The 201,770-nt window shown below is 62.6% G+C and carries 176 protein-coding genes, 1 tRNA gene and 1 pseudogene (1 of these 178 cut by a window edge); 58 read left to right on the top strand and 120 right to left on the bottom strand.

Translation table 11 applies throughout. The features are described 5' to 3' along the window. The first annotated feature begins 314 nt into the window (after window positions 1-314). From ACPWR9_RS25385 to ACPWR9_RS25370, 4 genes are all read left to right on the top strand, one after another. Window positions 315-968 carry a PadR family transcriptional regulator gene (locus ACPWR9_RS25385; RefSeq protein WP_426301825.1) on the top strand — a complete coding sequence of 218 codons (654 nt, stop codon included), beginning with the start codon at window positions 315-317 and terminating at the stop codon, window positions 966-968. Continuing rightward, complete coding sequence (locus tag ACPWR9_RS25380; RefSeq protein ID WP_426301823.1) at window positions 968-1,807, top strand: siderophore-interacting protein; 840 nt, start codon at window positions 968-970, stop codon at window positions 1,805-1,807. Before ACPWR9_RS25385 ends, ACPWR9_RS25380 begins: the two co-directional genes overlap by 1 nt. 60 nt (window positions 1,808-1,867) lie before the next feature. Then, on the top strand, window positions 1,868-2,218 hold the full coding sequence (locus ACPWR9_RS25375) for a cupin domain-containing protein (protein WP_426301821.1): 351 nt from the start codon (window positions 1,868-1,870) through the stop codon (window positions 2,216-2,218). Between the two features lie 161 nt (window positions 2,219-2,379). Continuing rightward, window positions 2,380-2,727, top strand: a complete 348-nt coding sequence (locus ACPWR9_RS25370; RefSeq protein ID WP_426301819.1) for a hypothetical protein — start codon at window positions 2,380-2,382, stop codon at window positions 2,725-2,727. A 124-nt stretch (window positions 2,728-2,851) separates the two neighbouring features. Here the strand turns inward: ACPWR9_RS25370 and ACPWR9_RS25365 are convergent, their stop codons facing one another. Next, on the bottom strand, window positions 2,852-3,607 hold the full coding sequence (locus tag ACPWR9_RS25365) for an SDR family oxidoreductase (protein ID WP_426301817.1): 756 nt from the start codon (window positions 3,605-3,607) through the stop codon (window positions 2,852-2,854). Between the two features lie 411 nt (window positions 3,608-4,018). Here ACPWR9_RS25365 and ACPWR9_RS25360 point away from each other — a divergent pair. From ACPWR9_RS25360 to dxs, 8 genes and pseudogenes are all read left to right on the top strand, one after another. Further along, window positions 4,019-4,735, top strand: a pseudogene (locus ACPWR9_RS25360) (CDP-alcohol phosphatidyltransferase family protein); the annotation flags it as partial. Between the two features lie 93 nt (window positions 4,736-4,828). After that, window positions 4,829-5,533: a HalD/BesD family halogenase gene (locus ACPWR9_RS25355; protein ID WP_426301847.1), complete on the top strand. Its 705-nt coding sequence runs from the start codon at window positions 4,829-4,831 to the stop codon at window positions 5,531-5,533. Next, window positions 5,534-6,556 carry a flippase-like domain-containing protein gene (locus tag ACPWR9_RS25350; RefSeq protein ID WP_426301815.1) on the top strand — a complete coding sequence of 341 codons (1,023 nt, stop codon included), beginning with the start codon at window positions 5,534-5,536 and terminating at the stop codon, window positions 6,554-6,556. A 15-nt stretch (window positions 6,557-6,571) separates the two neighbouring features. Further along, the gene (locus ACPWR9_RS25345; RefSeq protein ID WP_426301813.1) at window positions 6,572-7,336 is read left to right on the top strand and encodes an NTP transferase domain-containing protein; all 765 of its coding nucleotides are present in this window, start codon (window positions 6,572-6,574) and stop codon (window positions 7,334-7,336) included. Next, window positions 7,333-9,039 (top strand): phosphoenolpyruvate mutase, encoded by a 1,707-nt coding sequence (gene aepX / locus ACPWR9_RS25340; RefSeq protein ID WP_426301811.1) that lies wholly within the window; start codon window positions 7,333-7,335, stop codon window positions 9,037-9,039. Before ACPWR9_RS25345 ends, aepX begins: the two co-directional genes overlap by 4 nt. Then, window positions 9,032-10,210, top strand: a complete 1,179-nt coding sequence (gene aepY, locus ACPWR9_RS25335) for a phosphonopyruvate decarboxylase (RefSeq protein WP_426301809.1) — start codon at window positions 9,032-9,034, stop codon at window positions 10,208-10,210. The genes aepX and aepY overlap by 8 nt, the downstream gene beginning before the upstream one ends. Before the next feature lie 40 nt (window positions 10,211-10,250). Then, window positions 10,251-11,324, top strand: a complete 1,074-nt coding sequence (locus ACPWR9_RS25330) for a 2-aminoethylphosphonate aminotransferase (protein WP_426301806.1) — start codon at window positions 10,251-10,253, stop codon at window positions 11,322-11,324. A gap of 20 nt (window positions 11,325-11,344) precedes the next feature. Next, on the top strand, window positions 11,345-13,276 hold the full coding sequence (gene dxs, locus ACPWR9_RS25325) for a 1-deoxy-D-xylulose-5-phosphate synthase (protein ID WP_426301804.1): 1,932 nt from the start codon (window positions 11,345-11,347) through the stop codon (window positions 13,274-13,276). 86 nt (window positions 13,277-13,362) lie between these two features. Here the strand turns inward: dxs and ACPWR9_RS25320 are convergent, their stop codons facing one another. Beyond that, a complete protein-coding gene (locus ACPWR9_RS25320) occupies window positions 13,363-15,972 on the bottom strand; it encodes an MMPL family transporter (RefSeq protein WP_426301802.1) in 2,610 nt (869 codons plus the stop codon). 204 nt (window positions 15,973-16,176) lie between these two features. Between ACPWR9_RS25320 and ACPWR9_RS25315 the strand changes: the two genes are divergently transcribed. The 5 genes from ACPWR9_RS25315 (at window position 16,177) to ACPWR9_RS25295 (ending at window position 21,459) form a co-directional block, all read left to right on the top strand. Further along, a complete protein-coding gene (locus ACPWR9_RS25315) occupies window positions 16,177-16,824 on the top strand; it encodes an MlaC/ttg2D family ABC transporter substrate-binding protein (RefSeq protein ID WP_426301800.1) in 648 nt (215 codons plus the stop codon). A gap of 335 nt (window positions 16,825-17,159) precedes the next feature. Further along, on the top strand, window positions 17,160-18,119 hold the full coding sequence (gene ispH / locus ACPWR9_RS25310) for a 4-hydroxy-3-methylbut-2-enyl diphosphate reductase (protein ID WP_426301798.1): 960 nt from the start codon (window positions 17,160-17,162) through the stop codon (window positions 18,117-18,119). Between the two features lie 23 nt (window positions 18,120-18,142). Next, a complete protein-coding gene (gene hpnH / locus ACPWR9_RS25305) occupies window positions 18,143-19,264 on the top strand; it encodes an adenosyl-hopene transferase HpnH (RefSeq protein WP_150682143.1) in 1,122 nt (373 codons plus the stop codon). Beyond that, a complete protein-coding gene (hpnA, locus tag ACPWR9_RS25300; protein ID WP_426301796.1) occupies window positions 19,265-20,260 on the top strand; it encodes a hopanoid-associated sugar epimerase in 996 nt (331 codons plus the stop codon). Continuing rightward, entirely contained in the window at window positions 20,257-21,459 is a 1,203-nt protein-coding gene (locus tag ACPWR9_RS25295) for a glycosyltransferase (RefSeq protein ID WP_426301794.1), read from the top strand. The genes hpnA and ACPWR9_RS25295 overlap by 4 nt, the downstream gene beginning before the upstream one ends. Window positions 21,460-21,543: 84 nt before the next feature. Here ACPWR9_RS25295 and ACPWR9_RS25290 read toward each other — a convergent pair whose 3' ends face one another. The 4 genes from ACPWR9_RS25290 to hpnD all read right to left on the bottom strand — a co-directional run bounded on the left by ACPWR9_RS25290 (window position 21,544) and on the right by hpnD (window position 26,456). Continuing rightward, window positions 21,544-22,236, bottom strand: a complete 693-nt coding sequence (locus tag ACPWR9_RS25290) for a phosphorylase (RefSeq protein WP_426301792.1) — start codon at window positions 22,234-22,236, stop codon at window positions 21,544-21,546. An 8-nt stretch (window positions 22,237-22,244) separates the two neighbouring features. Beyond that, complete coding sequence (gene shc, locus ACPWR9_RS25285; protein WP_426301845.1) at window positions 22,245-24,218, bottom strand: squalene--hopene cyclase; 1,974 nt, start codon at window positions 24,216-24,218, stop codon at window positions 22,245-22,247. Window positions 24,219-24,354: 136 nt separating this feature from the next. Next, complete coding sequence (gene hpnE / locus ACPWR9_RS25280; RefSeq protein WP_426301790.1) at window positions 24,355-25,608, bottom strand: hydroxysqualene dehydroxylase HpnE; 1,254 nt, start codon at window positions 25,606-25,608, stop codon at window positions 24,355-24,357. Beyond that, window positions 25,608-26,456, bottom strand: coding sequence for a presqualene diphosphate synthase HpnD (gene hpnD / locus ACPWR9_RS25275; RefSeq protein WP_426301788.1), 849 nt, complete (start codon window positions 26,454-26,456; stop codon window positions 25,608-25,610). Before hpnD ends, hpnE begins: the two co-directional genes overlap by 1 nt. A 168-nt stretch (window positions 26,457-26,624) precedes the next feature. On the opposite strand from hpnD, the gene hpnC reads away from it, so the two are divergent. From hpnC to ACPWR9_RS25260, 3 genes are all read left to right on the top strand, one after another. Further along, a complete protein-coding gene (gene hpnC, locus ACPWR9_RS25270) occupies window positions 26,625-27,506 on the top strand; it encodes a squalene synthase HpnC (RefSeq protein WP_426301786.1) in 882 nt (293 codons plus the stop codon). Between the two features lie 148 nt (window positions 27,507-27,654). After that, window positions 27,655-28,647, top strand: a complete 993-nt coding sequence (locus tag ACPWR9_RS25265; RefSeq protein WP_426301784.1) for a DMT family transporter — start codon at window positions 27,655-27,657, stop codon at window positions 28,645-28,647. Between the two features lie 168 nt (window positions 28,648-28,815). After that, on the top strand, window positions 28,816-30,003 hold the full coding sequence (locus ACPWR9_RS25260; protein WP_426301782.1) for an NAD(P)H-dependent flavin oxidoreductase: 1,188 nt from the start codon (window positions 28,816-28,818) through the stop codon (window positions 30,001-30,003). On the opposite strand, the gene ACPWR9_RS25255 is transcribed toward ACPWR9_RS25260, so the two are convergent. The 8 genes from ACPWR9_RS25255 to ACPWR9_RS25220 form a co-directional block, all read right to left on the bottom strand. After that, window positions 29,928-30,605 (bottom strand): hypothetical protein, encoded by a 678-nt coding sequence (locus ACPWR9_RS25255; protein WP_426301780.1) that lies wholly within the window; start codon window positions 30,603-30,605, stop codon window positions 29,928-29,930. The two genes, ACPWR9_RS25260 and ACPWR9_RS25255, sit on opposite strands and share 76 nt — an antisense overlap. 161 nt (window positions 30,606-30,766) lie before the next feature. After that, complete coding sequence (locus ACPWR9_RS25250) at window positions 30,767-31,717, bottom strand: LysR family transcriptional regulator (protein WP_426301778.1); 951 nt, start codon at window positions 31,715-31,717, stop codon at window positions 30,767-30,769. Window positions 31,718-31,719: 2 nt separating this feature from the next. Then, the gene (cyoD, locus tag ACPWR9_RS25245) at window positions 31,720-32,091 is read right to left on the bottom strand and encodes a cytochrome o ubiquinol oxidase subunit IV (RefSeq protein WP_426301776.1); all 372 of its coding nucleotides are present in this window, start codon (window positions 32,089-32,091) and stop codon (window positions 31,720-31,722) included. Beyond that, window positions 32,088-32,720 carry a cytochrome o ubiquinol oxidase subunit III gene (gene cyoC, locus ACPWR9_RS25240; RefSeq protein WP_426301774.1) on the bottom strand — a complete coding sequence of 211 codons (633 nt, stop codon included), beginning with the start codon at window positions 32,718-32,720 and terminating at the stop codon, window positions 32,088-32,090. Before cyoC ends, cyoD begins: the two co-directional genes overlap by 4 nt. Next, window positions 32,720-34,726, bottom strand: coding sequence for a cytochrome o ubiquinol oxidase subunit I (gene cyoB / locus ACPWR9_RS25235; protein ID WP_426301772.1), 2,007 nt, complete (start codon window positions 34,724-34,726; stop codon window positions 32,720-32,722). Before cyoB ends, cyoC begins: the two co-directional genes overlap by 1 nt. A 3-nt stretch (window positions 34,727-34,729) precedes the next feature. Then, complete coding sequence (cyoA, locus tag ACPWR9_RS25230) at window positions 34,730-35,692, bottom strand: ubiquinol oxidase subunit II (RefSeq protein WP_426301843.1); 963 nt, start codon at window positions 35,690-35,692, stop codon at window positions 34,730-34,732. A gap of 249 nt (window positions 35,693-35,941) precedes the next feature. Further along, window positions 35,942-36,616: a hypothetical protein gene (locus tag ACPWR9_RS25225; protein ID WP_426301770.1), complete on the bottom strand. Its 675-nt coding sequence runs from the start codon at window positions 36,614-36,616 to the stop codon at window positions 35,942-35,944. A gap of 259 nt (window positions 36,617-36,875) precedes the next feature. Then, window positions 36,876-37,241 (bottom strand): hypothetical protein, encoded by a 366-nt coding sequence (locus ACPWR9_RS25220; RefSeq protein WP_426301768.1) that lies wholly within the window; start codon window positions 37,239-37,241, stop codon window positions 36,876-36,878. A 226-nt stretch (window positions 37,242-37,467) separates the two neighbouring features. Between ACPWR9_RS25220 and ACPWR9_RS25215 the strand changes: the two genes are divergently transcribed. Continuing rightward, on the top strand, window positions 37,468-38,070 hold the full coding sequence (locus ACPWR9_RS25215; protein ID WP_426301766.1) for a response regulator: 603 nt from the start codon (window positions 37,468-37,470) through the stop codon (window positions 38,068-38,070). Between the two features lie 57 nt (window positions 38,071-38,127). Then, entirely contained in the window at window positions 38,128-39,720 is a 1,593-nt protein-coding gene (locus ACPWR9_RS25210; RefSeq protein ID WP_426301764.1) for an ATP-binding protein, read from the top strand. Window positions 39,721-39,737: 17 nt separating this feature from the next. Here ACPWR9_RS25210 and ACPWR9_RS25205 read toward each other — a convergent pair whose 3' ends face one another. The 3 genes from ACPWR9_RS25205 to macA form a co-directional block, all read right to left on the bottom strand. Then, a complete protein-coding gene (locus ACPWR9_RS25205) occupies window positions 39,738-41,177 on the bottom strand; it encodes an efflux transporter outer membrane subunit (RefSeq protein ID WP_426301762.1) in 1,440 nt (479 codons plus the stop codon). Window positions 41,178-41,214: 37 nt separating this feature from the next. Beyond that, the gene (locus ACPWR9_RS25200; protein ID WP_426301841.1) at window positions 41,215-43,263 is read right to left on the bottom strand and encodes a MacB family efflux pump subunit; all 2,049 of its coding nucleotides are present in this window, start codon (window positions 43,261-43,263) and stop codon (window positions 41,215-41,217) included. 71 nt (window positions 43,264-43,334) lie between these two features. Further along, a complete protein-coding gene (macA, locus tag ACPWR9_RS25195) occupies window positions 43,335-44,546 on the bottom strand; it encodes a macrolide transporter subunit MacA (RefSeq protein ID WP_426301759.1) in 1,212 nt (403 codons plus the stop codon). Window positions 44,547-44,785: 239 nt separating this feature from the next. On the opposite strand from macA, the gene ACPWR9_RS25190 reads away from it, so the two are divergent. After that, the gene (locus tag ACPWR9_RS25190) at window positions 44,786-45,421 is read left to right on the top strand and encodes a trimeric intracellular cation channel family protein (RefSeq protein WP_426301757.1); all 636 of its coding nucleotides are present in this window, start codon (window positions 44,786-44,788) and stop codon (window positions 45,419-45,421) included. Between the two features lie 9 nt (window positions 45,422-45,430). Here ACPWR9_RS25190 and ACPWR9_RS25185 read toward each other — a convergent pair whose 3' ends face one another. Beyond that, entirely contained in the window at window positions 45,431-46,729 is a 1,299-nt protein-coding gene (locus tag ACPWR9_RS25185; protein WP_426301755.1) for a citrate/2-methylcitrate synthase, read from the bottom strand. 226 nt (window positions 46,730-46,955) lie between these two features. Here ACPWR9_RS25185 and ACPWR9_RS25180 point away from each other — a divergent pair, with 226 nt between their 5' ends. Genes ACPWR9_RS25180 through ACPWR9_RS25170 form a run of 3 tightly spaced genes read left to right on the top strand, consistent with a single transcriptional unit; the run spans window position 46,956 to window position 50,154 of the window. Next, entirely contained in the window at window positions 46,956-48,320 is a 1,365-nt protein-coding gene (locus ACPWR9_RS25180) for an MFS transporter (RefSeq protein WP_426301753.1), read from the top strand. Window positions 48,321-48,343: 23 nt separating this feature from the next. Continuing rightward, complete coding sequence (locus tag ACPWR9_RS25175) at window positions 48,344-49,333, top strand: 4,5-dihydroxyphthalate decarboxylase (RefSeq protein ID WP_426301751.1); 990 nt, start codon at window positions 48,344-48,346, stop codon at window positions 49,331-49,333. 56 nt (window positions 49,334-49,389) lie between these two features. Next, a complete protein-coding gene (locus ACPWR9_RS25170; protein ID WP_426301749.1) occupies window positions 49,390-50,154 on the top strand; it encodes a class II aldolase/adducin family protein in 765 nt (254 codons plus the stop codon). Between the two features lie 49 nt (window positions 50,155-50,203). Here the strand turns inward: ACPWR9_RS25170 and ACPWR9_RS25165 are convergent, their stop codons facing one another. The 3 genes from ACPWR9_RS25165 to ACPWR9_RS25155 form a co-directional block, all read right to left on the bottom strand. Further along, window positions 50,204-50,884: an HAD family hydrolase gene (locus tag ACPWR9_RS25165; protein ID WP_426301747.1), complete on the bottom strand. Its 681-nt coding sequence runs from the start codon at window positions 50,882-50,884 to the stop codon at window positions 50,204-50,206. A gap of 86 nt (window positions 50,885-50,970) precedes the next feature. Continuing rightward, complete coding sequence (locus ACPWR9_RS25160) at window positions 50,971-51,303, bottom strand: winged helix-turn-helix transcriptional regulator (protein WP_426301745.1); 333 nt, start codon at window positions 51,301-51,303, stop codon at window positions 50,971-50,973. A gap of 139 nt (window positions 51,304-51,442) precedes the next feature. Further along, the gene (locus tag ACPWR9_RS25155; RefSeq protein WP_426301743.1) at window positions 51,443-52,606 is read right to left on the bottom strand and encodes an enolase C-terminal domain-like protein; all 1,164 of its coding nucleotides are present in this window, start codon (window positions 52,604-52,606) and stop codon (window positions 51,443-51,445) included. Between the two features lie 127 nt (window positions 52,607-52,733). On the opposite strand from ACPWR9_RS25155, the gene ACPWR9_RS25150 reads away from it, so the two are divergent. From ACPWR9_RS25150 to ACPWR9_RS25130, 5 genes are read left to right on the top strand one after another with little or no spacing between them, the layout of a single operon-like run. Next, on the top strand, window positions 52,734-52,919 hold the full coding sequence (locus ACPWR9_RS25150; RefSeq protein ID WP_426301741.1) for a hypothetical protein: 186 nt from the start codon (window positions 52,734-52,736) through the stop codon (window positions 52,917-52,919). A gap of 52 nt (window positions 52,920-52,971) precedes the next feature. Continuing rightward, window positions 52,972-53,958 carry an ABC transporter substrate-binding protein gene (locus tag ACPWR9_RS25145; protein ID WP_426301739.1) on the top strand — a complete coding sequence of 329 codons (987 nt, stop codon included), beginning with the start codon at window positions 52,972-52,974 and terminating at the stop codon, window positions 53,956-53,958. Next, a complete protein-coding gene (locus ACPWR9_RS25140; RefSeq protein ID WP_426301737.1) occupies window positions 53,955-54,824 on the top strand; it encodes an ABC transporter ATP-binding protein in 870 nt (289 codons plus the stop codon). Before ACPWR9_RS25145 ends, ACPWR9_RS25140 begins: the two co-directional genes overlap by 4 nt. Then, the gene (locus tag ACPWR9_RS25135; RefSeq protein ID WP_426301735.1) at window positions 54,821-55,573 is read left to right on the top strand and encodes an ABC transporter permease; all 753 of its coding nucleotides are present in this window, start codon (window positions 54,821-54,823) and stop codon (window positions 55,571-55,573) included. Before ACPWR9_RS25140 ends, ACPWR9_RS25135 begins: the two co-directional genes overlap by 4 nt. Before the next feature lie 21 nt (window positions 55,574-55,594). Next, window positions 55,595-56,329, top strand: a complete 735-nt coding sequence (locus ACPWR9_RS25130) for an ABC transporter permease (protein WP_426301733.1) — start codon at window positions 55,595-55,597, stop codon at window positions 56,327-56,329. Between the two features lie 27 nt (window positions 56,330-56,356). On the opposite strand, the gene ACPWR9_RS25125 is transcribed toward ACPWR9_RS25130, so the two are convergent. The 6 genes from ACPWR9_RS25125 to ACPWR9_RS25100 all read right to left on the bottom strand — a co-directional run bounded on the left by ACPWR9_RS25125 (window position 56,357) and on the right by ACPWR9_RS25100 (window position 63,445). Then, the gene (locus ACPWR9_RS25125; protein ID WP_426301731.1) at window positions 56,357-57,538 is read right to left on the bottom strand and encodes a GGDEF domain-containing protein; all 1,182 of its coding nucleotides are present in this window, start codon (window positions 57,536-57,538) and stop codon (window positions 56,357-56,359) included. Window positions 57,539-57,667: 129 nt separating this feature from the next. After that, window positions 57,668-58,453 (bottom strand): alpha/beta fold hydrolase, encoded by a 786-nt coding sequence (locus ACPWR9_RS25120; RefSeq protein WP_426301729.1) that lies wholly within the window; start codon window positions 58,451-58,453, stop codon window positions 57,668-57,670. A gap of 56 nt (window positions 58,454-58,509) precedes the next feature. Continuing rightward, entirely contained in the window at window positions 58,510-58,935 is a 426-nt protein-coding gene (locus ACPWR9_RS25115) for an organic hydroperoxide resistance protein (protein WP_426301727.1), read from the bottom strand. 118 nt (window positions 58,936-59,053) lie between these two features. Next, window positions 59,054-61,600: an ATP-binding protein gene (locus ACPWR9_RS25110; RefSeq protein ID WP_426301725.1), complete on the bottom strand. Its 2,547-nt coding sequence runs from the start codon at window positions 61,598-61,600 to the stop codon at window positions 59,054-59,056. A gap of 150 nt (window positions 61,601-61,750) precedes the next feature. Beyond that, on the bottom strand, window positions 61,751-62,653 hold the full coding sequence (locus ACPWR9_RS25105) for a pirin family protein (protein WP_426301723.1): 903 nt from the start codon (window positions 62,651-62,653) through the stop codon (window positions 61,751-61,753). Window positions 62,654-62,659: 6 nt separating this feature from the next. Beyond that, window positions 62,660-63,445: an isochorismatase family protein gene (locus tag ACPWR9_RS25100; protein ID WP_426312932.1), complete on the bottom strand. Its 786-nt coding sequence runs from the start codon at window positions 63,443-63,445 to the stop codon at window positions 62,660-62,662. 149 nt (window positions 63,446-63,594) lie between these two features. On the opposite strand from ACPWR9_RS25100, the gene ACPWR9_RS25095 reads away from it, so the two are divergent. Continuing rightward, window positions 63,595-64,512: a LysR substrate-binding domain-containing protein gene (locus ACPWR9_RS25095; RefSeq protein ID WP_426301719.1), complete on the top strand. Its 918-nt coding sequence runs from the start codon at window positions 63,595-63,597 to the stop codon at window positions 64,510-64,512. A gap of 6 nt (window positions 64,513-64,518) precedes the next feature. On the opposite strand, the gene gnd is transcribed toward ACPWR9_RS25095, so the two are convergent. The 8 genes from gnd to argC form a co-directional block, all read right to left on the bottom strand. Then, window positions 64,519-65,589, bottom strand: coding sequence for a phosphogluconate dehydrogenase (NAD(+)-dependent, decarboxylating) (gnd, locus tag ACPWR9_RS25090; protein ID WP_426301717.1), 1,071 nt, complete (start codon window positions 65,587-65,589; stop codon window positions 64,519-64,521). A 105-nt stretch (window positions 65,590-65,694) separates the two neighbouring features. After that, window positions 65,695-66,723: a zinc-dependent alcohol dehydrogenase gene (locus ACPWR9_RS25085; RefSeq protein ID WP_426301715.1), complete on the bottom strand. Its 1,029-nt coding sequence runs from the start codon at window positions 66,721-66,723 to the stop codon at window positions 65,695-65,697. Window positions 66,724-66,771: 48 nt separating this feature from the next. After that, complete coding sequence (locus ACPWR9_RS25080; protein WP_426301713.1) at window positions 66,772-67,449, bottom strand: hypothetical protein; 678 nt, start codon at window positions 67,447-67,449, stop codon at window positions 66,772-66,774. A 33-nt stretch (window positions 67,450-67,482) separates the two neighbouring features. Continuing rightward, window positions 67,483-68,853 carry an MFS transporter gene (locus tag ACPWR9_RS25075; RefSeq protein WP_426301711.1) on the bottom strand — a complete coding sequence of 457 codons (1,371 nt, stop codon included), beginning with the start codon at window positions 68,851-68,853 and terminating at the stop codon, window positions 67,483-67,485. Between the two features lie 25 nt (window positions 68,854-68,878). Continuing rightward, window positions 68,879-70,021, bottom strand: coding sequence for a porin (locus ACPWR9_RS25070; protein ID WP_426301709.1), 1,143 nt, complete (start codon window positions 70,019-70,021; stop codon window positions 68,879-68,881). Between the two features lie 206 nt (window positions 70,022-70,227). Continuing rightward, window positions 70,228-71,139 carry a LysR family transcriptional regulator gene (locus ACPWR9_RS25065; protein ID WP_426301707.1) on the bottom strand — a complete coding sequence of 304 codons (912 nt, stop codon included), beginning with the start codon at window positions 71,137-71,139 and terminating at the stop codon, window positions 70,228-70,230. A 65-nt stretch (window positions 71,140-71,204) separates the two neighbouring features. Next, complete coding sequence (locus ACPWR9_RS25060) at window positions 71,205-71,663, bottom strand: YaiI/YqxD family protein (RefSeq protein WP_426301705.1); 459 nt, start codon at window positions 71,661-71,663, stop codon at window positions 71,205-71,207. 74 nt (window positions 71,664-71,737) lie between these two features. Beyond that, window positions 71,738-72,664 (bottom strand): N-acetyl-gamma-glutamyl-phosphate reductase, encoded by a 927-nt coding sequence (gene argC, locus ACPWR9_RS25055; protein WP_426301703.1) that lies wholly within the window; start codon window positions 72,662-72,664, stop codon window positions 71,738-71,740. Window positions 72,665-72,788: 124 nt separating this feature from the next. Here argC and ACPWR9_RS25050 point away from each other — a divergent pair, with 124 nt between their 5' ends. After that, window positions 72,789-73,724: a LysR family transcriptional regulator gene (locus ACPWR9_RS25050; RefSeq protein WP_426301701.1), complete on the top strand. Its 936-nt coding sequence runs from the start codon at window positions 72,789-72,791 to the stop codon at window positions 73,722-73,724. A 19-nt stretch (window positions 73,725-73,743) separates the two neighbouring features. On the opposite strand, the gene ACPWR9_RS25045 is transcribed toward ACPWR9_RS25050, so the two are convergent. The 8 genes from ACPWR9_RS25045 to ACPWR9_RS25010 form a co-directional block, all read right to left on the bottom strand. Further along, the gene (locus ACPWR9_RS25045) at window positions 73,744-74,487 is read right to left on the bottom strand and encodes an amino acid ABC transporter ATP-binding protein (protein ID WP_426301699.1); all 744 of its coding nucleotides are present in this window, start codon (window positions 74,485-74,487) and stop codon (window positions 73,744-73,746) included. Between the two features lie 13 nt (window positions 74,488-74,500). After that, complete coding sequence (locus tag ACPWR9_RS25040; protein WP_426301697.1) at window positions 74,501-75,640, bottom strand: amino acid ABC transporter permease; 1,140 nt, start codon at window positions 75,638-75,640, stop codon at window positions 74,501-74,503. A gap of 13 nt (window positions 75,641-75,653) precedes the next feature. Beyond that, window positions 75,654-76,538, bottom strand: a complete 885-nt coding sequence (locus ACPWR9_RS25035) for an ABC transporter substrate-binding protein (RefSeq protein ID WP_426301695.1) — start codon at window positions 76,536-76,538, stop codon at window positions 75,654-75,656. Between the two features lie 46 nt (window positions 76,539-76,584). Then, window positions 76,585-77,652: a TauD/TfdA family dioxygenase gene (locus ACPWR9_RS25030; protein ID WP_426301693.1), complete on the bottom strand. Its 1,068-nt coding sequence runs from the start codon at window positions 77,650-77,652 to the stop codon at window positions 76,585-76,587. A 379-nt stretch (window positions 77,653-78,031) separates the two neighbouring features. Continuing rightward, window positions 78,032-78,697 carry a GntR family transcriptional regulator gene (locus ACPWR9_RS25025; RefSeq protein WP_426301691.1) on the bottom strand — a complete coding sequence of 222 codons (666 nt, stop codon included), beginning with the start codon at window positions 78,695-78,697 and terminating at the stop codon, window positions 78,032-78,034. 111 nt (window positions 78,698-78,808) lie between these two features. Continuing rightward, entirely contained in the window at window positions 78,809-80,197 is a 1,389-nt protein-coding gene (locus ACPWR9_RS25020; protein ID WP_426301689.1) for a sodium:solute symporter family protein, read from the bottom strand. 17 nt (window positions 80,198-80,214) lie between these two features. After that, window positions 80,215-80,424, bottom strand: coding sequence for a DUF3311 domain-containing protein (locus tag ACPWR9_RS25015; RefSeq protein WP_426301687.1), 210 nt, complete (start codon window positions 80,422-80,424; stop codon window positions 80,215-80,217). Window positions 80,425-80,436: 12 nt separating this feature from the next. Then, window positions 80,437-81,858, bottom strand: coding sequence for an amidase family protein (locus ACPWR9_RS25010; protein ID WP_426301685.1), 1,422 nt, complete (start codon window positions 81,856-81,858; stop codon window positions 80,437-80,439). Window positions 81,859-82,014: 156 nt separating this feature from the next. On the opposite strand from ACPWR9_RS25010, the gene ACPWR9_RS25005 reads away from it, so the two are divergent. Next, window positions 82,015-82,911 (top strand): LysR substrate-binding domain-containing protein, encoded by an 897-nt coding sequence (locus tag ACPWR9_RS25005; RefSeq protein WP_426301683.1) that lies wholly within the window; start codon window positions 82,015-82,017, stop codon window positions 82,909-82,911. A gap of 16 nt (window positions 82,912-82,927) precedes the next feature. Here ACPWR9_RS25005 and ACPWR9_RS25000 read toward each other — a convergent pair whose 3' ends face one another. The 7 genes from ACPWR9_RS25000 to ACPWR9_RS24970 form a co-directional block, all read right to left on the bottom strand. Further along, window positions 82,928-83,449, bottom strand: coding sequence for a GNAT family N-acetyltransferase (locus tag ACPWR9_RS25000; protein WP_426301681.1), 522 nt, complete (start codon window positions 83,447-83,449; stop codon window positions 82,928-82,930). 1,122 nt (window positions 83,450-84,571) lie between these two features. Then, window positions 84,572-84,793 carry a hypothetical protein gene (locus ACPWR9_RS24995; RefSeq protein WP_426301679.1) on the bottom strand — a complete coding sequence of 74 codons (222 nt, stop codon included), beginning with the start codon at window positions 84,791-84,793 and terminating at the stop codon, window positions 84,572-84,574. A 1-nt stretch (window position 84,794) separates the two neighbouring features. Continuing rightward, on the bottom strand, window positions 84,795-85,679 hold the full coding sequence (locus ACPWR9_RS24990; RefSeq protein ID WP_426301677.1) for a hypothetical protein: 885 nt from the start codon (window positions 85,677-85,679) through the stop codon (window positions 84,795-84,797). Between the two features lie 376 nt (window positions 85,680-86,055). Further along, complete coding sequence (locus tag ACPWR9_RS24985; RefSeq protein ID WP_426301675.1) at window positions 86,056-87,939, bottom strand: LysM peptidoglycan-binding domain-containing protein; 1,884 nt, start codon at window positions 87,937-87,939, stop codon at window positions 86,056-86,058. Between the two features lie 779 nt (window positions 87,940-88,718). Beyond that, on the bottom strand, window positions 88,719-88,961 hold the full coding sequence (locus tag ACPWR9_RS24980; RefSeq protein ID WP_426312928.1) for a hypothetical protein: 243 nt from the start codon (window positions 88,959-88,961) through the stop codon (window positions 88,719-88,721). A 30-nt stretch (window positions 88,962-88,991) separates the two neighbouring features. Next, window positions 88,992-103,748, bottom strand: a complete 14,757-nt coding sequence (locus tag ACPWR9_RS24975) for a LysM peptidoglycan-binding domain-containing protein (RefSeq protein ID WP_426301671.1) — start codon at window positions 103,746-103,748, stop codon at window positions 88,992-88,994. 287 nt (window positions 103,749-104,035) lie between these two features. Beyond that, window positions 104,036-104,782 carry a hypothetical protein gene (locus ACPWR9_RS24970; protein WP_426301669.1) on the bottom strand — a complete coding sequence of 249 codons (747 nt, stop codon included), beginning with the start codon at window positions 104,780-104,782 and terminating at the stop codon, window positions 104,036-104,038. A gap of 264 nt (window positions 104,783-105,046) precedes the next feature. Here ACPWR9_RS24970 and ACPWR9_RS24965 point away from each other — a divergent pair, with 264 nt between their 5' ends. Both ACPWR9_RS24965 and ACPWR9_RS24960 read left to right on the top strand, forming a co-directional pair. After that, a complete protein-coding gene (locus ACPWR9_RS24965; protein WP_426301667.1) occupies window positions 105,047-105,658 on the top strand; it encodes a hypothetical protein in 612 nt (203 codons plus the stop codon). 21 nt (window positions 105,659-105,679) lie between these two features. Continuing rightward, window positions 105,680-106,081 carry a hypothetical protein gene (locus ACPWR9_RS24960; protein WP_426301665.1) on the top strand — a complete coding sequence of 134 codons (402 nt, stop codon included), beginning with the start codon at window positions 105,680-105,682 and terminating at the stop codon, window positions 106,079-106,081. Here the strand turns inward: ACPWR9_RS24960 and ACPWR9_RS24955 are convergent. From ACPWR9_RS24955 to ACPWR9_RS24790, 34 genes are all read right to left on the bottom strand, one after another. Then, window positions 106,052-107,206: a tetratricopeptide repeat protein gene (locus tag ACPWR9_RS24955; RefSeq protein WP_426301663.1), complete on the bottom strand. Its 1,155-nt coding sequence runs from the start codon at window positions 107,204-107,206 to the stop codon at window positions 106,052-106,054. The genes ACPWR9_RS24960 and ACPWR9_RS24955 overlap by 30 nt on opposite strands. 27 nt (window positions 107,207-107,233) lie before the next feature. Next, entirely contained in the window at window positions 107,234-108,031 is a 798-nt protein-coding gene (locus tag ACPWR9_RS24950) for a sigma-70 family RNA polymerase sigma factor (protein ID WP_426301661.1), read from the bottom strand. A gap of 11 nt (window positions 108,032-108,042) precedes the next feature. Then, window positions 108,043-108,969 (bottom strand): flagellar type III secretion system pore protein FliP, encoded by a 927-nt coding sequence (gene fliP / locus ACPWR9_RS24945; protein WP_426301659.1) that lies wholly within the window; start codon window positions 108,967-108,969, stop codon window positions 108,043-108,045. Next, the gene (locus ACPWR9_RS24940) at window positions 108,966-109,436 is read right to left on the bottom strand and encodes a flagellar biosynthetic protein FliO (RefSeq protein WP_426301657.1); all 471 of its coding nucleotides are present in this window, start codon (window positions 109,434-109,436) and stop codon (window positions 108,966-108,968) included. The genes fliP and ACPWR9_RS24940 overlap by 4 nt, the downstream gene beginning before the upstream one ends. 5 nt (window positions 109,437-109,441) lie before the next feature. Continuing rightward, on the bottom strand, window positions 109,442-109,834 hold the full coding sequence (locus ACPWR9_RS24935) for a FliM/FliN family flagellar motor switch protein (RefSeq protein WP_426301655.1): 393 nt from the start codon (window positions 109,832-109,834) through the stop codon (window positions 109,442-109,444). After that, on the bottom strand, window positions 109,831-110,391 hold the full coding sequence (locus ACPWR9_RS24930) for a FliM/FliN family flagellar motor switch protein (RefSeq protein WP_426301653.1): 561 nt from the start codon (window positions 110,389-110,391) through the stop codon (window positions 109,831-109,833). Before ACPWR9_RS24930 ends, ACPWR9_RS24935 begins: the two co-directional genes overlap by 4 nt. Before the next feature lie 281 nt (window positions 110,392-110,672). Next, window positions 110,673-111,851 carry a flagellar hook protein FlgE gene (locus tag ACPWR9_RS24925; RefSeq protein ID WP_426301651.1) on the bottom strand — a complete coding sequence of 393 codons (1,179 nt, stop codon included), beginning with the start codon at window positions 111,849-111,851 and terminating at the stop codon, window positions 110,673-110,675. A gap of 13 nt (window positions 111,852-111,864) precedes the next feature. Continuing rightward, on the bottom strand, window positions 111,865-112,266 hold the full coding sequence (locus ACPWR9_RS24920; RefSeq protein WP_150691555.1) for a flagellar hook capping FlgD N-terminal domain-containing protein: 402 nt from the start codon (window positions 112,264-112,266) through the stop codon (window positions 111,865-111,867). A 26-nt stretch (window positions 112,267-112,292) separates the two neighbouring features. Then, window positions 112,293-113,063, bottom strand: coding sequence for a hypothetical protein (locus ACPWR9_RS24915; protein WP_426301649.1), 771 nt, complete (start codon window positions 113,061-113,063; stop codon window positions 112,293-112,295). Continuing rightward, complete coding sequence (locus ACPWR9_RS24910) at window positions 113,056-113,559, bottom strand: hypothetical protein (RefSeq protein ID WP_426301647.1); 504 nt, start codon at window positions 113,557-113,559, stop codon at window positions 113,056-113,058. The genes ACPWR9_RS24915 and ACPWR9_RS24910 overlap by 8 nt, the downstream gene beginning before the upstream one ends. Beyond that, window positions 113,556-114,863, bottom strand: coding sequence for a FliI/YscN family ATPase (locus ACPWR9_RS24905; protein ID WP_426301645.1), 1,308 nt, complete (start codon window positions 114,861-114,863; stop codon window positions 113,556-113,558). Before ACPWR9_RS24905 ends, ACPWR9_RS24910 begins: the two co-directional genes overlap by 4 nt. After that, the gene (locus tag ACPWR9_RS24900; RefSeq protein WP_426301643.1) at window positions 114,856-115,722 is read right to left on the bottom strand and encodes a FliH/SctL family protein; all 867 of its coding nucleotides are present in this window, start codon (window positions 115,720-115,722) and stop codon (window positions 114,856-114,858) included. The genes ACPWR9_RS24905 and ACPWR9_RS24900 overlap by 8 nt, the downstream gene beginning before the upstream one ends. Next, a complete protein-coding gene (locus tag ACPWR9_RS24895; RefSeq protein ID WP_426301641.1) occupies window positions 115,719-116,291 on the bottom strand; it encodes a hypothetical protein in 573 nt (190 codons plus the stop codon). Before ACPWR9_RS24895 ends, ACPWR9_RS24900 begins: the two co-directional genes overlap by 4 nt. Next, window positions 116,288-117,733 carry a flagellar basal-body MS-ring/collar protein FliF gene (fliF, locus tag ACPWR9_RS24890; RefSeq protein ID WP_426301639.1) on the bottom strand — a complete coding sequence of 482 codons (1,446 nt, stop codon included), beginning with the start codon at window positions 117,731-117,733 and terminating at the stop codon, window positions 116,288-116,290. Before fliF ends, ACPWR9_RS24895 begins: the two co-directional genes overlap by 4 nt. A gap of 34 nt (window positions 117,734-117,767) precedes the next feature. Beyond that, window positions 117,768-118,079, bottom strand: coding sequence for a flagellar hook-basal body complex protein FliE (gene fliE / locus ACPWR9_RS24885; protein ID WP_426301637.1), 312 nt, complete (start codon window positions 118,077-118,079; stop codon window positions 117,768-117,770). After that, the gene (gene flgC, locus ACPWR9_RS24880; RefSeq protein ID WP_426301635.1) at window positions 118,076-118,504 is read right to left on the bottom strand and encodes a flagellar basal body rod protein FlgC; all 429 of its coding nucleotides are present in this window, start codon (window positions 118,502-118,504) and stop codon (window positions 118,076-118,078) included. Before flgC ends, fliE begins: the two co-directional genes overlap by 4 nt. Before the next feature lie 30 nt (window positions 118,505-118,534). Next, on the bottom strand, window positions 118,535-118,909 hold the full coding sequence (locus ACPWR9_RS24875) for a flagellar basal body protein (RefSeq protein ID WP_426301633.1): 375 nt from the start codon (window positions 118,907-118,909) through the stop codon (window positions 118,535-118,537). An 11-nt stretch (window positions 118,910-118,920) separates the two neighbouring features. Next, window positions 118,921-120,084 carry a flagellar basal body P-ring protein FlgI gene (locus ACPWR9_RS24870; protein ID WP_426301631.1) on the bottom strand — a complete coding sequence of 388 codons (1,164 nt, stop codon included), beginning with the start codon at window positions 120,082-120,084 and terminating at the stop codon, window positions 118,921-118,923. Between the two features lie 8 nt (window positions 120,085-120,092). Beyond that, entirely contained in the window at window positions 120,093-120,674 is a 582-nt protein-coding gene (locus ACPWR9_RS24865; RefSeq protein ID WP_426301629.1) for a flagellar basal body L-ring protein FlgH, read from the bottom strand. Then, window positions 120,671-121,669, bottom strand: a complete 999-nt coding sequence (flgA, locus tag ACPWR9_RS24860) for a flagellar basal body P-ring formation chaperone FlgA (RefSeq protein WP_426301627.1) — start codon at window positions 121,667-121,669, stop codon at window positions 120,671-120,673. Before flgA ends, ACPWR9_RS24865 begins: the two co-directional genes overlap by 4 nt. A gap of 8 nt (window positions 121,670-121,677) precedes the next feature. After that, complete coding sequence (flgG, locus tag ACPWR9_RS24855) at window positions 121,678-122,472, bottom strand: flagellar basal-body rod protein FlgG (protein ID WP_426301625.1); 795 nt, start codon at window positions 122,470-122,472, stop codon at window positions 121,678-121,680. 60 nt (window positions 122,473-122,532) lie between these two features. Continuing rightward, a complete protein-coding gene (locus tag ACPWR9_RS24850) occupies window positions 122,533-123,264 on the bottom strand; it encodes a flagellar hook-basal body protein (protein WP_426301623.1) in 732 nt (243 codons plus the stop codon). Between the two features lie 16 nt (window positions 123,265-123,280). Then, window positions 123,281-125,353, bottom strand: a complete 2,073-nt coding sequence (locus tag ACPWR9_RS24845; protein WP_426301621.1) for a flagellar biosynthesis protein FlhA — start codon at window positions 125,351-125,353, stop codon at window positions 123,281-123,283. Beyond that, entirely contained in the window at window positions 125,350-126,462 is a 1,113-nt protein-coding gene (locus ACPWR9_RS24840) for an EscU/YscU/HrcU family type III secretion system export apparatus switch protein (protein ID WP_426301619.1), read from the bottom strand. The genes ACPWR9_RS24845 and ACPWR9_RS24840 overlap by 4 nt, the downstream gene beginning before the upstream one ends. Beyond that, window positions 126,455-127,234: a flagellar biosynthetic protein FliR gene (locus ACPWR9_RS24835; RefSeq protein WP_426301617.1), complete on the bottom strand. Its 780-nt coding sequence runs from the start codon at window positions 127,232-127,234 to the stop codon at window positions 126,455-126,457. Before ACPWR9_RS24835 ends, ACPWR9_RS24840 begins: the two co-directional genes overlap by 8 nt. A gap of 12 nt (window positions 127,235-127,246) precedes the next feature. After that, a complete protein-coding gene (locus ACPWR9_RS24830; protein ID WP_426301615.1) occupies window positions 127,247-127,513 on the bottom strand; it encodes a flagellar biosynthetic protein FliQ in 267 nt (88 codons plus the stop codon). Window positions 127,514-127,717: 204 nt separating this feature from the next. Continuing rightward, complete coding sequence (locus tag ACPWR9_RS24825; RefSeq protein ID WP_426301613.1) at window positions 127,718-128,836, bottom strand: hypothetical protein; 1,119 nt, start codon at window positions 128,834-128,836, stop codon at window positions 127,718-127,720. Further along, window positions 128,760-130,997, bottom strand: coding sequence for a YcaO-like family protein (locus ACPWR9_RS24820; protein ID WP_426301611.1), 2,238 nt, complete (start codon window positions 130,995-130,997; stop codon window positions 128,760-128,762). The genes ACPWR9_RS24825 and ACPWR9_RS24820 overlap by 77 nt, the downstream gene beginning before the upstream one ends. Before the next feature lie 216 nt (window positions 130,998-131,213). Next, window positions 131,214-132,056, bottom strand: a complete 843-nt coding sequence (locus ACPWR9_RS24815; protein ID WP_426301609.1) for an intradiol ring-cleavage dioxygenase — start codon at window positions 132,054-132,056, stop codon at window positions 131,214-131,216. A 193-nt stretch (window positions 132,057-132,249) separates the two neighbouring features. Further along, the gene (locus ACPWR9_RS24810) at window positions 132,250-133,263 is read right to left on the bottom strand and encodes a proline racemase family protein (protein ID WP_150682085.1); all 1,014 of its coding nucleotides are present in this window, start codon (window positions 133,261-133,263) and stop codon (window positions 132,250-132,252) included. Window positions 133,264-133,306: 43 nt separating this feature from the next. Beyond that, entirely contained in the window at window positions 133,307-134,095 is a 789-nt protein-coding gene (locus tag ACPWR9_RS24805) for an ABC transporter permease (RefSeq protein ID WP_426301607.1), read from the bottom strand. Continuing rightward, entirely contained in the window at window positions 134,092-134,982 is an 891-nt protein-coding gene (locus ACPWR9_RS24800) for an ABC transporter permease (protein ID WP_426301605.1), read from the bottom strand. Before ACPWR9_RS24800 ends, ACPWR9_RS24805 begins: the two co-directional genes overlap by 4 nt. After that, window positions 134,979-136,049, bottom strand: a complete 1,071-nt coding sequence (locus ACPWR9_RS24795) for an ABC transporter ATP-binding protein (RefSeq protein ID WP_426301603.1) — start codon at window positions 136,047-136,049, stop codon at window positions 134,979-134,981. The genes ACPWR9_RS24800 and ACPWR9_RS24795 overlap by 4 nt, the downstream gene beginning before the upstream one ends. A 14-nt stretch (window positions 136,050-136,063) precedes the next feature. Beyond that, window positions 136,064-137,146 (bottom strand): ABC transporter substrate-binding protein, encoded by a 1,083-nt coding sequence (locus ACPWR9_RS24790; protein WP_426301601.1) that lies wholly within the window; start codon window positions 137,144-137,146, stop codon window positions 136,064-136,066. A gap of 214 nt (window positions 137,147-137,360) precedes the next feature. On the opposite strand from ACPWR9_RS24790, the gene ACPWR9_RS24785 reads away from it, so the two are divergent. Continuing rightward, window positions 137,361-138,452 (top strand): GlxA family transcriptional regulator, encoded by a 1,092-nt coding sequence (locus tag ACPWR9_RS24785; RefSeq protein WP_426301599.1) that lies wholly within the window; start codon window positions 137,361-137,363, stop codon window positions 138,450-138,452. Window positions 138,453-138,549: 97 nt separating this feature from the next. On the opposite strand, the gene mctP is transcribed toward ACPWR9_RS24785, so the two are convergent. The 10 genes from mctP to ACPWR9_RS24735 form a co-directional block, all read right to left on the bottom strand. After that, the gene (mctP, locus tag ACPWR9_RS24780) at window positions 138,550-140,046 is read right to left on the bottom strand and encodes a monocarboxylate uptake permease MctP (protein ID WP_426301597.1); all 1,497 of its coding nucleotides are present in this window, start codon (window positions 140,044-140,046) and stop codon (window positions 138,550-138,552) included. Beyond that, window positions 140,047-140,226: a DUF3311 domain-containing protein gene (locus ACPWR9_RS24775; protein ID WP_426301595.1), complete on the bottom strand. Its 180-nt coding sequence runs from the start codon at window positions 140,224-140,226 to the stop codon at window positions 140,047-140,049. 226 nt (window positions 140,227-140,452) lie between these two features. Further along, window positions 140,453-141,646, bottom strand: a complete 1,194-nt coding sequence (locus ACPWR9_RS24770; RefSeq protein WP_426301593.1) for a M20 aminoacylase family protein — start codon at window positions 141,644-141,646, stop codon at window positions 140,453-140,455. Continuing rightward, complete coding sequence (locus ACPWR9_RS24765) at window positions 141,643-142,131, bottom strand: 6,7-dimethyl-8-ribityllumazine synthase (protein WP_426301591.1); 489 nt, start codon at window positions 142,129-142,131, stop codon at window positions 141,643-141,645. The genes ACPWR9_RS24770 and ACPWR9_RS24765 overlap by 4 nt, the downstream gene beginning before the upstream one ends. A gap of 89 nt (window positions 142,132-142,220) precedes the next feature. Then, a complete protein-coding gene (locus ACPWR9_RS24760; protein WP_426301589.1) occupies window positions 142,221-143,696 on the bottom strand; it encodes a sodium:solute symporter family protein in 1,476 nt (491 codons plus the stop codon). Between the two features lie 2 nt (window positions 143,697-143,698). After that, the gene (locus tag ACPWR9_RS24755; protein WP_058375371.1) at window positions 143,699-143,914 is read right to left on the bottom strand and encodes a DUF3311 domain-containing protein; all 216 of its coding nucleotides are present in this window, start codon (window positions 143,912-143,914) and stop codon (window positions 143,699-143,701) included. A 136-nt stretch (window positions 143,915-144,050) separates the two neighbouring features. Continuing rightward, window positions 144,051-145,484 (bottom strand): NAD-dependent succinate-semialdehyde dehydrogenase, encoded by a 1,434-nt coding sequence (locus tag ACPWR9_RS24750; RefSeq protein ID WP_426301587.1) that lies wholly within the window; start codon window positions 145,482-145,484, stop codon window positions 144,051-144,053. Window positions 145,485-145,534: 50 nt separating this feature from the next. After that, entirely contained in the window at window positions 145,535-146,764 is a 1,230-nt protein-coding gene (locus tag ACPWR9_RS24745; protein WP_426301585.1) for an MFS transporter, read from the bottom strand. Window positions 146,765-146,786: 22 nt separating this feature from the next. Further along, window positions 146,787-147,302 (bottom strand): flavin reductase, encoded by a 516-nt coding sequence (locus ACPWR9_RS24740; protein ID WP_426301583.1) that lies wholly within the window; start codon window positions 147,300-147,302, stop codon window positions 146,787-146,789. Between the two features lie 46 nt (window positions 147,303-147,348). Continuing rightward, on the bottom strand, window positions 147,349-148,713 hold the full coding sequence (locus ACPWR9_RS24735) for an LLM class flavin-dependent oxidoreductase (protein ID WP_426301581.1): 1,365 nt from the start codon (window positions 148,711-148,713) through the stop codon (window positions 147,349-147,351). Between the two features lie 221 nt (window positions 148,714-148,934). On the opposite strand from ACPWR9_RS24735, the gene ACPWR9_RS24730 reads away from it, so the two are divergent. Next, window positions 148,935-149,501 (top strand): helix-turn-helix domain-containing protein, encoded by a 567-nt coding sequence (locus tag ACPWR9_RS24730; protein ID WP_150682070.1) that lies wholly within the window; start codon window positions 148,935-148,937, stop codon window positions 149,499-149,501. Between the two features lie 44 nt (window positions 149,502-149,545). Next, window positions 149,546-150,241 carry an aspartate/glutamate racemase family protein gene (locus ACPWR9_RS24725; protein ID WP_426301579.1) on the top strand — a complete coding sequence of 232 codons (696 nt, stop codon included), beginning with the start codon at window positions 149,546-149,548 and terminating at the stop codon, window positions 150,239-150,241. On the opposite strand, the gene ACPWR9_RS24720 is transcribed toward ACPWR9_RS24725, so the two are convergent. From ACPWR9_RS24720 to ACPWR9_RS24710, 3 genes are all read right to left on the bottom strand, one after another. Continuing rightward, on the bottom strand, window positions 150,200-150,709 hold the full coding sequence (locus tag ACPWR9_RS24720) for a hypothetical protein (RefSeq protein ID WP_426301577.1): 510 nt from the start codon (window positions 150,707-150,709) through the stop codon (window positions 150,200-150,202). The two genes, ACPWR9_RS24725 and ACPWR9_RS24720, sit on opposite strands and share 42 nt — an antisense overlap. A 118-nt stretch (window positions 150,710-150,827) precedes the next feature. Next, window positions 150,828-151,415 (bottom strand): TetR/AcrR family transcriptional regulator, encoded by a 588-nt coding sequence (locus ACPWR9_RS24715; RefSeq protein WP_426301575.1) that lies wholly within the window; start codon window positions 151,413-151,415, stop codon window positions 150,828-150,830. A 162-nt stretch (window positions 151,416-151,577) separates the two neighbouring features. Continuing rightward, window positions 151,578-152,387 (bottom strand): LysR family transcriptional regulator, encoded by an 810-nt coding sequence (locus tag ACPWR9_RS24710; RefSeq protein ID WP_426301573.1) that lies wholly within the window; start codon window positions 152,385-152,387, stop codon window positions 151,578-151,580. 112 nt (window positions 152,388-152,499) lie between these two features. On the opposite strand from ACPWR9_RS24710, the gene ACPWR9_RS24705 reads away from it, so the two are divergent. Beyond that, complete coding sequence (locus tag ACPWR9_RS24705) at window positions 152,500-153,234, top strand: SDR family oxidoreductase (RefSeq protein WP_426301571.1); 735 nt, start codon at window positions 152,500-152,502, stop codon at window positions 153,232-153,234. A 7-nt stretch (window positions 153,235-153,241) separates the two neighbouring features. Here ACPWR9_RS24705 and ACPWR9_RS24700 read toward each other — a convergent pair whose 3' ends face one another. The 3 genes from ACPWR9_RS24700 to ACPWR9_RS24690 form a co-directional block, all read right to left on the bottom strand. After that, complete coding sequence (locus ACPWR9_RS24700) at window positions 153,242-153,877, bottom strand: flavin reductase family protein (RefSeq protein WP_426301569.1); 636 nt, start codon at window positions 153,875-153,877, stop codon at window positions 153,242-153,244. A gap of 9 nt (window positions 153,878-153,886) precedes the next feature. Further along, window positions 153,887-154,765, bottom strand: a complete 879-nt coding sequence (locus ACPWR9_RS24695) for a GntR family transcriptional regulator (protein ID WP_426301567.1) — start codon at window positions 154,763-154,765, stop codon at window positions 153,887-153,889. A gap of 67 nt (window positions 154,766-154,832) precedes the next feature. Next, window positions 154,833-155,819 carry a polysaccharide deacetylase family protein gene (locus ACPWR9_RS24690; protein WP_426301565.1) on the bottom strand — a complete coding sequence of 329 codons (987 nt, stop codon included), beginning with the start codon at window positions 155,817-155,819 and terminating at the stop codon, window positions 154,833-154,835. Window positions 155,820-156,094: 275 nt separating this feature from the next. Here ACPWR9_RS24690 and ACPWR9_RS24685 point away from each other — a divergent pair, with 275 nt between their 5' ends. The 4 genes from ACPWR9_RS24685 to ACPWR9_RS24670 all read left to right on the top strand — a co-directional run bounded on the left by ACPWR9_RS24685 (window position 156,095) and on the right by ACPWR9_RS24670 (window position 162,576). Continuing rightward, window positions 156,095-157,357, top strand: coding sequence for an ABC transporter substrate-binding protein (locus ACPWR9_RS24685; protein ID WP_426301563.1), 1,263 nt, complete (start codon window positions 156,095-156,097; stop codon window positions 157,355-157,357). An 82-nt stretch (window positions 157,358-157,439) separates the two neighbouring features. Then, window positions 157,440-158,318 carry a branched-chain amino acid ABC transporter permease gene (locus ACPWR9_RS24680; RefSeq protein ID WP_150682062.1) on the top strand — a complete coding sequence of 293 codons (879 nt, stop codon included), beginning with the start codon at window positions 157,440-157,442 and terminating at the stop codon, window positions 158,316-158,318. Next, entirely contained in the window at window positions 158,315-160,924 is a 2,610-nt protein-coding gene (locus ACPWR9_RS24675) for an ATP-binding cassette domain-containing protein (protein WP_426301561.1), read from the top strand. Before ACPWR9_RS24680 ends, ACPWR9_RS24675 begins: the two co-directional genes overlap by 4 nt. Further along, on the top strand, window positions 160,921-162,576 hold the full coding sequence (locus ACPWR9_RS24670; RefSeq protein ID WP_426301559.1) for a gamma-glutamyltransferase family protein: 1,656 nt from the start codon (window positions 160,921-160,923) through the stop codon (window positions 162,574-162,576). Before ACPWR9_RS24675 ends, ACPWR9_RS24670 begins: the two co-directional genes overlap by 4 nt. Window positions 162,577-162,617: 41 nt before the next feature. On the opposite strand, the gene ACPWR9_RS24665 is transcribed toward ACPWR9_RS24670, so the two are convergent. After that, complete coding sequence (locus tag ACPWR9_RS24665; protein ID WP_426301557.1) at window positions 162,618-163,337, bottom strand: response regulator; 720 nt, start codon at window positions 163,335-163,337, stop codon at window positions 162,618-162,620. A 235-nt stretch (window positions 163,338-163,572) separates the two neighbouring features. On the opposite strand from ACPWR9_RS24665, the gene ACPWR9_RS24660 reads away from it, so the two are divergent. The 7 genes from ACPWR9_RS24660 to ACPWR9_RS24630 all read left to right on the top strand — a co-directional run bounded on the left by ACPWR9_RS24660 (window position 163,573) and on the right by ACPWR9_RS24630 (window position 170,130). Next, complete coding sequence (locus ACPWR9_RS24660) at window positions 163,573-164,211, top strand: energy transducer TonB (RefSeq protein WP_426301555.1); 639 nt, start codon at window positions 163,573-163,575, stop codon at window positions 164,209-164,211. Between the two features lie 114 nt (window positions 164,212-164,325). After that, window positions 164,326-165,093 carry a MotA/TolQ/ExbB proton channel family protein gene (locus ACPWR9_RS24655; RefSeq protein WP_426301839.1) on the top strand — a complete coding sequence of 256 codons (768 nt, stop codon included), beginning with the start codon at window positions 164,326-164,328 and terminating at the stop codon, window positions 165,091-165,093. A gap of 4 nt (window positions 165,094-165,097) precedes the next feature. Further along, window positions 165,098-165,532, top strand: coding sequence for an ExbD/TolR family protein (locus tag ACPWR9_RS24650; protein ID WP_426301553.1), 435 nt, complete (start codon window positions 165,098-165,100; stop codon window positions 165,530-165,532). A gap of 28 nt (window positions 165,533-165,560) precedes the next feature. Then, window positions 165,561-165,989 carry an ExbD/TolR family protein gene (locus ACPWR9_RS24645; RefSeq protein ID WP_426301551.1) on the top strand — a complete coding sequence of 143 codons (429 nt, stop codon included), beginning with the start codon at window positions 165,561-165,563 and terminating at the stop codon, window positions 165,987-165,989. Window positions 165,990-166,046: 57 nt separating this feature from the next. Further along, entirely contained in the window at window positions 166,047-167,399 is a 1,353-nt protein-coding gene (locus tag ACPWR9_RS24640) for an MFS transporter (RefSeq protein WP_426301549.1), read from the top strand. Between the two features lie 6 nt (window positions 167,400-167,405). Further along, on the top strand, window positions 167,406-168,425 hold the full coding sequence (locus ACPWR9_RS24635; protein WP_426301547.1) for a dipeptide epimerase: 1,020 nt from the start codon (window positions 167,406-167,408) through the stop codon (window positions 168,423-168,425). After that, window positions 168,412-170,130, top strand: coding sequence for a serine hydrolase domain-containing protein (locus ACPWR9_RS24630; RefSeq protein ID WP_426301545.1), 1,719 nt, complete (start codon window positions 168,412-168,414; stop codon window positions 170,128-170,130). Before ACPWR9_RS24635 ends, ACPWR9_RS24630 begins: the two co-directional genes overlap by 14 nt. Window positions 170,131-170,195: 65 nt before the next feature. On the opposite strand, the gene ACPWR9_RS24625 is transcribed toward ACPWR9_RS24630, so the two are convergent. Both ACPWR9_RS24625 and ACPWR9_RS24620 read right to left on the bottom strand, forming a co-directional pair. Continuing rightward, a complete protein-coding gene (locus ACPWR9_RS24625; protein WP_426301543.1) occupies window positions 170,196-171,830 on the bottom strand; it encodes a serine hydrolase domain-containing protein in 1,635 nt (544 codons plus the stop codon). A gap of 45 nt (window positions 171,831-171,875) precedes the next feature. Beyond that, window positions 171,876-174,182, bottom strand: coding sequence for a TonB-dependent receptor (locus ACPWR9_RS24620; RefSeq protein ID WP_426301541.1), 2,307 nt, complete (start codon window positions 174,180-174,182; stop codon window positions 171,876-171,878). Window positions 174,183-174,574: 392 nt separating this feature from the next. On the opposite strand from ACPWR9_RS24620, the gene ACPWR9_RS24615 reads away from it, so the two are divergent. After that, window positions 174,575-175,603, top strand: coding sequence for an ATP-binding protein (locus tag ACPWR9_RS24615; protein WP_426301539.1), 1,029 nt, complete (start codon window positions 174,575-174,577; stop codon window positions 175,601-175,603). Between the two features lie 145 nt (window positions 175,604-175,748). After that, on the top strand, window positions 175,749-177,206 hold the full coding sequence (locus tag ACPWR9_RS24610; protein ID WP_426301537.1) for a M81 family metallopeptidase: 1,458 nt from the start codon (window positions 175,749-175,751) through the stop codon (window positions 177,204-177,206). 116 nt (window positions 177,207-177,322) lie between these two features. Here the strand turns inward: ACPWR9_RS24610 and ACPWR9_RS24605 are convergent, their stop codons facing one another. Both ACPWR9_RS24605 and ACPWR9_RS24600 read right to left on the bottom strand, forming a co-directional pair. Continuing rightward, entirely contained in the window at window positions 177,323-178,555 is a 1,233-nt protein-coding gene (locus ACPWR9_RS24605; RefSeq protein ID WP_426301535.1) for an NAD(P)/FAD-dependent oxidoreductase, read from the bottom strand. Between the two features lies 1 nt (window position 178,556). Continuing rightward, complete coding sequence (locus ACPWR9_RS24600; protein WP_426301533.1) at window positions 178,557-178,910, bottom strand: RidA family protein; 354 nt, start codon at window positions 178,908-178,910, stop codon at window positions 178,557-178,559. 129 nt (window positions 178,911-179,039) lie between these two features. Here ACPWR9_RS24600 and ACPWR9_RS24595 point away from each other — a divergent pair, with 129 nt between their 5' ends. Further along, a complete protein-coding gene (locus ACPWR9_RS24595; protein WP_426301531.1) occupies window positions 179,040-179,705 on the top strand; it encodes a helix-turn-helix domain-containing protein in 666 nt (221 codons plus the stop codon). Between the two features lie 49 nt (window positions 179,706-179,754). Here the strand turns inward: ACPWR9_RS24595 and ACPWR9_RS24590 are convergent. From ACPWR9_RS24590 to ACPWR9_RS24570, 5 genes are all read right to left on the bottom strand, one after another. Continuing rightward, window positions 179,755-179,845: transfer RNA gene (locus ACPWR9_RS24590), tRNA-Ser, on the bottom strand. A 102-nt stretch (window positions 179,846-179,947) separates the two neighbouring features. After that, window positions 179,948-181,252, bottom strand: coding sequence for a serine--tRNA ligase (serS, locus tag ACPWR9_RS24585; RefSeq protein WP_426301529.1), 1,305 nt, complete (start codon window positions 181,250-181,252; stop codon window positions 179,948-179,950). A gap of 233 nt (window positions 181,253-181,485) precedes the next feature. Further along, entirely contained in the window at window positions 181,486-182,910 is a 1,425-nt protein-coding gene (locus ACPWR9_RS24580; RefSeq protein ID WP_426301527.1) for a replication-associated recombination protein A, read from the bottom strand. A gap of 124 nt (window positions 182,911-183,034) precedes the next feature. Beyond that, the gene (lolA, locus tag ACPWR9_RS24575; RefSeq protein ID WP_426301525.1) at window positions 183,035-183,685 is read right to left on the bottom strand and encodes an outer membrane lipoprotein chaperone LolA; all 651 of its coding nucleotides are present in this window, start codon (window positions 183,683-183,685) and stop codon (window positions 183,035-183,037) included. A 5-nt stretch (window positions 183,686-183,690) separates the two neighbouring features. Continuing rightward, on the bottom strand, window positions 183,691-186,024 hold the full coding sequence (locus tag ACPWR9_RS24570) for a DNA translocase FtsK (protein ID WP_426301523.1): 2,334 nt from the start codon (window positions 186,022-186,024) through the stop codon (window positions 183,691-183,693). A gap of 365 nt (window positions 186,025-186,389) precedes the next feature. On the opposite strand from ACPWR9_RS24570, the gene trxB reads away from it, so the two are divergent. From trxB to ACPWR9_RS24555, 3 genes are all read left to right on the top strand, one after another. Then, window positions 186,390-187,346: a thioredoxin-disulfide reductase gene (trxB, locus tag ACPWR9_RS24565; protein WP_426301521.1), complete on the top strand. Its 957-nt coding sequence runs from the start codon at window positions 186,390-186,392 to the stop codon at window positions 187,344-187,346. 64 nt (window positions 187,347-187,410) lie between these two features. Further along, entirely contained in the window at window positions 187,411-188,094 is a 684-nt protein-coding gene (locus tag ACPWR9_RS24560; RefSeq protein ID WP_426301519.1) for a Smr/MutS family protein, read from the top strand. A gap of 105 nt (window positions 188,095-188,199) precedes the next feature. Further along, window positions 188,200-188,823, top strand: coding sequence for a trimeric intracellular cation channel family protein (locus tag ACPWR9_RS24555; protein ID WP_426301837.1), 624 nt, complete (start codon window positions 188,200-188,202; stop codon window positions 188,821-188,823). Between the two features lie 133 nt (window positions 188,824-188,956). Here the strand turns inward: ACPWR9_RS24555 and ACPWR9_RS24550 are convergent, their stop codons facing one another. From ACPWR9_RS24550 to ACPWR9_RS24530, 5 genes are all read right to left on the bottom strand, one after another. Next, the gene (locus ACPWR9_RS24550) at window positions 188,957-189,295 is read right to left on the bottom strand and encodes a P-II family nitrogen regulator (protein WP_058375414.1); all 339 of its coding nucleotides are present in this window, start codon (window positions 189,293-189,295) and stop codon (window positions 188,957-188,959) included. Between the two features lie 131 nt (window positions 189,296-189,426). Continuing rightward, entirely contained in the window at window positions 189,427-191,538 is a 2,112-nt protein-coding gene (locus ACPWR9_RS24545) for an NAD(+) synthase (RefSeq protein WP_426301517.1), read from the bottom strand. 109 nt (window positions 191,539-191,647) lie between these two features. After that, window positions 191,648-192,778: a GNAT family N-acetyltransferase gene (locus ACPWR9_RS24540; RefSeq protein ID WP_426301515.1), complete on the bottom strand. Its 1,131-nt coding sequence runs from the start codon at window positions 192,776-192,778 to the stop codon at window positions 191,648-191,650. A gap of 166 nt (window positions 192,779-192,944) precedes the next feature. Further along, window positions 192,945-193,472: an inorganic diphosphatase gene (gene ppa, locus ACPWR9_RS24535; RefSeq protein ID WP_042116944.1), complete on the bottom strand. Its 528-nt coding sequence runs from the start codon at window positions 193,470-193,472 to the stop codon at window positions 192,945-192,947. A gap of 103 nt (window positions 193,473-193,575) precedes the next feature. Then, window positions 193,576-194,769 carry an alpha-hydroxy acid oxidase gene (locus ACPWR9_RS24530; protein WP_426301513.1) on the bottom strand — a complete coding sequence of 398 codons (1,194 nt, stop codon included), beginning with the start codon at window positions 194,767-194,769 and terminating at the stop codon, window positions 193,576-193,578. Between the two features lie 65 nt (window positions 194,770-194,834). Here ACPWR9_RS24530 and ACPWR9_RS24525 point away from each other — a divergent pair, with 65 nt between their 5' ends. Continuing rightward, a complete protein-coding gene (locus ACPWR9_RS24525) occupies window positions 194,835-195,659 on the top strand; it encodes an IclR family transcriptional regulator (protein WP_426301511.1) in 825 nt (274 codons plus the stop codon). A gap of 15 nt (window positions 195,660-195,674) precedes the next feature. On the opposite strand, the gene ACPWR9_RS24520 is transcribed toward ACPWR9_RS24525, so the two are convergent. From ACPWR9_RS24520 to ACPWR9_RS24500, 5 genes are all read right to left on the bottom strand, one after another. Then, a complete protein-coding gene (locus ACPWR9_RS24520) occupies window positions 195,675-196,580 on the bottom strand; it encodes a dihydrodipicolinate synthase family protein (protein WP_150682035.1) in 906 nt (301 codons plus the stop codon). Between the two features lie 38 nt (window positions 196,581-196,618). Further along, window positions 196,619-198,340 carry an ABC transporter permease subunit gene (locus ACPWR9_RS24515; RefSeq protein WP_426301835.1) on the bottom strand — a complete coding sequence of 574 codons (1,722 nt, stop codon included), beginning with the start codon at window positions 198,338-198,340 and terminating at the stop codon, window positions 196,619-196,621. A 105-nt stretch (window positions 198,341-198,445) separates the two neighbouring features. Continuing rightward, window positions 198,446-199,549 (bottom strand): ABC transporter ATP-binding protein, encoded by a 1,104-nt coding sequence (locus ACPWR9_RS24510; protein ID WP_426301509.1) that lies wholly within the window; start codon window positions 199,547-199,549, stop codon window positions 198,446-198,448. Window positions 199,550-199,594: 45 nt separating this feature from the next. Then, on the bottom strand, window positions 199,595-200,638 hold the full coding sequence (locus ACPWR9_RS24505; protein WP_426301833.1) for an ABC transporter substrate-binding protein: 1,044 nt from the start codon (window positions 200,636-200,638) through the stop codon (window positions 199,595-199,597). A 247-nt stretch (window positions 200,639-200,885) separates the two neighbouring features. Next, window positions 200,886-201,770 carry the 3' portion of an FAD-binding oxidoreductase gene (locus ACPWR9_RS24500; RefSeq protein ID WP_426301507.1) on the bottom strand. It continues 552 nt past the right edge of the window, so 885 of the gene's 1,437 nt are visible here — the last part of the coding sequence; its start codon lies beyond the right edge, outside the window; its stop codon occupies window positions 200,886-200,888.

Raw genomic sequence — 201,770 nt, 5'->3', positions numbered from 1 at the left:
GGGGGTTGCTGTGCCCGCGCCGGGGTGCCGCGCCGCCCTCTCTCCGTCCGCCCGGGCGGGTGCGTCGCCCCCGTCCGTACCACCCACCCCCCCCCCCCCCCCCCGCCCCCGCGCCCCCCCGCCCCCCCCCCCCCCCCCCCCCCCCCCTACGGTCACTGCCGTCCAACGCCCTCCCCGTTCGAACCGTCTTTCGACGCCCCTCAGACGCATCCTTTCCCCTGATCCGCGCAGGGTCATTCCAGAAAAAACTTGGCTATCGATGCAATTTAGATATATCGTAAACACGTCTTAACTACATCTGAAGGAGTCGCATCATGCGTGGATCACGTGGCGATTTCATGGGCCGAGGCCCGCTGGGCCTGGACGGAATGGACTTTGACGAGCGCCGGGGCGAGCGTCATGGACGTCGCGCAGGCGGCGAAGGCATCGGAGACGGTTTCGGCGACGGTCGCCGGGGCCGCGGGCATGGAGAAGGTCGTGGCGAAGGCCGCGGCGGACGCGGCGGTGGCCGTCTGTTCAGCCACGGCGGGCTGCGCATGGTGCTGCTGCACCTGATCGCGCAACAACCGCGCCACGGCTACGAACTCATCAAAGCGATTGAAGAAAGTGTGAACGGGACTTACAGCCCGAGCGCTGGCGTCGTGTACCCCACCCTCACGCTGCTAGAAGAGATGGGCTACATCCGTGTGCAGGAAAACACGGGCGAGACCCAGCGCAAGTCGTACGAAATCACCGACTCGGGGCGCGAATACCTGGCGGAAAACGAAGCCGCCGTGACGGAGCTTCTTGCCCGGCTGGCGACGCGCCGCGAGCGTTCCGAAGACATGCCGCCGCAAGTCATGCGCGCGCTGCACAACTTTAAATATGCGGTGCACTTGCGTCTGGGCGGCGAACCGCTCTCGACCGAGCAAGCCAATGCATTCGCCGCAATTCTCGACGCGGCCGCACAACAACTGGAGCGACTCTGATGCAAGACACCGCAGCACTCAACGTCCCCCCCGATCGCACGCCGCGCCGCGTGCGTCACGAACTGCGCATGCGCTTACTGGAAGTGCGCAACGTGGAATCGATTACGCCGCACATGCTGCGCGTGACCTTGGGCGGCGACGATCTCGAAGGCTTTAGCAGCCCGGGCTTCGACGATCACGTGAAGCTCTTCTTCCCGAACCCGGAAACCGGTGAATTGTCGATACCGCAGGTCGGCCCGGAGGGCGTCGCCAAGCCTGCGCCCGGCGATGCGCCGCGCCTCATGCGCGACTACACGCCGCGAAGCTTCGATGCGGCGTCGAAAACACTGGTCATCGATTTCGCCATGCACGAATCGGGTCCGGCCACGCAATGGGCGCGTGCCGCCAAACCGGGCGACCGTCTCGGCGTCGGCGGCCCGCGTGGCTCGTTCGTCATTCCGATGAACTTCGATGGCTATGTGCTCATCGGCGACGACACGGCACTGCCCGCGATCTCGCGCCGACTGGCCGAATTGCCCGCAGGCGCCCTGGTTTTTGTGTTTGCCGAAGTCGACAGCGCACAAGACCGCCTGCGCTTCACGAGCGAAGCCGACGTCGTGGTCGAGTGGATTTATCGGGACGGCGCATCGGCTGGCGAGAGCACGGCGTTGCTCGACGCGTTGCAAGTTGCCACCTTGCCCGCAGGCGATCTGCACGCGTGGGTGGCCGCCGAAGCTGGCGTGGCCAAGGCCGTGCGAGCGCATCTGGTGGGCGAGCGCGGACTCAATCCGAAGTGGGTCAAGGCAGCGGCGTACTGGCGTCGTGGCGACGCCGCCGTGCATGAGAACCTCGACGACTGACGCCGAGGCCGCGACGTGTATGCTTTCTATCCCCGCCCGATGAACGAACGCATAGAACGTATGGCACAGCCGCTTTTGCCCGACACCTGTCTCTTCGCCGGTCTGCCCGCCCGCCCCGACCCCGCGGCGGCGGAGCAGTTCGACACGTTGATCGCGCGCCCGGGGATGCGCGTCGAGCGCATCGTCTCCACCGGGCAGGCATCGCCAGCCGGGTTCTGGTACGACCAGCCGCAGCATGAATGGGTGGTCGTCCTCAGCGGCTCGGCAGGATTAGCCTTTGCCGACGCGCCGGGTCAAACGCTCGCGCTCGGCCCCGGTGACGCCGTGACCATCGCTGCACACCGCCGCCACCGCGTCGAGTGGACCGCCCAAGGCCAAACGACCGTCTGGCTAGCCATCCATTACGACTGACGGAGGTTGTCTGCCAGCGATTGCTCTTTGGAGAAATTCCCCGCGGCTTTTCGGAATTGCCTGATAGAAATACCGGGAACAACTTCCGACTATGAAAAAACGCTCAGGGGTGTCGGTTTTCGACACCCAGAAGGCGTTTCATCATAAAGGGGGATACAACAATGGAGCCACACAAACGGCATGACGGGTTCGAGCGTTGGGCCGCCGGCGCAACGGCGCGTCAGTCGGGACGGGACGACGCACGCTGGCGGGTGTTCCGTGCACCGGAGCAGGCCGATTTTCACGGGTTCGTTGTCTGGTGCTACACGCAGGGCGTGTTTCTTGGGCAGGAGTTCGACCGTCGCACTGACTCGATCACGCACTGTTACGTCCGAAACGGCGCGTGGGCAGTGCAGTTCGACTCGTACAACGAAGCCTGCGAACGCGCCTTCGACATTCACGCGCCAACGCTCATCTTGTTCGCGCCGGAGCGTAACGGCGGGGTTTTCATTACCAGCACCGAACAGTAGCGCCCGCGCGAGCCCTGGGTATTCAAACGAAAAGGCACCGTTCCGGCAATCGCCGGCCGGTGCCTTTCGATTTTCAACGCCCGGTTGAGCGAGGCGATGCCCCGCGCGAACTTAGCGGTATCGCTTAGCTGTAGTTGCGAATGTCGTCGATCTCGGTCTGACCGAAATCGTCGCGTTCGGTATACGCCAGAATTCGGCGCGCCACGTCTTCAGGGGTCGACAGCTTGCCGGTCGCCTTCATTTCCTGAAAACGTGCCAATGCCGGGAAGCTTTCGACGCTGCTGCTGCGAATGGTCTCTTGCATACCCGTGTCGACCACGCCCGGGGCCATCGAGACTGCCTGCACGCCGTGCTCGCGATGTTCGGCGTTGATCACGCGCGTATACATATCCAGTGCAGCCTTCGTTGCGCAGTACACGCCCCAACCCGCATTCGGGTTGCGGCCTGCGCCGGACGAGATGTTCACGATCTGGCGGCGAACGCTCAGACCTTGGGTCGCGGCGAGAAAGCGAGCGGTCAGCACCATCACGGCCGTCACGTTGAGTGTGAAGGCGGCGCCAATGGCGGCGACGTCGGTGAGGGCCGCGGTGTTCGCCACGGGATTCACAGTGCCGGCGTTGTTGATCAGCAGGTAACGCGACGCGTCGCGCGGCAGCGTGGCGAAAATACGTTCGGCCACACTCGCGGCTGCCTCGGCATCCGACAGGTCGACGCTCACCTGCTCGAGGGAGACGCCCTGTTCGCGCGCAAGCGACGCGAGGTCGTCATCGGTGCGACGTGCCAGCGTGACGAGATGAGTGCCCGGAGCAAGCAGACCACGGGCGAGCGACGCACCGAGGCCACGCGAGGCACCGGTAAGAATGGCAATCGTTTGGGACATAGGGGGAAGGCGGGTCGGATAACACCGCATAAATGACCAACGGGACCGCCATTATCCGCGCATCGAGACAGTGTCGCTATCCCGATTCATAGTCGTTTTATCTTGCAAAATTCGTCGATTTGCTGCGTTTTTCGTCACGATGACACAGGCACTCTCGGGATTCCTTCGTGTCGTGCGTCAAATCGACGCGTCCACTGTGTGCGAAAGCGAAACACAGTATTGCGGAATATAATCGCGAATTCGCTTCGCTTATAACCTATGGTGTTAAGCAGGGCCCCCGGGACCATTCACCCGCGTCAATACGTCTCATTTCACGCGCGTCAATGCCGTGAGCACCAACGTTGTCGCGGTTAATACAGGCGTTTCAGGTGCACTGCACATGACCGCCTTATGGGTATATATTCCCCCCTCATGGAAACGATACCGAAACTCATTTCGGCGGCTGCTGCTGCGCCCGCCGCTAGCAAAACTGCACGCCCAGTACCGCCGCGCCCGCGTCAATACGATGCGCGACTCGCGCGCTGGATGGTCACGCCGCTCATCAACACCCGTGTGAGCCCGAACCACCTGACCACGCTGCGACTCATTGTCGGGCTGGCGTGTGCGTGGGCGTTCGCGAAGGGTGGCTATGCGATGGCCAACCTTGGCGCGGTGTTGCTCGTGTTGTCGAACTTCATCGATCACACCGACGGCGAGCTTGCACGCATCAGCGGCAAGACGAGCCGCTTCGGCCATCTTTACGATCTCGCGTCCGATGCGTTCGTGACCGTGCTGCTCTTTGGCGGCATCGGCATGGGTGTGGAAGCGGTGGCGCCGGGCAGCTTGCCCGTGTCCGCCGCGTGGCTCGGCTGGATGGCGGGTGTGGCTGTCGCGCTGATCTTCTTCCTGCGCATGCGCATTGAAGACCGCGTGGGCAAAGCTGGCACCAAGCAAGCCTCGGTGGGCGGGTTCGAAACGGAAGACGTGCTGTATCTGATGCCGCTCGTCACGCTGTTCGACGGCACGCGCGGGTTCCTGATCGCTGCCGCTATCGGCGCGCCGCTGTTCGCGCTGCTCGTCGTCGCCGACTATGTGCGCGTGATGCGCCGTCCGTTGCCGGTGTCGAGCGACGCTGCGACGAGCGCGAAAACCGCGAGCGACGTCTCCGCCGACGCATCGCAAGCCCCGGCCGCACCGCTCGCCCCGGCGGCCTTCGCTGCCGACGCCGAAATCGAGCGCGCGATGGATGCCATCGACTTCAACTCGGTGACGTCCGAATTCAAGTCGCAAGACGCGTTCATCTATCTCGAGAAGTTTCTGCCGCAAACGGTGACCGATCAGTTGATCGCTGCCGCGCGCGCCGTCACGCCGAATGTGAACCGCAACTACCTTCCCGGCCACAAGCAGGGCGGCAGTGTCAGCCGTCACACGCTCGACGAGCTTGCACCGTTCGTGGCCGAGTTGTACCGCTCGCCTGCCCTGATGCGCTTTCTGGAGCGTCTGGCCGGCGAGAAACTGCTGCCGTCGCCGGTGGACGATCCGCATGCGTACGCACTGTATTACTACACGCGTCCGGGCGATCACATCGGCTGGCACTACGACACCTCCTACTACAAGGGCCGCCGTTACACGCTGCTGCTTGGCGTGGTGGACCAATCGAGCTGCAAGCTCGAGTACCGACTTCACACGCGCAATCCGGGCGTGCCGCAAGTCGATGGCGCCGTGGCTTATCCGCCCGGTGCGCTGGTGTTCTTCGACGGGGACAAACTGCATCACCGGATCACGCCGCTCGGCGACAACGAGGAGCGAATCTCGCTCACGTTCGAGTACGTGACCGACCCGCGCATGGGCACTTGGCAGCGCTTCATTTCGAACATGAAGGACGCCATCGCTTACTTCGGTTTCCGGCAAGTGTTTCGTCAGGTATTGCAACGGACGAAACGCTAAATGAACCGGACTGCCATCGTATCTCTGACCCTCGGTATCGCCCTCTTCGTCGCCCTGCTCATTTGGCAGGGTGCGGGCTCGGTGATGTCCACGCTGGCCATGGCCGGCTGGGGGTTGTTGCCTATCGCCGCGTTCCACCTGGTGCCGCTGGTGCTCGACGCCGCCGCCATTCAGGTGCTGGTGGCGAAATCGTGCTCGCTGCGCCGCGCGGTACTCACGCGCTGGACCGGCGAGTCGGTGAACAGCCTGCTGCCGGCCGGTCAGATCGGTGGCCCGGTTGCGATGGTGCGTCAAATGAAGCAAAGCGGGATGCCCGGGCGCGAAGCCGCAGCGGCCATCACCGTGAGCACCACGTTGCAAGCCGTGGCGCAAATCGTCTTCGCGCTGCTCGGTTTGGCCGTGTTTGGCATCAGTGCCACGCATGACAGCAACAGCGGCCTGTGGGGCCCGATGCTGCTCGCTACCGCCCTCATCTCCGCCCTGCTCTATGCGTTCTATGTCGCGCAACGGCGCGGCATCTTCGGCTGGGCGTTTCGCATGCTCTCGAAGATGTCGTCCAAGCGCGACTGGTCGTCGCTGCTCGACCGCGCCGACGCCGTCGACGAAATCGTGCAGCGCATGTACGGCCAGCGCCGCCAGGTGCTCGCGAGCTTCGCGCTCAGTCTGGTGGGCTGGATCGTGGGCACGGCGGAAGTCTGGCTGATTCTGCAATTCATCGGCCACCCGGTGAGCTGGGTCGACGCCATGCTCGTCGAAAGTCTGGGTCAGGCCATTCGCGGTGCTGCGTTCTTCGTGCCGGGCTCGCTCGGCGTACAAGAAGGCGGCTACCTGCTGCTCGCACCGCTCGTGGGGCTGCCGGCCGATGCCGCGCTGGCCCTGTCTCTGGCCAAACGCACGCGCGAGCTGCTGCTCGGCGTGCCGGGCCTCGTCTATCTGCATTTCTCCGAACGTGGCTGGCGCCGCCGACTCGCCTCACAACAAAGCGTGTCGATGCCCCCGGCCACGGATACTGCACCGCTCTAAAGAAGGATACCGACCATGCGGGCCATCATTCTCGCAGCAGGCATGGGCCTGCGTTTGCTCCAGCCCGAAGACAAGCAGGCGCCCAAGTGCCTGCTCAAGTTCGACGGCATGTCGCTGCTCGAGCGCCATCTGCGCATGCTCGCAGCGGCCGGCATCACCGACGTGGTGCTCGCGCTCGGCTTTCATCACGAACAGGTGAGCGAGGAACTCGAACGCCTGAACTGGACGCCGCGCCCCAAGATTTACCTGAACCCCGAATTCCATCTCGGCAGCGTGCTCACGCTGCACACGGCCGCCGAAGCGATGACGGCCGGCGGCGACGTGCTCGTGATGGATGCCGACGTGCTCTACGATCAGCGCATCTTCAACGCGCTGGTGGCGGGCAAAACGGCCAACCGTCTGCTCATCGACCGCGACTTCGAAGTGGGCGACGAGCCCGTGAAGCTGTGTCTGCGCGACGCCGTGCCGGTCGAGCTGCGCAAGCAGGTGATGGTCGGCCTCGAATACGACACGGTGGGCGAATCGGTCGGCTTCTTCCGTTTCAACGAAGCCACCGCCACGCGTCTGGCCGAAATCACGCGCGATTACGTTGAATCGGGCCGCGCCAAGATGCCGCACGAAGAAGCCGTGCGCGATCTGCTGCTCGAGCGCGGCGCGCAATTCGAGACCGCCGATGTCACGGGCTTCCCGTGGATCGAGATCGACTACCCCGAAGATGTGAAGCGCGCCGCCGATCAGGTGCTGCCGCAACTCGAACCGCTCACGATGGTGTCCGAATGAACGCTCCCGACGCATTCACCCTGCCGCCGACCGCCACGCGCGCGGCACAGCTGCGCGCCATGCTGCGCAGCAACCAACTCGAATTCCTGATGGAAGCCCACAACGGCCTGTCGGCGCGCATCGTGCGCGAAGCAGGCTTCAAGGGCATTTGGGCTTCGGGTCTCGCGATTTCCGCCCAGTTCGGCGTGCGCGACAACAACGAAGCCAGTTGGACGCAGGTCGTCGATAACCTCGAGTTCATGGCCGACGCCAGCGATCTGCCGATTCTGCTCGACGGCGACACCGGCTACGGCAACTTCAACAACATGCGCCGTCTCGTGCGCAAGCTCGAACAGCGCGGTGTTGCGGGTGTCTGTATCGAAGACAAGGTCTTCCCGAAGACCAACAGCTTCATCGGCGGCGAGCGCCAGCCGCTCGCCGACATCGACGAGTTCTGCGGCAAGATCAAGGCCGGTAAAGACTCGCAGGCCGACGACGATTTCTCGATCGTCGCGCGCGTCGAAGCGCTCATCGCTGGCTGGGGCATGGAAGAAGCCCTGCGCCGTGCCGAGGCGTATCGTCTGGCCGGTGCCGACGCCATCCTGATTCACAGCAAACTTAAGCGTGCCGACGAGATCGTGCAGTTCGCCCGCGAGTGGGACAACCGCTGCCCGCTGGTGATCGTGCCGACCAAGTACTACAGCACGCCGACCGACGTGTTCCGCGAAGCCGGTATCAGCGTCGTGATCTGGGCCAACCACCTGATTCGCTCGGCTACCTCGGCCATGCAAGCAGTGGCCGCCGAGATTCATCGCAGCGAGACGCTTATCAACGTCGAAGACCGCATCGCGACCGTCGACGAAATCTTCCGACTGCAAGACGCCGACGAGTACACCGAAGCCGAAGACCGTTACTTGTCCGCCGCCAACGCGCCGCGCTCGGCTATCGTGCTCGCCGCAAGCCGTGGCAAGAACCTTGAGAGCGTGACGACCGATCGTCCGAAGGTGATGCTGCCGGTCGCCGGCAAGCCGCTGCTGCGTTGGCTGGTCGACGGCTTCAAGAAGCAGAACGTGAACGACATTACCGTCGTCGGCGGCTACCGTGCCGACGCGATCGACACGGCCGGTATCACGCTGGCCATCAACGAGCGCTTTGCCGAAACCGGTGAGCTCGCCTCGCTCGCCCGCGTGAGCGAAGCTTTCGCACACGACACCGTCATCTCCTACGGCGACCTGCTGTTCCGCAGCTACATCGTGCGCGATCTGGTCGAGAGCGACGCCGACATCACCGTGGTGGTCGACTCCACGGCGGCCACGACGGCCAATGCGGCCAACGCCAGCGTGCGTGACTTCGCATACTGCTCGGCCGGTGACGATCGCGGTCTGTTCGGCCAACAAGTGCTGCTCGAGAAGATCAGCGGCGACGCCACCGACGCTGGTCGCACGCCGAATGGCCGCTGGATCGGCCTGCTGGGCGTGCGCGGTGAGGGCCGTGCACACCTCCAGCGTGTGTTCACCACGCTGCAAGCCCGCGCGGACTTCGATCAGCTCGGCATGCCGGAGCTGATCAATGCGCTGGTCGAAGACGGCGCCAAGATCGAAGTGCAGTACGTGCATGGCCACTGGCGCGGTGTGAACGACATGGAAGAGTTCCGCCGTGCCGCGGACTTCGCCCATGGTCAGACGCCGTTCAGCGGTGCCGACGCGGAGGCGCAAGGTGATTGAGGCAGGTCAGTTCGTCGAAGCCGCGCGTGCGCACGGCTTCACGTGGTACACCGGCGTGCCGTGCTCGTTTCTCACGCCGTTCATCAACTACGTGCTGCAAGACCCGACGCTGCATTACCTGTCGGCCGCCAACGAGGGCGACGCAGTCGCCATCGCGGCGGGGGCCACGCTTGGCGAAGGCCATGGCGCACGCGCCGTCACGATGATGCAGAACTCGGGCCTCGGCAATGCCGTTAGCCCGCTCACGTCGCTCACCTGGACATTCCGTCTGCCGCAGTTGCTGATCGTGACGTGGCGTGGCCAGCCCGGCATCACCGATGAGCCGCAACACGCGCTCATGGGCCCGATCACGCCCGCGATGCTCGACCTGATGGAAGTGCCGTGGGAGTTGTTCCCCACCGAGCCGGACGCGATTGCCCCCGCACTGGCGCGCGCCGTACGTCATATGGACGAAACGGGCCGCCCCTACGCACTCGTGATGCAAAAAGGCAGCGTGGCGCCGTTCCCGCTGCAACCAGCGGAACGCCCCGCGCGTCCGGCGCAGCCGGCCCCGGCCTCGCTCATGCGCGGCGTGGCACCGGCGGACCTGCCGACGCGCCGCGACGCGCTGGAGCGTGTCATTGCTCACACGCCGCTCGAAGGCACCGTGGTGCTGGCCTCAACCGGCTTCTGCGGACGCGAACTTTACGCGCTGGACGACCGTGCCAACCAGTTGTATATGGTCGGCTCGATGGGCTGCGTGACCACGCTGGCACTCGGTCTGGCGCTCGCACGCCCCGACCTGCGCGTGGTCGCCCTCGACGGTGACGGTGCGGCCTTGATGCGCATGGGTGCGTTCGCCACACTGGGCGCGTACGGCCCGTCGAACCTCGTGCATCTGCTGCTCGATAACGCATCGCACGACTCGACCGGCGCACAAGCGACGGTTTCGCCGACGATTTCGTTCGCCGGTGTGGCCGCAGCCAGCGGCTATGCGCTCGCGCTGGAAGGCGATACGCTCGACGTCATCGAGCAGTTGTTCGATGGCCGCTCCACGAGCTTGTCTGACGGCCCGCGCTTCGCCTGCCTGACCACGCGCCCCGGCACGCCCGACGGCCTGCCGCGCCCGAAGGTCACGCCCGAAGCCGTGAAGTCGCGTCTGATGGATCACATTGCCAAGGCTCAGGCCTGAGCATCCCCCTTACAACAATATCCGCCGAGGAAGCTTCGCCATGCTGTTACTGAATCCGGGCCCCGTTACCCTGACCGAGCGTGTCCGCAAGAGCCTGCTGCAACCCGATCTGTGCCACCGTGAGCCCGAGTTCTTCGACTTGCAGGACGAAGCCCGCGCACGTCTGACGGCCGTCTACGGCCTCGACCCTGCCGTGTGGACGCCGGTGCTGATGACCGGTTCGGGCACCGCCGCAGTTGAAAGCATGACGGCGGGGCTCGTGCCGGAAAATGGCCGCCTGCTGATCGTGGAGAACGGCGTGTACGGCGAGCGCATCTCGCAAATCGCGAAGCAGTACCGCATCGATCACGACGTCATCCACTTCGAATGGATGCAGGCCCCGGATCTGGCGCAGATCGTCGCGAAGCTCGACGCCGCCGGTGAGCGTCCGTACACCAACGTGGCGATCATTCACCACGAGACGACCACGGGCCGCCTGAACGAACTGGGTGGCATTGCGCGCGCCTGCCGCGAGCGCGGCATTGACCTGCTGGTCGATGGCGTGAGCAGCTTCGCCGCCGAAGCCATCGACTTCAACGATTCGGGCATCGTGGCCGTGGCCGCGACCGCGAACAAGTGCGTGCACGGCGTGCCGGGCGTGTCGTTCGTGATGGTGCGCAAGGACGCGCTCGCCAAGGCTTTCAGCCGCACGTACTACCTCGACATCGCCCGACTCGCCAAGCTGCAAGCTGAGCGCAATACGCCGTTCACGCCGTCGGTGCACGCGTACTACGCGCTGGTCGAAGCACTGCGTGAACTGGAAGACGCCGGTGGCTGGCAACAGCGCCACGCCCACTATGGTGCGCTTGCCGAACAAGCACGCGCTGGCCTCGCCGCACTGGGCATGGACAGCGTGCTGCCGTCGAACGAATCGTCGGTCGTGCTGCGCGCGTACAAGCTGCCCGCCGGTGTGGATTACCCGCGCCTGCACGATTGGCTCAAGGCTGACGGCTTCGTGATTTATGCCGGTCAAGGCGGCTTGTCGAAGGAACTGTTCCGCATTTCGACGATGGGCAACCTGACGGCTGCCGACATCGATCGCCTGCTGGCGTCGTTCGCCAAGTTGGTGAAGTAAGCGGGACCGGACGCTCAGCCATGGCCGATCTCCTAGCCAACCTCCGCTCCCCCGCCGACTTGCGCGCCCTCTCGCGCGCCGACCTGCGCCGTCTGGCCGACGAACTGCGCGCCTGTGTGCTCGACAACGTGTCGCGCACCGGCGGGCATCTGTCGTCGAACCTCGGCACGGTCGAACTGACGATTGCGCTGCATTACGTGTTCGACACGCCCAACGATCGCATCGTGTGGGACGTGGGTCACCAGACGTATCCGCACAAGATCCTGACCGGACGCCGCGAAGCGATGCCGACGCTGCGCCAGTGGCAAGGCTTGTCGGGCTTTCCGAAGCGCGACGAGTCGCCCTACGACACGTTTGGCACCGCCCATTCGAGCACGTCGATTTCCGCCGCGCTCGGCATGGCGCTCGCCAGCAAGGTCAAGGGCGAAAAGCGTCACGCTATCGCCGTGATCGGCGACGGTGCCCTGACCGCAGGCGAAGCATTCGAGGCACTGAACAACGCGGGCGTGTACGACGATTTGCCGTTCCTCGTTGTGCTTAACGACAACGACATGTCGATCTCGCCGCCCGTCGGTGCGCTCAATCAGTACCTTACGCGCTTGATGTCGGGCCAGTTCTACTCGGCCGGGAAGGAAAGCGTGCGCAACCTGTTGCGCAACGCCCCCGCACCGATGCGTGAGTTCGCGCATAAGCTCGAAGAACACGCCAAAGCCATCGTGTCGCCGACCGGCACGATGTTCGAAGAATTTGGCTTCAACTACCTCGGCCCTATCGACGGCCATGATCTCGATGCGTTGATTCCGGCACTCGAGAACATCAAGGCACTCAAGGGGCCGCAATTCCTGCACGTGGTGACGCGCAAGGGTCGCGGCTACAAGCTCGCCGAGGCCGACCCGGTGCTGTATCACGGCCCGGGCAAGTTCAATCCAAGCGAAGGCATTCGTCCGGCAGCGCCCGGCACGGTCACCGCGAAGACCTACACGCAGGTGTTCGGTGAGTGGCTCTGCGACGCCGCCGCGGCCGATTCACGCGTTGTGGGCATCACGCCCGCCATGCGCGAAGGCTCGGGGCTGGTGGAGTTCGAGAAACGCTTTCCGGAGCGCTACTACGACGTGGGCATCGCCGAGCAGCACGCGGTGACGTTTGCGGGTGGGATCGCCACGGAAGGCCTCAAACCTGTTGTCGCGATCTACTCGACGTTCCTGCAACGCGGCTACGATCAGGTCATTCACGACGTCGCGCTGCAAAACCTGCCGGTCGTCTTCGCGATCGACCGTGGCGGGCTGGTCGGTGCGGATGGTGCGACGCATGCCGGTGCTTACGATATCGCCTACCTGCGTTGCATCCCGAACATGGTGGTGATGGCACCCGCCGACGAGAACGAATGCCGTCAGTTGTTACAGACGGCGCTCGGTATCGACGGGCCGTCTGCGGTGCGCTATCCGCGCGGCACGGGCCCGGGCGTGAAAACGGAAGCGGGTTTGTCGACGCTGCCCGTCGGCCGCGCGCAAGTGCGCCGTCAAAGCGCCGCCCCTGCCGGGCGTCGTGTGGCAGTGCTGGCCTTCGGTCCGATGGTCGCACTCGCGGAGCAGGTGGCTGGCGAGTTCGACGCGAGCGTGGTCAACATGCGCTTTGTGAAGCCGCTCGACGAAGCCACCGTGCTGGAGATGGCACGTACGCACGATCTCGTCGTCACGCTGGAAGAAGGCGCGGTGATGGGCGGTGCCGGTACCGCATGCATCGAAGCCCTCAATGCGAACGGCGTACAAGTGCCGGTGCTGCAACTCGGCTTGCCCGATAAGTACATCGATCAAGGCACGCCGGCGCAGCAACTGGCATCGGTCGGACTCGATGCCACGGGTATCGCGGCATCGATTCGCCGCGCGCTGGCTGATCGGCTTGGCGGCAAGGTGGAAGCGGTTCCTTCGTCGCCGGTTCCTTCGTCGCAATAAGTCTCGCGGCACCTGCCTTTGCACAGGTAGTTGCGGAAAAGCAAAACGGCACCTTTCGGTGCCGTTTTGCTTTGCGCGTCCAATGCTTACTTGACCTTCTTTTCCCGCGGCTTGCCCATCAACACCGGCTGGAAGAACACAGCGCCGATCAGCGTACACACGAGCGAGAGCGCCAACAGCTTGCCCATGCTCGACGTGCCCGGGTGATGCGACAGCCAAAGGCTGCCGAAGGCAATGCCCGTGGTCGCGGCCGACAGCACCACAGCTTGCGTGAGGCTCGACGCGAGCAAGCGCGTCTGCCCGTGACGCCATGCGATCACGTAGTAGATCTTGAAAGCCACGCCCACGCCCAACAGCAGCGGCAACGCGATAATATTCGCGAAATTCAGGGGCAACCCGATGATCACCGTGATTTCGAGCGTCACCGCCGCCGAGACCAGCAGCGGCACGAGCGTGCGCAGCACGTCGCCGAAATTGCGCAACGCCAGCCACAGCAGCACGGTAATCGACAGCAGCGCCCAGATACCGGCTTCGATAAACGAGCGGATGATCGTGTCCGCCGAGCGCAGGATCGAGATCGGGCCACCCACGGCGTCAGGCGTCGTCGCCAGCACCGCGGCGCTGAACTTGCGCAGCATCGCGTCGTCGCTCGGATCGGCACCCTTCGCCACCCGCGGCGAAATGTTCACCAGTGCGCGTCCGTCGGCGGCAACCCACTGCGAAACGATGTCTTTGGGCAGCGATTCGCGCGTCACCGTCTGCGGTTGCAGCGCGTCGCGCAACTGACCCAACGCCAGCTTGAGCGGACCAGCAATGGCGCGCTCGGCACGGTCGCGCATGGCGGTGTCGCCCGCGGCGAGCTTGCGCAGTGCGGCAGCCAGTCGCTGCGCTTCTTTCGCACCTTCGCCCGGATGATCGATTGCGGCGTCTTCCAACTGCCCTGCCGCCGTCTTGAGTGACGACACGCGCGCCGCATCGGCCACCGGCGGCAGCGGCGTTTGCGAGAGCACGGGCAGCAGCGATGACGCTGCCGTGCCGATCAATGCGAGCTTTGCCGGCTGCTCGGCAGGCATGAACGTCGTCAACGTCACCACGCGTCCGATTTCCGGCACGGCGCGCAGCTTGGCGGCATCGGCGTCGGCGGCGTCGAGGTTCTTGGCGAGCAGTTGCACGTCATTCACGCCGGCTTCAGGCGAATTGGCGAGGTCGAGCAACGTCGCCATCGACTCCGTATGCGGGTCTTTCAAATGCAGTGGATTGAAATCGAAATGCAAATGCGCGAGCAACGGCAGCCCGGCAACCACGAGCACGAGCGTGCCGTAGAGCAACGGATTGCGATATTTTTCGGTGAAATCGTCGACGCGGCCCAGGCTGCGAAAACCCGGCGGACTGGCTTCGCCACGCGGCTTGAACACGCTGATGAGCGCAGGCAACAACGTGATTGCCGACGGGAAGGCCACGCACAGAATGCCCACGCCTGCGATCAACCCCAGTTCCGACACGCCACGATAGTCGGTCGGCAGGAACGAGAAGAAGCTCGCAGCAGTGGCGGCCGCCGCCAGCGACAGCGGCATGGCAATGGCCTTGCCTGCGCCAGCCAGTGCGCCCTGAAGCGCGCCTTCGTCATCGCCCAGACGGTGCCGCTCCTCGCGATAGCGCACGCCGAACTGAATGCCGAAATCGACGCCGATGCCGACAAAGAGCACCGCGAACGCGACGGAAATCATGTTCAGCGCGCCCACCATCATCAGGCCGAGCGCGAAGGTAATGGCCAGACCGGCAAGTAGCGTGATGAACACCGCGACGATCATCTTGCCCGAGCGCACAGCGAGCCACAGCACCACTAGCACGGCGAGCAGCGTGATGACCGCGTTGGGACCGGCGTCTTCGCGCACCGACGCAAATTCCTCATCGGAAAGCGGACGGGGGCCGGTCAGGCGCACCGTCGCGCCATAGCGTTCCTCGAGCTTGAGATCGGCCGCGGCTGCCCGGATACGCGAGGCCGCATTGGCCCCCGCTTCCAGCGCTGCGTAGTCGAGCACCGGCTGCACTTCGACATAGCTGCGCGCCACGGTATCGGGCGCGACGAGCGCGCGCCACGACATGGCTGCCGGTTTGCCCGCCAGCACCGCTTCGGTCGTATCGGCCGCGTTGCCGAGCAAGCGCGCCATGTCCGGCAGTTTCACTTGCCCCGTGAGCAGCGGCGTTTGCAACGTGACCGACAGCAGGTTCGACAGCCCGGTCAGACTCGGGTCTTGCGCGAGGCGATTGAGCAGCGGCTTCGCGTCGTCCAGCTTGCTCGTGAGGCTTTTCACATCGTCGACCGATGCGAACAGCAGCGCATTGTGCGCAAAAAACTCGCCCGCGCCCGGACGGCTCACCGCGCGGAACACATCCTTTTCGGTGGCGAGCTTTTCGGCCAATTCAGCGGCGGCGCGGTCGGCGAACTCAATCGCTGGCGCCTGCACGACGGCGAGCGTCACGTCGGCTTTCTGCGGGAAAGCGCGGTCGATCTCGCGGCCACGCTCGGCGGCGGGCGTATTGGAGTCGATCAGGCTCGAAACATCGGTGTTAATCGCGAAATGCTTGGCGACATACACGCAACTGGCCACGGTCAGCAGCAACGAGGCGAGGATGACTGGGTACGCGTGCTTCGCCGAGAAACGGACGATGCGCACGACGAGCGAAGTCAGCATGTAGCGGTTCCGGAAGAGAAAATAGGCAAAACGGATGGAAAGGCAACTGCACCGGGAACCAATCGGCGGAAAAGACCGTCGATCAGGCCATTGAAATGGTGAATTTACAAAATCGAAGCAGTATACCGGGCCGCGTGTGGGCCGCGTGGAATACACTACGCCCTACCCGATTTAAACCAACGAAGAGAAGCTGGGTTCCTACGTATGAAGAAATTTCTGGTGACGGCGATGGCCGCGGCCACGCTGGCCGTTTCAACCGTTTCATCGGGCGTCTGGGCACAGACGAACAATGCCAATCCGAACGACATGGTGAAAACCGCTGTCGAGACGGTCGTCAAGGCCGCCAAGGCCGACCCGGCCGCGCGTGACGGCGATGTTGCCGCGACCGCCAAAGTGGTCGAGCGCGACTTCCTGCCTTACACCGACTTCCGCCGTACCACGCGCTACGCCGTCGGCCCGAAGGCATTCGATAGCGCCACGCCAGCCCAACAGCAGCAGGTCTTCGAGCAGTTCCAGCAGTTGCTCGTGAACACCTACGCCCTGCAACTCTCGCAAGTGCGCGGCTCGCAACTCACGTTCAAGTACGATCCGGCCAAAGTCGCGGCGGGCAGCACCGACGCCGTGGTGGGCGCCACGGTCAACGGCACCGGCGACACGCTCTCGGTCGCTTACCGCCTGGGCAAGACCGACAAGGGCTGGAAAATCTACGACATCAACATGATGGGCGAGAACGTGGCCGACGCCTGGCTCATCCAGCTGTATCAGCCGCAGTTCAAGGCGCGCATCGCCCAAGGCGGCATCGACGGCCTGATCGCGTACCTGCGCGACAAGAACGACCGTTTCGGCAAATAAAATCAAGGGCCTGGCACGCGATGCCACGCCCGCCACTCTCCTCGCAGGGACGTTGTACCAATTGGCTTTCAAATGGGCGCAATTTCGGCCCAGATCGGCGCCAGTTCGTCAATATTTGTGTAACAACGGCTGACGGTTCCCCACAGGGGGTCGTCAGCAATAATTGGCCGCGGCGGTTACAATCGTCGCTTGTCAAACGACCGGACGGCGGTCCCCCCGCGGGCAGGCTCGACGCGCCATAGAAAACGGCACGCAGCGTTCCATGAGGCCAATGTTTTTCGACATGGACTCCCCGATAAAACCGCCATCCCGGCCGACCTGAGCCGGAGAGCTGAATGCAAGTCATCCTTGCCCAACCCCGCGGGTTTTGTGCGGGTGTCATACGTGCCATCGAGATCGTCGAGCGCGCCCTGGAAAAATACGGCGCGCCGGTCTACGTACGCCATGAGATCGTCCACAACAAGCATGTGGTCGATTCCCTCAAGGCCAAAGGCGCGCGCTTTATCGACGAGCTTTCCGAAGCCCCTGCGGGCGCTGTCACTATTTTCAGCGCCCATGGCGTTGCACGTGTGGTTGAACAGGAAGCGCAGACGCGCGGCCTGAAAGTTTTGAACGCCACCTGCCCGCTCGTCACCAAAGTGCATATTCAGGGCAAGAACTACGTTTCCGCTGGACGCGAAGTCATCCTGATCGGCCACGCGGGTCACCCCGAAGTGGAAGGCACGATGGGCCAAATCGACGGCCCGGTGCACCTGGTGCAAACCGAAGCCGACGTCGATTTGCTGCCGTTGGCGGTGAACACGCCGGTGTCGTACGTCACGCAGACCACGCTGTCGGTCGACGAGACTCGCGGTATCATTGCGGCACTGCAACAACGCTTCACCAATATCGTCGGACCGAACACCAAAGACATTTGCTACGCCACGCAAAACCGCCAGACCGCCGTGCGCGAGCTGTGCGAGCGCGTGGATGTGCTGTTGGTGGTCGGGGCGACGAATAGCTCGAACTCGAATCGCCTGCGCGAAATCGGCTCGGAAATGGGGTTGCCTAGCTACCTCGTGGCCGACGGCTCGGAAGTGAACCCCGAGTGGGTGCGCGGCCAGGCCCGCATTGGCATTACCGCCGGGGCGTCCGCGCCCGAGCGCATGGTCGAAGACGTAATCGACGCGCTGCGCCGCATCGACACCGTCGAAGTGACGCTCATGGACGGCATCGAGGAAACCATCCAATTCCGCTTGCCGTCGGAATTGACTAAAGACGAGCCGGTCGCCGCACGCCACGCGGTCGCTGGCTAACGCAACACGAACAGGAGCCGAACTTGGCCATCCCCTTCCTGCAACAGGCGTATGTTGGCGCCTACCTGATGAAGCAACGCTTCAAGGGCAACAAGCGTTACCCGCTGGTGCTCATGCTTGAACCGCTTTTCCGCTGCAACCTCGCTTGCTCGGGCTGCGGCAAGATCGATTACCCGGATCCCATTCTGAATCAGCGCGTCTCGCTCAAGGACGCCCTCGATGCCGTGGACGAATGCGGCGCACCGGTGGTCTCGATCGCCGGTGGCGAACCGCTGCTGCACAAAGAAATGCCGCAGATCGTCAAGGGCATCATCGAGCGCAAGAAATTCGTGTATCTCTGCACGAACGCCCTGCTGCTGGAAAAGAAGATCGACGACTACGAGCCGAGCCCGTTCTTCGTCTGGTCGATTCACCTCGACGGCGACCGTGAAATGCACGACGCGTCGGTGTGCCAGGACGGCGTGTACGACCGTTGCGTCGCCGCCATCAAGCTGGCGAAGTCGCGCGGCTTCCGCGTGAACATCAACTGCACGCTGTTCAACAACGCCGATCCGGAAAAGGTCGCCAAGTTCTTCGACACCACGAAGGAAATGGGCCTCGACGGTATCACCGTGTCGCCGGGCTATGCCTACGAGCGCGCCCCGGATCAGCAGCACTTCCTGAACCGTTCGAAGACCAAGCAACTGTTCCGCGACATTCTGAAGCGCGGCAACGGCGGCAAGGACTGGACGTTCAGCCAGTCGAGCCTGTTCCTCGACTTCCTCGCCGGCAACCGCACGTATCACTGCACGCCGTGGGGCAACCCGACGCGTACCGTGTTCGGCTGGCAGCGTCCGTGCTACCTGCTCGGCGAAGGCTATGCCAAGACGTACACCGAGTTGATGGAAACCACCGACTGGGACAAGTACGGCGTGGGCAACTACGAAAAGTGCGCAGACTGCATGGTCCACAGCGGCTTCGAAGCCACGGCCGTGAACGACACGCTGTCGCGTCCGCTGCGTGCCCTCGGTGTGGCGCTCAAGGGTGTGCGTACCGACGGCCCGATGGCTGACGACGTGTCGTTCGCCAAGCAACGTCCGGCCGAGTATGTGTTCTCGAAGCACGTCGAGATCAAGCTCGACGAACTGAAGCGAGCCAAGGCGTAAATGCCGTCGCGTGTGCTGGTCACCGGCGCCTCCGGGTTCGTCGGTTCTGCGGTAGCACGCACGGCGCTCGCGCGCGGTCACGAGGTTCGCCTGCTGGTGCGTGGCACCAGCCCGCGCGCGAACCTCGCCGACCTGCCCGTCGAAGTCGTCGAAGGCGATATGCGCGATGCGGCCTCGATGCAGCGCGCGCTCGCCGGCGTGGACGCCCTGCTCCACGTTGCGGCCGACTACCGCCTCTGGGCGAAAGATCCCAACGACATCATGCGAGCCAATATCGACGGCACGCGCACGGTGATGGAAGCCGCGCTGCGTGCAGGTGTCGAGCGCGTGGTGTACACGAGCAGCGTTGCCACGCTGCGCGTGCAAGGTGCGACCGGTCCGGTCGACGAAACCTCTCCCAACGATGAAGCGACGACCATTGGCGTGTACAAGCGCAGCAAGGTCGCGGCCGAGCGTCTGGTCGAGCGCATGATCGCCAACGACGGCTTGCCTGCTGTGATCGTCAATCCGTCCACGCCCATCGGGCCGCGCGACATCAAACCCACGCCGACCGGACGCATCATCGTCGAAGCGGCACAGGGCAAGATTCCCGCGTTCGTCGATACCGGGCTTAACCTCGTGCACGTCGACGACTGCGCCGAAGGCCATCTGCTGGCGCTAGAGCGGGGCCGCATCGGTGAGCGCTACATCCTGGGCGGCGACGACGTGTTGCTGCGCGAGATGCTCGCCGCGATTGCGGGTCTCGTGGGCCGCAAAGCCCCGACCGTTGCACTGCCGCGCTGGCCGCTGTATCCGCTCGCGATGGCGGCGCAAGGTGTCGCACGCTTCACTGGCAAAGAACCGTTCGTCACGGTCGACGGCCTGAAGATGTCGCGCTATCACATGTTCTTCTCGTCCGAGAAGGCCAAGCGCGAGCTGGGTTACACCGCCCGTCCCTACCTCGATGGCTTGCGCGACGCGCTCGCCTGGTTTCGCACCGCCGGATACTTGTCATGACTGTTTTGGGCTGGATCGCCGCGCTCTCGCTGGCCATCTGGATCTATCTGCTGATTTCGCAGGGCGGCTTCTGGCGCGCGCGCGAACGCGATGATCTCGACGAAGACCAGTTACCGGTGCCCGACGTGTGGCCAGCGGTCGCCGTCGTCATCCCCGCACGCAACGAAGCCGAGTCGATTGGTCAGGTCGTCGAGTCGCTCTGCCGCCAGGACTATCCGGGGCGTTTGCGCATCGTCGTCGTCGACGATCAAAGCAACGACGGCACCGCCGATCTGGCACGCGCTGCGGCGACCCGTGCGGCGTCCGACGGCCTCACTCGCCGTGTGGATGTGCTGAGCGGCCAGCCGTTACCCGGCGGCTGGACCGGCAAGATGTGGGCCGTGCGTCAGGGTGTGGCCTTCGCCAGCGATCCGTCGACCAACGACGATGGCATCGCACCCGACTACTTGCTGCACACCGACGCCGACATCGCCCACTCGCCGGAGAATGTGCGCCGCCTGGTGACACGTGCGACCGGTGACAACCGGGTACTCGTGTCGCTCATGGCGAAACTGCGCTGCACGGCGTGGTTCGAACGCACACTGATTCCCGCGTTCGTGCTGTTCTTCCAGATGCTCTATCCGTTCGCTTGGGTCAACGACCCGAAGAAGCGCATGGCAGCGGCGGCAGGCGGTTGCATGCTGATCCATCGCAAGTCGCTTGAGGCGGGCGGTGGCATCGAAGCGATTCGCGACGAGATCATCGACGACTGCGCCATGGGGCGTCTGCTCAAGAAGCAAGGCGCGATCTGGCTGGGGCTCACCGAGCGTGCCGTGAGCGTGCGTCCGTACGACAACCTCGGCGAAATCCGTAAGATGGTTTCGCGCACCGCGTACGCGCAGTTGCAGTATTCGCCGGTGCTGTTGGCAGGCACGATCGTGTCGTTGCTGCTCACGTTTATCGTGCCGCCCGCGATGACGATTTTCGCGTCGGGCATTGCGCAGTGGCTGGGGCTGTTCGCGTGGATTGCGATGACGATCTCGTACGTGCCGATGCTGCGCTTCTACCGTCAGCCGACGAGCTTCGGCCCGCTGTTGCCGTTGGTGGCTGCGCTCTACACCGTCTTTACGTTCGACTCGGCGCTGCAACACTGGCGCGGCCGCGGCGGTATGTGGAAGGGGCGCGCGCAGGCACGAGGACAGCAATCGTCGGACGTGTAACGTCGTAATAGCACAAAGAAAAAGCCAGTTTGCCGACAACGCAAACTGGCTTTTTTGTTGCTTCGAAACCTGGTGGCGACGCCGTCAGATCCGCGCAGTCGCGGCACCAAACCCTTCACCGAGCCGCAGTGCGATAACTTCGCGACCGAAGCGCATCGCCTGTTTCGCGTGCCCTGCATCCTTGCCTACGCGAAGTAATGCAGGCAGTTGCAGCGGGTTCTTCGCAAGCGAACCCAACACGCCGAAAATATTGACCGAGCCATCGGGCCGCATGCCGGCGAGCGCCGCCGGCGGCAACGAACGTTCCGCCGGATCAATGACCACTCGTGCCACCACGAAGGGCAGCCCGTGTGCCGCCGCGACGCGTGCGACGATATGCGACTCCATATCAGCCGCCGCTGCCCCGCTATCGCGACACAGCGCGGCCTTGTCATCGGCCGTGACCACCGGCGCAGTCACCCCGGCCACATCGGCCCGTAGTGCCCCCGGCATCGCACGGCGCAACGCATCGGCCCATGCAATCGCGGACACGTACTCGCGCGCGTTGTCCGGCATATCCAGCACCTTGTGCGCGATCACCCATTGCCCGGGCTTCAACCCTGGAATCAGGCCACCCGCCGTGCCGAAACTCACCAGCCCGCGAGCGCCCTGCGCAATGGCCGCTTCCAGTTCGCCCGCCAGCGTACGGTTCTGTGCGCAAACTACGCGCACGCCATCGCCGCGCGCAATGCGGGCTTCGAAGGGCATACCGGTCACAACGATGATGGGCGAAGTCATTGGCTAAATTACATCCCGCAAGGCACAGGGCAATCGTTGCGCACGGTCAGATTGCGATAACGTGCGAGCGCCCACAGCGGGAAGAACTTGCGATAGCCGTGGTAGCGCAGGTAGAACACGCGCGGGAAGCCCGTCGCCGTGTACAACTCCTCGTCCCACAGGCCTTCATCGTTCTGCGTGTTCAGCAGGTAGTCGATGCCGCGTTTGACCGCCGGATCGTTGGCCTTGCCTGCCGCCATCAGCCCCAGCAATGCCCAAGCCGTTTGCGACGACGTGCTCGGTGCGGCCTCATAGCCCTTGTATTCGAGCTTGTAGCTGTCGCCGTCCTCGCCCCAGCCGCCGTCGGCGTTCTGGATCGAGAGCATCCACTGTGCCGCGCGCGCCATCGCGGGATGTTCCGGCTGCAAACCAGCGGCCTGCAAACCGCACATCGCCGACCACGTGCCGTAGACGAAATTCATACCCCAGCGGCCGTACCAGCTACCGTCGGCTTCCTGATCGTCGAGGATGTACTTGAGCGCCAGATCGGCCGAGGCCTTGCGTTCCGGCGACGTCGGCAACTGCGCCAGCATCGACAGGCAGCGCGCCGATACGTCGACCGTCGGCGGATCGAGCAGCGCGCCGTGATCGGAGAACGGGATGTTGTTCAGATACAGATGCGTATTCTCGGGCTCGAACGCGCCCCAGCCGCCGTTACTGCTCTGCATGCCGATCACCCACTCCGTGCCGCGATCGATCGCGTAGCGCATCGCGTGCGACTTCGGGTCTGCCCGATCGACCTTCACGTCGTCGAACTTCTCGGCCAGCTTCTCGTAGCGGTCCATCGCCATCGCAACAACGGCGGTGTCATCCACATCCGGGTAATGCGGGTTAGCGAATTGAAACGCCCAGCCGCCCGGACGCACGTTCGGTCGACGCGAAATCCAGTCGCCGCGCACGTCGAGAATTTGCAACGGAATCAGCCACTCCAGCCCCTTGCCCGCTTGCTCGATCGCGCGCTTATCGCCCGTCTCCAGCAACGCGTGTGCCGAGAGCGCCGTATCCCACACCGGCGACAAGCACGGCTGAACATACGTCTCGTGATCGGCTGGCGTCACCAGCTTTTCGACCGACTTGCGTGCAATCGCGCGGCTCGGGTGATCTTCCGGATAGCCAAGCACGTCGTACATCATGACCGAGTTGGCCATGGCCGGATAAATCGCGCCCAGCCCGTCCTCACCGTTCAAACGCTCTTCGACAAACTCGACCGCACGCTTGATCGACTTCTCGCGCAACTTCTTCGGGAAGAACGGATCGAGCGCACGCAATACATGGTCGACGCCAGAGAAAAACGTGAACCAGAAGCGGCTCTGATGCGGCGCACGCTTGGGCGGCCCCACGTCCTTCGGGCTGCCAATGAACAACTCGTCGATGCCCACGCCCTTCGGATTGCGCGCGAGCGGACGCTTGGCCTGCAAGACGAGCAGCGGCACGATCACCGTGCGCGCCCAGTACGACACCTTCGAGAGATGGAACGGGAACCACTTCGGCAGCAGCATGATCTCGACCGGCATCATCGGCACCGCCTTCCATTCGAGCACGCCGTAGAGCGCCAGCAAGATGCGCGTGAACACGTTCGAATTCTGCGCACCGCCGCGCGAGATGATGGCCTCGCGTGCGCGCACCATGTGCGGCGCGTCGATCGGCTCGCCGATCATCTTGAGCGCGAAGTACGCCTTCACGCTCGCACTCATGTCGAACTTGCCGTTATGGAACAACGGCCAGCCGCCGTGCTCGCCCTGAATACGGCGCAGATAAGCGGCAACCTTAGCTTCGAGTTCAGCGTCGACTTTCTCGCCGAGGTGATGGCGCAGCAACACGTACTCGGCCGGAATCGTCGCGTCGGCTTCGAGTTCGAAGAGCCAGTGACCGTTGTCCTGTTGCAGGTCGAGCAAGGCCGTGATCGAACGATCGATGCCCGTCTCAAGCGTTTGCGTCGCCATTGCCGTGCTCACCTTCTGGGCAAGTTCGGTATGCAGTTTGAGGTCCACTGCGGTGGCAGTGGCCGTGCGTCGCGCTTCCTTCTCGGAAGCATCGCGAATCGTATCCATGACAGTCTTGCCTTTTCAACCAGCCAAATCAGGCCGGGCTCAGTAAATCGGCGGCGCGGTTACCACTTCGCAACGCGCCTTCGATGGTCGCGGGCAGGCCGGTGGCGGTCCAATCGCCGGCGAGCACGAGATTGCGCCAGCGGGTCGCCGCCGTGGGACGGCGCTTGTCCTGCGCGGGCGTGGCGGCAAACGTGGCGCGCTTCTCGCGCACCAGTTGCCACACGGGCATCGGCGTAGACGGCACCCGGCAAGCCTTCGCCACCTCTTCCCAAATGCGTTGCGCGAGCGATTCGCGCGACTCATCAAGCAGATGGTCGGCACCGCTGATCGTCACCGACAAGCGGTCTTCGAACGCGAAAATCCAGTCGCTCACGCCATTCACCACACCGATCATCGGCGGGCAGCCTGGTGGCGGCAACACCTGAAAGTGCGCGTTGACGATGGCGCGATACTCGTCCGGCGTCGTCAGGTCGGGCACGAGCGACGCGGCGACATTCGGTGGCACGGCCAGCACAACGGCATCGTCGGCACCGAGCGTCTCAGGGCCATCGCCGAAATCGATCGACTCGACACGACTACCGTCTGCCGAATACGCCATCGCGCGCACCCGGTGCTGCATCATGACCTGCGCACCCTTCGCTTCCAGATAAGCCAAGGCCGGGTTGACGAACGACACGTCGAGCCCGTCGCTGGCAATCAGCGGATGGCAGGCTTTGCCACCGGCGGCGAGCGTCTCGCGAATCACGGCGGCAGCCATCTGCGCCGAACCTTCGGCCGGATCAGCGTTGAGCACGGCCAAAAACAGCGGATGAATCAGTCGCTTGTACAGTGCTGGCGGGCAGTTCATCGCGTCGGTCATCGTCGCGTCCGGACCAGCACGCAACAACGGCGCGAGCGACAGATAGTCCGACCACTTCGTGCCGGGTACGCGGGCGTTCTTGTCGAAGATCCACCATGGCAGGCGGCCTTCCGACAACTTCACCGTCCAGCGCTCGTCGCTATTGAGATCGACGAAGGCGAATTCAGCGCGCCCCGGCCCCGTCAGCGTGTGTTCCGAGCCGATCGTGCGCGTGAACTCGCGCATGGTCGTGTTGCCCGAGAGCACCAGATGGTTACCGTTGTCGATGACGGCGTTCAGCGTGCGGTCGAAGTACGAGCGGCAACGCCCGCCTGCCTGCGGTGCGGCTTCGTGCAGCACAACGGGCACGCCGCGCGTGGCAAGCCTTACCGCGGCGGCCAGACCTGCGAGGCCGGCGCCGATGACATGAACCTTGCCCGCCATCAGAAAACCATCTGCCGCAGCAGCATCAAGATCAGTCGCCAGCGCGGGACACGCACGCGCTCGCGCGGCGTGGCGAAACCACGCGCAATCAGTTTGTCGAGAATCGCGCCGTAGGCCTTGGCCATCACCGCCGGGGCGATCACCACGCGGCGCGGGTGGCGTGCCATGATGGCCCGTGCCTTGGCGTAATGCTCATGCGCTTGCGCCACGAGCGGCGCACAGGCACGGTCGAGCTGGGCGTTGGCCATCATCGCGGGAGTGGCGTTCACGATGCCGGCGTCGGCCAGCGTCTCGCGCGGCAGATAGACGCGCCCGATGGCGGCGTCCTCGTCGATATCGCGCAAGATATTCGTCAGTTGCAGCGCGCGCCCGAGGTGGTACGACAGATCGATACCCTCTTGCTCCGGCAGGCCGAACACTTTGACCGACAGACGGCCGACAGCGCTCGCCACGCGATCGCAATAGAGATCGAGGGTGGCCAGATCGGGGGCGACGATGGGGCCGCAGGCGTCCATTTCCATGCCGTCGATGACAGCAAGAAAGTCGTCGTGCTTCAGGCCGAATTGCTTGACCACGCGCGCCAGATTGGCGAGCGACGGCGACGGACGACCTTCGTAAAGGTCGGCCAGATCGCGGCGCCAGACCGCCAGGCGTGCCATACGGCTCGCCGACGTGTCGTCGCCATCGTCGGCAATGTCGTCCACGGCGCGGCAAAAGGCATAAATCTCGAACATGCCTTCGCGCTGGGCGGGCGGCAGAATGCGCATGGCAGCATAAAAGCTGCTACCGGACGCCACACGTGCGCTGCTTTGCTCAGGCGAAATTTCGATCGGTTCGGCGACGCTCACGAGGCTCCTCGTCGTGCAGGGGAACAGGGTGACACCACAGAAAACACTCAGGGGATTCTTGCAAGGAGGGAAGTATACCGGGGATTGGCGCGACTTTCCCGCCAGGATTTGGAACGATAGCATAGAATCTCGGGGTCTCCCGATTTGCCCATTTGCCCCACCCGCCTGATGACTTCCGACGCCAAGATCGAGCATTACGAGAACTTCCCGGTCGCCAGCGTCCTGCTGCCGCGCGAGATGCGCGCGCCGGTGGGCGTGATCTATAACTTTGCCCGCACGGCCGACGACATTGCCGACGAAGGCGACGCGACCAACGCCGAGCGCCACGCCGGGCTGGCCGCCTATCAGGCCGAGCTCGACAAGATCGCCGCAGGCGTGCCCACGTCCCCCGACAAGCCGCTCTTCGCCGCGCTCGCGCAGGTGATTGCCGAGCACAAGCTCTCGGTGCAGCCGTTCTCCGATCTGCTCTCAGCCTTCGATCAGGACATCGAGGTCAAGCGCTACGCCACGTTTGCAGACTTGCGCGACTACTCGCGCCGCTCGGCCGATCCGGTCGGGCGCATCATGCTGGCCCTGTTCAAGCTCGACACGCCCGAGAACATCGCCTGTTCCGACGATATCTGCTCCGCCCTGCAAATCATCAACTTCTGGCAGGACGTGGAAGTCGACTGGCGCAAGGCCCGCGTGTATTTGCCGCAAGACGACATGGCGCGCTTCGGCGTGACGGATGCCGACATCGGTGCAAAAAACTTCGACGACCGCTGGCGCGCGTTGATGCGCTACGAGGTCGATTTCGCCCGCCGCATGATGCTGCGCGGCGCGCCGCTGGCCAACCGCGTGCCCGGGCGTTTCGGACTGGAACTGTGCTGCGTGGTGCACGGCGGCCTGCGTATTCTCGACATGATCGAAGCCGCCAATTACGACGTCTTCCATCACCGGCCGCAATTGGGCAAGGGCGACGGCGTGCGCGTGTTCCTGCGCGGTCTTGGCATGAAACTCAGCGGGCGCCCGCCGAAAGCGCCCCAGCCTGACGCCGCCCGAGTGGCCTAAATCCGGCGTCACCGTCGGTGGCACCATCGATCCACACGCTGCTGGCGCTTCTCTTGCGGCCACGCTTGCCCTAACGTGATGTCATCGCGCGTCTTGCCTGAAGCACGACGCGCCCCCCTCACGTTCTGGAGCTTCGGAGCCGCGCGCCGTGAATCTGCCTGCCGCCTTACAACGTCTTGCGTCGCCGCGGCGCGACGCCCGTGGCGCCGACGGCTCCCCTGCCCGATCACACGCCGGTCTGATCTTCGCGATCGTTATTGTCATGTGGGGCGTGAACTGGCCGGTCAGCAAAGCCCTGCTCACCCATGTGTCGCCGTGGTGGAGCACCGCGTTTCGCTCGACGGTCGGCATGATTACGCTCTTCATCATCTGCGCCGCCACCCGACGGCTGATTTTGCCCAAACGCGGCGACTTGCCTGTGATTCTGAGCGTCGGCCTGCTGCACATGACGGTCTTCTCGCTGCTCGTCGCCATCAGTCTCCAATACGTGAGCGCCGGGCGCTCGGCCGTGCTCGCCTACACCACACCGCTCTGGGTCATGCCCGCCGCCCGTCTCTGGCTGGGTGAAGAACTGACCCCGCGCCGTTTAGTGGGCATCGCCTTCGGCCTGCTCGGCATTGCGGTGATGTTCAACCCGATGGCCTTCGATTGGCATAACCGCAACGCCGTTTTCGGCAATGCGCTCGTCCTGGCCTCGGCGTTCGTCTGGGCCATTGCCATCGTCCACATGCGTGCGCATCGCTGGGTCAATGGTCCGTTCGAACTGAGCCCATGGCAGTTGCTGCTCGCGAGCGTCATCTTGTGCACGCTTGCCGCCGTTTTCGATGGCGCACCGCGCATCGTCGGCGTAGCCGGATTTGCTGGCCTGATGACGTACGGCGGCATCATCGGTGGCGGCGTCGCGTACTGGCTCGCTGGCGTCGTCACGCGTCAATTGCCTGCGGGTGTCACATCGCTCGGCCTGCTCGGCGTGCCCGTCGTCGGCACGCTGGCCTCCGCCTTCCTCCTACGCGAATCGCTCGGACTCGACGTCTGGCTGGCCCTCGCGCTCATCGTCGGCGGTATCGCGCTCGGCACCGTGTCGAAACCCACGGCTGCCAAACCCGCTGCGACGTCATGCCGCACCGACACCACCGTCTGATCCCCGCCCGCTTGACCCATCGCAAAGGCCCGTCGCCCGGGGCATGACAGACTGCCCTCACGCCTGCGCGACCATCGACACCGGCTCACTCGCCGCTGTCTCGCGCATGCGCGCCTGTTGCCGCACCCCTGCGGCGTTGCCGGGCGCTCCCCGACGAATGGAACTGACATGAACGAGCAATGGTTGAAACTGGCTGGCCGCCGACTGGTGCCGGTGGTGCAAGGCGGCATGGGCATTGGTATCTCCGCGCACCGTCTTGCGGGCACCGTCGCACGCAACAACGGCATGGGGACGATTGCGAGCATCGATTTGCGGCATCACCATCCCGATCTGCTCGCGCAAGTGGAAGGCACACGCGACAAGGCGGCCATCGAAGCGGTCAATCTGATCGCACTGGATCGTGAAGTGCGCGCGGCCAAACAGTTAGCCGATGGCCGTGGGCTGGTCGCCGTGAACGTGATGAAGGCCGTGAGCGCCCACGCGTCACTGGTGCGTCAAGCCTGCGAGAGCGGGGCCGATGCCATCGTGATGGGTGCGGGCCTGCCGCTCGATTTACCTGAACTGACCGCATCGCATCCGAACGTCGCGTTGATCCCGATTCTGTCCGACTCGCGCGGCGTGAGTCTCGTGCTGCGCAAATGGATCAAGAAAGGCCGCTTGCCCGACGCCATCGTCATCGAGCATCCGGCGCACGCGGGCGGGCATCTGGGCGCATCGCGCATCGAAGATTTGGGCGACGCCCGCTTCTCGTTCGAGCGCGTGCTGACCGAGTGTCGCGAGATCTACGCATCGCTGGGCATCGATTGGGAACGTGTACCGCTGATCGTGGCGGGCGGCATCCATCGTCACGAGCAGGTGAAGCATTGGCTCGGCCAAGGCGCGGCAGGCGTGCAGTTGGGCACCGCGTTCGCTGTGACCGAAGAGTCCGACGCGCATCCGGCGTTCAAGGAGGTACTCGCGACGGCGCGCCCCGAAGACATTGCGGAATTCACGAGCGTGGCGGGCTTACCGGCGCGTGCCGTGCTCACGCCGTGGCTCAAGCGCTATCTCTCGCGCGAAACGGCGCTGCAAGCGAAAGCCAAGGTACGCCAATGTCTTGAAGGCTTCGATTGCCTGCAAGCCTGCGGCCTGCGCGACGGGGTGGCGCGTATCGGCCAGTTCTGTATCGATCTGAAGCTGGCGCAGGCGGTACGCGGCGACGTGGCGCGCGGGTTGTTCTTCCGTGGCCGCGATCCCTTGCCGTTCGGTGAGCGCATTCGGCCCGTGGCCGATTTGATGCGCTACTTGCTCACTGGCGAGTCGCCCGCAGAGGGTGCCGACGCCGCCGAGGCTTCATCCGTCGTCGCTGCGGCCTGAGCTGCGCTACTGGCACTGCTGGCGTCACCGACACCACCGGTCCCGCCGCTGGTGCCAGCATTACGCGCAGCGAGCCGCTTCTCGAAGAATGCAGCGAGCGCGGGATCGTTCACTGTCAGGTCGAATTGCCGGTCGTCCACAGCGTTGAAGTAGCTGTCGCACAACTCGGCCTTAGCGCTCTCGGTCGGTTGGTCGTCGATGCTGCGCGAGTAGACAGTGAATTGCCGCTCCACAAGCATCGGCAACTGCGTGCGCAGCAACTCGTCGAAACTCGCGCGGGCCTGCGGATCGGTATAGCTCGCCTGCAATTCCGCGCGCAGACGGCGGCCTTCGAGCAGATAGTCGCGGTGTCGTGACTCCCACGCACGCAACGCCGCGTTGCCGTGCGAGCGCGTCGCTTCGCCATACAAACCGCACTTCTGCACCAGTTGTCCGAGCACCTGCCCCACGCCTTCGGGCGACGCGATAGCTGCACCCATGAGTTCGGCTTCGCTCTTGTATTGCGGCGGTTGTGCGCCCACCGTCGATGCCTGTGCGAACACCACTGCGCCCGCGAGCACACAGGCGCGTGCCCGTCGCCACGACTTGCGTTGTTGAGTCATTACCGGGTCGTCAGGAAGGCGTGCTTGAGTTGCCACGCTCTAGGGGATATCGCATCGGCCGCGATTGAGATATCGGCATCTTAGCCGAAGTCGCGGTGCGCGGGCGTGACGCCCGCCGCAGGGTGGCTCGACGCCGCCGCCGAGGCATTCCCCCGCCCCGGCTAAGCCGCACACGCCTCCGGCCCCAGCCGCGCGACCATGTAGCCGACGAAGTCCTCCAGCTTGGCCGACACATAGCGCCCTGCCAGATGCACGAGGTGCATCGGCTCGCTCACCGTGGCGTCCGCTTCCAGCACTCGGACAAGACGCCCCGCCGCCACTTCGGGGGCCAGCAGATACTCCGGCAGCAATGCGATCCCCATGCCGCACACGGCCGCCTGCAACTGCGCGAACGGGTTGTCGGCGATCAGGCGTACGTCATGCTGCGCGGCGTGCGTGTGCGCCCCGCTGCGGGGTCCGTCGGCCATCTGCCATTGTCCGTGGGCGTCGTCGTAACGGAACCCGAGACAATCGTGTCCGGCCAGATCGGCGGGCTCGCGCGGCACACCTCGTCGCGCCAGATAGGCAGGCGATGCGCACGCCACGCGCGTCACACCCCGCAACGTATGCGCGACGAGTCCCGGCTCTGGCAGCCCGCCGGCCTGAAACGCCGCGTGGATGCCCTCTTCCTCCAGATCGACGGCCCGGTCCTTAAGATCGAGATCGAGCGCCACATCCGGATGCGTGCGCAAATACTCGGCGAAGAGTGGCATGAGCAGATGCGCGCCCACTGTCGTCGGCGCGCTCACGCGAAGTTGCCCGAGCGGGCGCCGTGCGGCGTGTATCGCCGAAGCGGCCGTCGACGCGCCGCTCGCGCCAGCATCACCCAGCGCGTCGGCATTCTCCACCCGTGCCAGCACTTCGGCACACTCGGTGAAATAGCGCGCGCCCAACGCCGTGGGCACTTGTCGTCGCCCACTGCGGTGCAGCAGCGCTTGCCCGAGCCGCGCCTCCAATGCCTGCACATGACGCGCCGCCGTCACCGCCGACATCGCGCAGGCAGCGGCACCGGCACTGAGGCTACCGGCGCGCACCACCTGAACGAACACCTCCATGCATTTGAGGCGGTCCATGATCAGTCGCGCAGCTTGGCCCGTTCGATCGACATATGCGTAGGCATCATGTTGGTGTTGGCGTTATGCATCACCCACAGCGAACCCGCCACGATGATTGCGATCAGCCCGGCCGTACACAGGAAGATGGCCGAATTCTGCCGCTGATCGCGCTTCGCCCCGATGTGCAGGAAGTACACGAGTTGCACGATCAACTGCGCAACGCAGAGCACCACGATGGTGGCGAGGCCCATGCCGCGCGGCACCACGCCAAGCATGACCGCGCCGAACGAGGCGAAGGTCAGCACTAGCGACAGGAAGAAGCCAATCACGTAATCGCGCAAGCCGCCATGCGAGGCCGCTGCCGCGTGCGTTTGTGCGTGTGCGCTCGTCATACGAACTCCCGCAAATAAACGAAGGTGAAAACACAGATCCAGACCAGATCCAGAAAGTGCCAGAACAGGCTCAGGCATTGCAGGCGGCGACGCACCACGTCGTCGAAGCCGAAGCGACGAATCTGGTCGATCATCACCACCAGCCACAGCAAACCGCACGTCACGTGCAGACCGTGCGTGCCCACGAGCGTGAAGAAGGCCGACAGAAACGCACTGCGCCCCGGCCCGGCACCTTCATGAATGAGCGCCGAGAATTCGTACACTTCCATCGCGACGAACGCTGCACCCAGCGCGAACGTGAGCCACAGCCAGCGCTTCACATTGGCTTCGTTGCCTGGGCGAATCGAGAGCGACGCCAGTCCGAATGTGAAGCTAGAGAGCAACAGCAGCATGGTCTCGCCGAGTACGAACGGCAGCTCGAACAGTTCACGCCCGGTGGGGCCGCCTACCGTGCTCTGCGCCAGCACGCCAAAGGTGGCGAACAGCACGCAGAAGATGAGGCAGTCGCTCATCAGGTAAATCCAGAAGCCGAGCGTGGTGTTCGCGCCCGCATCGTGATGCCCGTGTGCGGTGTCGTGGAGGCGGGCACCGGCGTGCCCTTGGGTAGGGTTGAGGGTTGCGCCAGACATCAGGCTGCCTTTGGAATGGATTGAGACTGCGGCTGCGCGGCGCGCAGATCGGCGTAGCGGGCCCGTTCGATGCGCTCGACTTCGGCCGCTGGCACGTAGTAATCGACGTCGCGGTCGTAGGTACGCCACAGGAACGTGGCAATGGTCGCGACCAAGCTCGCGCCCGCCAGCCACCAGATATGCCAGATGAGAGCGAAGCACATCACCATGCTGAACACCGACACCACGAAGCCCGTGCCGGTATTACGCGGCATATGAATCTCTTCATAGTGCTTCGGCTCACGCCACGCGAGGCCGCGCACCTTGTCGTCCCAGTGTTGTTCGAGCGAGTCGATATGCGGCACGTGCGCGAAGTTGTAGAACGGCGCGGGCGATGACGTGGCCCACTCCAGACTGCGCGCATCCCACGGGTCGCCCGTGAGGTCGCGGTTGGCATGCCGGTCGCGCACGCTCACGACCAATTGCACGATGAACGCCAGAATGCCCAGACCGATCACGGCGGCGCCCACGGCGGCCACGATCAGATACGGCTGCCAGTCGGCTTGCACGTAGTGGTTCATGCGGCGCGTCATGCCCTTGAAGCCGAGCACATACAGCGGCATGAAGGCCAGATAGAAGCCCACCAGCCAGCAGAAGAACGAAATCTTGCCCCAGCGCTCGTTGAGCGTGAAACCGAACACCTTCGGGAACCAGAACGTAATCCCCGCCAAACATCCAAACACCACGCCGCCGATGATCACGTTGTGGAAGTGCGCGACCAGGAACAGCGAGTTGTGCAGAACGAAATCCGCGCCCGGCACGGCCAGCAACACACCCGTCATGCCGCCGATGGCGAAGGTCACCATGAAGCCGATCGTCCAGAGCGTGGACGAGTGGTAACGAATGCGGCCCTGATACATCGTGAAGAGCCAGTTGAACAGCTTCACGCCGGTGGGAATCGAGATGATCGTCGTCATGATGCCGAAGAAGGCATTGACGTTCGCGCCCGAGCCCATCGTGAAGAAGTGGTGCAGCCACACGAAGAACGACAGAATGCCGATCGACGACGTCGCATAGACCATCGACTTGTAGCCGAACAGCGGCTTGCGCGAGAACGTGGCGATGATCTCCGAGAACGCGCCGAACGCGGGCAAGATCAGGATGTACACCTCCGGGTGGCCCCAGATCCAGATCAGGTTCACGTACATCATGGCGTTGCCGCCCAGTTCGTTCGTGAAGAAGTGCATGCCCAGATAACGGTCGGCGGTGAGTAGCGCGAGCGTGGCGGTCAGCACCGGGAACACGGCGACGATCAGGATGTTGGTGATGAGCGCCGTCCACGTGAACACTGGCATCTTCATCAGGTTCATGCCGGGCGCGCGCATGCGCAGAATCGTCACGATGAAGTTGATGCCGGTCAGCGTGGTGCCGAGCCCCGATATCTGTAGCGACCAGATGTAGTAATCCACCCCTACCGTTGGGCTGTAGCCCAGCTCGGAGAGCGGCGGGTACGCCACCCAGCCCGTCGCGGCGAAGTCGCCGACGAACATCGACATCATGACCAGCACCGCGCCCATGGCGGCGAGCCAGAACGAGAGCGAGTTCACGAACGGGAAGGCCACGTCGCGCGCGCCGATTTGCAGCGGCACGATCACGTTCATCAGGCCCAGCACCAGCGGTGTGGCCACGAAGAAGATCATGATCACGCCGTGCGCCGTGAAAATCTGATCGTAGTGGTGTGGCGGCAAATAGCCCGCTTCGCCACCGGCCGCGACGGCCTGTTGCGCACGCATCATGATCGCGTCGGCAAAGCCGCGCAGCAGCATGACGAGCGCGAGCACGATGTACATCACGCCAATACGCTTGTGGTCGACGGACGTGATCCATTCCGTCCACAGGTACTGCCACTTTCGGTAATACGTAATAGCGCCGAGCAGCGCCGCGCCGCCCAGCAACACCACCGCGAGCGTGCCCATGATGATGGGCTCATGCAGCGGGATGGCGTCGAGATCGAGTTTTCCGAGCATGACTTACTCCGTGATCGAATTCGACGAATTCAGCGAATTCAGCGCATTCGAGGCGATGGGCGCTGTGCGCACACCGGCCAGTTGCGTGTCCACGCGGCAGTTGGCCGCTGCGATGATGTCGTCGAGCGCGCTGCGCGCACCGGTCGACGCCATGTCGCCGTCCATCGGCCCCATGTACTTGCCGACGATGGCATCGAACAGTCCCGGCATCACATTCGCGTAGATCGGCACCGGCAAGCCCGTGCCCGGCTGCTCCAGCTTCACGTAGGTAGGCGCGTCGAGCGTATCGGGCGAGCCCTGCGCTTCGTGCACCCATTTGTCGAAGTCCGCGCGCGAGGTCACGTGCGCTTTGAAGTGCATGTCGGAGAAGCCCGGACCGCTATAGGCCGACGACATCCCGGCATACGTGCCGGTCTCGTTGGCGATCAGGTGCAACTTGGTCTGCATGCCCGACATGGCGTAGACCATGCTGCCCAGTTGCGGGATGAAGAAGGCGTTCATCAGCGACTCGGCGGTGAGCTTGAACTCGACCGGCGTGTCGACCGGCAGCACCAGCCGGTTGACGGTGGCGACGTGATAGTCCGGGTAGATGAAGAGCCATTTCCAGTTGAGCGCGACGACTTCCACGCGCACCGGCGGCTTGTCGGAGGCGACTGGCTCGATGGGGCGGTAGGGGTCCAGCTTGTGCGTGGTCTCCCAGATCATCACGGCGAGGGCGATCACGATGATGACGGGAATCGTCCAGACGACGACTTCGATCTTGGTCGAGTGCGACCACTTGGGCGAATAGGTAGCGGCGGTGTTCGACTCGCGATAGCGCCAGAAAAACACGAGCGTGAGCACGATCACCGGCACGACCACGAGCAGCATGACGCCGAGGGCAATCAGGATCAGATGCTTCTCCTGTTCACCGACGCTGCCCTTCGGGTCGAGCAATTCGAGCGTGCAACCGCTCATGGGCAGCATCGCGAAGAGCGCACCGGCCCGGGCGCACCACGATTGCCAGCGCGTGCCGCTTATTCTGTCTGCCCGCTCGCGCGAGGCGGGCCAGACGTTATGCATGGGCATTTCTAACCTCTATGTATGGATACACAATTTGCGTTTCGAATGCTACTCACACGCATAATCCATACATCGCGACATAATGACGCAGGGAGGAACCTGTTGCCACAGCGGGCAACGTGCCGACGTACGCGAAAACTACCTACATAGCGCTTAACGCTGCCCGGCCGCTTTGGGCGCAGTACAGCAGGCCCGGGCGTCGATGGTGCGGCCACGGCAGGACGGCAACGACGGGGATGCCTTGCACATCAACGCATTGACAGGCCACGTGTAGGTGAAATGTTGGTCGAGCATGCACAGCTCGGCAGCTGCCACGTCGTTGGCTTTCATTACGTTCACGGCGGGCTGCGTGACGGTGGTGAAGCCGCAAGCGAGCATGGCGCGCTTGACGCCGTCAACGTCAGTATCTGCGCGACGCCAGAACGTATAGGGCGGCGGGAGCTTGGTGCGATTGCCTTGGACGGCGGGATCGAAGTCCGGATCGGTGCCGAAGGTCTTGCCGCGCGGCACGCTGGCGCAGGCGGGCAACTCGGGCGAATCGGTGCAAAGAATGCGGCGCCCCTGATAGTGGAAGCCAATTTCGAGCATGCACAGCTGCGCTTGCGCGACGTCGTTGGTGGACATCTCACGGGGGTTGATGTTGGCCGGGTCGGCGAATCCGCAATCCACCATCGCGCGCCGCACGCCCAACTCGCTAACGCCCGGCTGCGTCCACAACGTATATTCCGCGGGCGGTGGCTGAAACGGTCGTGTGGTGCAAGCGGCGACGCCAAGGCAAAGCGCCACGGTGGCGAGCGTTGTGCGGAAAAGGGGGGCGGCAGAAAACATTGGCATAACGATCAAATAAACGCCATTAGGTCGCGCCGATTATAGCGATGCCCCTTCTCTGCCCTTTGTCCTTTCCCATTGCCGTGACGAGCGCAGCAGGCACTGTGATTTATACGAGGCGGCAATTTCGGCCGCGATCGAATTCTCGAAAACCCCCGCCAGATAAGGCGCTTAGCCTCGCAATGGCGAACCTGCTTTCTCTGCTTTTCACCGACTTGTATTAATCACAGTTTCGGCGCGGCGGGCCGATGACGATACTTCATTCAACGGCCAACGCAACACACCAGCCGCGAAACACCGAAGTCGAATCGAACCCTGAACCGCAACTTGAATCGCTGAAAAAAGGAGCCACATCATGATCCCGTTCGCCTACCTCTTCGACACCTACGCCGAACCCGCCGCCAACTATGTGATGACTGTCGGCCACTTCTTTGGCTACTAAACCGAACCCGCTGGAACGTACCAACTTCAATCGCCACACCACTAACTCAGGAGAAACACCATGGCAGCTATCGCTTACTACATCGGCCGCGACGTCGTCCCCTTCATCGCCAGCCTGCCGATCTTTAATTGACTCACTAGCCAAACCCACAACGTTGCAACTGAACAAGGAGAATTTAAACATGATCGTCTCCCTCATGTTTCAAGCAGCCACCCTGATCCAAGAGGGTCTAGACAGCGACCTCATTCATCTCTTCTTCTAATTGGCGACAGTCCGCCTCTTACGCTCCCGCCACTTAAAAGGACCACTTCCCGCGGTCCTTTTTCCTTTGGTGGAAGGCACAGGAATTTCGTCATCCGGCATTTCCTAGTACGATTTCGGCATTACACGAAAAACTAGGGCCAGCGGGATGACTTCTCCCACCAAAGTGTTCTGCATCGAAGACGATATCGATTCGGCAGACCTGCTTCGCGAAGACCTGACCGATCGCGGTTATGTCGTTAAAGTCGCACACGACTTCACGGCAGCACTCGCCACATTGGCGGCATTCATGCCCGACATCATCGTGTGCGACGTCAACGTGCCCGGCATGACCGGCTTCGAATTTCTCGAAAGCGCGCGCAGCATCATTCAGGGCGAACGCAAGATCCCGTTCATCTTTCTGACCGGCAACGCCGACAAAGCCTCGATCATGCGCGGCCACAGCACCGGCGCCGACGAATACATGCTCAAGCCGGTCGATTTCGACGTGCTCGACACCGTCATCCGCAAATACACCCACCACGACGAGCCGGACGACAGTGGCTCGCTGCCCTTCGGCATCACCAAACGTGAAGTGGAAATTCTGCAATGGTCGGCGCGCGGCAAGACCTCGGCCGAAATCGCCATCATTCTCGATCTGAGCAAGCGCACGGTCGACTTTCACATCGACAACGCCCGCGAAAAGCTCAACGTCGCCACCCGCACAGAAGCCGTCGTGCGCGCCGCACTGCTCAACATCATTCAGTTGTGATCGCCGCTGCCATCGCCCGCCGCACCCGCCTAAGCTCAGCTCGACCGGATTCCTCGCATGCCTAAAGCGTCCAAGTCACCGAACACGAAGCTCCCCCTTCGGGGGCGAATGTATCTCCTGCTCGCCATCTGCCTCGTCGTCATGGTCGCCGTGGGCGTGGTGGTCCACCGCGAAGTCGACACGGCGCAGCGCACAGCCCTGGCCGCTGAGCGCGCACAGATCGAGAATCTGAGCGTGCTCGAAGAGCTCAACGACTACATCTCAGACTTCCGCACCGTCGAATCCGAAGCGCTCGCGCCAATGTCGCCCAAAGCGCTCGCCGCGATTCGCAGCGCCGCCGACGAGTTCGACGACAAGATCAAAAACGCCTCCGAGCGCTACCAGAAGCTGCTGGTGCACGACGAGTACCGCCTTGCGTTCTCGAAATTTCAGTCGCAATGGGCGCAGTACCGCCGCCTCTCGAATCAAGTCTTCCAACTGGCGCAAAACGGCAAGCTTAGCGATGCCGCCAAACTCTACCGAGGCGATTCGAACGCCAAGTACACACTGGCGAACAGCACCTTCGGTGCGCTGGTATTCCGTAGCACCGAAGGCTTGATTAAGAACGTGGAGACGAAAGACCGAGCCGCCCACAACCGCCTGCTGCAAATCGACGCGCTGATCGCCGCGATGATTCTCGTCACGCTGGGCTGCCTCATCTACGTGGATGCAGCAATGCTGCGCCCGTTCACGCGCCTGATCCACTTGGCAGGCAACGCCATTTCGGGCAAGAACAAGACGCGCCTGCCGTGGCTCACGCGCGGCGACGAAGTCGGCACGCTGTCTCGCACGATTGCGAAGTTCCAGGAAAGTACAGCGTCGCTCGTGCGCAATCAAAAGCTCGCCACCGCCAAGAACACCATTCTCCAGCGCGCGCTAGCCAATGAAGAGCGGCTCAATAACTTCCAGAAAACCTTCCGTTCGATGGCGTCGCACGAGTTCCGCACGCTACTCAATGTGATCGATGGCCACGCGCAGCGGCTGTTAAGTCCGCGAAACGAAGAAGCCGATTCGCGCCCGCGCTACACGAAGATTCGCGAAGCCGTGGCAAAACTCAACAACGTGATTCAGAACTGGTTGGAAGCAGCGCAAAGCGCCTCGCTCGATGATCCCAAGTTCGGCAAGCGTTCGGAGTTGTCGCTCGTGGCGCTGCTCGAAGATGTGCGCGATGTCGGTTCGGACATGTTCCCCAACGCGACCATCACGGTGACGCCGACAGCAGACCTCGACAGCCGCATGATCGGCGACAGCAACGTGCTGTTCCATGCATTTATCAACATCGTGAGCAACGCAACGAAGTACACGATGCTGCCGCCTGCCATCGACATTGGCGTGGCCGACGCGGGCGATGCGCTGCGTGTGGTGTTGCGCGACAACGGCACTGGCATTCCGGAAGACGAACTCAAAGAGATCTTCCAGATGTCGTTCCGTTCACGCAGCAATGCCGTGCTGGAAGATGGGTCTGGGGTGGGGTTGGCGGTTGTGCACGCCGCCATCGAATTCCATCAGGGCACCATCGAAGTGACCAGTCAGGTCGGCGTGGGCACGACGTTCACAATCACGCTGCCGAAGGCCCCAGTCGTTACGGACACCACCGAGGCCAACGCGTAATCGCCACGCCCGCGGCATCAGCCAGCCGACGGACTCACGTCGCTGGCATTGCCCCCGCCGCCCAGCGATTTGTACAACGCCATGCGGTTGTTCAACCGGTTCAGGCGTACCAACGCGTCAGCGCTTTGCGCGTCGCGCACGCGCTGCTGTTGATCCAGCCAAAGTTGCACCCCCGTCGCCCCCGCCAGAAAGCGCGAGCGTGCCAGCGTCTCGGCACGTTGCGCTTGTGCGAGCGACAGCGCCCGCTGTTCACCCTCTCGGGCCAGTTGCTCACGCGCCGACAACGCGTTCTCGACCTCACTAAGCGCCGTGTAAAGCGTCTTGCGGAACAACACCACGGCTTCGTCGAACTGCGTCTGCGAGACCTTGATGTTCAACTGCATGGTGTTCCACTGAATGAACGGCAGTGTCAGCCCGGCGCCCAGTGTGCCGATCGGGTTCGTCAACACGCGCGACAAGCTCGTGCTCGTGGTGCCAGCCTGCCCGGTCAGCGTGAGCGTCGGATAGAAGCTCGTACGCGTCACGTCGACGTTTGCCAGATATCCGCGCAGACGCCATTCCGCAGACCGCAAATCCGGGCGACGCCCCAGCAAGTCGGCGGGCAAACCGGCGGGCACCTCCGGCAACGGCTGGCCCGGCAATGTCGAGGGCTCAGCGGCCGACTGTTCCGGCGGACGGTCGAACAGGATCGCAAGCGCGTTGCGGTTCTCGGTGCGCTGTTGCAAAAGTTGCGTAATCGCGGCGCGCTGCACGGAAAGGTTCTGCTCTGTCTGCGCGACGTCCAGGCCCGAGACCGCGCCTGCCGCATACTTTGAGCGCACCAGCGCCAGCGTGCGCTCCGCATAAGCGATGTTGGCTTCACCGTAGGCGATCTGCTGATTCAGATAGCCGATCTGCCAATAGAACGCTGCCGTCGTCGCGATCAGTGAAATACGCGCCGTCTCGCGGTCGGCTTCGGTCGCATCGGCTTCCCAGCGAGCGGCATCGCGTTGCGCGGCCAGCTTGCCCCAGAGGTCGAGCTCATAGCTCGCCTGTGCCTGTAACTGATTTGCCTGCGCCATCCGGTGCGTGTCGAGCGTACGGCTGATCTGACTATTGGACCCGACACTCACGCCCGGCGTCAGATTCGTATCGGCAAGGCCCGCCTGCAACTGCGCCCGGTACACACGAATGCCCGCCGCCGCCAGATCGTTGTTCGCGGCGAGCGCGTCGGCGATAAGCCGGTCGAGCACCGGGTCACCAAAGGCACGCCAGAAATCCGGCGCGATGGCCTGCGGTGCGGGCGTGGCCGTGGATGTAGCCGTGGATGTGGCCGTTGCTGCGCCGGGCACCGGCGCCCCGGTCCACTGCGCGGGTACCGCCACCGCTGGCAGCGGGTCGTGACGTACGCCCGCACACCCGGCGAGCACAACTACCGCGCTGGCGAGCGCGAGGACCGTACGGGACACACGTGGCATAGCGGAAATAACTGGAATACGGATCATCAGTACAACCTCAATCGCGCGCAAGCGCTTCAACCGGATCGAGCCGCGCGGCATTACGCGCTGGCATGAAACCGAAGACCACACCGATCAACGTCGAGCACAGGAATGCCGTCACGATCGAACCCATCGAAAACACCATCTTCCATTTGGCGACGAACAGCGAGAAGACGAAGCTCGCGCCGAACGACAGCGCAATACCGATCGCACCGCCCATCAGACACACCATCACGGCCTCGACCAAAAACTGCTGCATGATGTCGCTCTGCCGCGCGCCGACGGCCATGCGGATACCGATTTCCCGCGTACGCTCAGTCACCGACACAATCATGATGTTCATCACGCCGATACCGCCCACCACCAGCGAAATCACAGCAATCAGCGAGAGCAGCAGCGTGAGCGACTGGCTGGTCTTTTCGACCGTTTTCACCACGCTGTCCATGTTGTAGGTGAAGAAGTCTTTGCGTCCATGGCGCTGCGTCATCAGCGTCTCGAGGCTCTTCTCGGCGATCTTGCTCGGCTGGCCGTCGCGCACCCGCACGGTGATGCTGTCGACGTTGCGCTGCCCGAACAGGCGTCCGCTGGCCGTCGTGTACGGCACCCAGATGTTCAGGCTCTTCATGTCGCCGAATGCGCTCTTCTTTTCTTCCGTCACGCCGATCACCACGCACGGCAGGTTATCGACGAAGATCACCTCGCCCAGCGGGTTCGGGTTGGCGGGGAAGAGCTTGCGACGCGTGTTGTCGTCGATCACGGCCACCTGCGCCTGACGGCGCACTTCGTCGGGACCGAAGGCAATGCCCTGCTTGATCTTCATGCCGCGCACTTGGAAGAAGTGCTCGCCGACACCGGTCACCGTCGCATTGGCGTCGATGTTTCGATAACGCAGTAACAGGTTGCGGGCGGTCTCGGGCGTGACGCTATCGACATAGTTCTGCTCGGCAAGCGCACTCACGTCTTCCGGCACCAGCGTCTGAATCGTGCCCGCGCGGCTGTCCCCCCAGTCTTTGCCGGGATAAATGTTGATGGTGTTCGTGCCGATGCTGCCGATTTCCGCGAGCATGTAGCGCTTGGCCCCTTCACCGATGGCGACGATCGACACCACCGACGTGATGCCGATGATAATGCCCAGCATCGTCAGGAACGTGCGCAAGCGGTGCGAAATCAGCGCGATCCACGCCATGCGGAACGCTTCGGCAAAGCGGCCGACGCCCCCCGTCCAGCGACGCCCGTGCATCGGCGAGGTGTTGGCAAGCGCGTCCTTCTTGCCGGGCGATGCGGTCCCGGCATCCGTCGAATCGCTGACGTCGGCCACGGCGTCGCCGCCACCCGCTTGAACCTCACTGGCGTGCGCCTCATGCGATGTCGCACCGTCGTCCACCACCGGTGTGTTCTGGCGGTCAGCTACGACTTCGCCGTCGCGAATCTCGATGATTCGGCGCGCGTGTGCCGCCACGTTCTCATCGTGCGTGACGATGATCACCGTGTGCCCGAGCGCATTGAGTTCGCGCAGAATGCGAATGACTTCCTTGCCGCTGCGCGTATCGAGCGCGCCGGTCGGTTCGTCGGCGAGAATCACTTCGCCGCCGTTCATCAGCGCGCGCGCAATACTCACCCGCTGCTGCTGGCCGCCCGACAACTGGCTGGGCCGGTGTTCCGTACGATCCGCCAATCCCAGTCGGGAAAGCAACTGCTGCGCCCGTGCGCGGCGTGCCGCATGCGGGGCCCCGGTGTAGACCGCTGGCATTTCGACATTGCCCGCCGCATCCAGATGCGGGAGCAAGTGATAGCGCTGGAAAATGAACCCGAAGTGTTCGCGGCGCAGTTGTGCGAGGGCATCCGCATCGAGATCGCGCGTCTCGCGCCCGGCCACACGGTAACTGCCTTCGCTCGGGTGATCGAGACAGCCGAGAATGTTCATCAGCGTCGACTTGCCCGAGCCCGACGCGCCCATGATCGCAACGATCTCCCCGGCTTCGATGGTGAGATTCACGTTGCGCAGCACGACGACGTCGCGCTCGCCAGCCGGAAACCGCCGCGTGATACCGGTCAGCTCCAGCATCGGATGCTCCGCCGAGTGTGGCGTGGCCGCGCTGGCCGTAGACGGATGGGACATGGTTTGATGCATTGCGATTACCCTACGCGGACCGAAGCACCGGACGCGTCAGGCGCATCGACACGCGCCTCTTTCACGTCTCCGGCCTCGCCAATGACCACTTGCTCACCGGCAGCCAACCCTTCGGTCACTTCCACCTTCACGTTATTGTTCAGCCCAGTGCGAACTTGCCGTGTCACGACCTTGCCGTCAGCCCCCACGACGCGCACGTCGTAACGGCCATCAGCCTGCTTCTTACCCAATGCGGCCACGGGGATGCTCAGCGCTTGCTTGGCGGTACTCAGCAGCACATTGACCTGCGCGGTCATCGAGATGCGCAGCTTGTGATCGGGGTTCGGCACTTCGAACAGCGCGTTGTAGAACACCGCCGTGTTGCTGCGAGAACCGCCCAGACCACCGAGCGAGCTTTGCGTATCGAGGAAGTTCTGCGGCGCCGGTTCGATCGCGCGCAACTTGCCGTAGTAGCGCTTGTCGGGCTCGCCCAAAATCGTGAAATACGTCGTCTGGCCGGGCGAGACGCGAATCACGTCGGCTTCCGAGACCTGTGCCTTGACGGTCATCGTGTCCAAATCGGCGAGCTTCAGAATCACCGGCGCTTGCTGCTGCGCGATCACGGTCTGGCCTTCTTGCGTGACGATGGCCACCACTTGTCCGTCCATGGGAGCGACGATGCGGGTGTAACCAAGGTTGGCGCGCGCCGACTCGATCTGGATTGCGGCAGAACGAATCTTCGCTTCGAGCGCCGCCAGATTCGCGCGTTGGGCGTCGAGATCCGCCTGCGCCGCTTCGAACTCCTGACGCGACGTCGCATCGTCCGGCAGCATCTGCTTTTGACGGCGGAACGTCAGGTCGGCTTTCGCCAGTTGCGCCTGCGTGGCGCGGCGTTGGGCCTGCAAATCCTGTTCATTGGCTTCGGCCTGACGCAGTGTGTTCTGCGAGATGACCGGATCGATTTCAGCGAGCCATTGCCCTTTGGTCACCTTGTCGCCCAGCTTCACTTTGAGCGACTTCAACTGCCCCGATACCTGCGCGCCGACATCCACCTGCGTGAACGCAACCAACGTACCCGTGGCAAGCACGGCGTTTTCAAGATCGCTACGCTCCACTTTGGCGGTCAGATACTGCGGCGGCTTCGGCGAGAGCGCACTGCGAAGCCCGAGAATGACGAGAACGGCGAGCACTACAAGGCTGGTGACGAGATACGGCCGACGTCGAATGAACTGGATCATGGAGCAAAGGCACCGTTCGGAGCACGAAAAGTAGAGAGTTTAAGGGCTTTGGCGTGTCGGGAAGGCGTTCACGTCACCGAGTGCGTTAGAAGATTTCGTTGAAAGGAGTGTCTCATCGGCGCGTGACGCTGAAAACTTGTACAAATCACAGTTGGCCTTGGCGTGCGGGTCAGGCAGTGTGCGCAGCAAGTCAGCGCGCGGTGGATGATATATTTCCCCCCGCACTTCAGGGGTCATTCATGAAAACCGAAATCTTCTACGCCCTTTATCTGATCGCCATCGTGACCGAAGCCATGTCGGGCGCGATCATGGGGATGCAGCGCGGCATGGACCGCTTCGGGCTCGCCTTCGTCGGCATGGTCACGGCACTCGGCGGCGGCACCATCCGCGACGTACTGTTCGGCCGCCATCCGCTCGTGTGGATCGCGCATCCGGAGTACCTGTTGCTCACGCTCGGCGCGGCCACGCTCGCGTCCATCGTCGCGCGCCATATCCACCGGCTGCGCATGACCTTCATCACCGTGGACGCCATCGGGCTTGCCGCCTTCACGATTCTCGGCTGCGATATCGGCATGACGGTGAGCACCAGCCCGGTGATCGTCGTGCTGGCGGGGGTGCTCACAGGCATTGGCGGCGGGATGCTGCGCGACTTGCTCTGCGGACAAGTGCCGCTGGTATTGCGTCGCGAGATGTATGCGAGCGTGGCGTGTATCGCCGGTGCGCTCTACGTCGGCATGCTGCACTTTGGCGTGGAGAACGGCATCGCGACGGCTATCGGCTGCGTCGCAGGCTTCGTCATTCGCATGCTGGCGGTGTGGTTCGGCTGGCGCTTCCGTACGTTCGAGAACGACGCCCCGGCAGAACCGCTGCACTGACGAAATGGATTACCGGGCCGGTGCGACAGGCGTTTCCACCGGCCCGCCGAAACCGTACTTCGCACGCGGTCGCAGCATGAACGCCTGCGTGCGCTGCTCCATCACATGGGCCACCCAGCCTGCCGAGCGTCCCACGATCCAGATGGCGGTCGCGGTGCCATCCGGCAAGCCAAGCGCCCGCGCGAGCACCACGATGCCCATCGCCAGTCCCGGATGCGCACTCAACTCGTCTCGCATACGCGCGAGAAAGTCGAGCGTCAGACGCGTGTCTTCGGCGCGCCGCGCATCAGCCCCCTTCACTTCGCGCGCCTGTGCGGCCAATTGCAGCATCAGGTCGGCACGCGCATCGCCGCCCGGATAAAGCGGATGGTTGAAGGCGAAGAGGCTCGCGCCATATTCGCGCACACGGTCCTTGCGCGAATCCAGCGCGTCGAGCGGCTCGCATAACAACAGCGTCTCGATCTTCTGCGTGCTGGTGCCCGTCGAAAACCCGATGTGCGAGCCGATGGCAGCGGCCACGCAGCTGAACAGATCGGCATTGGTCGAAGCCGCCACACGCGCGGCAAATGTCGCCGGTGCGAGTTCGTTGTCGGCGGTCAGCACCAGCGCGGCATTCACCGCGCGCACGTTCTCCGGCGTCACGTCGCCTCCTGCCGCGCGCAGGATCTGCGCAGCCACCGTCTCGTCGTCGGCGCGCGCAGTGTACTCACGCTTCGGCCCGAGAAACCCCACGCATCCGGCCATGCAATGCAGCATCAAGCGTGCCGCCTGCACCGCACTGCCGTCCGCAATTTCACGTGGCCCGCGCCCGTGCATGGCCAATGCAAACGGCACCATGCCAAGCAGATTGCCGATATCGCCGCTGGCCACTTCGCCGTTATAGGTCGAGAGAAAACGCAGCACGTCTGGCGGTGTGTCCACCTGCGGCCAGACGGCGATACTGTCCTGCCAGATACCGGTCATCAGCAAATGCACCACCGATTCAAACGAGGCCCCGGCACTTGCAAGGTCCGTCGCCATCCGGTTGCGATACTGCGGCCCGTGCGGCGTGATCTGCGTGATGGCCGTATGCAATACCGGGTCACCGAATCGCAGCGTCGATTCCGCCACCGACCCCGTCGGTGCACGCCCGCGCTTGCGCGTGCCCAAACGCTCCACATCGCGGCGCAGATAGAGGCTCTTGCGACCGTCTTCGTGTGGACGCGCCCGAATCAGCCCACGGCTCACATAGGCGTACAACGTGGCCGGTTTGATCTCCAGCAAGGCCAGCACTTCCTCACGTGTCATCAAGTCGTTTTGCTGCGTCATTGCGTTCTCCGTGGAAACCCTCGCCTCTCGAAACCCTTACCAGGCAAGGCTTCCCGACATGCGTTCGTCAAAGTTTCGACACATGATGCCACATTGATATTGACTTTAAAAATCAATATTGATAAACACAAAATCGGCCAGTAAAGTCAACTCCGAACACACAACAAAGGCACTGCGGGGCCGGACGTCGTCCGGCGCTCAGCGGGCCGAGCATCGGAGACAAGGCATGGCCCAGGACACTTCACCGGGGTACGCGCAACGCATCGACGTTCGCGACACCCTGCAAGCCGCCCCGCTCGGGGCCTATCACTTCAAGCTGGCGATTCTGCTGGCGCTCATCCTGCTGTTCGACGGCTACGACCTCTACAACGCCGCCTACATCGTTCACGACGTGTCGTCGCTCTGGCACATGTCGCCAAGCCAGATCGGCGTGCTGCTCTCGTGCGGACTGGCTGGGTTTGCGGCGGGCTCTGCTGTCTCGGGGCTGTTCAGCGACCGCATCGGACGCCGTCGCGTGTTGCTCACCGGCATCTGGCTCGCGGGGCTCTTCAGTCTGGCGATTGCGCTCTTCGCACACGATCTGACGACCTTTATCGCGTTGCGCTTCCTGATGGGCATCTCGCTCGGTTTGCTCATGCCGGTGGCGGTCACCTATATCAACGAGATCGCCCCCAAGCGCAGCGCCAACGTCTTCACCATCGTGTTCTTCACCTGCGGCTGGATCGGCGGGGCCACGGCGTCGGGCTTCATCGCCGCGTGGTTGATTCCGCAGTACGGCTGGCAAAGCATGTATTTCGTGGGGGCGTTGTCGGTCGTGCTCGCGCTGGCGTTGCAGTTCGTGTTGCCGGAGTCGGTGTCGTTTCTCGCCAGCCGCGGCCATCAGGAGGCGGTACGTGCGCAACTCACGCGTCTGTGGCCTGCCCGTGCCGCCGAGTTTGCGAATGCGACCTTCACCTCGCCCGACGCCGGGGTCAAAGCCGGCTCAGTAGCGGCGCTCTTTTCCGGCGCGTTCCGTCGGCAAACGTTGTGCTTCTGGGCGATGGGCGCGTTGTCGTTGTTCTCGTCGTACGGGCTCTCGGGCTGGCTGCCGACAATCATGCTCAAGCGTGGGGAGAACCTCTCGACGAGCTTTGCTTACGGTTCGTTGCTCGTGTTTGCTTCGGCGTTCGGTAGCTTGATCTGCGGTGTCGTCGCCGACCGCATCGGCAACCGCCGTCTGGCCATGTCGCTGGCGTGGCTCGCCGGGGCCGCCGCGATTGCGGTGCTCGCTGTCGCGACCGGCGGCAAGGTGACGTTCTTGGGCATTGTGGTCGCCGGTATGTTCGTGATCGGCACGCAAACCGTGCTCAACAACCTCGTCGCGGTGAGCTATCCGACGGAGATTCGCAGCACTGCCGTGGGGCTCTATCTGGGCATCGCGCGAGTCGGTGCGATGTGCGGCCCGGCGATTGCTGGCGTGCTGCAACAGGCCACCGGTGGCGCGGGCGCGATGTTCGTGGTGTTGGGCGCCGCGCTGGTCACGGCGGCTGGTCTCGTGTTTCTGGTTGCAAGGCCCGAGAACCTGCCCCAAGCCCCGGCCTACGGTCACTAACGCGGCGCGCACACGAAAGCCATATGTCCAAGCTCACCCTCTCGCTGGCCGTCAACGATTACGACCACGTGCGCGACCTGCTCACGGGCCGCATTGCCGCCGAAGGTATCGATCTCGTGCCCTCGGTGTTGCCGGTCGAAGAGATTTTCTATCGCACGACCCACTTTCAGGAGTGGGATCTCTCGGAGATGTCGCTGGCGAAGTACAGCGCCTTGCGCTCGCAGGGCGATGACCGTCTGATCGGCCTGCCCGTCTTTCCGTCACGGGTGTTCCGGCTCTCGTCGCTGTATGTGCGCAGTGACGGCAGTGTGTCGTCGCCTGCCGACTTGCGCGGCAAGCGCGTCGGCGTGCCCGAATGGGCGCAAACCGCTTCGGTGTATTCGCGCGGGTGGCTGGCGCACGATCAAGGCGTCGCGCTCGAAGATATCGAATGGGTGCAAGGCGGCGTGAATCAAGCAGGCCGTCGCGAGAAGGTCGACGTGCAGTTGCCGCCCGGGGTGCGCTATCGGCCGTCGCCCGAGCGAGCGCTCACCGCCTTGCTGCTCGACGGCGAAATCGACGCCATTCTCAGCGCGCGGCCGCCTGCGCCGCCACCCGGCAGAGAGAACGAAGTGGTCCGCTTGTTCAAAGATTTTGCGGCAGAAGAGCGCGCCTATTTCGACAAGAGCGGCATCTTCCCGATCATGCATCTGATCGTGATGCGTCGCGACGTGTTCGCCGCCAACCGTTGGATCGCAGGCAATCTGTTGAAAGCGTTCACGCAGGCGAAAGACGCCAGTCTGGCGCGCCTCGACGACATCACCTGTTCGCACTTTCCGCTGCCGTGGATGAGTCAGCACGCCGCTGCGGCCCGCGGCATGTTTGGCACCGACCCATGGCCTTACGGCATTGCAGCGAATCGCACCACGCTCGACGCCTTCTTGCATTTCGCCTTCGAACAGGGCGTGTGCCAACGCCCTATGCAAGCCGACGATCTGTTTCCCCCCGAGATGCACGCCGCCGTACGGATCTGATACCGCGCGCCTGCGCTCGCTAACGTTTTCCGCTGGATTTATTTGCCCTGACCATCATGACGCAAGCCACCACGCCCTACACCCCGGCCATCACCGAGCACGACGCGCAGTGCGTTTCACAATTGCTCGAAGACCTAGCCGCCGCGAATCACATCCTCGCGCATCACGAAGTGCTCGACGGCTTCGGCCACGTGAGCGTGCGCGACCCACGCAACCCGCAACACTTCCTGATCGCGCAGTCGATGGCGCCGGAGCTGGTGACAGCAGATGACATCCTCACGCTGGATTTCGACTGTCAGCCGGTGGACGGCGATACCCGCAAGCGCTATCTGGAGACGTGGATTCACAGTGAGATCTACCGCGCGCGTCCCGACGTGATGTCGATCGTGCACAGCCACGCGCCGTCGGTCATCCCGTTTGCGGCGTCGAGCGTGCGGCTGCGTCCGGTCTATCACATGGCGGGGTTTCTCGGCAGCGGCTCGCCGGTGTTCGATATCCGCCATTGCTTCGGCTGCACCGACATGCTCGTGCGCAACAGCGATCAAGGCAAAGCGCTGGCCGACACGCTCGGCGATTCCGACGTAGCGCTCATGCGCGGTCATGGCTTCGTCGCTACTGGCCCGTCGCTGCCCGCATCGGTCTATCGCGCGATCTACACAGAGTTGAATGCCGACATGCAGTACAAGGCCGTCACGCTCGGTGGCGATGTGACCTATCTGGACGAGGAAGAAGGCAAGCGCTCGACCGCCACCAACCTCGGTGTGATCGAGCGCCCATGGACGCTGTGGAAGCGTCAGGTGGAGGAGTTTCGGAAAGCGTAACCTCGACGCGACAAGCTAGGGCGCGAGCCACAACTCGCGCCCACGAGCTTCAATGACGTCCACCCGCTTGCATCGCACACACTAGTTCAGCCACTTCCCCGACATGCTGTTTCACTGCGGCCTTGCCCACGGCAGCCCAGCCGTCGAACGACGTGGTGCCGCTTACCGTACCGATGAAACCTGTACCGGCTTGCTCGGCTGCGCGCGCATCGACATCGTGGTCGCCGACGTAGATCGCCTGTGTGGCCGGAATTCCCAGTTGACCCAGCGCATAGGTAATCCCTTCGGGGTCAGGTTTGTGTCGCTTCACATCGTCGCCACCGACGATCATGTCGACATGCGAGCGCAAACCCGCCCGTGTGAGAATCGCATCGATGCGGTGACGGAATTTGGTCGAGACGATGGCTAGCGCCAGTCCCTGCTCACGCAATGCCGTTAGCAGCCCCGGCACTTCGGGATAGATACGCGTCGACTGCACCATGATCTCGTCGGCACGCGCGACGAAGTACTGTACGAACGCCTCAGCGCGCGTCGCATCCGTGTCGCCGCTTAGCGTGTGGTACATGATCGGCAGCGAAAGCCCGATCACGCCGTGAATCTGTGCGGGCGTCACGGGCGCGCATTCGAGGCGCGCCAGCGCGTGCTGGGTACATTCGATGATCGCTTCGGACGAGTCGGCCAGCGTCAGATCGAAATCGAAAATGACCGCCCGGATAGTTTGCGTCTGCATACGTTGTGTCGCGTGTTTGTCGTGATGTGTGTGAATGGCACCGGGTGCGAACGCGCGTTGCGCGAGCTAAGCGCACTGGCATGGCGTCAGCCCGACTTCGCCTGATCCGCCGCGTCGACCCCATCGGGATTGCGGGCAGCCCACTGCTTAGCCCAGCCCAGCAGCGGCTGTAGCGCCACAGAAAGCCGTTGCCCTTCTTCGGTCATGCGATAGCCGCCCTCAGCGTGCTCGACCAGCCCGGAAGCCTTCAATTCCGTCAGTCGGGTATTGAGCAGGCGCGCGTTCGTCTCGCACGCCTCTTGCAGCGCCCGAAACGTCATCGGCGCACCGCGTAGCTCCCAGAGGATTCGCAACGCGGTGCGCCGTCCCAGCAAGTCCAGCACGACCATAATGGGTCGGCCCGACTTCGATCCGCGCACGGATTGTCCAATTTTTGGCGTCGTCATGCTTTACAAAGTAAAGCGCCATCCCTAAGCTGTCAATCGTTCGAGTCATGGAAACCTCCATGCAATCTCTTCTTCTGATTTCCGGCGCTATGCCATTGATGCGTCACTCACTTCAATGCAGCGCCTGAAACGCACGCCATATCGCCGGGTTCGTCTCGAACCCGATGCCGGGCCCCTGTGGCACGCCGGTATGGCCTTGCACCACTTGCAACCCCTCGGCCAGCCCCGCGAACGGCGCGAAGGCGAATGGCGTGACTTCCGCGCCGCCCAGTCCGAGTGCTGCGCAAAGGTGCAGCGAAAACAGATGGCCGCCGTGCGGCCAGAATGCACCGCGTGCCCAACCGGCTGCCGTCATGGTCTCGATGATGCGCAGATAGCCCGGCACGCCATAGCAATGCACGGGATCGAAGACGAGCACGTCGCGCGATGGACGCAAGTCGCCGTAGCGCGCAAGCAACGCCGCTTCCGCGTGAGAAAACAGCGCCTCGCCCGCCGCAATCGCACCGCCGTAAGCCGATGCAATCTCGGCCTGCGTGGCGAAGTCGAGCGGGTCGCAAATATCCTCGAACCAGTGAAGTCGATACCCGGCGAGCGCGCGGGCCGCCGTAAGTCCAGTCGCAAGATCGAATCGGTTCATGGCGTCGACCGCCAGATGACTCGCGCTCGACAGTTGCCGAGCTGCGGCATCGATGCGACGCAGATCCTGATCCAACGGGTCGCTGGCAATCTTGATCTTCGCGTGCGTGAAGCCAAGATCGACGCAGCGCCGAATCTCGTCGGCCAAGCGCGTCAGGTCGTCGCTCGGGTATCGGTACCCGCCGCCGGCGTAGACCGCAACGCGAGGCGCATCGGTGACTTCGCAGCCCAGCTTTTCCGCGAGGAACCGATACAGCGGCACGCCCGCAATCTTCGCTGCGGCATCCCAAATCGCCATATCCAGCGTGCCGACGGCCACACAACGCTCGCCATGACCGCCGGGTTTCTCGCCGTTCATCATCACTGTCCATGCCCGGATCGGGTCGAGATTGCTGCCGTTATCGTCGGCAAGATCGCGATCCGTCGCAGCCAGCAGACGCGGCGCAAAGCGCTCTCGAATCAACCCGCCCTGCCCGAATCGTCCAATCGACGCGTAGCCGTAGCCGATGACAGGTTTGCCGTCGCGAATCACGTCGGTCGTCACCGCGACCAAGCTCGTCGTCAGGCCACCAGACGCAATGGCCGGATCGCTGTAGCGGGAAACCGGGATGGTGCATTCGCGAATCGCGGTAATGCGCATGGACAACCTCGTAGGGGAGACAGGGAGCCTGCCGAGCGGTTTCGATTGAAGTGCATGAACATGGTGTGCCAGACGATTCACCGGCTCGGCACAACGCGCCGTCAATACTAACCACGAACACGGGAACATGCAGATCAACGCTACGCGCGACTACGGTGAGGGCTCAATGCTCCATATTGTGGGCTTGCGCATTGCGAACGACGTCCCGGAAAGCGAGCGTGAAGGTATGATTGAGCGCTTTCTGCGTTTGAAGGACGATGGCCAGCGCTACCCGCGGCCCGATGCTTGCGCAGCAAGGCGCACTCGTCTTTGACTTTTTTCCCGGCGCACGGTGATGCGCCGGCTGGCTTGACCCGGAGTAGATGATGAAAAGGCTGTTCCAACTCGCTCACCTGTTCGCACTGGCGGGCGCTCTCCTTCTGCCGGCTTCGCGTGTCGCCCACGCCGAAGAGATTTCCGTCACCCAATGGGGCAGCAGCCTTTACGGCCTGCCTTATGCGGTAGCGATGGATCACGGCCTGTTCAAGAAGGCGGGGATCGACATTACCGGCATCATCAGCTCGGGCGGCGGCGGCACCACGGTGCGCAACATCCTCGCGAGCAAGACGCCGTACGGCGAAGTCGCGGTCTCGGCCGCACTCGCCGCGGCGCGGCAGGGTCTGGACATCGTGATCGTCAACGTGGGCACGCGCAGCGTTGCCGAAGCGTCGATGGTCACGATGCCGGGAAGCCCCATCCACACGCTCGACGATCTCGTGGGCAAGAAAGTGGCGATCACCTCGCCCAAGAGCGTGTCCGAGATGCTCTTTCTGATGGTGCTGCGCGAGAAAGGCATCGACGCCTCGAAGGTCACCCGCGTCGCCTCCGGCGGCTACGTCAACGGCATGACCATGCTCGAACAGGGCGCCGTCGTGGGCGCGGTCGCCATCGAACCGCTCTCGATTCTGCGCAAGTCGCAATACCGCACGCTCTATCGTGCGGGTGACGTGCTCAAGCCGATGACGACGTCGGTCGGCATCACGACGCGCGCGTTCGCGCAATCGCATCCCGACACCCTGCGTGCAATCATCGCCGGGCGCCGCGCTGGGGTCGACGCCACGTATGCCGACCCGGCCGGTGCCGCGAAACTGCTCGCCGCGCAATTCAAACTGATGCCGGACGTCGCCAAAGAGGCCGTCGACAACATGGTCCGCTCGCATATGTGGAGTCAAGGCCAATTCGATCGGGCAGAACTGGATCGCGTGGCCAGCGGGCTCAAACTCATCGGCGAGATCAAAGACGACGTCGACTGGGCGAAGCTGATCGATTCGCGCTTCCTGCCAGCCGACGTGCGGGCGAAGGGTCAGCTATGACCTCGCAGTACCCCGGCCCGCGTTTGCATCTGGTGGAGGGTGCCGAGACGCCGCTCGCCAGCCGCGAGCCACATGCCGTGATCTCCGGCGTGACGAAAGCGTTCGATACGCCCAATGAGAAATCGGGCAAGAAGGCACCGATGCAAGCGCTCGGCCCCGTCGACCTGACCTTGCGCCGTGGTGAATTCTTCTCGGTCGTGGGGCCGTCCGGCTGCGGCAAGTCGACGTTGCTCGAACTGATTGCCGGGCTGGCGAAGCCGACCACGGGCACGGTGCATTTCGAAGGCCAACCGGTCGTCGGCGTGCCCGATGGCGTCGGCGTGGTGTTTCAGGAAGACGCGTCCTTCCCGTGGCTGACCGTGCGCGAGAACATCGGCTTCGGCCTGCGCATGGCGGGCGTCGACGGCGCTGAAATTGCGCGTCGCGTCGGCTACGCCCTCGGCTTCATGGGGCTGCGCGACTTTGCCAATGCCCACCCGGCACAGCTCTCCGGCGGCATGCGTCAACGCATGTGCATCGCCCGCACGCTCGTCATCGAGCCGCGCCTGATTCTGCTCGATGAGCCGTTCGGCGCACTCGATCAGCAAACGCGCATGCTCATGGGCGACGAGTTGCTGCGGCTGTGGCGCGAGACGTCGGCGACCGTGCTGCTGATTACGCACGCGCTCGACGAGGCGGCTGTGCTGTCCGACCGCGTCGGCGTGATGTCCTCGCGCCCAGGCCGCTTCATCGACATCATCGACACCGGCTGGGAGCGCAATCGCGACAGCCGCGTCGTTGCCACACCGCGCTTCGGTGAGATCACGTCGCGCCTGTGGGAAACACTACGCGTCGAATCGCTCAAGGCGATGCAGACATCGCCATGATTCGCGCCGAACGCCTCATCCGTATCGCCGTTGTCGCGGGGCTCGTGCTGCTTGTCGAAGGATTGTGCCGCTCGGGCACGATTGCGGCATCGGTCATGATCGCGCCGAGCGCGATGGCCATGCATGCCATCGAGATCCTGCGCGAAGGACGCTTTACGCACGACATCGTCACCAGCTTCGCGTGCATCGCCGCGGCTTCGGTCGCGGCCGTCGTCCTTGGTTTCGCCTCGGGACTCGCCATCCACGCCATGCCGGGTGTGCGCCGCGCACTGGAACCGCTGATCGCCAGCTACTACGCGGTGCCGACTTTCGTGTTCTATCCCGTGTTCATCGTGTTGTTCGGCGTGAGCGTACTACCGATCATCGTGATCGCCACGCTGCTGGCCGTGGTCTCGATGATGACGGCGACGATGACGGGCCTCGACCGCATTCCCCGCTCGTTCTCGAAAACCGCACGCGTCATGCGGCTCACGCGCTGGCAATCGGTATGGCACGTGCAGTTACCCGCCGCCCTGCCCCACATGTTCACCGGCGTACGGCTTGCCGTGTCGCATGCGTTTATCGGCGTCATTGCGTCCGAGTTCATTCTCTCGGGATCGGGCATCGGTTACGCCATTAGCTACGCGTACAACAATTTCGAGAATGCCGACATGTATGCCCTGATGCTCACCGTGCTCGTGACGGTAACGCTCGTGGGTGGCGTGCTCAACCACATCGATGCGCGCTTTCAGGCGCGCAGCCGCCACTGATCGGGTGCCGTTCGCATGGACATGAAGAAGCCCAATCATCTCGGCACACTCGCCGTCTTGCTCGTGTTGATCGCGGGCTGGCAAGCGGTGCATTGGTTTAACGGTGCTGCGCTTAGCTCGCCTGCTGCCACGGCGCGCACCCTTGGACAAATGATGGGCACCGCTTCGTTCTGGGACGACGCGGCAGAAACCGGCCTGGCGCTGATCTACTCGCTAGTGATCGCGGTAGCGGGCGGCATTGCGTTGGGGTTGGGGCTCGGATCGAACCGTCTGGCGGCCAACGTGGCCGAACCGATTCTGGTCAATCTGTATTCGCTTCCGAAGGTGACGCTCTACCCCTTGGTGCTGCTGATCTTCGGGCTGGGGCTTGCGGCCAAGGTGGCTTTCGGCGTCATGCATGGCCTGATCCCGATTCTGATCTTCACGATGAACGGTATCCGGCAGATCAAGCCCGTGTACTTTCGCGCGGCCCATGCAATGCATTTGTCGCGCATGCAGATCGCATTGCGTGTCGTGCTGCCTGCGGTGTTGCCGGAGGTGCTCTCGGGTGTGCGACTGGGGTTCTCGCTGTCGCTATTGGGCGTGCTGATTGGGGAGATGTTTGCCTCGCAGAAGGGGCTGGGGCATCAGCTCTCGAATGCCATGAATCTGGGCAACATTGACACGATCATGGCGGTGGCGCTGTTTCTGATGTTGTTTGCCCTCGCGGGCAATGCGCTGCTCATGACCGTCAGTCGGCGCTACGCGGCGCAGTGAGCGCCGCCGCGTGACGTCATTACGCCATCACGTGGACACCTGCATCAACGCGAGCGATCGATAAGCCACGGACGGTGCAACGACGACGCAGTTTCTGCCATTGGCTTTGGCGGCATAAAGCGCAGCATCGGCCCGGGCCATCACCGAGGCGAGCGTGTCGCCTTCACCGAATTCATCGACCCCGGCGCTCAGCGTCGACACCACGTCACGGCCTTGCACGCCGGTACCGCTTGCCGCCACGATGGCGCGCAACCGGTTGACCATCCGCCCCGCGTCTTCCCGCGTGGTCGCGGGCAGCAATATCGCAAACTCTTCCCCGCCGATACGCCCCACCAGATCCCCTTGCCGGACTTCGCGCGAAATCACCGACGCCACATGCGCAAGCGTCTTGTCGCCCGCGGCGTGCCCGTAGCGGTCGTTGGTGGTCTTGAAGTTGTCGATGTCGAGAATCGCGATGGATAAGGTCGACCCCGCCGCTACGGTGGACTCGAGAATCGCCTCCGCCCGTGCGATGAAGGCGCGTCGCGCCAGCACACCGGTCAGATCGTCGAACGTGGCGAGCCGCTCCATCCGGTCGGCGAGCCGGTCGTGCGCGAGCATCACCATGCCGACGGATAGACACGGCAACGTCAGCGTCGCCATGCCGAGGAACATCACGTTAAGCGGTGTCGCTTGCAGGAACACTTCCTCGTGCGCGAAGCCCAGCCCGTAGGCGAGGCAGCGCACCGCATGCACGACCGCGCCCAGCAAGGCGGCAATCGACACGAAGTAGTAGGCGTATTTGGGTCGACCGGCTGGCCGGTACTTCAGCACCATCCAGCCGATCTGAAAGCGGATGTAAGCGATGAACCCGGAGACCATGGCACTGCGCGCGTCCACGTGCGGCGACACGAACGTCCAATAGACCAGCAACACGAGAATGGCGACAACCGCCGCGTGCTCCCACTGGAACGATGTACGGGTATGAAGAAACTGCCGGAAACCTCGCAGGCCGAGCATCGAGGCGACCACCAGCAAGCTGCTCGCCACAACCACGATGCCATTGGTCGGGCCGAACAGCAGCAGTCCCGCCGTGATAGCCAACATGGCACTGGCAATGCCCCAAAGCCGTATGCCCGGTACACCCGTCCGAAACAGCGAGCCGAGAATGGCGACGCTCATGACGCACGACAGAATCGCGATGCTGATGAAAACGGCCGAGATGGACATAGCTACGGGACGGAGGTGTGTGTTTCACATATGTCCGCCAGCATAGCCGAAGTCGATGGCCCGGCATCGAGTTAGTCGCGTTCGCAACGAACCGGTGTCGGGCCTGCACGACACCGGCTTGCTCACACCTTACTTGTTCGTCGTGGCTGCTTGCTCGATCAAAGCGGCGACGACTGCCGGTTTTGATTCGTAAATCGCATGGCTGCCCGCCGTTTCCACAGCGGTGGCGCCGGCACGTTTAGCCATCATGCGCTGCGCGTCCGGCGGAATCATCTTGTCGTCCTTGGTGACCAGATACCAGCTCGGCTTCGCGCGCCACGCCGCTTCCGTAATCTGGCCGCCCAGCGCCTCCACGCCCCACGGCACCTGGGCATTGGCCAAGAATTCGGCACGGGCCGGTTTGACGTCGCCTGCGAACGACGCCGCGAACTTGGCCTTGTCGAGCATCAGGAACCCATTCACCGGCGGCAGAATCGGCGGCTGCGGTGCCCCCGGCGGCGCGCTGGAAATCACGGTGTTGACCGACTCGCCCTTATCCAGCGCAAACGCGGCGATGTAGACCAGGCGAGCAACCTTCGGGTCGTTGCCTGCCTCCGTAATCACGGCGCCGCCGTACGAGTGGCCTACCAGCACCACCGGGCCGTTCTGGGCATCGAGCACTGCCTTGGTCGCTGCCACGTCAGCGGCGAGCGATGTCGTCGGGTTTTGCACCACGCTGACGTTGTATTTCTTCGCCTTAAGCAGCTTGTACACCTGCTCCCAGCCGCCGCCGTCGACAAAACCACCATGCACCAGCACCACGTTATTAATGCGCTCAGCGAACGCTGAACTCGGTGCAACAACACCGACAACCAACGACGTGACACCCAACATGCCGACCACAGTGCGGCGCAGGGAGAATGAATTGGATCGCATCACAGACCTCTTTGAAGAATGGTGGAAAAGTCGGGGGAATGAAGCCGGGGGGAGGTTCAGGCGACGGCCAGGGCCACGTCGATGTTGCCGCGCGTGGCGTTCGAGTACGGACACACCTTGTGGGCTGCCGCCACCAGATCTTCGGCAGCCGCCCGCTCGAAGCCCGGTAAATGGATGGTCATGGCGACCTGAATGCCGTAGCCGGTCGGAATCGGCCCGATCCCTACCTGCGTGGTGATAGAGACGTCGTCCGGCACCTTGATCTTCATCGCGGCGCCAACGGCCTTCATGGCGCCGATAAAGCACGCCGAATAGCCTGCCGCGAACAACTGTTCGGGGTTGGTGCCCGGGCCCCCGGCGCCGCCAAGCTCGCGCGGCGTGGACAGCGTGACGGACAAGGCGCCGTCGTCCGAGGCCGCCGTACCGGCGCGCCCGCCCGTCGCGTGCGCCGTCGCCGTGTACAAAACTCTTTCGAGAGGCATTCGACCTCCTTCGCCAGTTCGATAAACCGATTCTGGTGAACGAAGTCCGGCGCGGCCAGTTAAGACTTGTTAAATGTTGTCAAAGCCGCACCGTGGGGCGACCCGGCAAGGAAGCGGGCTATGGCAGGCGGCGCAGCAAGATGTCGCGATCGGCGGGGGAAAACTCGTGCGTCAGCGTCTCCATCAGCCACGCGGCGTCAGCGCTGCGCCCCTGCCGGATAAGCGACTCGGCCTGCGTTTGCACAAGCCTCGCCTTCCACGCGAGTGCGCCCTGTGCGGTGGCGAGCGCCATGCCTTCGTCGAGCAGCGATTGCGCTTCGCTAAACTGGCCCGAGTTGAGCAGCACGTGGGCCTTGGCTCGCAGCACTTCCGGCGCGCACCAGCCGCATAGGCCGTTACGGGCACGAAGCACGAGGTCGTCGGTGACGGCGAGTGGGTCGAGCGTCACGCCCATCTCGGCATGCGCCGCGGTGAAAAGCACCGCGCTGAAGTGATTGCGCACCGCGAGATGCTCGACGTGCAGTCCCAGCGCATGGTCGAAAATCGTGAACCATGAGCCGAAGAACGGAATACCGTGCCGCAAGCAGCAGTCTTTGAGTTCGTCGGTGGCCTGCTCGGCGAGCTCGACTTCTCCGCACCATAGGGCGACCGGACACAGTCCGAACGACAGCGTGAAGATGAGCGACGTGACGTGGCGCGCCCGCACCGCTCGCGCGCTCGCCACCGCGCCGAATGCGAGACTGTCGCTGAGCACGTCGGCATAGCGCCCATTGAGAATATCCGCAGTGAAGCGGGTCCAGTGAATCGGCAACCGCAACGCAAGGTCGGTAGATTGCTCGGCGCTCGTCAACGCCCGGTCCAACGCTTCGTAGGCTTGCGCCTTCGGGCCGCGCAGCGTGCTTCGGCAAAAGCCGATGGCACCCCAGACCTGTGCCGCCAGCGAAGCGTCGCCACTGGTGTCGGGGTCAAGCGCTACCAGCCGCTCCAGATAGCCGAGGTACTCGCTCAGCATGGAGGTCAGCATCCATAGCGTTGCCGACAACGCCGCAATACGCGACGCCAGCGCGGTATCGCCGCCGTCGGATAACGCCCAGTCCAGCGCGAACCGAACATCGTCCAGCGCCTGCGCGTGCTTCTCACGCCACGCCCCATGCCCAAGCCCGTCGATTTCGTCGACCGCCTTGCCTAGCAGCGCGCAAACGTGAATCGCATGGCGGCGTGCGATCAGGCTCCCCTCGCCCGACGCCTGCAATTTCGCCATCGCGTAATAGCGCGTTGTCTCCAGCAGCCGGTAAGGCGTCATCGCGTTGCTGACATCTACCGAAATCAGGCTCTTGGACACCAGACCGGCGAGTGCTTCGATACCGAGCGCTGCATCGTCGGCGGCAACCGCTAGCGCCCACTCTAGCGAGAAGCGCTCGCGAAAGATGGCAAGACGTGTGAGCATGCGCTGCTCGTCGCCGCTCAGTAGCTCGAAGCTCCAGTCGAGCGTGGCTTCCAGCGTGCGGTGCCGAGGCACAACGGCACGCCGATCGCTCTTGAGCACCTTTAAGCGGTCGTCGAGACGCTGCACCAATTCCTTGACGCCAAGCACCGCAGTGCGCGCCGCAGCAAGCTCGATCGCCAAGGGCATACCGTCGAGCCGTCGACACAACAGCGCCACGCCCGGTGCATCGTCGTCCGAGAGCTCGAACGCGCCGTCGATGGCCAGCGCCCGTTGCACAAACAACTGAACGGCCGGAAAACGCATCGCCGCTTCGAGCGAGTTATCGAGCCCTTCCGGCGGCGACGCCAGCGGCGGCAAGCGGTGCACCGATTCGGCCTCGATGCGCAACGGCTCGCGGCTGGTCGTCACGATGAGTGGGGCGGAGGTTCCGGCAAGGATGCGCTGTACGACTTCGACCGTGGCATCGAGCACGGGGTCGCAGTTATCCAGAACGAGGACTACGTGCTTGTCTTGCAGCAGTGCGATGGCATTGGCTAGCGGATCGCCCGAGACCACCGAGACGCCGACGGCGGCGGCCACGGCCGAAGCCACCAGCTCGCCCGTGCCGATCGTCGACAGGTCGACGAACACCGCCCCGTCACTCAGTTCCTCGGCAATGATGCGGGCGGCGGCCACAGCGACGCTGGTCTTGCCGATACCGCCCGGTCCCGCGACGGTCACGAGGCGCCGCAGGTAGGTGTCTTGCACCAACGTGTTGACTTCATTGCGCCGTCCGACCAACGCGGCAGCAGCCCCCGGCAAACGCGTCGTCGGCGCTAATCCCCAAGCCTGCCGATTGCGCTGTGCCTCATCTTCGATCAGCGCGTCCAGACGGCTCACATTGGCCGTAAACACGTAGCCTCGGCCGGGCACATTCGAGATGAAGTCGCGACCACCGTGCGTTTCGAGCGCCTTTCTCAAGCCGACGAGCTGCACCCGCAGGTTGGCTTCTTCGACAATGGACTGCGGCCATGCAGCGGCGATAAGGGCGTCTTTGCTCTGCACCTCGCCCGCGTGTACGACCAGATGCGCGAGCAAATCGAACGCACGGGCGCCAAGGCGGATGGCCTTGTTATCGATGAAAAGCCGTCTGGCGTTCGGGTAGAGCTTGAAGGGACCGAAGCCGTAACCGCCAATGGCAGTCGCCGGTGCGTGAGGGCGCGAAGAGGTCGGCGACATCTCAATGGAACGCTTTCATAGCGTTTTCCCAACAAGGACGGCATCCGAGGGGGACTGTAACGCCCAGGCGTACTGGGCATTGCAGAGCGCCGTGCCGCGCGGTGCCATTTCGCCGTAAACGGCTGGCGGGTGCGCGGCTTCGGCGAAAATCTACCACGATTTCTGCGTCTGCCCTACCGGCGGCATCACGAGCTGCCCAAGCTCGCCACGCTGGTACGCGCGGATACGGCCTTCGAGTTGCTCGGGCGTGTTCATCACAAACGGGCCGTGCTTCGCAATCGGCTCCTTTAGGGCCGGACCGGAAAGCACGACGAAGTGGCTGTCGTCGTCCGCGGACAAGTGAAGCGAGATCGCCCCCTGCGCAGCACTTGCATCGAGCGACACACCGACGGCTTCGCCCTCCTCCAGTTGCCGCACATCGTCGTCGACCCCGACGCGCAAACCACCTGAAACCGCATAGACCATCGCGCTCCAGCCGCGTGGCAAGGCGTGATCGAACCCCGACGATGGCCAGAGAAATCCGTCGAGCAGCGTGAACGGCTCAGGCAACTGCGTGGTGTGGGGTGCCGTCACACCGTTGCTGCTGCCGGTTACCACCCGCACGCGAACGCCCGTCGCTCTGAATTCGGGAATCTCATGCGGCTCGGCATGCACGGCGTACGGCGCATCGAACTTCTTGCTGGCGGGCAGATTAACGAAGATTTGCAGCGCGTGAACGTGCTGATTCTCCCCTTCGGGCTGCTCCGTATGCACCGCACCACGGCCTGCGGCAAACCAGTGCAATGCCCCGGGCCGGATCGGCCCGTGATTGCCCAGCGAGTCGTAATTCACATGCGCCCCGACCGCATCCTCGAACATGTATGTCACCGCCGAGATGCCCGCGTGCGGATGTGGCGAAAAGGTGGGGCCGGTCATGTGAAAGTGATCGAGCATGACGACCGGGTCCATCAGGCCGTCGAATGCCCGCTCTTCAAAGTGCTTGGCCCGGAAGGCGGCGCCGATCGTCATATCGTGACCGGCGACGACTTTCGATAAATGTACGAACGGGTTCATGTTGGCTTACTTGCTCAGTGCGTTTTTGTATTGCCACACCAGATTGGCAAACGGCATGTCGAGATCGGCATAGACCTGTGCCGCTTTGGGGTCGTCGTTGCCGTGCAGCATTTCCACCCCAGCGGTGGCGTAGTCGGTGACCGGAATACCAGCACCGGCGAGGCGCTGAAGCCCCACGGTACGCTTGGCGTCGGTGAACGTGCCCGACGCGTCGAGAACCACGCGCGGATCGTAGCCTGCCGCCTTGAGCGAGAGCGCCGGGAACGTCGCGCAAACTTCAAGCGACACGCCTGCGATCAACACCTGCTTGCGGCCAGTCTTTTCGATGGCGGCACGCACGTTCGGATCGTCCCACGCGTTGATCGACGTGCGACTGATGACTGGCACGCCCGGCAACGCGGCGGTCAGTTCGGGGATGGTCGGCCCCCACATGCCGTCGGGCACGGTGGCCGTCATGATGACCGGGATGCCGAGCGTTTTCGCCGCCTTGGCCAACGCGACGACGTTGTGTTTCAGTTGGCCCACGTCCATGTCGCGAACGCCGGTGAACAAGCCAATCTGATGATCGACCAGCACCAGCACCGTGTTATCGCGCGAGAGCAGGGAGTACGGCGCGCCGGAGGGCGCGACGGCGTTGGTTACCGGCGCCGCGCCAGCCGCATTGGCGGTTTTGGTCGGGACGGCAGCCGTGGTGGCGACGGCGAATGCGAGGGCAACAGCATTGAGGAGCGGGTTCGTTTTCATGATCTTCGGGAACGTTAGCGTCTGTAAGCGGCCCGTTGCATCGAGCATCTGGCACCGGGTCAACGACCGGTGCGCATCGGCTCCGGTTGAAATGAATCATATTTATGCAACGACAATTGATAAATATGTCATTTGACAACCCATCGTTGCATGTATAGAACGATGAGCATTGCCTGCGCCCCGCGAGAGAATTCCCGATGACGCCCGTCTCCCTCGATCTGAACGACCTCTATCTGTTTGCTCAAGTGGTGGAGCAGCACGGCTTCACCGCGGCTGGCGAGCGACTGGGCGTTAGCAAGTCGCGCATCTCCCGCCGCATTACCGATCTCGAAGCGAACCTTGGCGTTCGGCTGCTGCATCGCACTTCACGACGATTGAGCCTGACCGATGCGGGTCAGGAGCTATACGAGCATTGCCGGGCCATGATCGCCGCAGCAAGCGCCGGTGAGGATGCCGTGCGGCAGCGCACCGCCGAGCCTTCCGGGCTAGTGCGGGTGAGCATGCCGGTGGCCGTCACCGACAACGTCCTCGCGCGGGTACTGCCCCGCTTCATGCAGCAGCACCCCAAGGTGCGGCTGGCGATACAGGCCAGCAACCGCCAAGTGGATCTGGTCGAAGAAAACGTCGACGTCGTCGTACGGGGAATGGGATTCGAAGTGGAGGCGTCGAGTCTGGTGCAAGCGCCCTTGTGCACCGTACGTTGGGGACTGGTGGCGAGCCCCGCTTACCTGAAGCGCAACGCGGCGATAGCGACCCCGGACGCGCTGCCGCACGGCGACCTCATGGTCTATGCGCCGATCAACGAGCCGGTCAACGTGCTGCGGCTGATCGGTGCGCGTGGAGACGTCACCACGCCGATCACGCACCCGCGCTTGCAAAGCGACAACATCGCGACACTCAAGGAAGCCGCGCTGGCTGGCATGGGCATCGCCAGCCTGCCGTTGTACGCATGCGCAAACGAGATCGCGTCGAGCGGCTTACGTATCGTGCTGCCCGAGTGGCGCTCCAGAGAAGGACGCCTCGCGATCCTGTTCCCGACACGGCGCGGCATGATGCCTGCGGTGCGCGCACTCGTCGACTTTCTCAAAACCGAGTTGCCACCGCTGCTCCAGTAACTGGCCTCAACTATCGCTTTTCGATGGCGACGACGACGGCTTGGCAACGGTTTCGTGATGCCCGCCGAACGCGTGACGCATGGCGGATAGCACCTGATTGGCGAACCCGTCTTGCCCTCGCGAACTAAAGCGAGAAAACAGCGCGGCACTCAACACCGGGGCAGGCACGGCTTCGTCGATGGCAGCTTCGAGCGTCCAGCGGCCCTCACCGGAATCCGACACGTGGCCTGCAAACTGGCTCAACGCAGGGTCGCCACGCAACGCCCCGGCAATCCGGTCGAGCAACCACGAATCGATCACACTGCCGTGCCGCCAGACTTCGGCAATTTCCGGCAATGCGAAATCGTATTGGTAGTACTCGGGGTTTCGCAGCGGCGTGATCTCGGCACCGACCTCCTGCGTGTGCTTGCCGATATCGGCCTGCTTGAGGATGTTCAGCCCTTCGGCAATGGCGGCCATCATGCCGTACTCGATGCCGTTGTGAACCATCTTCACGAAATGGCCTGCGCCATGCTGCCCACAATGCAGGTAGCCATATTCGGCCGCCGCTTGATCGTCGGTGCTTGGCTGGCCAGCGGCGGACGACGCCGCCACGGCTTCGGGGCCGTCGTTACCGCCGGGGGCGAGCGCACGAAAGATCGGCGTCAGATGGGTCACGACGTCTTTCTCGCCGCCGATCATGAGGCAATAGCCGCGCTTCAGACCGGCAATGCCGCCGCTCGTGCCGACATCGACGAAGTGGATTTGCTTTTGACTAAGTTCGGCGCCGCGCCGGATACCGTCGCGAAAGTGCGAGTTACCGCCGTCGATCACGATATCGCCCGGTGAGAGCAACGGTGTGATTTGCGTTAGCGTTTCCTCGACGATGGCGGCGGGCACCATCAGCCAGACGGTGCGGGGTGCGCTCAACTTCGCGACCATCGTCGCGAGCGAATCCGCGCCAATGGCCCCTTCGGCTTCTAACGCGGCAATGGCCGCAGGCCGCACATCGTGAACCACACATTCATGCCCATGCTGGGTCAAACGCCGCACGATGTCTGCTCCCATGCGGCCCAATCCAATCATGCCGACTTGCATAGCGTGCCCTCCTTTCGTTGGTTGATGCGCTCGGTCAGGAATTTGCTAACTTTACGCCTCATTCGGACACGCCGGGTCTCACCCGGTTCGGTGAGCGTGAGCGGCCTACGGCACCAGCACGATCTTCGATCCGATCTTTTTGCGCGCCATCTCGAAGCCTTCGATCGCCTGCGCGAGCGGCAACCGGTGCGTCACCATCGGCGCGAGCGCGGCGTGGTTCGCCACGAGAAAATCGCGCACTTCATGCCACGTCGCACGCGTGGCGCGATAGGTGCCACGAATCTGATGGCGCTGACGCACGAGCTTCGCCCCGTCGAAGCTGATCGGCTTGCCGTGAATGCCGCAGACAACGAACACCCCTGACGGCCGTAGTACGTCGAGACCCGCTTGTACGGCAGCACCGACGCCGGTTGCTTCAATGACGATGTCGTATTCGTTATCGCCCAGCAACGTGCGCATCGCCCCTTCCGGTGCACCGTCGAGATCGAGGGTCGCTTCGATGCCGAGTGCCCGTGCTGTCGCCAGCCGCTGCGCGTCGTTGTGGCCGACGATAGCCACGCGAGCGCCACGCGCTTTTGCCAGCACGGCAATCGCCTGACCGATAGTGCCCGGCCCCATGACCAGCACGCGATCTCCGGTTTTCACCTCTGCGGTCTTCACGGCAGACATGCCGATCGAGAGCGGCTCCGCGAGCGACGCCACGCCCGCGTCCATGCCGCTCGGCAGCGTCAGGCAATTGCGTGCGGGCACGCGCACGCGGGTGGCAAACGCGCCGTCGCGCATCATGCCGATGCCCCGTCGGTCACGGCATTCGTCGACGCGTCCGGACACGCAGAACTCGCACACGCCGCACTCAACCGAAGGAATGACAACGACCGCATCGCCCGGCTGCAACGTGCTGACGTCGGCGCCCAGCATCGCGACACGTCCCGCAAACTCGTGGCCGAGCGTCACGGGGAACGCCGAGCGCAGGAAGTCGTAGCCGCCCGACCAATCGTAAATATGCACATCGCTGCCGCAGATACCGGCGGCGGTCACGTCGACGATCACATCGTGCGCGCCGGGCTGTTCGGGTTCGGGAACGTCGCGCCATTCGAGGCCGAAGGCGGCGGTGGTTTTCTGAAGGGCTTTCATCGGGGGGACTCCGTCAAACTTGTGTGATCGCGTCGATACGCGCGATGACTAGGTACGGCGCAACGAGACGTCGACGTCGTCGTGACCAATCGCAAAGATGAGCGAATACACGTCGACTTCGGGCGAAACCGTGACCGGCAGCGTCTCGGCAACCAGCGACGCAATGCGCTCACGCAATGCGTTCGCAGCGCCCATGTCCTGTGTTTCGACAAGCAGCACGTGCGTGGGCATGTCCGACGATTTCCAATGCGCGAACGCATTCGGTTGCGCCTCGAACACCTCGCCCAAATGCGCGGCGACTGCGCCTTCGAACGCGGCGCACGCCTGAACCAACGGCAATGCCGCGCTCGCTTCGGTCGCCGGGGCGTGGATGCGCACACAGGCAAGCGCTCCACCCGTACCGCCGCCCGTCGACGCCAGCGTTCGGCACGGGGCGCGCAGCACCTGGGTCAACGTGGAGCGCATATTGGCTGACCAAGGGGTCGGCTCGTCGATGACGTTCAGATAGGCCAGCGAGCGGAACACTTCGGGCGACACCGCACCGTAGGCGGTGAAATACTCCCGTTGCCCCGGCTGCGCATGACGATAGCGGCGGCCTTCGATGAAGCCGTCGATACCGACGCGCTCGGGCACATGCTCGCGCGTATGCCAGCGGTTGTATTCCTGCGCGTGCTGCGGCGTGACGTCATTCCAGAGTGCGAGAAACGCCGGACCGGGAAATGCCATGAGTCGTTTATCCAGTGATCGAGAAAAGTGCGTTCAGCGAGTGGCGGGCGACAACGCCGTTGCCGTTTCACGCCGGGACGCGGGCATTGCAAACATGCAAAAGGCGGCAAGCAGTGCGGGCACGCCCACGATCAAGAACAAGACCGGATAGGCCATGCCCGAGCCGAGCAGCACGCCGCCGACGCTAGAGCCGAGTATCGAGCCGAAACGGCCGATGCCTGTCGCCCACGCCACGCCCGTGGCGCGATTCGCCGTGGGGTAATACGTCGCCGCCAGCCCATTGAGACCGACCTGCGTGCCGCTGATGCACACCCCGGCGATATACACGAGCGGTGCCAGCACCGCGGCGTTGCCGAAGGTCCGGCCGATACAGATCACGGTCACGAAGGCGACGGTGTAGGCCGCGCCCAGCACCCATGCCGGTCGTGCGCTATCCATCACGCGCCCGAGCAGCAGACCGCCCGTCGTGCCGCCAATCGACCATAGCGCCGTGATGAGCGCGGCGTTGCGCATCGAGCCGCCGGAATTCGTGATGATGGTCGGCAGCCAGCTCGCCATCAGATACAGCACCGAAAGTCCCATGAAGAACGCCGCCCACAGCAACAACGTGCCGCGTGCGTAAGGCGCAACCAACAGTTCGCGCACCGGCGAACGGCTTTGCTTGGTTTCCAGTGCGACGAACGTGGTCTGGGCCGTGACAACCTCCGGCGCGATCTGGCGTCCCAAGGCACGCAACCGAGCTTGCTCGTGAGGACGGCGCAGCGCGAGAAAACGCATCGATTCGGGCAGTAGCGCCCACAACACCGGCAGCAACAGCAGCGGCAGTACGCCGCCCACGAGCACCATGGCGTGCCAGCCGTGGCGTTCGATGATCTGCGAGGCGACCACGCCACCGAACGCGGAACCCATCGAATTGCCGCACATCATCAGCGTGATGATGGACAGCTTGCGCTTGCCCGACGCGTACTCAGCCGTGAGCGTGACAGACGCCGGGGAAGCGCCGCCGATACCCGCCCCCGCGATAAATCGCAGAATCGACAACTCGGTGACGTTGGTCGCGAACAGCGTGGCGAGCGTCGCAAGACCGAATGTGGCGACCGATGCCAGCAACACGAAGCGCCGCCCGCGACGATCGGCCAGTGGACCGAACAGCAACGAGCCCGCCATCATGCCAAGCAGCGCAGAGACGAAAATCGGCGAGAGTTCTGCGACCGATAGCCCCCACTCGCGCCGCACGGCAGGCGCGATGTACGCCGCCAGCCCGATATCGATGCCGTCGATGGCGACGATCAGGAAGCACAGCACGACGACGCGCCACTGAAGGCTCGACATGCGCCGTCCGTCGAGAAACGATTGCAGATCCAGCGGGGCCGGGGCGTTAGGTGATTTGATGGTGTTTGCCATGCGAGTTCAGGTTCCTTCGATGACGTCAGAACACCTTGCGCAAACCCACGCGCACGGCCAGCTGGTTGGGGGTTGTCGATGCGCTCAGGCCAAAGATATCGGCCACCGCCACATTGCCCGTCGAGTCATGACCGCTCGCGTGTTGCCAGACGAGAATGCCGTAAAGGTAGGTCGTCTTCGAGAAATTGTAGGCGGCGCCGCCTTCGACCGACTGGTAATGTCCGCCCGGCGCAAAGCTGTATTGATAGCCGACACCCGCCATCATGCGCGGCGTGAACGAGTAGCCGTAGTTGATCTGGTAGTTGTTGAAAACGGCATTGGGCGGCGCCAGCGGGTTGGCCGCCGTGCGCACGATATCGAGAAAGCGCACGTTTTCGTACATCGCCGAGACCTGCGAGTTGCCCCACGTATATTTCGCCCCGCCCCCGACGACCTGCTGGCTCGTGGCCGTGACGTAGTTCTGGAAGATCGGGTTGGTGACCGGATTCGAATAGGCCGCGCCCGGTTGCGCCACACTCGTGCCGCCGTAGATCGACGTGCCCGGGGTGCGCATGTTCATGTACGCACCGGCAACTTGCAGGCCGCCGTTCGTGTACGACGCGCCAAAGCCGTACGTCCGGTCTTGCGCGAAGTTGCCCGTCACGTTGCCGAACGAGAACATCGTGCTGAACTTCAGTCCGCTGTAGGTCTGGCTCTCGTACTTGATGACGTTATTGATCTTGTTGTAATTCCACGATCCGTCGATGTCGCCCAGCGTCGCGCCGAGTCCGCCCGCGAACATGAACGACGTCGACAGTGGCACGAAGTAGTCGTTGGTCATCGAGTATTGATGACCGATCGTGAGCGTGCCCAGCCGCTTGTCGGAGAAGCCGACAAAGGCCTGCCGACCGAACAAGGTATTCGCCGGTTGCGAAACACCGTTCATGATGTTGAAGCCAGCTTCGAGCGTGAAGATGGCCGACAAGCCGCCGCCGAGATCCTCCACGCCGCTAAATCCGAACTTGTCGCCCGCACGCCCGCCGCTGGCTGCCTGCCAGGCCGACTTGCCGCCGCTGTTGTTCACGTAGGTCATGGCGGCGTCGACGGCGCCGTAAATAGTCACATTGCTTTGCGCGAACGCGCCCAGCGAGCATGCCGCAAGCGGCAAGCAGGCGATCCAGTGCTTCACGGTTGTCTCCTGTATCTCTCTTGTTTTTTGTTCGTTCATGCCGGGGTCGCGCTTGGCACGCACCGGCTTGCGAGAATGATGGGCGAACGCGGCCCCGCAATATAGGGGCGAAGTGGAAGTTCAGAACACGCGATTCGGAAATAATCGCGAGATTTCGGTGAGGGGTGGATGTGACAGTTCGTCAGTTGAAACCGCCACACCGAAAACTACAGATACGTGCCCTGCTGTTCGAGTTTGGCGAGCCCTGCGACGAGGAAATCCAGCAGCGCGTGAAACAGCTTGGGGTTGTGATGATGGGCCGGACGCAGCACTTTGATCCAGTAGTCCGGCAGCCCGTAGCCGGGCAGCAACTGCACTAGGCGTCCGGCGTTCACGCTGTCGTTGGCGCGATAGCGCGGCAGAATCGCGACGCCCATGCCGTCGACACAGGCGTTGTGCATGGCGTCGATATCGTTGGTCGCAAAGCCGCCGTCGACGCTCACCTGAATGTCCCCCGCGCGCGCGTCGGTAAATGTCCACGTGCGCACGGTGCTTTGATACGAATAGAGCAGACAGCGGTGACCGGGCAAGTCGGACGGATGTGCGGGCGTGCCGTGCTGCGCCAGATAGTCAGGCGAAGCGTAGACGTGACGTTTGAACGGACACAACGGGAATTCTTCGACGCCGTCGTAGGTAACAGGCAAACCGGTGATGACAAAGTCGAAGTTCTCGAGCACCGGATCGACGGCACGGTTCGCCAGTTGCAGCTCGAGGCTGGCCTTGGGGTGCGAGAGGAAAAACTCGTTGAGCAGCTTGCCGAGAAAGTGGTTCGTGAACGATGCCGGGGCTTTGACGCGCAACCGGCCGCCGAGCGACCGGTCATCGACCGCTGCGCGCTCCGACAGCCGTTCGTAGGCACTAAGGAAGTCGCGAGCACTCCCGAGCATGTCGCGCCCGGAGGCGGTGAGTGTCAGGCTGCGCGTGGTGCGTTGAAAGAGCAGAACATCGAGTTCCTTTTCCAGCGCGCTGACCCGTTTGGTCACCACCGGTGCCGAGACGTCGAGCCGACGCGCCGCCGCCGTGAAGCTGCCCATCTCGGCCACGGCGAGGAACGCTCGCACGTTTTCTACACTGTCCATCGCTACCCACCTCGTTGCGCTGATGGAGATGCATTGTAGCGATGGCGGTGCCGAGTCGACAGTCTCTATTTCGGGGACGTTCTGCGACGCGCGAGAAAGCGGTCCAGTTCCCCGGCGAACGCCTTGCTATCGCGCGGGCTGAACGGTGCGGGACCGCCGGTCTCGATACCCGCACTGCGCAGCTGGTCCATCATGTCGCGCACCGACAACCGCTCTTTGATATTGGCATCCGAGAACCAGCTACCGCGCGGATCGAGCGCATTGCCGCCTTTTTCAAGGACGGAAGCGGCCAACGGTATATCGGCGGTAATCACTAGATCGCCCGGCTCGACCATCTCGACGATGCGCGCGTCGGCCACGTCGAAGCCCGAGGGCACCTGAATCGACTTGATGAACGGCGAAGGCGGCGTGCGCAGAAATTGATTGGCAACGAGCGTCACCATCATTTCCTCACGCCGCGCGGCGCGAAACAGGATGTCTTTGATGGCCGCAGGACAGGCGTCCGCGTCGACGAGCACTTGCATGAAGGTATTCTTTGGAGGGGGAAGCGCCATCATACGGCAACAACGGCGCGACCCCGCCCACCTGCAAGACCGCATCACTGCGCCAGCATTAGCCCCAGATTCTGAATTGCGGCACCCGAAGCGCCTTTGCCGAGGTTGTCGAGCACTGCGGCCAACAGCACCTGCCCGTTCGCCGGGTTCGTAAAGACGCTCAGTTGCATAACGTTGGTGCCGTTCATCGCTTCGGGATCGAGTTGCGCCGCGACGCCCGATGCTTGCAACGGCATCACCTGCACGTAGGGCTCACCGGCATAGTGTTCGGCCAGACGCTGGTGCAGCGCCGCGCCGTCCACACCCGACTTCAGAAAGCGCTGCTCGATGGGAATCGTCAGCACGATGCCTTGACGGTACGCCCCGTACGACGGCACGAACATCGGGCGGAACGCCAGTCCGGCGTGTAGCGCCATCTCCGGCGGGTGCTTGTGCGCCAGTTCCAGACCGTAGACCCGGTATTTCGCACCGCCGACGGCATTCGGCCCTTCGTGCTCGTCGACACCGGCCCGCCCACGCCCCGAATAGCCAGACACGGCGTGCACGCTGATCGGATACTCCTGCGGCAGCAAATCTGCTTCCATCAGGGGACGAAGCAGGCCGATGGCGCCGGTCGGGTAGCAGCCGGGGTTGGTGACACGGCTCGCCTGTGCGATGCGCTGGGCTTGCCCTTGCGTCATCTCGGGGAAACCGTACGTCCAATCGGCGTGCGTGCGGTGCGCAGAACTCGCATCGATCACCCGCACACGCGGGTTGACGATGGAGGCCATGGCCTCGCGCGCGGCGGCGTCCGGCAGACACAGAATGGCGATATCGCAAGCGTTGATCGCCTCGGCACGCAGCGTCGGGTTCTTCCGATCGGCTGCGGGCAGCGTCATGAGTTGAATGTCGGTGCGCCCGCGCAATTGCTCATGAATCTGCAATCCCGTGGTGCCTTGGTCACCGTCGATAAAGATAAGCGGAGAAGACATTGGCAAAACCCCTCGTCGTTCGTCGTGGATCAATTTGGTCACTTATCTTCGGACGATGCGTAGAATAAGAAAAGTTGAATTTCATGAACCTGAACTTCTAATTTTCTGAATCAGGGGTGCCGCCGTGAGAGAAATCAGTCTGGATCGCCTGAAGACGCTGGTTGCCGTCGCAGACACCGGCTCCTTTGCCGACGCGGCGCAGGCGTTGCATCTCTCGCCGCCGACCGTCAGTCTGCACATTGCCGACCTTGAAGCACGTGTGGGGGCGCTGCTGTTGTCGCGCAAGCGCGGTCAGGTCCGGCCAACGTCGGTGGGCGAGGTCTTGGTCGATCGGGCGCGGCGTTTGCTCGCCGATGCCGAGCAGACGCTCGAAGATATCGAGCGCCATGCACAGGGGTTGGCGGGACGAGTGCGAATTGGTGCGTCGACCGGTGCGATTGCGCATCTGTTGCCGCAGGCGCTGGAGGCGGTCCGCCTGCACCATCCCGAAATCGATGTTCAGGTAGCGATTCTGACGTCGCAGGAGACCTTGGACAGGCTTCGCCGGGGCACGTTGGATCTGGGCTTGGTCGCATTACCGCAGGCCCCCGTCGCGGGGGTGACCATCAAGCCGTGGCGGCAAGATCCTGTGATGGCGTTCCTGCCTTCGCATTGGACGCGCCCCAAGTCCGTCACGCCAGAATGGCTCGCGGGTCAGCCGCTCATTCTGAACGACAGCACGACGCGGCTATCCCGGCTGACCACGGAGTGGTTTGCCGCTGCGGGGCATCACCCCAGCCCGCGCATCGAAATCAATTACAACGATGCGATCAAGAGTCTGGTGGCGGCGGGCTACGGGGCCGCACTGCTCCCGCACGAGGCGAAAAACGCACCGTTGGACGAACGGATTGCCATGCACCCGCTACGCCCGGCGCTCTGGCGCGCGCTCGGGATCGCGCACCACGCCGGTCATATCGAACAGGCGACGCAGTATGTGCTCGATGCGTTGTGGGGGTTGCAGGAGGGGCACAAAAAAACGGGGACCCGAAGGTCCCCCAAATTGGGTGAGCCGGTCAGATGACCGGCGGTTTGATGCTCAGTTAAAGCCGTTTGGCCTGCCGGATACTCCGCAGAAACGCGCGCGTGCGCTCCTGTTGCGGGTCGCCGAAAATCTGCTCCGGCGGGCCTTCTTCGCAAACTACGCCATCGCACAGGAAGCAGACCTTCGACGCCACTTCGCGAGCAAAGCCCATCTCGTGTGTGGCGAGCAGCATGGTCATGCCCTCCTGCGCCAGATCGCGCACGATATTCAGCACTTCAGACACGAGCTCCGGGTCGAGCGCCGACGTGATTTCGTCGAGCAGCAACACCATCGGGTCCATCGCCAGCGCACGCACGATCGCTACGCGCTGCTGCTGCCCGCCCGACATGCGGTCGGGATACTCGTTCGCCTTATGCGCCAGACCGAAGCGCTCCAGCAACGCCATCGCACGAGCTTCGGCTTCGCGGCGCGGCTGCTTCAACACGCGCGTCGGGGCGAGGATGATGTTCTCCATCACCGTCATGTGCGGGAACAGGTTGTAGCCCTGAAACACGATGCCGATGTCGCGACGCAGCGAATTGACATCGACGCCCGGCCCCGTGATGCGGTCACCGTGCACGAGGATTTCCCCCGCGTCGATCGGCTCCAGCCCGTTGATGCAGCGCAGGAGCGTCGACTTGCCGGACCCCGACGGGCCGATCAGACACACCACCTGATGCTCTTCGACCGTCAGTGCCAGCCCTTTGATGACGGGCACGTCGCCGTACGACTTCGCGATGTCGCGAATCTCGATGAATGACATGTCGTTCGCTCCTTCAGGCACCGCCCGCACGCATGCGGGCCCGGTCGCGTTGTGCCATCCGTTCCACGAAGCGCACCTGCGGAATCGAGATGATGATGAACAGCACCGCCACAGTGGTGGCCGCCGACAGGTTGTAGTGATTCGACGCGATCACCATCGACTGGTTGAAAGCATCGATCACACCCACCACGTTGACCAGTGCCGTGTCTTTCTGCAACGCGATGAAGGCGTTGAGCAGCGGCGGAATGATTTGCCGGATGCCTTGCGGCAACACCACGTGGCGCAGCGTCTGCGTGTACGACAACCCCAACGAGCGGGCCGCCGCAACCTGACTCCAATGCACGCCCTGAATCCCGGCGCGATAGATTTCCGCAACGTAAGCACCGACAGTGAGCGTCAGCGCAATCACCACGTACGTCGTGAGCGACAAATCCTTGAGAATCGGCACGCCGGTGAGCGGCAGACCGAAACCGACCAGATAGATCACCAGCACCGCGGGCATCGCACGGAAGATATCGACGTAAGCCGTGGCGATGAAGCGCAGCGGCGCGCCCGCCTTGCCCGGCGCAAACATTGCCAGCGCCACAACCAAGCCCCAGATCAGCACGAAGACTTCGGCAATCACGAAGATCTTCACGTTGACCCAGAAGGCGTCGAGCACCAGCGGGAACGTCTTGATGATGAGCGGCAGCATGAAGAACGTCTTCGCCACCGCCAACTGGTTCGCCAGCACGAACTGCAACGCGAGCACCACGATGAGTTGTGCAAGCGTGTAGCCGAGCGTGATCCAGCTTTGTACATCGGCCTCGGCGCGCGCGACACGTGCTGCCACGATGTCGTTGCGCGCTGCGGCCTCGCTGAACGCCCGCCACCGCGCATAGGCGCGCGAGAGCGGGACCAGCACGATCAACGAGACCAGACCGAGCAATACGGTGCCCACGGGCACCCACCAGCCGCCGAGCTGACTCTCGAGCAGGCCTTCACGCATTGCACCGATCGTGTAGACACTGCTCGCGATGGCCACCGCTGCGCCGATCAACGCGACGAGAAACAACGTGAACGGCGACGACGGCATGCCGCCGATGTTCAGCCGCCGCTCACGCCCTATCGCACCAATCAGCGCACCGGGCGCCTTTTGAGAGGGTTCGCTCATGGCTCAGATGACCTCAGGGCGTCAGTACCGGCACTTTCGCAGGGTCTGCGCCGAGGCTCGGCACCAGATACTGCGTGGCCAGACGATCGAACGTGCCGTCCTTCTTCATCTCGGCGATCAGCTTGTTGAACGCGGCGAGATTCGGCGAATCCTTGTTCACCAGACCACCCCACTGTTCGCTCGTGTCGTAACGGCCCACGACTTCGAAGCGGCCTTCCGACTTCTTCGCGATCGACAGCACGTTCGGCGTGTCGTAGAGCACGGCGTCCACCTGACCGGCGGCCAGTGCGGCGTACATGGCGGCGGCGTCGGTGTAGACCTTCGGGTGTTCGGCAACCTTCACCTTGTCGGTCAGGTACGGCAGGATCGTGGTGCCCTGCTTCACGCCGAGGCGCAACTTCTTGATGCTGTCCTTGTCGACCTTCGTGCCCGTCTTGACCAGCACGCCCTGATCCGAGCTGAAGTACGGATCGGTGAAGTTCACGACCTTCTTGCGCTCATCCGTGATCGTGATCTCGCTCAGCGCGATATCGAAGCCCTTGGCCTGACCCGTGACAACCTGCGCGAACGAGCGGTTGACGACGATCACGCGGTCGAGCCCGGCGCGGTAGGCCATGTTGGCGGCCATGCAGTATTCGAAACCGTCTTTGATGGTGTCGGGCGAATCGCCGTTCCACCAGCCCGGTGCGGGCAGCACGGGGCGCACGGACAGCGCGCCCGGCGTGACCGTTTCGAGCTTCACCGAACCGCGCGTGCCGGTGACTTCACACTTGCCGAAGTCCGGTGCGGCGACGGCCGTCGTGCAGAGCCCGCCCAGCATGAGCGCGGTGAACAGCACGCGCGCGGACGTTGACTTGCGGGTGGCGCGTTTCGTGTCTTGCCGTTCGATCAATTTCATGGGGATGTCTCCTTGCATCTTGAGGTGGCGTCTTTCGAGAACAGAATCAGGCGGGCAACGCGGCGGCCGGCTGTGCGATGCCACCATGCGGCTTGCCCGAGGCAACATCACCCCACAGCACGGCATGGTCTTCCGGCAGCGCGCGCGAGTTCGGCATGGACAGCCACAGACGCATGAGCATACGGTCCTGACCGGTTTGCACGTCGTCCTTGAATGCCGTACGGCCGTGATACACGACGTGATTATTCAACAGTTGAATGTCGCCCGGCGCAAAACGCATCTCGAAGCATTGCTCTTCGGCCACGGCCATCAGCATGCGAATGGCTTCGTGTTCGGCTTCGGAGAGCTTGCGCACGCCCGGCAGCATCTGCGCGTTCTCGATGTAGGTGAGCGAGAAATGGCTGGTGAGCTTGCCGTCGCGTACACCGAAGATCGGCAGGTCGTAAGCGACGTGCTCGCCGCCCGCCTCTTCGCCAAAGCGGCTGCGCGGGATCGGTTTGCACAGCAAGGCGTGCAAGTCCGGACGGCGCTTGAGGATTTCGTTGTAGACGGTGGCACTGCTGGCCAGCTTGCTCACGCCGCCTTCGGAGGCTTGACGCACACACAGCAAACCCACGACGTCGCAACGATCGGTGTGGAAGCGCAGTTGTCCCGGCGACAGCGTACGTGCGCCCGACGAAAGGAATTGTTTGCCCGAGGCGTCGACGGTGGCGCCATAGAGCTTCGCACCGACGCCCATGCCTTCGTCCTTGATCTCGCGCATGACTTCGCCGCGATAGTTCTGGAACATCGGCGTGCCCAGATGCGCGCCCAGCGCGTACCACATGCGGCGCAGCTGCTCGGCACTGTAGCGGCCGACGTCGAGACCGCGAATCTTGACCATGCCCGAGCCGTTTTCGAGCTCTTCGCGCACATCGTCGAAGAAGGCGGTGGCGTCCGGCAGCGGGAAGTTATGACGGTTGATATCGCGCCAATCGATTTGCTCGGTGGCTTTCAATGCGGCGTCGATTTGTTCGAGCACGATGGCCGGGAACGTCTTGACCCAGCGGTCGTGGTTCACCATCTCGGCACCCTGCCACACACATGCGCCTTGCAGACTCTGCGACTCGGCCATGAAATTCTCCTGATAGATACGATGAGTAGTCCGTCTTACTTTGTATATACATGTAAAGACACTACACCCATCTTTTGAAGTCCGACAATCGGGAGCGACGTCCAATCAGGGAAAGTCCTAGCCTCGCAAAACAACAGGCTCACGAAGCCCGTTTGCGCGACGGTATGACCGCTCGCAACGCCTTGCGCACTGGGGCTGGCATTGCGAATCGCGGGTCCGAAATCCCGTAGGGACGACCCGAACTCCCGGGTACGTGGACTCCCGGTCGACTCGACTATACGCGAACAAAATGGCGTGCGTATATCATTTATTAATTTCGTATACGATTTCGAGAAAAATGTTTCTCAGTGCGTGGTGCACGTGCGGGACGCGCTGGCGATCAGGCGGTGGTTTTCCCGCTCAGGCGGAAATACGCCATCACTTCGCGCTGCGTTTGTTCCAGGTGTTTGCGCAGGAGCCGGACGGCGGTTTTCGTGTCCCCTGCTGCGCATGCCTCGTGGATGGCGAAGTGCTCGTCGTAGGAGCGTTGGTGATCGTTGACGGCCGAGAGGTGCGTGCGAAGAAAGCGCCCCATGCGCTCTTGTGCAGCCTGCGCCGTGGCGACCAGTCGCGGACGATTGGCGGGGGCGTAGAGGGCTTGATGGAAGGCGAGATTCAGATCGCTCCACGATTGTGGCGAATCTGCCCTCTCGTAGCGCTTGAGCAGTTGTTCAGCGAGTGCGAGATCACTGGGGGCCATGTTCGGCACGGCAATCTCTAACGCCCGGCATTCGAGCGCGATGCGCAGGTCGAGCATCTCGACGCAGTCGCTCGCGGTAAGCGGCGTGACGAACGCCCCGGCATTGCGCTTGAGCGTGACCCAGCCCTCGGATTGCAAACGCATGAGCGCTTCGCGCACCGGGATCTTGCTCACGCCCATTTGCGCGGCGATATCGTCCTGACGAATCGGCGCGCCTTCCTGCAACTCGCCCGACAGAATCTGTTGGCGAATGGCTTCGTAGGCGCGCTCGGCAGTGGAGAGGGAGGATGTGTCGCTGGCGGTCACGGAGGGCGGCGGGTCAAGGCAAAGGTGAATGACGCGAGGATTATACAATCCTTGAAATCCGTATACTTTTTGCCTTCTTCAATTCGCCAGCGCCGCCCCTCCCTGTCCCTTTTACCGGGTTGCAGCCCGAACTGCGTTATGCGTGCGCAGTTGATTCAGCACCATCACCACCACAACGTTGGCCACCAGACATGGCAATCCGAGATTGATACCGCCCAAGTCGACCTTCAGCAGATACAACAGGATGGCCATGATCTGCCCCGTCAGGATCCCCATCACGACAGGCACCGCGCCGACACGCAATGAGAAGAGGACAACGAGAATGCCCGGCAGAAACTGCGTCACGCCGTAGTAGGTGGTGTTGATCAGCGTCAGCATCAGGTTCGGTGCGGTCATCGTCATGAGAATCGACACCATGAGGTACACGATGATGACTGCTTTCGAGCCTGCCTTTTGCCGGTTCTCAGGGAGATTCGGCAACAGGTTGCGCGTCACGATAGAGCCGATGGCCAGACACATACCGGTCAGCACCAGCAGACCGGACAGTGCCGCCGCAGCGGTCACCACACCGAGCAGCCACGACGGCAGCAGATGGATCGCCGCGACGAAAAATGCTTCGTTTGCCGAGCCGAGCGGCTCACTCCGGGTCAGCGCGTAGTACGACGCGAGCACCAGGAACGGGTACATGAGCATGTACAGCGGCATCGCGACCTGTGTGCGGCGAATCGTGTCTGCGCTCTTCGCCGTGTAAATGAACTGCACGGAGATTGGCATCATGTAGAAGCCGAGCGATTGGAACAGGATCGTGCTCATCGAGAAGCGCAGCTGTTCCGCATTCATCTGGTTGCTGACGTGCTGACTCGCCACATGAAACACCTTCTCGACACCGACTTCCCCCGCGACGGCAAGGCCCGTCACCACGATAGCCACCACCATCAGCACGTCCTTGAGCACGGCAACATACGCCGACGAACGCACCCCTGAGATGGCGATATAGGTGAAGGCCAATACGGCGGCGATGAGCACGAGATTCAGTGGCTGAAGCCGCCAGCCCAAGCCATTGAACGCCGCGATCAAGCCGGTGAATTGCAACTGAGCCATCGGCAGCAGAAACAGAATCGACGACAGCGCAACCACTAGTTCCACCGCCCGGCTCTGGTAGTACCCCTTGAACAGATCCGGCATCGTGATCGCATTGAACCGTTTGCCAGCCTCCCATATCTTCGGGGCCAGGAAGTAGCCGAGCGGATACGCCAGCAGGATGTAGCCCATGAACCAAATGCCATAGGTCGGCCCCTTCGCATAGATGCCGCCTGCAAACCCCACCATCGTGGCGACGCTGTAAATTTCGCCCGCTGCAAGGAAAAACACGAGAAACGCGCCGAACTGTCGCGACGCCACAAAGAAGTCATGCGTACTTTGTGGCGCGCCGCCTTTGCGCGAGCTCAGCGCCAGGTAAAGCGACAGGACGATAAACCCAAGAAACACCATCGTGGCCATGTGCGTGCTCCAGAAGGTCAGGCACCCTGCCCGCGGCGTGCCGCGGCAGGACGGTCGAAGCATCGCCAGCAGATCAGCATGCACACCGAGGTCAGGAAGAACCACGCAAACATCCACGCGTAGATGAACGGCACGCCCAACACGAAGGTGTCGACGGATGCGACCCAGGGCAACAGGCACAGCACACCGACATAGGGAACACCCAGTCCAATCAGAAGCTTGAGCATGGCAAGCCCCTTTTAGCGCGCAGCGGCGTTGGACGGATCCATCGGCGTCAGCGCGCCACATCGCGCTTCAATGGCTTCGCCCGCTGCGAGGCAGAGCGCCTCCTGGAACCGCCCGCTCACGAGATGAACACCCATCGGCACACCACCGGCCAGGCCGGTCGGCACCGACAGCCCCGGCAAGCCGAGAATCGCCGTCGCCAGCAGCGGACTCTGCGCGTCGAGCAGGCTGCGAGCGGCATCAATCCCTTGCTGGTCTGCGTCGATCAGGAACGGACGCTGCCAGGACACCGGCATCAGCAACAGCGGGTAGCGCGCGAAGAATTGCTGCCATTCGCGCAACAAGGTGGTCCGCAGCGAAAGCGCGTTCATGTAGCCGACGAGGTCGAGCGTGTCGGTATGGCTACGCTGCGTTGCGATGGCGGCACGCACGGCGGCGTCGCCGAAATGTTCGATGGCATCGCCCACGCCCGCGGCGAGTTCGTTCATCGTGAGTGCCAGCCAAAGATCGGTCGCCGCGTGGAAACTGGGCGGTGTGACTTCCTCGACCACGCAGCCCGCATCTTCGAGATAGCGTGCGGCTTGTTCCACGGCCGCGACGACCTCTGCACCTGCGGCGATACCCGGCACTTTCGTACACATGGCAACACGCGTTGGAAACGCGTCGGGCGTGCCGCCCTGCGGGAGCGATGCTTGCCACGGATCTCGTCTATCCGGACCGGCCATCGCTTGCAACGCCACACGCAAGTCGCCGACGGTGCGCGCCAACGGCCCTTGCACCGACGAGAGCTGTGCGCCCATCGTGCGATCGCGCAATTGCGAAGGGTTGAACGCCGGGACCCTACCCTGCGTGGGACGCAGGCCCGCGACACCGCAGGCATAGGCGGGATAGCGAATCGATCCGCCCTGATCGTTGCCATGTGCGATCGCGCCGATGCCTGCGGCGACGGCTGCTGCCGCCCCGCCGCTGGAGCCACCCGGGGTGTAGCTGGCGTTCCATGGGTTCAGCGTGCGGCCATGGAGATCGTTGTCGGTGAACCAGCGCAATGAAAAGGCCGGGGTGTTGGTGCGGCCGATAATCACCGCGCCGGCGCGGCGAAGGTTTGCCACGACAGGGCTGTCCTCGCGGGCCACAACGTCCTGATATGAGACGACGCCATTGGTGGTGGCTCGGCCCGCCATGTCCACGTTGACTTTCACCGTCACGGGGACGCCGTGCAGCGGTCCGAGGGACTCGCCGCGGGCCAGTGCCGCGTCGGCTTCGGCGGCGGCTTGCATCGCCTCATGCGCCAGAACGTCGACGACCGCGTTGATCTTTGGATTCACCGCATCGAGCCGGGCCAGACAACTAGCGACGACCTCCGTCGACGACACCTCCCGCTTTGCGATCTGGTTGACGGTTTCAACGGCACTCCAACGCCACAGTTCATTGCTCATGGATTTGTCTCCTGCTGTGTCTTGTTTTCGATTGGGTTTTACAGACGCTCCGAGCAAGACTAATCCGCTAAGATGCACACGAAAAGACAACATTTTTCCGATGATGACCACTGATGGTTGTCACCCAACGTAAGACCCCGTCAAGGAGACAAGGGCATGCGGGATCATCACCTCAGGGCGTGGCTTCGGCTTGTCGAGACAGGCAGCATTCGTGGCGCGGCGCGCAGTTTGCATATGAGTCAGGCGGCGATCACCAAAGCCATCCGCGAGCTGGAGGAGGATCTCGATGCGCCATTGGTCGTGAGAAGTTCGCTCGGTATCACCTTGACCGATTGCGGTCGCGAGTTGACGGTTCGTGCGCGTCAGGCGCAGAACCAGCTAGCGCTTGCGAGGCAGGACATTCGTCAGTTGATGGGGGGCGAACACGCACGCGTGTCGGTCGCCGTGACGCCGATGGTGTTCCTTGGTGTTCTGCCCGATGTGCTGCGCGATTTTCGACGCAGCATGCCGCTGGCGGATGTGACGCTGGAAGAAGGCTTGATGCCGTCGGTGGTGCCCGCGCTGCGTGCGGGTTCAGTCGACTTTGCGATTGCTGCGCTGATTGAGGAAACGCTCGGCAGAGAGTTTGAATTCGAGCCGTTGCGAACGCTCGACATTGTTGTTGTCGGTCGCAAGGGCCATCCGCTTGCGAAGGCGAAACGCTGGGAGGATGTGGTGGACTGCGACTGGGTCATGCAACTCTCGCCCGGTAGTCAGCACACATTCTTGCTAGATCAGCTAGCGCGGCTGGGGCTTCCACTGCCCCGACGCATCATCAAGACCAACACGTACGGCGTGACATCGAGCCTGATCGGCACCACTGACGCCCTGACGACAGTGCCGCACGGCATGCTGAAGATTCCGTCGCAATTGCACCCGTTAATCCGCATCCCGGTGGATATCCCGCTGCAACCGCTTGCGCTCGGCATTGTGACGCTGCGTGATAACCCGCTCTCGCTGGCGGCGACGCAATTTGCTGGGCTGTTTCGGGAGGCGTTGACGCGCAAGGTTTGAGACGGATCGCAGAGGATTACAAACTGCGCCCCAACAACTGGCCCGGCCAACCGTCCACGTCGAAAGTGGAAATTCGCTCGTACCCGCAGGACTCGTAGAATCGTACCAACGCCCCGGTCCCGCCGCCGTAGCAGTCAACGCGCAAACGCCGCACGTCGGCAACTCGCGCGCGATCGTCCGCAAAGGCCATCAGTCGGCGGCCAATCCCACGGGCTCGCTCATCCCGAGAGGCGACGAGCACTCGCACGTAGATTTCCGGTTCCGTTGCGGGAGGCACATAGGATTGCGCGTCTCCTAAAACGATTGCCGCGAAAACACATCCGGACGAGTCCTCGGCAACCCATGCTTCGGGTAGCCCACAGGCTTCCGTCACCAGTCGAATCCGCCGGGGCGATGTTGACCACGGCTCGCGGCCCCATTGGCCGTCGTTGCCAGTCTCCACAAACCACGCCATCACTTCATCGAAAACCTTTAGGACGGCAGGTGCATCGTCCGTGGTCGCTCGGCGGATTGTCAGCGCTTCTCTCTTCATGCTCATCGCATTTGCACTCCTCCTTCCGCGTTGTCGACCGGTATGTAGCGAATGCTAGCGTTTCCGAGCTTTACGAATTGCTCGTCTGATTGAGGAAGTGTACTCGGAGGCTAACGCGCTGACTGCCTCGGTGAGGCTGCGCGTCCGGGCAACGGCTAATGCACGTGACGCGGGCCTAAACAGCATCAAAACTGAAAGTCCCAACAAAAGCTGTCTGACGCTGTATGAAGGGAAGCAGAGCGTTGCGCCAATGGCAACCTTCGTTCAGGGGAATCGTGTCAGGCGGTCTTAGCAGGATAGGACAAAAAGAAGCAAGGATAACGTTTCGCGTGCATCCCATTGCGCGACTCCGGAGGCGAATCGATCTTGAAACAAGGAATACGATAGCTCGGTGCGGTCTGCAATAGGGAAGTACACGGCGTCGTCTATTGAATATAGCGCTCCTCGACTATTCTCCTGCGCGCCAGTCTTCAGCTGTGACATTTCGGCGACGGAGAGTGTCTTAGTTCATTGCAAATTGAGCGTATGGCTAGCAAGGCCGATAATCGTCTGGAGTATGCGTGCACCGAAATCTCGCACTCTTTCGCACGGTTTTACCCCCGTCTCCGACACTCGGCCATTTCATCTCGATAGCGTTCGAAATTGGGGAATTAGCATAGGTCGGCATTCTTGCATTTCAGCATACTAGTCGCAAATTCCGTTAGTCGCTACGGCGATTTTTAATCTACCAAACCATGAGGCGGCGCAAAAAAATTGCAGCCCCATGCACCAACGGATCGCCGACTTGAAAACCTTAGAACGAAATGTGTTTCGAATGATGGACAGATGACAGGACAGAAATCACATCGGGAGATCAGTTGGTGCATGATACCGATATAACCAAATACGTTAACATCGATTAAATTACGGATCACCACTACGGCAGCAGAAGAAAGAAACCAACTCAGCACCTTGAGCGAGGCGATTACCCAATGTCGGTGCTCGACCACTTACTCATCGCCGCTCTCGATTGAGTCAGCATCACTTCCAGCCGCCGCCCAATTTCAACGCCTTCCCACTCAGCAACTCACAACTCGATAATTGTCGCTATTTTGCTTTAATTATTAATTACATCAAAAAAACTCGATATCAATCAATCTTAACAACACGAACTCCAATATTTTTTAGATGAATTAACACCGCAGAAGCCAACTCCGGATCATTTATCGGCAAATCAAACTCCCTCCCCTCCGCATTTACATAGCAAAGCATTTCTGACACGGGTGTCTGCTCAATAAAATAGTTCGCCAAAGATAGACCGTGGCCAAACAAAAAATCTTCAACCGCAACACTGAGATCGTTGCTCTTCACATTAGCCACCTTTCCCCGAAAACGGCGTTTTGCCGAATCCAGGATAGAAAATTGTGTTATCAGTATTACCCGGACCCCAGAAAATTCTCGTCGGCTGCGGGGCCGCACTAGGGTTGACTATTAGACTTCTAAAATAGCGGGCATTGACCATATTCATGTCCTGAGTGGACGGCCATACCTGGAAGGCACTCTCATTGGGGTGGACGTGCCCAATAAGTCGCGCATCGCGAGGAACCGGGCTAGTCCAAGCATCACCACTATAGAGTTTCTTGACCAACTGATCATCGACTCGCTCGGTCACAAGCGAAAACTCTACCTTCCTACCACCAAGCGTGCCTAACTCGTAAACGTCGCCAAATCGAACAGTTCGGTCAGTGACTATTACACCCTGCTCACCCGGCAATGCGCCAGACGCACGCAACTCAGCCATTGTCGCGTGCGTGCCGAGGCCCTCGGTACGCGCAAACCTCAGATTGCCCGCACCTCCGGTCTGAGCAACGATATCGCCAAGCGAAGTGTCATATGGAGTAAGCGCACTCTTTGGCGCCGTGATGAGTCCAGTCTCCCGTCCTACTGCCACGCCCTGGACAATACCCTCATTAGCTGGCCCGACAAAGAGGGCTGCAGCATTAATGGCGAGATCTTCCTTAGCCCTCTGCAGTTGGCCCGGGCTCATCATCTCACCCGATATCCGATTGTAGTTATCAGGCGAAAGTAACGCCTGCACCGTGCCAATGGTGCTTTCCAGTAACTGATATCCGACTGATGCCAGCGCTCCACCAGGGGTCGTCGCCACGGAAGCATCACTCAGCCTATCCTTGAGCGAATTAGATGGCCGCACTTCCCCGGTTGCTTTGACGCCCGTCAGGCTCGCGATACGGCTCATACTCGGTCCGCTAAATGCAAACGCTACAGACGAGCCTCCTCCCGGCGAGGCACCATTGTCGGGACTCCCCCCCTTCGCGTTTGTCGCGCCAATACCCATGCCCATTCGTATCGCCGAGAGCTGATCTAGTGCCGAGGAAATCGAGGGTCGAATCCGGTCCGCATAAACGGTAACCGTCGTCTCCACGGGTTTCATCAAACGTTTGTCGAGCGGGACGGGCAGGTCCGTGCCGCCGACGTCGACCCGGGTAGCCCCACCTGCGCCGTCTGCGCTAGCGACCAGTACTCGAGGACCATACGGATCAGCATTGGCTGCATCAGCGTAGATGAATGATCGTCCATCTTGACTAAGTGCCGTACCATTGCTTCGCGTCTCGCTAGCCCCCCCCCGTTTCAGGCAGCTTCGGCAAGGATTGCTCGATGAATGAAGAGCCCAACGCATTCCCAAACGCATCCACAGCGACCTGCTGTATCGCGATTCGCCCACCACGAAGGATTGAAGTGGTCGCCGCCGCGGCCGTACCAACCAGCACGCCCGAAACTGTACGCCCAAGCAAGCCACCAATTTCGTCGTTAATCGACTGCGAGATCGAGTTTGCCCCGCCCGCATTCAATGCACCTCCAACCGCGCCACCCACGGCACTCGCGGCCACCGACGTCCAACTGAAGCTCGATTGCAGCCCAGTCACAACGCCCACGCCTTGAAGGGCGACGTTAGTCACCGCCGCGCGCAAAGCGCTTGCGCCAATGGTAGCGCCAGCAATTTGCGAGCCAACACCCGCTCCGATACCTGCACTCAATCCACTAAGCGCAAGCTGATTGAGGCTGATCCCGTTCTGTATACCCATCGCCGTACCCGCCAACTGCCCCGCTAACGAGCCAGCGATTCCCCCGATGGCTGCTGCGCCGACTGCCGCCGAGAGTCCGCCAATCGTTGCGCCGGTGACGGTGAGCCCGCCGACTGCCGTCCCGCCGAGCATCGCGGAGGCCCCGGCAGACATTGCGCTTCCGAACGAAAGCGATGCAGCAGCCGCCCCTTCGGCGGCTTGCACTGCTCCCATTGCGAATGCCGCCGCGCCCGCCGTGTAGACAGCGACCACCACGGTGACCGCAATCATAATGATCGTGCCAAGCCCACCACACCCCCCACCGCTATCCGCTTGCGGTACTGGCAGGTTCGGCGTGGTATCCCCGATGATGGCGCTCGGGTCGTAGGGCTTGAAGGTCTTGTTGTCGTTGTGGATCGTGCTGACGCGGTTCGGAATCGTCAGCGTCTGGCCAACGCGCAAATCCGCATTACCCGACAGCCCGTTCGCTTCCGCGATCAGGTACCACAGCTTCGAATCGCCAAATGCCGAGTGCGCGATGCTCTCGAGCGTGTCGCCCGATTGCACGGCCACCGCCCCCGGCGCACCCGTCGGGTACTTCCCGTTGATCGGTTGGAACCCGAAGCTGAAGTCCGCCTTGTTGATGAAGTTCGGCGACCCCGTGTTCGGATCCTGCGGTGCGTCCGGGTTGATCATGTCCCCGTAACGACCCAGCACCTCGCCATCCACCACCAACTGACGTTGCGTGTGTCCGCCCTGATTCACATACAACACGTGACCCTGCGCATCGTTCACGAACGTGCGGTTGTTCTCCGCCTTCGTGCTATCCGTCACCGAGATCAGGTTGCTGTTCACGTCATAGGCACTCGTCGTCGTGCCCGGATCGAACTTCGTGCTCGTGCCGCTGACCGTCCACTCCTTGTACCCGTCGATCGCCAGCGTCTGGTACGTGTAGTTATTCGTGTACCCGTCGCCGTCCTGATTGGTCATCGAATACTTGACCAAGTTACCGGCACCGTCGTACTGCTGATAGTCGACCTCGTACTTCGGCGATCCGTCGCTCTTGGTCACCTTCTGATGCAACAGGTTGCCGTTCTGGTCGTACGTGCTCTGACGTGTCTCGCTGCCATTGCCACCCGCAGCCCCGTTGAGCGCCGTGACGTACTCCTGCGGCAACGCGCCCGCAGGCCCCGTCTGCACCACACGGTTCGAGCCATCGTAGTAACGCGTGTCGAGCAACACCCCATCGCGCGACACGTGCGACAGGCGGTTATTGCTGTCGTAGTCGTAAGCCTCGGTCGTCAGACCATTGACCGCCGTGTACTGCGTGCGATACGCCGCTGACGGCTGCGAGATATACCCGTACTCCGGATTGCCCGCCTCGTCCGTGCCGATAACACCCCACACCGACGTCCATTCCGTGTGGTCGAACACACGGTCGGCCTGCGAGTATGTGGGTCATCGTGGCTCAATCAAATGACGAGGAGGCAGATGACGATAACGCCATCCATAGCTCGCTGCCCAAGCATGGGTTTCCCATGTGATCAAGCCCGCACGGTGCTCAGGGGACAGTGTTGATCAGAGCGAACTCTGACGAGATCGACGGGGAGAATAGTAAAGCCATCGACATTCGTGCCTTAGAAGGCTACGTAGCTGTCGTTGATAAGAAGTCGACGACGCTCGCGCGGCCGCGCGAAAAAATCTGCAGCGGACTCACAGGCAAGGTCATCGTAGCCGGGTCACCCGTACGTAACGAAGAAAGTCACTTCGGATCACGGGCAGAATCTGTGCATTGCGGGTATTGCTTTGGTGAAAGCATTGTTCACCGCCGCGGTTGCCCAAGTGGAAATCCGGTTACGCCGTTAAGGACATTTCATGACGCTCCATATGTTCATTTCGGAGCAGAGAATGTACGAAATGTCAGGGCCGTCAGTAGGGCAACTTGGAGTGAGGCAGCTAGCTCAGCAAAAAACAGAGGATCACCGCGTGGACTATGAACTACGTCTCCCCGGTGATCAATCAACCATAATCCCTTAGAACCGGACAAGAAATTCGCCAGGAAATCGACGCCGCACTGGGACGAATAGCGATGCACCAATAGACCGGCAAACTGTGCGACCCCCGAATCACTCCACTCAAAATTAAAAAATTAATCTTTTCAAAAAATAGAAATACAAAAATCAAAAAACCACATAAACTAAAATAAAAAATCTTCAAATAGGATCCCCTCGCAACTCACCAGGAATCATCATAATATTTTCATCATTCATTCTTTCCCTACATTTTTCCGCTAGTTTTCTCAATTCCTCCAAATTCCCTGGACAAGCCTCATACTGCGCACGCTCAATTTCATAATATTCCTCGTAACTCACGTAAGGATTTGCCACAGGAATGGAAATATAATATTTTCCAGTACTTTCTTCCACGCCAACAGAGAATTTATCTTGCAAGAACACATGAGAATCCAAAAATTTCAATTAATCACCTCAAAATTTTAACGGTTTTACAGAATACATCGAGGCTGGCGCCTTCCCTAAATCTATGACGGCCTCCAGATTTCCAGACGGCAACTTCCCGCCAGGAATCCAGTATCTATTTGCACCAGCTTCATTTCCATTTGGAATTCGAAGGCCAAGCTCCCGTGGCTTTTGAATATCGATCCTAACAAGCTGATCCGAATCCAGCAAACCACGCGGCAACCCCAAAGCAGCCTCAATCGAACGCGGGTCACCACCGGCCGACTTTAGCAGAGAATCCGTTTGTTGCTTTGTCATCACAAACGATGTCCCATCTGCTTGGGCTGGGCCCCACTTGCTCAATGTGCTCTGCGTCGTGATCCGTGACGCGCCTTTGTCAAACATACTCAACTGTGCATCGATAACTTCCGCCGGCATATAGGTCGCGGGATCCGGCCTTGTCCCCTTTGGAATTGTCTGAATCCGTTCAATGGTTGCCGCATCTAATGCGAACTCGGAAACCCTTAAAGCAGCCCCAAGAACCTGACCAATGCGAGAGGCTGTTGCTCCAAAAAGGACCGCGTCCCCCACGCTTTGCCCCAGTAGCCCCGCGTCCTGCCGGTATAGCGCATTAATCGGTCCGATAATAGACTTCACCGTGCCTGTCGCCACACTACCAGCCACATCCAGCGCAGTATCCCCCACACCGCGATCAAGTAGCGATCTTCCAAGCCCGCTTTCCGGCTTATAGCTCATATCGCCACCAAACGCATTGTCCGCGCGCGCCAGCCCGTAGCTCACCGCATCACCTACCGCCAATACCCCCTGTCCAACCAGATGCGCCATCCCGGAGAATACTCCCGTAAAGGCGTGTCCCACTCCAGTACTGAATCGCCCAAAGGGGTTGAACGTAAAGAAGCTGTCAATATCCCCCATCGGACTGATGGTCCCTGTGATATCAATGCCATCGCTCCCCCCATCATCACCTCGACTCGCCGTGATGGACGTTCCCGGGAACGCAATGGAATCTCCAAGCTTCCAGCCCTTATAAAACAACGACTGACCTAAAATGCCTGTACCGCCGACATCGGATCGCGTAATACCGGCGGAGTCCGCCTGAGCAAGCGTGGCACTCACACCATACTTCGGCACTCCGCTGGAAATGGCATCGAACGAAAAGGCGCCGTTCCTCATGCCAGTCGTTGACTCGCTGTTATCTCCACTCCCGACAATTTCGGAACCCTGCGACGCCATATCCCAATCTGACGAAATCCCCGCCGTATTCCCACGAGGTCCGTACAATCCCGCGCCGCCAGTCGTGTAGCCAAGCTTCGCGTTAAGTCCAGCCGTAGCGCGCTCCGTCATGCTTTCAGTTGAGTACGAGTCCTTCTCCGTGAGACTTTGGCCAAGTGCGTTTCCAAACGCATCCGTCGCGACGCGCTCGATTGCGATACGTCCGCCACGAAGCGCTGATGTTGTTACCGCTGCCGCAGTCCCAACCAGCACCCCTGTAACCGTGCGTCCAAGAACACCACCAATTTCGTTGTTAATCGACTGCGAGATCGAGTTTGCCCCGCCCGCATTCAATGCGCCTCCAACTGCGCCACCCGCAGCACTTGCTGCCACCGAAGTCCAATTGAAGCTTGATTGCAGACCGGTCACAACGCCCACACCTTGAAGCGCGACGTTAGTCACCGCCGCGCGCAACGCGCCCGCGCCGATGGTATTGCCGACAATTTGTCCGCCAACACCTGATCCGATACCTGCGCTCAATCCGCTAAGCGCAAGCTGACTGAAGCTAATCCCGCGCTGCATCCCCATAGCCACACCGGACAGTTGACTTGCGAGTGAACCTACGGTCCCGCCGACCACTGCAGCTCCGACGGCGATACCCTGGGTGATACCTCCCAGCGTCACTGCGCCGCTCATCCCCACGGCACCGGCCGCAACGCCTCCGGTCAACGCCGCGCCACCAGCTGCCATGATCCCGCTGAACCCAGCTTCAGCAAGCGCCGCCATGGCTCCGACGCCCTGTACCATGGCAGCACCAGCAATAGCAGCGGCACCCGCCGTGAACACCGTCGCCACCACCGCTACGGCGACCATAATGATCGTGCCAAGCCCACCACACCCCCCACCGCTATCCGCTTGCGGTACTGGCAGGTTCGGTGTGGTATCCCCGATGATGGCGCTCGGGTCGTAGGGCTTGAACGTCTTGTTGTCGTTGTGGATCGTGCTGACGCGGTTCGGAATCGTCAGCGTCTGGCCAACGCGCAGATCCGCATTACCCGACAGCCCGTTCGCTTCCGCGATCAGGTACCACAGCTTCGAATCGCCAAATGCCGAGTGCGCGATGCTCTCGAGCGTGTCGCCCGATTGCACGGCCACCGCCCCCGGCGCACCCGTCGGGTACTTCCCGTTGATCGGTTGGAACCCGAAGCTGAAGTCCGCCTTGTTGATGAAGTTCGGCGACCCCGTGTTCGGATCCTGCGGTGCGTCCGGGTTGATCATGTCCCCGTAACGACCCAGCACCTCGCCATCCACCACCAACTGACGTTGCGTGTGTCCGCCCTGATTCACATACAACACGTGACCCTGCGCATCGTTCACGAACGTGCGGTTGTTCTCCGCCTTCGTGCTATCCGTCACCGAGATCAGGTTGCTGTTCACGTCATAGGCACTCGTCGTCGTGCCCGGATCGAACTTCGTGCTCGTGCCGCTGACCGTCCACTCCTTGTACCCGTCGATCGCCAGCGTCTGGTACGTGTAGTTATTCGTGTACCCGTCGCCGTCCTGATTGGTCATCGAATACTTGACCAAGTTACCGGCACCGTCGTACTGCTGATAGTCGACCTCGTACTTCGGCGATCCGTCGCTCTTGGTCACCTTCTGATGCAACAGGTTGCCGTTCTGGTCGTACGTGCTCTGACGTGTCTCGCTGCCATTGCCACCCGCAGCCCCGTTGAGCGCCGTGACGTACTCCTGCGGCAACGCGCCCGCAGGCCCCGTCTGCACCACACGGTTCGAGCCATCGTAGTAACGCGTGTCGAGCAACACCCCATCGCGCGACACGTGCGACAGGCGGTTATTGCTGTCGTAGTCGTAAGCCTCGGTCGTCAGACCATTGACCGCCGTGTACTGCGTGCGATACGCCGCTGACGGCTGCGAGATATACCCGTACTCCGGATTGCCCGCCTCGTCCGTGCCGATAACACCCCACACCGACGTCCATTCCGTGTGGTCGAACACACGGTCGGCCTGCACGCGTGCGCCGAAATACGTGTCGCTCACACGATTGCCGTTCTTGTCGTACGTGATCTTGTGGCCCTGACCCACCCCAATGTCGCCATTGGCATTGATGCCGTCCACCACGATCTGACGGTTCATCGCGTCGTACTTGAACCAGCGGTCCTCGTCCTGACTCTGGTCCATCGCATTGATCACATGCGACGTGATGTGCGTACGGTTGCCCACCGCGTCGTAATCGATGCTGATGTGCACACGCCCATCGGCCACATCGCGCAGGCGGCCCAAGGCGTCGTACGCCAGGTGATTGTCCTGATAGACCGTCCCCCACTGCGTCGTACGCTCGCGAACCTTGTTACCCGCGAGGTCGTACACATACGTGGACACGCGCGTCGTCGCGTTGTCGATGATGGCCGTGTTCTGACCGGCCGCATCGTACTGATAGCTAATGTCCTGACCGCGTGTATTGGTCTGACGAATCAACTGACGCGCGTTGTCGTACGTGAAGCTATACGTCGCGCCGCCAATATCCGTGCGACCGAGCAACAGACCGAAGTAGTCGTACGTCCACGTGGACAGCGCCCCGTTACCGTCGCCCTCGGCAATCTTGTGACCCTGCGCGTCGAATGCCGCCACTACCGTCTGAAGACCCGTCGGCTGCGTCGTGCGCACCACGTTGCCGCGCGCGTCGTAGTAGTACCGGATCGTCGCGCCCGAACCGTCGCTCTGCCACAGCTTGCGACCGGCCTGATCGTAGCCATACGTCTGCGTGAGTGCCTGCGAACCCTGATTGACCAGCGTCGAGCCGCTGATCGAATACACACCGACCGCCCCCATCGTCATCTGCACAAGATGACCGAGCTTGTCATAGGCGTAGTCCGTCGGGTTGCCATTGCCATCGACCATGCGAACCTGCTGGCCGAACGCATCGTAGTAGTGACGCACCACGCCACCGTCGGCGTGCAACTCCTGCGTCACATTGCCTGCGGCGTCGTAGGTCGTTCCGTTGACGTGACCGTTGGCATCGACCACCGACACCACACGGCCCATCGCGTCATACGTGTAGCGCGTGACAGGCGACGCCGACGATGCATTGCCGTTCGCATCGGGCTGACGCTGCTCAATCATCTGATTGTTAGCGTTGTACTTGTACGTGGTGACCCAGTACGGCGAGCGTGGGTCGGACACCGACAGGACATTGCCCCACCGGTCGTACGTCTGACTGACCGTCGGACGCGCAGCCGTGGCCCCGCCATTCAGCCCGACCGCCTGCGACACCGATACCGCACCGCCCGCGCCCGGCAAGCTCACCACATTCGTGATGCTGCCCGTGGTCACGTTGTTGCCATATTGCGTCGGCGTGCCCGGAATCCAGTAGCCCGGGACATAAGCGGGTGTGGTACCCGACACCGTCGCCAACGGTGTAACGCCCGGCACCCAGTACTGCTCTTCCACATACTGCGTGTCGTACACCGTGTACGGAATGGCCGAGACCTGGCCGTTCACCAAACCGTAGTGATCACCATAAATGGGCGAGCCGTCTTCGTTATGGCCCGTCACCACCGGCGAACCGTAGTCAAAGCCGATGATGTACTGCGACGCTTCGGCGGGCGTCACCGTATAGGCTTCGCTCACCCAATCGGTGACCTCATAAGGCACCGCCACCACGCGGTCGCCTTGCCATTGGTAGTGCGGGTTAAGCACCTGCACGCCCGACTCGTCGATATACCCGACCGGATACCCGTAAATCGGGAGCGGGTTGCGTTGCAGGTAATGGTTCGGGTCTTCCGGCACGACCGTGTTGTAGTACGTGTCGTACACGGTCCGAACACCGGTTCTCGCTTCCTGCACATACCGCGTGTAGATGATGCTGCCATCTTCGTTGTGCAGAATATTGCCGTTTTCATCACGCGCCGGGTCGACACCGACAGACACGTAATACGTGTATTGCTCGTCCCGTGCCACCTGATACGGAACCTGATACGGCACCGCGACGACCACGTTGCCCGACCACGCATAGTGCGCGGCAAGAATCGCAGAGCCGTCCTCATTGCGGCCAACCACGATCGGATAACCGTACTGCGCCGGTTTATATCCAACAACGTAGCCGTCCGGATTGGCCGGATACACGGTGCGTTGCACCGGCACGTCGCGATAGGCGGTGTATGGCACGGCAATCACGCCAATGCCACTGTGCTGGTAGCCCGTACCAAGGCCCAACTCAACGCCATCCTCGCCGTAGCCGATCACCACCGGCGGGCTATAACGAATGCGCGTCAGGTAGTTGCTCGGGTCAGCCGGCGTAACGGTACGCGGCACCTGAATTGCCACGGTACGCGTGTCGTAATGCCCGGCAGGCGTCGGCAACACCGTCAGCGTGCCGGTGTAATGCGAGCCCAGCGACGACCCTACCGGTGAGCGCAAGATTTCGAATTCGTATGCCCCGACCGCCAGGCCACCATAGTCGACGGCTTCCAGCATCGTCGCGCCGGAGTTTTCGTCCCACGAATGCGGGTAGCTGCTGACCGGCAACGTCTGCCAGTCTCCGCCCGGCACGCGATAACGGAAGACTGTCGTCTCCGGGCCAGTCACAGTCCAGCGAATCGTAGGCGCTACGTACCCGCCAATGATCTGGCTCGTGCCACTCTCATCGTTGACGACCGACGTGCCCCCCACCGTGTCGAAAGCCACCCACACGTTGGTGATGACCGGCAGCCCGACCGGCGGCACCCACACAGGCGCCACGGCACCAACCACACTCATATTGCCCGTCGCGTGCGCATACGGTGCCGAATCGCCCTGTCGTTGCCACAGCAATTCGTACTCGTACGTCCCCACGCCCAGCGACGACATATCGAAACCGTCGTAATCCGCGTATATCGAGTACGGATGCGTAATCGGCATCGTGGACCATTCGCCACCGCTGCCTGCCACGCGGTAACGGAACGTCTGCACAATGTTCGACGGTGCAGCCGGCCACGTGAAGTCCTTCGCTGACGAATGCCACTGCCCCATCTGCGCCACGCCCGGCCCGATCGGGAACGAGAGGTTGGCCAGTTGCGACAGGTTCACGCTCATCGTCCCGGTGCTGGTCACCTCCGTGGCACCGTGCGTGCTGGTCGTGAGTACCCGGTATTCGTAGTTGCCCGCCGCCAGACCCGAGGTGTCGAACCGGAACGCGTCGCCAAAGTTGATGCCCGGCGGCGTGATCCAGCCGTCGTTACCCGGGGGCATACCCGCCGGGCGCACTTGCAGCGCCACGCGCGTCGCCGTATCCGACGGCAGTCCCACTTCGATCTGATTGGTCGTCTGAAGCGTCGGGTTCTGGTTAATCACCAGTTGCCAGTTGCCGTTGATGTCCTTCTTGTAGACGCGCACGGCATTGATGCGATCAATGCCACCTTCGGCACCGTCGCTGTCTTGCCAACTGATCGACACGCCGTTACCGGCCTGCTCGTTCGAGAAGATCTGACTACGGGTACGCGGCACACCGTTGAACACGACAGTCGGCGTCGAGCCGCCGCTCTCGCCGGAGCCGCTCTCGTTACTCCCGCTCGTCGTCACCACCGTCGCCGTGGTGTAGTCGAACTCGACGCGGATGTCGCCGCTACCCAGTTGCGCCAGACTCCACGAGAAATTGGCCGTGGACGGCGAATTCCAGATCACACGCCCGTCTTCGCCAAAACTGTAGGTTGCGGACGACGTCGTGAAATACGTCGCCATGCTGCGCACCGTCACGCCGCCCGTGGATTCCGCACGCGACGGCCCCACGCGAGACGTCACGCGACCCAGCGCGTCGTAGACCAAATCGGTACGGCGACCATCGCTCAGCATGATCGCCTGATCGACGCTGCCGAAAGACTTCAAGTCGTAATTGACGCCGCCCGTCCCGGCACTGCGCACTTCAGCCGTCACGTGACCGCTCAAGTCATAGATCGAAATCTTGTCGGTGCCGTCACCGCTATTGGTGCGCCACACACGCCCGGCATTGTCGTAGTCGAAGTACTCCTGACGTCCGCCGCCAATCCCGCGACGCGTCATCTCGCCAAAGGCGTTGTACTCCATGCTCGTGTCGACCAGCCCGGCAGCCGACTGCGATACGGTCGTGACGACACCGCCCGAGACCACCGACGTGGAGGCCTGCGTGACGATATGCGTCTGACGGCCAAGCGTGTCGTACTGATACGCCGTAAAGATGGTGTGGGGCACGCCATCGTTGCCCGTGACGACCTGCCATTCCTTGGCCACACGCCCCGCCGCGTCGTACGACGTGTAGTGCGCCGAGCCACCGGCATCGGTCATCTGAATCACTTTGCCGTGCGCATCGAACGCGGCCGTGCTCACGCGATCGGACGCGCTTGCCCCTGCGTCGACATAGCTGGTGTCGTTGGCCGAGGCCGCGCCGTTGCCACGCACCACCGTCATTACGGCATTGCCGTAGGCGTCGCGATAGAAGATGTTGAGCGGCGTGAGCGCCGTGCCGGCGACCGTGCTAGTGCGCGTCGGGCCGGTCGTCGCCATCAGGCGGCCGAGCGAATCGTAGTAGTTGTACGACGTAGCGCCATCGGCGGCGACGGTCGTCGTCAGGTTGCCGACGGCGTCGTAGCGATATTGCGTCGACAGATTTCCGCGGGTCGCACCGCCATCGCTGGTCGTGCTGTACTGCACGTCGACACGGGTCTCGCGGACCTTACGGTTCGCCGAGTCGTAATCCGTCACGATCGTACGGTCGTCGCTCGACGTCGCCGGACGCGCAAAGGCCGTCAGGTTCCACTGGCCATTAGCCAGTGCCGTCGCGTACTCGGTATGCACGGTCATGTTGCCGACGGAATCGAAATTCTGCGTCGTCAGATAGCCGAGGGCATCGACCGTCGCCACCTGCTGGCCGCGCCGATCGTAGTACTGATACGTCGATGTCCACTGATTGGTCACTGCGTTGCGCAGCGTCGCAATCTGCACCAGATCGCCAAAGGCGTTGTAGGTGTTTTGTGTGGTGCGCCCACCCATGAAGTACTGGGCCGTGCCGCTGGCGCTGGAGTCATAAACCAGCGACTGCGGTTCGGTCACACGTACCGTGCGACCCAACTGGTCGTAGACGGTCGTGATGACGCGATTCGCCGCGCCTGCCGGAGGCAATGCCGCCAGCGCAGCACGAACCTCATCTGCCGTCGGTGCATGCGCACCGTTCGCGACCGCGATGGGGCTGTTGTAACGCGTGAGTTGCGTCACTTGGCCATAGGCATCGCGGGAGTATTGCGTGACAAAGCCCAATGCGTCGACGTCGTGCAGCACGTTGCCCTGACGGTCGTACGTCTTGTAGCTCCAGTTGCCTGCCACGTCGCGGTTGGCCACCGCGTTACCCAGCGCGTCGTAGATCGTCTGCGTCGACAGCTCGGTCCAGTTATCGACACGGTCGGCCAGGCTGTTTTCGCCATTCACCAGCAGGTTGTCGCGCGACGCGTCGTAGACGCCGACCGGCGGGAACGTCGTCTTGGTCTGATGCCCGACCGCGTCGTACTCGTAGCGCGTCGTGCGCGCCTCCGGACGGCCATAGGCCTCGGTGCGTGCGATGACGCGCCCCAGCGCGTCATAAGTCGTGCGCGTCACCAAGCTCGCCACACCGGTGTTAGCGGCGTCGACGACGAGGTTGCCGTTGCCGTCGCGGGTCAGGTTCGTGACCGTCGTTTGCGGCGACGTTTCAGTGACCAGACGTCCAGCAGCGTCATAGTCGTAATGCCAGACGTCGCCCTTCTTGTTCGTGAAAGTGATCTTGTTGCCCACACCGTCGTACGTGTACGACTCGGTGTAGCCCAACGCGTCGCGCGTGCTGAGTACGCGCCCGTCGGCGTCGTACGTCATCGTCGTGACGCGGTCGGCATCGCCCACCGGCACCAGCGCGGCGGCCACACCCGCCGTCGTCCACGTGGTGGTGGCGGAGATGGCAAGCGCGTACTGCGTGCGCGAGGTCACGCGGCCAAACACGTCGTAGGTGTTGGCCGTCACGAAGCCGAGCGGGTCGATCTGATAGATCGGGTGACCGGCAACGTCATGCGTCGTGTGGCTGATACGGTCGTTTGCCGCATCTGGGGTCAGGCGCGCCCGCACACCGTTCGCTCCGCTCTTCGTGTCGAAGCCGGTCAGATCGATGCGGTTGGCATACACACGCGTGGCGATCACGTGCCCGACGGCGTCGTAGGTGGCCTCGCTCACCGCACCCGTCGGGTCGATGGTGAAGGTGTTGCGACCCGCAGCATCGAAGACATAACGCGTGGTGCGGTCATTGGCCGCATCCGGGCGAGCCAGCGCCGCCATGGCCGTTTGACTCGCGGGCAGACCGGTCAGGGCGATCGGCTGCGCAAACGCCTGCCGTTCGATGACGTGCCCCTCGGCGTCGTACACCAGATGGACAACGCCACCCGCCGCGTCCACCTGATAGACCAGCCGATTCGCGGCGTCGTACGTGTAGAACGTGTCCAGATCGCCCGGCGACGGCTCTACGGTGTCGTTCACCACGCGAGCGACGAAGTGCGTCTCTTTCACGAGGTTGCCGTTGGCGTCGTAGATGAGGCGCGTTACCGCCCCGTCGCCATCGATCGTCCACAACGGCCGGTTGGCTGCATCGTAGTTAGTCCGCAGGTACGCGTCGTGGGCCGGATCGGCAAGGGTGGCCGTCGCAGCATCCAACGCTTGTGCGTTGAGCGCGGTCCCAGCGGGCAACGGCTTGGCGTACGTAAACTTCTCGTGCACGTTGCCATTGCCGTCGTACTTGTACGCGGTGACGGTGTTCGCACCATCAATCACATAGATCGGGCGGCCTACGGCGTCGTAGACGGTACGTACCGCCTGATCGTGGGCAGCGTCGGCCGTTACCGCCGGCACGCCCGTGCCGTTCCACGCGGCAGGATCGATACGGTTGGCATACGACAGACGCTCGGTGACATTGCCCACGGCGTCGTAGGTGAACTTCACCACCGCGCCGGTGCCATCGACCGAGTAAGCAAGACGGCCCATCGGGTCGTAGCTGCGCCGCTCGGTAATGTCGGACGCGGACGCTTGCAGCAAGCCCGCGAGCGTAGCGGCACTCGAACCAGCCGTGGCGACCGAGGCGCTGCTCAGTGGCGTGGCGAAGCGCACGACACGGGTGATGTTGCCTTCGCCGTCGTACGTGTTCGCCACCACTGCGCCGAGCGGATCGACCGTGTAGACGAGTTGATTCCGCTCGTTATAGAAGAAACGCGTAACGTTGCCGCCCGCGTCGATGGCCGTCAGTACGTTGCCGTTCGCGTCGTACGTGAAGCGACGAACGATCGCCAGCCCTGTCGGATCGACCGTTTCCGCCACACGGCGGCCCGCTGCGTCGTAGTCGTAACGCGTCGTCGTGCCATTGGGGCTCGTGACGGTGACCTGTTGGCCGAGCTGGTCGTAGGTGTAGGACGTCGTCAGGTTCAGACCGCCGACATCCACCACGCGCGCGACGACCTGACCGCGATTGTCGTAATCGGTGCGCGTAACGGTTCCGTTGGGGTCCGTCACCGTAATTTGCTGGCCCTTGGCGTCGTACGCATAGCGCGTCACCAGATTCAAGCCACCCGGGTCGACCGTACGCGTCAGTGCACGGCCAGCGCCATCGTACGAGTACGTGACGACGTTGCCCTTGGTATCGCGCGTCTGGATGAGATGCCCTGCCGCGTCGTACTGGTTCGACGTGTGTTGCAGATCGTTGTCGACGGCAGTCAAGTTGCCGTCGTGGTCGTACGAGTACACCGTCTGGTGCCCCAGACCGTCGATCACCGTGTTCTTGAGTCCCAGCCGGTTGTGCGTCGTCACCACGCTCACGCCGTCCGGCGTGGTCATGGTCATGCTGCGCTGCGCATCGTTATAGGCGTAGCGCGTGACAAAGCCATTCGCGTCGGTCGTCGTCAGCGTGCGGTCGAACGCGTCGTAAGTCGTCGAGCGCGTCGCGCCCGACGGGTCGGTCACCTGAATCTGACGGCCCAGTGCGTCGTATTTGTACGACGTGGCGTTGCCGTTGGCGTCCACGGTGCGCGACACGCGGCCAAACGGATCGTACTCAGTGCGCGTGGTGATATTGAGCCCCGCCTGATCGATCGCGGTCTGGATCAGATGACCACCAACGTCGTAGGCGTACGTCCACGTTTTCGTCGTTGAACCGTTAGACGCGGTACGCAGATATTCGTCGCCAAAGGCGGTATACGAGTGCGTCACCGTGCCGCCGTTGGCATTCGTCTCGGTCGCGAGCGTGCCGTCGGTGTTGTAGGCATAGGTCACGCGCGTATCCGTCGACGGATTGCGCAGCGAGAGCAGCAATGCCTTGATATCGTCGGTAATCACGCCGCCCTGCGCTGGCAGATTCTGAACGCGCGTGGCATAGACCGTCGTCGCCGTGAGTTGCCCCAGCGCGTTGTAATCGCGCGCCGAAATCTCGCCCAGCGCATTGACGGTGAACGTCAGATTGCCGTCGCCATCGTAGAAATAGCGCGTGCGATTGCCGGTGGCATCGGTCATCGAAATGCGACGGCCAGCGGCATCGTAGGTGTAGTTGACCGAGTACTTCGCCCAGACTGCGTCGATCTGGTCTTGCGTCATGCCCGCCGTCAATTGCGCAGCGCCTTCGGCGGAAAGCGCAGACACCAGACGGCCAAGTACGTCGTAACGCGCCAGCGAAGTGGACACGTCCGGCGTGCCCACTGCACGCGTCTTATTGATCAAGTTGCCCAGCGTGTCGTAGGCGTTGGTCGTGACCGTGCCTTCCGGGTCGACCTGACGGGTAATGCGATCCAGCGCGTCGTAGCTGGTCGTCACCACCTGATCCGCTGCGCTCGATGCCGGGCGCAGGTCGTCGATGGTCTTATCGAACGTCATCCACACAGACACCTGCGTGGCGTAGCGAATCACTTTGGTGACGTTGCCGCGTGCGTCGTACACGCGCTCGGTCAGGTAGCCGCCCGCGATTTCACCGGTAATACGGCCCGATGCGTCGTAGACCGTGGCCGAGTACAAGTCAGCCGGTTTGGACGACGGTACCAGTTGATAGATCGTGCCCGTCGCCCGTTTGGCCGGATTGGTCGGCGTGCTGTAGCGAATACGCTCGCGCTGACGGCCTGCGGCGTCGTACGTGTAGTACGTCATGTAGCCGTCGGCGTCGATCGTCGCCTCGAGCTTGTTATCGGACGTGTAGAAGTTGCGCGTGAGCCGGTCGGCGGCATTGGCCGGCGGCGTCGCGGCCGCAGCCGACGGGTGATCGCCCAGCGTCGTCACGTCGACACGGTTGGCGTACTGCACCGTCGCCACCAGACGCGAGGCCGCGTCGTAGCGCATCTCGGTCACCGAGCCGGTCGCACTGACCGTGCGCGCGAGGCGGCCGTCGGCGTCGTAAATCCGCCAGCTCGTCGTGTCCGCCGCCGTCGCGCCCGGGCGAATACTGTCGAGCGACGCCCCGGTCGGGGCCCCGGACGCATCGGTCAGTGCACCCACGTTAATGGCTGTCGCGTAACCGATGGTACGAACCAGATTCCCCGCCGCGTCGTACCGATATTCGGTCACGCTGCCGTTGGCGTCGACGTCGGCCGTCTTACGGCCCAGAGCGTCGTAGGTGTACCAATGGCGAACACCCGTGGCGTCCTGCGTCATCAGCAAGCGCCCATCGGCATCGTAGGCGTACGTCGTCTGCCCCAGCACCGTGCCGCTCGCCGCGGTCTGCGTGATGCTCGTCACGTGGCCAGCGCGGTCGTAAGTCGAAATCGTTGCTACGCCATTGGCCGACGTCACCACCGTGCGGTTATGCGCCGCGTCGTAGTTCGTCGCCGTCGTGTTGCCAGCGGCATCGGTGGTCGCGATCAGGCGCCCCAGTCCGTCGAAAACGAACAACGTCGTGCCGTTGTTGGCGTTCACGGTCTTGAGCAACTGGCCGTGCTGGTCGTACACGTATTGCTCGGTCGACTGGGTGCCGTCCGCCAGACCCGCACCGCTCGCATTAGTGCGCTGATACGTCGTGCGCGACTGAAGCTGGCCGCGCATGTCGTACGTCATGTCGGTACGCAGAACGCGCGTCTTGTCCTGATTGGCCGCCCATTGCGCCGCATCGCTCTCCGAGACTGCCGTCTCCGCATCGAAGTTGCCGACCGGATATGTCGCGCCCAGATATTGAATCGAACTCACGCGTTGACCGCGCGCGTCGTAGACGTACTCCGTCACACGGCCGTCCGGCGAGATGACGAAGCGCTGCTGGTTCCGGCCCGTGCTGTCGTAGACATACCGTGTCGTCGCCGTCGATGTCGCCCAACCCGTCTTGGCATCGATGCCAAGCGCAGTGGTGTCGGTCAGCATCTGGTTGTTGGCGTCGTACGTCCGCGAAATGAAGTTGCCCAGCGAGTCCGTCTGACGCGTCAGGTTGCCGTTGACGTCGTATTCGAACTTGATGGCATTGCCGTTTTCGTCGATGACACGCGTCAAATCGCCCGCATTGTCGTACTGGAACTGACGCACCGACGAGACCCCGCCGATGGCCGGGCCGGTCACAGACAACAATTGGCCCTTCGCATCGTAGGCGTAGACCGTCGCCTGCCCCATCGGGTCGACCACCGTCGTGCGGCGATTGGCGGTGTCGTACGCGTACGACGTCGTCGCGCCCACGCCGTCGGTCACGCTCGCGACACGGAACTCGCTACCCACTTGCACATAGGTCAGTGCGAGCTTCGAGCCATCGCTTTGGGTAACGGTGGCAATCCGCGTGCTTGTGCCGTCGTACGTGTAGTCGGTGCGATAGACGTTACCGTCGTCGATGCTGTTGTCGTCCGGCGACAGATCGACGATCACCGACGTCAGACGATGGCTGGCATCGTATTGGTAACGCACTGCCGTCGTATTGAGCGTGCCGTTCAGGCCGGTGGTGACCGTGCGAAGGCTGGTGAGATCGCCGTTCGTGTAATCGAAATACGTGGCTTCCCCGTTTGACGACTGCACGCTCGCGATGGCGTTATTCGCGTTATAGAAGTACGAAATCTTGTTGCCCGACGTATCCGTCGAGCTGAGCAGGTTGCCGGTACCCGACCCGTCGTAGCGTTCGGTCAAGCCAGTCGTGCCGTCCTTCCAGACGAACTGACCGTTTACATAGTCGTACGAGATCGTGTCGTAGGCGCCGTCACCGTCGGTGCCGACGTAGACGCGGCTGGCCGTGTCGTAGTAATAGCTCGATTGCGAGCCGTCGGCGCCCGTGCGCGTCACGGCACTCCCAGCCATCAACAGACTACCGGAGAGCGACACCTGTTGTGCGGGACCGACGCGCCAGCCGCTACTTAGCGCGCCTTGACTGTTGTAGGTTCGCAGCGTTGCGACGTTAAGGCCGACACCGGCCAGACGCTCGTCGAGATCGCTGAGAACAAGATTGCCGTTGGCAACGTTGACGTACGCTTGCTCGCCGCTCTTGCCGGAAGTGGCTGCCCCGTAGCTGCCCCATTTGCCGAGCGTTGCGAGTGAGCTGAGCGCCAAGCCGAGGTTATTGCCGCTGACAATCGCTACCATAGTCCGTCGCCTGTTATCGGTATTTGTTGGACGGGCTCCGTGCGCGCACGACATCGACGCACAACTTGCCCTGATGGCAAGTTATCAGCCGATTTCAGCAATTGTTTAGGGATGCTGGCGAGTTAATTTTCGCCTGACGATGCGCGGGACTGTCATCGTCATTCGTACAAGAAACGCGGACCGGGAACGACAAACGGCGAACACTCCCGAAGTCGGGAGTGCTCGCCATCTATCGCCGATCCGGCCGCACGCTTACGTCCCGCAAGACGGACGCGTGACGCCTGAAATTAAACGTTGGCCGGCAGCTTGAATTCCGGCAGCTCGCGCTGCGGCACTTCAATGCCTTGCCAATTCACGCCCTCGACCATGTCGTCGGTGCAGTGCGACGTGATGACAAAGCCGTTGGCGATGTAGCTGCCGCCACGATCGACCTGCACGTGGTACAGCGGCGTTTCCGGGACAAGGTAGCAGAACGTCGGGCGCACGCGCTTCCAACCGTCGATATGAGCATGCTCATTCTTCAGATCCCAGCGCAGCATGCGCGGCGAGCGTTCAAGCGGCGTACCCGTGCCCAGTTGAGTCTCGAACCAGTATTGGTGGAAGTTGTACGTGCCCCACCATTGGTTGCCTTCGTTGTCGCGCGTCCACATCAGGTGCTCGTCGCTGACGTAGAGCGGATCGCCGTCGCCGGCGTCGAGTTCGATAATGCGGCGCGTGGCACCGAGTTGGGTGATTTCCAGACCCGTCGACGTCGCAACACCCGACAGCGTCTGCACTTGCTCGCCGCCGACGAAGGACTCAACAGCCTTGGTCGTGCCGTCGGCCAACAGAATCTGCGAGCCTGCCATCACGCACGTGCAGTTCGAGCAGCCCAGGTTCACGATCATCGAGCGCGACACACCACGGCGCAGCGGCGCGCGGTCGAGGCTCCAGTTCTCGCCTTCGTCGTGCGGACGACGATACTGCACCAGGCTAGCGTCGTCTTCGGTCCCTTGCTGCGCCTGTTGCGGCGTCACCATCTTTTGCATCGTCATCAGTTTCTCCAGAATATTCGGTATGAGAGAACCGGCGCCGACCACACGGACGGGGCGATTCATTGAATCCTGCAAGCCATATATCCATGCTTTTTTTGCCCGGTTTAGGGCTGGCGTAACTTTTTTTCGATTTATCGGAAATTCGTATTGAAGGCGCAACGCCGCGGCGTTACGCGCGGGCGTAGCGGATGTGGAACACGCCCTGTGTTACATTCGGCCGCATGCCTTTGCGCTTTCTATTTCACTTCTATCCGGCACGTCTTCATGACTGACTTCGACGCCTTGTCAGACCCCGAAAAGCTAGAAGCACTGATCGCTACCGGCGTTGCCGCCAGTGAGCAAAATGCGGACGAGCAGGCGCTCGAGTGCTACGCAAAAGCGGCCGAACTGGCGCCCGGCGATGCGCGCGCGTTCCATCTTGCAGCAGCCGTCTGGGCAAAGCACGGCAATGCCGACGCCGCCAACGACGCGTTCCGGGAAGCGCTCCTGCGTGCGCCCGATCTCCACGTTGCCCGATTTCAATGGGGTCTGATGCAGTACGGCGAGACCACCATGCCCATGGCGGCCGCGACGTGGGAACCCCTGTTGCACTTATCTGAAGACGATCCGTTACGCCTGTTTGCGCACGGACTGCTTCTGGTCGCGTCTGGCGACATCGCGGCCGCCATCGCACAAATCGAATCGGGGATTGCCGCGAACACGACCAACGCGCCGCTCAACGTCGATATGGCCGCCATTGTCGAAGGACTGCGGCCGGTGCTAGAGCGTGCCGCCGCCGATGCCGCCGCGCAGAACGAATCGGCCGAGCCGCAGACCAGCGAAGGTGAGCATTTCCTGCTTAGCGCTTATCGCGAGCCCGACCAGCCTTTGCATTGACCGTAACCGCAACTCCGCGCAATGACCTCTCCCGTCAACAACATCTCGGCCCAGCTCGCACAGCAGCTTGCTGGACTGATCCGCTCACAGGTTGGAACGCTCCGTAAGAAGGCGCCCGCCGGCCGGCGCGAAAGCGACGACATCCGCAAGGGCGACACGAAGCACGCCCCCGAAGACCTCGCCACTGTCGTCGCGCGACGTATTCAGGAAATCGACAACGAGACCCCGAACCCCGAGCGGCGTGCGTTTCACATCTTCCTGGAGTCCGTGATTCTGGCTGAGCTTGGCGAACATCTCGCCAATGACCCTGGTTTTTATCAACTCATCGAAGATGTCCATCAACAGATGGAAGCGGACCCCACACTGGGGCCGCTCGTCACTCAGGCCGGGGCGCTACTCCTTGGACGCGGCACCGCTGGTTGATTCGCCGCGAAACAGTCTGGCCTGACGTGTCAGGATTGCGTTCGACATCTTACGCAGGGCCTCGACATCCTTCATTTCGCCGTTGAGCAGCGCCCGCGCGAAGTTCGCCCCCACGCAAGCGGGATCGAGGCGCAACGCCCGCTCGATCGCCGCCTGTGCGTCGGCTTCGCGCCCCTCCATGCACGCCACCACGGCCACGGCGCCATGCGACTCGGCAAAGTTCCGGTCGAGTTCCAACGCGTGGTCGAAATCGGCCCGCGCGTCGGCCATCATCTGCGACGTAAGCGCCGCCCATCCCTTGCCGTGCCAAGTGCCGATGTGGGTCGGCATGTAATGGACGGCTCGTGCAAACGCGTCACGCGACGCCTCCGCTTGTTGCAACATCAGCAACGCAAAACCCAACCCCGACCAGGCTCGCCCCTCTTCGGGATTTTTGTCGAGCGCCGCGCCGAAGCATTGTTTGGCCTGCTCGCCCTGCTGTTGACCCAGTGCCATCGAACCGAGTGCCACCAGTGCCTCCGGCTGCGACGGCAACTGTTGCAGTGCGTATTGCGCCCAAGGCGTGATCTCGGGAAACGACGCTGCATCGACCGCGATGAGCGACGCGACCCCTGCCGCTTGCGGTCCGAGCACGCCGACGGCTTGCCAGCGCCGAACCCGTTCGAGCGCTTCGGTGAAGTGAAATGCCCGATGCGCAGCACGCAGCCACAGCGCGCGCGTGGCGTCGTCGGCGTCTTCAGCATCGAGTAGTGGCGAAAGCAGTGCCTCCACGCGCGCGTAATCCGCGCGCTGGAAGGCGATATACGCCAGGTTGTGGACAAGCGCGGCATTGTCACCCGACGCTTCACGAAGTCCCGTAAATACGGCTTCGGCCGCATCCCAGTTCCGGTGTGCCAGCGCGAGCATGCCCGCACGATAGGTCCACAACGGTGCCACGCGTTGCTGTGCAGGCACTTCGTCCAGAAGCCCCTGCGCAAGCGACCAATGCCCGGTTGCCAGCGCGACATCGAACGCGTCGGCGCGCAGGGCATCATTACCGGGGTCGGCTTTCAGGTACCCCAACAAACGTTCGAGCCGCTCGGGTCGCTGTGCGTCGGGGGTTACCGATGAGGATTGTTCGGCCACGTCCATTCTCCTTCGTAGTTATGCGCGTTACCACGCAGCGTCGCACGGTGGCACATGTCGTGCTGCCTCGCGCATTCTGTTGAGTGCTTGTTTATGCAGTTGTGCCACGCGCCCTCGCGTCACGCCCAACACGCTCGCAATCTGTTCGAACGGTATGTGTTGCAGGTAATGGGACTGGATAATGCGACGCTCACGCTCGGGCAACAACTCCACCAGTGCTTTGACGCGCTTTCGCAGTTGATCCAACTCGACCGCGGCGTACGGCGCCGGCGTCGGCGACACGGCGTTCTCTTCCGCAAGCAGTGACGACCCTTCGAGCAGCATACCCAGCGCCAGACCGATGCCCGCTTCCGCCAGCGTGTGCAGCAATTGTGCCGAACCATCGGGCAGTTCCTCGGGCGCCAGCGATGCCGCGCGCTCGGCGCGCAAACGCTGCCGCGTGGAAATCTGCTGCTGGCGCTCCGACATGCGATCCAACCCATTGAGCACCGCACCGCGCACACGCATCGAGGCAAACGTACGAAAGCGCGCGCCCTGCTCGGGATCGTACCGGTCGACGGCTTCGATCAGACCGATCGTGGCCATCTGGTGATAATCGTCGAACTCGACATCGTCGTGGAACCGGCCCGCATAGAGCTTGGCTGCAATGATGCGCGCGAGCGGCATATGCCGTTCGATCAATTGCGCACGTGCTCCGGCGTCTGCCCGGGTACGCACGGCGAGCCAAAGCGCCGCCTCGGCGTCAGCATCGTCGGCGGCGGCGCCACTCGGTCCGTTCGGCCAAATCGATTCGTCAGAGATGTCATCCAGTGTCGGCTCGGTCATGGATCGCTCCGTCAGTGGAAAGACCCAACCAAGGCGCGCAGCAGCAGCCCCCATCCATCCACGAGAATGAACATCAATATCTTGAGTGGAAGCGCAATCGTCGCGGGCGGCATCATCATCATGCCCAGTGCCATCAACAAACTCGAGACGATCAAGTCGATCAGAATGAACGGCAAGAACACCATGAATCCGATTTGAAACGCCGCGCGCAATTCGGACAGCATGTAGGCCGGGATCAATTGCACGTTGCTAATGTCGTTCATGTCGCGCGGTTGAGGCGCACGCGAGAGTTCGACCATCAGCGCAAGATCCTGCTCTCGTGTCTGTCGCACCATGTATTCGCGCAGCGGCACGATGCCGCGCTCATAAGCTTGCTCCGGCGTCGTCTTGCCCGCCAGAAACGGCTGCAACGACGTCGTATTCACCGTCTGAATCACCGGCGCCATCGTGAACATCGTAAGAAAGATCGCGATACCGATCAGCGCGGTGTTCGGCGGCGTTTCTTGCATACCGATCGCATGGCGCAACATCGACAACACGATGATGATTCTCAGGAACGCAGTCATGCACACCAGCAGCCCCGGCACCACTGCGACCAGCGTCAACCCGATAGCAATTCGCAACGCCAATGCCGTGCGGTCTTCGTCGCTCTTAGCGGGGGGCGCACTGGTGTTAGCCTTCCCGGCCGATGGCTTGCTCAAGCGGGGCACATGCGGCTTGGGCGATGCCGCAGCTTTCGCATCGCGCGCCGCCTGGCTCAATGGCGACGCCTGCATGATGCTCGCATCACGTGCAATGTCCGAGAGGTCGGCGCTATTCCCCACGTCTGCGGGGGTGCCTTCCGTCTGTGCGTAGGCCGGCGCGGCAAATCCACCGAGTGCGCCAAGTGCGCTCAGCATCACCAAGACGACCGCGAGCCAATGGAAATACCGCTTCATTCGCTGCGCGCCCCGGTCGAGTCATTACCGGGCATCGCGTCCTTGCGAACACGCTCTAGTACCGTTACGGTCTCGCCCGCGCACGAGAGCAGCAGCGTGTGTCCCTGCCATTCGACGACATGGAGGCTCACGTTACCGTTCAGGCGCGTGACGCTTTGCACACGGGGGGCCGCTTCCGATCCGCCTGCACGCGGCATGCGCATCCCGAACATCCCATTGAGCGACGTCGGCTTGGCGGCAAATCGGCGGCGTACGAACCAAGCCACGAGTGCCAGAAGCAGCAACATACCGATGGCGATACGCGCCGATGACATCGTGGAAGCCCCGTCGTCGCGCACCAGCGGCAACGATGCATACGGCGAAGACGCCACTTCGACAGCCCCCGCGGGCAACGCCGCCGTCAGCGCATAAAAGCCGACCATCGGAAGCAACAACGCGTGTCGCACCGAATTCTGGAAATGCGTCATGACGCTCACAGTGCTAATGGCGCCGGCAACTCGGTGATGCGCACAGCAAACCTGTCGTCAACCGCGACCAATTGCCCACGCGCAATGACCTGCCCTTCGACAACCAGATCGACAGGATGCGTCAATGCCCGATCGAGGGTGAGCACATGAGACTCTTTCGCGTCGAGCAATTCGCCGACGGAAACCTCCACGCTGCCGACAATGACGTCGACGCGAGCCTTCACATTGCGAAGCGGGTGCAGGCTAGCCACCGATGCGCCATCTTTGGGCGCGTCGAGATCGTCAAGCGCCTCGAACTGAAGCGCGCTCGCCGTGCGGCGCCCGGTTCCGTGAGGATTCTCCACGGCGTCGTCATGACCCTCGTGCCCGTCAAATGCACGTAGTGTGCTGGTGTTCATTTTTGCTCCTGAAAATTCAGGGACGTATCGCCCCCTGTCAGCTCGATGGCGAGCCTGTCGGCACGGCGGCCAAGATAGCCGAAGCAGACGGGGTCGCCTGTTGATGTCTCGATTCGTAGCGGCGTCGACAGGTCGTGCGGGAGGGCCACAATATCCCCCTCTCTCAGATCCGCCAGAGCGCCAAGCGTTAGCGACGGGCCCGCGAACTTCGCACGCAACGTCACCCGGGCATTGCCCACCGCCTCGCGCAAAGGCACCGTGGCATGTCGTTGGATCCTGGATGCGTCAGGTGTCGGCAACGGCACTCCCAAGCGCTCGACGAGCCGTTCCACTGCGCGCGCCGATAGGGCCACAGTCCAGCGAGATGTTCCCATCGAGAACGAAAGCCACAGGCCACCCGCCCAAGGCTCGGCCAGCGATGCCAAGGGCAGCGCGTGTTCCGTCTCGTATCGATCGAACCCAAGCGACTGTGCGAGCACTGCGAGGGCGTCACACGCAACACCGAGCGAAGCCTCGCCCAACGCGCCCGCCGAATGACCGAACAGTGCCGCAGCCATCGCTCGGGGCACCGACTGAGTACCTGACCCCGAGCTCGCCCACAGCCAAGCTTGAGAGGTCGAATCCTGCGTCGCGTACAACCCCAGAACTGCGTGAGCCTTCTCGTGAGGCTCGGGCACGGCCGTCGTCACGCGGACGTCGTTCTCAAGCGTCGCTCCCGCAGACCATTGCGCCATGAAAGACCGAAGCTGATCGCACCAGTGCGACTCGAGGGCGGAACACTGCTGCTTCGACCAAGCGTGCAACGCGCGCCACGGCACACCGTTGGAAGACACTGCGCTCATCGTCCGCCCTTCATGGTGAACAACTGCTGGAGCATGTCGTTCGCCGTCGTGATCACCTGCGACGACGCTTGGTAGCCGCGCTGCATGATGACCAGATCGCTGAACTCCTGCGATAGGTCGACATTGGAGATTTCAACCGAGCTGGTCTTGAGCTTTCCAAAGACGCTATCGCCCGCCTTCCCGTACGACACGCCAGAAGCGTTCGAACTTTTGAACTGATTTCCCCCAATGGCGAGGATGTCGTCCGTCGAACGAAAGTTCGCCAGTGCCAACGGTGCGACTTTCACCGACTGCCCATTCGAGTAACCGAGCACAAGATTGCCGACCTCATCGAAGCTGGCTTGCGTTTCGCTGCCGGGGCCGTAGCCGTCCTGACCGCCCGCCGTGATCGTCGAGAAATTACCGCCGGAATACGACGTCACGTCTTTGGTGAAGTCGAAGGTGAGATCGCCGCCGAGCGGGGCATAGGCAAACGTGAAGCGCGATGTCGCGGCCGTTGGCGTGCCGTTGACGAACGCGAGCTGCCCCGTCCCGACCGTTGTGCCGCCCTCGGTGACGTTGATCTGCCAGGTCCCCGAGGCCGACGTACCCAAGTTGGTCAGCGTCATGCTCAAGGTGTGCAACGTCCCCGTCTGGTCATAGACGGAAATATTCCCGACGTCCTGCGATGTTGCCGTGCTCGACAAGTTGCCGTTGAACGTCACGGCGCTCGTCGCCTTGCCTGGCGTCGTGCGCATGCCGGAAATGTTCACGTCGCTCAGTTGACCGTTCTGCAACGTCATCACGCGGCTTCTGTCGTTGCGATTAATCAACCAACCATCCGCGTCGATGTCGAACTGCCCCGCGCGCGTATAGGTGTAGTTGCCGTCCGTTTGACGCAGCACGAACCAGCCAATGCCATCGATACCTGCGTCGAGCAAGCGCCCGGTGGAGCGTATTTCACCGGCGGTGTAGTTGACCGTGACGCCAGCACTGGTCATACCGTGGCCGAGTTGACCATAATTCGGTCCGTTGCCGCGACCGGCTTGGGAGTTGTCGTAGAACAAGTCCGTGAATTGTGCCGCCGAGGCTTTGAACCCCGGTGTATTCATGTTGGCCGTGTTATTCGAAATGACGCGAAGGGCATTCGAATAGCCCAGCAGCCCCGACATGCCAACGTAGATGGAATCGAGCATCGTCTACCTCCGGTTAGCGAACAGCGGTGAGTTGCGCGAGCGAAATGCCGGTGAGCGAAGCACCGGTTGTCGTCTTGATCGTCAACTGCGGCGTGTTCTGGTCGAGCGTGAGCGCTGTGACCGTGCCGGTAATTGATCCACTCGACGTGGTGGCGTCGACTGTCTTGCCGATCAGACCGACCGACTGTAGCGTCGCCTGCGTCGAAATCAACTGACTGATTTTGTCGTTGAGTTGCTGGGTTTGCTCCAGCGTCGTGAACTGCGCCATTTGCGCCATGAACTGCTGGTTGTCCATGGGCTTGAGCGGATCCTGATAGGTCAACTGCGTGAGCAGAATCTTCAAGAAATCCTGCATACCCAGCGAGGACGATTGCAGCGTCGAGCTGTCGATCGACGGTGACGAGCCTACGGCCATATTGCGCTCCTCGAAAATATCCAGTGTTATCGAATCGGCGTGACTTGCGCCTCGACGGCAGCATAGTCACTTGCGAATTTTTCTTCCTGCATGCCGCCTTGCAGCACCGGCACCAACGCGCCATTAACCGTCACACTGCGCACCGGAATACCGCGATCCGTCAGGGCGGCGTGTAATTCCTGCACGAGTGGGCCGGTGGCGTCGGCATGCGATGCCGCGACGCCAAGCCAAACGGCCACACCACCATCGGTCCAAGCCACATGCCACCGCACCGGTACTGGCCGGCTCGAAAACCATTCGCGCAAAACGGCTTGCGCATTCGCGTGGGGCACAACGTCGTCCTCGCTGATCTGGCTCGGCCCAGGTTCGTCTACGCCTTCGACATAGCCAGCGTCGACCTGTGGTTCTGCCACGATGCCGGCGGCATACGCCGTATCGCGCAGGGCAACCGGTGACTCAAGCCGCGCCACCTGCGTCGACATGAACGTCGCGGTCGGCAACACCGGCATCGCCAACTCGACGGGCGCCGGTGTTTCGCCGGAAACGACGAGAGCCTCGAGGTCTTGTCGTCCAGGCGAACGCTCCAAATCAGCCTCGTCGGCTGGCGCGCTCCCCGCGGACGTAGGCGGCTCGTCTCCTGCCGGCGGCGCCCCGTGAAACCACGACTGCGTCTGCGTGCGCTCCATCGCCGCTTGCCAGACACCCCGCCACGCCGGATTGACGTCCGGTGTGAATCCGGTGCGCCTAGCGTCGTCCTCAGTAGGCGGCGCCAGAAATCTCGATGCGGCATCAATCACGATGTTCTCCCTGGCGAGGCCCGTCGCCCGCCTCTTTCAAGTGCGCGGTGCGTGCAATCCAATCGGCGTCCGCCTCGCGTGCGACCAGCGCAGTTTGCTCGCGAACGTACGCGTCCCATTGGCCCTGCCGTACTCTGTCCAGACGTTCGACGTCCATCTGCGCATTCGCGCACGCTTCCCGGCATTCGGTTTCTGACCGCTCGCACGCTTCGACACGCTCCGTGGCTTCGTCGAGTTTGACGTGAAGTGTCGACAAATACGCCATCGACGCCATTCGCTGCCCCACATCGAGCCGCGAGCCGTCAGTCACACCGGCGCCGTCCACCCGCTGTGCTTGCGTCTGCAATTCCGCTTGCAACGCATCTCTTCCTGCCATTGCTTGTTGCGTCGCCGTGACGGCATTGCCGAGCGCATCTCTCGCGGCATTCAATTGCCACGCCGCGCGCTGACGCAGCGGTTCGAGCGAAAATCGAAACCCCCGGCGATCGACGCTCACGACGCGCCTCCCAACCGCTGACGCAATTCATTCAGCGCGAGCGCGCGTGCTACCCCGCCTTGCGCCTGCCGCAGGAAGTCGCGTAAGGGCTCGTCCAACGCAATGGCGGCGTCGATCGCTGGGTTCGCGCCCGCGGTATAGGCGCCGATATCGATCATCGTTCGGTGCTGATCCAGCAATGCAATTTGCTCGATACAGTTGCGTGCAAGTGCAGCGTCCGTCTCGTCTATCACATCCGGCATCACGCGACTGGCACTTCGCAACACGTCAATCGCCGGGAAATGCCCCTTATGCGCCAACTCACGCGACAGCACGACGTGCCCATCGAGCGTGGCGCGCAGGCAATCTGCCACCGGCTCGTTGAAGTCATCGCCATCGACAAGCACGGTGAAGACTGCCGTAATGGCTCCGCCACCCGGTGCTGTACCGCACCGCTCGCACAACTCGGGAATCTCCGTGAACACCGACGGCGTATAGCCACGTGCCGTCGGAGGTTCGCCTGCCGCCAACCCGACTTCGCGGCGCGCCATGGCGTAGCGCGTCACGGAATCCATCGTCAAGAACACCTGCTTGCCCATGGCGCGGAAGCCTTCGGCGATCGCGATGGCCGCGCGGGCTGCGCGCATGCGCATCAGCGCCGGTTGATCCGACGTCGCGACCACCACCACTGTCCGCGCCAGCCCCTCTTCGCCCAAGTGCTTTTCGATGAACTCTCGTACTTCGCGTCCGCGTTCGCCGATCAGCGCCACTACGTTGACGTCGCTGCGCACGCTGCGCGCCATCATGCCGAGCAGACTGCTCTTGCCTACGCCGCTGCCCGCGAAGATACCGACACGCTGCCCCTGACCGAGCGTTAGCAGCGTGTCGATGGCTCTCACGCCCGTCTCGAACACTGCGTGGATTCGAGGCCGCTCCATCGGATTGATGGCGCCGCCCGACAGTGCACGAGGCAACAAACCTTCAATCTCGCCCCGGCCGTCGAGCGGTCGGCAGAAGGCGTCAACCACCCGGCCCAACAAGGTCGGACCGAAACCCACCTGCGCCAGCGCACCGCCAGGCAACACGCAGTCGCCCACTTTCATGCCCGACATGACCCCGTAAGGCATGAGGGTCACCCGTTCGCCGTTCGCCCCCACCACCTCTGCGGGGCGACGCGAACCGTCGTCACCGAGCACTTCGCAAACGTCACCGATACCGGCACCGGTGCCCGTTGCTTCCACGGCAAGGCCAGAAACGCGCGTCACTTTCCCCGTTCGGGAAATCAGCGTTGCACGAGACAATCCGGCCAGGTAGTGATCACGCATGGGGACGCGCCTGTGGGGTTAGTGCGGCGCCCGCCGCTCTGGCCTTGCGCACGTCGCCGAGGGCGCGTGCGACGGCTTCCAATTGCGCTTCGAGGCGGGCATCGAGCGTGCCAGCATCGGTCTCGACAATGCAACCACCCAGCATGACGCTGTCGTCTCCGACCCACTGTGGATCGCCTGCCGTCGACGTCTCACGCAGCCACCCGAGATCGTCCGGATGCACGCGCACCCGCAACACGCGCGACGGCGACGCTTGCGCGATCGTATGGCGAATCATGGCGCGCGCGCCGTCACGATTGATCGCACCTTCACCCGCAATGCGACAGATCGACGCATAGACCAATTCGACGATGTCGCTCTCCGCTGCCTCTCGCATTGCGGCGCGCTCGGCATGCAGACTTTCCAGCAGCGCTTCGGCCCGTTCTCGCAACTCGCCGAGTTGCACGTCGATATCGCTGCGTGCGGCTTGCAAGCCCGCCGCATAGCCCGCTTCGTGCCCTTCGCGCTCGCCGGATGCGCGACCTTCTGTTTTCCCTTGCTCGAATCCCTTCTCGGTTCCCTCCGCCAAGCCTCGCGCGTAACCCTGCTCGAAGCCTTGCCGAACGCCTTCCTCATACCCCGCTTCTCGGCGAGCCAACTGGTACGCGGCATCGCGAGTCGCGCCGTCGTCCGCCAGCACGTCGATGTCATCCTGATGAGGTTGCACCGCCCCCGTTTGGCCGTGCTGCGCGGACGCGAGATGTTGCCCAGTTACCGGCGGTACAGCGCGACGGCGCGCGAGAACACGCGGCGTCGCTTGCAGCGACACGTCCTTGAGCACGTCAGCATCGGCATCGAACGACGAGCGGCTGTCGATCATGAGGCGCTCCCTGCTCGGCTACGGCTGCGACGCTGCGTCCACCGCTGTGTCCACGTCGCAAACCCCGACTTGGGCGCGGGCTCGCTATCCCGTCCCTGCGCTCGCCCATGCGCGCCTCGCGCCATATACGCTTCGCACGCATTGCGGGTATGACGAACCATGCTCTCGCCCAGTTGCGGAGAAATCGCTTGTTCGCCCGCTCGCTCGACCGATCTCGCCGCCGTCTTGGCCACCGGCCACGCGTTACGCCATGCCCAAGGGTGCAAGCCCAGCAGCAGTTCGACATAGCGCACAGGCTCGCTACGCAATACCGCAGTGACGACGTCTGCCGGCATGGCATCGAGGTCAATGCCGTCTTGCCCGGCGGGGGGCACGGGGCGAACGGTGTCCGGCTCGGAAAGCGAGCTCAGCAGCGTGGGGTCCTGCGGAATGCCCAGCTCACGCAACTCATCGAGAAGCGGCATTAGCGCATCGCGTTGCTGGCCATCGAGCGCATGCAGCGCCCATTGACGATCGTCAGGGTGCATCGCGTGAAGCGTCAGTGCCGCGTGGCGCAGAGCCTCGCTCATGAGCGCTCTCCTTCCACCTGCTGCACGGGTGCCGCATCGCTCATCCAATGGCGAAGCTTGAGCATCGCCGCGTCGCGCTGCGGCCCCGTCAAGCGTTCCGGTTGCGCCGCTACGGGGCGACGGCCGAACGAAGCGAATGCCCAAATCAGCGCGGCCAATGCCACCACTGCCCCTAAGACGATGCCGAGCCACTGAATCACCCGCGCGGATGTTGCAGGTGCCACGCTGGTCTGTTCCGATGCCGACGCGCCCGGCACGTCGGCGACTGCTGAAGCGCCGCTCGATGCCTTCGTGGAAACGTCGAACGACTGCACGACGACAGTGTCGCCACGCCCTGGCACGGCGCCAACAGCCGCGGACACCGCGTCTCGCAGACGGGCCATGGCGGCCGCGTCGAGCGGCTTGCGTGTAATGACGACGGCATCGACCTTGCGCAAGGTGCCGGCGCTCTGGGTACGGCGCTCGACGCGCTTACCCACTTGATACTCCGACTCTCGTTGCGAGCTCGCCCCAGTACCGTTCTCGCCCACGCGACTGGCCAGCGGCGTGTTGCCTTCCTGTATGACTTCACGCTCGCGCACCAGCACACCGGCACCCGGCTCGCCGGGCTTGCCCGGCTGCGTCGTGACATCTTCGGTCGTGACCTGCGAATCCTGCATATCCAGGGTCACGTCGACGCTGGCGAGCGCCTCGCCCTCGCCCAGCGCCTGGCGCAGCACCGCGTCGACCTTGCGGGTCAGATACGTCTCCATATCGCGCTTCATGTCGAGCGTGTCGTTACCGCCGTTCGACACCCCCGCGGCACGCGCCGCACGGGTAAGCGCGATGCCGTGCTGATCCACGATCGTGACATCTTGAACGTTGATGCCCGTCACGCCGGCCGCGACGAGCCGTTGAATGCCGCTTACCTGTTCGGAACTCAACGTTCTTCCCTGTTTGATGGTCAGCGTCACCGATGCCTTACCGCGCGCGTCGGTCCGCTTGAACAGTCCCTCTTCCGGCGTTGCGAGATGCACGCGCGCACTCTCGATTTCATCCAGCGACAGAATCGTGCGCGTAATTTCTCCTTGCAGAGCGCGCTGATAGTTCACTTTCTGCGCGAACTCGGTCATGCCGAAGTCGGCATTGTTGAACAGCTCGAAGCCCACGGCGCCATGCAACGGCAGCGGCTTGGCCATGAGTTTGATGCGCGTTTTCAGCACCGCGTCCTTGTCGACCAGCAACGCGTGGCCGTCGTCGGCGATGCGGTACGGCACCTTCATCCGATCGAGCTCCGCCACCATGACGCCCATGTCTTCGCTGCTCAGATTGGAGAACAACGTCTGATACTCGCCGCGCGCAAGCCACCACGTACCCATACCCAACGCGATGACGATCACGACCACACCGGCGATCAAGCCGGTGCGGGCACGCCGGTCAAGCCCTTGCCAGAATCCACTCACAACCGTTCCCCAAACAATGTCATTAAATGCCGGCTCATACCTGCATGCGCATCACTTCCTGATACGCCTCGAGCACTCGGTTGCGCACCTGCATGAACAGCTGGAAGGTCAGCCCGGCTTCTTCCAGACGCATCATGACCTGATGCAAATTTTCAACGTTGCCGCTCGCCAGCGCATGCATCTGCGTGTTTGCCGAGAGCAGTTGTTCATTGACCTGCGCCAACCCCTGCGTCACCGTGGCACCGAAGTCCATGCCCGCAGGCGATGCCGACAACGCCTGAACGCCGCTCGCCGCATCGCCGCTCGCCAACAAGGCTTCTACCGCGCTTGTCGCCTCGATACTCATGCGGCCCCTCCGATTTCCAGCGCCTTCACGGCCATCGTCTTGGCGATATTCATCGCGGCGATATTGGCCTCGTAAGCGCGCGTTGCGCTCATCATGTTGATCATTTCAGTTGCCGAATCCACGTTGGGGTAGTGGACGTAGCCGCGTGTGTCGGCAAACGGGTTGCCCGGCTCGTACACCTGACGCGGCGCGGCACCGGTAGACGCCACAGCCAGTTCGGTGTTGCCGAGCCAACGGGTCACCGTATCGCTGAACGATGGCGCCGCTTGCCCGGTCACCTGCGCGACGACCCGCATGGGCTGGTAGCCGCCGTCCTGCGTTTGCAGCGTGTTGGCATAGGCGAGGTTCATGGCAGCCACGTCGACGCGCAACCGCTCGATCTGCATGCCGGCCGCGCTAATGGCAAAGGTCTGACTGAAATCCATTGAGGTCTCCTGGGTCTCTCGTTCAGAGGCTTATCGCTTACCGTCGGCGACAGCGACCGCCAGCACCGCGAACTGCTTTCCCAACGCCTTCGTCAGCGCCTGGAAATGAAGCGAATTCTGCGAGAGCTCGGCCACTTCCTGATCGAGTTGCACTGGCTGAGGTAGCCCATCGTTATCGAGACGATCGCGCACTGTCACGCCAGCCGGCAGAGCACCCGGGGTCGGGGCGCGCTGCGCGCTCCCGCCCATGGCGGTCATATGCGCGTCGAACGTCACTTGCTTGGCGATATAGCCGCCAACGTTCGCATTCGCAATGTTTGCGGCGCCGACCTGCTGACGCAGCACCGCACGGTCCAACGCGGAAGCGATCTGCTGGACCGTTGCGGTTTCAAAAATTGACGACATTCGTTGTCTCCTTACTGAACGATGAGGTCGGCACGCAACGCACCGGCCGCCTTGCAGGCGCGCAAGATCGAAATGATGTCTCGCGTGTTGGTCTTCATGCGCGCCAGACTCTGGACGAGATCTGCCACGGTGTTGTGCTGTGCTGCGACAAAGCCCGGCCCGTTCTGCTCGTCCACGTCGACCCGCGAGTTGGTAACGATTGCGGTACGAACGCCGGGTCCGGTACGACTCACGAACATCGGCTGGGACGCGACGTTCTCTGTCACGATCGAAATCTTCAGATCGCCGTGCGAGATGGCGACTTTCGCGATGCGGACATCGCCCCCGGAGACGACAACGCCCGTGCGCTCGTTGATCACAACGCGCGCACGACGATCGGGGGCGACCGTCACGTTTTCGAGACTGGCGATGTAGTCCACCAAGTGCGCTTCTCGACCTTCCGGCACAGCCACCTCGATACCTGCGGCGTCGCGCGCGCTGGCGACACCGGGCAACACCTGGCCGTTGATCGCGGCCGCAATTCGCGACGCCGTTGTGTAATCCGGGTCCGTCAAGACGAAGGTCAGTGTCTTGCGGGCACTCAGCATGTCCGCGCTCACACCGACTTCCACCGTCGCGCCGCCCGGCACATCGCCGACCGTTGGGTGATTCTTTTGGACGACGTTGCCGTTGGCGTCATAGCGGTACCCCCCCACCGTCAGCGACCCTTGCGCGAGCGCGTACACGCGGCCGTTCGGTGCCTTGAGCGGCGTCAGCAGCAACGCACCGCCAACCAGACTGCGCGCGTCGCCAGCCGACGTCACCGTCACGTCCAGCGTATCGCCCTCGCGGGCAAACGTCGGCAACGAGGCGGTGACCATGACCACGGCGACGTTTCGGCTTTGAATCTGCTCGGGCGCCACCGTCAGGTTGAATTGCGAGAACGCGTTGGCCAGCGCCTGTCGCGTCGTGCGGTTGGTGGGTGAGTCGCCGGTACCGGCCAAGCCGGTCACGATGCCGTAACCCACGAGCGAGTTCTCGCGCCACCCCTTGAGGTGCCCCAGATCTTTGATACGGACACGATCGCTGTCGTCGGTCGCCGCCACGGCAGGCAGCGCCAGTGCCATGCACAGGCCGATGAGCGCGCATCGCAGGCCACGGATCGCACCCGTACGAATCAGACGAATATTGTTCATTGCGTGCATCAGAATCCGAGAAAATCCAAGGCCTTACGCCACCAGGCTCGTCGCCCCCGCTCGGCGAGATCGCCATAGCCGACATAGTTGATGCGCGCATCGCTGATTCGCGTGGACAGCACCACGTTGCCATCGGACACGTCTTGCGGGCGCACTCGACCTTCCAATTGAATCTTTTGCTGCTCATCGTTGATGGTGAGCATCTGCTCACCGGCGACGCGAAGATCCCCATTCGGCATGACCTCTTTGACCGCAACGGTGATTTGCGCAAGCAAGCGCCCTGCGCGCTGCGTTCTACCGCCCCCGTCGAAGTCGCCTTTCACGCCCAAGCTGGCGGCAATCGACGGATTGCGCGTCAGATTCACGTCTGCCGCGATGTCGTTGGAACGGCGGGTCGTCGTATCCGAATTGCTCGTCGCGCTCGCGTTCTCGAAGACCTGCACGGTCAGCACGTCATCGACGCGAAACGCCTTGTTGTCCGCCGTGATCGGTCGGAACGTCTCCTCGCGGTACAGGCTCTCGGCCATGGCCATATTGCAGACCAGGGCCAACCCAATCGCCCAGGCGGCCCACCCCTTCACTCCACTCATCGCGTTATCTCCAGCTTCCCTCGTCCCACCACCCGCGCCAGCACCGCTTCGCTCGATGTTCTGGGGCGCACCCGAATCAACTCTCCCTGCCGACCGTCTTGCAGCACCTCGACCGGGCTCTCCACCACGACCGCGCCCCACGTCACAGTGAGCATCGCCGTCCCGCCCCGGGTGACGTCCGGCGCAGACTCCACGTCGTCGGCGCCCAACACTTGCCCAGCGCGCACGACTCGCCGCAGCCTTGTCGCGGCCAGCGCAGATTGGGTCATGCCTTCGAGCGACATCGGTGTGCGGCGCACCGCGTCGAGCGGCATGTCCCGCATTTCAAACGCGGCGGGGAACACCGCGACACCGGGCGATTGATCGCTAAGCGCCACCCATACGCGCCGTTTGCCCTCGACGCGAAAATTCACCGGTACCGTCTTGCCGGGTTGACCGTCCACCCGAATGTCGATCCACACTGTCGCGACCGCGCCCATCGTCCCCGGCGGCAACTCCCTCGCCACCAGATCGATCGTGCCCGGAGGCAAATCGATCGACTGGCCTCGGTCGATGGGTGTGAGTCGTAAATCGCTCACCTCCCCGGCCATCCGATCTTGCAAGCTGCGCCGGGCCAACGCGTCCAACCGCTCCCAAGCAAGCGCCTGCGTTCGGGTGTCGACCTGAACGGCGCTCGCGCCACGCCATTGCACACGGCTCGCCCGCCCGACCTGCGCATTGACCCAGCGCTCAAGTGCCTCGCGGGTCAATCGTGCCGGTGCGCCGACCGGTGGTGCAGGCCCCAGGTCGATCGACGCCAGACGGTCTTGCAGGGCAGCGTCGTCCGCGCGAATTTCGGCGATGTCCGCCAATTTCACGCTCGGCCGCGTGACGCTGGCCTGCCCCATGAGGCGAACTTCCGCATCGGGGCTTTGCTGAGCCTGTGCATGTCCCGCGCAGGCGTAACACAAGGCGATCGAGGCCAAGCCGCGCCGCAGCCATGCGCCGACGCTCATTGCCCCGCTCAACGACGCAGGTTGTTGACCATGCCCAGCATTTCGTCAGCCGCCTGAACGACTTTCACGCTGGCTTCATAGGCACGCTGGGCGACCATCAGGCCAACGGTTTCATCGACGAGTTTGACGTTCGAACCTTCGAGAAACCCTTGCTGTAACGTTCCAACTCCGTTCTGTCCCGGGGTCACCTGGATGGCGGCGCCAGACGCCTCGTTCGCGCGATATGTGTTTTCACCCAGCGCGGTCAACGATCCAGCGTCCGTAAATCGAACGAACTCCAGACGGCCGGCTTCAACCGGCGTCGCCTGCCCGGCGATGGTGATATTCACGGTGCCGTCAGCCGCGATCGTGAGCGACTGCGCGTTATCGGGAATGGTGATACCGGGACGCAGTGCGTAGCCACTGGCAGTGGCCAATAGGCCATCGCTGTTGACGCGCAGCGTGCCGCCGCGTGAATACGCTTCGCTGCCATCCGCAAGCGTCACGCCAAGGAAACCTTCGCCCTGGATGGCGAGGTCCATCGGTGCGGCCGTCTTTTTCATATCGCCGCCATCGAAAATTTTGGCCATGTGGCCGACCGCAACGCCACTGCCGAGCTGCGGCAGTACCGCGAGCGGACCGCCCACGGCGGACTCGGCCGCGCGCGCCACCGACGTGACTTCGCGAGCGATCAAATCCGTGAAACTCACCGTGTTGCGCTTGTATCCCGTCGTGTTGACGTTGGCCAGGTTCTGCGCAATGGTGTCCACGTTGAGCTGCTGCGCCTGCATGCCCGTGGCGCCAATGTAGAGTGCGTCGATCATCTTCGTTTCCTGTTGTGTTCCGCGTCTCGTTCTGATGAGATCGTTGCCGGCCTGCCGGACTTACTCCGAGAGTTTTCGAATGGCGTTGCCAAGCATGTCGTCATACCCCTGCGCCACCTTCTGCATCGACTCGAAGTGCCGCATGGTCTGCATGAGTTGCACCATTTCCTGCATGTTGGTGACGTTGGCGTTCTCCAGATATCCCTGACGAACTTGCAGGTCGACATCCTGAACGGTCGTACCGGAATCGCCGCCAGCGTAGGCGCCATAGCCCAAGGACGTCATGTTCTGCGCACGCTCGAATCGAACCACGCGCAATTGCGCGACAACGCGGCCGTCCTCTGCCACATTGCCGGCGCTATCGATCACCGGATGGCTTCCGGTCAATGCAATCTCGCCCCCTTTACCCATGACGGGGTCCCCTTGCTCGGTAACCAAGCGACCTCGGGTATCGACGTGAAAATTGCCTTTGCGCGTGTACGCCGGGCCGCTTTGTGTCGCGATTTCGAAGAAGCCATCGCCAGCGATCGCGAGGTCGAGCGGGGCGCCGGTTCGTTTCAGGGTTCCGGGTCTGGGATCGATGCGTTGCGCGAGCGCGCCGGTACTCGCCTGTGCAACGTTCTGCGACGCGTCGCCAGACAAGCCCGAGACCATCGCACTAAAACCCGCACTGACCGGCACCTGCCGCTTGTAACCGGGGGTTGAGAGATTGGCGAGGTTGTTGGCCACGCCATTGAGTCGCGCCATATCGTCCTGCATGGCGTAGAGCGCGACCGCGAGAATATCTGTCATGAACGTCGTGACTCCTTCAGGCAGCGGCGGGCTGGGTAGCCACGACGCCGAAAGACTTCAACTCGAACGATTGCGGAATCTCCGACATCGACAACACCCGCAAATGGGGCACGGCGCGCTCGGAAAGTGCTCGGATATGTCGGCGTAACTCCGGCGAACACAGCAATACCGGAAGGAGGTTGCTCTTCATCATTCGCTCGGTTTGATAGGCCAACCTGGTGATGAACAATTCGGCCAGTCCGGGATCGACGACAAACGGCTGTCCCGCATCGGCCCCCCGCACGCTGTGGAGGAACTGGCTTTCCAGCCCGGCATCGATGGTCAGCACGTGCAGACCACTCGCCTCTCCGGCCAAGCCCTGGCAGATAGCCCGGCCGAGGCGCTGGCGCACACGCTCGGTCAGGAATCCGATGTCCTTGCTGATCCGCCCCGCTTCGAGGGCGGCCTCGAGGATCGCTACCAGATTGCGAATACTGACTTTCTCGCGAAGCAGGTTTTGCAGCACGCGTTGAATGTCGCTTGCTGAAAGGACCGTCGGGAAAATCTCCTCGACGAGCGTCGGCTGACTTTGACGAACTCTCGCCAACATGCGCTCGACTTCGGCACGCGAGAGCAATGTGGCCGATTCGCGTCGAATCACTTCCGTCAAATGCGTCATCAGGACGGTCTGGGCATCCACGAGGGTGAACTTGGCCGCGATGGCCGCCGCCCGTTGCGACTCGTCGATCCAGATCGCAGGCAGGCCGTAGGTGGGTTCCTTGGTTGCCTCTCCCTTGAGGTGCCGGGTGTCGCCGCTGGGATGAATCGCCAATACCTGATCGAGCTTCGATTCGCCGCGAGCAACGGTTACGCCATCGACCTGAATCTCGTACTGATGCGGACCGAAGCGCTCCTGCGTGCGGAAGCGGACCTTGGGCAACACCATGCCGAGTTCTTGCGCAAACTGATTCCGAAAAATCACCAGACGGTCAGACAGCAACGTGCCTTCGGCCACCACACCCGCCCAGCGCTGCCCCACGCTGACTTCGATCGGTTCGATAACCAGTTGCCGGTAGGGGTCGTCGGTTTCTCCCTCGTTCGTGTCGGTTGCGCCATCGCTTGGTGTAGCCGCGTTATCGCGGTCTGCCGCCTTGGCTCGCGATCGGAAGGTCAGCCACGCCGCACCGAACAACACAACGAACAACGGGATCGCAGGCAAGAGCGGAACGCCCGGCAACGCTACGAGCCCCGCAAGCGCGGCGCCTGCGATCAGCAGTGTTTTGGGAAACGAGGTGATTTGGCGGAAAACTTCTTCGCTCAGGTTCGAATCGGACGCGGATCGCGTCACGATGATGCCGGTACCCACGGCGATCACGAGGGCAGGCACCTGCGTGACGATGCCGTCGCCGATGGTCAGCAGGGTGTAGGTCTGGAGCGCTTCGCCCCAAGGCATGCCGTGTTGAATGACGCCGATGACCAGCCCGCCGATGCTATCGACGAGCAAGATGATGATGCCCGCGATGGCATCGCCTTTGACGAATTTGCTCGCGCCATCCATCGCGCCGTAAAACGCCGCCTCCTTTTCGAGGTTCTTGCGCCGGCGCTGGGCCTCGACTTGATCGATGAATCCCATGTTGAGATCGGCATCGATACTCATCTGCTGACCGGGCATGCTATCCAACGTGAAGCGCGCCGCGACTTCCGACACACGTTGTGCGCCGTTCGTGACGACGACGTACTGCACGACGATCAGTATCAGGAACACGATGATGCCGATCACGTAGTTTCCGCCCACCACGTGGCTGCCGATCGCGCCGATCACTTTACCGGCGTCGCCTTCGGACAAGATCAGCCGGGTGGCCGCGACATTGAGCGACAGCCGGAAAAGCGTAGCGATCAGCAGCAACGACGGAAACGTCGAGAATTCGACGGGCCGGGCCATGTAAAACGTCAGCAACAAAATCAGACAGGCGAAGCTGATATTCGCCATGATCAGGAAGTCGAGGAGCGCGCTGGGAATGGGCGCGAACAACACCAGCAGCACGCCAAGCACCAATGCGACGAGTGCGATGTCCGTGTGCTTGCCGAGCACGTGGCGAAGCGCGTTCACGTCGCACCTCCAACGGCATTGGCGTCGCGCTCACGTGCACGGCGCTGGGCGTCACGCATCGACAGCACCCAGACCATAATGCGGGCGACCTGCGCGAAGGTATGCGTCGGAACGTGGTGTCCGATCAACGAGCGGAAATAGAGCTCCCGCGCGAGCGGCGGATTTTGCACGATGGGAATGGCGTGCCGCATGGCGATCGTTCGAATCATCCACGCCAGTTGTCCCGTCCCCTTGGAGAGCACCTGGGGAGAGGACATCACGCCATGCTCGTAGCGCAACGCCACGGCAAAGTGCGTCGGGTTCGTGATGATGACGTCAGCGTTCTTTGTGTCGGCCACACTCGTCATTTTCGCGAGCATTTCCTTGCGCATCGCTTTAAGTCGCGCCCGAATCGATGCGTCGCCCTCGCGCTGCTTGGACTCGTCTTTGACTTCGCGCCGGCTCATCCGCATCTGTTTATTGAACTCCCGACGCGAATATGCGAAGTCGAGTATGGCCAGACAGGCCAATGCTGCGCCACAGGCGAGCCCAATCGAGGTGAGGTCGTTGAGAAACAGGCGCACCATGCCTTGCGGCGGCAACGCAGCAAGACTGACCAGATTCGGCGCGATGTGCTCCATCGCCAGATAAGTGACGACCGCCAACACGGTCAACTTCAGGAGCGCACGAGCGGTGTCGAACAGCGAGCGCATTGAGAGCAGCTTCTTGAAACCGTTGACCGGATTCAAACGGTTGATGTCGAACACGAGTGCCTTGGGTGCGAATACGGGGCCTGTCTGCACCACATTCGCGAGGACCCCTGCGATGCAAATGGCGAACAGAAGCGGGAAAAGCAAGTCGCTCAATTGGCCGAGCACCGACTTCCACAGGGCGATGGAATAAACACGGTCCCGTTCGCTCGCCAGGCTCATTGATGCAAACAGCCGTTGCTCGATAGCGAGAAACCGGTTGATGGCGTCCCACGCGTTCGCGTGGCAATACGCCACTGCGACAACGAACACGACGGCAGCGGGCACATCGGCGCTCTTGCCGACGCTTCCCTTCTCGCGCGCTTTGCGCAGCTTGTGCGGTGTCGCCTTTTCGTTGCGGTCTAAATCCTGATCAGCCATTGGGTAACACGGCCTCCCAGAACGAGAATGTCAACGCATATGCCCGGTCCATCGGCCCATGCATGAGCGGTAGCCAGATGGCGAGGGCGACCACGCCGACGACAATTTTCAGTGGGATGCCGAACGCAAACATGTTCATCTGCGGCATGTTGCGAGCGAGCGCGCCGAGGCAGAACTCCACCAACAACAGACACAGCACCACAGGCGCCACCAAGGTGAACCCCAACGTCCACATACTGCCGGCCTGCTTGATGACCAGCGCGACCGAATCCGGATTTCGCCATGCCGCACCGGGCGCGACCATCCGGAAGCTGTAGGCCAGGCCGCGCACGAGCGTGTGATGTCCGTTTGCGAGAAAAAACAGGAAGATTGCCAATTGATTGAAGAGGCCTGTAATCACGGGTGCCTGGCGAAGGGTTACAGGATCGAATACCTGCCCGATGCCAAACCCGATCTGTACGTCGAGGAGCCGACCGGCCACCGAAAAACAGGCGAAGGACGCCAGTACGCCCAGCGCCAACGTGGCACCCAGCGCGGCTTCCGAAATCACGCCCCCCACCACGTCGCCCAGCTCAACTGGGATTTGGCGCTCGGGTTGCGCTGTCCCGCCAACGAGCGCGACTGCCAGTCCGACGACCAGAAAAAACCTGACCACAGGCGGAATTCCACTCATCGTCAGCACCGGCGTGACCAGAAGGAGCGCGGCGATGCGGGTCGCGACGAGTAGTACCGTCAGGAGCCAAGCGGCATCGATATGGGGAATTGCCAACATGTTGGTTTGCCGTCAAAACATGCCCGGAATACCGAGCCAGAGTTTCGTGGCAAACGAGGTGATCTTCTGGAGCATCCATGGCCCAAAGAAAATCAGGCCCAGCCCTGCGGTGAGAAGCTTCGGCACAAACGTGAGCGACATTTCCTGAATCTGCGTGACGACCTGGAAGATACTGACCATCAAGCCGACCGCCATGGTGAGCGCCAAAATGGGGAAACAAACCTGAATCCCCGTCCACAGCAACTCGGCCATCAATCGCAACGCAAAATCCGAATACATCCCCCATCCCCCGTGACCCGCTGCGCCAGGCGCTCCCGCGCGCGAATCAGATACTTATTTTCCTTACAAATAGTTACACATTATTGCATTTAGTTACTTAGATGTCATACCAATGGATAGCAGCGGATTCCTGATGTTGTGTATTCCGACACGTTGCCCGTTCATGTATTGACGGGCAAAAAAGTTATGTTGTAAGCGATTGCTTCATTCGCCCGAACCGACATTCCCACGCTGGAACACCGAATCGAGCATGGGGGCGTAGCAATTCTGATGGACCATCGGATTGCTATTCATCTCCAGCAACCAAAGTTGATCGTTGGCGTCGAGAATGGCATCGACAGTAAAAACTGAGCCGTTTTTGACGGATTCCGGAATCCCACACCAGAGCACTTCGCCCACTTGGTGCAAATAGTCCATCAAGGCACTCGATTGATTCGCGAGGCAATCCCGATCCTTTAATTGCCAGACGTCGTAGGGCGTTGCGAACTTGAAATCGAGATAAACACGCTCGCCCTGCGGCACGACATCGTCGGCCTGCCGTCCCTGCCAGGCCAGCATTTCGCCACTCGTTTCGAGCGAATACGATCGGTCGAAGCTGCCGCGACGCTCGGTTGCCAGGGCATTGAGCGTCCGACGGCCATCACCGATCAAGTGAGGGAGTTCCAGCGCTTCCATCGCAACCGGCTTGGCATTCCAATACCAGATCTTGCAGGTCCGCCCCAAGATAAACGCTTCGCAGTAATCCGAATCAAGCAACTCGGGGGCTGGGGCGTCCTGACGATTGCGAAACGGACCGAGAATGTTCTGTCCAAACGAGCCATTACGGCGTTTGACGATGTAGTCTGCTGCGAGCGCCGGCTCGTGGGGCCGCCAGGCGGGTGTCACCCGCAATTGATGGGCTTCGCAATACCGCTTGAAGACAATTTTGTCGGTTGATATCGGCCAGCTCTTGACGGTATACGGCAACCAGCCCGCGAAACCATTCGCCGCCTCTTCGGTTAGCCCATTGGTATAGGCTAGCGAGTCCGTCGGGGTCCGGAAGGAGAACTTCGGAATCAACGCGACCGACCTCGTCCCCACCGTCACCGTCGCACGGTAAGTCAGCGCATCGAACGACAACGCGCCTTCAGCCGCAAGCGCCCAGCGCCGCACGGCCGTGATGTGCGCGTTCAAATTGAAGATATGAAACACCAAGACTCCTGATCGTTGCGCCAGTCCTGCCGACAGCGTGTTATCCGGTGATCGCTCACGCAAATGGGTGAGGGAATCGCGCCTCGCGAACGCAAGACGACATCGTCCCCAGGGGCATTCGCCCGTATCCAAACGTCACGGGGATCATTCCCGGAACGACGGCACGCGCCGTAAACAGTGCATTCCCGCTATACGTGCGGGGCGCGTCCGCAAGCGTCAGATCGACAAAAAACGGCTCCCAGCCCATATCGATGACTTGATCGAGAACGTCCCGGCGCATCGCCGCACGGCAATTTTCGAAGGCGTCGTGTGTCATCGCTGGCGCATCGATAAATAGCCGATCGGCGCGACGGTAATACCTGCGGGTCGCGTAGACATCCGAATGATCCCATGGGTAATGCACCTTCGACGGCTGCACCACTTCGGCACGCAGCGAGGCAAGACGGGCATGCGCTGCGATTTCCGCTTCGCTCAAGGCACCATGCAGGGCATCCTCAAAATCGCCCCCCGCCCCCGCGCCGAAACAAGTGAAATGTCGAGCCGGGTTTTGGATAACCGCCATGAGAACCGGTAAGACCCCCTTGTCGAGGACAAGCAGCGTGACCTCGCAACCTTCGCCTTTCAGCCAATCGAGTCGCGCCTTCAGTGTGTCGGGAATCCACGCGTCGTCAATTCGGCAGCCGGGCGCCTGCGCCCCCCAATGCCGCATGAATGCGTCGCGTTCGATCACTTCCCAAAGCGCGGCACGTTGCGCCAGCGGCTCGCTGATGTGCGAGGCACAGCCGGATGAGGTCGCCCAACAATAAGCTTCATGCGCACCCAGTTGTTTCAGGCTTTGCCGATGGAAAACGCAGTCGGCGAGCAGGAGTACATCGCGCCCGTCGCGCGAGGACTTCGCTTCCGTCCAAAGGGCTCGATCCTGCGGTCGCAGCCGCGTGAATGGAAAATCCTTGCTGCGATGCTGGCCGGCAGAGAACGACACGATCGTGGCGGGGTCGATCGCCGAGGGAAGCTCGGCCAGCCGCCCCCAGTGCAAGCGCCTTGGCGTTCGGTAAGCATGACGCTCCACGGCTTCCGCAATGGCCTTGTCCAACGCAAGGACCGGGTCGTAGGCGCGCCCCCATGCAAACTCATCGATTTCCGCAGGCACATCGATTCTTGCCTTGGCCACGTGGAACGGGAGCGAGTCCAGATCCTCCGACCATGACAGTGCCAAGGGGAGCGTCGGCGCCCCCGAGGTATCTGGCGAGTCCTGTTCAGTCCCCAGCAACCCGACCGAGAGGACGCTCGCGCGCGGCGGCAGGTCCAGCAGGCTAGCCATGCGTTCAGGATCGTAGTTCCCGAACGGGCTCCAGGCCAGATCAACGTCCGCACAATGTAGCGCCACGTTTTGAAACACGGCGCCGGCTTCAAACATCAGGAACGGATACGCACGATTGCGGTAGTTGAGCGCGACCAGGGACAAATCGGCCCACGCCACAACGATTGCGCGCACATTGACCAAGTCATCGGGCGCAATGGCCACGCGGAACACATCCGATTCGCGCCCTGCTTCGCGCACCAGCTGAGGGCCGCCATCCGCCAAGGGCCTGAATTGCACGGTGTAGCATCCCCGTGTCAATTTACCGGCATCTTGCAAGAGCACGACGCTCATCCGTAGCGTATGCAGTCCCCCGGCCGATGGCACCGGCCGACGATGGGTCAACTCGCCGAGGGGTGCGTCGGACTCGACAATTCCGTAGGCCGTCTGGAGAACACTGGAGAGGTCTGACTCGGTAAGGGGGGCGTTTCCAAACCCACGCGCCGAGACGCGCTTCGTCAGCATCGGTGTGAGACTAGAGCGTACGGGCGCAGCAAGAGAAATGGCCGCGCCCGTTTCTTCGTCCGCCGGCACACTCAGCGCCTTCACGGCGGCCCAAACGTGCCGGGGTGCCGGCAATCCGGCCGGCCCAAGGGGATGATTTGTCGCACCGGCCATGGCGGGCAACTGAATGGCGGCGTCCACCATGACACCTGCGTCGAGCAAATCCGAGACAAAGCGCGTCATTCGATCGTCGCCCCAGGTCTGCGTCGATAGTTTGCCGATGTCAACCAGACTGCTCTCGCCCCGGCACCAGACGAAAAGCTTCTCCAGCATCTTGCGAGGTGCGCGAACCGTTATGACCTCACCGCGCCACTGCACTTCGAGCCGCTTCCCAGTGATCATCGCCGGTGCGGCAAATACCGGGCAGACCCGCGCAGGGTCGCGCAATGCCTCTTCGACGACAGAAGTCGCGGAGTCTTTGGAAATCACGGGCATGTCTCAATGGAATTCTTCGAATTGTTTTGGATACCGCTGGGATATCGGCGAATCGATTGGTCGAGATTATATATAGGGCACGACCGATGACGAATTCGCTTCCCAATCAGGCGAGTCGCAAACGCGCACGCACCATGAAAGAAACAAGACGCACAAACAAAAAAGCCCTTGAAGGATCAAGGGCTTTTTGTCTTTTTGACGACGCGGGCGTCACACGTCCCGCGCACCCACCGGATTCAGCACAAAGTCATACGTCAACGAGTAGCTCCCGTCGTCGCGCCGCACCCACGGTGCGATCAGCGACTGCCTCACGCCGAAGACGGCATCCGAATCGAGCCACTCGTCGTCCGATCGAAAGACGTGCGTCACCAGCGTCTCGTAACCGGGCGCTTCGATACGGAAGTGCAAATGCGCAGGCCGCCACGGGTGCCGCCGGGTCGCCGCCAGCAACTCGCCCACTGGACCGTCCGTCGGGATCGGGTACGCCTCGGCCAATACGCTGTGGAAGTGGAATCTGCCCTCGCTGTCGGCATGCAGCACGCCTCGCCCTTCTGGATGATCGAGCTCGCTGCGCTGTACGTCGTACTTGCCTTCGGAGTCGGCCTGCCAGACATCGATCCTCGCACCCGCAATCGGCTGGCCTTCCAGGCCACGAATCGTGCCGCTCACCTCACAAGGCTCACCGGCAGCACCATTCGCCACGTCGTCGCCATTCTCGTAATGCGGCGCACCTTCAACGTAAAACGGTCCGAACACCGTCGCCTCGGTGCATTGCGGCGGCTTCGCGTTGTTCATCGCCACGGTGAGCATCGACAGCCCCAGCACGTCGCTCAGCAGAATGAACTCCTGTCGCTTGTCGTCGCATTTCTGCCCGGTCGCCGTCAGATACGCGATACCTTTTGCCCACTCGTCCTCGGTCAGTTCGACCTCGCGCGCGAAGTCGTGCAGATGGCGAACCAAGCTGGTGACGATCTCCTTGAGCCGCGGGTCGGGGGTGTCGGCAAAGCGGCCAATCACCTCTTGGGTAATCGTGTGCTGGTCGAGATTGCGCATCTGATGTCCTTGATGACGTGAATGCGCGCACGGTGCCGCGCGCCGGAATGCGGACATTATTGCGCAACCGGTCGCCGCGCGCTGCCATGCACCGCACGCCGCAACGCCGAAGCGAAGCGGCGTGCGATCACGTCACCAAAAAGGGGCCGAGACACGACTTTCTCTCATAGCCCCCCTTACCCCCCACGGGGTTTTATCGCACCAGGAACCCTGCACCCACCGGATCGTTGCGATCGATCACCCACCGCGCAGTGCCCAGCACGCTAGCCGTGCCCTTGACCGTCGGGCGCACGGCACGCGTGCCGTTCAGATCGACTTCGCCAAGCAGACACCCCTCGAACGTGCCGCTGCCGAGCAACCCTTCCGTCAGAATCGGTTCGTTCATCTTCAACTTCCCGCGCGCTTCGAACATCGCCATCATCGCGCTGGTGCCCGTGCCGCCGGGCGAGCGGTCCAACTGCCCAGCGCTGAACACGTGCACGTTCTTGTAGAACGCGCCTTCGATCGTCGGCGAATGCCAGAACGTCACGTAGTTCAGGTTGTTGACGTGCGCCTGCGTCGGGTGCTGAATGCGCATCTTCGCGTTGATCTGATCGCGCACGAGCAAGCCCAGACGCGACAGCTCGCTACCGTTTTCCGGCGAAATCCGCAGGTTGCACGGCGTCAAATCGACAATGCCGAAATAGTTGCCACCCCACACGATGTCGGCCTTCAGATCGCCGTACCCGGGCAGATGCACCGGCACGTCTTGCGCTGCAACATAAGCGGGCACGTTCTCGAAGCGCGTCCACAGCACCTCGTCGCCTTCCGTCGCCACTTCAGCGACCACCAGCCCTGCCGTGGTCTCGAAGCGAATGCGGGTGATTCCGTTCGGGCCGCGCGGCACGAAGCCGTGCGCCACCATCGCCATCGCGACAGCAATCGTGCCGTGACCGCACATGTGCGAATACTCGGTGCCGTCGATGTAGATCAGACCGGCATCGAATTCCTGACTCGACGGCGGCGTGAGGAACACACCGAACATGTCGCGGTGTCCGCGCGGCTCACGCATGAGCGCCTTGCGCAGCCAGTCGTAATTCGCTTCGAGAAAGGCGCGCTTTTCCAGAATGGTCGAACCGGCCGGGTACGGAATGCCGCTGTGGATGATGCAAAGCGGTTCACCTTCGGTGTGGGTGTAGATAACGTCGAACGCGTCTTGCTTACGCATGGCAATGGCTCCAAGTGAATCGATTGAGAGTGAGGTGTTGCGGTTAGCGCCGGTCCGACAGCATGTCGAGACCGATGGTGAGATCCAGAATCACGATCGCCACAACGGCTACCAGAATCGTCGCGCCGGACACCGCGGCGATCGTCGGGTCGATCGTGTACTGCACGTAGTTGAACAACTTGACCGGAATGGTGTTGAGGTCCGCCGTCGTGTTGAAAATCGACAACTCGACGTTGATCCAAGACGAGATGAACGCGAAGATCGATCCCGTCACGATCCCCGGGCGAATGCGCGGCAGGATCACGAGAAAGAACGTCGTCCAAGGGTTCGCGCCCAGATCGCTCGAGGCTTCCTCCAGCGCCCGCTGCTCCGGTGTCATCATCGAGAGCACCGAGCGCAGCACGAACGGCGCAACGATGATCGTGTGACCGATCAGCAGCGACAGGAAGCTGCGCGTCAGCCCGAAGTACCCGCCGAACTGCAACAGCGCAGCACCCAGCACGATATGCGGCAACGTCAACGGTGCCATCAGCACAGCGGTGAGCGCCGCCTTGCCGCGAAACTCGTAACGCGCCAGCACGAGCGACGCGGGCACCGTCAGCAAGAGCGACGCGGCCGTGGCAGCCAATGCCAGCATCGTGCTCGTCGAGAAAGCGGCCAGATAACTCTGGTCGTGCAGCATCTGCTGATACCAGCGCAGCGTGATGCCCTGCGGCGGGAACGCCAGAAACTCGGTGGCCGTGAGCGAACTGCCCAGAATCACGATCAACGGGAGCATCAAGTACGCGAGTACTGCCCACGCCACGACACGGATGGAGATGCGCGCGATCATCGGACACCTCCACGCACCGTGCCCACACGACCGGCCAACACCACCATCACCAGCGTAAACACCAGCAGCACAATGCTGAGCGCGCCACCGTAATGGACATCGAACGTCGTGCTGTACTGCTGGAAGATCAGCATCGACAGCACAGTAATGCGGCCACCAGAGAGCAACGCCGGGGTCACGTACGCCGACACCGCGAGCGTGAAGACCATGATGGCACCCGCCACGATGCCGGGCATCGTCAGCGGCAGCGTGACGTGAAAGAACGTTTCGAACGGCTTCGCGCCGAGGTCCGCCGACGCCTGCTCAAGCGACACATCCACTCGTGCCAGCGAATTGCCCACTGCGAGTACGACGAACGGCAGCAGCACGTAGACCATGCCGATCAGAATGCCCGTCTCCGTGCCGAGAAAGCGAATCGGGCGCTCGATCTGTCCCGTCATCAGCAACGTCTCGTTGACCAGCCCGTTGCGCCCAAGCAGCACCATCCAGCCGAACGAGCGCACGATATTGCTCGTGAGCATCGGCACCACCAGCAGAATCACGCAGGCGCGTCGCCACGCTTGCCAACGCACGATCCGCACCAGATACCACGCGAGCGGGTAGCCGAGCAGCACGCTGAATACCGTTGTCAGACACGCGATGCGGAAGGTGACGAGCGTGACCTCCCAGTGATAGCTATCGGCGAGTACGCGGGCATAGTTGGCGAATGTCAGCGCCGAAAACCCGGCACCGTGAGACTCCGTGAAACTCGCCACCAACACGACGGCCAGCGGTGCGAGGAAGAACGCCGCAAAGAACAGCAACGGCAATCCGATCATCCAGACCGGCGCCAGTCGCAGCGAGCGCGCTGGCTCACGGTGCGCGGGCAGCGACAGGGTCGGGTTCATGCGGCGTCCCCGATCAAGTGAACATCCGCCGGATCGAAGCCGAGATGCACCGGTGCGCCCGCACGCAGCGTCGCCGCGATACCGCTCGTGGTGCGCGCCACGATTCGTTGCGCGCCCACGTCGGCGTACAGCAACGCATGGCTGCCGATGTCGACGATATCGGCCAACACGCCGCGCATGCGACAGGTGGCGGCATCGGGCGCTGCGTTCGCAGCCTCCGCCACCACATGCAACTGCTCAGGACGCAGCACTGCGACGCCACGCGTCGGCACCGACGCCGGTGCGGGCCATTGCGCCGGGGTCGCCATATCGAGATGCAACGCACCGTCGCGCACATCGAACGCGATCATGTTGGCGTCGCCGATGAATTCAGTGACGAAGCGTGTCGCCGGACGGCGGTAAATCTCGATGCCGGTGCCCACCTGCTCGATGCGCCCCGCGTTCATGACGACGATGCGATCCGCCATCGTCATCGCTTCTTCCTGATCGTGCGTCACGAAGACGAAAGCGATGCCGAGCCGCTCCTGCAAGTGCTTGAGCTCCAACTGCATACGCTTGCGCAGCTTCATATCGAGCGCGGAGAGCGGCTCGTCGAGCAGTAACAGCTTCGGTCGATTGACGATGGCGCGCGCCAGGGCGACACGCTGCTGCTGTCCACCAGACAACTCGCGCGGATAACGCTCGCCGAAGTTTTCGAGACCGACCATTGCCAGCGCATCTCGCGAGCGCTTCGCGGCCTCGTCACGGGCGACGCCCTGACGGCGAGGCCCGAAGGCGACGTTTTCCAACACACGCATGTGAGGGAACAGCGCGTATTGCTGGAACACCGTGTTGAGCGGACGGCGGTACGGCGGCAACTGCGTCACGTCGTCACCGTCGATGGCGATGCGGCCACTGTCGGGCGTTTGAAAACCGGCGATGGCGCGCAGCAGCGTCGTCTTGCCGCAACCGCTCGGCCCGAGCAACGCGATGAACTCGCCTTGCCGCACGTCGAGGCTGATGCGATCGAGCGCCTGATAGCTGCCAAAGCGCTTGGAGACCGCGTCCAGAGATAGCAATGCTGTCATGACACTACCCTTCCTCACCGCTTCGCAGAAACCTGACGGTTCCAGGCGGACGTGATCTCCGCGCGACGCGCGTTGATCATGCTCCAGTCGAACAACTTCAGATCGTCGACCGACCCGTTCGCGCCCCAAGGCAGCTTGCGGGCCACATCGGGCGACACTTTCACACCGGCCACCGCTGGGCCGAGATACAACTTGCTCGCCAAACACGAGGCAGCCTCGGGTGTCAGTGCGGTGTTGATGAATTTCTCTGCTGCGGCCTTGTTGCGCGTGCCCTTCACAAGATGCAGGCGGGCATCCGTTGCCCACACGCCCTCTTTCGGTACGACGAAGCCGATCGGCACGCCCTTGTCGATCAGATCCCATGCGCCGACGTTGAAGTGCGCGCCGATGATGGCCTCGCCGCTCTGGAACGCATTGGTCGCAGCACCCGAGCTATCGTAGAAAAGCGAAGCGTCGAGCGACGCGAGCTTGCTGTACACCGGGCCGAGGTTCGACGGATCGACACCCAGCACGTGCGCCAAAAAGATCACGAACGGCACGCCCGCCGAGTTCGAGGGCGACGGCACCGTCACGGCACCCGCGTATTCGGGCTTCCACAGGTCTTTCCAACTGGTCGGTGGCGTCTTCACCGACTTGGTGCTGTACGTCAGACCGAGTGAGTAGTAGCCCGAGCTCACCGCATACGTCGTGTTGCCGTTGCGATAAACGCCCTTCGCATTGACGTTCTTCAGATTGGGAATCGCTGCGGGGTCGAGGTTGTCGACCACGCCCGCGTCGAAGGCCAGTTCGCTGATGCCGCCATCGAGCCATGCCACGTCGATGGTCGGGGAATTCTTTTGCTGTTGCAGCTTGGCGAGCGTTGTGGTGGAGGTGCCGATCTCGGGCGTGACCGTGATGCCGGTCGCCTTGGTGAACGGCTCGGCGACGCAAGCTTTGAACGCATCGCCCCAGTTACCGCCATACATGGCGACGGTGATGCGCTCGCGAGAGGATTGCGCGTACGCCCCGAAGGAAACCAAAGACGCGGTCGTCGCGATTGCCGTAGCAGCCAGGGCAATGGCGGACTTCCGTAAGGTGTTGCGGTTGCAGAATTTCATGTCGTCCCTCGAGGAAGGTGTGGCCAGTCATTCCAACGCTTGCAAGCATTACGTCCATCTCGTGCAATCAGCGACTTGCACTGATTCACTGTGATGCATGGTAGCGAGCAAGGGTTGTCGCCAACTTGCAAGCGTCGGTCAAAAACTTGTATAAACGCGACATCCCAAACGCTATCAATACGGCAAAACCGCCCGACGGGAGACCGGAAAAAAAATGAAGTCCGCGCCGCACGCACCGAGTTGGCTGGTGCCCGATGTCTCGCCCCGTGGCGACGACGTCGGCGATGCTGCGCGCGCCGCCACCGCCGAGGGCACCCCACCCTGCACGAAAGCCAAGCTGTCGATCGGTCTCGTCCTGCTTCATCAATTCACACTGGCAGCGTTCGCGGGTCTCATTGATGTGCTGCGTTTGGCGGCCGATCACGGCGGGCGCAGCCGTCAGATCGACGTGCATTGGCGGGTGATGAGCATGGACGGGCTGCCGCGCGAGTCGAGCGCGGGCGTGGCCATCAACGTCGAGAGCGCGCTGCCGGACGATCCGTCGTGCTTCGATTACATCGCGATGTGCGGCGGCAACGACTATCCGAATACCTACTTGCCGCCGCCATTGCGCGACTGGCTGCAACTCGCTAGCGCGAAGCGTGTGCGCATGCTCGGCATCTGCACGGGCACCTTCACACTGGCGCAAGCCGGGCTGGTTGGCTCACGCACGGTGTGTGTGCACTGGAACGTGCTGGACGCGTTTCGTACACGCTTTACGCAGACGAAAGCCGTCGTCGATCATCTGTTCGTCGACGAGGGAGATTTGATTACGTGCGCGGGTTCGACCGCTGCTATCGACCTGGGGCTGTATCTCGTGGCCCGCCATTGCGGTCAGGCCAAAGCGCAACAGGTGGTGCGACACATGATGCTGCAAGGCATTCGCCCCGCGAAGCTGCCGCAGGCGCACTTCTATGCCGATCTCTCGCACATTGCCGACGTGCGCGTGCGTCAGGCGGCGCACTTCATCGAGCAACGCATCGATAATCCGCCCACACTCGATGCCATCGCCCGCTATGTCAGCGTTGGACGGCGACAGCTGGAGCGCGCGTTTCACGAGGCACTCGGTGTCTCGCCGATGTCGTTTCTGCGCAGCATGCGCCTCGACTACGGACGTTGGCAGTTGCGGCACGACACGCGCAGCATCACCGACATTGCATTGGAATGCGGGTTCTCCGACGGTGCGCATTTCTCGCGCGACTTCCGGGCGAGATACGGCGTATCGCCGCGTGAGTTTCGGCAGAACGACGCAACTAGAGACGGCTGAAACGACAGTGCCCCACGGCGGATCTCCCGCACGTGAGGCACTGGGCTGCCGCGCGTGAACGCGGCAGTGTCGCGACTTCAGACGTCTTTCAGATCATTTATGCGCTACGCAGCGCCGGGCGCGAACCCTTGCCCAGCACGACATTGGCGATCACGGCGACCACGATGTTCAGCGCCAGCGCAATCAACCCGGTGTAGAGCGAGTACTTGTCGCCGCCCAGCGTGAAGGTGTGCACCGGCTTGATGCCGTCGGCAAACGCGAGCCAACTGCCGCACACGATGCCGAATGCCCAGCCGCACAGCAGCGCACGTGCCCCGAACCAGCCCACGAACAAGCCGAACACCAGCGCCGGGAACGTCTGCAAGATCCACACGCCACCAAGCAATTGCAGATCCAGTGCGAACTGCGTCGGCAGGAAGAGGATGAACACCAGCGCGCCCAGCTTCACGACCAGCGACACCACCTTGGCGACCTTCGCTTCCCCCTCGTTCGTAATATTCGGGTTGACGTACGGCTTCCAGAAATTGCGCGTGAACAGGTTGGACGCACCAATGGACATCACGGCGGCAGGCACCAGTGCACCGATGGCGATCGCAGCAAACGCGAAGCCCGCAAACCAGCTCGGGAACAGACCGTTGAACAACGCCGGGACGACGTCGTTGTTGGTCGGCACCTTCACCCCAGCGGCATACGCCATGAAGCCAAGCAGCGCGATCAGGCCAAGCAGCACCGTGTAGGCAGGCAGGAACACGGCGTTCTTGCGAATCGTGTTCGCATCTTTCGCCGCGAAAATCCCCGTGAGCGTGTGCGGATACATGAACGCCGCCATTGCCGAGCCGAGCGCCAGTGTCGCGAACGGCAGGAATTGCGACGGCTTGAGCGTGAGCCCGGTCGCCCCGCCCTTCTTGGCAAACACATCGCGCGCCGAATCGAACACGGCACCGTAGCCGCCCAGCTTGGCCGGTACGACAACCACCGCGACGAGCACGACGATGTAGATCATCAAGTCCTTAACGAACGCGATGAGCGCCGGTGCGCGCAGGCCCGCCGAGTACGTGTACAGGGCAAGGATGACGAACGCGGCCAGCAGCGGCAGCTCGCCGGTCAGACCCAGCGCCTTGATCACGACCTCCATCCCGATCAGTTGCAGGGCGATGTACGGCATCGTGGCTACCACGCCCGTGAGCGCAATCGCGAACTCCAGCGGGCGCGACTGATAGCGCCCGTAGACAACGTCGGCCGCAGTCACGTGACCGGCCTTGTGCGCTGCATGCCACAGCTTCGGCATGATCAGGAAGACGATCGGGTAGACGAGAATCGTATAAGGCAGCGCGAAGAAGCCGTAAGCGCCCACGGCATAGACCAGTGCGGGCACAGCAATGACGGTGTAGGCAGTGTAGAAATCGCCACCGACGAGGAACCACGTGATCCACGCGCCGAAATTACGGCCGCCCAGACCCCACTCGTCCAGATGCGCCCCTTTGTTCGATGGGCCTGCCATCCAGCGCGACGCCCAGAACCCCATGACGGTGACGAGGACAAAGAAAAACACGAAGACCGCGAGCGCGGTCCAGTTGATACCGGCGGCGCCCATTTACTCTTCCCCTTTCTTCAGACCATCGCGAAATACGATCCAGATCAGCAGCGATGTCACCGGTACCCAGGCGAACTGGTACCAGTAGAAGAACGGAAATCCCCAGAGCGTTGGCAGCTCACTGTTGTAGAACGGCACCCACAACAAACCGATAAACGGCAGCAATAGCAATAACCGCATTTCAGCAAGTCTCCTCTTGTTTTAATTCGGCGAAGGCGCATGTCGATCACGCGTAAATACACTCTAGCCGAACGATGTAGGATTTGCTGAAGACCCCCGAAAGCCCGCCAGCAGCGGGTTTCCGGGGTTTTATGCGATGTTGTGCGTGTTAAAACTCAATAACGAATTACGGTCGCTTTATTTTGGTTTTATTTACCGAAATCGGCATTGACGATTTTCAACGTATTCAATTGCCGCTTTTCGCCTGGTAATACGCCTGCGCCAATGCCACCCAATAACGGACGCCGTCACCGATGATGTCGTCGTTGAAGTCGTACGCCGGATGATGCAACCCAACGCCGGTCTCTCCTCGCGGTGCATTGCCGATCAGCACGTACGCACCCGGCTTCGCCTCCAACATGAAGCCGAAGTCCTCCGACGTCATGTTGGGCGGCACGTCGGCGTGGGTCGCCGCGTCGCCGAACGTGTCGCGAATGACTTGCTCGCACAACGCCGTCTCGTGCTTCGTGTTCACCGTGGCGGGGTAGTACTGGAAGAATTCCGTCTCGATCGTCGCCCCGGAGGCTAACGCCAAACCATCTCCAATACGGCGAATACCGTCTTGCAGTTGATTGAGGACTTCCGACGATAGCGTTCGGATCGTGCCGCGCAGCTCCGCCGTGTCCGGAATCACGTTGTCGGTATCTCCCGCATGCATCATGCACACGGAAACGACCGCCGGTGCGACCGGGTCTTTATGCCGTGCCGCGAGCGTCTGGCACTGAAGCACCATCGAACAGGCCAGCGGAATGGGGTCGAGCCCGAGATGCGGCTGCGCGGCGTGCGCGCCTTTGCCGCGAATGGTGATGCGAAAGCGCACGCCAGCGGCCATGATGGCCCCCGTGCGCAAGCCGAACTCACCCGCAGGCAGTGTCGGCCAGTTGTGCATGCCGAAGACGGCTTGCGTTGGAAATCGCTCGAACAGGCCGTCGTCGATCATCTTTTGTGCGCCCGCGCCGCCCTCTTCCCCAGGCTGAAAGACGAAGTGCACCGAGCCCGGCAGTTGCGGCAGCTCTCGCAACGCACGCGCCGCCCCAAGCAGCATCGTGGTGTGACCGTCGTGTCCGCAGGCGTGCATCACACCGTGGTGACACGACGCGTGGTCAAAGGTGTTGGCTTCCTGAATCGGCAGCGCGTCCATGTCGGCGCGCAATACGATGCCGCGTGTGGGGTCTTGCCCCGGCAGCGTCGCAACGACGCCTGTGCCCGCCATCCCGCGATCGACTTCGTATCCAAGCGACGTCAGGTAATCGGCAACGACATCGGCCGTGCGACGCTCTTCGAAGCGCAATTCGGGATGCGCGTGCAAGTCCCGGCGCAGGGCGCGCAGTTCGTCACTGCCAAGGGCTAGCAGTGCGTCCAGATCGCTGGAGGGCATCATGTCTGAGATTCCTTCTGGGTTGGCTCGTGATCGAGATTGGCGAGCGCTAGCAGCATGCCAACGCACGCATCGGCAACTTCACGCCCTTTGTGACGCAGGTGCTCGTCGAAGAAGCCGTAGTGCTCGTCGTGCGAATGAAAGTGGTGCGGCGTCAGGGACATCGAGAACACCGGCACATCGGTATCGAGTTGCACGCGCATTAAGCCGTCGACGACCGCTTTCGCCACGAACTCGTGACGGTAGATGCCGCCGTTGACGACCAACGCGGCCCCAACGATGGCGTCGTATTGCCCGGTTTTGGCGAGGCGTCTCGCGAACAACGGGATCTCGAAAGCGCCCGGCACATCGAAATGCCGAATGGCATCGGCGGGCACGCCAAGCTCTGTCATGCGTGTCTGAAACGCGTCGCGTGCGCCGTCGAGCAGATCGGCGTGCCAGCCCGCCTGCACGAAGGCAATGCGGTGAATTTCTAGGGAATTCGTCATAGCTTGTCTGTCACGCGAGACGCCCGCACCCGGTGTGACCCGTTGGCGCAGGCGTCTCGCTCACTTCATTAGCAAGTTGTCAGCGCGCGTCAGGACGCATCGGCGGACAAGCGTGCTGCGCCCGCCGTGCGGCGCGTGAGCAACGTCACGACCACCAGCGTCACCACGTTGAACACCAGCGCGACGATGCCGACGTTCAGGTCCTTGAGCGCGTCGGGGAAGAACGGGAACAGCACGGCCACCGACTTCTTGGTGAGCGACACCCAACCGACCGTCGCCACGCCGACGATGATGCTGGCGAACGCCGCCGGACGCGTAATCAGGTGCTTGCCGATCAGGCTCGCCAGCAGCACCGGGAACAGCTGCGTCACCAACGCATAGGCCATCAGCAGCAACGCCACGATGGTCTGCCCGCCGTTGAGCGTGAACAACACCGCGAGCGCCATGACCACCGGCGCCAGCCACTTCGCCACACGGGCCACATGCGCATCGCTCGACTTCGGACGCAGCGGGCGATACACGTTGTTCGCGAGCAGCGTGGCGGACGTCATCAGAATCATCGATCCCGGCACGAGGGCCGTCAGAATCCCCGCAGCACCGATCACGCCGACGAACCACGGATCGAACGTCTTGAGCGACACCTTGAAGAGCGCCAGATCGATATCGCCGCCCGTCAAGCCCGGTACCGCCAGCACGGCCGAGAAGCCCACGAACAGGATGAACAGCAACATCAACTGGTAAATCGGCAGCACGAAGGCGTTGCGGCGCAGCACTTCTTCACGCTTGGCCGTGTACGTGGCCATGAACATGTGCGGCCACATATAGAAGCCCAGCGTCGACAGAATCACCGTGGAGACCATCCACACGGGGCTTTCACCGACGTCGCGCAAGGCGAGGAAACCGGGCTTCGCCTTTTCGATCGCCGCGAACATGTCGCCTACCCCACCGTAGTAGTGGTACGGCAGGTAAAGGCCGAGGAACACGGCGACGAACATGACGAGCGCGTCTTTAACGACAGACGTCCACGCCGAGCCATGCACGCCGGACAGCGCCACGTACACCGCCACCACGACGGCGCCGATCAGCACGCCTTGATTTGACGAAATGGCCGAGTACGACGACACGCTGACGATAATCCCCAGCCCTTTGAGTTGCAGCACGAGGTACGGCACGAGCGCCGCAAAGCCGACGATGGCGACGAGCACGCCCAGTACCGGACTGTCGTACTTCGACGCGAAGAAGTCCGGCTGCGAAATCAGATTGCGCTCCTTGGCATAACGCCAGATCGGCGGCAGCAGGAAGTACGACAAAATGAACGGCAGGCTGCCATAGCCCAGCAGGTAATACGCGCCTGCGCCGTGTCCGTAGGCATAGCCGCTGCCGCCGAGAAACACGAAGGTCGTATAGATTTCACCGGCCATCAGCAGGAAGACGATGGCCGCACCGAAGCCACGGCCGCCGACGGTCCACTGCTCCAGACTCATGTCCTTGCCGCGCCGTGCCCGGATGCCGAGGAACAGCGCCAGCGCGACCGCCAGAAAGATAAAGATCAATGCGCTATTCATACTCAGGCTCCTTCGCCACCGTGATCGGACGACGCGAGTCGCGCCTGATCGGCATAGAAAATGATGGCCATCACAATCGACGTGAGCACGAGCGCCCCTGCCAGCCATGCCAGCAGGAACGGCATGCCAAGCACGTACGGCGTGACGCGATTGACGAAAAACGGACCTACCAAAACCGCCAATACTGGTAGGAGTGCTAATAGATATATGGACCGCATGTGCGTCTCCTGGTTTGTTCCCGTTTGCTTGTCGTGCCGAACGGCGAATCGCAGATGGCGATCGATGCCGTGCGGCGCGTCACGAATGCGGCGAAGCGTGTCCCGTACGATTCCCCGCGTCGGAGCCGTCGCCGGGTTACGCCGGTTCCATCAAGTGAGAGATGCTCTTGACGTGCGTGTAGCACTCAAGCCCCTCGGTGCCGCCTTCTCTGCCGTAGCCGCTGTCTTTCACCCCGCCGAACGGGGTTTCCGAAACGGCCGAGACCAGATGATTGATCGCGAGGTTGCCGACTTCGAGTTCGTCGCCCAGCCGGTACGCGTTTGCCGCCGAGCGCGTGAACGCATAGCCTGCGAGGCCATACGGCACGCTGTTGGCGCGCGCGATGGCGTCGTCCAGACTATCGACCGGCACGATGAGCGAGAGCGGGCCGAACGGTTCTTCGATCATCGCGCGGGCATCGGACGGCACATCGGCGAGTGCTGTGAACGGGAAGACGTAGCCGGGGCCGTCGTTGCGCTCGCCACCGCAGACCACACGCGCACCACGGGCGACGGCGTCGTCGACCAGCGAGTGCAGCGCGTCAAGTCGGCGCTGGTTCACCACTGGGCCGATATCGCTCGACGACTCCAGCGCGTGTCCGGCACGAATGGCCCCGCCGTAACGCGCGAAGGCACTCACGAAGGCGTCGTAGACCTTGCGATGGACGAAGAAGCGCGTCGGTGCCACGCAGACTTGCCCTGCGTTATTGAGCTTGCCTTTGACGCAGGCGAGTGCTGCCGCTTCAGGGTCGGCATCGTCGCAGACGATCACCGGCGCGTGACCGCCCAGTTCGAGAATGGCGGGCTTCATGTGCTGGGCGGCGAGACCCGCGAGATGCTTGCCGACCGGCGTCGAACCGGTGAACGTGATGCCGCGCACGACCGGGCTGGCGATCAGATGCGACGAGATCATTGCCGGATCGCCGAAGACGAGGTTGAACACGCCGTCCGGCAGGCCCGCGTCTTGAAACGCCTGCGCCATCAGCACAGCACCGGCCGGGGTTTCCTCTGCCGCCTTGAGAATGATCGCGCAACCCGCAGCGAGCGCGCCACCGACTTTGCGGGCGGGCGAGCTCATCGGGAAGTTCCACGGCGTGAACGCGGCAATCACGCCGACCGGCTCACGTACCACCGTGTGGCGCATGCCCGGCTCGGCGGGAATCACGCGGCCATAGAGACGCTTGCCTTCATTGGCGTCCCACGTCATCAGATCGCAGCCGCGCAGCACTTCTGCCCTCGCCTGCGCCAGCGTCTTGCCCTGTTCGAGCGAGATAGCGAAGGCAATGCTCTCGACGCGCTCCTTGAGCAACGCAATGGCGCGCAGCATGATCTCGGTGCGCTGTGCGGGCGACGTACGCCGCCAAACGCGAAAGCCCTTTTCAGCAGCCGACAGTGCGGCATCGAGGTCGGCGAGCGTTGCCGTCGGCACCCTACCGATGGTCGTGCCTTCGGAGGGGTTCGTCACAGGCTGGCCCGGCGCGCTGCGCCACTGACCGCCGATCAGCATCTTGATATCAGGGTAGGAATACATTTCAACGTCTCGAAAACGGGAAGAGGAGAACGAAAGAAGACGACGCCGCGCTATCGTTTGCCACCGGCCATCCGGCGCGATTCGGGGTGCTGACGCAGCCGCCACATGGCCAGGCAACCGAGCGCCGGTCCGATGGCGAGCATGCCCATGCCACCAGCCCAGCCCAGATGTGCCGTCACGACGGGCAGCAGCCGGATGCTGGCGAGCGTGAGCAGGAACCCCGCGCAAGTCTGCGCAGTGAGCAACGTGCCGACCGATGTCGGGTCTGCCAGCTCGGCCACGGCCGCAGAGAACTGCGCCGAATCGGCGATCACCGAAAAGCCCCACACAAACGCCACGCCCACGACAATCGCCAGCGGTGCGCCCGGCAACCAACCGATAACGGCGGCGCACGTCGCGCTGATCGCCATCGCGCCAATCGTGACGAGCGTTCTGCCGATGCGGTCAGCGAGCAGCCCCCCGGCCCACGCGCCGACCGCACCGAACGCAATCACCGCAAACGTCAGCACTTCGGCCTTCTCGTGGAAGTCGGCAACGCCGTGCAAGTTCAGCGTGTATTGCAGGAACAGCCCGAGCCACGCCCACATCGCATACAGCTCCCACATGTGGCCGAGGTACCCGAGGTTCGCCAGCCGCACGGCCGGGTTGCGCCACGCTTGCGTCACCTTCGAGAAGTCGACGCGCGCGGCCCGCTTGATGTTCGGGCCGATGGCCGCGAAACCAATCGCCACACCCGAGGCCACCGCCAGCATCGCCGCGACGAGATAGACCCAGCGCCAGTCGAGGTGCTGCCATCCACCGATCAGGTGCGGACTGGCAGACCCCAGCGTCAGCGCCGCCACGAGCAATCCGATGAGCAGACCGAGGTCGGCTTTCGCCCACGTGGCCACGAGCCGGATGCCCACCGGATATACGCCCGCCATGCACATTCCTGTGAGCAAGCGCAGCGCGATCACCAGCGGGCCCGTCGGCGGCAGCACCGCCAGTGCGCCCGTCGTGAGCGCGGCCATCAAGGCCGACGCCGCGAATATCTTGCGCAAGTCGTATCGGTCCGGCAGTGCCAGCGTTGCCGACACCACGGTGCCGATGACGAAGCCAAGCTGCACGGCGCCCGTGAGCATCGCCTCGTCGCCGGACGCAATCGCCTGCGTTCGTTTGATGAGCGCGACAGCCGTTGTCGACGAAAACCAGACGCCCATCGCCGCCACCTGCGCCAGCAGCACGATCGCGAGCGACGCGACTTTGCCGCGTGGTGCGCGATGGTGGCGAGTGGTGGTCATTGAGTCCATCACGCGTCCGCCCTCACGCACTGGCCGACTGCGCGACCATGCCGACGCGGTGGAACCCGCGTGCGAAATAGATCAGGCCATCGAGTGCGTTGCTGGCGCGCGCCGCTTTCACTTCACAGAAGAAGACCGTATGCGTGCCGACTTCCGTGATCGACGACACCTCGCAATCGAGCACGCTGACGGCGCCGCGCAGCGCTGGCGCACCGGTTTCCATCGCGTCCCAATCGCCGCTGGCGAAGCGCGTCTCGATGGAGAGATCTTTCGTCGCGAACTGCATGGCAATGTCGCGTTGATCGGCCGACAGCACGTTCACGCACAGGCGCGCGTTCTCGCGCATGACGGCGTTGTTGCGGCTCGCCCGATTGATGCACACGAGCAGCGTGGGCGGATCGTCGGTGACGGCGCACACGGCAGACGCCGTGCAGCCAGCGAGCCCGCCGGGGCCGTCGGTCGTAATGACGTTGACGGCAGCGCCCAGCCCTGCCATCGCTTCGCGGAAGATCGATTTATCCACCGTGCTCTTGTCCATATCGTTCACCTCGTTCCAAACGTGACGGTTGCGATTCACGGCAGGCTTACTTCGCGCCCGAGCGGTACTGCGCGGCGCTGTGCGTGGCCGGCAGACGGTCGTGGCCGAAGAGCTTCTTGCGATACGTACCTTCACCATAGGACGTTTTGTACGCGCCACGCTCCTGCAACAGCGGCACCACGAGATCGATCACGTCTTCGAAGCACTCGGGCACGACGGTGCGCGACAGGTTGAAACCATCGATGCCGGTGGCTTCGCTCCACGACATCATTTGATCGGCAATGGTCTGTGCCGAACCGACCCACGGCGTCTGGCGGCTGCCCAGCACCATCTGCTCGAGCAGCTTGCGGCGCGTCCACTGCGGACCGGCGGCACGCGTCATCGCGGTCACGTTCGACACGATGGCCTGGCTCTTGCCGGTGTCGATCGGCTCATCGATGTCGTACTTGGCGAAGTCGATGCCGAGCGACGCTGCCGCGTGGGCAAGCGCGCCTTCGGAGCTCACGTAGCGGCGGTACTCCTCGAACTTCTCCTTCGCCTCGGCGTCGGTGCGGCCCACGATGGGCGTGGCGCCCATGAAGACCTTGACGTCGCTGGCTTGACGGCCATGCGCCACGGCTTGCGCGCGGATCGTGTCGACGATTTCCTTCACGCCGTCCATCTTCTGACCGTTCACGAAGACGCACTCGGCATGCGTGGCGGCGAACTGGCAGCCGCGCGGGGACGACCCCGCCTGATAGAGCACCGGCGTGCGTTGCGGCGACGGCGCGCTCAGGTGCATCGCGTCGACCTTGTATTGCTTGCCATGGTGATGAATGACGCGCACCTTCGACGGATCGGCATACACACCACCCGCACGGTCGGCCACCACGGCGTCGTCGTCCCAGCTACCTTCCCAGAGTTTGTAGACCAGCGACATGTACTCGTCGGCGAGGTCGTAACGGTCGTCGTGCGCGATCTGGCCTTCGATGCCGATGGCACGCGCCGCGCTGTCGAGGTAGCCCGTGACGATGTTCCAACCGATGCGCCCGCCGGTCAGGTGATCGAGCGTCGACATGCGGCGAGCGAACAGGAACGGCTGCTCGTACGTGAGGTTCGCCGTGACGCCAAAGCCGAGGTGCTGCGTCGCGGCGGCCATCGCGGGAATGAGCATCAGCGGATCGTTGACCGGCACTTGCACGGCGTTGCGCAACGCGGCGTCGGCGTTACCGCCATAGACGTCGTACACACCCACGACGTCCGCGAAGAACATGCCGTCGAAGAGCCCCTTCTCGAGCTTCTTCGCGTAATCGGCCCAGTACTGAAGCTCGCCGTAGCGCGTGGATTGATCGCGCGGATGCGTCCAGAGACCTTGCTGAATATGACCCACGCAGTTCATCTCGAAAGCGTTCAGCCGAATTTCACGGGGCATGTTGACTCCTTGTCTGCAACAAATGGGAAAGCGGAATCGACTACTGTCGAATCGTCGTTGCCGTTTACTATAGTAGACGTTTGACTACGATCAAAAATGTTTCAGATTGGGGTTAACGCGCAAACGTGCGGTTCAGGAGGAGAAAGACCGTTGCGTTGTGGCGGGTCTGCGCGAGAGGCCGCTTGTATAATTTCGCAACTCGAAACCTTTGGAATCACAGCATGGCGCCCCCGATGGTCGATCCGACACCGGCGATTTCGCATCGCATCCGAATCGAACGCGAGTCTCGCGGCTGGTCGCTGGGCGACCTTGCCGAGCGCTCCGGCGTGTCGAAGGCGATGATCAGCAAGATCGAGCGAGGCGCCGCCTCGCCGACGGCCGCGTTGCTGGGCCGTCTGTCAGGCGCATTCGGCCTGCAACTGTCCATGCTGCTCTCGCTCGCTGAACAATCGGGAGAACGGTTGAGCCGCGCCGACGAGCAACTCGTCTGGCAAGACCCGGAGACGGGTTACCTGCGCCGTGCGGTGTCGCCGCGCAACGGCGGCATGCTGGAACTGCTGGAAGTCACGCTGCCGCCGGGCGTCAACGTGTCGTATCCGTCGTCGGCATTCACGTTCCAGCATCAGCAAATTTGGGTGCAGAAAGGCACGCTGATGTTCGACGAGGGCGAGCTGACTTATGAACTGAAGGAAGGCGACTGCCTTCAGCTTGGACCACCCGCGCCCTGCACCTTCCGTAATCCGGGCAAGCAGCCTTGCGTTTATGTGGTCGCGCTGGTGCGGCGATAGATTGGCAGCGCACGGGCTTCAAGCTCGTCGCAGAGGGAGATTTCATGCGCACCATCGGCCTTATCGGCGGCATGAGCTGGCAATCCAGCGCCGAGTATTACCGCATCGTCAATGAAGCCGTTCAGGCCCAGCTCGGGCCATTGCGCTCAGCCGAGATGCTGATGTTCAGTGTCGACTTCGGGCCTATCGAGCGTGCCCAGCACGAGGGGCGTTGGGACGATGCTGGCGTGCTGCTACAACAAGCCGCGAAACGCCTTGAAGCGGGCGGTGCCGAGTGTGTCGTGCTTTGCACGAACACGATGCACAAGCTCGCGAACTTCATCGAGGACGCGGTTTCCATCCCGTTGTTGCATGTCGCCGATCCAGTCGGCGAAGCTGCCAAAGCACGCGGCATCACATGCGTGGGGTTGCTCGGCACAGCCTTCACGATGGAGCAGGACTTCATCAAGTCGCGACTGCGCGAGAAGTTCGGTCTCGACGTGCTCGTGCCGGAGGCCGCCGATCGTGAAGTGGTGCATCGCGTGATCTATGACGAGCTTTGTGTCGGCATCGTCAAAGACGCGTCGCGTGCGGCGTATCAGGGCGTGATGGCGCGACTTGCTTCGCGCGGTGCGCAAGCCATCGTCCTCGGCTGTACCGAAATCTCGCTGCTGGTGAAGCCCGAAGACAACGACTTGCTACTGCTCGATACCACCGCCTTACACGCTGCTGCTGCCGTGGACTTTGCGCTGCGAGCGTAGCCACAGAAACTGCACGATAGCCCCGACGACGAAAACGCCAAGCCATGCCGTGAGCGCGCCTCGCACCAGCGGCGATTGCGGGCCGCTGGCGAGCGGATGACTGGCCGGCAAGCGTGTCAGTGTCTCGTTGATGCCCGGCACCATCAGCAGGAAGAAGCTGAACGCGAAGGCGAATTGGGACAGGTAGGGCCGCGCGCGTCCTAGCAAGCCGATTTTCGGGATCACTAATCCGCCCAGCGTCGCGAGCAACGCCAATATGCCCAGTGCATGGCCCGCGTTGAAACCGCCGGTGCTCGACAGACCAAACGACGTCAACACCGAGATCAACATCCCGGCCAGATAAAGCTTGCCCGACGCGCTAGTGCTTTCGATCTTCCGATACCGAACGAAGCTGACGAGCCCCGCCGCGAATGTCATGAGACTGATGGCGGTATGACCCGCGCCCAAGGTAGAGATGGGATGAGGCATGGCAAGTAACTCCGTCTGAACGACTATCATCTAAAATTCAACCAACTAGTTGGATGGTTGAACGATTCAAAAAACGGGCGCCGTAGCACCCTGCCTTCAATGCTCGACCGGGCGATATTCAGTCCGTCGCGCTCAAGCGACGAATGGCCGCTTGCGAAATTGTCTGAAACGACTCCGCGTTGCCCAACGCGCGCGCCGTCAACATGGCGCCGTGCACCGTGGACATGAACGTTTGCGCTTCCACGCGTGCGCTATCGCGTAATTTGAACTGTCCTTTTGCCACGCCAGCGGCAAGTACCGTCGCGATCCACGCGGTCAAATCGTCGAAGTAGTTGCGAACTTCGTCCGCAATCTCCTTCGGGATCATCGGCAGTTCAGCGGCAAGCATGGCGCAAATGCACATCGGCATCGAGCCATCGCGAATGCATTGCGCCCAGTAATCGGTGTAAGCGCTCAATCGTGCCGCCGGATCTTCGACGTGCTGATCGAGCGCCGCCAACCCCTCACTGGCCTGCTCTCGGTGGCGTTTCACGACCGTGAGCACCAGTTCAGCCTTGCTCGGGAAATGATGATGAATACTGGCCTTACCGATGTTCACGCGCTCGGACAAATCGGCATAGCTGAACCCGTGATATCCCCCTGCCGCCAGCAACTGCTTGGTGTGGTCGGCGATTTCGGTGGCACGGGGCGACAGCGCTACGGTCATGGTCCTTGACTCGATTGGGTCGACAGGCGCTGGGGGCATAACCCCCGAGCTCACCATCGACGCGATGGAATACGTTCAATGGCAGCCAATCTACTAGTTGGTTGGTTAAATGTCAAATCACTGTGGGTAATGTGATCTGCCGCCAACCGTACGGTTGGGAAGTCAAGCGACCGGCGCGACGGCAGTCTCGGCGCGCAACCGCTCGACCAACGTGGCCAGCACGGACTTGTCGAGTGCTTGTACGGCATAACAAATGCCAACGCGGCGCGACATCTCGAATCCGTCGATGGGCGAAACGTCGACATTCGCACGTGCCCGAGCCAGAGATTCGGGGGCCACGCACACGCCCAATCCGGCGGACACCAGATCCAGCGCGAGTGCTAGCGTCTGTGCGCTGGCGACAGGCGCCCCCGCCGCCGCACCGTAGTACGGCAGGAGACGTTGGTGCGTCGGATGCTGAGGGCAAACGATCCATGGCAGCCCCTGCGCTACCGCCCCGCCCGGGGTGGCCAGCACGAACGGCTCGACGAATAGCGGCAGAAACAGCTCGTCTTCGCAACGCCCGTCTTCCGTCGACAATCGCGCATCGCCCTGGCACCCGTCGAGCAGATTGACGAACAACGCGGGCACCGCCTGACGCGCCAGACGTACGAATGCAGCAACGTCTTGCGCTGCAATATCTGCCTCGACACCAATATCGACGGCCAACACATTTCCGCCCTGACGGAATTGACGCGTCATAGCGTCGGTCTGAGACAGAATCCGGCGGGCTTGCGGATACAGAATGCGGGCGGCTTCCGTGACGGCAACGCCGCGCGCTTCACGCGTAAACAGTAGCGTGCCCAGTAGATCTTCAAGGCTCTTGATAGTGCCGGACAGTGCAGGCTGACTCAGGTGAAGACGACGCGCCGCCCCCGTGATGTTGCGCTCTTCGAAAACGGCGATAAACGCGTTCAGTTGACGACCATCCATAAGTTTCTCCGATGCCTGCGAAAAGAATAAACCATTTTTCGCCGCTGACATTTGTGCCTAGAATTTTACTCAACGCTTATTGATAAGCCGCACCAATATCTGGAGGTATCTCATGACCGCATCGCAAAAACCCCTCGTGATCATCACCGGCGCCAGTTCGGGCATCGGGATGACGACAGCCCGCCTGTTCTCGTCTCACGGCCATCCGCTGCTGTTGCTTGCGCGCCGACTGGACAAGATGCAAGCGCTCGATCTGCCGAACACGATGACGCGATCGGTGGACGTCACTGACCGGGACGCGTTAGTTGCCGCCGTACGCGAAGCGGAACAACAGTTCGGTCCCGCTGATGCCATCGTCAACAATGCAGGCCTCATGTTGCTCGGCGACATCACGCTGCAAGATCCAAACGAATGGGATCGCATGGTCGACGTCAACATCAAGGGCCTGCTCAACGGCGTGCATGCCGTGGCCGCCGGTATGGTTGCGCGCAAGCGCGGCACCATCGTCAACATCAGTTCGGTCGCCGGGCGCAAGACGTTTCCGAACCACGTCGCTTATGTCGGCACCAAATTCGCGGTGCATGGGTTGTCGGAGAATTTGCGCGAAGAACTCTCGGCACACAACGTGCGCGTCGTGACGATTGCGCCGGGCGCGGTCGACACCGATCTGCTTAGCCACACCACCGACGAGACCATCAAGACGGGCTACGAAGCCTGGAAGACAGAGATGGGCGGCAAGGTGCTTGCCGCAGAAGATGTGGCCAATGCCATCTATTACGCCTACGCCCAACCGGCAGGTGTGTGTATTCGCGAAATCGTGTTGGCGGCAACCCGTCAGCAGGCATAGGGCGCCCTCACATCTCATCGACGGCAGTCGCCACTGTAGGCTGCCCGTCGCTTTGCTCCAGCGAGAATCGATTGCGCGTGTCGACGTAGAAGCTTGCCCCGAAGCGCCCGACCGGGAAGTAATTCTGCAAGCGCACGCGCCAGTGCTGCGTGTCGATTAACTCGTCACGAGCATGCATGCGTTCGACACGGCCGATGAAGATGTGACGGCTCGGCGTCTCCAACGTTTCCCACAACTGGCATTCGAATGCGACCGGGGCTTCGGCAATGCGCGGTGGCGCCACGAGGCTGCTTGCCACCGGGGTGAGCCCCGCATGCGCCAGTTCGCTTTCGGTCGGCGGCAGACTGTCTCCGCACGCGTGCATACGCGCGGTCATCGCCTCGTCGGTCAGATGCACCACATATTCCCGGTCGCGCAGGATATTCGTGGCCGTGTCTTTGAGCGAATCGTCGTCGCGCCGGTTGATCGATAGCATCACAATCGGCGGCTCTTCCCCAAGCATGTTGAACATCGAGAACGGCGCAGCATTGATGGTGCCGCCGTCGTTGATCGTCGTGACGAGTGCAATCGGGCGCGGCACGATCAGGCTGGCCATCAGCTTGTAGCGCTGATACGCCGTGATTTCGCGGAAATCGATTTCCATGCAGGGTCCTCAGGCGCGTTTGCGTGCAGTGCGCTTAACAGGCGCGGCGAGCGGTGCGTCGTCCTCGACGACAGGCACTTCCGGCAAGCCCAGCAACGACGCCAGACTCTTCTGTCCGCGCATACGGGTCGTCTCGATGCGCCGCTCTAGCTCCTCGAGATGCGATTGCATGCGGGCGATGGCCCCTGCGGCGTCGCGTGCCTCGATGCATGCGACGATGGCCGCATGCTCGTCGTGTTCACACGGCGCATAACCCGGCGGCTCATACAACCCGACGATGAGCGAACACCGCGAGATCAGCTCGGTGAGATAGCGCTGCAACACCGCGTTCCCCGCAAGTGCTGCAACCCGCAGATGGAAGTCGCTCGCCAACCGCGCCCACGACGGCTGATCGAAGCGGTGCATGGCTTCGTGCTCAGCGTCGAGTTGGCGGCGCAGCATCGCGAGGTCGTCTTCGGTCACACGCGCCACGGCGAGTTCGACCAACGAACGCTCCAGCGCGCGCCGTGCTTCAAAGATCTCCCGTGTTTCCTCCGGCGTCGGCTCGGCGATCACTGCGCCTTTGTTCGGCCGGAGCGTCACGATGCCGTCATGCGCCAGTCGCTCCAGCACGCGCCGTATCACCGCACGTCCCACGTCGAACAATTGACAGAGTTCCGGCTCGGGTAGCTTGGTCCCGGGCGTGAGCCGATGCGCTAGTACGCCATCGACGATGGTGCGATAGATGTGCGTCTCAATACGCGTCTCGGCACTCTGGTCGTCGTCGTTCGCGACGGGCGCGTGCAGCGACAGGAGACGAGATTCGGTTTCGTTGCCGTCCGCGACGGCATGAGCGCTATGGCGGCGCACGCGAGTGGCAGGCTTATCGGCTGGCTTATCGGCTGGCATAGGTGATAAAGGCAATAGGGTCGAAGTGTCGCAGTCGGGGCAATGCAGCTTGAACGTCATGATGCGCTCACCCCATGACAGCGCCGGGCTCGGCAACGCTGAGCGCCGCCACGTGCGCGGCAATATCGCCCGGCGTCGCGAGCCAGATTTCGCCGCGCTGCGCTGCTTGCGCGATCGGCGTGAGCACACGTCGCAGATGCCGCAAGCGGTATGGTTGCCCGACAAGATACGGATGCAAAGCAATCCCCATCACGAGCGGCTGCCCTCGCGTGGGATGTTCGGCCTGCGCGTACATCTCGTCGAAGTTGTCGGCAATCATGTCGGCGAAGGCGGCGCCATCCATCTGGCGCCCGACGATCATCGGAATATCGTTCACTTCCTGCGGATAAGGCACCGACCATAGCGTGCCGTGCGCGGTCCGCATGCGCACCGGACGGTCGTCGTGACACCAGTTCAAGGTGTAGCGGTAGCCGGTACGCATGAGCAGGTCGGGCGTGTGATGCGTCTCCGAAATCCACGGCGAGAGCCACCCCGTCGGCGCGTAGCCGGTCGCCTCGGTCAGGCGTGAACGGCAATGCGTGAGCAGATCGCGCTCATGCTCGGGCGCGAAGTCGCTTTGCCGGTGCGCATTGGTATGGCCATGGCCGATCAATTCATCGCCCCGCGCCACACACGCTTGCACCAGCTCGGGACAGTGGTCGAGCAGCGAAGTGTTGAGCACCACACCGGCCCGCATCGCCAGATCGTCGAACAAATCGAGACAGCGCCACGCACCGACCCGGTTGCCGTATTCGCGCCAGCTGTAGTTGAGCACATCCGGCTGTGGCGAGACGGGGCCGAGGTTCGCACCTAGCCCTTCCCCGAAAGCAAAGTGCTCCAAATTAAAACCAAGATAGACCGCAAGACGCGCGCCGTTGGGCCAGCGATACGTGTCGCGTGCCGTGATCGGCAAATAGTCGAAGCGCTCATGCGAGCGAAGCGGGCCGAAGCGTGCGTCGCCTGCCGCGAGCCCGTCGGGTTGCGAAGGTAGAGAAAGAGGCTGAGCAGAAGTCATCGTGTGTCGTCTTGAAACATTCGCGCACCGCCGCAGTGCGGGCGCGTTCCGAGTTGGCGCAAAGCGCATCGTCAACGAACGTCCTAAGCAATCGTTCGCAATTTCAATGCCAGATCGTCAACACGTTGCACGCCATATCGTTGCGCACCGTGCCATCGAAATGTCGACGGGTTGGCATGCCTCTTGCGTACGGCGAAGACATTGCGAGCCGTGCCCGATGCCGGGGCGCTCGCCCTTCCCGTTTCGCTTCTGATGCTTCCTCTCGGAGATTGCTCATGTCTGCTTCGTCTGCCTCAGCACGTCACAACGCCGTCAGCACCTGCCTGTCGACGCCCTCCCGCCGTCGTTGGCTTCGTGCCAGCGCGCTCGCCTTGGCCGCGGCCGGTATGTCGTTCGCCAGCGTGGCGAGCTTCGCTGCGGACACGGTCAAGATCGGCCTCGTCACCGCACTCTCGGGACAATCGGCACGTGCCGGTGAAGCACTCACGCGCGGTATGACCATCGCCATCGACGAGATCAACGCGAGCGGCGGCGTACTCGGCGGACGCAAGCTCGAACTGGTACGGCGCGACGACGAAGGCAACCCGGCCAAGGGCGTGCTCGCCGCGCGCGAGTTGATCTACAAGGACAAGGTGGCCGTGCTGTTCGGCGGTCTGGATACGCCGGTCTCGATGGCCATCGTCCCCATCGCCAATCAGGAGAAGGTGCCGTTCATGGGACCGTGGGCGGCTGGCACGCCGATCACGCACAACGGCGCCAATCCGAACTTCGTGTTCCGGGTGTCGGCGGTCGATGAAATCGTCGACGGCGCGATGGTGAACTATGCGCAGCAAACCTTCGGGGCAAAAAAACTCGGCCTGATTCTCGTGAACAACCCATGGGGCGAGTCGAACGAGAAAGGCATCGTCGCGGCACTTGCATCGAAAGGCATGAAGCCCGCTGCGGTCGAGAAGTTCGAAGCGAACGACGTCGACGTCACACCGCAACTCGGCCGCCTGAAGGCGGCTGGCGCCGACACGTTGCTGATGGTCGGCAACGTCGGGCCGTCGGCACAAGTCGTGAAGTCGCTCGACCGCATGGGTTGGAAAGTGCCCATCGTTTCGCACTGGGGTCCGGCAGGCGGGCGCTTCACGGAACTGGCTGGCCCGAACGCCAAGACCGTGCATTTCGTGCAGACGTATAGCTTCTTCGGCGCAACGTCGCCGGTCAGCACGCGCGTCGTCGCGGCGCTCAAGGCGAAGTATCCGGATATCAAAGGACCGGACGACATTACCCCGGCCGTGGGCGTCGCCAATGCCTACGACGCCATGCGTCTTACCGCGCTGGCCATCGACCGCGCAGGGTCGACCAACGGCGATGCGATCCGCACCGGCTTCTACAAGATCGATCGCTACGAAGGTCTCATCAAGACGTACGTGAAGCCGTTCAGCGAAGCGCAACACGACGCCCTCTCGGCACAGGACTACGTGTGGGCGCAGTTCATCGACAACCGCATCGTGCCGGTGGCACCCGCCGGCGCGAAGGTCGCAGCGAAGTAATTCGCACGCCCTGCCGCACCACACGATCTCACGACATTGGCAATGCACGGGCGCCGCAAGGCGGCGTCCCGGAGGACCTCTCATGCAATGGATCTCGGCGCTCGTCGCCGGCCTGGGGCTCGGCAGTATGTACGGCCTCATGGCGCTCGGCTTTCATCTGACTTTCGCCGTGAGCGCGACGGTCAACTTCGCGCAGGGCAGCTCGATGATGCTGGGCGCCGTGCTGGCGTATACGTTCGCGCAGACACTCGGCTGGCCGATGCCGCTGGCCATCGTCGCCGCGCTCGCGCTGTGCGCTGTCTACGGGCTGGTCGTCGAGCGGCTCGCCGTGCAGCCGTTCGTGCGGCGCAAGTCGAGCGCGTGGCTGATGGCAACGGTGGCACTAGGCATCGTGCTCGACAACCTCGTCATGCTGACGTTCGGCACGGAGCCGCGCAGCCTGCCCTCGCCGCTCGCACAAAGCTCGCTGCAAATCGGTGACGCGGGACTCGGTGTCTATCCGTTGCAACTGCTGATTCCAGTCGTGGGCCTCGCGCTGGCCGCGTTGCTGCATTACGTCTTGCGCCGCTCGCGCTGGGGTGTGGCCATGCTGGCCGTCGTGCAGAACCGCGACGCCGCTCGGCTCATGGGCATTCCCATCCAACGCACCATCGCGGGCGCGTTTGCGATCTCAACGTTGCTCGCCGGTATCGCCGGGGTGCTGATCGCCCCGCTGTTCAATGTGCAGGCGGATATGGGCACTGTGTTCGGTCTCAAGGCGTTCGCGGTCGCAATTCTCGGTGGTTTGTCGAGTGCGTGGGGCGTGATGATCGCGGGCCTGCTGTTCGGCATCACCGAGGCGATGATCACCGCGACACTCGGATCGGGCTACACGCAAATCATCACGTTCGGTCTGGTCATCGTATTGCTCGCGATGCGCCCGGACGGCATGTTCGGCCGCGCGGAGGTGCGCAAGGTATGAGTGATTCTTCTTTGCGGCTGGCGTCACAACCGTCCCAAGCGCAAGCGCTGCATAAGCGCCATGCCTCGCGAGACGGCCTCGCGCTCGCTGCCGCACTCGGCGTCGCGTTGTTGGCCATGGCCGGTGCTGCGTGCGTGGTGAACGGCTATTTCGTCGTGGTGATCGCCGGTGTCGCGTTGCTCGCGATCTGCGGCGTCGGTCTGAATCTTCTGCTGGGACTCACCGGGCAAGTGTCGTTCGGCCACGTCGGTTTCTACGCCATCGGTGCGTATGCGGTAGCGATTCTGACCACGCAAGCGGGCTGGTCGTTCTGGCCCGCATGGTTGGCGGGCGGGGCGATCGCGGCGCTCACCGGCGGTCTGCTGGCGTTGCCAGCGCTGCGCGTGCGAGGTCCGGGGCTGGCGATGGTGACGATTGCCTTCGGGTTTATCGTCGAACACGGTGCCGTTGAATGGCGTGGCCTGACGGGCGGCCAGAACGGGTTGATGGGTGTGATGCCGCCCGGTGTCTTCGGTATTGGCGGCAGCGAGCGTGTTGTCGCCGTCGCGGCGCTGGCCGTGCTGGCCGTCGCGTTGCTGATCTATGCGCGCATCTCTCGCGGCGCATGGGGCGCCGCCATGCGCGCGGTGCGAGACAGCGAGACGGCCGCGGCATCGATCGGCGTTAATCCTCTCGTTGTGAAGGCAGTGGCGTTCGCCTTCTCCGCTTCGCTCGCTGGGTTGGCGGGCGGGTTGTTCGCGCCGTTGCAAGGCATGGTCACGCCGGGGATGTTTTCGTTTCTGCAATCGATTCTGTTCGTCCTCGTCGTGATGATCGGCGGTGCGGGCACCATTGCCGGTCCACTCGTTGGTGCGGTGATCGTTGGGTTGCTGCCGGAATTTCTGGCCAGCCTCGAGAACCTGCGGCTGCTGTGTTTCGGTGTGTTGCTGCTGGTCGTGCTGTGGGGAGCGCCCAACGGCGTGATCGGCGTGCTGGGGCAGTGGTGGCAATCGCGGCGGCGTGTCTTGGCGGGTGATGGCAGCGGCGACACGGCATCGGCACTCACATTGCCGGTGCTTGATCCAGCACAGCGCAAAGGATTATCGGCGCATGGACTGGCGATGACGTTTGGTGGCGTAAAGGCCGTGGCCGACCTGTCCTTCGACCTTCCCCCGGCACGGGTCACGAGTCTGATCGGCCCGAACGGTGCAGGCAAGTCGACGGTTCTCAACATGCTCTCCGGCTTCTATCGGCCGCTCTCGGGTACGCGCTCGCTCGGCACTGACGAGCTTGCAGCCAACGGCGCTTGCGACAGCGCGCGGCATGGCGTTGCGCGCACGTATCAAACGTCGCAACTGTTCGGCGGCATGAGCGTGCTCGATAACGTCACGCTGGCGTTGAGCGCGGGGCGTCTTGGCGGGTTGCTCGGCGTCGCCCGCATGCAAAGCGCGACGCAACGCGATGAAGCGCTGGCATTGCTGCGGGCGTGTGGCTATCACGGTGATGTCGACCTCATGGCCGCCGATCTCGCGCACGTCGACCGCCGTTTGGTGGAAATTGCACGGGCATTGGCCACTCGCCCCGCCGTATTGCTGCTCGACGAACCGGCTGCCGGTTTGTCGACGCAAGACAAAGAGAAGCTCGGCAAGCTGCTGCGGCACATTGCTGATAGTGGCGTGGCCGTGGGGCTCGTCGAGCATGACATGTCGCTGGTGATGGGCGTGTCGGACGGCATCGTCGTGATCGACACCGGGCGCTTTCTCGCGCAAGGCACCCCCACCGCGATTCGGCACGACGAACGTGTGCGACAGGCCTATCTCGGCGCAGCGGCGGCAGATGCGGCGGTGCCGGTCGAACGTGTCGCCGTATCGACGCCAGAAGTGCTCGGTGTCGGCAAGCTGACGGCGGGCTACGGCGCCGCGCCGGTGCTGCATGACGTCTCGATTCAGGTACGCGACGGCGAACTCGTCGCCCTGCTCGGTGCCAACGGGGCTGGCAAATCGACCCTTATGCGTGCGCTCGCTGGGCTGCATCGTCCGGTCAGCGGCGGCATTACGTTCAACGGACGCGACCTGTCGCGCTTGGACGCCGCGAAGGTCGCCGCGCTGGGCGTAGTGCTCGTGCCCGAAGGGCGTCAGGTGTTTCCGGAGTTGTCGGTGCTCGATAACCTCCGGCTCGGCGCGTTCCCGTGCGGACGCTTGCCGCGCGCCACGCTCGACGCGCGCATCGCACAGATGTTTGCGCGATATCCGCGTCTGTACGAGCGGCAACATCAGCGCGCCGGTCTGCTTTCCGGCGGCGAGCAGCAGATGCTCGCCATTGCCCGGGCGTTGATGTCGTCGCCGCGCGTGCTGCTGCTCGACGAGCCATCGCTTGGTCTCGCGCCGAAGGTCATCGCGGAATTGTTCGCGTCGCTCGATACGTTGCGCCGCGAATCGCTGTCGATGTTGCTCGTCGATCAGATGGCGGCGATGGCGCTGTCGATCGCCGACCGGGGTTATGTGCTTGAGGAAGGCCGCGTGACAGTGAGTGGCTCGGCTGGCGAACTTGCCGGAGATGCGCGGCTCGCGGCGGCGTACCTCGGCGGCGCACATGAGGCAGGTCACAAGGCAGGAGCAGCGGCATGACGGCGCGCGATGGGATGGACGGCGGCGCGTGCGTCGCCACCAGCGGACGCGCGGGGCTGGTGACAAGCCCGCATACGATGGCGAGCGCGACGGGCCGTGACGTGTTGCAGCAAGGGGGCAATGCCATTGAGGCGGCCATCGCCATCGCGGCCATGCTTTGCGTGACGATGCCGCATTTCACCGGGCTTGGCGGTGATGGGTTCTGGCTGGTGGCAGACGCTAACGACAAAAACGGCATGGCTGGCGATGCCTCGCCGCTTGCCATCTCCGGCATCGGTCAGGCGGCACGGCATCTGCCGTCGGCGTTGCGTGACGGCGATGCGATTCCCACGCGCGGGCCGGTCTCCGCGTTGACGACGGCCGCTACGGTTGCCGCATGGGAAGCCGCGTATCAGGTGAGTCGCGAGCAATGGGGCGGCACCCTGTCGTGGGCCTCGCTGCTGGCGCCCGCTATTGCGGCGGCCGAGGAGGGTTTTGCGGTCAGCCGCTCGCAGGACTTCTGGTACACGTATCGCGCCGGTGAGATGTGTGAGGCGTCGATATGGCGCGGCTTCGCAGAAACGTTTCTGCCTGAAGGCCGTGCGCCGAGTGTGGGCGAGCGGTTCCGGCAACCGGCATTGGCAGCGACGCTGCGGCGGCTGGCCGATGGCGGCCCACGAGAATTCTATGAAGGCGAGCTGGCAGCGCGGATGGCGGAAGGCTTGCAGGCAGCAGGCTCGCCGCTCACACGCGAAGACTTTGCCGATACGCGCGTGCACGTGTCGCCTGCGCTGACGATGCCATACGGCGACGGCGTACTGGCGACGCTGCCACCGCCGACGCAGGGGGTGACGACGTTGCAAATCATGGGGATCCTTGCGCGTCTGGGGTTGAAGGATTGCGCGCATGGCAGCGCAACGTACTACCACCGGTTGGTCGAAGCAGTGAAGCAAGCGTTTATCGATCGTGACCGGTACGTCGCCGATCCGGCGTTTGCAGAAGTGCCTGTGGAAATGCTGTTATCGGATGCGCATTTGCGCGCGGCGGCGGCACGCATCGACGACAACGTCGCGCTCGAATGGCCGCACCGCTTTCGCGAAGGCGACACGGTGTACTTCGCCGCGACGGACGCCGCCGGGCGCGCTGTCAGCGTGTTACAGACGATCTACTTCGATTGGGGCAGCGGCGTGATGGCGGGCGACACTGGGGTGTTGTGGCACAACCGCGGCGCAGCGTTTCGACCCACCGGTAGCGCTCACCCGAACGCATTGATGCCGGGCAAGCGACCGTTCCACACCCTCAATCCGGGCATGTATCTGCAAGGTGGCCGGGCGCGGTTGCTGTATGGGACACAAGGCGCGGATGGTCAGCCCCAGACGCTGAGTGCCTTGCTCACACGATTGATCGACTACGGAATGGCCCCAGATGAGGCGTTGTCGCATCCGCGTTTTCTGCTGGGTCGCACGTTCTCCGACAGCCGGGACAATCTGAAGCTGGAAAGCGATGCAGGGGAAGCGGTGTTCGCGGCGCTCGCTGATCGCGGGCACGCCGTTGCGGCGTTGCCGAAACACAGCGCACTGGCGGGTCAGGCAGGCGTGATCGCTATCGCCGAGGACGGTCTCGCGACCGGCGCGCATGACCCGCGCAGCGATGGTGCGGCGCTGGCGGTGTAGTCGCGTGCGGCGTAATGCCGTCAGCACCTAGCCGCCAGCACCTAGCCGTCAACGTCCGAGCGCGCGCGAACATCGAGCATGTAGCCCTCGCCGCGAATCGTGCGCAGTAACCGGGGCTCTTTAATGTCTTCTCGGAGCTTATGCCGCAGCCGCGATATCTGCACGTCGATGCTGCGGTCGAACGCATCGATCGACTTTCCTCGCGCCGTATCCATTAGGTACTCACGGCTTAGCACGCGCCCCGGCGCGGACAGGAAGGCATTGAGCAGTCGAAATTCAGCGTTGGAAAGCGGAATGACCGTGTTGTCGGGCGCAATGAGATGGCGACCGATCAAACTGAGGCGCCATCCGGCAAACCTGCGCTCGTCCTTCGGTTCCGGAATGGCCTTCGACTGCGCGCGCGTGCGACGAAGAATCGTCTGAATACGTGCCACCAACTCACGCGGCTCGAACGGCTTCACGACGTAATCGTCCGCGCCGAGTTCGAGGCCGACAATTCTGTCGGTCATCTCGCCGCGTGCGGTGAGCATCACGATGGGAATTTCCGACGAGGTGCGCAGCTCCCGGCATAACGTCAGGCCGTCGCTGTCGGGCAGCATCAAGTCGAGCACGACAATGTCGATATCGTTGTGTGCCAGCACATCGTGCATCTCCTCGCCGCTGGCCGCCTGCATACACGTCATGCCAAAGCCAGCAAGACAATCGCAAAGCAGACTACGAATCTGCGCATCGTCGTCGACCACCAGTACGTGCGTTGCCATGTTCGCTCCCCCTCTTTTTATCTTTCGCTACATCGATTCCCAGTCCCCCACTGCGGGATTATCCGCGACAAACGTGCCAGCAATCTTGCGGCATTGTTGCAGTCCTGAAACATTCGGTGCCGGTCCATCCCATCGCCTATGTATCAAACCCGATACAAAGTCGAGATGAAACAGAAATACCTGCGCCGTAACGTGGCTCCACACAAGACCGATGCCGGTAGGAGACACGTAGTCCATGAATTACGCCCAGCCCAAACCGCCCGCCCGGCGACTGCTCGGAATCGGCGTGGCACTGCTGCTGCACGCCCTGATTCTGTATGCCCTGCTTAGCGGGCTCGCGACGCGTGTCGCGACGATCATTCAGGCCCCCATCGAGACACGCATCATCGAGGAGCTCAAACCGCCTCCTCCGCCGCCGCCACCGCCGCCGGTAAAGAAAATCGCTCCGGCGCCACGCCCCGTCGTCCAACCGAAGGCCTACGTGCCGCCGCCCGAAGTGCAGGTGCCCGCTACGCCGCAACCCAATGCGATCGCCGCGCAATCCGACAAGCCTGTCGCCACCGCACCGGTTGCGCCACCGGCCCCTGCCGAGAGCAAGCCCGTGGCTGGCAACGTCGGCGTCGTTTGCCCGAACTCTGCGCAAGTTCGCGCCGGTATCCGGTACCCGCGTGAAGCGCTGCGCGACAACATCACCGGCAACGTCCTCATCGAATTCGTGGTCGGCACCGACGGGCAAGTCAAACAACTTCGCGTTGCCCGTTCGGCCGCCCCGGTGCTAGACCGCGCGGCGGAGAGCGCCGTCCGACAGTTTCAGTGCGTCGCACAAGGCCAGGAAGTGCGCGTGCAAGTGCCGTTCGACTTTCAACTCAATTAAGGCGGTCTTCAACCGCCCCGCCCCCTCTGAACTCACGTCAAGGAGACGACTATGTTTCAGTTCCAGTATCGTGCCGCACCGCGTAAGCGCCGCCCTTCGGGCACCTTGGCCGTCATGGCCGTCATGTCGACACTTGCGGCGCTCACCTCGCCCGCCGCGCATGCCGCATCGACCGTGACCAACCCTTATGGACTGCAAGCGCTATGGGAAGGCGGCGACATGATCGCTCGCGGAACCCTGCTCATTCTCGTGGTGATGTCGATGGGGAGTTGGTACATCATCGTCGCGAAACTGCTCGAACAAGCCAAGGTCTTGCGTCGCGCCCGTGCCGCCGAGAAGAACTTCTGGAACGCCGCATCGTTGTCCGAAGGCATCCGGTCGCTCGATGCGGGTAGCCCGTTTCGATATATCGCCGAAACCGCGCTGTCGGCACGCGACCATCACAACGGTGCGCTGCTCGATCAGGTCGACTTGAATACCTGGATCGCCAGCGCCATCGAGCGTGCCATGACCGGCGTGTCGAACCGGCTCCAGGACGGCCTGTCGTTCTTGGGCACCGTCGGCTCGACGGCCCCGTTCGTCGGACTCTTCGGCACCGTTTGGGGCATCTATCACGCGCTCACCGCCATCGGCATTGCCGGGCAAGCGTCCATCGACAAGGTCGCGGGGCCTGTGGGCGAAGCGCTCATCATGACGGCCATCGGCCTGGCGGTCGCCGTTCCCGCAGTGCTCGGCTACAACTGGCTCGTGCGCCGCAACAAAGCCGTCATGGAGCGCGTGCGCGACTTCGGCTGCGAAATGCACAACGTGTTGCTCACCGGCAAGACGACGGCCTCGGCCATCGTCGCGACCCGGTCGTCGCAAGTCGCACGCGTGGGGTGATGCCATGGCGATGTCCCTATCTGGCGGGAGCGGTGGCGCAGAGCACGACGAGGTCATGGCGACCATCAACACGACGCCGCTGGTGGACGTCATGCTGGTGCTGCTCATCATCTTCCTCATCACCATTCCCGTGGTCTCGCACACCGTGCCCGTCACCCTTCCGAAGGAAGCGGTGCAACCCTTGCAGACCACGCCTCAGAACGTTGTCCTCGCCGTCACACGCGACGGCGAGGTGTACTGGGACGAGCGGCACATTCCCGACGCCGCGACGTTGGTGGAAAAACTCAAGACGGTCGCCGTGTTGACACCCCAGCCCGAAGTCCATATTCGCGGCGATCTCGATGCTCGCTACGCCGCGATCGGACGGGTTGTCCTCGCATGCCAGCGCGCGGGCATCGCCAAGGTCGACTTCATTACCGAAGCGCCGCCGCGCCAATAGCGCAACGCTCACCTCTCAGGAGACTGCCATGGCAATGACCATGCCCTCGGGCGCTGGCGAGAACAGCGACATCATGGTGGAGATCAATACGACGCCACTCATCGACGTCATGCTGGTGCTGCTGATCATGCTGATTCTCACCATTCCGATTCAGACGCATGCCGTGAAGCTCGACATGCCCGCGCCTTCCAATGCCGCACCCGCGACGCCTCCGCTCGTCGTGCAAATCGATGTCGACGCGAGCGGCGGCGTGGCATGGAACGGTTTGCCGCTTAGCGACCGTGCGCAATTGGAGACCCGCCTCACCGAAGCCGCGACGTCCACACCGCCGACCGAACTCCACCTGCGCGCCGACGCGACAGCGCCCTACCGGTCGGTCGCAACGGTCATGGCGTCGGCGCAGCGGCTTGGCGTGACGCGCATCGGACTCGTGGGTAACGAGCGCTTCGCGCAATGACATCTCGTCTCTGCGCCCGTGCCCTTGCACGCTGACGCACTCAATACTGGACTTCACATGTTCGATTCGAATACCGAAACGCCACGGTATGCCGCCGCCTCACGACGCGAGCAATATGCGGGCGCTGGGGCGTGGCTCGGGCTGCTCGCCCTGGTCGTCGTGACCTTCTTTGCCAATGTCGATCGCCAGATGCTGGTGCTATTGGCCGAACTCATCCGCGCAGAATTCGGCCTTGCCGACATTCAGGTCGGGCTTTTGCAAGGCGCAGGCATTGCGCTCTTTGCAGGCGCTGCGGCCATTCCTATCGGATGGCTCGCCGACCGCGTGGATCGCCGTGCCGTGCTGGCGCTGTGCATCCTTCTCTGGAGCGCTGCGACGGCCGCGTGCGGTTTGGCGACCGGGTTCTGGACACTCTTCATCGCATCGATCGGTCTGGGCATCGGCGAAGCCGGCCTCATGCCGATCATCTACGGTTTGCTCCCCGACCTATTCCCGGCGCGCCAACGCATTCTCGCCAACTCGGTCTTCGCATTGGTCAACTTGTTGAGCGCGGGTGCAGGCATGGCGCTCGGCGGGCTGCTCATCCAAGGCATCGACACCCTGCACGGCGTGTTGCCGTTCGGTCTGGGCAACGCCTCCACGTGGCGGATGGCCTTTTTCGCCGTCGCCATACCCGCGCCGCTGCTGGTGTTGATTGTCGCGATGATCCGTCCGCGCTATGCCCACGCAGATGCGCAGCGCGCGACCGGGAACGTGTCGGCTCCCGGGCTCGCCGCGGGGGAGTATTTCCGCCGGGAGATGCCGATGATGATTCGCTTCTTCGGGGCCATCGCGCTGATCAACATGGCCTTTGCTGGCGTGACTACATGGATGCCGGTCGTGGCCGTGCGCTTCTTCGGCGCAACACCGGCAACGGCGGGTGCCGGACTCGGCAGCGCCGCCATGGTCGGCAGCGTCATCGGCTGCGCGCTCGGCTGGCTAGTCGCTCGCCGCCTGAGCGCTCGGCTCGGCGTGCTCGCCCCGCTACGCGTTTGCGAATGGGGGGCCTTGGGTGCGTGCGTCGTCAGCCTCGCCTATTTGGTCGCGCCATCCGTGTCGTACGTCTACGTCTTGTTCGGCGCGCAGTTCATGTGCGTCGTGGCGGGCATGATCATGTTTCCGGGACTGATGCAGAGCATTTGCCCGCCTTATCTGCGCTCGAGAGTGGCGGCGATCGGGGTACTGACGACGGTGTTGATGCAGTCCGGCAGTCCCGTCGCCATCGGCCTGATGTCGGATCACCTGCACGGCACCGCCTCGGGGCTTATCTGGGCCATCGTGGCCGTGGCCGTGTCGGGATTCATCGCGGCCTGTCTCCTCATGCGCAGTGCGGCCAATGCCGTACGCGCGGCCATCGAACGCTACGCCTGAGCGCCTATGACGATCCCCTGCACGCTTTCCGTTCGCATCGAACACTGGCCGCTGGCCACCCCTTTTCACATCTCGGGTCATACCGTCGACGCCGCCCGCGTCCTGGTCGTTGCGTTGCGATCCGGTCAGCACCGCGGTCGCGGCGAGGCCGCGGGCGTCTACTACCGGGGAGAAACGCCCGAGAGCATGGCCGAGCAAATCGCCGCCGTACGCCCCCAAATCGAGCGCGGCATATCGCGTGAGACGCTCATCGGGTTGCTGCCCGCCGGGGGCGCGAGAAATGCCGTGGATGCGGCGATGTGGTCACTCGCCGCTCAGCGTTGTGGCATGACGGTCGCGCGCTTGGCCGGACGCGCGCGCCTGCGCCCGCTGCGCACAACGTTCACCGTCGGTGTGGACACAGCACAAGCCATGGCCGAGGCGGCGAGAGGGTACGAAGGCGCCGTGGCGTTGAAGATCAAACTTGACGGGAGCGCGGCCGATGCCGATCGACTTCTCGCCATTCGCGCTGCATGCCCCAGCGTCGCACTGTCGGTCGACGCCAATCAGGGTTGGACGCAAGACCACATGTGCCAGATGCTGCCAGTCATGCAGCACGTGAGTGTCGACCTGCTCGAACAACCCCTGCCGGTGGGTGAGGACGAATGTCTTGAATCGATGCGATATCCGATTCGCCTAGCCGCAGACGAATCGTTTCAAGATCTGGACGATCTCGCATCGGTCGCCCGCCGGTACGACGTTGTGAACGTGAAGCTCGATAAATGCGGTGGCCTCACGCGCGCGCTTTCGCTCGTCAGCGCGATTCGGGAGCACGGACGCTCTGTCATGGTCGGCTGCATGCCCTGCACGTCGCTTGGCGTCGCACCGGCCTACATTCTGGGACAACTGTGCGACCGCATCGACCTCGACGGGCCCTGCTTTCTGGCAGAGGACCGCACACCCTCGTTTCAATATCGGGATGGGTATCTGTTCGGCCCGGAGAGTCCTTGGGGGCGCGATGACGCCTTACAGCATGAGGCGCATTGATTCCGGAGGAAATGCCGTGTCGGCACAGGCGCGATTCGATGGCAACGCGCTGATGGCGCTGTTTGAGCCATTCAACCGAGGCGACGCACCGGGCGTCGTTGCCGGGGTGGCGATGGACGGTGAGGTCGCGTTGCGCCAAGCCTTTGGTATGTCGGACGTTGGTCTGGGACTGGCTTTGCACGCGCAAACGCGGCTGCGCATCGGCTCGACAAGCAAGCACATGGCCTGCCTCGCCGCGCTGCTGCTTCAGGATGCGAAAGCGCTGGATATCGATGTGCCGGTCCGGCGTTATCTACCTGAGCTGACGGGAATCGCAGGCGAGGCGACGATACGCTCGCTCATGTTTCACACCAGCGGGCAGCGTTGCGCGCTCGACATCTCGTTGCTTACCAATGGACTGGTGGTACCGCCACCGGGCTATCTGCTCGACATTCAGCGCCGACAAACCAGCGTCAATTTTCCCGCTGGCGAACGGATGATGTATTGCAACGGCGGATATCACTTGATGTCGCTGGCGATCGAGCGTGTCAGTAGGCAATCGTTCGCGGCATTCCTCTCGTCCCAAATCTTCGAACCGTTAGGCATGACCGATACGCTCTGTCTGCCCGACGATTATCGGATTCGTAGCCAGATGGCCGCTTGCCATGTCGATCACGGCGATGGCGCTTACGGCCGGGGGATATTCCCCTCGCGCGAGATTCTCGGGGAAGGCAGCGTCGTCTCGTGCGTGGACGACATGTTGAGATGGTGTGCCCATCTGCGCGGCGAAAAACGTGTAGGAAGCCCTGCCACATGGGAACTGATGTTCTCGTCGCCCGTGTTCTCCAGCGGCCTTCGCAGCGATTACATGATGGGGTTGAAACGCACGCAATATCGCGGGTGCGAGCTGATACACCATGCCGGAGGTGTCGTCGGTGGATCGTGTCAGATGCTATGCGTCCCCGAGTACGGCGTCGATATCGTGTTGCTTAGCAACGGGGCAATCTCGGCACCGACGGCGTTGTCGCTTCGCATGCTGGATACTCTGCTGGCTGACGAACTGAAGGAATGCGCCGCCCCCAAACCCGCCAGAATGCCCCCCTGGCGCGAGCGCGCTGGAACCTACCGCGAGGCAAACAGCGACATCGTCTACGCCATCGCCGAGTGCGGCGAGACCATGACGCTCAGCGGTCCGCTTGAACCGAGCAACCCATCGCTCTACGCGGTCGACTCCCCGGCAACCGGCACGTGCGAGTTCGCCTTGGAATCGAGTGGCGACGGCACCTTCGCGCTCCAGTGGGAGGCCGCCATCACGTCGGACAATGCAGCGCAATTGCACATCTCTCACTGCGGTCATGCGAGGACTTATCACCGCGTCGAGATACCGTCGTCGGTGAGTCTCGATGTCATCGATTCACTACGTGGCGACTATGCCAGCGAAGAGGCCGACGCTCGCGCTACGCTGTGCCCTGCGGCGCCGGGGAACGACGCGCCTGGCGACGCTGTTGCGATCATGTCGCTAGTGATCGTGGGGCGTGCGGGTGAATGCCGCTACGACGTGTTTCCGCTCGACACCGATCTGTTTCGCTTCTCGCCCCGAGGGCCAAACGCCCTCACAACAGGCACGATTTCCATCGTCAGGCACCCCAGCACGGGAAGTGTCGAGGGATTTGCCGTCAACACGCCTCGGACGCGGCATCTGCGATTCGCCAGGGCTTTCTCGTAAGCTCTCTCGCACGCTTTCTTGCGGCGGTGGGCACTCACGTGATGAGTTCCCACCGCAGCGCCACATCACTCGATTCGAGCGAACGCTAGCCCCCGCGTGCGGGATGTGGAAAGCGAAAAGCGCGTGGCCTTGTTCTCGCTGCGTTCCACCCGCACCGTGCCCGTCGCCAGTGCCGAGGCGTCGGCAGGCGCGAAGGTCCAGACATCGCGGGTCAAGGCACTCAGGCGATAGCGCGCACTTCCCGTAGCCCCACGAATGGCGAGCGTCAGCCCCTCATCCTCGATCGACACGACGGCGTGTGCGTCGGCATCGTGACTGAAGTATCGACCGCATATTTCGTCCATTTTTAACGCCTCGGTCGGCAGCACGATGTCGTGTCGACGCAAGGTGACGGCATGCCCGCTCTCGAAGACATCGATCGCCGAAACGTCGCCCGCCGGTGTGCGTGCATGCGGCACGACGCGTGTCTGCGCACCCGCGCCGTCGTCGATCCGATAGCCAAATTCGTCGGCGATGAGCGGCTCCGGATGGTGCGATTGATTGTGAGTCGTTGCGTACCACGCACCGTCACGCTCCGCGATTTCCACCCACTGAAGCGGTTCGACGGAAAGATATTTCCCACGCAGGCCGGGGTTGTCCGACGTCTCAGCCGGAGCTTGCCGCGGCGCGCCGAGGACTTCGTCGCCCAGGACGATGTCGACGATCTCGGTCGCCAACGCTACGGGATTGACCGCAGCACCGTTGCTCATCAGCACGATGTCCAAGTCGTGCGCCGGCACCGTCAACATCTGACTGCATCCGCCGAAAACACCGCCTGCATGATGAATGGTGTCGACGTTACGGTAGCGGGTGCGCATCAACCCCAGCGCATAGACGCCAACTTCCCCGCTGGAGTATCGCGGCATCGTCAGCATCTCCCTCCACGTGTCGGGGCTGCCGAGCTTGGTCGGGTGACGAAGGTGGGCGGTCCACGTCAGCATGTCGTCAATCGTGGAGACGATACCGCCCTCACCCAGAACATCGACGCTCGGAAACAATCCGCGCAAATATCCGCCTGCGCCGTCCGGCACGTGCTGCGTGGCCATGCGCGGCCGGATTCGCAAGTCGTCGCTGACGGACTCCGTGTCGTGCATGCCCATCACGCGGAAAATTCGCTGCGCAAGGAATTTCTCGAACGGCATGCCGCTCACGCGCGCAATGACTTGCGACAAGAGGTGATATCCCCCGTTGCAATAGATCATGCGCTCGCCCGGTGCAAAGTTGACATCCTGTTGGCGCAACTCGATCGCCAACGGCACGCCCGGTCCGATGGTGGAAACCCCTTGTGTAATCACCGACAAGTCGAGATAGCAGCGATAGCCACCGGTATGCGTCATCAACTGACGCAGCGTCGGCACGCCCTTCAATTCCGGCAATTCGGGAAGGTAAGTGCGAACGCCCGCATCGATATCCAGCTTGCCGTCCTCGGCAAGGAGCAGCACGGCAAGGCAGGTGAAATGCTTGCTGGTCGAGCCGATCCGCATGCGGGTGGCCGGACTGTTGGCAACGCCGTGTTCGAGGCTCGTCATGCCGAACCCCTTCCGGTAAAGCGCACGTCCTGCGCGGGCGACGCCGACCACAAGCCCTGGGGAATCGCTTCGATTGAATTTCGCAAGATGGGCGTCAAGCCGATCGTGCACGTCTTGGTGCTGCAAAGTCATTGAGAGTCTCCGGTATTCGGTCATTCAGTCATTCGGTCGGGCGAATCAGAACGGCACGGTGAGCACAGCGCCGATGGTGCGCGGCTGTTCCACACTGACGAGTGCCGGTCCGCCGAGCGGCATAAGCGCAGTCCCTGCGGCAAGCAGCGCGCGGCGGTCAAACACGTTGCGCACGTAGAAGTTCAGGCTGGCGCGGCCGAAGTCGATCCCCGCTTGAAGGTCGGTCACGGCATAACCCGGAAGCGGGTAGTCGGGTCGACCGCTGCTGCCGCTAAACCCGGAGTGGCGACTGCCGACGAATCGCTGCGCAATCCCCACGTACGAGGCATACGAGCCGATCGAGAAGTGGTATGTCCCGGTCAGCGTGGCCGCGAACTTGGCGGAATTCGGCAACGGGTCGCCCGTTTGTGTCCCAGTGGCGGTGTTTCCCTGCGTCAGCCTTGCGTCGATGTAGGAAAAGCCCAAGCCAAACGTCCAATGCCGATCGGGGCGGAAGCTACTCGCCAACTCGAACCCCTTCACGCGTGCGTCACCCGCGTTGAGCACCTGATTCACACCATCGATGGCGCCGAGCTGCTGGATGTTTTTCCACTCAATGTCGTAGACGGTGGCTGAGAACGAAAGGCGTTTGTCGAACAAGTCGGCCTTGTAGCCTGCCTCGTATGTCCAAAGCGTATCGGGCTGAAACGTTGGATTGCCATTGCCGGGAAGCCCCGTGATCGGGCTGATGAGCTGCGCGTTCGGCCCGCCGGGGCGATAGCCGCTAGCCGCGCGAACGTACACGTTGCTGTTCTCGGTCAATCGATAGCTGGCCGTCAGCATGTAGGTCTTGCTGGTGTCGGACGACGGTGAGGAAGTCGATTGGGGCGGTCCGCCCAGAACCCCCGATGTGGTTTGGTCGTAGTTCTGCTGGTTGTGGGCGATTCGGATACCGCCCGTGAGCGCCAAACGCGGCGTCAGGTGGTAGGTCACGTCGCCATATGCGGCGTATTCGGTATAGGTGCTCGGCGCCACCAGTCCGGAGAGCGTGGCCGACGTCCCGTCGGGGAATCCGGCGAGAATGCCCTGATCCGACTCGCTTCGTTCACGGGTAAAGAAGAGCCCGCCTAACCATTCGAGGCGTTGGTTCGCCGCCGATGTCAGACGAAACTCTTGCGTCACCTTGTTCGTCTTCGCAAAATTTGCCGCGACGACCGAGTTCAAATTGAGCCCTTGGGCCGCGAGCGCCGGCACGTAGACCACCGACAGATCCTGAGGCTGGTCTGTCTTGACCGATTGATACGACGTGATCGAGTTCAAGCGCGCCCAGCCGAAGTCGTACTCCACGCCAAGCGAGTAGAGCTGAACGTTTTGATGGAACGGCTCCGGGGCATACACCCGCGTTGTCAGATCGCCATCGACAGGTTTGCCACTGCTGTCGTAAGCAACGTAGTTGGGGGCGTTGCGATTGATGTTCTGCGTGATCGCACTCAGCCGCACGGTGAATTGACTCGTTGGCGTCAGGAGCAACGACGCGCGCGCACCGTACGTATCGCCTCTGTCGATTCGGTTGCCTGCCTGCGGTCCGACGGCGTCGACGTACCCGGCATCGTGTTGGCTGAACGCGGAGACGCGCACCGCCGCTACGTCGCTCTTGATCGGGATATTGAGCACCGCATTCGCGCTATTGCCAATGCCGCCGTGTTTGGTCGACGACATGCCGAGGCTCGCCTGGCCGGAGAATTCATTGGTATCCGGCTCGTTCGTGACGTACTTCAACAGCCCGCCCATCGCCCCCGCGCCGTAGAGCGTGCCCTGCGGCCCGCGCAGCACTTCGATGTGATTCAGATCCAACAGACTCATGTCCAGCGCGAACGAGGCGCCTTGCGAGAAGACCGTGCTGCCGCCGAAGGCGACATCGTCGACGTAGACACCGACGGTGGGGCCGGTCTGCTCGCCGGTCGTCACGCCGCGCATGCTGATCTGTCCGGCACCGCTGCCGCCTTGGGTGTTGAGATCGACGCCCGGCTCGGCCGCGAGAAAATCGGACATCGTTTTCGCGCCGCTCTTCTGCAAGTCATCGGCGGAAATGACGTTGATCTGCATCGGCACTTCGCGCGCAGGCTCGCGACGACGCGTGGCCGTCACCACCACGGTATTGAGCGTTGCGCCGTCTTTCGCCGACGCTGCGGTCTTTGTTTCTGCGCTTGCTGCGGCTTCTGCGCTTCCAGCGGTTCCGCCCGGGTTTGCGTTTGTCTGAGGCGTTGGGTTGGCACTCTCGGCGTCGGCACTCACCGCAGACGCTGCCCCCGGTGGTGTTACGGTTTGCGCATGTCCATAGGCTGACGCCAGCCCCAGCAGCGAGCCGACCAACCAGGTTCCGCCGCGCGGACATAATCTGAATCGATGCCAAGTGACTGCGGTATGCCTGCGATGCTGTCTGATTGCCACTGTCGTCTCCTCCGGGATTTCCGCACGTCGGTCATCACGAATGCCTTCGCGGTATGGGTCGTCAAGCGTTGTGTGTCCACGCTCATTCGAGTCTTAGGGCCGGTTCGCCCTAATTCCGGGATAGACGTTATTTGCGCGACATTTCTGGTTCATGTGGACTTTGTATCGCGCGTGAAACATAGCCTCGTGAACGCGGCGGCTCATCCCTGCGGAGTTGGCGCGCGGCGTATGTGTGTGTGGATGTGCGCGCGGATGTGTCTGTCTTGAAACAATCTGTTGACGAAGGCGCTACATGGGCGCGGGATAATGGCCCCATGTTCGAGTTCTCTTCTACGACGTCGGTCACCATCATGCAAAAGCCATCGTTCGACTCCGCGTTTTATCGGCTGCTGTTTGTCATGCTCGTCATGGTGGCGCTCACGCAGGCTGGCACCGGAATACTGATGTACACGCTGTACTCGTCGGCCGCCTTCAAGCCGCCGCCCGGCATGTCGGCCGGGCTGCAATGGGGAATTGCCACTGCCGTGCAGCTCGTTCCGCTGCTCGTGTCTTCCTGGGTCGGCGCGCGAATGCTATCGGTGCCGTTCAAGTCGCTGGCCGCGGGGGCGGCGGAGTTGTCCCGCAATATGGACGCGCCCCCCATTCCCGAAGCGGGGCCCATCGAAGCGCGGCAAGCGGCGCGTGTTTTCAACTCGATGCAGGCGGCCATCCGCCGTCAGGTGAACGATCGCAATCGCTTTCTCGCCGCTGTCTCGCATGATTTGCGCACACCGCTCACGCGCATGCGCCTTCGGGTGCGGACGCTCGAAGCCTCGGAATTCAGTGACCGAATGGTCTCGGATATCGATGAGATGACGCAATTGCTCGACGCAACGCTCTCGTTTTTACGCAATGAGGCCGTCACTGAAGAACTCAGCCCCATCGACATCGATGCGCTCGTGGATGCCATTGCGGAAGACGCTTTGGAACGTGGTCAGAAAGTCTCCGTGCAGGGTGCCATCGCACCGCTGCTCGCGCAGCCGCTGGCGTTGAAACGTTGTTTGAGCAATCTGGTGGCAAATGCCATTCGGTACGGCGGCGAGGCACGCATTGAACTGATCGATGGCAGCGACGCCGTTAAAATCGACGTCGTCGATCGCGGCCCGGGCATTCCGGAGCGCGATCTTGAGCGAGTGCTGGAGCCGTTCTTTCGCCTCGAACAATCGCGTAGTCGCGACACCGGCGGTACCGGGCTCGGGCTAGCCATCGCGCACGATGTGGTGAAGCGGCACGCCGGGTCGTTGACACTGCTCAACGGTAAAGAAGGCGGCCTGATCGCACGTGTCGTGCTGCCGCGGCGATAGGTGCGATAGGTGCTTCGGCAGTGACGACGCCGTTCGAAGAGCGCTAGCGGGCTCTGTGTCAATGTCGATACACATTGCTCACAATCAGGCAATGCGGTCCCCATAGAGTGTGTGTCACGGTTTTCTTCACACCTCTGGACTCGTCATGAAGATCTTCGCGGCACAGCTATCGACAGAAACCAACACCTTTGCGCCGTGCCCCACGGGTTGGGGCGGCTTTCAGGAATTTGGCATTTTCCGCGGCGACGCAAGCCTGCGCGCTCCTGAGAGCGTGGGCTATCTGATGGCGGAACTCCGGCGGCTCGTTCACGCTGATGGCCACGAGCTCGCCGAAGGGCTGAGCGCAGAAGCACAGCCATCGGGCCCGGTGATTCAAGCGGTCTATGAGACGTTGCGCGACGAGATCGTCGCCGGTGTGCGCGCCGCACTGCCGCTCAACGCCGTGGTGCTCATGCTTCACGGCGCGATGGTGGCGCAGCATTACGACGATTGCGAAGGTGACCTGCTCGCACGCATTCGTGAAGTCGTCGGCCCCAACGTGCCCATTGCCGCGACACTCGATCCGCATTGTCATTTCACCGCGCAGATGCAGCGCTCGGCCGACATTCTCATCGCTTACAAAGAGTATCCGCATACGGATGCAATCGATCGTTTGCGCGAAGCCTACAAGCTAGTCACGCAAGCTGCCAATGGCAAAGTCACGCCAGTCACGGCCGTGCACGAGTGCCGCATGGTGGGCGCATGGCATACCACGTCGGAACCGATGGCGGGCTTCGTGCGGCGCATGAAGTCCTTCGAGGGGCGCGACGGCATTCTCTCCGTGTCGCTCGGTCACGGCTTCCCCTGGGGCGATGTGCCCGAGGCAGGCGCGAAGCTTTGGGTGGTTGCAGACCGCGACACCGAGCTTGCCAGGGCGGTGGCGGATCAACTCGGTAGTGAGTTCTGGGCAATGCGGCACGAGGTTCAGCCCAAATGGCTCGATCTGGATCACGGGCTCGATACCGCGTTGGCGGTGGGGGATGGTCCGGTCGTCGTGGCGGATGTTGCGGATAACCCCGGCGGCGGTGCCCCGGGGGACAGCACTTTCGTGCTTCGGCGAATCGTCGAGCGAGGTATCCCCAATGTTGCGCTGGGTTGCATCTGGGATCTGGGGGCGATTCAAATCTGCGCGGATGCGGGCGTCGGCGCCACGCTCGACCTTCGCATCGGCGGCAAATGCGGTGTCACTTCGGGCGACCCGATCGATCTGCGTGTCACCGTCCGGGCGGTGCATGATGCGCATTCGCAGAGCATCCACGGAATGTCGATTCCGTTGGGCCGCTCGGTCTGGATCGAAGGGCCTAACGGATTGGACATCGTGCTTGTCTCCGTTCGAACGCAAGTCATCGGCGTGGACGCTTTCACCGGCATCGGTATCGCCATGGACGCCAAGCGGCTCGTGATCGTGAAATCGACGCAGCACTTTCAAGCGGAGTTTGCCCCTCGGGCGAAGGCGATCGTCCACGTCGCGGCACCCGGAGCGCTGACACCGGACTTCGCAGCAATCCCCTACTACCGCCGCAATCTCAATTACTGGCCGCGCGTCGAAAACCCGTTCGCGTAATTCGAGGCGCGCTGGTGCCACCGACGGTCGATCCGATCATTTGCCGGGAATCGCCAAAACCTCGGCAAATTTTGCCCTTCTTATCGAAGGGCTTTTTTTCGTGGCGCGCCGCTGCGTTAGAAACGATCGGCACGGAATGGCGTGAGGTCGACTAACGTCGGCTCGCCAGTCACCATCTCGGCGATTAAACGTCCTGTCACAGGACCGAGCGTCAGACCGTGATGGGCGTGACCGAATGCGAACCAGAGGTCGCGATGGTTCGGCGCCGGGCCGATGATCGGCAGCATGTCGGGCGTGCAGGGACGGCTGCCCATCCATGGCGTCGATTCGATGGGCGTGCCCAATGGGAACAACTGTCTCGCCATTGGCTCGACGGCTGCTAGCTGCACCGGTGTGCGTGGTGCATCGCGCCAGGCCAGTTCGACGCCCGTGGTCAGACGAATACCTTGCTGCATCGGTGCGATCAAAAAGCCGCTTTCGGCATCCAGTACCGGTTGATTCAGACTTGCGCCCGGCTCGGGCTTGAAATGCCGGTGATAGCCGCGCTTGACCGCTAGCGGCAGTTGGTAGCCCAGCGCACGCGTGATCGTGTCGGACCAAGGGCCCATGGCGACGACGGCCTGTCGGCCTTCGATCTCCCCCTCGGCAGTCTGTACGCGCCAATGCGGGCTCAGCGTAGTCGCATCGCCGCGAATGATGCGCCCGCCTAGCGACCTGAAGTAGTTTGCGTAGCGGGTCACCAACTCGCCCGGATCGCGTATCGAATTCGACGCGGTGTATCGAATGGCACCGGCGAGCGTTGTCGACAGCGATGGCTCGTCGCGCTGAAGCTGTGTGGCATCGAGCCGCTCGAAGGGCACGTCGTACTCACGGTGCCAACGCTCGGCTTCGAGATGCGCAGCGTCGAGCGCTGCACTGTGATGGAAGACCTTGAGCCAGCCACCTTCGCGCAGCAGTTCGTCTGCGCCCGAGAGAGCGATGAGTGCTTTGTGCTCGGTTAAGCAATGTTCGATCAGCGTGCTGTACTGGCGGGCGATGCGGGCGTGCCGATCCGGCGCGGAGTGATGCCAGTAGCGCGCGAGGAACGGGGCGATGCTCGGTAGTGCCGATGGGTGATAGCGCACGTCCGTCGATCGATTGCGCGCGTAGTGAAGCAGCGTGCCGATGTCTCGAGGAAATGCATAGGGATACACCCCTTCACGCTGTATCAAGCCCGCGTTGCCATATGACGTTTCCCGGCCGGGTGCTTCACGGTCGATAAGCGCAGTCGTTATACCACGGCGCTGGAGATGGATCGCCGTCGAGGTGCCGACGATCCCGCCGCCAAGTACGAGAACATCGAATTTCATATTAGGCCAACGCCGTGACGGCAATTTCTACGTCGAAACCCGCTCGCATCAACGGCGACTGCACGCATGCGCGCGTCGGGGCGTTGCCTTCCGGAATCCAAACATCCCAAATACGGTTGAATTCCTCGAAATATCGCGCGTCGGAAAGCCAAATGTTCGCTGTGAGGAGATGCGTTTTGTCCACGCCCGCCGATTCGAGCAACGCATCGATTTGCTTCAGAACTTCGATCGTCTGCTCGGTAATCGTGGCGTGTTGCGTCATCGGCACTTGGCCCGCCAGATAAACGACGCCCCCAGCGATGACCACCTGACTCATACGGGCATTGGTTTGCAAACGCGTGATTTCTTTCTTCATTGCTGGACTCGGAAAAGAAGGACGATGGAATGACGATGCGACCGTCGACGCAGACACCAAGGGCCCGCGGCTATTTCAGTTATCATATATGAGAATTTTCATTCTCGTATACGAGAAAATACTAAGCGAATGACGTCAACGACACGAAAGAAATCGGCTTCGGCTGGCAAACAGAAACGCAACGACAGCCAAGTCAGTCATGAAACCGTGGGCGCACGACTGCGCGACGCACGCAAAGCGAACGGGCTGACGCTCAAGGCGCTGAGCGAGCGTTCAGGTGTCGCTGTGTCGACGATCTCGAAGGCAGAGCGAGGTGACATTGCGCTGACCTATGACAAGTTCGGCGCGCTGGCCTCGGCCCTTGGTTTGGATTACGCCAGTCTCTTCGGGCAGGGCAACGCCGATCCCGCAGAAGGGATCAGCCCATGCTTTACCGAGGCGGGAAAGCAAGCGATCTATGAGACACCCAACTATCGCTACGGCATGATCGCGTCCGACCTCGCGAATAAGCGCATGGTGCCGATGCGTGCCCACATTCGCGCGCGCAAATTGGAAGATTTTCCCGATTACATTCGCCACGAAGGCGAAGAGTTTGTTTTCGTTTTATCGGGCAGCTTGTTGTTGCAGTTTGAAGATGGCAACAAATTCCGGCTGGCGCCGGGAGATAGCTTGTACTTCGACAGTGGCGTGGGGCACGTCTATCTGAGCGAGCACGACGGCGGCGTCGATGCCGTCGTGTGCTGCGTGGACGTGAACGTTCCAACGCCGATGTTGCGGGCCCAAGGACATTTGTGACGCACAAAACAAAAAAGCCCTTGAATGATCAAGGGCTGATTTGTTTGCTTGGCGGAGAGGGTGGGATTCGAACCCACGGTACGGTATAACCGTACACCAGATTTCGAGTCTGGCGCATTCGACCACTCTGCCACCTCTCCAAGCACACTTTCTGCTTTGAGTCGCTGCCTGAGTGGCCTCAAGCAGCGAGAAAGAGATTATAGCCGAATTTCTTCAGCTGCCAAGTCCTTTTTTTGATTTTTTTACGCGGCGGGCTCAAGGCGCTCAATGCCGCCCATGTACGGACGCAGCACATCGGGCACCGTGATCGAACCATCGGCGTTCTGATAGTTCTCCAGCACCGCCACCAACGCGCGACCGACCGCCAAACCCGAACCGTTCAACGTGTGCACCAGTTCCGGCTTGCCCTGCGCATTGCGGAAACGCGCCTGCATGCGACGTGCCTGGAAGTTCTCCATGTTCGAACACGACGAAATCTCGCGGTACGTGTTCTGCGCCGGAATCCACACTTCCATGTCGTACGTCTTCGCCGCGCCGAAACCCATATCGCCCGTGCACAACACGATCGTGCGGAACGGCAGCTCAAGCTTCTTCAAAATCGCTTCGGCGTGACCGACCAGCATCTCCAGCGTGTCGTACGACTCCTCCGGACGCACCACGTGCACCAACTCGACCTTGTCGAACTGATGCTGGCGAATCATGCCACGCGTGTCCTTGCCATAGCTGCCCGCTTCCGAACGGAAGCACGGCGTATGCGCCACCATGTGCATCGGCAACGCATCGTTCGCCAGCAACTCGTCACGTACCAGATTCGTCAGCGACACTTCCGCCGTCGGGATCAGATAGAAGTTCTCGATGCGCTCGCCCTCGTCACCGCCCACCTTGCGCGGCACCTTGAACAAGTCGTCTTCGAACTTCGGCAGTTGGCCCGTGCCACGCATCGACGCCGCATTCACGATGTACGGCACATACGTTTCCGTATAGCCATGCTCGCTCGTATGCGTGTCGATCATGAACTGCGCCAGCGCACGATGCAGGCGAGCAATGCCGCCCTTCATCACCGAAAAACGCGCGCCGGCCAATTTCGCTGCGGCATCGAAGTCGAGGCCCAGCTTGGCGCCCAGATCCACGTGATCGCGAGGCGTGAAATCGAACTCGCGCGGCGTGCCCCAGCGGCGCACTTCCACGTTCTGCGTTTCGTCGTTGCCCACCGGCACGCTCTCGTGCGGCAGGTTCGGCACGCCGAGCAGCACATCCGACAGGCGCGTCTGGATTTCTTCCAAACGCACCGACGATGCCTTAAGCGTGTCGGCAATACCGCCGACTTCGGCGATTTCTGCCGAAGCATCTTCGCCCTTGCCCTTCTTCATGCCGACTTGCTTCGAGAGCGCATTGCGGCGGGCTTGCAGCTCCTCGGTTTGCGTCTGAATCTGCTTGCGCTCTGCCTCGAGCGCGGCGAACGTCGCCACGTCCAGCGTGTAGCCGCGTGCCTTGAGCCGCGCCGCAACGCCGTCGAGATCCTTGCGAAGAAGTTGAATGTCGAGCATGGTGGGAAGTCTGTCGTTAGCGACTCACTTCAGTGAGTCATAAAATTCGTTCTGGCCGCAAACGGCGCGTCGATCGCGCCCAATGCAGCATCAAGCGGGTGATTTTACCAAACGCGCAACGCGATTTCGTCTTTTGGTGCGTCTTGCATGACGCCATTGGCCCCGCCGTCGCTGTTTTGCCCATCTTGAGCCGCCACAATACAACGCTTGGCGAGCGCCAGATCACCCTTTTCTTATTCGTCGTCGCTGGTGTCGGGCGGCGGTGATTTTTCGGAAGATGGCGCGGAAGCCGTGCCGCCAGACGCCTTAGATGGCGTTGCAGCATCGCTGCCCGCCGCCCCCGCTTTCCGGCCCTTGGCATTCGCGCGTCGCCACTCCGCATCCAACGACTTGAGCCAGTTCAGCTTTTCGCCGATCTTGCCTTCCAGCCCGCGCGGCACCGGCCGATACCACTGCTGGGTTCGCAAGTCGTCGGGGAAATATGTCTCGCCTGCGGCGTAAGCATCCGGCTCATCGTGCGCGTAACGGTACTCGTGGCCGTAGCCCAATTCCTTCATCAACTTGGTCGGCGCATTACGCAAATGCACCGGCACGGCGCGTGACTTGTCCTTGCTGACGAAGGCTCGCGCCTGGTTGTAGGCGTTGTAACCTGCGTTCGACTTAGGCGCAGCCGCTAGATAAAGCACCGCCTGCGCCAACGCCAGTTCCCCTTCCGGCGTGCCGAGACGTTCATACGTTTCGGCCGCGTCGAGGGCGATCCGCGCCGCCCGTGGATCGGCCAGCCCAATGTCTTCCCATGCCATGCGCACAATGCGACGTGCCATGTAGCGCGGGTCGGCACCACCATCCAACATGCGGCAGAACCAGTACAGCGCACCGTCCGGCGAGCTACCGCGCACCGACTTATGCAAGGCGCTGATCTGGTCGTAGAACGCGTCGCCGCCCTTGTCGAAACGGCGCAGGTTCTCGGCCAAGACGCTCGCCAGCAAGGCATCGTCGATCGTATCGAGGCTCTGCGACGTCGCCGCCTGCGCCACGATTTCCACGTTGTTGAGCAGCTTGCGCCCATCGCCATCGGCCGAATCGATCAACCCTTGCCGTGCTTCATCGGTAAACGTAATGCCGCCAAGCTCATGCGCCGCACGCGTGACCATCTCGCCCAGTTCGTCGTCGTTCAGACTCTTGAGCACATACACGGCGGCGCGCGAGAGCAATGCGCCGTTCACTTCGAACGACGGGTTCTCCGTCGTGGCGCCCACGAAAATGAAGAGGCCCGACTCGACGTGCGGCAGGAAAGCATCCTGCTGCGCCTTGTTGAAGCGGTGCACTTCGTCGACGAATACGACGGTCTGTCGACCTTGGCCACGCTGAATCTGGGCCGCCTCCACCGCGTCGCGGATATCTTTCACGCCGGAAAGCACCGCCGAGAGCGAGATGAAATACGCCTTGAAGGCATCGGCCATGAGGCGCGCGAGCGTGGTTTTTCCCACGCCGGGCGGGCCCCACAGAATCATCGAATGCGGACGCCCTGCTTCGAACGCCACGCGCAAAGGCTTCCCCTTGCCGAGCAAATGGCGCTGGCCAATCACGTCGTCAATGGTATGGGGGCGCAAGCGCTCGGCAAGGGGCACCGAGGCAGAAAGAGGTGCGTCAGGCATGGTAAGAAGCAATGCGGCCGGGGAATACCCGGCCGCAGATCAGATTTCGGATGCCCCATTATGCCAGTCCACCGACATCGGGGCCGATCGCTCTAGATAGCCGATCGTTTAGGTTGCACAGGCGTTAGCCCTTGATGACGTCCGCACCCTTGGGCACGGTGAACTTGAAGTTGTCCGGCGACATCGGCGGGTTCTTCTGCATATTGGCAAACGTGAGCAGCGTCACGTTGCCGAACGCGTCGTAGAGCTCCATGGCGGCGAGGTTGCCGTCACGAAAGCCGATGCCCACGCGCTGGAACTGCGTGTCCTGTGCCTTCGGCGTGAGTTCGACCCAATCGATGCCGTTCTTCACGCCAGCATCCTTGAGCGTGAAATTCTTCTCGATATCGTTGCTGCCGAACAGAATCGCCGCCGGACTCGCCCCCAACGACGCGCCAAGCTTGCGCTCGGTGACCTGATTCAGATCTTTGTCGTAGATGAAGAGGTTTTCACCGTCGGCTTGCAGCAGTTGATCGTACGGTTTGACGTAGCGCCAGATGAAGCGGCCCGGGCGGGAAAACTCGAACGTGCCCGACGACACGTTCGACACCTTCACGTTGCCGTCTTGCCCCTGCTTGACCTGCTTCTGCTCGAATTCGCCACGCGCGGACTTCACCTGCGCCGCGAATGCCTTGAGTTGCGCCGTGCCGCTGGCGTACGCCGGAGCGACCAGCGCCGCCAGCGTCACGCCGACCACACCCGCCATGAGCGGCAAGCCGCGCTTGAATCCCAGCATGTTCTTTATTCTCCTTCGCGATTGGGCACCAGAATTTCCCGGTTGCCGTTGCTCGCCATTGCCGACACCACGCCGGACTGTTCCATCTGTTCGAGCAGGCGCGCCGCCCGGTTGTAGCCGATGCGCAAATGCCGCTGCACCAGCGAGATCGACGCACGGCGTTGCTTGAGCACCACCGCCACCGCCTGATCGTATAGGGGATCGGACTCGCCGCCCCCCTCGCCGGTTCCTGCGCCACCCGCACCGCCACCACCGTCTAAGCCGCCTTCTTCACCTTCGATTGCGCCATCGAGCAGGCCTTCGACGTAATTCGCCTCGCCCTGCTCCCTAAGCCGCTCGACCACGCGATGCACTTCGTCGTCGGCCACGAACGCGCCGTGCACACGCAACGGCAGGCCCGTGCCCGGCGGCATGTAGAGCATGTCGCCCATGCCGAGCAGCGTCTCTGCGCCCTGCTGATCGAGAATGGTGCGCGAGTCGATCTTCGACGACACCTGGAACGCCACACGCGTCGGCACGTTGGCCTTGATGAGGCCAGTAATCACGTCCACCGACGGGCGTTGCGTCGCCAGAATCAGGTGGATACCGGCCGCACGCGCCTTCTGCGCAATGCGGGCGATCAACTCTTCGACCTTCTTGCCGACCACCATCATCAGGTCAGCCAATTCGTCGATCACCACGACGATATACGGCAGACGCTGCAACGGCTCCGGTGCTTCCGGCGTCAGCGAGAACGGATTCGGGATGTGCTCTTCACGCTTGGCGGCGTCATCAATTTTGTTGTTGTAGCCCGCGAGGTTACGCACGCCGAGCTTGCTCATCAGCTTGTAGCGACGCTCCATCTCGGAGACCACCCAATTCAGCGCATGACCCGCCTGGCGCATGTCGGTGACCACCGGGCACAACAGATGCTGAATGCCTTCGTACATGCTCATTTCGAGCATCTTCGGATCGATCAGGATGAGTCGCACCTGCTCGGCCGTGGCCTTGTAGAGCAGCGACAGAATCATCGCGTTGATCCCCACCGACTTGCCCGAGCCGGTCGTACCGGCCACCAGCAAGTGAGGCATCTTGGCCAAATCGGCCACCACCGGCTTGCCGCCGATGTCCTTGCCGAGCGCCAGCGTCAGCAACGACGACGAATCGTTGTACACCTCGGAGCCGAGAATTTCAGTCAAGCGAACGGTCTGGCGGCGCGGGTTCGGCAACTCCAGCCCCATGAAATTCTTGCCGGGGATGGTTTCCACCACGCGGATGGACACGAGCGAGAGCGAACGCGCCAGATCCTTCGCCAGATTCACGATCTGGCTGCCCTTCACGCCCGTCGCCGGTTCGATTTCGTAGCGTGTAATGACCGGGCCCGGATAGGCGGCCACCACATTCACTTCCACGCCGAAATCCTTGAGCTTCTTCTCGATCAGGCGCGACGTGAATTCCAGCGTCTCGCCGGAAACGGTCTCCTGTGCAGCGGGCGCGGCATCGAGCAACGCCAGCGGCGGCAGGATGGAATCGGGCAGGTCGGCGAAGAGCGGCGCCTGCTTTTCCTTCTCCACGCGCTCACTCTTGGGCACCACCTTCACGGGCGGCACGATCTGCACCGGTTCGTGCACGTCGGCACGCACGCGGTTTTGCACCACAGCCCCCTCACGGGCGATAGCGGCTTCCTCGCCAAGGCGACGGTCCTGACGGGCCTCGCGGCGACGCCGGATCACAGTGCCGGTGTCGAGAATCAGCGCGCCGAGCTTTTCCGCCGCCGACAGCCACGAGAAGTGGAACAGCAACGACAGGCCGAACGCAAAAATCAGCAACAGGGCGAGCGTGCCGCCGGTAAAGCCCAGCGCGTGCTGGAAGAACCCGCCGACGGTTTCACCGATCACGCCGCCCGATGCCCGCGGCAGCTGGACCTTCAGACGATACAAACGGAGGGATTCGATACCGGCGCTGGCGAGCAGCACCATCAGAAAGGAGACGATTTCGACCCAGCCACCGCTCGCCAGGCGCTCGCGCAGCGGAGGCGCTTCGCGCTTGGTAGCGATGCGTCGATAACCGGAAATGACACGGCGGGCGATGAACACCACCAGCCAGTAAGCAGACAAGCCGAGCATGAGCAGCAGCATGTCGGCCACCCACGCGCCGACGCGCCCCGCCCAGTTGGCGATGCGCTCCACGTGCGCCGCATGTGTCCAGCTGGGGTCCAGACGGCTGTAGGAGAACAACGCCATCAACAGGAACACCATCAGCGCGACTTGCGCCATCCAGCGGATTTCATGGAAAAGATGCGTCACCCGGTTGGGTAACGACGATCCGGCACCAGCAGAGTAGGAAGATTTCGTCGTCATCAAGCCAGTTGGTTGGGCGGGCAGACGGGCGGCCTGCCGCGCGGCAAGCCTCCATTCTAAACAACTATTACAACGCTTAATGCATGAAAAGGTGACAAGGGGTAACGCCCGACGCGCGCCGGGCGCCCGCCGAACGTCGGCAGAACACCCGCCGCACACCCCGCCACACCTCGCGCCGAAGGCTATCGGACCGATTGCAAGGCTCGATCAACGAAACGGCGTCGGCCCTTTATAATGACGGTTTGCGCCGATTCCCGGCCAGTGCCAATCCGCCCTCCCGCCCGCCATCCAGTGGCCGGTGCAGCGCGGCGCACGGCACCGGGAAGCGGCGCCAGCCCCCAAGCCTATTTTCGGTGAGTTCGTCCATGTCCGCTGCCAAGCACGCTAAAGTCCTGATTCTCGGTTCCGGCCCCGCCGGCTACAGCGCCGCCGTCTACGCCGCACGCGCCAACCTCAAGCCCGTGCTGATCACCGGCATCGCCCAAGGCGGTCAACTGATGACGACCACCGACGTCGAGAACTGGCCCGGCGACCCGACCGGCGTGCAAGGCCCGGAACTGATGGCCCGCATGCAGGCGCACGCCGAGCACTTCAACACCGAAATCATCTTCGACCACATTCACACGGTGCACCTGAACGAGCGCCCGCTGCGCCTCGTGGGCGACTCCGGCGAATACACGGCCGACGCCCTCATCATCGCCACCGGCGCTTCGGCGCAGTACCTCGGCCTGCCGTCCGAAGAAGCCTTCTCGGGCCGCGGCGTCTCGGCTTGCGCCACTTGCGACGGTTTCTTCTACCGCGGCAAGGAAGTGTGCGTGGTCGGCGGCGGTAACACGGCCGTGGAAGAAGCGCTCTACCTGTCGAACATCGCCAGCAAGGTCACCGTGATTCACCGTCGCGACAAGTTCCGCGCCGAGCCGATCCTGATCGACCGCCTGCTGGAGAAGGCCAAGCAGGGCACGGTTGAACTCAAGTACGACAGCGTGCTCGACGAAGTGACGGGCGACGACTCGGGCGTGACCGGCATTCGCATCAAGAACACCAAGACGGGCGCGCATGAAGACATCGCGCTGCACGGCGTGTTCATCGCTATCGGCCACAAGCCGAATACCGACATCTTCGAAGGTCAGCTCGAGATGAAGAATGGCTACATCGTTACGCACAGCGGCCTGAACGGCAACGCCACGGCCACCAACGTGCCGGGCGTGTTCGCTGCTGGCGACGTGCAGGATCACGTGTATCGTCAGGCCATTACCAGCGCCGGCACGGGCTGCATGGCCGCTCTCGACGCCCAGCGCTACCTCGAGAACCTCGATCAGTAATCGCTGACCGACGGTGCCGTCCGGACTCCCGGACGGCACCTGAATCTCTGTATCTCCGCATCCCATGAGCAAAAAGCCCCCCAAGCTTAGTCTCAACGACCTCGCTGGCCTGCGCGACACGCTCGCCAAGGAAACGGCCGCCCGCGAAGCCGAACGTGTCGAAGCGGCCAAGCGCGCCGCCCAAGCCGCGCGCGACGCCAACGTGTTCCGCGACAGCATCGGCGACATCGCCCCGCTCACCAGCAAGCGTGCTGTCGAGCGCGTCGAACACCCGCGCCAGCCGCCCGCCCCCGTCGCCCGGCAAACGCAGGAAGACGAAGCGGCCGTGCTCTACGAATCGCTCTCGGACGAGTTCGACCCCGAAGCTTTGCTCGATACGGACGACCGTCTGTCGTACCGCCGCCCCGGCATCAGCCACGACACCGTGCTCAAGCTCCAGCGCGGCGACTGGGTGGTACAAGCACAAGTGGATTTGCACGGCATGCGCCGCGACGAAGCCCGCGAAGCGCTCTCGGCTTTCCTCCATGACGCCGTCAAGCGCGGCCTGCGCTGCGTGCGCGTGATTCATGGCAAAGGGTTGGGATCGATCGGGCGCGAGCCGGTGCTCAAGGACAAAGTGCGCAGTTGGCTCGCACAGAAGAACGAAGTGCTGGCATGGGCGCAGGCACAAGGACGCGACGGCGGCGCCGGTGCACTGGTAGTATTGCTACAGCCTTCGCCCGGCAGATCGTCGCGCGCAGGCGACTGACGCAGGCGAGACGCATCACCGGCACATTGCGGTCCTCTCGTCTCGACGTCGGCCCCGACGCTAATCACGACGTTTCACTCAAAGGATTCGCCGATGGTTCTCGAGATGAGCGACCAGCTCCATACGATTCTGGCCGTTGCCGAGGCCATCGCCGTCATGTCGTGCGCCATCTCCGGTTTCGCTGAAGCCCGCAAACAACACCTCGATCCTGTGGGCGCCTTCGTGCTCGCCTTTGCCACTGCCTTCGGCGGCGGCACGTTGCGCGACGTGCTGCTCGACCACCGCCCGTTCTACTGGGTGCAGCATCAGTGGTACACCATCATCATCCTTGTGCTCTCGCTCTCGACCTCGGGCGTGCTGCGGCTCGTCTCGCGTGTCGCCACCGAGCGTGTGTTGCTCATTACGGATGCCATCGGGCTGGGGTTCTTTAGCGCGTCGGGCACGTCGTTGGCGCTTCAGACTGGGATGTCGCCGTTCATGTCGGTGATGATGGGCGTGATTACCGGTGTGGGCGGCGGGGTGATGCGCGACATTCTCTGCAACGAAGTGCCGCTGGTACTGCGCGACACACGCCCTTACGCCGTGTGTGCGTTCATCGGCGGGTGGATCTACATCGCCCTCACCTACGCCGATCTCGATCCGTTGTACACGCTATCGATCAGCGCGCTGTCAGTCATTTTCGTGCGGCTGATTACCGTGGCATTCGACGTTCGGCTCAAGTCCGAGTAGCCGACTGGCCTGCCCCAAGAAACGCCAAAGGGCGACGCTGCCTCCGCAGTTGTCGCCCTTCGTCATATATTGCCTTGATATTGCTTCGGTATTGCTTCGATCTTGCCGCAGTCAGGCTGTGGCAATACCGACCTTACACCGCCTGCTCGCCTTCTTCGCCCGTACGGATGCGGATCACGCGCTCCACGTCGGTCACGAAGATCTTGCCGTCGCCGATCTTGCCGGTGCGCGCCGCACCCAGCACAGCGTCGATGACCTGCTCGGCCTGTGCCGCGCCCACGACCACTTCAATTTTGATCTTCGGCAGGAAGTCGACCACGTACTCGGCGCCGCGATACAGCTCGGTGTGGCCTTTCTGGCGGCCAAAACCCTTCACCTCGGTGACGGTCAGGCCGGTCACGCCGACTTCGGCCAGGGCTTCACGCACTTCGTCGAGCTTGAAGGGTTTGATGATGGCAGTCACGCGTTTCATTGTCGCCTCGATATCTTGGTTGGAATGTTCTGGAAAATCGCTGGCCTATTGTACCGGTCCGGCAGCGGCATGCCGATGACAGCCAGCGCAGACGTGAAATCGTCACGCGCCGGCCGCAGGTTTCCGTCCCGTCAGGCGTGCGGGTCGTCCGGTACGGTGTCCAGATCCGCCAGCCACACCACCGACTCCGAATCGCTCGGCGCGCGCCAGTCGCCACGCGGCGAAAGCGAGCCGCCTGTGCCGACCTTCGGCGCGTTCGGCACGCACGAACGCTTGAACTGGCTGGTGCGGAAGAACCGGTCGAGGAAGATGCGAAGGTTGCGCTTGATCGCGACCATGTCGTAAGCATGGTGCGCGAGATGGCCCTCGTCCGGCCAGCGTCCGGTCGACGCGTCATGCCACGCGCTCCATGACAGGAACGCCACCTTACGCGGCGCATAGCCAAAGCGCAGCGTGTAGTACAGGTTGAAATCCTGCAACTCGTACGGACCGATGAAGTTCTCAGTGCGCTGTTCCGGCGCGCCATTGGCTTTGCCCGGCACGAGTTCCGGACTGATTTCGGTTTCGAGGATATCGATGAGCACGTTGCGGCGGCCAGCCGCGTCCTTGCCTTCCTTCGTGCCCTTCGCCGGTGCCGTCTGCCCCGCCGTGTTGCCCAGTTGCGCGGTCTCGGCCACCCAGCGCACGAGATGCATGATGAGCGTCTTGGGCACACTGGCGTTCACGTTGTAGTGCGACATATGATCGCCCACGCCGTACGTGCACCAGCCCAGCGCCAACTCGCTCAAATCGCCCGTGCCGATCACGATCGCGCCGAGATGGTTCGCCAGCCGGAACAGGTGATTCGTCCGCTCGCCCGCCTGCACATTCTCGAACGTGACGTCGTAGACTTCCTCTCCCTTCGCAAACGGATGGTCGAGGTCTTTCAACATCTGCATGCAGCTCGGGCGGATATCGATCTCGCGTGCCGTGCAGCCGACCGCTTCCATCAGTTCACGCGCCTGACGCAGCGTGCGCTCGCTCGTCGCGAACCCCGGCATCGTGTAGGCGAGAATATTCGTACGCGGCAGCCCCAGGCGGTCCATGACCTTGGCGCACACGAGCAACGCGTGCGTCGAGTCGAGACCGCCCGACACGCCGATGACCACCTTCTGAATCTTCGACGACGAGAGACGCTGCATGAGCGCCTGCACTTGAATGTTGTAGACCTCGTGACAGCGCTCGTCGCGCAGACGCGGGTCGGCGGGCACATACGGAAAACGTCCGATATTGCGGGCGAGCGGCAGCTCGGCGTCGCGCGGCATCGTCACGTCGACCTTGATGGTGCGAAAGCGCGCCACTTCGTCCGCATGACGGCGCACCGACACACCGAACGTGGTCTGGTGCATGCGCTCGCGTGCGAGGCGTTCAAGATCAACATCCGCGTAGATCAGATGCGAGTCGCTGGCGAAGCGGGCCGACTCGGCCAGCATGTCACCGTTCTCATAGATCAGTGCCTGACCGTCCCATGCGAGATCGGTGGTCGATTCACCCTGCCCGGCCGACGTGTACAGATACGCCGCCAAACAACGTGCCGATTGCTGTCCCACGAGCTGATGGCGATACGCCGACTTGCCGACGACCACATTCGATGCCGACAGATTGACGAGCACCGTTGCGCCCGCAAGCGCGGCAAACGACGACGGCGGCACCGGCACCCAGACGTCTTCGCAGATCTCGCAGTGAAAACGCAGCAACGGCTGATCGGCGGCTTCGAAAATCAGGTTACCGAAGGGGACGTCATCACCCAGCAACGTGACCGTATCGACACCGGCATCGTCCGCCGCGTTGAACTGACGCGCTTCGTAAAACTCGCTGTAATTCGGGAGGTAAGTCTTGGGCACCACGCCGTGAACGCGTCCACGCGCGACAACGACCGCGCAGTTGAACAAACGTTGTTGCACGCGTACCGGCATGCCGACGATGAGGGCAGCGCCCAATTCGCGGCTCGCGGCGACAATCTCGGCGAGCGCGGCGTCGCATGCATCGAGCAGCGCGCGCTGCTGGAACAAGTCTTCGCAGCTATAAGCGGGAATCCCCAGTTCGGGAAAGGCCACGAGCACGGCACCTTCGGCGTCGGCTTCGCGTGCGAGTGCGATAGTCTGCTGCGCGTTAAATGCCGGGTCGGCGACGCGGCAACGCGGCACCCCTACGGCGACGCGCGCGAAATCGTGGTTATAGAGATTGAGAAATCGGTTGGTCATGTCGGCGGCTACCCATGCATCGCTCGTGGGCCGGTGCGAGGGCAGACTGACCAGCAACGCTGTGCAGGCAGGCCCGGCGCGACCGGCGGGCGGTCAGATCGCCAGTATATTACGCGCGCTTGAAAGGCGTGTGAGCCTCCAACTCCCCGATATGCTCGTCCATGGCCGAGGTCTCGGCGTCGAGAAACTCGGCTATGGCATCGGCAAAACGCGCATCGCCAATCCAGTGCGCCGACCACGTGGGCGTGGGCAACAAGCCCCGCGACATCTTATGCACGCCCTGTGCACCGCCCTCGAAGCTTTTCAGCCCGTGCACGATGCAATACTCGATGCCCTGCGCATAACAGGTCTCGAAGTGCATGCCAGAGACGAAATCGGTGGTGCCCCAGTAGCGCCCGAACATCGTGTCGTCCGTCACCACGTTGAGCGCGCAGGCGAGCGGTGCGTCGTCGCGCATCGCCATTACCAGCAACAACGTGTCGGGCATCGTGGCGTGCACTTGCCCGAAAAATTCACGCGACAGATACGGCGCGTTCCAGTGTTCGCGGTAGGTGTTCTCGTAGCATTGATAGAAGAAGTCGAGCGCCGCGTCATCGATATCGGCACCGCGCAGCCAGCGATAGGTCACGCCCGCTTCGCTCACGCGCCGCCGGTCTTGCCGCAGCTTCTTGCGCTTCTCTTGATTCATCTGCGCGAGAAAGTCGTCGAACGTCGCGAAGTCCCGGTTTTCCCAATGGAACTGCACGCCCTCGCGCAGCATGTACCCGGCTTCGGTGAGCGCCGCCAGATCGTCTTCATGCGTGAACAGCACGTGAATCGACGAGACGTCCAATTGCTTCGCAAATGCGATGGCACCCCGTGCGAGCGCCACTCGGTCGGCGTGGGTGCGGGCCAGCAGACGGGGCCCCGTGACTGGCGAGAACGGCACCGCCGAAAGCAGCTTGGGGTAATAACGCAGCCCGTGACGCGCAAACGCGTCGGCCCACGCATGATCGAACACGTATTCGCCGCGCGAGTGCGACTTCACATAGAGCGGCATGGCCCCGATGAGCGTGTCGGCGGCGTGCATGAGCAGATATGCAGGCTGCCAACCCGTGCCTTTGCTGGCGCAGCCGCTGGTATGCATCGCGTGTAAGAACGCGTGTTGCACGAAGGGGTTGGTACCGGCGAGCGCGTTCCACTGGTCGGCTGGCACGTCTTCAATCGATTGCACTACCCGAATCACTACGTCGCTGCTCACCCGTCACCTCGTTCGTGAAGCTGCCGGCGAGATGTCGCTGCCGGACTGTCCGCCATTGTCGCCGAACTTGGCGTTGCTTTCAGACAGACAACAAAAAACCCGGCAAAGCTGCCGGGTTTCGATGGCGTCGTGGCCGTGACCAAGACGCCGCAGGCGAAAACGTCGCTTACTTCTTGGCGTTGGCCACGCCTTCGACGATTTCCTTGTGGGCGGCTTCGATGCCTTCCCAGCCTTCGATCTTGACCCACTTGCCCTTCTCGAGCGCCTTGTAGTTCTCGAAGAAGTGCTTGATCTGGTCCTTCAGATAGCCCGGCACGTCGTCGATCGACTTCATGTGTGCGGTCATCGGGCAGATCTTGTCGACCGGCACGACCACCAGCTTGGCGTCCACGCCCGACTCGTCGGTCATGTTGAGCATGCCCAGCGCACGGCAGCGCACGACCGAGCCAGCCAGCAGCGGGAACGGCGTCACAACCAGCGCGTCGACGGGGTCGCCGTCGCCAGCCAGCGTTTGCGGAATGAAACCGTAGTTGGCCGGGTAACGCATGCCCGTGCCGATGAAGCGGTCGACGACCAGCAGGCCCAGGTCCTTGTCAGCTTCGTACTTCACCGGGTCGCTTTGCGCCGGGATCTCGATGATGACGTTGAAATCGTTGGGGATGTCCTTGCCGGCCGGCACGTGGTTGAAGCTCATGATGGCGTTCCTGTGTATGAAAGATGGCATACCGCCGTGCGGCGCGCTCGCTCCGCTGACCTGCCGGATGCCGCGCCGCCCGAGGGTATTCGGGCGCGGAACATTATAGCGGGTTTGCCCCAAGGGCCGGCAGCCGGGCCACGCACTGCGGCGTGAGCGCGCCAACCTGCGCACAACCCAGCAATTGCATCGTAGTGCGCAACTCGCCAAGCAACAACGCCAGCACTTCGGCCACACCCACCCCGCCGCGCGCCGCCACGCCGTACAACGGCGCACGCCCGAGCAGTACCCCTTTCGCGCCTAGCGCCACCGCCTTGGCCACGTCGGCACCGCGCCGCACCCCGCCATCGACGAAGACGTCCAGCGACGGGCCGCGCCCGTTCACGGCGTCGACAATCTGCGTGAGGGCTTCGATCGGCGCAAGCGTGTTGCCCAATTGGCGGCCACCGTGGTTCGACACAACGATGCCGTCGGCGCCATGCGCTTGTGCAAGCTTCGCGTCATCCGCCGTCAGAATCCCTTTGACCAGCACTTCGCCCGGCCAATGACGCCGCACCCACGCCAGATCGTCCCAACCGAGCGACAAGTCCATCTGACGGCTGAGCATCGCCGCATGGCGTGCCAGATCGGCCCGCTCACCCACGCTTTTGGCGATGTTGCGCAGTTGCGGCGCGCCGTTCGTCATCATCTGCCAGCTCCAGTGCGGATGCCGCATGCAGTCGGCCACCAGCTTGGGCGTGAAACGCAGCGGCAGCTTGAAGCCATTGCGTGTGTCGTGATCGCGCTTGCCGTGCACGGGGGTATCGACCGTCAGCAGCAACGTGCGAAAACCGGCTTCCCGCGCGCGCCGCATCATGCTCTCGGCGATGCTGCGGTCTTGCTGCACATAGAGTTGCAGCCACATCTCGCCCTCGGGCGCCGCCACGCGCACATCTTCGAGCAGCGAGGTCGATGCCGTAGAGAGCACGAACGGCAAACCGGCGTCGGCTGCCGCCCGCGCCAGCAATTCGTCGGCGCGCGGCCAGAACAAGCCGTTCAGCCCCGTGGGGCCGACGGCCATCGGCGCGGCAGCCTCGCGTCCCCAGAACGACGTGGCGCTAGAGACTTGCGACGTATCGGTGAGCACACGCGGGCAAAAGCCCCATTGCGCGAAGGCATCGCGATTGCGGCGCAACGCGTGACCGTCCTCCGCGCCGCCCTCCAGATAGTCGAACGCCAGCTTCGACAACCGCCGCTGCGCGGCACTCCGGTAATCGTCCACGCACGACAACGCGCCCATCGCTCCCCCTATTCTCATGACTTGCGCACAAACAATTGCATTACAATCACAATCATTACAATACGAACACTCACGAACCGCTCATGCCGCGCTTGCCCGCCACGTCCATGCCAAAATCCGAGCGAGACGCAACGCGCTCGTCGCTGTTCATCGGCTCGACCGAGAAGACGTTTCAGGTGCTGCACGCCTTCGACGGCCCGGCGCGTTACATGACACTCAGCGACATTGCCAAAGCCGCCGATCTGGACCGCAGTGCCACCCAACGCGTGGTGCATACGCTCGAAGCGCTGGGCTACCTCTTCCGAGTGCCCGAGACCCGCACCTACGGCCTGACGACCAAGGTGTTGCAGTTCTCGTACAACTACATTCGTGCGAACGAGCTGGTCGACAAGGCGTCGCCGTATCTGCTCGACATCAGCCGCCGCGTGGGCGAGACGACCAACCTGCAAGAGCTCGACGGTCACGAAATCGTGTTCGTCGCGCGCTTCCCGGGTCAGCATCTCGTGAACATCGACATCGTCGTAGGTGCGCGCCTGCCCGCCATGTTCACGGCGTCGGGCATCGCCATCCTTTCCCGTCTGCCGGAGCCGCGCGTGCGCGAGATACTCGCCAGCACGTCGCTCGAACCGATGACGCCGTACACGCTCACCGACGAGCGCAAGCTGCTCGACCGGATTGCGCTCACGGCACGCCGCGGCTATGCCATCGTCGAGAACGAAACCGTGATGGGTGACATTTCCGTCGCCGCCCCGATCACCGATCACGACGGCCACGCGGTCGCCGCCATCAACATCTCGGTGCCGACCTCGCGCTGGTCGCGCGAACGTGTCGAAGCCGAACTCGCCCCGCACATTCAAGTGGCCGCGACCTCGATCTCGAAGTCGCGGCTCTCGACGTTTCGGCGGTAAGTCCGCAGCTAAGCTTTAACGCCCTTCGAAAATCGCCAGTTGCTTCGTGAGTTCCGTGCGCAGTTCGGCCGACAAGGCCGGTGCGGCGGACACGAGCGGTGCGAGCATCGCGGGCGCGTCGACACCGATCAGATCCATCACCGACTTCATCGGCCCCGGGTTCGTCTCGGCAAACGCGAGATTCATCAGCGGAATCAGCGAACGATGCAGCGCCAGTGCCTCGGCCGTCTTGCCTTCGGACGCCAGCGCGAAGATGCGTTGCCATGCCGTCGGCAACAGCGACGCCGTCACGACGATGCCGCCGCGCGCGCCTGCCGCCACATGCAGCGGGAACAGCGTGTCTTCACCGCTCAGCACCGCAAACGACTCGTCCACACCGGCCACCGTGCGCAGGAAATGCCACATGTCGGTGTTGCAAGCCTTCATGCCGATGATGTTCTCGTGACGCGACAGCTCGTGCAGCACTTCCGGAGCAATGGCGATACGCGTGCGATACGGAATCTCGTAGATCAGAATCGGCACCGGCGATTCGTCGGCGTAGCGCAGGAAATAGTCGCGAATGCCCGCTTGCGTCGGGTTCGTGTAATACGGCGTGAGCACGAGCAGGCCATCGGCACCGGCGGCGGCAAAGTCGCGGCCAGCGGCAATCGCGTCGTGATACCCGGGATCGAGCACCCCTGCGATCACAGGCACGTCGCGGCCTTCGACTTCCTGCGCCGTGAGTTCGGCCATGCGCACACGTTCAGCGCGCGAGAGCGCACCATACTCGCCGGTGCCGCCCAGCGGCACCACGCCGTCGATGCCCTGCCCGAGCAGATAGCGCAGCAACGCGCGCGCAGCATCCATGTGAATCGTGTCGTCGGCATGCACCGGCGTGGGAATGGCGGGCAAGATGCCTTTGAGTTGTGCAGAGCGAAGCATGAGTTTTACGTCCATCAAGCGTGAATCGGATTGATCGGTCAGGCATCGGCAGGCGCGGTCGTCAGACTACGACGGCGCAACCGTTCGGCCACCCAGATCAGTGCGGCAATGAAAAGGAACAGACAGGTCGAGACGGCGGCGATCACCGGCGAAATCTGCATCGTGATTTCGTCCCAGAACTGCTTGGGCAAGGTGGTCGACAAACCGCCCGAGCTAAACAGCGCAATCGTGAGTTCGTCGAACGACGTGGCGAACGCGAACAGGAACGACGACAGCAAGCCCGCGCCCAGAATCGGGAACGTCACGCGGCGCAGCGTCGCCCAAGGGCGTGCGCCCAAGCTGTACGCCGCCAGATCGAGACGCGTGTCGTAGTTGCGCAGCACGGCCATCATCGTGATAACGACATACGGCACGGCGACAACGGTGTGCGCGATGGTCAAGCCGATGCTCGACCCCACTAGCCCAATCTTGGCGAAGAAGTAGAAAACCCCCACCGCCAGAATCATGCGCGGCACGACGATCGGCGCCAGCACGAACGCCAGCATGCCCGCCTTGCCTCGCATGCCGCCGCGCACCAGCAGGAACGCTGCGGGCGTGCCGATCAGCATCGAGAGGAACCCGGCGCCAATACCGACCAACATCGAGCGCGTGATTGCCTGCATCCACAGCGGCGATTCCCAGATCATCTGGTACCACTGCAACGAGAAGCCCTTGGGCGGCCACGACAAGCCCGATGCCGAATCGAACGAGATCGGAATCATCAGCATTGCCGGTGCGGCCAAGAACACGATCAGCAAGAACACCACACCGCGCAAGGCCCAGCCATCGCCTTGCGCACGACGGTTGCGCGGCAAGGCGCGCAACACCAGATCGGTCACGTTGCCCAGCGCCGCCAGCACGGTTTCGCCCAGCACGCGCGTCCAGCCGCCGCGGCGTTTGCCCGGCTTCCCGTCACCAGCACCGCCAGCCATCGTCGAGAGCCCCACCATGCGGTCGTAGATGAAGAACACCACGAGCACCACGGCCAGCAGCAACACGGAAATCGCGCCCGCAAAGCCCCAGTTGAGCGCCTGCATCACCTGATCAATGATGAGCTGCGTAATCATCGTCTCGTGACGCCCGCCCAGCAGCGTCGGCGTGATGAAGAAGCCGATCGACGTGACGAACACCATCAACGCACCAGCCGCCACACCGGGCAGCGACAACGGGAAATACACGCGCCAGAACACAGTGCCCGGACGCGCGCCCAACGTCGAGGCAGCGCTCGGCAGACGACGGTCGATGTTCTCCATCACCGAGAGCATTGTGAGCACGGCCAGCGGCATCAGTGCATGCACCATCCCGACGATCACGGCGGGGAAGTTATAGAGCAGCGAGAGCGGCGCATCGATGATGCCCAGATCCATCAGCGTGCGATTGACCACGCCGTTGCGACCGAGCAGCACCACCCACGCGAACGTGCGCACGAGAAAACTCGTCCAGAACGACAGCAACACCCAGAACAACAGCCGTTGCTTGCGCGAGCCGGTCAGCGTCGAGAGCCGATAAGCAATCGGGTAGCCGGTGAGCACCGCGAAGAAGGTGGTGTAGAGCGACACCTTCAGCGTGATGAGCAGCACCTCGATATACACCGACGAGGCGAACAAACGCTGGTACTCGGCCAGCGTGAAGCCCGCCTCACCGCGAATGCTCAATAGCAGCAACTGGCCGACCGGATACACCAACATCACCATCAGCAAGATGACGATAGGCGCGGCCATGAGCACCGGGCGCAACCGGGCACGCCAGCGCGGGCGGCGCGGCGTGGGCTGGGCGGGGCTCGATGAAGGAGCGGAAGGACGGACCACGGCGGAAGCACTCATGACTTACCCCGCGATGGCCACAGCATCGTCGGCGCGCCACGCGAGGCCGAGCGTCTGCCCGATCTCGAAGCGGTTGCCGCGGCGATGCGTCGGGAAGGCCGCGATCAGCGATTTGCTCGCGTCCTTGCCCGTCGCCTGCGATTGCAGATACAGCTTGGTCATGCCGCCCGTGACCATGATGTCGGTGAGCTTCCCCGATATCGTGGCCACGCCTTCGGCGCTCGCGGCACCGTCATGCACGTGCAAGTTCTGCGGACGCAGCATCAGCTTGACCGGGCGGCCGCGCTCGACCTGCGGGTCGTAGACCATCGCCGCGCCGCCTTCGACACCCGCCATCGCCACGCGTACCTGATCGCCGGTGCGATCCAGCACGGTTGCATCGAGCAGATTCGATTCGCCGAGGAAGTCGGCCACGAACACGCTCTTCGGACGGAAGTACAGATCGTCGGGCGTGCCCAACTGCGCGATCTCGCCCGCGTTCATCAGGCAGATGCGATCGGACATCGTCATCGCTTCTTCCTGATCGTGCGTCACGTAGACGATGGTCGTGCCCAGCTCGCGGTGAATGCGCTTGATTTCGAGCTGCATGTGATCGCGCAGCTTCTTATCGAGCGCACCCAGCGGCTCGTCCATCAGAATGATCGACGGCCGGTAGACCATGCAACGCGCCAGCGCAATACGTTGCTGCTGACCGCCCGAGAGCTCGCGCGGATAGCGCTCGGCCACGTGCGGCAAATGCACCATCTCCAGCGCCTGCATCACCTTCTGGCGCGTGGTCGCGGCGTCCGTGCGACGCATCTGCAACGGGAACGCGATGTTCTCCGCGACGGTCATGTGCGGGAACAGCGCGTAGTTTTGAAACACCATGCCGATGTCGCGCTCGTACGGCGCACCGTACGTGACATCGGCCCCGTTGATGCGGATAGCACCCGCATCGGGCTGCGACAGACCCGCGATCAGCGAGAGCAGCGTGGTCTTGCCCGAGCCGCTAGGCCCGAGCAAGGTCAGAAATTCGCCCTGAGCGACGTCGAGATCGGTAGGAGCTAGCGCGACGAAATCGCCGTAGCGCTTGCAAAGGCCCGAGACTTGGAGATTGGCAACGGTCATAAGATCAGCACCCGTAAAAACGTGAAACGGAACCGCAGGTGAGGATCAGGTCAGGATCCAGCGATTGAAACGCTCAAGCGCGGCGCTCTGGTTCTGTTGCCAGAACTTCGCGTCGATATGCACACCGCTCTTCATGTTCTCCGGGAACGTCGGGCAGTTCTTGGCGACTTCGGGTTTGACGTAGTTGAACGCCTCGGGCTGCGTCATCCCGGCCGGGAAATACTTGACCAGTTCGGCCTGACGCTTCGGGTCGCTCGCAAACTTGATGAACTCGCGACAAGCCGCGGCATTGGGCGTGCCCTTGAGAATCGACCAGTTATCGCAACCCCAGATGTTCTGATTCCACACGATCTGCACAGGCACGCCGTTGGCTTGTGCCGACTGCGCACGCGAGGCCCACGTCGCGACCATGTCGACTTCGCCCGAGCCGAGCATCTGCTCGACTTGCGCGCCGGTGGTCCACCACACGTCCACGTGCTTGGCGATCTTGTCCAGACTCTTGAACGCACGGTCGAAGTCGGCCGGATACACCGAACCGGCAGCAACGCCGTCGGCGAGCAGCGCTTCTTCGATGGTGTCGAACGGATACTTGCGAATGGAGCGGCGGCCCGGGAAATCCTTCACGTTCCACAGATCGGCCCACGACGTCGGTGCCTTGCGGCCCTTGAACGCATCGGTGCGGTAAGCGAGCACCGTCGAATACACGTTGGTGCCCACGCCGAACGGCGACATGTACTGCGGCGGAATCTTGGCGATAACCGGGTCCGACTCCAGACCGTGACGCTCCAGATACTCCTTACCGCCCGAAGTCAGCAGCAAGATGGCCGGCTGGCTGATCTTGGCCATGTCCCATGTGTAGCTGCCCGCATCGACCATGCTCTTGATCTGCGCGGTCGGCTCTGCGTTGGCCTGCACGCCCACCACTTGAATGCCGGTCTTCTCGAAGAACGGCTTGTAGTACACGGCGTCGTACGCCTTGGTGTAGATACCGCCGTCGTCGCGCACCACGATGCGCTTGGTGGCGGCGCGCGACGGCGTCCACACGAACGGGAACGCCACGGCGGCGGCGCCCACGAGGGCCGTCTTCATGGCCGTGCGGCGGCTCGGTTGCGCGAGGGCGTCGATGGGGTTGTCGGCGAGATCGCTGGCGTGACTGGGGAGTGCGGAGGTCTTGCGTTTCATCATGGTCTCCGGTCTGGGAGGGTTGGGCGCGGCGACGTTCGGTGCAGTCGGTACGGTCAGGAACTTAGGCACCGGCCGCCGCGCGCGCAGTTATGGCAACACAAAAGCAGAACTTGCGATGAAGCAGAAACGAGGGTTTTGAGGAAATCGGGAATTAGGGAATCAGGCGGCCCGGGTTGAGCAATTGCTGCGGATCGAGCGCCGCCTTCAGCGTGCGCATCAGCGTGAGTTCGGCCGTCGACTTGTAGCGCGCCATGAGCGGCAACCCCGTCTGGCCCACGCCATGCTCGGCACTGAACGTGCCCGACAGGCGCGCGGCCACGTCGTTCACGCAGGCGCGCATGGCGTCGCCCATCGCGGCGGAATCGCTCAGTGCTTCCCATGCGTCGAAAGAGAACATCGGGATGAAGTGCACGTTGCCGTCGCCCATGTGGCCGACAATCGCGATGTCGAGCCCCGGCACGATGTCATGCACGGCACGCGAGGCTGCTGCAATGAATTCGGGCACGCTCGACACCGGCACAGCGCAATCGGTGGTGAGACCCACGGCGGCCTTCTTGTTCGCTTCGCTCACGCTATGCCGCACTTCCCACAGGTCGGCGCGTTGGGTTTCGTTGGCGGCGATGACAGCGTCTTCGACCAGCCCCTGTTCGATCGCCACGCCGAGCGTTTCGGTCAACACGGCTTCGAGGGCATCGGCATCGCGCGTGTCGCCCAACTCAACCAGTACATGCCACGCATGCTCACCCGCGAGCGGGTTGCGGCGGTTGGGCACGTTGGCGAGCACCAGATCCAACTGGTGGCGATTCATGATTTCGAAGGCCGACAGGCGCGAGCCGCAAGCGCTCTGGAACATGCCCAGAATTTGCAACGCAGCGGCCGGGTCGCGCGGCGCAAACCACGCGAGCGAATGATGTGTCGGCAGCGGATGCAGCTTGAGCGCCGCCGCGGTGATGATGCCCAGCGTGCCTTCCGCACCGATGAACAGGTGCTTGAGATCGATGCCGGTGTTGTCCTTGCGCAGTGCTCGCAGGCCGTC

Source organism: Pandoraea pneumonica (assembly GCF_049918595.1).
GTDB lineage: Bacteria > Pseudomonadota > Gammaproteobacteria > Burkholderiales > Burkholderiaceae > Pandoraea > Pandoraea pneumonica_A.
The sequence above is the reverse complement of the archived record's forward strand: the minus strand, read 5'-3'. Positions and strand labels throughout refer to the sequence as shown.

Excerpts from the sequence above, each read along its gene's own strand:
- ACPWR9_RS25385 (WP_426301825.1), top strand. The coding sequence starts at position 315 with ATGCGTGGATCACGTGGCGATTTCATGGGCCGAGGCCCGCTGGGCCTG.
- ACPWR9_RS25380 (WP_426301823.1), top strand. The coding sequence starts at position 968 with ATGCAAGACACCGCAGCACTCAACGTCCCCCCCGATCGCACGCCGCGC.
- ACPWR9_RS25375 (WP_426301821.1), top strand. The coding sequence starts at position 1,868 with ATGGCACAGCCGCTTTTGCCCGACACCTGTCTCTTCGCCGGTCTGCCC.
- ACPWR9_RS25370 (WP_426301819.1), top strand. The coding sequence starts at position 2,380 with ATGGAGCCACACAAACGGCATGACGGGTTCGAGCGTTGGGCCGCCGGC.
- ACPWR9_RS25365 (WP_426301817.1), bottom strand. The coding sequence starts at position 3,607 with ATGTCCCAAACGATTGCCATTCTTACCGGTGCCTCGCGTGGCCTCGGT.
- ACPWR9_RS25355 (WP_426301847.1), top strand. The coding sequence starts at position 4,829 with ATGGATGCCATCGACTTCAACTCGGTGACGTCCGAATTCAAGTCGCAA.
- ACPWR9_RS25350 (WP_426301815.1), top strand. The coding sequence starts at position 5,534 with ATGAACCGGACTGCCATCGTATCTCTGACCCTCGGTATCGCCCTCTTC.
- ACPWR9_RS25345 (WP_426301813.1), top strand. The coding sequence starts at position 6,572 with ATGCGGGCCATCATTCTCGCAGCAGGCATGGGCCTGCGTTTGCTCCAG.
- aepX (WP_426301811.1), top strand. The coding sequence starts at position 7,333 with ATGAACGCTCCCGACGCATTCACCCTGCCGCCGACCGCCACGCGCGCG.
- ACPWR9_RS25330 (WP_426301806.1), top strand. The coding sequence starts at position 10,251 with ATGCTGTTACTGAATCCGGGCCCCGTTACCCTGACCGAGCGTGTCCGC.
- dxs (WP_426301804.1), top strand. The coding sequence starts at position 11,345 with ATGGCCGATCTCCTAGCCAACCTCCGCTCCCCCGCCGACTTGCGCGCC.
- ACPWR9_RS25320 (WP_426301802.1), bottom strand. The coding sequence starts at position 15,972 with ATGCTGACTTCGCTCGTCGTGCGCATCGTCCGTTTCTCGGCGAAGCAC.
- ACPWR9_RS25315 (WP_426301800.1), top strand. The coding sequence starts at position 16,177 with ATGAAGAAATTTCTGGTGACGGCGATGGCCGCGGCCACGCTGGCCGTT.
- ispH (WP_426301798.1), top strand. The coding sequence starts at position 17,160 with ATGCAAGTCATCCTTGCCCAACCCCGCGGGTTTTGTGCGGGTGTCATA.
- hpnA (WP_426301796.1), top strand. The coding sequence starts at position 19,265 with ATGCCGTCGCGTGTGCTGGTCACCGGCGCCTCCGGGTTCGTCGGTTCT.
- ACPWR9_RS25295 (WP_426301794.1), top strand. The coding sequence starts at position 20,257 with ATGACTGTTTTGGGCTGGATCGCCGCGCTCTCGCTGGCCATCTGGATC.
- ACPWR9_RS25290 (WP_426301792.1), bottom strand. The coding sequence starts at position 22,236 with ATGACTTCGCCCATCATCGTTGTGACCGGTATGCCCTTCGAAGCCCGC.
- shc (WP_426301845.1), bottom strand. The coding sequence starts at position 24,218 with ATGGCGACGCAAACGCTTGAGACGGGCATCGATCGTTCGATCACGGCC.
- hpnE (WP_426301790.1), bottom strand. The coding sequence starts at position 25,608 with ATGGCGGGCAAGGTTCATGTCATCGGCGCCGGCCTCGCAGGTCTGGCC.
- hpnC (WP_426301786.1), top strand. The coding sequence starts at position 26,625 with ATGACTTCCGACGCCAAGATCGAGCATTACGAGAACTTCCCGGTCGCC.
- ACPWR9_RS25260 (WP_426301782.1), top strand. The coding sequence starts at position 28,816 with ATGAACGAGCAATGGTTGAAACTGGCTGGCCGCCGACTGGTGCCGGTG.
- ACPWR9_RS25255 (WP_426301780.1), bottom strand. The coding sequence starts at position 30,605 with ATGACTCAACAACGCAAGTCGTGGCGACGGGCACGCGCCTGTGTGCTC.
- ACPWR9_RS25250 (WP_426301778.1), bottom strand. The coding sequence starts at position 31,717 with ATGGACCGCCTCAAATGCATGGAGGTGTTCGTTCAGGTGGTGCGCGCC.
- cyoD (WP_426301776.1), bottom strand. The coding sequence starts at position 32,091 with ATGACGAGCGCACACGCACAAACGCACGCGGCAGCGGCCTCGCATGGC.
- cyoC (WP_426301774.1), bottom strand. The coding sequence starts at position 32,720 with ATGTCTGGCGCAACCCTCAACCCTACCCAAGGGCACGCCGGTGCCCGC.
- cyoB (WP_426301772.1), bottom strand. The coding sequence starts at position 34,726 with ATGCTCGGAAAACTCGATCTCGACGCCATCCCGCTGCATGAGCCCATC.
- cyoA (WP_426301843.1), bottom strand. The coding sequence starts at position 35,692 with ATGCTGCCCATGAGCGGTTGCACGCTCGAATTGCTCGACCCGAAGGGC.
- ACPWR9_RS25225 (WP_426301770.1), bottom strand. The coding sequence starts at position 36,616 with ATGTTTTCTGCCGCCCCCCTTTTCCGCACAACGCTCGCCACCGTGGCG.
- ACPWR9_RS25220 (WP_426301768.1), bottom strand. The coding sequence starts at position 37,241 with ATGTTTAAATTCTCCTTGTTCAGTTGCAACGTTGTGGGTTTGGCTAGT.
- ACPWR9_RS25215 (WP_426301766.1), top strand. The coding sequence starts at position 37,468 with ATGACTTCTCCCACCAAAGTGTTCTGCATCGAAGACGATATCGATTCG.
- ACPWR9_RS25210 (WP_426301764.1), top strand. The coding sequence starts at position 38,128 with ATGCCTAAAGCGTCCAAGTCACCGAACACGAAGCTCCCCCTTCGGGGG.
- ACPWR9_RS25205 (WP_426301762.1), bottom strand. The coding sequence starts at position 41,177 with ATGCCACGTGTGTCCCGTACGGTCCTCGCGCTCGCCAGCGCGGTAGTT.
- ACPWR9_RS25200 (WP_426301841.1), bottom strand. The coding sequence starts at position 43,263 with ATGCTGGAGCTGACCGGTATCACGCGGCGGTTTCCGGCTGGCGAGCGC.
- macA (WP_426301759.1), bottom strand. The coding sequence starts at position 44,546 with ATGATCCAGTTCATTCGACGTCGGCCGTATCTCGTCACCAGCCTTGTA.
- ACPWR9_RS25190 (WP_426301757.1), top strand. The coding sequence starts at position 44,786 with ATGAAAACCGAAATCTTCTACGCCCTTTATCTGATCGCCATCGTGACC.
- ACPWR9_RS25185 (WP_426301755.1), bottom strand. The coding sequence starts at position 46,729 with ATGACGCAGCAAAACGACTTGATGACACGTGAGGAAGTGCTGGCCTTG.
- ACPWR9_RS25180 (WP_426301753.1), top strand. The coding sequence starts at position 46,956 with ATGGCCCAGGACACTTCACCGGGGTACGCGCAACGCATCGACGTTCGC.
- ACPWR9_RS25175 (WP_426301751.1), top strand. The coding sequence starts at position 48,344 with ATGTCCAAGCTCACCCTCTCGCTGGCCGTCAACGATTACGACCACGTG.
- ACPWR9_RS25170 (WP_426301749.1), top strand. The coding sequence starts at position 49,390 with ATGACGCAAGCCACCACGCCCTACACCCCGGCCATCACCGAGCACGAC.
- ACPWR9_RS25165 (WP_426301747.1), bottom strand. The coding sequence starts at position 50,884 with ATGCAGACGCAAACTATCCGGGCGGTCATTTTCGATTTCGATCTGACG.
- ACPWR9_RS25155 (WP_426301743.1), bottom strand. The coding sequence starts at position 52,606 with ATGCGCATTACCGCGATTCGCGAATGCACCATCCCGGTTTCCCGCTAC.
- ACPWR9_RS25150 (WP_426301741.1), top strand. The coding sequence starts at position 52,734 with ATGCAGATCAACGCTACGCGCGACTACGGTGAGGGCTCAATGCTCCAT.
- ACPWR9_RS25145 (WP_426301739.1), top strand. The coding sequence starts at position 52,972 with ATGAAAAGGCTGTTCCAACTCGCTCACCTGTTCGCACTGGCGGGCGCT.
- ACPWR9_RS25140 (WP_426301737.1), top strand. The coding sequence starts at position 53,955 with ATGACCTCGCAGTACCCCGGCCCGCGTTTGCATCTGGTGGAGGGTGCC.
- ACPWR9_RS25135 (WP_426301735.1), top strand. The coding sequence starts at position 54,821 with ATGATTCGCGCCGAACGCCTCATCCGTATCGCCGTTGTCGCGGGGCTC.
- ACPWR9_RS25130 (WP_426301733.1), top strand. The coding sequence starts at position 55,595 with ATGAAGAAGCCCAATCATCTCGGCACACTCGCCGTCTTGCTCGTGTTG.
- ACPWR9_RS25125 (WP_426301731.1), bottom strand. The coding sequence starts at position 57,538 with ATGTCCATCTCGGCCGTTTTCATCAGCATCGCGATTCTGTCGTGCGTC.
- ACPWR9_RS25120 (WP_426301729.1), bottom strand. The coding sequence starts at position 58,453 with ATGCGATCCAATTCATTCTCCCTGCGCCGCACTGTGGTCGGCATGTTG.
- ACPWR9_RS25115 (WP_426301727.1), bottom strand. The coding sequence starts at position 58,935 with ATGCCTCTCGAAAGAGTTTTGTACACGGCGACGGCGCACGCGACGGGC.
- ACPWR9_RS25110 (WP_426301725.1), bottom strand. The coding sequence starts at position 61,600 with ATGTCGCCGACCTCTTCGCGCCCTCACGCACCGGCGACTGCCATTGGC.
- ACPWR9_RS25105 (WP_426301723.1), bottom strand. The coding sequence starts at position 62,653 with ATGAACCCGTTCGTACATTTATCGAAAGTCGTCGCCGGTCACGATATG.
- ACPWR9_RS25100 (WP_426312932.1), bottom strand. The coding sequence starts at position 63,445 with ATGCTCGATGCAACGGGCCGCTTACAGACGCTAACGTTCCCGAAGATC.
- ACPWR9_RS25095 (WP_426301719.1), top strand. The coding sequence starts at position 63,595 with ATGACGCCCGTCTCCCTCGATCTGAACGACCTCTATCTGTTTGCTCAA.
- gnd (WP_426301717.1), bottom strand. The coding sequence starts at position 65,589 with ATGCAAGTCGGCATGATTGGATTGGGCCGCATGGGAGCAGACATCGTG.
- ACPWR9_RS25085 (WP_426301715.1), bottom strand. The coding sequence starts at position 66,723 with ATGAAAGCCCTTCAGAAAACCACCGCCGCCTTCGGCCTCGAATGGCGC.
- ACPWR9_RS25080 (WP_426301713.1), bottom strand. The coding sequence starts at position 67,449 with ATGGCATTTCCCGGTCCGGCGTTTCTCGCACTCTGGAATGACGTCACG.
- ACPWR9_RS25075 (WP_426301711.1), bottom strand. The coding sequence starts at position 68,853 with ATGGCAAACACCATCAAATCACCTAACGCCCCGGCCCCGCTGGATCTG.
- ACPWR9_RS25065 (WP_426301707.1), bottom strand. The coding sequence starts at position 71,139 with ATGGACAGTGTAGAAAACGTGCGAGCGTTCCTCGCCGTGGCCGAGATG.
- ACPWR9_RS25060 (WP_426301705.1), bottom strand. The coding sequence starts at position 71,663 with ATGCAAGTGCTCGTCGACGCGGACGCCTGTCCTGCGGCCATCAAAGAC.
- argC (WP_426301703.1), bottom strand. The coding sequence starts at position 72,664 with ATGTCTTCTCCGCTTATCTTTATCGACGGTGACCAAGGCACCACGGGA.
- ACPWR9_RS25045 (WP_426301699.1), bottom strand. The coding sequence starts at position 74,487 with ATGTCATTCATCGAGATTCGCGACATCGCGAAGTCGTACGGCGACGTG.
- ACPWR9_RS25040 (WP_426301697.1), bottom strand. The coding sequence starts at position 75,640 with ATGAGCGAACCCTCTCAAAAGGCGCCCGGTGCGCTGATTGGTGCGATA.
- ACPWR9_RS25035 (WP_426301695.1), bottom strand. The coding sequence starts at position 76,538 with ATGAAATTGATCGAACGGCAAGACACGAAACGCGCCACCCGCAAGTCA.
- ACPWR9_RS25030 (WP_426301693.1), bottom strand. The coding sequence starts at position 77,652 with ATGGCCGAGTCGCAGAGTCTGCAAGGCGCATGTGTGTGGCAGGGTGCC.
- ACPWR9_RS25020 (WP_426301689.1), bottom strand. The coding sequence starts at position 80,197 with ATGGCCACGATGGTGTTTCTTGGGTTTATCGTCCTGTCGCTTTACCTG.
- ACPWR9_RS25015 (WP_426301687.1), bottom strand. The coding sequence starts at position 80,424 with ATGCTCAAGCTTCTGATTGGACTGGGTGTTCCCTATGTCGGTGTGCTG.
- ACPWR9_RS25010 (WP_426301685.1), bottom strand. The coding sequence starts at position 81,858 with ATGAGCAATGAACTGTGGCGTTGGAGTGCCGTTGAAACCGTCAACCAG.
- ACPWR9_RS25005 (WP_426301683.1), top strand. The coding sequence starts at position 82,015 with ATGCGGGATCATCACCTCAGGGCGTGGCTTCGGCTTGTCGAGACAGGC.
- ACPWR9_RS25000 (WP_426301681.1), bottom strand. The coding sequence starts at position 83,449 with ATGAGCATGAAGAGAGAAGCGCTGACAATCCGCCGAGCGACCACGGAC.
- ACPWR9_RS24990 (WP_426301677.1), bottom strand. The coding sequence starts at position 85,679 with ATGAGCCGTATCGCGAGCCTGACGGGCGTCAAAGCAACCGGGGAAGTG.
- ACPWR9_RS24975 (WP_426301671.1), bottom strand. The coding sequence starts at position 103,748 with ATGGTAGCGATTGTCAGCGGCAATAACCTCGGCTTGGCGCTCAGCTCA.
- ACPWR9_RS24970 (WP_426301669.1), bottom strand. The coding sequence starts at position 104,782 with ATGACGATGCAAAAGATGGTGACGCCGCAACAGGCGCAGCAAGGGACC.
- ACPWR9_RS24965 (WP_426301667.1), top strand. The coding sequence starts at position 105,047 with ATGACTGACTTCGACGCCTTGTCAGACCCCGAAAAGCTAGAAGCACTG.
- ACPWR9_RS24960 (WP_426301665.1), top strand. The coding sequence starts at position 105,680 with ATGACCTCTCCCGTCAACAACATCTCGGCCCAGCTCGCACAGCAGCTT.
- ACPWR9_RS24950 (WP_426301661.1), bottom strand. The coding sequence starts at position 108,031 with ATGACCGAGCCGACACTGGATGACATCTCTGACGAATCGATTTGGCCG.
- fliP (WP_426301659.1), bottom strand. The coding sequence starts at position 108,969 with ATGAAGCGGTATTTCCATTGGCTCGCGGTCGTCTTGGTGATGCTGAGC.
- ACPWR9_RS24940 (WP_426301657.1), bottom strand. The coding sequence starts at position 109,436 with ATGACGCATTTCCAGAATTCGGTGCGACACGCGTTGTTGCTTCCGATG.
- ACPWR9_RS24935 (WP_426301655.1), bottom strand. The coding sequence starts at position 109,834 with ATGAACACCAGCACACTACGTGCATTTGACGGGCACGAGGGTCATGAC.
- ACPWR9_RS24930 (WP_426301653.1), bottom strand. The coding sequence starts at position 110,391 with ATGGCTGCGGCACTGTTCGGTCATTCGGCGGGCGCGTTGGGCGAGGCT.
- ACPWR9_RS24925 (WP_426301651.1), bottom strand. The coding sequence starts at position 111,851 with ATGCTCGATTCCATCTACGTTGGCATGTCGGGGCTGCTGGGCTATTCG.
- ACPWR9_RS24920 (WP_150691555.1), bottom strand. The coding sequence starts at position 112,266 with ATGGCCGTAGGCTCGTCACCGTCGATCGACAGCTCGACGCTGCAATCG.
- ACPWR9_RS24905 (WP_426301645.1), bottom strand. The coding sequence starts at position 114,863 with ATGCGTGATCACTACCTGGCCGGATTGTCTCGTGCAACGCTGATTTCC.
- ACPWR9_RS24900 (WP_426301643.1), bottom strand. The coding sequence starts at position 115,722 with ATGATCGACAGCCGCTCGTCGTTCGATGCCGATGCTGACGTGCTCAAG.
- ACPWR9_RS24895 (WP_426301641.1), bottom strand. The coding sequence starts at position 116,291 with ATGAGCGAGGCTCTGCGCCACGCGGCACTGACGCTTCACGCGATGCAC.
- fliE (WP_426301637.1), bottom strand. The coding sequence starts at position 118,079 with ATGAGTATCGAGGCGACAAGCGCGGTAGAAGCCTTGTTGGCGAGCGGC.
- flgC (WP_426301635.1), bottom strand. The coding sequence starts at position 118,504 with ATGGATTTCAGTCAGACCTTTGCCATTAGCGCGGCCGGCATGCAGATC.
- ACPWR9_RS24875 (WP_426301633.1), bottom strand. The coding sequence starts at position 118,909 with ATGTCGTCAATTTTTGAAACCGCAACGGTCCAGCAGATCGCTTCCGCG.
- ACPWR9_RS24870 (WP_426301631.1), bottom strand. The coding sequence starts at position 120,084 with ATGAACAATATTCGTCTGATTCGTACGGGTGCGATCCGTGGCCTGCGA.
- ACPWR9_RS24865 (WP_426301629.1), bottom strand. The coding sequence starts at position 120,674 with ATGAGTGGAGTGAAGGGGTGGGCCGCCTGGGCGATTGGGTTGGCCCTG.
- flgA (WP_426301627.1), bottom strand. The coding sequence starts at position 121,669 with ATGAGCGTCGGCGCATGGCTGCGGCGCGGCTTGGCCTCGATCGCCTTG.
- flgG (WP_426301625.1), bottom strand. The coding sequence starts at position 122,472 with ATGATCGACGCACTCTACATTGGCGCCACGGGCATGCAGGCGCAGCAG.
- ACPWR9_RS24850 (WP_426301623.1), bottom strand. The coding sequence starts at position 123,264 with ATGACAGATATTCTCGCGGTCGCGCTCTACGCCATGCAGGACGATATG.
- ACPWR9_RS24840 (WP_426301619.1), bottom strand. The coding sequence starts at position 126,462 with ATGGCTGATCAGGATTTAGACCGCAACGAAAAGGCGACACCGCACAAG.
- ACPWR9_RS24835 (WP_426301617.1), bottom strand. The coding sequence starts at position 127,234 with ATGTTGGCAATTCCCCATATCGATGCCGCTTGGCTCCTGACGGTACTA.
- ACPWR9_RS24830 (WP_426301615.1), bottom strand. The coding sequence starts at position 127,513 with ATGTATTCGGATTTTGCGTTGCGATTGATGGCCGAGTTGCTGTGGACG.
- ACPWR9_RS24815 (WP_426301609.1), bottom strand. The coding sequence starts at position 132,056 with ATGCGCAATCTCGACCAGCACACGATTACCCAAGAGGTGATTGGCCGC.
- ACPWR9_RS24810 (WP_150682085.1), bottom strand. The coding sequence starts at position 133,263 with ATGCGTAAGCAAGACGCGTTCGACGTTATCTACACCCACACCGAAGGT.
- ACPWR9_RS24805 (WP_426301607.1), bottom strand. The coding sequence starts at position 134,095 with ATGATCGCGCGCATCTCCATCCGTGTCGTGGCGTGGGCAGTACTCGCG.
- ACPWR9_RS24800 (WP_426301605.1), bottom strand. The coding sequence starts at position 134,982 with ATGAACCCGACCCTGTCGCTGCCCGCGCACCGTGAGCCAGCGCGCTCG.
- ACPWR9_RS24795 (WP_426301603.1), bottom strand. The coding sequence starts at position 136,049 with ATGACAGCATTGCTATCTCTGGACGCGGTCTCCAAGCGCTTTGGCAGC.
- ACPWR9_RS24790 (WP_426301601.1), bottom strand. The coding sequence starts at position 137,146 with ATGAAATTCTGCAACCGCAACACCTTACGGAAGTCCGCCATTGCCCTG.
- ACPWR9_RS24785 (WP_426301599.1), top strand. The coding sequence starts at position 137,361 with ATGAAGTCCGCGCCGCACGCACCGAGTTGGCTGGTGCCCGATGTCTCG.
- mctP (WP_426301597.1), bottom strand. The coding sequence starts at position 140,046 with ATGGGCGCCGCCGGTATCAACTGGACCGCGCTCGCGGTCTTCGTGTTT.
- ACPWR9_RS24775 (WP_426301595.1), bottom strand. The coding sequence starts at position 140,226 with ATGCGGTTATTGCTATTGCTGCCGTTTATCGGTTTGTTGTGGGTGCCG.
- ACPWR9_RS24770 (WP_426301593.1), bottom strand. The coding sequence starts at position 141,646 with ATGATGCCCTCCAGCGATCTGGACGCACTGCTAGCCCTTGGCAGTGAC.
- ACPWR9_RS24765 (WP_426301591.1), bottom strand. The coding sequence starts at position 142,131 with ATGACGAATTCCCTAGAAATTCACCGCATTGCCTTCGTGCAGGCGGGC.
- ACPWR9_RS24760 (WP_426301589.1), bottom strand. The coding sequence starts at position 143,696 with ATGAATAGCGCATTGATCTTTATCTTTCTGGCGGTCGCGCTGGCGCTG.
- ACPWR9_RS24755 (WP_058375371.1), bottom strand. The coding sequence starts at position 143,914 with ATGCGGTCCATATATCTATTAGCACTCCTACCAGTATTGGCGGTTTTG.
- ACPWR9_RS24750 (WP_426301587.1), bottom strand. The coding sequence starts at position 145,484 with ATGTATTCCTACCCTGATATCAAGATGCTGATCGGCGGTCAGTGGCGC.
- ACPWR9_RS24745 (WP_426301585.1), bottom strand. The coding sequence starts at position 146,764 with ATGACCACCACTCGCCACCATCGCGCACCACGCGGCAAAGTCGCGTCG.
- ACPWR9_RS24740 (WP_426301583.1), bottom strand. The coding sequence starts at position 147,302 with ATGGACAAGAGCACGGTGGATAAATCGATCTTCCGCGAAGCGATGGCA.
- ACPWR9_RS24735 (WP_426301581.1), bottom strand. The coding sequence starts at position 148,713 with ATGCCCCGTGAAATTCGGCTGAACGCTTTCGAGATGAACTGCGTGGGT.
- ACPWR9_RS24730 (WP_150682070.1), top strand. The coding sequence starts at position 148,935 with ATGGCGCCCCCGATGGTCGATCCGACACCGGCGATTTCGCATCGCATC.
- ACPWR9_RS24725 (WP_426301579.1), top strand. The coding sequence starts at position 149,546 with ATGCGCACCATCGGCCTTATCGGCGGCATGAGCTGGCAATCCAGCGCC.
- ACPWR9_RS24720 (WP_426301577.1), bottom strand. The coding sequence starts at position 150,709 with ATGCCTCATCCCATCTCTACCTTGGGCGCGGGTCATACCGCCATCAGT.
- ACPWR9_RS24715 (WP_426301575.1), bottom strand. The coding sequence starts at position 151,415 with ATGACCGTAGCGCTGTCGCCCCGTGCCACCGAAATCGCCGACCACACC.
- ACPWR9_RS24710 (WP_426301573.1), bottom strand. The coding sequence starts at position 152,387 with ATGGATGGTCGTCAACTGAACGCGTTTATCGCCGTTTTCGAAGAGCGC.
- ACPWR9_RS24705 (WP_426301571.1), top strand. The coding sequence starts at position 152,500 with ATGACCGCATCGCAAAAACCCCTCGTGATCATCACCGGCGCCAGTTCG.
- ACPWR9_RS24700 (WP_426301569.1), bottom strand. The coding sequence starts at position 153,877 with ATGGAAATCGATTTCCGCGAAATCACGGCGTATCAGCGCTACAAGCTG.
- ACPWR9_RS24695 (WP_426301567.1), bottom strand. The coding sequence starts at position 154,765 with ATGCCAGCCGATAAGCCAGCCGATAAGCCTGCCACTCGCGTGCGCCGC.
- ACPWR9_RS24690 (WP_426301565.1), bottom strand. The coding sequence starts at position 155,819 with ATGACTTCTGCTCAGCCTCTTTCTCTACCTTCGCAACCCGACGGGCTC.
- ACPWR9_RS24685 (WP_426301563.1), top strand. The coding sequence starts at position 156,095 with ATGTCTGCTTCGTCTGCCTCAGCACGTCACAACGCCGTCAGCACCTGC.
- ACPWR9_RS24680 (WP_150682062.1), top strand. The coding sequence starts at position 157,440 with ATGCAATGGATCTCGGCGCTCGTCGCCGGCCTGGGGCTCGGCAGTATG.
- ACPWR9_RS24675 (WP_426301561.1), top strand. The coding sequence starts at position 158,315 with ATGAGTGATTCTTCTTTGCGGCTGGCGTCACAACCGTCCCAAGCGCAA.
- ACPWR9_RS24670 (WP_426301559.1), top strand. The coding sequence starts at position 160,921 with ATGACGGCGCGCGATGGGATGGACGGCGGCGCGTGCGTCGCCACCAGC.
- ACPWR9_RS24665 (WP_426301557.1), bottom strand. The coding sequence starts at position 163,337 with ATGGCAACGCACGTACTGGTGGTCGACGACGATGCGCAGATTCGTAGT.
- ACPWR9_RS24660 (WP_426301555.1), top strand. The coding sequence starts at position 163,573 with ATGAATTACGCCCAGCCCAAACCGCCCGCCCGGCGACTGCTCGGAATC.
- ACPWR9_RS24655 (WP_426301839.1), top strand. The coding sequence starts at position 164,326 with ATGGCCGTCATGTCGACACTTGCGGCGCTCACCTCGCCCGCCGCGCAT.
- ACPWR9_RS24650 (WP_426301553.1), top strand. The coding sequence starts at position 165,098 with ATGGCGATGTCCCTATCTGGCGGGAGCGGTGGCGCAGAGCACGACGAG.
- ACPWR9_RS24645 (WP_426301551.1), top strand. The coding sequence starts at position 165,561 with ATGGCAATGACCATGCCCTCGGGCGCTGGCGAGAACAGCGACATCATG.
- ACPWR9_RS24640 (WP_426301549.1), top strand. The coding sequence starts at position 166,047 with ATGTTCGATTCGAATACCGAAACGCCACGGTATGCCGCCGCCTCACGA.
- ACPWR9_RS24635 (WP_426301547.1), top strand. The coding sequence starts at position 167,406 with ATGACGATCCCCTGCACGCTTTCCGTTCGCATCGAACACTGGCCGCTG.
- ACPWR9_RS24630 (WP_426301545.1), top strand. The coding sequence starts at position 168,412 with ATGAGGCGCATTGATTCCGGAGGAAATGCCGTGTCGGCACAGGCGCGA.
- ACPWR9_RS24625 (WP_426301543.1), bottom strand. The coding sequence starts at position 171,830 with ATGACTTTGCAGCACCAAGACGTGCACGATCGGCTTGACGCCCATCTT.
- ACPWR9_RS24615 (WP_426301539.1), top strand. The coding sequence starts at position 174,575 with ATGTTCGAGTTCTCTTCTACGACGTCGGTCACCATCATGCAAAAGCCA.
- ACPWR9_RS24610 (WP_426301537.1), top strand. The coding sequence starts at position 175,749 with ATGAAGATCTTCGCGGCACAGCTATCGACAGAAACCAACACCTTTGCG.
- ACPWR9_RS24605 (WP_426301535.1), bottom strand. The coding sequence starts at position 178,555 with ATGAAATTCGATGTTCTCGTACTTGGCGGCGGGATCGTCGGCACCTCG.
- ACPWR9_RS24600 (WP_426301533.1), bottom strand. The coding sequence starts at position 178,910 with ATGAAGAAAGAAATCACGCGTTTGCAAACCAATGCCCGTATGAGTCAG.
- ACPWR9_RS24595 (WP_426301531.1), top strand. The coding sequence starts at position 179,040 with ATGACGTCAACGACACGAAAGAAATCGGCTTCGGCTGGCAAACAGAAA.
- serS (WP_426301529.1), bottom strand. The coding sequence starts at position 181,252 with ATGCTCGACATTCAACTTCTTCGCAAGGATCTCGACGGCGTTGCGGCG.
- ACPWR9_RS24580 (WP_426301527.1), bottom strand. The coding sequence starts at position 182,910 with ATGCCTGACGCACCTCTTTCTGCCTCGGTGCCCCTTGCCGAGCGCTTG.
- lolA (WP_426301525.1), bottom strand. The coding sequence starts at position 183,685 with ATGCTGGGATTCAAGCGCGGCTTGCCGCTCATGGCGGGTGTGGTCGGC.
- ACPWR9_RS24570 (WP_426301523.1), bottom strand. The coding sequence starts at position 186,024 with ATGACGACGAAATCTTCCTACTCTGCTGGTGCCGGATCGTCGTTACCC.
- trxB (WP_426301521.1), top strand. The coding sequence starts at position 186,390 with ATGTCCGCTGCCAAGCACGCTAAAGTCCTGATTCTCGGTTCCGGCCCC.
- ACPWR9_RS24560 (WP_426301519.1), top strand. The coding sequence starts at position 187,411 with ATGAGCAAAAAGCCCCCCAAGCTTAGTCTCAACGACCTCGCTGGCCTG.
- ACPWR9_RS24555 (WP_426301837.1), top strand. The coding sequence starts at position 188,200 with ATGAGCGACCAGCTCCATACGATTCTGGCCGTTGCCGAGGCCATCGCC.
- ACPWR9_RS24550 (WP_058375414.1), bottom strand. The coding sequence starts at position 189,295 with ATGAAACGCGTGACTGCCATCATCAAACCCTTCAAGCTCGACGAAGTG.
- ACPWR9_RS24545 (WP_426301517.1), bottom strand. The coding sequence starts at position 191,538 with ATGACCAACCGATTTCTCAATCTCTATAACCACGATTTCGCGCGCGTC.
- ppa (WP_042116944.1), bottom strand. The coding sequence starts at position 193,472 with ATGAGCTTCAACCACGTGCCGGCCGGCAAGGACATCCCCAACGATTTC.
- ACPWR9_RS24530 (WP_426301513.1), bottom strand. The coding sequence starts at position 194,769 with ATGAGAATAGGGGGAGCGATGGGCGCGTTGTCGTGCGTGGACGATTAC.
- ACPWR9_RS24525 (WP_426301511.1), top strand. The coding sequence starts at position 194,835 with ATGCCGCGCTTGCCCGCCACGTCCATGCCAAAATCCGAGCGAGACGCA.
- ACPWR9_RS24520 (WP_150682035.1), bottom strand. The coding sequence starts at position 196,580 with ATGCTTCGCTCTGCACAACTCAAAGGCATCTTGCCCGCCATTCCCACG.
- ACPWR9_RS24515 (WP_426301835.1), bottom strand. The coding sequence starts at position 198,340 with ATGGCCGCGCCTATCGTCATCTTGCTGATGGTGATGTTGGTGTATCCG.
- ACPWR9_RS24510 (WP_426301509.1), bottom strand. The coding sequence starts at position 199,549 with ATGACCGTTGCCAATCTCCAAGTCTCGGGCCTTTGCAAGCGCTACGGC.
- ACPWR9_RS24505 (WP_426301833.1), bottom strand. The coding sequence starts at position 200,638 with ATGAAGACGGCCCTCGTGGGCGCCGCCGCCGTGGCGTTCCCGTTCGTG.